This window comes from Pseudomonas sp. GL-B-19 (assembly GCF_019956415.1).
Taxonomy (GTDB): domain Bacteria; phylum Pseudomonadota; class Gammaproteobacteria; order Pseudomonadales; family Pseudomonadaceae; genus Aquipseudomonas.
The window spans coordinates 1-183,307 of sequence record NZ_JAHBDK010000108.1; the positions used below are offsets into that span (position 1 = coordinate 1).

At 58.2% G+C, this 183,307-nt stretch carries 181 protein-coding genes, 4 tRNA genes, 1 rRNA gene and 4 pseudogenes; 124 read left to right on the forward strand and 66 right to left on the reverse strand.

Going from position 1 to position 183,307, the window contains the following annotated elements; translation table 11 throughout:
* The first annotated feature begins 2 nt into the window (after nt 1–2).
* The 51 genes from rrf (at nt 3) to bfr (ending at nt 36,789) form a co-directional block, all read left to right on the forward strand.
* Nucleotides 3–118 (forward strand): 5S ribosomal RNA (gene rrf, locus KGB06_RS28910).
* A 135-nt stretch (nt 119–253) separates the two neighbouring features.
* Nucleotides 254–1,213 (forward strand): bifunctional biotin--[acetyl-CoA-carboxylase] ligase/biotin operon repressor BirA, encoded by a 960-nt coding sequence (birA, locus tag KGB06_RS28915; RefSeq protein ID WP_223521823.1) that lies wholly within the window; start codon nt 254–256, stop codon nt 1,211–1,213.
* Nucleotides 1,203–1,952 (forward strand): pantothenate kinase, encoded by a 750-nt coding sequence (locus tag KGB06_RS28920; RefSeq protein ID WP_223521825.1) that lies wholly within the window; start codon nt 1,203–1,205, stop codon nt 1,950–1,952. The genes birA and KGB06_RS28920 overlap by 11 nt, the downstream gene beginning before the upstream one ends.
* A gap of 7 nt (nt 1,953–1,959) precedes the next feature.
* A complete protein-coding gene (locus KGB06_RS28925; protein ID WP_223521826.1) occupies nt 1,960–2,400 on the forward strand; it encodes a hypothetical protein in 441 nt (146 codons plus the stop codon).
* Between the two features lie 144 nt (nt 2,401–2,544).
* Nucleotides 2,545–2,629: transfer RNA gene (locus KGB06_RS28930), tRNA-Tyr, on the forward strand.
* A gap of 24 nt (nt 2,630–2,653) precedes the next feature.
* Nucleotides 2,654–2,727: transfer RNA gene (locus tag KGB06_RS28935), tRNA-Gly, on the forward strand.
* Nucleotides 2,728–2,753: 26 nt separating this feature from the next.
* Nucleotides 2,754–2,829, forward strand: a tRNA-Thr gene (locus tag KGB06_RS28940).
* 84 nt (nt 2,830–2,913) lie between these two features.
* Entirely contained in the window at nt 2,914–4,107 is a 1,194-nt protein-coding gene (gene tuf / locus KGB06_RS28945) for an elongation factor Tu (RefSeq protein WP_027924378.1), read from the forward strand.
* Between the two features lie 53 nt (nt 4,108–4,160).
* Nucleotides 4,161–4,236: transfer RNA gene (locus KGB06_RS28950), tRNA-Trp, on the forward strand.
* A 45-nt stretch (nt 4,237–4,281) separates the two neighbouring features.
* A complete protein-coding gene (gene secE / locus KGB06_RS28955; RefSeq protein WP_007896620.1) occupies nt 4,282–4,650 on the forward strand; it encodes a preprotein translocase subunit SecE in 369 nt (122 codons plus the stop codon).
* Between the two features lie 9 nt (nt 4,651–4,659).
* A complete protein-coding gene (nusG, locus tag KGB06_RS28960) occupies nt 4,660–5,193 on the forward strand; it encodes a transcription termination/antitermination protein NusG (RefSeq protein WP_007896622.1) in 534 nt (177 codons plus the stop codon).
* Between the two features lie 117 nt (nt 5,194–5,310).
* Nucleotides 5,311–5,742 (forward strand): 50S ribosomal protein L11, encoded by a 432-nt coding sequence (gene rplK, locus KGB06_RS28965; protein WP_007933726.1) that lies wholly within the window; start codon nt 5,311–5,313, stop codon nt 5,740–5,742.
* On the forward strand, nt 5,742–6,437 hold the full coding sequence (gene rplA, locus KGB06_RS28970; protein WP_008041297.1) for a 50S ribosomal protein L1: 696 nt from the start codon (nt 5,742–5,744) through the stop codon (nt 6,435–6,437). The genes rplK and rplA overlap by 1 nt, the downstream gene beginning before the upstream one ends.
* A gap of 198 nt (nt 6,438–6,635) precedes the next feature.
* Nucleotides 6,636–7,136 carry a 50S ribosomal protein L10 gene (rplJ, locus tag KGB06_RS28975; RefSeq protein ID WP_038981297.1) on the forward strand — a complete coding sequence of 167 codons (501 nt, stop codon included), beginning with the start codon at nt 6,636–6,638 and terminating at the stop codon, nt 7,134–7,136.
* A 74-nt stretch (nt 7,137–7,210) separates the two neighbouring features.
* The gene (rplL, locus tag KGB06_RS28980; RefSeq protein ID WP_223521827.1) at nt 7,211–7,576 is read left to right on the forward strand and encodes a 50S ribosomal protein L7/L12; all 366 of its coding nucleotides are present in this window, start codon (nt 7,211–7,213) and stop codon (nt 7,574–7,576) included.
* Between the two features lie 220 nt (nt 7,577–7,796).
* Nucleotides 7,797–11,870, forward strand: coding sequence for a DNA-directed RNA polymerase subunit beta (gene rpoB, locus KGB06_RS28985; RefSeq protein ID WP_223521828.1), 4,074 nt, complete (start codon nt 7,797–7,799; stop codon nt 11,868–11,870).
* 64 nt (nt 11,871–11,934) lie between these two features.
* Nucleotides 11,935–16,134 (forward strand): DNA-directed RNA polymerase subunit beta', encoded by a 4,200-nt coding sequence (rpoC, locus tag KGB06_RS28990; protein WP_008145492.1) that lies wholly within the window; start codon nt 11,935–11,937, stop codon nt 16,132–16,134.
* Between the two features lie 216 nt (nt 16,135–16,350).
* Nucleotides 16,351–16,722 (forward strand): 30S ribosomal protein S12, encoded by a 372-nt coding sequence (gene rpsL, locus KGB06_RS28995; protein ID WP_002555494.1) that lies wholly within the window; start codon nt 16,351–16,353, stop codon nt 16,720–16,722.
* A gap of 118 nt (nt 16,723–16,840) precedes the next feature.
* Entirely contained in the window at nt 16,841–17,311 is a 471-nt protein-coding gene (gene rpsG / locus KGB06_RS29000) for a 30S ribosomal protein S7 (protein ID WP_002555493.1), read from the forward strand.
* Between the two features lie 30 nt (nt 17,312–17,341).
* Entirely contained in the window at nt 17,342–19,447 is a 2,106-nt protein-coding gene (fusA, locus tag KGB06_RS29005) for an elongation factor G (protein ID WP_223521829.1), read from the forward strand.
* Between the two features lie 30 nt (nt 19,448–19,477).
* Nucleotides 19,478–20,671, forward strand: a complete 1,194-nt coding sequence (gene tuf, locus KGB06_RS29010; protein WP_027924378.1) for an elongation factor Tu — start codon at nt 19,478–19,480, stop codon at nt 20,669–20,671.
* A 156-nt stretch (nt 20,672–20,827) separates the two neighbouring features.
* Nucleotides 20,828–21,139: a 30S ribosomal protein S10 gene (gene rpsJ, locus KGB06_RS29015; protein WP_003186070.1), complete on the forward strand. Its 312-nt coding sequence runs from the start codon at nt 20,828–20,830 to the stop codon at nt 21,137–21,139.
* A gap of 80 nt (nt 21,140–21,219) precedes the next feature.
* Nucleotides 21,220–21,855, forward strand: a complete 636-nt coding sequence (gene rplC / locus KGB06_RS29020; RefSeq protein ID WP_003186059.1) for a 50S ribosomal protein L3 — start codon at nt 21,220–21,222, stop codon at nt 21,853–21,855.
* A 12-nt stretch (nt 21,856–21,867) separates the two neighbouring features.
* Nucleotides 21,868–22,470: a 50S ribosomal protein L4 gene (gene rplD, locus KGB06_RS29025; protein WP_007896707.1), complete on the forward strand. Its 603-nt coding sequence runs from the start codon at nt 21,868–21,870 to the stop codon at nt 22,468–22,470.
* Nucleotides 22,467–22,766 (forward strand): 50S ribosomal protein L23, encoded by a 300-nt coding sequence (rplW, locus tag KGB06_RS29030; RefSeq protein WP_002555488.1) that lies wholly within the window; start codon nt 22,467–22,469, stop codon nt 22,764–22,766. The genes rplD and rplW overlap by 4 nt, the downstream gene beginning before the upstream one ends.
* Nucleotides 22,767–22,780: 14 nt before the next feature.
* Entirely contained in the window at nt 22,781–23,605 is an 825-nt protein-coding gene (gene rplB / locus KGB06_RS29035) for a 50S ribosomal protein L2 (RefSeq protein ID WP_003176423.1), read from the forward strand.
* A 16-nt stretch (nt 23,606–23,621) separates the two neighbouring features.
* Complete coding sequence (gene rpsS / locus KGB06_RS29040) at nt 23,622–23,897, forward strand: 30S ribosomal protein S19 (RefSeq protein WP_002555486.1); 276 nt, start codon at nt 23,622–23,624, stop codon at nt 23,895–23,897.
* 13 nt (nt 23,898–23,910) lie between these two features.
* Nucleotides 23,911–24,243 carry a 50S ribosomal protein L22 gene (gene rplV, locus KGB06_RS29045; protein WP_003103908.1) on the forward strand — a complete coding sequence of 111 codons (333 nt, stop codon included), beginning with the start codon at nt 23,911–23,913 and terminating at the stop codon, nt 24,241–24,243.
* 13 nt (nt 24,244–24,256) lie between these two features.
* Nucleotides 24,257–24,943 carry a 30S ribosomal protein S3 gene (gene rpsC, locus KGB06_RS29050; RefSeq protein WP_003176422.1) on the forward strand — a complete coding sequence of 229 codons (687 nt, stop codon included), beginning with the start codon at nt 24,257–24,259 and terminating at the stop codon, nt 24,941–24,943.
* A gap of 12 nt (nt 24,944–24,955) precedes the next feature.
* Nucleotides 24,956–25,369 carry a 50S ribosomal protein L16 gene (gene rplP / locus KGB06_RS29055; RefSeq protein ID WP_007896757.1) on the forward strand — a complete coding sequence of 138 codons (414 nt, stop codon included), beginning with the start codon at nt 24,956–24,958 and terminating at the stop codon, nt 25,367–25,369.
* Nucleotides 25,369–25,560, forward strand: a complete 192-nt coding sequence (gene rpmC / locus KGB06_RS29060; protein ID WP_008030901.1) for a 50S ribosomal protein L29 — start codon at nt 25,369–25,371, stop codon at nt 25,558–25,560. The genes rplP and rpmC overlap by 1 nt, the downstream gene beginning before the upstream one ends.
* A 2-nt stretch (nt 25,561–25,562) precedes the next feature.
* On the forward strand, nt 25,563–25,829 hold the full coding sequence (rpsQ, locus tag KGB06_RS29065; protein WP_003176419.1) for a 30S ribosomal protein S17: 267 nt from the start codon (nt 25,563–25,565) through the stop codon (nt 25,827–25,829).
* Nucleotides 25,830–25,852: 23 nt separating this feature from the next.
* On the forward strand, nt 25,853–26,221 hold the full coding sequence (gene rplN / locus KGB06_RS29070; RefSeq protein WP_002555479.1) for a 50S ribosomal protein L14: 369 nt from the start codon (nt 25,853–25,855) through the stop codon (nt 26,219–26,221).
* Between the two features lie 11 nt (nt 26,222–26,232).
* Entirely contained in the window at nt 26,233–26,547 is a 315-nt protein-coding gene (rplX, locus tag KGB06_RS29075) for a 50S ribosomal protein L24 (protein WP_003176416.1), read from the forward strand.
* 20 nt (nt 26,548–26,567) lie between these two features.
* A complete protein-coding gene (gene rplE / locus KGB06_RS29080) occupies nt 26,568–27,107 on the forward strand; it encodes a 50S ribosomal protein L5 (RefSeq protein ID WP_003176415.1) in 540 nt (179 codons plus the stop codon).
* Between the two features lie 13 nt (nt 27,108–27,120).
* Nucleotides 27,121–27,426 carry a 30S ribosomal protein S14 gene (rpsN, locus tag KGB06_RS29085; RefSeq protein ID WP_003176414.1) on the forward strand — a complete coding sequence of 102 codons (306 nt, stop codon included), beginning with the start codon at nt 27,121–27,123 and terminating at the stop codon, nt 27,424–27,426.
* A gap of 209 nt (nt 27,427–27,635) precedes the next feature.
* Complete coding sequence (gene rpsH / locus KGB06_RS29090; RefSeq protein ID WP_003186040.1) at nt 27,636–28,028, forward strand: 30S ribosomal protein S8; 393 nt, start codon at nt 27,636–27,638, stop codon at nt 28,026–28,028.
* A gap of 12 nt (nt 28,029–28,040) precedes the next feature.
* A complete protein-coding gene (rplF, locus tag KGB06_RS29095; RefSeq protein ID WP_007896774.1) occupies nt 28,041–28,574 on the forward strand; it encodes a 50S ribosomal protein L6 in 534 nt (177 codons plus the stop codon).
* A 10-nt stretch (nt 28,575–28,584) separates the two neighbouring features.
* Nucleotides 28,585–28,935 (forward strand): 50S ribosomal protein L18, encoded by a 351-nt coding sequence (rplR, locus tag KGB06_RS29100; RefSeq protein ID WP_003186037.1) that lies wholly within the window; start codon nt 28,585–28,587, stop codon nt 28,933–28,935.
* A gap of 3 nt (nt 28,936–28,938) precedes the next feature.
* Complete coding sequence (gene rpsE, locus KGB06_RS29105) at nt 28,939–29,439, forward strand: 30S ribosomal protein S5 (RefSeq protein WP_007943782.1); 501 nt, start codon at nt 28,939–28,941, stop codon at nt 29,437–29,439.
* 2 nt (nt 29,440–29,441) lie between these two features.
* The gene (gene rpmD, locus KGB06_RS29110) at nt 29,442–29,618 is read left to right on the forward strand and encodes a 50S ribosomal protein L30 (protein WP_003186033.1); all 177 of its coding nucleotides are present in this window, start codon (nt 29,442–29,444) and stop codon (nt 29,616–29,618) included.
* Between the two features lie 3 nt (nt 29,619–29,621).
* Nucleotides 29,622–30,059 (forward strand): 50S ribosomal protein L15, encoded by a 438-nt coding sequence (gene rplO, locus KGB06_RS29115; protein ID WP_150782519.1) that lies wholly within the window; start codon nt 29,622–29,624, stop codon nt 30,057–30,059.
* Complete coding sequence (gene secY, locus KGB06_RS29120; RefSeq protein ID WP_223521830.1) at nt 30,060–31,388, forward strand: preprotein translocase subunit SecY; 1,329 nt, start codon at nt 30,060–30,062, stop codon at nt 31,386–31,388.
* Nucleotides 31,389–31,415: 27 nt separating this feature from the next.
* Nucleotides 31,416–31,532, forward strand: a complete 117-nt coding sequence (rpmJ, locus tag KGB06_RS29125; protein ID WP_002555468.1) for a 50S ribosomal protein L36 — start codon at nt 31,416–31,418, stop codon at nt 31,530–31,532.
* Nucleotides 31,533–31,662: 130 nt separating this feature from the next.
* Nucleotides 31,663–32,019, forward strand: coding sequence for a 30S ribosomal protein S13 (gene rpsM, locus KGB06_RS29130; protein ID WP_003186020.1), 357 nt, complete (start codon nt 31,663–31,665; stop codon nt 32,017–32,019).
* A gap of 30 nt (nt 32,020–32,049) precedes the next feature.
* Nucleotides 32,050–32,439 carry a 30S ribosomal protein S11 gene (gene rpsK, locus KGB06_RS29135; protein ID WP_002555466.1) on the forward strand — a complete coding sequence of 130 codons (390 nt, stop codon included), beginning with the start codon at nt 32,050–32,052 and terminating at the stop codon, nt 32,437–32,439.
* Between the two features lie 18 nt (nt 32,440–32,457).
* The gene (gene rpsD / locus KGB06_RS29140; RefSeq protein WP_003210056.1) at nt 32,458–33,078 is read left to right on the forward strand and encodes a 30S ribosomal protein S4; all 621 of its coding nucleotides are present in this window, start codon (nt 32,458–32,460) and stop codon (nt 33,076–33,078) included.
* A 22-nt stretch (nt 33,079–33,100) separates the two neighbouring features.
* Nucleotides 33,101–34,102 carry a DNA-directed RNA polymerase subunit alpha gene (locus KGB06_RS29145; RefSeq protein WP_003186012.1) on the forward strand — a complete coding sequence of 334 codons (1,002 nt, stop codon included), beginning with the start codon at nt 33,101–33,103 and terminating at the stop codon, nt 34,100–34,102.
* A 42-nt stretch (nt 34,103–34,144) separates the two neighbouring features.
* Nucleotides 34,145–34,531, forward strand: coding sequence for a 50S ribosomal protein L17 (gene rplQ, locus KGB06_RS29150; protein ID WP_140671918.1), 387 nt, complete (start codon nt 34,145–34,147; stop codon nt 34,529–34,531).
* A 189-nt stretch (nt 34,532–34,720) separates the two neighbouring features.
* Nucleotides 34,721–36,175: a catalase gene (locus tag KGB06_RS29155; protein WP_223521831.1), complete on the forward strand. Its 1,455-nt coding sequence runs from the start codon at nt 34,721–34,723 to the stop codon at nt 36,173–36,175.
* A 149-nt stretch (nt 36,176–36,324) separates the two neighbouring features.
* The gene (gene bfr, locus KGB06_RS29160) at nt 36,325–36,789 is read left to right on the forward strand and encodes a bacterioferritin (RefSeq protein ID WP_007943775.1); all 465 of its coding nucleotides are present in this window, start codon (nt 36,325–36,327) and stop codon (nt 36,787–36,789) included.
* A 63-nt stretch (nt 36,790–36,852) separates the two neighbouring features.
* On the opposite strand, the gene uvrA is transcribed toward bfr, so the two are convergent.
* Entirely contained in the window at nt 36,853–39,687 is a 2,835-nt protein-coding gene (gene uvrA, locus KGB06_RS29165) for an excinuclease ABC subunit UvrA (protein WP_223521832.1), read from the reverse strand.
* Between the two features lie 191 nt (nt 39,688–39,878).
* Here uvrA and KGB06_RS29170 point away from each other — a divergent pair, with 191 nt between their 5' ends.
* From KGB06_RS29170 to KGB06_RS29200, 7 genes and pseudogenes are all read left to right on the forward strand, one after another.
* Nucleotides 39,879–41,276 (forward strand): MFS transporter, encoded by a 1,398-nt coding sequence (locus KGB06_RS29170; RefSeq protein ID WP_223521833.1) that lies wholly within the window; start codon nt 39,879–39,881, stop codon nt 41,274–41,276.
* A 9-nt stretch (nt 41,277–41,285) separates the two neighbouring features.
* Nucleotides 41,286–41,810, forward strand: coding sequence for a single-stranded DNA-binding protein (locus KGB06_RS29175; protein ID WP_223521834.1), 525 nt, complete (start codon nt 41,286–41,288; stop codon nt 41,808–41,810).
* Nucleotides 41,811–41,911: 101 nt separating this feature from the next.
* Entirely contained in the window at nt 41,912–42,298 is a 387-nt protein-coding gene (locus tag KGB06_RS29180; RefSeq protein WP_223521835.1) for a hypothetical protein, read from the forward strand.
* Nucleotides 42,295–43,083: pseudogene (locus tag KGB06_RS29185) on the forward strand (helix-turn-helix domain-containing protein); the annotation flags it as partial. The gene KGB06_RS29180 and the pseudogene KGB06_RS29185, both read left to right, overlap by 4 nt.
* A 23-nt stretch (nt 43,084–43,106) precedes the next feature.
* Nucleotides 43,107–43,454, forward strand: a complete 348-nt coding sequence (locus KGB06_RS30220) for a GtrA family protein (RefSeq protein ID WP_223522034.1) — start codon at nt 43,107–43,109, stop codon at nt 43,452–43,454.
* A complete protein-coding gene (locus KGB06_RS29195; RefSeq protein ID WP_223521836.1) occupies nt 43,451–44,359 on the forward strand; it encodes a glycosyltransferase family 2 protein in 909 nt (302 codons plus the stop codon). The genes KGB06_RS30220 and KGB06_RS29195 overlap by 4 nt, the downstream gene beginning before the upstream one ends.
* Nucleotides 44,360–44,539: 180 nt before the next feature.
* Nucleotides 44,540–45,778: a glycosyltransferase family 87 protein gene (locus KGB06_RS29200; RefSeq protein WP_223521837.1), complete on the forward strand. Its 1,239-nt coding sequence runs from the start codon at nt 44,540–44,542 to the stop codon at nt 45,776–45,778.
* A gap of 144 nt (nt 45,779–45,922) precedes the next feature.
* Here KGB06_RS29200 and KGB06_RS29205 read toward each other — a convergent pair.
* The 12 genes and pseudogenes from KGB06_RS29205 to KGB06_RS29260 all read right to left on the reverse strand — a co-directional run bounded on the left by KGB06_RS29205 (nt 45,923) and on the right by KGB06_RS29260 (nt 57,406).
* Nucleotides 45,923–46,994, reverse strand: a pseudogene (locus KGB06_RS29205) (IS630 family transposase).
* 264 nt (nt 46,995–47,258) lie between these two features.
* Nucleotides 47,259–49,457, reverse strand: a complete 2,199-nt coding sequence (locus KGB06_RS29210; protein ID WP_223521838.1) for an OsmC domain/YcaO domain-containing protein — start codon at nt 49,455–49,457, stop codon at nt 47,259–47,261.
* A gap of 147 nt (nt 49,458–49,604) precedes the next feature.
* On the reverse strand, nt 49,605–50,762 hold the full coding sequence (locus tag KGB06_RS29215; RefSeq protein ID WP_223521839.1) for a glutathionylspermidine synthase family protein: 1,158 nt from the start codon (nt 50,760–50,762) through the stop codon (nt 49,605–49,607).
* Between the two features lie 12 nt (nt 50,763–50,774).
* On the reverse strand, nt 50,775–51,485 hold the full coding sequence (locus KGB06_RS29220; RefSeq protein WP_223521841.1) for a DUF1190 domain-containing protein: 711 nt from the start codon (nt 51,483–51,485) through the stop codon (nt 50,775–50,777).
* Between the two features lie 19 nt (nt 51,486–51,504).
* The gene (locus tag KGB06_RS29225; protein ID WP_027924370.1) at nt 51,505–51,933 is read right to left on the reverse strand and encodes a DUF350 domain-containing protein; all 429 of its coding nucleotides are present in this window, start codon (nt 51,931–51,933) and stop codon (nt 51,505–51,507) included.
* Between the two features lie 14 nt (nt 51,934–51,947).
* Complete coding sequence (locus KGB06_RS29230; RefSeq protein WP_223521843.1) at nt 51,948–52,628, reverse strand: DUF2491 family protein; 681 nt, start codon at nt 52,626–52,628, stop codon at nt 51,948–51,950.
* Entirely contained in the window at nt 52,615–53,649 is a 1,035-nt protein-coding gene (locus tag KGB06_RS29235) for an ion channel (protein WP_223521845.1), read from the reverse strand. The genes KGB06_RS29230 and KGB06_RS29235 overlap by 14 nt, the downstream gene beginning before the upstream one ends.
* A gap of 71 nt (nt 53,650–53,720) precedes the next feature.
* A complete protein-coding gene (locus KGB06_RS29240) occupies nt 53,721–54,284 on the reverse strand; it encodes a rhomboid family intramembrane serine protease (RefSeq protein WP_223521846.1) in 564 nt (187 codons plus the stop codon).
* 156 nt (nt 54,285–54,440) lie between these two features.
* Nucleotides 54,441–55,139 carry a PspA/IM30 family protein gene (locus KGB06_RS29245; RefSeq protein WP_223521848.1) on the reverse strand — a complete coding sequence of 233 codons (699 nt, stop codon included), beginning with the start codon at nt 55,137–55,139 and terminating at the stop codon, nt 54,441–54,443.
* Between the two features lie 21 nt (nt 55,140–55,160).
* On the reverse strand, nt 55,161–55,850 hold the full coding sequence (locus KGB06_RS29250) for a YjfI family protein (protein WP_411741881.1): 690 nt from the start codon (nt 55,848–55,850) through the stop codon (nt 55,161–55,163).
* A 143-nt stretch (nt 55,851–55,993) separates the two neighbouring features.
* Nucleotides 55,994–56,818, reverse strand: a complete 825-nt coding sequence (locus tag KGB06_RS29255; RefSeq protein ID WP_223521850.1) for an alpha/beta fold hydrolase — start codon at nt 56,816–56,818, stop codon at nt 55,994–55,996.
* A gap of 36 nt (nt 56,819–56,854) precedes the next feature.
* Nucleotides 56,855–57,406 (reverse strand): cysteine hydrolase family protein, encoded by a 552-nt coding sequence (locus tag KGB06_RS29260; RefSeq protein WP_223521852.1) that lies wholly within the window; start codon nt 57,404–57,406, stop codon nt 56,855–56,857.
* Between the two features lie 102 nt (nt 57,407–57,508).
* Here KGB06_RS29260 and KGB06_RS29265 point away from each other — a divergent pair, with 102 nt between their 5' ends.
* The 3 genes from KGB06_RS29265 to KGB06_RS29275 all read left to right on the forward strand — a co-directional run bounded on the left by KGB06_RS29265 (nt 57,509) and on the right by KGB06_RS29275 (nt 60,657).
* Nucleotides 57,509–58,501: a GlxA family transcriptional regulator gene (locus KGB06_RS29265; RefSeq protein WP_223521854.1), complete on the forward strand. Its 993-nt coding sequence runs from the start codon at nt 57,509–57,511 to the stop codon at nt 58,499–58,501.
* A gap of 298 nt (nt 58,502–58,799) precedes the next feature.
* Nucleotides 58,800–59,909 (forward strand): DUF3182 family protein, encoded by a 1,110-nt coding sequence (locus KGB06_RS29270; protein WP_223521856.1) that lies wholly within the window; start codon nt 58,800–58,802, stop codon nt 59,907–59,909.
* Entirely contained in the window at nt 59,899–60,657 is a 759-nt protein-coding gene (locus tag KGB06_RS29275) for an alpha/beta hydrolase family protein (protein ID WP_223521860.1), read from the forward strand. The genes KGB06_RS29270 and KGB06_RS29275 overlap by 11 nt, the downstream gene beginning before the upstream one ends.
* A gap of 81 nt (nt 60,658–60,738) precedes the next feature.
* On the opposite strand, the gene KGB06_RS29280 is transcribed toward KGB06_RS29275, so the two are convergent.
* The 3 genes from KGB06_RS29280 to KGB06_RS29290 are packed head-to-tail and all read right to left on the reverse strand — an operon-like array spanning nt 60,739 to nt 63,798.
* Entirely contained in the window at nt 60,739–61,725 is a 987-nt protein-coding gene (locus KGB06_RS29280; RefSeq protein WP_223521861.1) for a lysylphosphatidylglycerol synthase domain-containing protein, read from the reverse strand.
* On the reverse strand, nt 61,712–63,004 hold the full coding sequence (gene clsB, locus KGB06_RS29285) for a cardiolipin synthase ClsB (protein WP_223521869.1): 1,293 nt from the start codon (nt 63,002–63,004) through the stop codon (nt 61,712–61,714). The genes KGB06_RS29280 and clsB overlap by 14 nt, the downstream gene beginning before the upstream one ends.
* Nucleotides 63,001–63,798: an endonuclease/exonuclease/phosphatase family protein gene (locus KGB06_RS29290; RefSeq protein WP_223521871.1), complete on the reverse strand. Its 798-nt coding sequence runs from the start codon at nt 63,796–63,798 to the stop codon at nt 63,001–63,003. Before KGB06_RS29290 ends, clsB begins: the two co-directional genes overlap by 4 nt.
* Nucleotides 63,799–64,261: 463 nt before the next feature.
* On the opposite strand from KGB06_RS29290, the gene KGB06_RS29295 reads away from it, so the two are divergent.
* Entirely contained in the window at nt 64,262–66,388 is a 2,127-nt protein-coding gene (locus tag KGB06_RS29295) for a mechanosensitive ion channel family protein (RefSeq protein WP_223521873.1), read from the forward strand.
* A gap of 106 nt (nt 66,389–66,494) precedes the next feature.
* Here KGB06_RS29295 and KGB06_RS29300 read toward each other — a convergent pair whose 3' ends face one another.
* Nucleotides 66,495–70,811 carry a DEAD/DEAH box helicase gene (locus tag KGB06_RS29300; protein ID WP_223521875.1) on the reverse strand — a complete coding sequence of 1,439 codons (4,317 nt, stop codon included), beginning with the start codon at nt 70,809–70,811 and terminating at the stop codon, nt 66,495–66,497.
* A 302-nt stretch (nt 70,812–71,113) separates the two neighbouring features.
* Between KGB06_RS29300 and KGB06_RS29305 the strand changes: the two genes are divergently transcribed.
* Together KGB06_RS29305 and KGB06_RS29310 are read left to right on the forward strand one after the other, a co-directional pair.
* Complete coding sequence (locus KGB06_RS29305; RefSeq protein WP_223521876.1) at nt 71,114–71,998, forward strand: sugar nucleotide-binding protein; 885 nt, start codon at nt 71,114–71,116, stop codon at nt 71,996–71,998.
* Nucleotides 71,991–72,920: an NAD-dependent epimerase/dehydratase family protein gene (locus tag KGB06_RS29310; RefSeq protein WP_223521878.1), complete on the forward strand. Its 930-nt coding sequence runs from the start codon at nt 71,991–71,993 to the stop codon at nt 72,918–72,920. Before KGB06_RS29305 ends, KGB06_RS29310 begins: the two co-directional genes overlap by 8 nt.
* A gap of 177 nt (nt 72,921–73,097) precedes the next feature.
* On the opposite strand, the gene KGB06_RS29315 is transcribed toward KGB06_RS29310, so the two are convergent.
* From KGB06_RS29315 to KGB06_RS29335, 5 genes are all read right to left on the reverse strand, one after another.
* Complete coding sequence (locus KGB06_RS29315) at nt 73,098–73,799, reverse strand: OmpW/AlkL family protein (protein WP_223521880.1); 702 nt, start codon at nt 73,797–73,799, stop codon at nt 73,098–73,100.
* Nucleotides 73,800–74,022: 223 nt separating this feature from the next.
* Complete coding sequence (locus tag KGB06_RS29320; protein WP_223521882.1) at nt 74,023–74,541, reverse strand: DUF3299 domain-containing protein; 519 nt, start codon at nt 74,539–74,541, stop codon at nt 74,023–74,025.
* Nucleotides 74,542–74,552: 11 nt separating this feature from the next.
* Nucleotides 74,553–75,818, reverse strand: a complete 1,266-nt coding sequence (locus tag KGB06_RS29325; protein WP_223521884.1) for an ABC transporter permease — start codon at nt 75,816–75,818, stop codon at nt 74,553–74,555.
* 1 nt (nt 75,819) lies between these two features.
* Nucleotides 75,820–76,530 carry an ABC transporter ATP-binding protein gene (locus tag KGB06_RS29330; RefSeq protein ID WP_223521886.1) on the reverse strand — a complete coding sequence of 237 codons (711 nt, stop codon included), beginning with the start codon at nt 76,528–76,530 and terminating at the stop codon, nt 75,820–75,822.
* A gap of 136 nt (nt 76,531–76,666) precedes the next feature.
* Nucleotides 76,667–77,242 carry a DUF2796 domain-containing protein gene (locus KGB06_RS29335; RefSeq protein WP_223521887.1) on the reverse strand — a complete coding sequence of 192 codons (576 nt, stop codon included), beginning with the start codon at nt 77,240–77,242 and terminating at the stop codon, nt 76,667–76,669.
* Nucleotides 77,243–77,377: 135 nt separating this feature from the next.
* Between KGB06_RS29335 and KGB06_RS29340 the strand changes: the two genes are divergently transcribed.
* Nucleotides 77,378–77,725, forward strand: coding sequence for a hypothetical protein (locus KGB06_RS29340; RefSeq protein ID WP_223521890.1), 348 nt, complete (start codon nt 77,378–77,380; stop codon nt 77,723–77,725).
* 70 nt (nt 77,726–77,795) lie between these two features.
* Here KGB06_RS29340 and trxA read toward each other — a convergent pair whose 3' ends face one another.
* From trxA to KGB06_RS29355, 3 genes are all read right to left on the reverse strand, one after another.
* Nucleotides 77,796–78,668: a thioredoxin gene (gene trxA / locus KGB06_RS29345; protein WP_223521892.1), complete on the reverse strand. Its 873-nt coding sequence runs from the start codon at nt 78,666–78,668 to the stop codon at nt 77,796–77,798.
* A gap of 165 nt (nt 78,669–78,833) precedes the next feature.
* On the reverse strand, nt 78,834–79,490 hold the full coding sequence (locus tag KGB06_RS29350; RefSeq protein WP_223521894.1) for a class I SAM-dependent methyltransferase: 657 nt from the start codon (nt 79,488–79,490) through the stop codon (nt 78,834–78,836).
* Entirely contained in the window at nt 79,487–79,951 is a 465-nt protein-coding gene (locus KGB06_RS29355; RefSeq protein WP_223521896.1) for a YbaY family lipoprotein, read from the reverse strand. The genes KGB06_RS29350 and KGB06_RS29355 overlap by 4 nt, the downstream gene beginning before the upstream one ends.
* Nucleotides 79,952–80,078: 127 nt before the next feature.
* Between KGB06_RS29355 and nrdR the strand changes: the two genes are divergently transcribed.
* The 12 genes from nrdR (at nt 80,079) to KGB06_RS29415 (ending at nt 88,884) form a co-directional block, all read left to right on the forward strand.
* Complete coding sequence (gene nrdR / locus KGB06_RS29360; RefSeq protein WP_003228656.1) at nt 80,079–80,543, forward strand: transcriptional regulator NrdR; 465 nt, start codon at nt 80,079–80,081, stop codon at nt 80,541–80,543.
* Entirely contained in the window at nt 80,540–81,673 is a 1,134-nt protein-coding gene (ribD, locus tag KGB06_RS29365; RefSeq protein ID WP_223521898.1) for a bifunctional diaminohydroxyphosphoribosylaminopyrimidine deaminase/5-amino-6-(5-phosphoribosylamino)uracil reductase RibD, read from the forward strand. The genes nrdR and ribD overlap by 4 nt, the downstream gene beginning before the upstream one ends.
* A gap of 44 nt (nt 81,674–81,717) precedes the next feature.
* The gene (locus KGB06_RS29370; RefSeq protein WP_008059524.1) at nt 81,718–82,383 is read left to right on the forward strand and encodes a riboflavin synthase; all 666 of its coding nucleotides are present in this window, start codon (nt 81,718–81,720) and stop codon (nt 82,381–82,383) included.
* A gap of 16 nt (nt 82,384–82,399) precedes the next feature.
* Entirely contained in the window at nt 82,400–83,491 is a 1,092-nt protein-coding gene (gene ribBA, locus KGB06_RS29375; RefSeq protein ID WP_223521900.1) for a bifunctional 3,4-dihydroxy-2-butanone-4-phosphate synthase/GTP cyclohydrolase II, read from the forward strand.
* Between the two features lie 91 nt (nt 83,492–83,582).
* Nucleotides 83,583–84,059: a 6,7-dimethyl-8-ribityllumazine synthase gene (gene ribE, locus KGB06_RS29380; RefSeq protein ID WP_003185938.1), complete on the forward strand. Its 477-nt coding sequence runs from the start codon at nt 83,583–83,585 to the stop codon at nt 84,057–84,059.
* Nucleotides 84,056–84,556 carry a transcription antitermination factor NusB gene (nusB, locus tag KGB06_RS29385; protein WP_007944234.1) on the forward strand — a complete coding sequence of 167 codons (501 nt, stop codon included), beginning with the start codon at nt 84,056–84,058 and terminating at the stop codon, nt 84,554–84,556. The genes ribE and nusB overlap by 4 nt, the downstream gene beginning before the upstream one ends.
* Before the next feature lie 16 nt (nt 84,557–84,572).
* Nucleotides 84,573–85,538 (forward strand): thiamine-phosphate kinase, encoded by a 966-nt coding sequence (thiL, locus tag KGB06_RS29390; RefSeq protein ID WP_223521902.1) that lies wholly within the window; start codon nt 84,573–84,575, stop codon nt 85,536–85,538.
* The gene (locus KGB06_RS29395) at nt 85,535–86,038 is read left to right on the forward strand and encodes a phosphatidylglycerophosphatase A (protein WP_150782649.1); all 504 of its coding nucleotides are present in this window, start codon (nt 85,535–85,537) and stop codon (nt 86,036–86,038) included. Before thiL ends, KGB06_RS29395 begins: the two co-directional genes overlap by 4 nt.
* Nucleotides 86,039–86,060: 22 nt before the next feature.
* Nucleotides 86,061–86,795, forward strand: a complete 735-nt coding sequence (locus KGB06_RS29400; RefSeq protein ID WP_223521904.1) for a substrate-binding periplasmic protein — start codon at nt 86,061–86,063, stop codon at nt 86,793–86,795.
* A gap of 255 nt (nt 86,796–87,050) precedes the next feature.
* The gene (gene ribA, locus KGB06_RS29405; protein WP_223521905.1) at nt 87,051–87,668 is read left to right on the forward strand and encodes a GTP cyclohydrolase II; all 618 of its coding nucleotides are present in this window, start codon (nt 87,051–87,053) and stop codon (nt 87,666–87,668) included.
* A complete protein-coding gene (locus KGB06_RS29410) occupies nt 87,665–88,084 on the forward strand; it encodes an MFS transporter (RefSeq protein WP_223521906.1) in 420 nt (139 codons plus the stop codon). Before ribA ends, KGB06_RS29410 begins: the two co-directional genes overlap by 4 nt.
* Nucleotides 88,084–88,884, forward strand: coding sequence for a cobalamin-binding protein (locus KGB06_RS29415; protein ID WP_223521907.1), 801 nt, complete (start codon nt 88,084–88,086; stop codon nt 88,882–88,884). Before KGB06_RS29410 ends, KGB06_RS29415 begins: the two co-directional genes overlap by 1 nt.
* A 112-nt stretch (nt 88,885–88,996) precedes the next feature.
* On the opposite strand, the gene KGB06_RS29420 is transcribed toward KGB06_RS29415, so the two are convergent.
* From KGB06_RS29420 to KGB06_RS29440, 5 genes are all read right to left on the reverse strand, one after another.
* Nucleotides 88,997–90,880 (reverse strand): TonB-dependent receptor domain-containing protein, encoded by a 1,884-nt coding sequence (locus KGB06_RS29420; RefSeq protein ID WP_223521908.1) that lies wholly within the window; start codon nt 90,878–90,880, stop codon nt 88,997–88,999.
* A gap of 118 nt (nt 90,881–90,998) precedes the next feature.
* Complete coding sequence (gene dxs, locus KGB06_RS29425; RefSeq protein WP_223521909.1) at nt 90,999–92,897, reverse strand: 1-deoxy-D-xylulose-5-phosphate synthase; 1,899 nt, start codon at nt 92,895–92,897, stop codon at nt 90,999–91,001.
* A 92-nt stretch (nt 92,898–92,989) separates the two neighbouring features.
* Nucleotides 92,990–93,877 carry a (2E,6E)-farnesyl diphosphate synthase gene (gene ispA / locus KGB06_RS29430; protein WP_223521910.1) on the reverse strand — a complete coding sequence of 296 codons (888 nt, stop codon included), beginning with the start codon at nt 93,875–93,877 and terminating at the stop codon, nt 92,990–92,992.
* Nucleotides 93,874–94,116, reverse strand: coding sequence for an exodeoxyribonuclease VII small subunit (locus KGB06_RS29435; RefSeq protein ID WP_007894317.1), 243 nt, complete (start codon nt 94,114–94,116; stop codon nt 93,874–93,876). The genes ispA and KGB06_RS29435 overlap by 4 nt, the downstream gene beginning before the upstream one ends.
* A gap of 258 nt (nt 94,117–94,374) precedes the next feature.
* The gene (locus KGB06_RS29440) at nt 94,375–95,520 is read right to left on the reverse strand and encodes a Fic family protein (RefSeq protein ID WP_223521911.1); all 1,146 of its coding nucleotides are present in this window, start codon (nt 95,518–95,520) and stop codon (nt 94,375–94,377) included.
* A gap of 277 nt (nt 95,521–95,797) precedes the next feature.
* On the opposite strand from KGB06_RS29440, the gene KGB06_RS29445 reads away from it, so the two are divergent.
* Genes KGB06_RS29445 through KGB06_RS29470 form a run of 6 tightly spaced genes read left to right on the forward strand, consistent with a single transcriptional unit; the run spans nt 95,798 to nt 105,975 of the window.
* The gene (locus KGB06_RS29445; protein WP_223521912.1) at nt 95,798–96,589 is read left to right on the forward strand and encodes a YfaP family protein; all 792 of its coding nucleotides are present in this window, start codon (nt 95,798–95,800) and stop codon (nt 96,587–96,589) included.
* A gap of 36 nt (nt 96,590–96,625) precedes the next feature.
* Nucleotides 96,626–98,338, forward strand: coding sequence for a DUF2138 domain-containing protein (locus KGB06_RS29450; protein WP_223521913.1), 1,713 nt, complete (start codon nt 96,626–96,628; stop codon nt 98,336–98,338).
* The gene (locus KGB06_RS29455) at nt 98,323–98,973 is read left to right on the forward strand and encodes a DUF1175 domain-containing protein (protein WP_411741882.1); all 651 of its coding nucleotides are present in this window, start codon (nt 98,323–98,325) and stop codon (nt 98,971–98,973) included. The genes KGB06_RS29450 and KGB06_RS29455 overlap by 16 nt, the downstream gene beginning before the upstream one ends.
* Entirely contained in the window at nt 98,970–103,535 is a 4,566-nt protein-coding gene (locus tag KGB06_RS29460) for an alpha-2-macroglobulin family protein (RefSeq protein WP_223522040.1), read from the forward strand. Before KGB06_RS29455 ends, KGB06_RS29460 begins: the two co-directional genes overlap by 4 nt.
* Nucleotide 103,536: 1 nt before the next feature.
* Nucleotides 103,537–105,156, forward strand: coding sequence for a DUF2300 domain-containing protein (locus KGB06_RS29465; protein WP_223521914.1), 1,620 nt, complete (start codon nt 103,537–103,539; stop codon nt 105,154–105,156).
* 3 nt (nt 105,157–105,159) lie between these two features.
* Nucleotides 105,160–105,975, forward strand: coding sequence for a YfaP family protein (locus tag KGB06_RS29470; RefSeq protein WP_223521916.1), 816 nt, complete (start codon nt 105,160–105,162; stop codon nt 105,973–105,975).
* Nucleotides 105,976–106,031: 56 nt separating this feature from the next.
* Here KGB06_RS29470 and KGB06_RS29475 read toward each other — a convergent pair whose 3' ends face one another.
* Nucleotides 106,032–107,111 carry an HAD family hydrolase gene (locus tag KGB06_RS29475; protein WP_223521918.1) on the reverse strand — a complete coding sequence of 360 codons (1,080 nt, stop codon included), beginning with the start codon at nt 107,109–107,111 and terminating at the stop codon, nt 106,032–106,034.
* Between the two features lie 307 nt (nt 107,112–107,418).
* On the opposite strand from KGB06_RS29475, the gene KGB06_RS29480 reads away from it, so the two are divergent.
* Complete coding sequence (locus KGB06_RS29480) at nt 107,419–108,078, forward strand: MarC family protein (protein WP_223521920.1); 660 nt, start codon at nt 107,419–107,421, stop codon at nt 108,076–108,078.
* Nucleotides 108,079–108,383: 305 nt separating this feature from the next.
* Here KGB06_RS29480 and KGB06_RS29485 read toward each other — a convergent pair.
* The 9 genes and pseudogenes from KGB06_RS29485 to KGB06_RS29525 form a co-directional block, all read right to left on the reverse strand.
* Nucleotides 108,384–109,129, reverse strand: a pseudogene (locus KGB06_RS29485) (helix-turn-helix transcriptional regulator).
* 228 nt (nt 109,130–109,357) lie between these two features.
* Nucleotides 109,358–109,885 (reverse strand): inorganic diphosphatase, encoded by a 528-nt coding sequence (gene ppa / locus KGB06_RS29490; protein ID WP_008052339.1) that lies wholly within the window; start codon nt 109,883–109,885, stop codon nt 109,358–109,360.
* A gap of 113 nt (nt 109,886–109,998) precedes the next feature.
* Nucleotides 109,999–110,811: a zinc-dependent peptidase gene (locus KGB06_RS29495; protein WP_223521922.1), complete on the reverse strand. Its 813-nt coding sequence runs from the start codon at nt 110,809–110,811 to the stop codon at nt 109,999–110,001.
* A 6-nt stretch (nt 110,812–110,817) separates the two neighbouring features.
* A complete protein-coding gene (locus tag KGB06_RS29500) occupies nt 110,818–111,474 on the reverse strand; it encodes a DedA family protein (protein ID WP_223521924.1) in 657 nt (218 codons plus the stop codon).
* Between the two features lie 286 nt (nt 111,475–111,760).
* Nucleotides 111,761–112,222: a GNAT family N-acetyltransferase gene (locus KGB06_RS29505; protein ID WP_223521926.1), complete on the reverse strand. Its 462-nt coding sequence runs from the start codon at nt 112,220–112,222 to the stop codon at nt 111,761–111,763.
* A gap of 110 nt (nt 112,223–112,332) precedes the next feature.
* Nucleotides 112,333–113,157, reverse strand: coding sequence for an ethanolamine ammonia-lyase subunit EutC (gene eutC / locus KGB06_RS29510; RefSeq protein ID WP_223521928.1), 825 nt, complete (start codon nt 113,155–113,157; stop codon nt 112,333–112,335).
* 8 nt (nt 113,158–113,165) lie between these two features.
* Nucleotides 113,166–114,560: an ethanolamine ammonia-lyase subunit EutB gene (locus KGB06_RS29515; RefSeq protein ID WP_223521930.1), complete on the reverse strand. Its 1,395-nt coding sequence runs from the start codon at nt 114,558–114,560 to the stop codon at nt 113,166–113,168.
* A gap of 140 nt (nt 114,561–114,700) precedes the next feature.
* Nucleotides 114,701–116,071 carry an ethanolamine permease gene (gene eat / locus KGB06_RS29520; protein WP_223521932.1) on the reverse strand — a complete coding sequence of 457 codons (1,371 nt, stop codon included), beginning with the start codon at nt 116,069–116,071 and terminating at the stop codon, nt 114,701–114,703.
* A gap of 239 nt (nt 116,072–116,310) precedes the next feature.
* Nucleotides 116,311–117,831 carry an aldehyde dehydrogenase family protein gene (locus KGB06_RS29525; protein ID WP_223521934.1) on the reverse strand — a complete coding sequence of 507 codons (1,521 nt, stop codon included), beginning with the start codon at nt 117,829–117,831 and terminating at the stop codon, nt 116,311–116,313.
* 423 nt (nt 117,832–118,254) lie between these two features.
* Between KGB06_RS29525 and KGB06_RS29530 the strand changes: the two genes are divergently transcribed.
* The 4 genes from KGB06_RS29530 to KGB06_RS29545 all read left to right on the forward strand — a co-directional run bounded on the left by KGB06_RS29530 (nt 118,255) and on the right by KGB06_RS29545 (nt 122,581).
* Nucleotides 118,255–120,168, forward strand: a complete 1,914-nt coding sequence (locus KGB06_RS29530) for a sigma-54-dependent Fis family transcriptional regulator (RefSeq protein ID WP_223521936.1) — start codon at nt 118,255–118,257, stop codon at nt 120,166–120,168.
* A gap of 157 nt (nt 120,169–120,325) precedes the next feature.
* The gene (gene mpl, locus KGB06_RS29535) at nt 120,326–121,675 is read left to right on the forward strand and encodes a UDP-N-acetylmuramate:L-alanyl-gamma-D-glutamyl-meso-diaminopimelate ligase (protein ID WP_223521938.1); all 1,350 of its coding nucleotides are present in this window, start codon (nt 120,326–120,328) and stop codon (nt 121,673–121,675) included.
* Nucleotides 121,672–122,304 carry a flavin prenyltransferase UbiX gene (gene ubiX, locus KGB06_RS29540; RefSeq protein ID WP_223521940.1) on the forward strand — a complete coding sequence of 211 codons (633 nt, stop codon included), beginning with the start codon at nt 121,672–121,674 and terminating at the stop codon, nt 122,302–122,304. Before mpl ends, ubiX begins: the two co-directional genes overlap by 4 nt.
* Complete coding sequence (locus KGB06_RS29545) at nt 122,297–122,581, forward strand: YceK/YidQ family lipoprotein (RefSeq protein ID WP_223521942.1); 285 nt, start codon at nt 122,297–122,299, stop codon at nt 122,579–122,581. Before ubiX ends, KGB06_RS29545 begins: the two co-directional genes overlap by 8 nt.
* 131 nt (nt 122,582–122,712) lie before the next feature.
* On the opposite strand, the gene KGB06_RS29550 is transcribed toward KGB06_RS29545, so the two are convergent.
* The 3 genes from KGB06_RS29550 to KGB06_RS29560 form a co-directional block, all read right to left on the reverse strand.
* Nucleotides 122,713–123,354: an oxidoreductase gene (locus KGB06_RS29550; RefSeq protein WP_223521944.1), complete on the reverse strand. Its 642-nt coding sequence runs from the start codon at nt 123,352–123,354 to the stop codon at nt 122,713–122,715.
* Between the two features lie 27 nt (nt 123,355–123,381).
* Complete coding sequence (locus KGB06_RS29555) at nt 123,382–125,100, reverse strand: C13 family peptidase (RefSeq protein WP_223521946.1); 1,719 nt, start codon at nt 125,098–125,100, stop codon at nt 123,382–123,384.
* Between the two features lie 101 nt (nt 125,101–125,201).
* Nucleotides 125,202–125,657 carry a MaoC family dehydratase gene (locus KGB06_RS29560; RefSeq protein WP_223521948.1) on the reverse strand — a complete coding sequence of 152 codons (456 nt, stop codon included), beginning with the start codon at nt 125,655–125,657 and terminating at the stop codon, nt 125,202–125,204.
* Nucleotides 125,658–125,852: 195 nt separating this feature from the next.
* Here KGB06_RS29560 and KGB06_RS29565 point away from each other — a divergent pair, with 195 nt between their 5' ends.
* From KGB06_RS29565 to KGB06_RS29575, 3 genes are read left to right on the forward strand one after another with little or no spacing between them, the layout of a single operon-like run.
* Nucleotides 125,853–126,215 carry a CidA/LrgA family protein gene (locus KGB06_RS29565; RefSeq protein ID WP_223521950.1) on the forward strand — a complete coding sequence of 121 codons (363 nt, stop codon included), beginning with the start codon at nt 125,853–125,855 and terminating at the stop codon, nt 126,213–126,215.
* The gene (locus KGB06_RS29570; protein ID WP_140669527.1) at nt 126,212–126,928 is read left to right on the forward strand and encodes an LrgB family protein; all 717 of its coding nucleotides are present in this window, start codon (nt 126,212–126,214) and stop codon (nt 126,926–126,928) included. Before KGB06_RS29565 ends, KGB06_RS29570 begins: the two co-directional genes overlap by 4 nt.
* Nucleotides 126,929–126,938: 10 nt before the next feature.
* Nucleotides 126,939–127,529 (forward strand): LON peptidase substrate-binding domain-containing protein, encoded by a 591-nt coding sequence (locus tag KGB06_RS29575; RefSeq protein WP_223521952.1) that lies wholly within the window; start codon nt 126,939–126,941, stop codon nt 127,527–127,529.
* Nucleotides 127,530–127,550: 21 nt separating this feature from the next.
* Here KGB06_RS29575 and KGB06_RS29580 read toward each other — a convergent pair whose 3' ends face one another.
* Nucleotides 127,551–128,867 carry a bifunctional DedA family/phosphatase PAP2 family protein gene (locus tag KGB06_RS29580; RefSeq protein WP_223521953.1) on the reverse strand — a complete coding sequence of 439 codons (1,317 nt, stop codon included), beginning with the start codon at nt 128,865–128,867 and terminating at the stop codon, nt 127,551–127,553.
* Between the two features lie 175 nt (nt 128,868–129,042).
* Nucleotides 129,043–129,741 carry a DNA-3-methyladenine glycosylase gene (locus KGB06_RS29585; protein WP_223521954.1) on the reverse strand — a complete coding sequence of 233 codons (699 nt, stop codon included), beginning with the start codon at nt 129,739–129,741 and terminating at the stop codon, nt 129,043–129,045.
* 177 nt (nt 129,742–129,918) lie between these two features.
* Between KGB06_RS29585 and KGB06_RS29590 the strand changes: the two genes are divergently transcribed.
* The 13 genes from KGB06_RS29590 to KGB06_RS29650 all read left to right on the forward strand — a co-directional run bounded on the left by KGB06_RS29590 (nt 129,919) and on the right by KGB06_RS29650 (nt 142,506).
* Nucleotides 129,919–131,190, forward strand: a complete 1,272-nt coding sequence (locus tag KGB06_RS29590; RefSeq protein ID WP_223521955.1) for a glutamate-5-semialdehyde dehydrogenase — start codon at nt 129,919–129,921, stop codon at nt 131,188–131,190.
* Between the two features lies 1 nt (nt 131,191).
* Nucleotides 131,192–131,881 carry a nicotinate-nucleotide adenylyltransferase gene (nadD, locus tag KGB06_RS29595; protein ID WP_223521956.1) on the forward strand — a complete coding sequence of 230 codons (690 nt, stop codon included), beginning with the start codon at nt 131,192–131,194 and terminating at the stop codon, nt 131,879–131,881.
* A gap of 72 nt (nt 131,882–131,953) precedes the next feature.
* Nucleotides 131,954–132,448 (forward strand): ribosome silencing factor, encoded by a 495-nt coding sequence (rsfS, locus tag KGB06_RS29600; protein ID WP_223521957.1) that lies wholly within the window; start codon nt 131,954–131,956, stop codon nt 132,446–132,448.
* A 9-nt stretch (nt 132,449–132,457) separates the two neighbouring features.
* Nucleotides 132,458–132,925 (forward strand): 23S rRNA (pseudouridine(1915)-N(3))-methyltransferase RlmH, encoded by a 468-nt coding sequence (rlmH, locus tag KGB06_RS29605; RefSeq protein WP_007937439.1) that lies wholly within the window; start codon nt 132,458–132,460, stop codon nt 132,923–132,925.
* A 10-nt stretch (nt 132,926–132,935) separates the two neighbouring features.
* Nucleotides 132,936–134,831, forward strand: a complete 1,896-nt coding sequence (mrdA, locus tag KGB06_RS29610; RefSeq protein WP_223521961.1) for a penicillin-binding protein 2 — start codon at nt 132,936–132,938, stop codon at nt 134,829–134,831.
* Between the two features lie 31 nt (nt 134,832–134,862).
* On the forward strand, nt 134,863–135,966 hold the full coding sequence (rodA, locus tag KGB06_RS29615; protein WP_223522044.1) for a rod shape-determining protein RodA: 1,104 nt from the start codon (nt 134,863–134,865) through the stop codon (nt 135,964–135,966).
* A gap of 17 nt (nt 135,967–135,983) precedes the next feature.
* On the forward strand, nt 135,984–136,994 hold the full coding sequence (gene mltB / locus KGB06_RS29620) for a lytic murein transglycosylase B (protein ID WP_223521963.1): 1,011 nt from the start codon (nt 135,984–135,986) through the stop codon (nt 136,992–136,994).
* Complete coding sequence (locus KGB06_RS29625; RefSeq protein ID WP_223521964.1) at nt 136,994–138,007, forward strand: septal ring lytic transglycosylase RlpA family protein; 1,014 nt, start codon at nt 136,994–136,996, stop codon at nt 138,005–138,007. The genes mltB and KGB06_RS29625 overlap by 1 nt, the downstream gene beginning before the upstream one ends.
* A 182-nt stretch (nt 138,008–138,189) precedes the next feature.
* On the forward strand, nt 138,190–139,347 hold the full coding sequence (locus tag KGB06_RS29630) for a D-alanyl-D-alanine carboxypeptidase family protein (RefSeq protein WP_223521965.1): 1,158 nt from the start codon (nt 138,190–138,192) through the stop codon (nt 139,345–139,347).
* A gap of 83 nt (nt 139,348–139,430) precedes the next feature.
* The gene (locus KGB06_RS29635; RefSeq protein WP_223521967.1) at nt 139,431–139,706 is read left to right on the forward strand and encodes a DUF493 domain-containing protein; all 276 of its coding nucleotides are present in this window, start codon (nt 139,431–139,433) and stop codon (nt 139,704–139,706) included.
* Complete coding sequence (lipB, locus tag KGB06_RS29640; RefSeq protein WP_223521969.1) at nt 139,706–140,353, forward strand: lipoyl(octanoyl) transferase LipB; 648 nt, start codon at nt 139,706–139,708, stop codon at nt 140,351–140,353. Before KGB06_RS29635 ends, lipB begins: the two co-directional genes overlap by 1 nt.
* 1 nt (nt 140,354) lies before the next feature.
* On the forward strand, nt 140,355–141,380 hold the full coding sequence (gene lipA, locus KGB06_RS29645) for a lipoyl synthase (protein WP_008035102.1): 1,026 nt from the start codon (nt 140,355–140,357) through the stop codon (nt 141,378–141,380).
* A 175-nt stretch (nt 141,381–141,555) separates the two neighbouring features.
* Entirely contained in the window at nt 141,556–142,506 is a 951-nt protein-coding gene (locus tag KGB06_RS29650) for an LD-carboxypeptidase (RefSeq protein ID WP_223521971.1), read from the forward strand.
* A 270-nt stretch (nt 142,507–142,776) separates the two neighbouring features.
* On the opposite strand, the gene KGB06_RS29655 is transcribed toward KGB06_RS29650, so the two are convergent.
* The 5 genes from KGB06_RS29655 to leuS all read right to left on the reverse strand — a co-directional run bounded on the left by KGB06_RS29655 (nt 142,777) and on the right by leuS (nt 148,813).
* Nucleotides 142,777–144,099 (reverse strand): lytic murein transglycosylase, encoded by a 1,323-nt coding sequence (locus KGB06_RS29655; protein ID WP_223521973.1) that lies wholly within the window; start codon nt 144,097–144,099, stop codon nt 142,777–142,779.
* Between the two features lie 61 nt (nt 144,100–144,160).
* Nucleotides 144,161–144,325 (reverse strand): alternative ribosome rescue factor ArfA, encoded by a 165-nt coding sequence (gene arfA, locus KGB06_RS29660; protein ID WP_007946659.1) that lies wholly within the window; start codon nt 144,323–144,325, stop codon nt 144,161–144,163.
* A 110-nt stretch (nt 144,326–144,435) separates the two neighbouring features.
* On the reverse strand, nt 144,436–145,473 hold the full coding sequence (holA, locus tag KGB06_RS29665) for a DNA polymerase III subunit delta (RefSeq protein ID WP_223521975.1): 1,038 nt from the start codon (nt 145,471–145,473) through the stop codon (nt 144,436–144,438).
* 39 nt (nt 145,474–145,512) lie between these two features.
* On the reverse strand, nt 145,513–146,118 hold the full coding sequence (gene lptE / locus KGB06_RS29670; protein ID WP_223521977.1) for an LPS assembly lipoprotein LptE: 606 nt from the start codon (nt 146,116–146,118) through the stop codon (nt 145,513–145,515).
* An 88-nt stretch (nt 146,119–146,206) separates the two neighbouring features.
* Complete coding sequence (gene leuS, locus KGB06_RS29675) at nt 146,207–148,813, reverse strand: leucine--tRNA ligase (protein ID WP_223521979.1); 2,607 nt, start codon at nt 148,811–148,813, stop codon at nt 146,207–146,209.
* Between the two features lie 279 nt (nt 148,814–149,092).
* On the opposite strand from leuS, the gene KGB06_RS29680 reads away from it, so the two are divergent.
* The gene (locus KGB06_RS29680; RefSeq protein WP_223521981.1) at nt 149,093–149,413 is read left to right on the forward strand and encodes a hypothetical protein; all 321 of its coding nucleotides are present in this window, start codon (nt 149,093–149,095) and stop codon (nt 149,411–149,413) included.
* A 114-nt stretch (nt 149,414–149,527) separates the two neighbouring features.
* Complete coding sequence (locus KGB06_RS29685; protein WP_223521983.1) at nt 149,528–150,289, forward strand: YdcF family protein; 762 nt, start codon at nt 149,528–149,530, stop codon at nt 150,287–150,289.
* A 112-nt stretch (nt 150,290–150,401) separates the two neighbouring features.
* Here the strand turns inward: KGB06_RS29685 and lnt are convergent, their stop codons facing one another.
* The 5 genes from lnt to miaB form a co-directional block, all read right to left on the reverse strand.
* A complete protein-coding gene (gene lnt / locus KGB06_RS29690) occupies nt 150,402–151,925 on the reverse strand; it encodes an apolipoprotein N-acyltransferase (protein WP_223521985.1) in 1,524 nt (507 codons plus the stop codon).
* A gap of 15 nt (nt 151,926–151,940) precedes the next feature.
* Nucleotides 151,941–152,780, reverse strand: a complete 840-nt coding sequence (locus KGB06_RS29695) for an HlyC/CorC family transporter (RefSeq protein WP_223521987.1) — start codon at nt 152,778–152,780, stop codon at nt 151,941–151,943.
* Nucleotides 152,781–152,785: 5 nt separating this feature from the next.
* Nucleotides 152,786–153,280, reverse strand: coding sequence for an rRNA maturation RNase YbeY (ybeY, locus tag KGB06_RS29700; RefSeq protein WP_223521988.1), 495 nt, complete (start codon nt 153,278–153,280; stop codon nt 152,786–152,788).
* Nucleotides 153,273–154,277, reverse strand: a complete 1,005-nt coding sequence (locus tag KGB06_RS29705; RefSeq protein ID WP_223521989.1) for a PhoH family protein — start codon at nt 154,275–154,277, stop codon at nt 153,273–153,275. Before KGB06_RS29705 ends, ybeY begins: the two co-directional genes overlap by 8 nt.
* A gap of 207 nt (nt 154,278–154,484) precedes the next feature.
* On the reverse strand, nt 154,485–155,813 hold the full coding sequence (gene miaB, locus KGB06_RS29710; RefSeq protein ID WP_033049358.1) for a tRNA (N6-isopentenyl adenosine(37)-C2)-methylthiotransferase MiaB: 1,329 nt from the start codon (nt 155,811–155,813) through the stop codon (nt 154,485–154,487).
* Nucleotides 155,814–155,947: 134 nt separating this feature from the next.
* Between miaB and KGB06_RS29715 the strand changes: the two genes are divergently transcribed.
* The gene (locus tag KGB06_RS29715; protein ID WP_007894425.1) at nt 155,948–156,277 is read left to right on the forward strand and encodes a DUF1820 family protein; all 330 of its coding nucleotides are present in this window, start codon (nt 155,948–155,950) and stop codon (nt 156,275–156,277) included.
* Between the two features lie 140 nt (nt 156,278–156,417).
* Here KGB06_RS29715 and KGB06_RS29720 read toward each other — a convergent pair whose 3' ends face one another.
* The 4 genes from KGB06_RS29720 to KGB06_RS29735 form a co-directional block, all read right to left on the reverse strand.
* Nucleotides 156,418–156,972, reverse strand: coding sequence for a tetratricopeptide repeat protein (locus KGB06_RS29720; RefSeq protein ID WP_223521990.1), 555 nt, complete (start codon nt 156,970–156,972; stop codon nt 156,418–156,420).
* Nucleotides 156,973–157,196: 224 nt separating this feature from the next.
* Entirely contained in the window at nt 157,197–158,480 is a 1,284-nt protein-coding gene (hemL, locus tag KGB06_RS29725) for a glutamate-1-semialdehyde 2,1-aminomutase (RefSeq protein ID WP_223521991.1), read from the reverse strand.
* 15 nt (nt 158,481–158,495) lie between these two features.
* The gene (gene thiE / locus KGB06_RS29730; protein WP_223521992.1) at nt 158,496–159,119 is read right to left on the reverse strand and encodes a thiamine phosphate synthase; all 624 of its coding nucleotides are present in this window, start codon (nt 159,117–159,119) and stop codon (nt 158,496–158,498) included.
* Nucleotides 159,120–159,151: 32 nt separating this feature from the next.
* Nucleotides 159,152–159,949 carry a hydroxymethylpyrimidine/phosphomethylpyrimidine kinase gene (locus KGB06_RS29735; RefSeq protein WP_223521993.1) on the reverse strand — a complete coding sequence of 266 codons (798 nt, stop codon included), beginning with the start codon at nt 159,947–159,949 and terminating at the stop codon, nt 159,152–159,154.
* Nucleotides 159,950–160,266: 317 nt separating this feature from the next.
* Between KGB06_RS29735 and KGB06_RS29740 the strand changes: the two genes are divergently transcribed.
* The 4 genes from KGB06_RS29740 to KGB06_RS29755 all read left to right on the forward strand — a co-directional run bounded on the left by KGB06_RS29740 (nt 160,267) and on the right by KGB06_RS29755 (nt 166,762).
* On the forward strand, nt 160,267–162,630 hold the full coding sequence (locus tag KGB06_RS29740; protein WP_223521994.1) for a hybrid sensor histidine kinase/response regulator: 2,364 nt from the start codon (nt 160,267–160,269) through the stop codon (nt 162,628–162,630).
* A gap of 96 nt (nt 162,631–162,726) precedes the next feature.
* Nucleotides 162,727–164,373 carry an acyl-CoA dehydrogenase family protein gene (locus KGB06_RS29745; RefSeq protein ID WP_223521996.1) on the forward strand — a complete coding sequence of 549 codons (1,647 nt, stop codon included), beginning with the start codon at nt 162,727–162,729 and terminating at the stop codon, nt 164,371–164,373.
* Between the two features lie 176 nt (nt 164,374–164,549).
* On the forward strand, nt 164,550–166,049 hold the full coding sequence (gene amn / locus KGB06_RS29750; protein WP_223521998.1) for an AMP nucleosidase: 1,500 nt from the start codon (nt 164,550–164,552) through the stop codon (nt 166,047–166,049).
* 71 nt (nt 166,050–166,120) lie between these two features.
* A complete protein-coding gene (locus KGB06_RS29755) occupies nt 166,121–166,762 on the forward strand; it encodes a pseudouridine synthase (RefSeq protein WP_223522000.1) in 642 nt (213 codons plus the stop codon).
* Here KGB06_RS29755 and KGB06_RS29760 read toward each other — a convergent pair.
* A complete protein-coding gene (locus KGB06_RS29760; protein WP_223522002.1) occupies nt 166,757–166,966 on the reverse strand; it encodes a DUF2788 domain-containing protein in 210 nt (69 codons plus the stop codon). The two genes, KGB06_RS29755 and KGB06_RS29760, sit on opposite strands and share 6 nt — an antisense overlap.
* A 225-nt stretch (nt 166,967–167,191) precedes the next feature.
* The gene (locus KGB06_RS29765; protein ID WP_007937367.1) at nt 167,192–167,671 is read right to left on the reverse strand and encodes an Lrp/AsnC family transcriptional regulator; all 480 of its coding nucleotides are present in this window, start codon (nt 167,669–167,671) and stop codon (nt 167,192–167,194) included.
* Between the two features lie 436 nt (nt 167,672–168,107).
* Here KGB06_RS29765 and KGB06_RS29770 point away from each other — a divergent pair, with 436 nt between their 5' ends.
* Nucleotides 168,108–169,178, forward strand: a complete 1,071-nt coding sequence (locus tag KGB06_RS29770; RefSeq protein WP_223522004.1) for a DUF6515 family protein — start codon at nt 168,108–168,110, stop codon at nt 169,176–169,178.
* On the opposite strand, the gene KGB06_RS29775 is transcribed toward KGB06_RS29770, so the two are convergent.
* Nucleotides 169,163–170,068: a cation diffusion facilitator family transporter gene (locus KGB06_RS29775; RefSeq protein WP_223522006.1), complete on the reverse strand. Its 906-nt coding sequence runs from the start codon at nt 170,066–170,068 to the stop codon at nt 169,163–169,165. The genes KGB06_RS29770 and KGB06_RS29775 overlap by 16 nt on opposite strands.
* Nucleotides 170,069–170,090: 22 nt before the next feature.
* Nucleotides 170,091–170,510, reverse strand: coding sequence for a polyribonucleotide nucleotidyltransferase (locus tag KGB06_RS29780; RefSeq protein ID WP_223522008.1), 420 nt, complete (start codon nt 170,508–170,510; stop codon nt 170,091–170,093).
* Between the two features lie 110 nt (nt 170,511–170,620).
* On the opposite strand from KGB06_RS29780, the gene hrpB reads away from it, so the two are divergent.
* Nucleotides 170,621–173,137: an ATP-dependent helicase HrpB gene (hrpB, locus tag KGB06_RS29785; RefSeq protein ID WP_223522010.1), complete on the forward strand. Its 2,517-nt coding sequence runs from the start codon at nt 170,621–170,623 to the stop codon at nt 173,135–173,137.
* 105 nt (nt 173,138–173,242) lie between these two features.
* Here hrpB and KGB06_RS29790 read toward each other — a convergent pair.
* Nucleotides 173,243–173,540 (reverse strand): annotated as a pseudogene (locus tag KGB06_RS29790) (aromatic amino acid transporter AroP); the annotation flags it as partial.
* A gap of 147 nt (nt 173,541–173,687) precedes the next feature.
* Here KGB06_RS29790 and KGB06_RS29795 point away from each other — a divergent pair.
* The 6 genes from KGB06_RS29795 (at nt 173,688) to KGB06_RS29820 (ending at nt 177,831) form a co-directional block, all read left to right on the forward strand.
* Complete coding sequence (locus KGB06_RS29795; protein WP_223522012.1) at nt 173,688–174,191, forward strand: TauD/TfdA family dioxygenase; 504 nt, start codon at nt 173,688–173,690, stop codon at nt 174,189–174,191.
* A gap of 131 nt (nt 174,192–174,322) precedes the next feature.
* A complete protein-coding gene (locus tag KGB06_RS29800; protein ID WP_223522021.1) occupies nt 174,323–175,063 on the forward strand; it encodes an alanyl-tRNA editing protein in 741 nt (246 codons plus the stop codon).
* A gap of 25 nt (nt 175,064–175,088) precedes the next feature.
* Nucleotides 175,089–175,988 (forward strand): hypothetical protein, encoded by a 900-nt coding sequence (locus tag KGB06_RS29805; protein ID WP_223522022.1) that lies wholly within the window; start codon nt 175,089–175,091, stop codon nt 175,986–175,988.
* 474 nt (nt 175,989–176,462) lie between these two features.
* Nucleotides 176,463–176,720 carry a hypothetical protein gene (locus KGB06_RS29810; RefSeq protein WP_223522023.1) on the forward strand — a complete coding sequence of 86 codons (258 nt, stop codon included), beginning with the start codon at nt 176,463–176,465 and terminating at the stop codon, nt 176,718–176,720.
* A gap of 3 nt (nt 176,721–176,723) precedes the next feature.
* Nucleotides 176,724–176,885, forward strand: a complete 162-nt coding sequence (locus tag KGB06_RS29815; protein ID WP_223522024.1) for a hypothetical protein — start codon at nt 176,724–176,726, stop codon at nt 176,883–176,885.
* Nucleotides 176,886–176,937: 52 nt separating this feature from the next.
* Nucleotides 176,938–177,831 carry an MFS transporter gene (locus KGB06_RS29820; protein ID WP_223522025.1) on the forward strand — a complete coding sequence of 298 codons (894 nt, stop codon included), beginning with the start codon at nt 176,938–176,940 and terminating at the stop codon, nt 177,829–177,831.
* Nucleotides 177,832–177,917: 86 nt separating this feature from the next.
* Here the strand turns inward: KGB06_RS29820 and KGB06_RS29825 are convergent, their stop codons facing one another.
* Both KGB06_RS29825 and KGB06_RS29830 read right to left on the reverse strand, forming a co-directional pair.
* Complete coding sequence (locus tag KGB06_RS29825) at nt 177,918–178,994, reverse strand: endonuclease/exonuclease/phosphatase family protein (RefSeq protein ID WP_223522026.1); 1,077 nt, start codon at nt 178,992–178,994, stop codon at nt 177,918–177,920.
* Between the two features lie 150 nt (nt 178,995–179,144).
* The gene (locus tag KGB06_RS29830; RefSeq protein ID WP_223522027.1) at nt 179,145–179,819 is read right to left on the reverse strand and encodes a YciC family protein; all 675 of its coding nucleotides are present in this window, start codon (nt 179,817–179,819) and stop codon (nt 179,145–179,147) included.
* Nucleotides 179,820–179,997: 178 nt separating this feature from the next.
* Between KGB06_RS29830 and KGB06_RS29835 the strand changes: the two genes are divergently transcribed.
* The 5 genes from KGB06_RS29835 to KGB06_RS29855 form a co-directional block, all read left to right on the forward strand.
* On the forward strand, nt 179,998–180,765 hold the full coding sequence (locus tag KGB06_RS29835) for a DUF2076 domain-containing protein (protein WP_223522028.1): 768 nt from the start codon (nt 179,998–180,000) through the stop codon (nt 180,763–180,765).
* A 138-nt stretch (nt 180,766–180,903) separates the two neighbouring features.
* Nucleotides 180,904–181,383 (forward strand): NYN domain-containing protein, encoded by a 480-nt coding sequence (locus tag KGB06_RS29840; protein ID WP_007946629.1) that lies wholly within the window; start codon nt 180,904–180,906, stop codon nt 181,381–181,383.
* Nucleotides 181,384–181,405: 22 nt separating this feature from the next.
* The gene (locus KGB06_RS29845) at nt 181,406–182,017 is read left to right on the forward strand and encodes a PolC-type DNA polymerase III (protein ID WP_223522030.1); all 612 of its coding nucleotides are present in this window, start codon (nt 181,406–181,408) and stop codon (nt 182,015–182,017) included.
* 300 nt (nt 182,018–182,317) lie between these two features.
* Entirely contained in the window at nt 182,318–182,857 is a 540-nt protein-coding gene (locus KGB06_RS29850; protein ID WP_223522032.1) for a Bro-N domain-containing protein, read from the forward strand.
* Nucleotides 182,858–183,140: 283 nt separating this feature from the next.
* Nucleotides 183,141–183,307 (forward strand): transposase (locus tag KGB06_RS29855; RefSeq protein ID WP_223522046.1); only part of this gene is annotated, 167 nt, incomplete at its 3' end.

Consider the following 183,307-nt stretch of genomic DNA (forward strand, 5'->3'; position numbering starts at 1 on the left):
TTCTTGACGACCATAGAGCATTGGAACCACCTGATCCCATCCCGAACTCAGCAGTGAAACGATGCATCGCCGATGGTAGTGTGGGGTTTCCCCATGTGAGAGTAGGTCATCGTCAAGATTAAATTCCGAAACCCCTGTCTGCTAACGCAGACAGGGGTTTTGTTTTGTCCGCAGGAAATCCGTCTTGTCGGGTTTCTATGCAACGGCTCGGGGCATGGCTATCATGCGGGCCTCATTGTGAGGCGAGACTTGCATGCTGACGTTGTTAAAGCTTCTTAAGGATGGCCGGTTCCATTCGGGCCAGGCCCTGGGTGTTGCCCTAGGTGTCAGTCGTAGTGCGGTGTGGAAGCAGCTTCAGCATTTAGAGGCTGAGCTCGGCTTGTCAATTCATAAGGTGCGCGGTCGCGGATATCAACTGGCGGCACCGCTGACGTTGCTTGATCCTGTCGCCATAAAAAACAATGCACCCACGTGTGACTGGCCAATTTTGGTCTTCGATTCAATAGACTCCACCAACGCTGAGGCCTTGCGGGCTATTGAGCGTGGCCAAGCTGCGCCATTTTTGGTGCTTGCCGAGCGTCAGACGGCTGGCCGCGGGCGGCGTGGCCGAAAATGGGTCAGTCCTTTTGCAGAAAACATCTATTACAGTCTGGTATTGCGTATTGAAGGCGGAATGCGGCAACTGGAAGGGTTGAGCCTTGTTGTCGGACTTGCGGTCATGCAGACCTTGCGAGCGCTCGGTGTTCCGGAAGTGGGATTAAAATGGCCCAACGATGTTTTGGTGGGGCAGAAAAAGATCGCCGGGATATTGCTCGAGTTGGTTGGCGATCCTGCGGATGTATGTCACGTGGTGTTGGGTGTTGGGATTAACGTCAACATGCAGATGGCGGATGAGGTTGATCAGTTGTGGACGTCAATGCGTCTGGAGTCAGGCAAGGTGTTTGATCGCAATTACCTGGTTTCGGAGTTGGGCTCGATGCTCCAGGCATACCTGGCTCGGCACCAGCTCGACGGATTTTCCTCGATCCAGTCAGAGTGGGAGCAAAACCACCTATGGCAGGGGCGGGCAGTGTCTCTGATTGCAGGCGTAAGCCAGATAGATGGTGAGGTATTGGGTATCGACAGTCAGGGGGCTTTGCGCTTGAAAGTGAATGGCGTTGAAAAAGTCTTTAGTGGCGGTGAGCTCAGTCTGAGGTTGCGCGATGATTCTTGAGCTCGACTGTGGAAATAGTTTTATCAAGTGGCGTGTGCTCTGTGCTGATGTCAGGCGGGTGTTTAGCGAGGGTGTAGTTGATTCGGATGACGCTTTGCTGGAGGTTTTGAGCAGGCTTGGTGGGCTCGCTCTTAGGCATTGTCGGTTGGTTAGCGTCAGAACAGCCGAAGAAACCGCTGCTTTAACTTCTATATTGACGCAAACTTTCGGTGTGGCCGTGGTGTGTGCGACACCTGCTCGCGAAATGGCTGGAGTGCGCAACGGATACGCCGAGTTTGAGCGGCTGGGGCTCGATCGCTGGCTTGCGATGCTTGGAGGGTACCATCTGGCTTCTGGTGCATGCCTGGTGCTTGATTTTGGTACGGCCGTGACTGCCGACTTCATTGCTCAGGATGGGGAGCACCTTGGCGGCTTTATTTGCCCTGGAATGCCCTTGATGCGCAACCAGCTGCGAACCCATACCCGCAGAATCCGATACGGTGACCTGGCTGCCGAGCTCGCGCTAGAGAGTCTCGCTCCTGGTCGTACAACCGTCGAAGCAGTTGAGCGAGGATGCTCTCTTATGTTGAGGGGGTTTGTCCTGACTCAGTTGGAGATGGCGCGTAGTTATTGGGGGGATGACTTTGTTGTGTTCCTCACCGGGGGGGATGCGACTCTGGTCTCCGGAATCGTGCCCGAGGCCAAGCTGGTTCCAGACCTGATTTTTGTAGGTTTAGCGATGGCGTGTCCATTGTCCTGAGGTTTTTATGCGTTGGTTGTTTCTGTTGCTGCTCGTTCTGAACGTCTTTTATTACATTTGGCATCAGCAAGAAGCCCCGCTACGGGCGAAAGATGTAACGCCTTTGAGCTTGTACCGGGGGGCGCAACAGGATATTCGCTTACTAAGCGAGGCAACTGATGCGACCCGTGACAAGGGAAAACCCGCAGTGGCGGGAAATGGCTGTCTCTATTTGGGGGGCTTTGTCCGTCAGGAGTCCGCTTTGGCGGCTGGGCGACGTCTGGGCGAGATCGGTGTCAGGTTCCAGACTCTGCCGAAAGATTCTGCCGAGTCGTCTGGTTACTGGGTGCGTATAGCGCCCGAAAGCCAGCGTTTACTGGATGATTTGCAGCTGATAAACCTTTCTAAAGAATTCAATGAGTTAAAACATAAAATAATGCCGTGCGAGGGGGTTGCACCGGCTGAATAGTTTGAATAGAATGGCGCCCGCTTCGCAGTGAAGACCTTTAACGGTCAACGGTGCGAAAGTGATGTCAACGCAGCTAAGCTCAGGTTTTTAATGAGAAAAATGCTTGACAGAAGGCTGGCATGATGTAGAATGCCGGCTCGCTTAGGAGGGGTTCCCGAGCGGCCAAAGGGATCAGACTGTAAATCTGACGTCTACGACTTCGAAGGTTCGAATCCTTCCCCCTCCACCATTTTTAGCGAGAGCTGCAAGCTCCGCGGGTATAGTTTAGTGGTAGAACCTCAGCCTTCCAAGCTGATGATGCGGGTTCGATTCCCGCTACCCGCTCCAAGTTTGCAGGTCCTGCACAGTGTTTCGCTCTTGTAGCTCAGTTGGTAGAGCACACCCTTGGTAAGGGTGAGGTCAGCGGTTCAAATCCGCTCAAGAGCTCCATATAACAAGGCAGATATGAAAATATCTGCCTTTGTTTTAATGGTTGATATTGGTTGTTCAATTCTTCTGTTGGGGGTTGTTTCGATGGCTAAGGAAAAGTTCGATCGTTCGCTGCCGCACGTCAACGTTGGTACTATTGGTCACGTTGACCATGGTAAAACCACTCTGACTGCTGCTCTGACTCGTGTTTGCTCCGAGGTTTTCGGTTCGGCTATCGTTGATTTCGATAAAATCGACAGCGCACCAGAAGAAAAGGCTCGTGGTATCACCATCAACACCGCACACGTCGAGTACAACTCGAAGATTCGTCACTACGCTCACGTTGACTGTCCGGGTCACGCTGACTACGTGAAGAACATGATTACTGGTGCTGCCCAGATGGATGGCGCGATCCTGGTTTGCTCGGCCGCTGATGGTCCGATGCCGCAAACCCGTGAGCACATCCTGCTGTCCCGTCAGGTAGGCGTTCCGTACATCGTGGTTTTCCTGAACAAGGCTGACCTGGTAGACGACGCTGAGCTGCTGGAACTGGTTGAGATGGAAGTGCGCGATCTGCTGAGCACTTACGACTTTCCGGGCGACGACACTCCGATCATCATCGGTTCCGCTCGTATGGCTCTGGAAGGCAAAGACGACAACGAAATGGGCACCACTGCCGTTCGTAAACTGGTTGAAACTCTGGACAGCTACATCCCGGAGCCAGTTCGTCTGACTGACAAGCCGTTCCTGATGCCAATCGAAGACGTATTCTCGATCTCTGGTCGCGGTACTGTTGTGACTGGTCGTATCGAGCGCGGTATCGTTCGTGTTCAAGATCCACTGGAAATCGTTGGTCTGCGTGACACTACCGTCACCACCTGCACCGGTGTTGAAATGTTCCGTAAGCTGCTCGACGAAGGTCGTGCTGGCGAGAACTGCGGTGTGCTGCTGCGTGGTACCAAGCGTGACGACGTTGAGCGTGGCCAGGTTCTGGTTAAGCCGGGTTCGGTTAAGCCGCACACCAAGTTCACTGCAGAAGTTTACGTTCTGAGCAAGGAAGAAGGCGGTCGTCATACTCCGTTCTTCAAGGGCTACCGTCCGCAGTTCTACTTCCGTACGACTGACGTGACTGGTAACTGCGAGCTGCCAGAAGGCGTTGAAATGGTAATGCCAGGTGACAACATTCAGATGACTGTTACCCTGATCAAAACCATCGCGATGGAAGATGGTCTGCGTTTCGCTATCCGTGAAGGCGGTCGTACCGTCGGCGCTGGTGTCGTAGCCAAAATCATCGAGTAATTTGTTGTAATGTCTTTTTCGGGCCGGCATAATGGTCGGCCTGATTTTGTTTTAGGTCAGTAGCTCAATTGGCAGAGCGACGGTCTCCAAAACCGTAGGTTGGGGGTTCGATTCCCTCCTGACCTGCCAGATTCACTTGGTGTGTCTGGCTTTCTTTTCACAGGATCTTCATAGATGACTCCTAAAGCTGAAGCTCAAGGCTCTCGCTTCGATCTGCTCAAGTGGCTAGTAGTAGTCGCTTTGGTGGTTGTTGGCGTTGTTGGCAATCAGTATTACTCTGCTTCGCCGATCCTGTACCGCGTACTTGCATTGCTCGTCATTGCTGCTGTAGCTGCCTTTGTAGGCCTGCAGACAGTCAAGGGCAAGTCTTTCTTTGTACTGGTTAAGGAAGCTCGCACCGAGATTCGTAAAGTCGTATGGCCAACTCGCCAAGAAACCACGCAGACCACGTTGATTGTTGTGGCTGTCGTTCTGGTTATGGCGTTGCTGTTGTGGGGGCTCGATTCCCTGCTCGGCTGGCTTGTTTCCTTGATTGTCGGCTAAGGGTGTCCCGTGGCTAAGCGTTGGTACGTTGTGCATGCTTACTCCGGTTACGAGAAGCATGTCATGCGCTCGTTGGTAGAGCGCGTAAAGCTAGCTGGCATGGAAGATGGCTTTGGCGAAATTCTGGTTCCCACTGAAGAAGTGGTTGAAATGCGTAATGGCCAGAAACGCAAAAGCGAGCGTAAGTTCTTCCCTGGTTATGTGCTGGTACAGATGGACATGAATGAGGGTACTTGGCACTTGGTCAAGGATACTCCTCGGGTGATGGGCTTCATTGGCGGTACTGCCGATAAGCCAGCACCAATCACTGATAAAGAGGCAGAAGCAATTCTGCGTCGCGTTGCTGATGGTAGCGACAAGCCGAAGCCGAAGACGTTATTCGAGCCAGGTGAGTCGGTGCGTGTCAATGACGGACCGTTTGCTGATTTTACTGGCACGGTTGAAGAAGTTAACTACGAGAAGAGCCGGATCCAAGTGGCGGTGCTCATTTTCGGTCGCTCTACTCCGGTAGAGCTAGAGTTCAGCCAGGTCGAAAAAGTCTAGCTGAGCAAGCATCCCAACCCCGCAGCCATAGGCTGTGGGGTTTTGTCGTCACTGGGATAAACGCGCAAGTAACCGGGGAGCCTTTCGAGGCGTTTGAACCCGTAATTGGAGTGCCTCATGGCCAAGAAAATTACCGCTTACATCAAGCTGCAAGTGAAGGCCGCTCAGGCTAACCCAAGCCCACCTGTTGGTCCTGCTCTGGGTCAGCACGGCGTGAACATCATGGAATTCTGCAAGGCTTTCAACGCCCGTACTCAGGGTCTTGAGCCAGGTCTGCCGACTCCAGTGATCATCACTGTCTACAGCGACCGTAGCTTCACTTTTGAAACCAAGTCCACCCCTGCTTCGGTTCTGCTGAAGAAGGCTGCTGGTCTGACTAGCGGTTCCGCTCGTCCGAACACCGTTAAGGTTGGCACCGTGACTCGTGCTCAGCTGGAAGAAATCGCGAAAACCAAAAACGCGGATCTGACTGCAGCTGATATGGAAGCAGCCGTGCGTACTATCGCCGGTTCTGCTCGTAGCATGGGCCTTAACGTGGAGGGTGTGTAATGGCTAAGTTGACCAAGCGTCAAAAGGCTATCGCCGGCAAAATCGAAGCAGGCAAGTCCTACAACTTTGTAGACGCTGCTGCTCTGCTGGCTGAGCTGTCGACTGTCAAGTTCAGCGAGTCGTTCGACGTTGCTGTTAACCTGGGTGTTGACCCGCGTAAATCTGACCAGGTTGTTCGTAGCGCTACTGTGCTGCCACACGGCACTGGCAAGACCGTTCGCGTTGCTGTGTTCACCCAGGGTCCAGCCGCTGAGGCCGCTCTGGCTGCCGGCGCTGATCGTGTAGGTATGGACGACCTGGCTGCCGAAATGAAAGGCGGCGACCTGAACTATGACGTAGTTATCGCATCCCCGGATGCAATGCGCGTTGTTGGTCAGTTGGGTCAGATCCTCGGTCCACGCGGCCTGATGCCTAACCCTAAAGTCGGCACCGTAACTCCAGACGTAGCTACCGCGGTTAAAAACGCCAAGGCTGGTCAGGTTCGTTATCGCACCGACAAAAACGGCATCATCCACACTTCCGTTGGCAAGATCGGCTTCGACGCCGTCAAGCTGAAGGAAAACGTTGAAGCCCTGATCGCTGATCTGAAGCGTATCAAGCCAGCTTCCTCGAAAGGCATTTACGTCAAGCGCGTTACCCTGAGCACCACTATGGGCCCAGGTCTGGTCATCGACCAAAGCTCGCTCGACGCTTAAGACACAGGTTGGCGCAAGCGATTGCGCCAATTGAAAGATTGGGGTCCCTGCCTGGCGGGGGCTATCCAAGACCGTAGGCGACGCAAGTCTTAAACCTCAAGCCTACGCAGATGGTGCTCCCGGTTCCTTACCGAATCAGACACCAAAACGACATCCGGCTCCGGCCAGATGAAACGGTAACAAGCAGGAGTTAAACCCGTGGCAATTAAACTCGAAGACAAGAAGGCCATCGTCGCTGAAGTCAACGAGGCTGCCAAAGTCGCTCTGTCCGCTGTCGTGGTTGATGCCCGTGGCGTAACAGTAGGCGCAATGACCGGACTCCGTAAAGAGGCTCGTGAAGCTGGCGTTTACGTACGTGTTGTACGTAACACCCTGCTCAAGCGCGCTGTTGCTGACACTGAATACAGTGTTCTCAACGACGTGTTCACCGGCCCGACCCTGATTGCATTCTCGAACGAACATCCAGGCGCTGCTGCCCGTATCTTCAAAGAGTTTGCCAAGGGTCAGGACAAGTTCGAGATCAAGGCAGCTGCGTTCGAGGGCAAGTTCCTCGCAGCTAATCAGATCGACGTACTGGCAACTCTGCCGACCCGTGACGAAGCAATTTCCCAGCTGATGAGCGTGATTCAAGGCGCTACCAGCAAATTGGCTCGTACTCTGGCGGCAATTCGCGACCAGAAAGAAGCTGCTGCAGCCTAAGGCTCGTCAACTTCTCGCGTTTTTTGTTTATTTCGATGGTCGCGTAGGCCGTCCCCCAATTCAGGAATTGAGTCATGTCTCTGACTAACGAACAAATCATCGAAGCAATCGGCCAGAAATCCGTAGTGGAAATCGTTGAGCTGATTAAAGCGATGGAAGAAACCTTCGGTGTTACCGCTGCTGCTGCATCGGCTGGTCCAGCTGCTGCTGCCGCTGTTGTTGAAGAGCAAACCGAATTCAACGTCATGCTGCTGGAAGCTGGCGAGAAGAAAGTTAACGTGATCAAGGCAGTACGTGAACTGACCGGCCTGGGCTTGAAAGAAGCCAAGGCTGTAGTTGACGGCGCTCCTGCCATGGTTCTGGAAGCCGTTTCGAAAGATGCCGGTGACAAAGCCAAAGCTACTCTGGAAGAAGCAGGCGCTAAAGTCGAGCTGAAGTAAGCATCGACTTTGCTCCTCCAGCCCGAGCGTTAAGCGAAAGGCTGATGGCTGGTGGCTCTTGCCACCGGCCTTTTTCCGTTATTTGCAGCCGACTGGGTCGGTGCTGATAACGAGCTGTAACCACCCGATGTGGTGGCGCAAACCATGGGGTTTGCACGATTTTCTGGCTGCTCCCGTCGGGAGGGGCCAAACAAGCAGGTGACCAAGCTGGGGAACGCTGATGGCTTACTCATATACTGAGAAAAAACGTATCCGCAAGGACTTTAGCAAGTTGCCGGACGTCATGGATGTGCCGTACCTCCTGGCCATCCAGCTGGATTCGTATCGTGAATTCTTGCAAGCGGGAGCGACTAAAGATCAGTTCCGCGACGTGGGCCTGCATGCGGCCTTCAAATCCGTTTTCCCGATCATCAGCTACTCCGGCAATGCTGCGCTGGAGTACGTCGGTTATCGCCTGGGCGAACCGGCATTTGATGTCAAAGAATGCGTATTGCGCGGTGTAACTTACGCCGTACCTTTGCGGGTAAAAGTGCGCCTGATCATTTTCGACAAAGAATCGTCGAACAAAGCGATCAAGGACATTAAAGAGCAAGAAGTCTACATGGGTGAAATCCCCCTGATGACTGAGAACGGTACCTTCGTAATCAACGGTACCGAGCGTGTAATCGTTTCCCAGCTGCACCGTTCCCCGGGCGTGTTCTTCGACCACGACCGTGGCAAGACGCACAGCTCCGGTAAACTGCTGTACTCCGCACGCATCATTCCTTACCGCGGTTCGTGGTTGGACTTCGAGTTCGACCCGAAAGACTGCGTGTTCGTGCGTATTGACCGTCGTCGCAAGCTGCCTGCATCGGTATTGCTGCGCGCGCTGGGCTATACCACTGAAGAAGTGCTGGACGCGTTCTACACCACCAACGTCTTCCACGTGCAAGGTGAAAACCTCAGCCTGGAACTGGTGCCTCAGCGCCTGCGTGGTGAAATTGCTGTCCTGGATATCCTGGATGACAAAGGCAAGGTTATTGTCGAGCAAGGTCGTCGTATCACCGCTCGCCACATCAACCAGCTGGAAAAAGCAGGGATCAAAGAGCTGCAAGTGCCTCTGGACTACGTCCTGGGTCGCACTACCGCCAAGGTCATCGTGCATCCGGCAACCGGCGAAATCCTGGCAGAGTGCAACACCGAGCTGAACACCGAGATCCTGGCCAAAATCGCCAAGTCTCAGGTTGTTCGCATCGAAACTCTGTACACCAACGATATCGACTGCGGTCCGTTCGTCTCCGACACACTGAAGATCGACTCCACCAGCAACCAATTGGAAGCGCTGGTCGAGATCTATCGCATGATGCGTCCAGGCGAGCCGCCAACCAAAGACGCTGCCGAGACTCTGTTCAACAACCTGTTCTTCAGCCCTGAGCGCTATGACCTGTCTGCGGTCGGCCGGATGAAGTTCAACCGTCGTATCGGTCGTACCGAGATCGAAGGTTCGGGCGTGTTGTGCAAAGAAGACATCGTTGCGGTATTGAAGACTCTGGTCGACATCCGTAACGGTAAAGGCATCGTCGACGACATCGACCACCTGGGTAACCGTCGTGTTCGCTGCGTAGGCGAAATGGCCGAGAACCAGTTCCGCGTTGGCCTGGTACGTGTTGAGCGTGCGGTCAAAGAGCGTCTGTCGATGGCTGAAAGCGAAGGCCTGATGCCGCAAGACCTGATCAACGCCAAGCCAGTGGCAGCGGCAGTGAAAGAGTTCTTCGGTTCCAGCCAGCTGTCGCAGTTCATGGACCAGAACAACCCGCTGTCCGAGATCACCCATAAACGTCGTGTTTCTGCACTCGGCCCTGGCGGTTTGACTCGTGAGCGTGCTGGCTTTGAAGTTCGTGACGTACACCCGACTCACTACGGTCGTGTATGCCCGATTGAAACGCCGGAAGGTCCGAACATCGGTCTGATCAACTCCCTGGCCGCTTATGCGCGCACCAACCAGTATGGTTTCCTCGAGAGCCCGTACCGTGTGGTGAAAGACGCTCTGGTCACCGACGAGATCGTGTTCCTGTCCGCCATCGAAGAAGCTGATCACGTGATCGCTCAGGCTTCGGCCACGATGAACGACAAGAAAGTCTTGATCGACGAGCTGGTAGCTGTTCGTCACTTGAACGAGTTCACCGTCAAGGCGCCGGAAGACGTCACCTTGATGGACGTATCGCCGAAACAGGTAGTTTCGGTTGCAGCGTCGCTGATCCCGTTCCTCGAGCACGACGACGCCAACCGTGCGTTGATGGGTTCGAACATGCAGCGTCAAGCTGTACCAACCCTGCGCGCTGACAAGCCGCTGGTCGGTACCGGCATGGAGCGTAACGTAGCCCGTGACTCCGGCGTTTGCGTCGTGGCTCGTCGTGGTGGCGTTATCGATTCCGTCGACGCCAGCCGTATCGTGGTTCGTGTCGCTGATGACGAAGTTGAAACCGGCGAAGCTGGTGTCGACATCTACAACCTGACCAAATACACCCGCTCCAACCAGAACACCTGCATCAACCAGCGTCCGCTGGTGCGTAAAGGTGATCGGGTTCAGCGCAGCGACATCATGGCTGACGGTCCGTCCACCGATATGGGTGAACTGGCACTGGGTCAGAACATGCGCATCGCGTTCATGGCATGGAACGGCTTCAACTTCGAAGACTCCATCTGCCTGTCCGAGCGTGTGGTTCAGGAAGATCGCTTCACCACGATCCACATTCAGGAACTGACCTGTGTGGCACGTGACACCAAGCTTGGGCCAGAGGAAATCACTGCAGACATCCCGAACGTGGGTGAAGCTGCACTGAACAAGCTGGACGAAGCCGGTATCGTTTACGTAGGTGCTGAAGTTGGCGCAGGCGACATTCTGGTCGGTAAGGTCACTCCGAAAGGCGAGACCCAACTGACTCCGGAAGAGAAGCTGTTGCGTGCCATCTTCGGTGAAAAAGCCAGCGACGTTAAAGACACCTCCCTGCGCGTGCCTACCGGCACCAAGGGTACCGTCATCGACGTACAGGTCTTCACCCGTGACGGCGTTGAGCGTGATGCTCGTGCACTGTCGATCGAGAAGACTCAACTCGACGAGATCCGCAAGGACCTGAACGAAGAGTTCCGTATCGTTGAAGGCGCAACTTTCGAACGTCTGCGTTCCGCTCTGGTCGGCCACAAAGCCGAAGGCGGCGCCGGTCTGAAGAAAGGTCAGGACATCACCGACGAAGTTCTCGACGGTCTTGAGCATGGTCAGTGGTTCAAACTGCGCATGGCTGAAGATGCTCTGAACGAGCAGCTCGAGAAGGCTCAGGCCTACATCGTTGATCGTCGCCGTCTGCTGGACGACAAGTTCGAAGACAAGAAGCGCAAACTGCAGCAGGGCGATGACCTGGCTCCAGGCGTGCTGAAAATCGTCAAGGTTTACCTGGCAATCCGTCGCCGCATCCAGCCGGGCGACAAGATGGCCGGTCGTCACGGTAACAAAGGTGTGGTCTCCGTGATCATGCCGGTTGAAGACATGCCGCACGATGCCAATGGCACCCCGGTCGACGTCGTCCTCAACCCGTTGGGCGTACCTTCGCGTATGAACGTTGGTCAGATCCTTGAAACCCACCTCGGCCTCGCGGCCAAAGGTCTGGGCGAGAAGATCAACCGGATGATCGAAGAACAGCGCAAAGTTGCTGAACTTCGTACCTTCCTGGACGAGATCTACAACCAGATCGGCGGTCGTAACGAAGATCTGGATAGCTTCTCCGACCAGGAAATCCTGGATCTGGCGAAGAACCTGCGTGGCGGCGTTCCAATGGCCACTCCAGTGTTCGACGGCGCCAAGGAAAGCGAAATCAAGGCCATGCTGAAACTGGCAGACCTGCCAGAAAGCGGCCAGATGCAGCTGACCGACGGCCGTACCGGCAACAAGTTCGAGCGCCCGGTTACTGTTGGCTACATGTACATGCTGAAGCTGAACCACTTGGTAGACGACAAGATGCACGCTCGTTCTACCGGTTCGTACAGCCTGGTTACCCAGCAGCCGCTGGGTGGTAAGGCACAGTTCGGTGGTCAGCGTTTCGGGGAGATGGAGGTCTGGGCACTGGAAGCATACGGTGCCGCTTACACTCTGCAAGAAATGCTCACAGTGAAGTCGGACGATGTGAACGGCCGTACCAAGATGTACAAAAACATCGTGGATGGCGATCACCGTATGGAGCCGGGCATGCCCGAGTCCTTCAACGTGTTGATCAAGGAAATTCGTTCCCTCGGCATCGATATCGATCTGGAAACCGAATAACACGTGACGCGAATCGAGAGCGGGGCAGGATTGCCCGCTCTCTGCTCCGCCAGGAGGAAAGGCCTTGAAAGACCTACTGAATTTGCTGAAAAACCAGGGTCAAGTCGAAGAGTTCGACGCCATCCGTATTGGATTGGCATCGCCTGAGATGATCCGTTCGTGGTCGTTCGGTGAAGTTAAAAAGCCGGAAACCATCAACTACCGTACGTTCAAACCTGAGCGTGATGGCCTGTTCTGCGCCAAGATCTTTGGCCCGGTAAAGGATTACGAGTGCCTGTGCGGTAAGTACAAGCGCTTGAAGCACCGCGGCGTGATCTGCGAGAAGTGCGGCGTTGAAGTCGCGCTGGCTAAAGTTCGTCGTGAGCGTATGGCGCACATCGAACTGGCCTCGCCAGTTGCCCACATCTGGTTCCTGAAATCGCTGCCGTCGCGTATCGGCTTGCTGATGGACATGACCCTGCGTGATATCGAACGCGTTCTCTACTTCGAGAGCTATGTCGTTATCGATCCAGGCATGACCACCCTTGAAAAAGGTCAGCTGCTCAACGACGAGCAGTACTTCGAAGCGCTGGAAGAGTTCGGCGACGATTTCGATGCCCGCATGGGTGCCGAAGCTGTCCGTGAACTGCTGCACGCTATCGACCTGGAACACGAGATTGGCCGTCTGCGTGAAGAAATTCCGCAAACCAACTCCGAAACCAAAATCAAGAAGCTGTCCAAGCGTCTGAAGTTGATGGAAGCCTTCCAGGGTTCCGGCAACCTTCCAGAATGGATGGTGCTGACCGTTCTGCCGGTTCTGCCGCCAGATCTGCGTCCACTGGTCCCGCTGGATGGCGGTCGCTTTGCGACTTCCGACCTCAACGATCTGTATCGTCGAGTGATCAACCGTAACAACCGCTTGAAGCGTCTGCTCGATCTGTCCGCTCCGGACATCATCGTGCGCAACGAAAAGCGTATGTTGCAGGAAGCCGTCGACGCACTGCTCGACAACGGTCGTCGTGGCCGCGCTATCACGGGTTCCAACAAGCGTCCTCTGAAATCCTTGGCTGACATGATCAAGGGTAAGCAAGGTCGTTTCCGTCAGAACTTGCTCGGTAAGCGTGTTGACTACTCCGGTCGTTCGGTAATTACCGTAGGTCCGACCCTGCGTCTGCACCAGTGCGGTCTGCCGAAGAAAATGGCTCTCGAGCTGTTCAAGCCGTTCATTTTCGGCAAGCTGGAAATGCGTGGTCTCGCTACCACCATCAAAGCTGCCAAGAAGATGGTCGAGCGCGAGCTGCCGGAAGTTTGGGACGTTCTCGCTGAAGTCATCCGCGAACACCCGGTTCTCCTCAACCGTGCACCGACCCTTCACCGTCTGGGTATCCAGGCGTTTGAACCGGTACTGATCGAAGGTAAGGCTATCCAGCTGCACCCTCTGGTCTGTGCTGCGTACAACGCCGACTTCGACGGCGACCAAATGGCCGTGCACGTACCGCTGACACTGGAAGCCCAGTTGGAAGCGCGTGCGTTGATGATGTCGACCAACAACATTCTGTCGCCAGCCAACGGTGAGCCAATCATCGTTCCGTCGCAGGACGTTGTATTGGGTCTGTACTACATGACTCGTGAAGCGATCAACGCCAAGGGCGAAGGTCGTGTGTTCGCGGATCTGCAAGAAGTTGACCGTGTGTTCCGTGCCGGCGAAGCCGCACTGCACGCTAAAGTCAAAGTGCGGATTAACGAAACCGTTAACGATCGTGATGGTGGCAGCGTCAAGAACACCCGTATCGTCGACACCACTGTCGGCCGTGCGCTGTTGTTCCAGGTTGTTCCACCTGGCCTGTCGTATGACGTCGTCAACCAGCCGATGAAGAAAAAAGCGATCTCCAAGCTGATCAACCAGTGCTACCGCGTGGTTGGTTTGAAAGAGACCGTGATCTTCGCTGACCAGTTGATGTACACCGGTTTTGCTTATTCGACCATCTCCGGCGTTTCCATCGGTGTTAACGACTTCGTTATCCCGGATGAAAAAGCCCGCATCATCAATGCTGCTACTGATGAAGTGAAAGAGATCGAAAGTCAGTACGCCTCCGGCCTGGTAACCCAGGGCGAGAAGTACAACAAAGTGATCGACCTTTGGTCCAAGGCGAACGACGAAGTTTCCAAGGCAATGATGGCCAACCTCTCGAAAGAGAAAGTCATCGACCGCCATGGCGTCGAAGTCGACCAAGAGTCTTTCAACTCGATGTACATGATGGCCGACTCGGGTGCACGGGGTTCTGCTGCGCAGATCCGTCAGCTCGCCGGTATGCGTGGCCTGATGGCCAAGCCGGACGGTTCCATCATCGAAACGCCGATTACTGCGAACTTCCGTGAAGGTTTGAGCGTACTTCAGTACTTCATCTCGACTCACGGTGCTCGTAAAGGTTTGGCGGATACCGCGTTGAAAACTGCGAACTCCGGTTACCTGACTCGTCGTCTGGTAGACGTGGCGCAGGATCTGGTTGTGACCGAGATCGATTGCGGCACCGAGCATGGCCTGGTAATGACTCCGCACATTGAAGGCGGTGACGTTGTTGAGCCGCTGGGTGAGCGCGTATTGGGTCGTGTTATTGCCCGTGACGTGTTCAAGCCAGGTACCGAAGAAATCATCGTTCCTGCCGGCACACTGGTAGACGAGAAGTGGGTCGAGTTCATCGAGCTGAACAGCATCGATGAAGTGATCGTGCGTTCGCCGATCAGCTGCGAAACCCGCTACGGCATCTGCGCCAAGTGCTACGGCCGTGACCTGGCTCGTGGTCACCAGGTGAACATCGGTGAAGCGGTCGGCGTTATCGCTGCCCAGTCCATCGGTGAGCCGGGTACCCAGCTGACCATGCGTACGTTCCACATCGGTGGTGCGGCAAGCCGGACCTCCGCAGCTGACAGCGTTCAGGTGAAGAATGGCGGTACCGTCCGTCTGCACAACCTGAAGCACGTTGAGCGAGTGGATGGTTGCCTGGTTGCTGTGTCCCGTTCGGGTGAGCTGGCAATCGCTGATGACTTCGGTCGTGAGCGCGAGCGTTACAAGCTGCCGTACGGTGCTGTGATTTCGGTTAAAGAAGGTGACAAGGTCGACGCTGGCGCAATCGTGGCCAAGTGGGATCCGCACACTCACCCAATCGTTACCGAAATGAAAGGTACCGTGACCTACGTGGGCATGGAAGAAGGCATCACGATCAAGCGTCAGACTGACGAATTGACCGGTATGACCAACATTGAAGTACTCGACGCCAAAGACCGTCCAGCTGCCGGTAAAGATATCCGTCCTGCTGTGAAGATGGTTGATGACAACGGCAAGGATCTCTTGCTGCCGGGTACTGACGTAATTGCTCAGTACTTCCTGCCTGCTAACGCCCTGGTTGGTGTAGCGGATGGCGCGAAGATTGCGATCGGTGATGTTATCGCTCGTATCCCGCAAGAGACTTCGAAGACCCGTGACATCACCGGTGGTCTGCCACGTGTTGCCGACTTGTTCGAAGCACGTCGTCCGAAAGAAGCCTCGATTCTGGCTGAAGTCAGCGGCACCATCGCGTTCGGTAAAGAGACCAAAGGCAAGCGCCGTCTGGTTATCACTCCGAACGACGGCACCGATCCGTACGAAGAGCTGATTCCGAAGTGGCGTCACCTGAACGTCTTCGAAGGCGAACAGGTAAACCGCGGCGAAGTTATCTCCGACGGCCCGAGCGATCCACACGACATCCTGCGTCTGCTGGGTGTGAGTGCGCTGGCCAAGTACATCGTGAACGAGATCCAGGACGTTTATCGTCTGCAAGGCGTGAAGATCAACGACAAGCACATCGAGACCATCCTGCGTCAGATGTTGCGTAAGGTTGAAATCGCTGAATCCGGCGACTCGACTTTCATCAAGGGCGACCAGATGGAGTTGACTCACGTTCTGGTAGAGAACGAGCGTCTGGCGGGCGACGAGAAATTCGTTTCCAAGTTCACTCGCGTGTTGCTGGGTATCACCAAGGCGTCGTTGTCCACCGAATCGTTCATCTCGGCGGCTTCCTTCCAGGAAACCACCCGAGTACTGACCGAGGCGGCGGTAACCGGCAAGCGCGATTACCTGCGCGGCCTGAAAGAAAACGTGGTCGTGGGTCGTCTGATCCCGGCCGGTACCGGTCTGGCTTATCACAGCGAGCGTAAGCGTCGCCGTGATGCTGACAAACCGTTGCGCGTAAGCGCCAGTGAAGTGGAAGCTGCACTGACCGAAGCGCTGAACTCTAGCGGTAACTGAGTTCTGCGATAAATGAGCGTAAGGCCCTGACCGCTCCGTTCATCGAATCGAGACAATTTGTCGAGGTTGGATGGGTGGAGAGGTCGGGGCCTTGCCTTGACTGGGGGCAAGATCCTCTTTAGACTCTTGTACCCCTAAATTTGGCGGGAATTCGTTCCTGCCATTTTGCTTTTCTTGCAAGACAATAGCGTCGCAAGACAACAGTGGAGCTAGTAGATGGCAACTATCAACCAGCTGGTACGTCAGCCGCGTAAGCGTATCGTCGAGAAATCCGACGTACCTGCGCTGCAGAACTGCCCGCAACGTCGTGGCGTATGCACCCGTGTGTATACCACCACGCCGAAAAAACCTAACTCGGCACTGCGTAAAGTATGCCGTGTGCGTCTGACCAACGGTTTCGAGGTTTCCTCGTACATCGGCGGTGAAGGCCACAACCTGCAAGAGCACAGCGTGGTACTGATCCGCGGCGGTCGTGTAAAAGACTTGCCAGGTGTTCGTTACCACACCGTACGCGGTTCTTTGGATACTTCCGGCGTTAAAGGTCGTAACCAGGGTCGTTCGAAGTACGGTACCAAGAAGCCTAAGTAGTAGCGGCTTTTTGTAAAAACTGATTTTCTATTTTTCTGAGTCGATAAGAGTAAGGTCGGAGGCGTCCCGCAAGGGCACCGATTCCGAGCGAACCTGAAGACCGTTTGAGGGCTTATCCATGCCAAGAAGACGCGTAGCAGCCAAGCGCGAAGTGCTTGACGATCCAAAGTACGGCAGCCAGATCCTGGCCAAGTTCATGAACCACGTAATGGAAAGCGGCAAGAAAGCCGTTGCCGAACGTATCGTTTATGGCGCGCTGGAAAAAGTTAAAGAACGCAAGAACAGCGATCCCCTGGAAATCTTCGAGAAAGCTCTCGACGCCATCGCTCCGCTGGTCGAAGTAAAGTCGCGCCGTGTAGGCGGTGCTACTTACCAGGTTCCGGTCGAAGTTCGTCCGTCCCGTCGTAACGCTCTGGCAATGCGCTGGTTGGTAGACTTCGCCCGCAAGCGCGGCGAGAAGTCTATGGCTCTGCGTTTGGCTGGCGAACTGTTGGACGCCGCTGAAGGTAAAGGTGCTGCAGTTAAGAAGCGTGAAGACGTGCACCGTATGGCTGAAGCCAACAAGGCTTTCTCGCACTACCGCTTCTAATTTTAGCGTCACTAATTTTGCGAGGGCTTTATGGCTCGTACAACACCGATTAATCGCTACCGTAACATTGGTATCGTTGCACACGTGGATGCTGGTAAAACCACCACCACCGAGCGCGTCCTTTTTTACACTGGCAAAAGTCACAAGATGGGCGAGGTGCATGACGGCGCCGCGACCACAGACTGGATGGTGCAGGAGCAGGAGCGTGGTATTACCATTACTTCTGCTGCTATTACCGCCTTCTGGCAGGGTTCCGAGAAGCAGCACAAAGACCAATACCGTTTTAACGTCATCGACACCCCGGGCCACGTAGACTTCACTATTGAAGTTGAGCGTTCCCTGCGTGTTCTCGACGGCGCGGTCGTTGTGTTCTGCGGTACCTCGGGTGTTGAGCCTCAGTCGGAAACCGTATGGCGTCAAGCCAACAAGTACGGTGTTCCACGTCTTGTTTACGTAAACAAGATGGACCGTGCTGGTGCGAACTTCCTGCGCGTGATCGGTCAGATCAAGCAGCGTCTGGGTCATACCCCGGTGCCGATCCAGTTGGCTATCGGTTCCGAAGACAATTTCCAGGGTCAGATCGATCTGTTGGCCATGGAAGCTGTTTACTGGAACGATGCTGACAAAGGCATGGTTCCACGTCGCGAGCCTATCCCTGCTGAACTGCAGGAACTGGCTAACGAGTGGCGCGGCAACATGGTTGAGGCTGCGGCCGAAGCCAGCGAAGAGCTGATGAACAAGTACCTCGAAGGTGAAGAGCTCACCAACGCGGAAATCAAGGCCGCTCTGCGTCAGCGTACTATCGCTGGTGAGATCGTTCTGGCTGTTTGCGGTTCTTCCTTCAAGAACAAGGGTGTTCCCCTGGTTCTCGACGCCGTTATCGACTACCTGCCTGCTCCTACCGACATTCCTGCCATCAAGGGTACTGACCCGGATGACGAGACCAAGGAAATGGAGCGTCACGCAGACGACAGCGAGCCGTTCTCGGCTCTGGCGTTCAAGATCGCTACCGACCCATTCGTGGGTACCTTGACCTTTGTTCGAGTTTACTCGGGCGTGTTGGCCTCCGGCGACGGCGTGATCAACTCGGTTAAAGGCAAGAAAGAGCGCGTGGGTCGTATGGTGCAAATGCACGCAAACGCCCGTGAAGAAATCAAGGAAGTACGCGCTGGTGACATCGCGGCCTTGATCGGCATGAAGGACGTCACCACTGGTGAGACTTTGTGCAACGCTGACAAGCCAATCATCCTGGTTCGCATGGACTTCCCGGAGCCGGTTATTTCGGTTGCCGTAGAGCCTAAGACCAAGGATGACCAGGAAAAAATGGGTATCGCTCTGGGCAAGCTTGCTCAGGAAGATCCATCTTTCCGCGTCAAAACCGATGAAGAGACTGGTCAAACGATCATCTCCGGCATGGGCGAGCTGCACCTGGACATCCTGGTTGACCGGATGCGCCGTGAGTTCAACGTCGAAGCCAACATTGGTAAGCCTCAGGTTTCCTATCGTGAGCGCATCACGAAGAACTGTGAAATCGAAGGCAAATTCGTTCGTCAATCCGGCGGTCGTGGCCAGTTCGGCCATTGCTGGATTCGTTTTGCTCCTGCTGACGAAGGTCAGGAAGGTCTGCAATTCGTGAACGAAGTCGTGGGTGGTGTGGTTCCTAAGGAATACATCCCGGCGATCCAGAAGGGTATCGAAGAGCAGATGAAGAACGGCGTTGTTGCCGGCTATCCGCTGATCGGCCTGAAGGCTACCGTGTTTGATGGTTCTTACCACGACGTCGACTCCAACGAGATGGCGTTTAAGGTGGCTGCTTCCATGGCGACCAAGCAACTGGCCCAGAAGGGCGGTGGTGAGTTGCTTGAGCCGATCATGGCGGTAGAGGTTGTTACGCCTGAAGACTATATGGGTGACGTGATGGGCGACCTTAACCGTCGTCGCGGCATGATTTTGGGTATGGAAGACACGGTCTCCGGCAAAGTAATTCGCGCCGAAGTTCCGCTGGGCGAGATGTTCGGTTATGCGACCGACGTTCGTTCCATGTCCCAGGGTCGCGCAAGCTACTCTATGGAATTCAAAAAATACAATACGGCTCCGTCGCACATCGTCGAAACCGTTACCAAAAAACAAGGCTGATTCAGTCCTTTAGGCAAGGAGTTAATTGTCGTGGCTAAAGAAAAATTTGATCGTTCCCTACCGCACGTCAACGTTGGCACCATCGGTCACGTTGACCACGGTAAAACCACTCTGACTGCTGCTCTGACTCGTGTTTGCTCCGAGGTTTTCGGTTCGGCAATCGTTGATTTCGATAAAATCGACAGCGCGCCAGAAGAAAAAGCTCGTGGTATCACCATCAACACCGCGCACGTCGAGTACAACTCGAAGATCCGTCACTACGCTCACGTTGACTGCCCAGGTCACGCTGACTATGTGAAGAACATGATCACCGGTGCTGCCCAGATGGACGGCGCTATCCTGGTTTGCTCGGCCGCTGATGGTCCGATGCCGCAAACCCGTGAGCACATCCTGTTGTCCCGTCAGGTAGGCGTTCCGTACATCGTGGTTTTCCTGAACAAGGCTGACCTGGTAGACGACGCTGAGCTGCTGGAACTGGTTGAGATGGAAGTGCGCGATCTGCTGAGCACTTACGACTTCCCAGGCGACGACACTCCGATCATCATCGGTTCCGCTCGTATGGCTCTGGAAGGCAAAGACGACAACGAAATGGGCACCACTGCCGTTCGTAAACTGGTTGAAACTCTGGACAGCTACATCCCAGAACCAGTTCGTCTGACCGACAAGCCGTTCCTGATGCCAATCGAAGACGTATTCTCGATCTCAGGTCGCGGTACTGTTGTGACTGGTCGTATCGAGCGCGGTATCGTTCGCGTACAAGATCCGCTGGAAATCGTTGGTCTGCGTGACACTACCGTCACCACCTGCACCGGTGTTGAAATGTTCCGTAAGCTGCTCGACGAAGGTCGTGCTGGCGAGAACTGCGGCGTGCTGCTGCGCGGCACCAAGCGTGACGACGTTGAGCGTGGCCAGGTTCTGGTTAAGCCGGGTTCGGTTAAGCCGCACACCAAGTTCACCGCAGAAGTTTACGTTCTGAGCAAGGAAGAAGGCGGTCGTCATACTCCGTTCTTCAAAGGCTACCGTCCACAGTTCTACTTCCGTACGACTGACGTGACTGGTAACTGCGAGCTGCCAGAAGGCGTTGAAATGGTAATGCCAGGTGACAACATTCAGATGACTGTTACCCTGATCAAAACCATCGCGATGGAAGATGGTCTGCGTTTCGCTATCCGTGAAGGCGGTCGTACCGTCGGCGCTGGCGTCGTAGCCAAAATCATCGAGTAAGCTCTTTTTGAGTAAGCTTTGATGACTTGAAAAAGCCCCCGCTCAGCGGGGGCTTTTTTATTGGGTTGACACCTATCTGGGGCGTCTATAGAATTGCGCCTCCTTTTAACGGGCGTATTGCGCTCGGTGGGAATAGCAGCCGGAGTCTGAAATCCAATGCAAAATCAGCAAATCCGTATCAGGTTGAAGGCTTTTGACCATCGCCTGATCGACCAATCCACCCAGGAAATCGTGGAAACCGCGAAACGTACTGGTGCTCAAGTGCGTGGTCCAATTCCACTGCCTACCCGTAAAGAGCGGTTCACCGTTCTGGTCTCCCCGCACGTCAACAAAGACGCGCGTGACCAGTACGAGATCCGTACTCATAAGCGCGTTCTGGACATCGTCCAGCCAACGGATAAAACCGTTGATGCTCTTATGAAGCTTGATCTTGCGGCCGGTGTGGAAGTGCAGATCAGCCTCGGCTAAGACTCGGTCTTAGTCGTGTAACGCTCTGAAATGGGCGGCCATAGCGGGTGAAAGCCCCGTACACTCATGAGGTTTACAACATGACTATTGGTGTAGTCGGTCGTAAATGCGGTATGACCCGTATTTTCACCGAAGAAGGTGTCTCCATTCCGGTCACGGTCATTGAGATCGAACCGAATCGCGTCACCCAGTTCAAAACTGAAGAGACCGATGGCTACCGTGCAGTGCAAGTCACTGTAGGCGAGCGTCGTGCTTCGCGTGTTACAGCTGCTCAAGCTGGCCACTTCGCTAAGGCGAACGTTGCCGCTGGTCGTACCGTAATGGAATTCCGTCTTGAAGAAGGCGAGTACCAGGCCGGCGATCTGATCAACGCTGAAATCTTCGCTGCTGGTCAACTGGTTGATGTAACCGGTCAGTCCAAGGGTAAAGGCTTCCAGGGTACGATCAAGCGTTGGAACTTCCGCGGGCAAGATAATACCCACGGTAACTCCGTGTCCCACCGCGTTCCAGGCTCTATCGGCCAGTGCCAGACTCCTGGTCGTGTATTCAAGGGCAAAAAAATGTCCGGTCATATGGGCGCTGAGCGCGTGACCGTGCAGTCCCTCGAAGTAGTGCGCGTGGACGCTGAACGCAATCTGTTGTTGGTCAAGGGCGCTGTTCCTGGCGCTACTGGCGGCAACTTGGTTGTACGTCCAGCAGCCAAGGCTCGCGGTTAAGGGGAAGCTGACATGCAATTAAATGTAAATGACGCTCAAGCGATCGAAGTTTCCGAACTGACATTTGGCGGCGAATTCAACGAGACGCTGGTTCACCAAGCAGTCGTGGCCTACATGGCCGGCGGCCGTCAGGGTTCCAAGCAGCAAAAGACCCGTTCCGACGTTCGTGGTGGCGGTAAGCGCCCATGGCGTCAGAAAGGTACTGGCCGTGCTCGTGCCGGTACTATCCGTAGCCCAATCTGGCGTGGCGGCGGTACCACTTTCGCAGCTCGTCCTCAGGATCACACCCAGAAGCTGAACAAGAAGATGTATCGCGCAGCAATGCGTTCCATCCTTGCTGAGCTGGTGCGTACTGATCGTCTGGTTGTGGTTCAGGACTTCGCTGTTGATGCACCGAAGACCAAAGATCTGCTGAACAAACTGACTGGCATGGGCTTGACTGACGTCTTGATCGTGTCTGAAGTCGTTGATCAGAACCTGTACCTGGCTGCTCGTAACCTGCCACACGTTGATGTGCGTGACGTGCAGGGTTCCGATCCAGTTAGTCTGATCGCATACGACAAGGTGTTGATCACCGTGTCGGCCGTGAAGAAATTCGAGGAGCTGCTGGGATGAACCAGGAACGCGTATTTAAAGTTCTGCTTGGCCCGCACGTTTCCGAGAAGGCTACGGTTCTGGCTGACAAGAAAGGCCAGTTCGTTTTCAAGGTTGCAACTGACGCAACCAAGCTGGAAATCAAGAAGGCCGTCGAAAGCCTGTTCAGCGTGAAAGTAGAGCGTGTTACTACCCTGAATGTTCTGGGTAAGAGCAAGCGCACTGCTCGCGGTCTGGGCAAGCGTAATGACTGGAAGAAGGCAGTTATCTCCCTTCAGCCAGGCCAAGATCTCGATTTCAGCAGCAGTGCTGAGTAAGGAAGGGGTGCATCATGGCAATCGTTAAATGCAAACCGACTTCCCCTGGCCGCCGTTTTGTGGTCAAGGTGGTCAACCAGGAGCTGCATAAAGGCGCTCCTCACGCACCGCTGCTCGAGAAAAAATCGAAGACTGGTGGTCGTAACAACAATGGTCGCATTACCACTCGTCACATCGGTGGTGGCCATAAGCAGCATTATCGTCTGGTCGATTTCCGTCGCAACGACAAAGATGGCATCTCTGCCACTGTCGAGCGTATTGAATACGATCCAAACCGTACTGCTCACATCGCTCTGCTGCTGTACGCAGATGGCGAGCGTCGCTACATCATCGCCCCTAAAGGCGTGAGTGCTGGTGACCAGCTGATCGCAGGTGCTCTGGCACCGATCAAGCCGGGCAACGCTCTGCAACTGCGTAACATTCCAGTTGGTAGCACCGTACACGGCATCGAATTGAAGCCAGGTAAAGGCGCGCAAATCGCTCGTTCCGCTGGTGCTTCGGCTCAGCTGATCGCTCGTGAAGGTGTCTACGTGACCCTGCGTCTGCGTTCTGGTGAGATGCGTAAAGTGCTGGCTGAATGCCGCGCGACCCTGGGCGAAGTCTCGAACTCCGAGCACAGCCTGCGTTCGCTGGGTAAAGCTGGTGCCAAACGCTGGCGTGGCGTTCGCCCAACCGTTCGTGGTGTTGCCATGAACCCGGTTGACCACCCACATGGTGGTGGTGAAGGTCGTACCTCTGGTGGTCGTCATCCGGTATCGCCATGGGGCTTCCCGACTAAGGGCGCGAAGACTCGTGGTAATAAGCGTACCGACAAAATGATCGTCCGTCGTCGCAAGTAAATAGAGGGATACGACAGTGCCACGTTCTCTGAAAAAAGGTCCTTTTATTGATCTTCACCTACTGAAGAAGATCGAAGTGGCGGCGGAAAAGAACGATCGCAAACCAGTTAAGACCTGGTCGCGCCGTTCCATGATCCTGCCACAAATGGTCGGTTTGACCATTGCTGTGCATAACGGTCGTCAACATGTTCCAGTTCTCGTGAACGAAGACATGGTCGGCCACAAACTGGGCGAGTTTGCCGGTACCCGCACATATCGTGGGCACGTGGCAGACAAGAAAGCCAAGCGTTAAGGGGTAAGGAACGATGGAAGTAGCCGCTAAGTTGTCGGGCGCTCGAATCTCCGCCCAGAAAGCCCGCTTGGTCGCCGACCAGATCCGCGGGAAGAAGGTGGGCGAAGCGCTCAACCTGTTGGCTTTCAGCAGTAAGAAAGCCGCCGAGATCATGAAGAAAGTGCTGGAGTCGGCCGTAGCCAACGCCGAGCATAACGAAGGCGCAGACGTTGATGACCTTAAGGTCAGCACCGTTTTCGTCAACGAAGGGCGTTCGCTGAAGCGCATCATGCCACGTGCCAAAGGCCGTGCTGATCGCATCGTCAAGCGGTCTTGCCATATCACTGTCAAGGTTGCTGACAAGTAACGGAGTCGAAGAGATGGGTCAGAAAGTACATCCCATTGGCATTCGCCTGGGAATCGTCAAGGAGCACACCTCCGTCTGGTACGCAGACGGTCGGACTTATGCGGACTATTTGTTCGCTGATCTGAAGGTGCGTGAGTATCTCCAAGACAAACTAAAAAGCGCGTCCGTAAGCCGTATCGATATCCATCGTCCGGCTCAGACTGCACGTATCACCATCCACACCGCTCGTCCAGGTATCGTTATCGGGAAGAAAGGTGAAGATGTTGAGAAACTGCGTCAGGACCTGACCAAGCAAATGGGTGTGCCTGTGCACATCAATATCGAAGAGATCCGCAAGCCGGAGCTCGACGGTATGCTGGTTGCGCAGAGCGTAGCTCAGCAGCTGGAGCGTCGCGTAATGTTCCGTCGCGCTATGAAGCGCGCTGTTCAGAACGCCATGCGCATTGGTGCCAAAGGCATCAAAATCCAAGTGAGCGGTCGTCTCGGCGGTGCTGAAATCGCACGTACTGAATGGTATCGCGAAGGTCGTGTGCCACTGCACACCCTGCGTGCCGACATCGACTATGCCAACTACGAAGCTCACACCACTTACGGTGTGATCGGTGTAAAGGTTTGGATCTTCAAAGGCGAAGTAATTGGTGGTCGCCAAGAAGAACTGAAACCACAAGCACCAGCGCCTCGTAAAAAAGCTGCTAAGTAAGGGGTACGCCAAATGTTGCAACCAAAGCGTACGAAGTTCCGCAAGCAGATGACAGGCCACAACCGTGGTCTGGCTCAGCGCGGTAGCAAAGTCAGCTTCGGCGAGTTCGCGCTGAAGTCTGTAGCTCGTGGTCGTCTCACCGCTCGTCAGATCGAGTCAGCGCGTCGTGCACTGACCCGTCACGTTAAACGTGGCGGCAAGATCTGGATCCGTGTATTCCCGGACAAGCCTATTTCCAAAAAGCCACTCGAAGTTCGGATGGGTAAAGGTAAGGGTAGTGTGGAGTACTGGGTTGCCCAGATTCAGCCAGGCAAAGTCCTGTATGAAATCGAGGGCGTTTCTGAAGAGCTGGCGCGTGAGGCTTTTGCCCTGGCTGCTGCAAAGCTGCCGCTCGCCACCGCTTTTGTTAAACGGACGGTGATGTGATGAAAGCGAATGAACTTCGTGAAAAAGACGCGCCGCAGCTTAACGAGCAACTGCTCGGCCTGCTGCGCGACCAGTTCAATCTGCGGATGCAGAAAGCAACTGGCCAGTTGGGGCAGTCTCACCTGCTCCGGCAAGTTAAGCGTGACATCGCTCGCGTGAAGACTGTGCTCAAACAGCAGGCAGGTAAGTAATCATGGCTGAAGCCGAAAAAACCGTCCGTACGCTGACTGGCCGTGTTGTCAGCGACAAAATGGACAAGACCATCACCGTTCTGATCGAGCGTCGCGTTAAGCACCCGATCTACGGTAAATACGTTAAGCGTTCGACTAAGCTGCACGCGCACGACGAAACCAATCAGTGCCACATCGGCGACAAAGTCACTATTCGTGAAACTCGTCCTTTGGCCAAGACTAAGTCTTGGGCGCTGGTTGATGTTCTCGAACGCGCTGTGGAAGTCTAAGGACTAGGGGTCGGAGAAATTATATGATTCAGACTCAATCCATGCTCGATGTGGCCGATAACTCTGGCGCTCGCCGTGTTATGTGCATCAAGGTGCTGGGTGGCTCCCATCGTCGTTACGCTGGTATCGGTGACATCATCAAAGTTACCGTCAAGGAAGCAATTCCTCGCGGTAAAGTGAAAAAAGGCCAAGTGATGACTGCTGTTGTAGTCCGCACTCGTCACGGCGTACGTCGTGCTGATGGCTCCATTATCCGCTTTGATGGCAACGCTGCTGTTCTTCTGAACAACAAGCAAGAGCCGATCGGCACCCGTATCTTTGGGCCAGTGACCCGTGAACTTCGTACTGAGAAGTTCATGAAGATCGTCTCGCTCGCCCCAGAAGTGCTGTAAGGAGATCCGACATGCAAAAGATTCGTCGTGACGACGAGATCATCGTGATCGCCGGCAAAGACAAAGGTAAGCGCGGTAAGGTGCTTAAGGTTCTCGCTAATAACCGTCTGGTTATTGGTGGTCTGAACCTGGTTAAGCGTCATACCAAGCCTAACCCGATGTCGGGCGTACAAGGCGGTATCGTCGAAAAAGAAGCTCCACTGGACGCTTCTAACGTCGCCATTTTCAACGGCGAAACCAACAAGGCTGATCGCGTTGGTTTCAAAGTAGAAGACGGCAAGAAAATTCGTGTCTTCAAGTCGACCCAAAAAGCGGTTGATGCTTGAACACTGCTAGGTAGAAGACCATGGCACGACTAAAAGAGATTTACTGGAAGGAAATCGCACCGAAGCTTAAGGAAGAACTTAAGCTTTCGAACGTGATGGAAGTTCCACGCGTTACCAAAATCACCCTGAACATGGGTCTGGGCGAAGCAGTCGGTGACAAGAAAGTCATCGAGCACGCTGTTGCCGACCTGGAAAAGATCACCGGTCAGAAAGTCGTTGTGACTTACGCTCGGAAATCCATCGCTGGCTTTAAAGTCCGTGAAGGTTGGCCGATCGGCGTCAAAGTGACCCTGCGCCGTGAGCGTATGTACGAATTCCTGGATCGTCTGCTGTCGATCTCCCTGCCTCGGGTTCGCGACTTCCGCGGCCTGAATGCCAAGTCCTTCGATGGTCGTGGTAACTACAGCATGGGCGTTAAAGAGCAGATCATCTTCCCGGAAATCGACTACGACAAGATCGATGCTCTCCGCGGTCTGGACATTACCCTGACCACCACTGCCAAGAACGATGATGAAGGTCGCGCGCTGTTGCGTGCTTTCAAATTCCCGTTCCGCAACTGATTGGAGTAGGAAAATGGCCAAGATGAGCATGAAAAACCGCGAGCTGAAGCGTCAGCTCACGGTTGCCAAGTACGCCAAAAAGCGTGCAGCACTGAAAGCAATCATCGTTGATCTGAACGCAAGTCCAGAAGCGCGTTGGGAAGCTACAGTAGCTCTGCAGAAGCAGCCACGTGACGCAAGCGCTTCGCGCATGCGTAACCGCTGCCGCCTGACCGGTCGTCCACACGGCGTTTACCGCAAGTTCGGCCTCGGCCGTAACAAGCTGCGTGAAGCTGCAATGCGTGGTGACGTGCCTGGTCTGGTTAAAGCCAGCTGGTAAGCACTATCAAAGTCTCGGCGTCCAGGTTCGCAAGATCCTGACCGCCGGTGACCTTGAACTTGAATCAAGCCCCTATTGGGGCTTGATTCATTTGTGGGGTGTGTCTAGAATACCCGGCTCGCCTGAGCCCGTGCTTTTTTCGCATGGATGAGCTCGGCGACAAGTAGTAGCCGCAAGGCTAATTTTTTTGTATTAGGAGCGTCTAGCCCATGAGTATGCAGGACCCGTTAGCGGACATGCTAACTCGAATCCGTAATGCCCAGATGGCTGAAAAGTCCGTCGTAAGCATGCCATCTTCTACTTTGAAGGTAGCTGTTGCCAAAGTCCTGAAGGACGAAGGTTACATTGCGGGTTATCAGATCAGCAGCGAAATCAAACCACTGCTGTCCATCGAGCTGAAGTACTTCGAAGGCCGTCCGGTCATCGAGGAAGTGAAGCGCGTTAGCCGTCCAGGCCTGCGTCAGTACAAGTCCGTCGATGATCTGCCAAAAGTTCGTGGCGGTCTCGGTGTGTCTATCGTCTCCACCAACAAAGGTGTGATGACGGATCGTGCTGCGCGCGCTGCCGGTGTCGGCGGCGAAGTTCTTTGCACTGTGTTCTAAGGGGGGATAAGCATGTCACGCGTCGCTAAGAACCCCGTTAAGCTGCCAGCCGGTGTCGAAGTAAAATTCGCAGGCCAACAGCTTTCGGTGAAGGGTGCCAAGGGTACTCTCGAACTGAACATCCATTCGTCCGTTGAGATCGTTGAAGAAGCTGGTGAGCTGCGTTTCGCTGCTCGCAATGGCGATCAACAAACTCGCGCAATGGCTGGTACCACTCGTGCGTTGGTAAACAACATGGTCCAAGGCGTAAGCCAAGGCTTCGAGCGCAAGCTCCAGCTGGTCGGTGTTGGTTACAAAGCGCAAGCAAAAGGCACAGTGCTGAACCTGGCTCTTGGCTTCTCGCACCCAGTGGATTATGAACTGCCGGAAGGCATCACCGCTGAGACTCCTAGCCAAACCGACATCCTGATTCGGGGTATCGATAAGCAGCTGGTAGGTCAAGTGGCCGCCGAGATCCGCGACTTCCGTCCACCAGAGCCGTACAAAGGCAAAGGTGTGCGCTACGCGGACGAAGTCGTCCGTCGTAAAGAAGCCAAGAAGAAGTAGGGCATAGCAAATGACCGACAAAAAAGTTACTCGACTGCGTCGCGCTCGCAAAGCACGCCTGAAAATGCACGAACTCGAAGTCGTGCGTCTCTGCGTGTTCCGCTCGTCGCAGCACATCTACGCCCAGGTCATTTCGGCCGACGGCAACAAAGTCCTGGCATCTGCCTCGACTTTGGATAAAGAACTGCGTGATGGCGCCACTGGCAACATCGACGCGGCCACTAAGGTTGGCCAGCTGGTCGCTACGCGTGCTAAAGCCGCTGGCGTCTCGCAGGTGGCTTTCGACCGCTCTGGCTTCAAGTACCACGGCCGCGTCAAGGCGCTGGCTGATGCTGCTCGTGAAGCTGGGCTGGAGTTCTAAGTTATGTCAAATAACGACCAAAAGCGCGACGAAGGCTACATTGAGAAGCTGGTTCAAGTTAACCGCGTAGCCAAAACCGTTAAAGGCGGCCGTATCTTCACTTTCACCGCGTTGACCGTGGTTGGTGATGGTAAAGGGCGTGTTGGCTTCGGCCGTGGCAAGTCACGTGAAGTGCCTGCTGCGATCCAGAAGGCAATGGAAGCTGCTCGTCGCAACATGATCCAAGTTGATCTGAACGGCACCACTCTGCAGTACGCAATGAAGTCCGGTCACGGCGCTTCGAAGGTGTACATGCAGCCTGCTTCTGAAGGTACCGGTATCATCGCTGGCGGCGCTATGCGTGCTGTCCTCGAAGTTGCTGGCGTTCAGAACGTTCTGGCCAAGTGCTACGGCTCGACTAACCCGGTAAACGTGGTTCACGCCACTTTCAAAGGTTTGAAAGCTATGCAGTCTCCTGAATCCATTGCCGCCAAGCGTGGCAAAAGCGTCAAGGAGATCTTCTGATCATGGCTACCGTTAAAGTTACGCTGATCAAAAGCATGACCGGCCGCATCCCTAACCACAAACTGTGCGTTAAGGGTCTGGGTCTGCGTCGCATCGGTCACACTGTAGAAGTACTTGATACTCCCGAGAATCGCGGGATGATCAACAAGGCTTACTACATGCTGCGTGTCGAGGGTTAATCGATGAAACTCAATGATCTGAGTCCAGCGCCGGGTTCCCGTCGCGAAAAGCATCGTCCGGGCCGTGGTATCGGTAGTGGTTTGGGTAAGACCGGTGGCCGTGGCCACAAAGGTCAGTCCTCCCGCTCCGGTGGCACCATTGCTCCAGGCTTTGAAGGCGGTCAACAGCCGCTGCATCGTCGCCTGCCGAAGTTCGGTTTCGTTTCCCTGAAAGCCATGGATCGCGCAGAAGTGCGTCTGTCCGAGCTGGCTAAAGTGGAAGGCGACATCGTCACCGTGCAGTCCCTGAAAGATGCCAACGTGATCAACGTCAACGTACAGCGTGTGAAAATCATGCTGTCCGGTGAAGTTACTCGCGCTGTCACCATCGGAAAGGGAGTCGGCGCCACCAAAGGTGCGCGTGCGGCTATCGAAGCAGCTGGCGGCAAGTTCGAGGAATAAATGGCTAAGCAAGGTGCTCTCTCTGCGCTCGGCAAAGGCGGTATGTCTGAACTCTGGGCTCGTCTGCGTTTTCTGTTCCTGGCGATTATCGTCTACCGAATAGGCGCACACATCCCGGTTCCAGGTATCAACCCGGACCGACTCGCGGACCTGTTTCGACAGAATGAGGGGACCATTCTTAGCTTGTTCAACATGTTTTCCGGCGGCGCGCTGGAGCGGATGAGCATCTTTGCACTGGGGATCATGCCGTACATTTCGGCATCGATCATCATGCAACTGATGACCGCCGTCAGCCCGCAGCTGGAACAGTTGAAGAAGGAAGGTGAAGCTGGCCGTCGCAAGATCAGCCAGTACACCCGCTACGGCACTGTCGTCCTCGCTCTCGTTCAGGCTATTGGCATGTCCATTGGTCTGGCGGGGCAGGGCGTTGCGTTCACTGGTGACTTTAGCTTCCATTTCGTCGCAGTAACCACTTTTGTGGCTGGTGCGATGTTCATGATGTGGCTGGGTGAGCAGATTACTGAGCGTGGTGTTGGCAACGGTATCTCGATGTTGATTTTTTCGGGTATCGTCGCCGGTCTTCCGAGAGCGATCGGGCAGTCTTTCGAGTCTGCACGTCAGGGTGATATCAACATCTTCGCCCTGGTTGCCATCGGTTTGCTGGCAGTAGCGATTATCGGTTTCGTGGTGTTCATTGAGCGTGGTCAGCGTCGTATTGCTGTTCACTACGCCAAGCGTCAGCAGGGCCGCAAGGTTTTTGCTGCGCAGACTAGCCACTTGCCGCTGAAGGTGAACATGGCCGGTGTTATTCCGGCCATTTTCGCGAGCAGCATTTTGCTGTTCCCGGCTTCGTTGGGTGCCTGGTTCGGTCAGTCTGAAGGTATGGGCTGGTTGCAGGACATCTCGCAGTCGATCGCTCCTGGTCAGCCGTTGAATATTCTGCTGTTTAGTGCAGGGATTATTTTCTTCTGCTTCTTCTATACGGCGTTGATGTTCAATCCGAAAGACGTAGCGGAAAACCTGAAGAAGTCCGGTGCCTTTATTCCGGGCATCCGTCCAGGTGAGCAGTCTGCGCGCTACATTGACGGCGTTCTGACTCGCTTGACCATGTTCGGTGCTCTTTACATGACGGCCGTGTGCTTGTTGCCCCAGTTCCTGGTGGTTGCAGCAAACGTACCGTTCTACCTTGGCGGGACCTCGTTGCTGATCGTCGTCGTGGTTGTGATGGACTTCATGTCCCAAGTACAATCGCACCTCGTTTCGCACCAGTACGAATCCCTGATGAAGAAAGCCAACCTGAAGGGTTACGGCAGCGGCATGTTGCGCTGAGTACCCATAAGGTTCGAGGAGTTGGTGATGAAAGTTCGTGCATCGGTGAAAAAGCTGTGCCGTAACTGCAAAATTATTCGCCGCGAAGGTGTTGTTCGAGTAATTTGCAGCGCGGAACCGCGTCACAAACAGCGCCAAGGCTGAGTGTGATTGTGCTTCAAGCCCGGTAGCTAGTGCGCTACCGGGTTGATTATTTGTTATTACAGCGATATTATCTCGCGCCCTATTTCTTGGCTTCCGGGGCGTAGGTAGCTGTCAATTGGAGTCCCACTGAATGGCCCGTATTGCAGGCGTTAACATTCCAGATAACAAGCATACTGTTATCTCGCTGACCTACATCTATGGTGTTGGTCGCACTACTGCACAGAAGATCTGTGCAGTGACTGGGGTAAACCCAGCCGCAAAGATCAAAGATCTGAGCGACGAGCAGATTGAACAGCTGCGTGGCGAAGTGGCGAAGTTCACCACTGAAGGTGACCTGCGTCGCGAAATCAACATGAAAATCAAGCGTTTGATGGACCTCGGTTGCTATCGCGGTCTGCGTCATCGTCGTGGTCTTCCAGTGCGCGGTCAGCGTACCAAGACTAACGCGCGTACCCGTAAAGGTCCGCGTAAGCCGATCCGCAAGTAATCGCCCCAGCGAATCGACAGGAAATTAATCATGGCTAAACCTGCTGCTCGTCCTCGTAAAAAAGTTAAAAAGACAGTGGTTGATGGCATCGCCCACATCCATGCATCTTTTAACAACACAATCGTGACCATCACCGACCGTCAAGGCAACGCTCTTTCCTGGGCTACCTCCGGTGGTTCGGGTTTCCGCGGTTCCCGCAAGTCCACCCCGTTTGCTGCTCAAGTAGCTGCTGAACGTGCTGGCCAAGCTGCGCTGGAATACGGTCTGAAAAACCTCGACGTTAACGTCAAAGGTCCAGGCCCAGGTCGTGAATCTGCAGTCCGCGCTTTGAACGGCTGTGGCTACAAGATCGCCAGCATCACCGACGTGACGCCAATCCCGCACAACGGGTGCCGTCCGCCGAAGAAGCGCCGCGTGTAATCCAGGAGATTGTAAAGAATGGCTCGTTACATTGGTCCAAAATGCAAACTCGCTCGTCGCGAAGGCACCGATCTCTTTCTGAAGAGCGGCGTGCGCGCGATCGAATCGAAGTGCAACATTGAAGCAGCACCTGGTATCCACGGCCAACGCCGCGGTCGCCAGTCCGATTACGGCACCCAACTGCGTGAAAAGCAGAAGGTCCGTCGTATCTACGGCGTTCTCGAGCGTCAATTCAGCGGCTACTACAAAGAAGCTGCTGGCAAGAAAGGTGCAACCGGTGAAAACCTGCTGCAACTGCTCGAATGCCGTCTGGACAACGTTGTATACCGTATGGGTTTTGGCTCTACTCGTGCCGAATCCCGTCAGCTGGTATCGCACAAATCCGTCAGCGTTAACGGTCAGACCGTAAACGTACCGTCTTACCAGGTTCGTGCTGGTGACGTGGTCGCGATTCGCGAGAAAGCAAAGAACCAACTTCGCATTGTCCAAGCTCTCGATCTGTGTGCCCAACGTGGCCGCGTAGAATGGGTAGAAGTAGACACTGAGAAGAAGTCGGGCGTTTTCAAGAACGTTCCAGCTCGCAGTGATCTGTCCGCCGACATCAACGAAAGCCTGATTGTCGAGCTCTACTCCAAGTAAGGGCTAGAAAATAGGTGCATCCATGCAGATTTCGGTAAATGAGTTCCTGACACCCCGCCACATTGATGTGCAGGTTGTCAGTCCAACCCGCGCCAAGATCACTCTCGAGCCTCTCGAGCGTGGTTTCGGCCACACCCTGGGCAACGCGCTGCGCCGCATCCTGTTGTCCTCAATGCCCGGCTGTGCAGTAGTCGAGGCCGAGATTGACGGTGTACTCCATGAGTACAGCGCCATCGAAGGCGTACAGGAAGACGTAATTGAAATCCTGTTGAACCTTAAAGGTCTGGCTATCAAGCTGCACGGTCGTGACGAAGTTACGCTGACCTTGTCGAAGAAGGGTTCGGGGGTGGTTACCGCTGCCGATATTCAGCTGGATCATGATGTCGAGATCGTTAACCCCGATCACGTAATCGCTAACCTGGCGTCTAACGGCGCCCTGAACATGAAGCTCACCGTAGCTCGTGGTCGTGGTTATGAACCGGCAGACTCGCGTCAGAGCGATGAAGACGAAAGCCGCAGCATCGGTCGCTTGCAGCTTGACTCTTCGTTCAGCCCGGTTCGCCGTATCGCATACGTGGTGGAAAACGCCCGTGTCGAGCAGCGTACTAACCTGGACAAGCTGGTTATTGATCTGGAAACCAACGGTACTCTGGATCCTGAAGAGGCTATCCGCCGCGCTGCAACCATTCTGCAACAGCAGTTGGCTGCGTTCGTCGATCTCAAAGGTGACAGTGAGCCAGTGGTTGTCGAGCAGGAAGACGAGATCGATCCGATCCTGCTTCGCCCGGTTGACGATCTGGAACTGACTGTACGTTCGGCTAACTGCCTTAAGGCGGAAAACATCTACTACATCGGTGACCTGATTCAGCGTACCGAAGTAGAGCTGTTGAAGACTCCGAACCTTGGCAAGAAATCCTTGACTGAAATCAAGGACGTTCTGGCCTCCCGCGGTCTGTCCCTCGGCATGCGCCTCGACAACTGGCCGCCTGCAAGTCTTAAGAAGGACGACAAGGCGACTGCCTGATCGTCGTAATCACCGAACGTCGTGTTTGGTAAGGAATGAACCATGCGTCATCGTAAAAGTGGTCGTCACCTGAGCCGCACTAGCTCGCACCGCAAGGCCATGTTTCAAAACATGGCAGTGTCGCTGTTCGAGCACGAGCTGATCAAAACTACACTGCCGAAAGCTAAAGAACTGCGTCGCGTTGCTGAGCCGCTGATCACTTTGGCCAAGACAGACAGCCTGGCTAACCGCCGTCTGGCTTTCGACCGTACTCGTTCGAAAGCTATCGTTGGTAAGCTCTTCAACGACCTGGGCAAGCGTTACGCTACCCGTGAGGGTGGCTACCTGCGCATCCTCAAGTGCGGCTTCCGCACTGGCGACAACGCGCCTATGGCGTACGTCGAGTTGGTTGATCGTGCTACTGCCGGCGAAGCTGTAACTGCCGAGTAAGACGTCAGTCTGAAACGAAGAACCGGGCCTAGTGCCCGGTTTTTTGTGGGCGTTCGAAAAGTGCTGTGAACGTTAGTTATTTTCTATCGACACTGAAAGGTTAATGAATTTGTAGGTGTAACGTTGGTGATCAATACTCCTTGTCAGCCGATTATCCGGCAGTGAAAGACTGACAAAGGAAGAGATCGCATGAGCCAAAGTAAAACGCTTACCACAGCCAGTGGCGCTCCTGTCGCCGATAACCAGAATTCCCGCTCCGCCGGCCCACGTGGCCCACTGCTGCTCGACGACTTTCATCTGATCGAGAAGCTTGCCCACTTCAACCGTGAAAACATCCCGGAGCGCCGTGTGCACGCCAAAGGTTCGGGTGCCTACGGCACGTTCACCGTCACGCGTGACATCACCCGGTACACCAGCGCCAAACTGTTCGAGGTCGTTGGTAAGCAAGCCCCTACCTTCCTGCGGTTTTCCACCGTCGGCGGTGAGCGTGGTTCGGCCGATACCGAACGCGATCCACGAGGCTTCGCCCTGAAGTTCTATACCGAAGAAGGCAACTGGGACATCGTCGGCAACAACACGCCGGTGTTTTTCATTCGCGATCCTTTGAAATTTCCGGACTTCATTCACACTCAAAAACGCCTGCCGCAAAGCAATCTGAAAAGCGCACAGATGATGTGGGACTTCTGGTCGCATTCGCCTGAGACGCTGCACCAGGTCACCATCCTGTTCTCGGATCGAGGCATTCCTGACGGCTACCGTCACATGCATGGCTTCGGTAGCCATACCTACAGCCTGATCAACGCCAATGGCGAGCGGCACTGGGTGAAGTGGCACTACAAGACCCAACAAGGGATCAAGAACCTCGCGCCAGCAGAAGCAGTGCGCCTGGCAGGCATCGATCCGGATTACGCACAGCGCGACTTGTTCGGCGCTATCGAACGCGGTGACTTCCCGAAATGGCGCGTTTGCATCCAGGTCATGACCGAGGCTCAAGCCGCGGTGCACTACGAGAACCCGTTCGATGTGACAAAAACCTGGTCACAGAAAGAGTTTCCGCTGATCGAAGTCGGTGAACTGGAGCTCAATCGCAATCCGCTGAACTACTTTGCTGAAGTCGAGCAGGCGGCGTTCGGTCCGAGCAATATGGTGCCAGGCGTTGGTTTGTCACCTGACCGCATGCTCCAAGGTCGCGTGTTTGCTTACGCGGATGCGCACCGCTACCGCATTGGCACCAATCACCAGCAACTGCCGGTGAACGCGCCTCGCAGCCCGGTGAACAGCTACCAACGTGATGGGTCGATGGCATTTGGCAGTAACGGCGGTGCGGCACCTAACTATGAGCCGAATAGCTACGTCGAATCGCCGAAGCAAGCGCCTCGTTATGCTGAGCCGCCATTGGCGTTGAGCGGTGCGGCTGATCGCTACAATCACCGCGAAGATACCGATTACTACAGCCACGCCGGTGCGTTGTTCCGTTTGATGAGCGACGAGCAGAAAGCGCTGCTGGTCAGCAACATTGCCGCCGCAATGGCCGGGGTTTCCAGTGATGTGGTTGACCGGCAATTACAGCATTTCTACAAAGCCGATCCGGCGTATGGAGAAGCAATCGCAAAGCTGCTCAACGTACAGCTTAACGAAGTCTAAATGAGAAGCAGAACCGCCCTTGTTTGGGCGGTTTTTGCGTTATTTAAACTACTTTTCTCAGAATATCTTCGCTTTTATCGCGCAAACGAAGTGACCAAACGGTCGCCTTGGTCCAAACTACAGACTTTCAAGCAGGGAGATGTAGGGCGATGCAAGGCCACCCAGACGTAATCGATTACCTCAACACGTTGCTGACCGGCGAACTGGCGGCGCGTGATCAATATTTCGTCCATTCGCGGATGTATGAGGACTGGGGTTTCACCAAGCTCTACGAACGTATCAACCACGAGATGGAAGAAGAGGCCGGGCATGCTGATGCCCTGATGCGCCGGATTCTGATGCTCGAAGGGACGCCTCGCATGCGTCCGGACGACCTTGATGTCGGCACCACCGTGCCGGACATGCTCGCCGCCGACCTGCGACTGGAATACAAAGTCCGCGCCGCGCTCTGCAAGGGCATCAAACTCTGCGAGCAGCACAAGGACTATGTCAGCCGCGAGATGCTGCGGGTTCAATTGCATGACACCGAAGAAGACCACACCTACTGGCTTGAAAAGCAGATGGGTCTGATCAAATTGATCGGTCTCGAGAACTACCTGCAGTCCCACGCCTGATTGCACCGATACAAAAAGCCCCTGTCACTGAGCAAGTGACAGGGGCTTTTTTTGTAGCCGGATTCAGGCCCGATCGCGCTCCAGCAGCGGCTTGAGGTAGAAGCCGGTGTGAGACTGCTTCATCTCGGACACTTCTTCCGGAGTACCGACGGCAATGATCTGCCCGCCCTTGGAACCGCCTTCCGGACCCAGGTCCACCAACCAGTCAGCGGTCTTGATCACGTCGAGGTTATGCTCGATTACCACCACGGTGTTTCCGTGGTCACGCAGTCGATGCAGTACATCGAGCAGTTGCTGGATGTCCGCGAAGTGCAGGCCAGTGGTTGGCTCGTCGAGGATGTACAGCGTCTTGCCGGTATCGCGCTTGGACAATTCGCGGGACAGCTTGACCCGCTGCGCCTCACCACCGGACAGCGTGGTCGCCGATTGCCCCAGCTTGATGTAAGACAGGCCCACATCCATCAGCGTCTGAAGCTTGCGCGCCAGTGCCGGAACTGCGTCGAAGAACACCCGGGCTTCCTCGATGGTCATCTCGAGGGTTTCGTGGATGCTCTTGCCCTTGTACTTGATCTCAAGGGTTTCGCGGTTGTAGCGCTTGCTCTTGCAGACGTCGCACGGGACATAGATGTCGGGCAGGAAGTGCATTTCCACCTTGATCAAACCGTCGCCCTGGCAGGCCTCGCAACGTCCACCCTTTACGTTGAAGGAGAAGCGTCCCGGGCCGTAACCGCGTGAGCGAGATTCCGGTACGCCGGCGAACAGCTCGCGAATCGGTGTGAACAGCCCGGTATAGGTGGCGGGGTTGGAGCGTGGCGTACGGCCGATAGGGCTTTGGTCGATGTCGACGACCTTGTCCAGATGTTCCAGTCCCTTGATGCTGTCGTGCGCGGCAGCTTCCAGCGTCGTAGCGCCGTTGAGGGCTGTGGCGCTCAGGGGAAACAACGTGTTGTTGATCAGCGTCGACTTGCCGGAGCCGGACACGCCGGTCACGCAGGTCAGCAGGCCGATCGGGATGTCCAGGTCGACATTGCGCAAGTTGTTACCGCGAGCACCCTTCAGCGACAGTGACAACTTCTTGTTGCGCGGTGTGCGATTGGCCGGAACGGCAATCTTCACCCGACCCGACAAGTACTTGCCGGTCAACGAGTCAGGGTGAGCCATGACCTCGGCCGGTGTACCTTCGGCAACAATATGCCCGCCGTGTATGCCAGCGCCCGGACCGATATCCACAACGTAGTCCGCCAGGCGAATCGCGTCTTCGTCGTGCTCGACCACTATCACTGTGTTGCCGATATCGCGCAGGTGCTTGAGCGTACCGAGCAATCGATCGTTGTCCCGTTGGTGCAGACCAATCGACGGCTCGTCGAGGATGTACAGAACGCCCACAAGGCCTGCGCCGATCTGGCTGGCCAGACGGATCCGCTGAGCTTCACCACCGGACAAGGTGTCGGCACTGCGATCCAGCGACAAGTAGTCGAGGCCCACGTTGACCAGGAACTGCAGACGCTCGCGGATTTCCTTGAGAATCTTGTCGGCGATTTCGCCGCGACGGCCAGTCAGCTTCAGCACGCCGAAGTATTCACAGGCGTCGCCAATCGGCAGATTTGTCACTGCCGGCAGCGTCTTCTCACCCACCCAAACGTGCCGCGCCTCGCGACGCAGACGCGTGCCACGGCAATCCGGGCATGGCTGAGTGCTGAGGAACTTGGCCAGCTCTTCACGCACCGAAGCGGACTCGGTTTCGCGATAGCGGCGTTCAAGGTTCGGCACGATGCCTTCGAACGGGTGTGAGCGTTTAACGATGTCGCCACGGTCATTCAGGTATTTGAAATCGACGTTCTGCGAGCCGCTCCCATGCAGGATGAATTTCTGCTGATCGGCCGGCAGTTCGTTGAACGGTACTTCGAGGCTGAATTTGTAGTGGGACGCTAACGACCCGAGCATCTGGAAGTAATAGACGTTGCGCCTGTCCCAGCCACGAATCGCACCCTCGGCCAGTGTCAGCTCGCCGTTCACCAGGCGCTTGATGTCGAAAAACTGCTTCACGCCCAGGCCATCGCAAGTCGGGCACGCGCCGGCCGGGTTGTTGAAAGAGAAGAGCTTGGGTTCCAGTTCACTGATGGCATGGCCGCAAATCGGGCAAGCGAAGCGGGCGGAGAAGATCATCTCTTCACCCGGCTCGTCGTCCATCGGCGCAACCAGCGCAATGCCGTCAGCCAGCTTCAGTGCGGTCTCGAACGACTCGGCCAGACGCTGTTGCAGGTCGGCGCGAACCTTGAAGCGATCGACCACGACATCGATCGTGTGCTTCTTCTGTTTATCCAGCTTCGGCAACTCGTCCAGCTCGCAGAGCCGACCGTTGACTCGCGCCCGCACAAAACCTTGCGCGCGCAATTCTTCGAATACCGACAGATGTTCGCCTTTGCGCTCGCGGATCACCGGCGCCAGCAGCATCAGTTTGCTGCCTTCCGGCTGGGTGAGGACCAGGTCGACCATCTGGCTGACGGTCTGCGCTTCCAGTGGAATGTCGTGATCGGGGCAGCGCGGAATACCCACGCGTGCATACAGCAATCGCAGGTAATCGTAGATTTCGGTGATGGTGCCGACTGTCGAGCGCGGATTGTGCGAGGTCGACTTCTGCTCGATGGAAATGGCCGGCGACAAACCTTCGATGGTGTCGACGTCAGGTTTTTCCATCATCGACAAAAACTGCCGGGCGTAGGCCGACAACGATTCGACGTAGCGGCGCTGGCCTTCGGCGTACAGCGTGTCGAATGCCAGGGACGATTTGCCCGACCCGGACAGGCCGGTGATGACGATCAGCTTGTCCCGTGGCAGGGTCAGGTCGATGTTCTTCAGGTTGTGGGTCCGGGCCCCACGAATCAGGATCTTGTCCAAAGTAGCCTCGCTTGGCGGGCGTCGAAAACGTAGGAGTATACGGCCAAATACTGGATGGATGCACACTGTCAAACGAGTGGGTGATTGTCTTACATGAAGAGTCTGTCAGCGGAACGCGTCAAAGCGTCGCGATATACCCTGTCATTCGATGGGACTGGTAGAATCGCGGCCGGTTCACATGAGGTTTTTCCATGCACGATCCCCACAGCGAACGCATGAGTGGCAGTGAGACCCGCGCAGCAAGCGGTCTGGCCCTTGTGTTCGCCTTCCGTATGCTTGGCATGTTCATGGTGTTGCCGGTACTGGCGACCTATGGGATGGATCTGGCAGGCGCAACACCGGCCCTCATCGGGCTGGCGATCGGCGCTTACGGCCTGACCCAGGCAATCTTCCAGATTCCTTTCGGCATCATTTCCGACCGTATTGGTCGTCGTCCGGTTATTTACCTGGGGCTGATCGTCTTCGCCCTGGGTAGCGTACTGGCGGCCAATGCCGATTCGATCTGGGGCGTTATCGCCGGACGAATCCTGCAAGGCGCGGGGGCGATTTCTGCCGCCGTCATGGCGTTGTTGTCAGACCTGACTCGCGAACAGCATCGGACCAAAGCGATGGCCATGATCGGCATGACGATAGGCCTGTCGTTCGCTGTCGCCATGGTGGTAGGGCCGTTGCTGACCCGTGCCTTCGGCCTGTCCGGGCTGTTCCTCGCTACGGGCGGCATGGCGCTGTTCGGCATCGTGATTGTGATGTTCATGGTGCCGAAATCCACCGGACCATTGCAGCACCGCGAGTCTGGTGTCGCGCGCCAGGCGCTGATGCCGACGCTCAAGCATCCGGACCTGTTGCGTCTGGACCTGGGCATTTTTGTGTTGCACGCGATGTTGATGTCGAGCTTCGTTGCCTTGCCTTTGGCACTGGTCGAAAAAGCCGGTCTGCCTAAAGAGCAGCACTGGTGGGTGTACCTGACCGCGCTGCTGATTTCTTTCTTCGCCATGATCCCGTTCATTATCTACGGCGAGAAGAAACGCAAAATGAAACGAGTTTTATTGGGCGCAGTGCTGACGCTGATGCTCACTGAGCTATTCTTCTGGCAGTTCGGCGATAGCTTGCGGGCTCTGGTGATCGGGACTGTGGTGTTTTTCACCGCGTTCAATCTGCTGGAAGCTTCGTTGCCTTCGCTGATCAGCAAGGTTTCACCAGCAGGTGGCAAGGGCACGGCGATGGGGGTTTATTCCACCAGCCAGTTCCTCGGTTCGGCACTGGGCGGTATTCTCGGCGGCTGGATGTATCAGCATGGCGGTCTGTCGGTTGTGTTCCTTGGATGCGCCGGTCTGGCTGCCCTCTGGTTGGCCTTTGCTGTTACCATGCGTGAACCTCCCTACGTGACGAGTCTGCGCTTGCCGTTGTCGCCCGAGGCGATCCGCGAAGCGGGTCTGGTCGAGCGCCTGAAGGCTGTCGTAGGGGTAACAGATGCAGTGATCGTCGCAGACGAAGCGGCGATTTACATCAAATTGGACACCGAACTATTGGATCGCACCACCCTCGAGCGCCTGGTGAACAACCCGGCCGAGGCAGCGTGCGTAGCCTAGGAGAACGTTATGGCCCGTGGGGTTAACAAAGTCATATTGGTCGGCACTTGCGGCCAGGATCCCGAAGTTCGCTACTTGCCTAACGGTAACGCCGTGACCAACCTGAGTCTGGCGACCAGCGAACAATGGACCGACAAGCAAACCGGTCAGAAAGTCGAGAAGACCGAATGGCACCGTGTGTCGATGTTCGGCAAGGTTGCCGAAATCGCCGGCGAATACCTGCGTAAAGGCTCGCAGGTGTACATCGAAGGCAAGCTTCAGACCCGCGAGTGGGAAAAAGACGGTATCAAGCGTTACACCACTGAAATCGTGGTCGACATGCAAGGCACCATGCAACTGCTGGGCGGCCGTCCACAACAGGGCGACCAACAAGGCGGGGGCAATAACTACCAGCAATCCGCTCCGGCACCACGCCAACAGGCTCCGCGTCCGCAGCAGTCGACACCGCAGCAGTCGCGTCCGGCTCCACAGCAGCAGGCCGCTCCTCAGCCGGCTCCGGATTTCGACAGCTTTGATGACGATATCCCGTTCTGACCCTCATAAGAGAAGAGTGTAAGGTTTAGCCTCGAAACCCCCGATCGGTCCTCTTGACCGGTCGGGGGTTTTCTTTTGCGCACCATTTTGTAGGAGCCGGCTTGCTGGCGATCAAGGCCCTGTACGCCTGGCAGAGTTACTACTGCATTGATATCGAATCGCGCTTTTCGTGCTGCGAGCTGCTTCAAGCTCATGAAGTGCATTCTTTGCGCGATTTCATGCAGAAACTGTTGGTTGACGAGAATAACGGCAAGGTCGTTTCGATTTCCCTCCGAGGCAAAACGGTCAGCACAAGCAACCAATATGCGCACATGTCAGTGATTGCCGATTACCTCGACTTCCTCGCGGGTCAGCTTCAAACGCCATCTACGCAGGGCAGTGAAAATATCAAGCGAATGGCTTATGCGCCAATAGTGGAATGGACGAGTGCCTCCCTGAAAACAAGCTATGCTTCCACCGTCAGCGCAGGGATGGAGGCGAACAGGTGAACTTCCAAAATATCACCCTTACTTCGGAAACATGTACGGAACTCATTCGTAGTATCAGGACTGCCACCACCAGTAAGCCTAGAGGCTGGCGCGTTCGGGTGATCCTATTGGCCTCCCAAGGCTGCTCGCGGGTTGAAATAGCCCAAGTGGCCGGGTTTTCACTACGTTCAGTAACACGATGGTGCAACAGTTTCCAAGAACAAAAATTGGCGGGCTTGATCGATAAACAGGAACGCTGGCATACGATGTTGTTACCATCGAATGCACTAAGTGGAGTGCTTGAGAAGGTAGTTCAAGCACGTGTCGGACAGCATTGCTGGAGTTGGCGAAGCACGGCGCGAGTCGCTGACATGTCACCGGCCAGCGTCCAGCATATATGGGCTGCCACCTACGTAAAACCCCATCTGACACGTACCTTCAAACTGTCCAACGATACAATCCGTGAAGAAAAATTCTGGGATGTCATTGGGCTGTATTCCGATTCGCCGGATAAGACCTCGGTGATCTGTTGCGATGCAAGAATCCAGGTTCATGCCCTTGAGTGTACTCCGTTAGGACTAACTCTGAGCATCGATAATATCCGCACACAATCGCACGATTATCTTCAGAGATGCTTGATCAGTTGCATCGAGCGCCAACACCGGTATCAAAAGTGGCTGGAGCGATGCAAATTTTTCCACATGCATTTCGCTCAAACGTCCAGTTCGCGGATGAGAGTGGAGCGTTTTTTTCGTGACATAATCCTGTATCTATGTACTGGCGGCGTCGACTCGATTCATAAACTTACGGGTAAGAATCCATGCAATTTATGAGATATTTATTTGTAGGGATATTAAATACTTTTACACACTGGTTAGTCTTTTTTGTTTTTTATTTCTTACTCACGAGCAATCAAATTATTTGCAACGGCTCTGCTTTTTTTTGCAGTCGCAGTGAGTTTTTTATTAATTCCAAATGGACATTTAAAAAGGAAGCTACTGGGTGGAGATATTTTCTATATGCCGGATTCATGGGAGGAATAGCTACTAGCATTGGAGCCATATCCAACATAGTAAATCTGAATCCAGTATTCACACTAATGTTGTTTTCTGTCACAGGCTTGGCTGTTGGCTTTGTTTACTCAAGGTTTTTTGTATTCGGAGAGCAGACTCCATGAAAATATCTTTAGTAGTTCCAATCTACAATGAACAAGAGGCGCTGCCTATTTTTTATGAATGTATAAGAGGGCGGAGTGACCTGAGCAATTATGATATTGAAATAGTTTTTGTTAACGATGGAAGCAGTGATGAAAGTGCAAATATTATTTATGGCTTTATGAAAAATGACGCTCTGGTTAAGCTGGTAGAATTCACGAGGAATTTCGGCAAAGAACCTGCACTTTTTGCTGGGCTTGAGTGCTCATCGGGAGAGGCCGTCATCCCAATTGATGTTGACTTACAAGACCCTATCGAAGTAGTGAGTCGACTGATTGAAAAATGGCTGGATGGTGCTAGTATTGTCTTGGCTAAACGTATTGATAGACATAGTGACTCCATGCTTAAAAGAAAAAGCGCTGAGTGGTTTTATAAGCTTCACAACAAAATAAGCCAGCTTAAGATAGAAGAAAACGTCGGGGATTTTCGATTGTTATCACGTCAGGTCGTTGATAACATTTTACTGCTACCCGAAAGAAACCTATTCATGAAAGATATATTATCATGGGTAGGCGGAAAAACTGAGGTCGTAGAATATTGTAGGCCTGAGCGTATCGCGGGAAAAAGCAAGTTTAACGGATGGAAATTGTGGAATCTAGCAGTAGAGGGGATCACTAGCTGCTCAACTGTCCCTTTGAGGGTTTGGACATACATAGGATTTGGCGTTGCCTTGGTTGCGTTTTTATATGCAGCATGGATGATCTTAGATAAGATTTTTTTTGGAAATCAAGTTCCTGGATATCCTTCATTGATGACGGTAATATTATTTATAGGTGGAATCCAGTTGATTGGTATCGGTGTGTTAGGAGAGTATATCGGAAGAATATATATAGAGGTAAAAGGAAGGCCGAAATACATAAAAAAATAAATTTACAGTGCATAAAATCGAAGCCAGCAGGAGCGCACGCTGACACGCATGCAAGCAGTAAAGAGTCTAAGAGCTGGAGGTTCAGATGGATCAGGATGTGAGGTGATTCACGCAGTGATGACTAGACTGCTTTATGCGTCGATCAGAAAATGCATGACATCTATAACATAGGGAACCCCGATGAAAAATCAGCTAACCGCTGTTGCATACAAGGTAAGCCCCGAGCTAAGCAGAATAATAATTCTTGCGTGCGTAGGGATCTTAGTGTTCATGGCTATTGATTTCCAATACCCATCCCTTTTCAGAACAGAAAAGGCTCTAACTGACTTCGATGCATTTTATGTCTCAGGAAAAATGTTTTGGGATGGCACCCTCAACCAAGCCTACCATTATAAAGATTTTTTTGAAGCACAACAAAAACTCTATGGGACAAGCACCTTTATGGTGTGGTCATACCCGCCACAATTTAATTTTATCACTGCGGCGCTAGCAGTGCTCCCGGCCGGATTGGCATACTTTACGTTTACCGGACTGACGTTTGCATCATACCTACTCACAATCAAGTCAATATCCTCAGAATATTTTGGTAGCGTTATTTTGGCAATTTTCCCCGCCATACTCTTAAATATAAGATCAGGTCAAAATGGTTTCCTTACAGGCACAATTGTCGGGTTGTTTTTTTTGGCCTTTATGAAGCGTAAAGCTGTAGCAGGACTGCCTCTAGGGCTGATGATTATAAAGCCACATCTCGCTGTTGGTATAACGGTCCTTGCTTTGATCAGTAAAAGATGGTCAGCCTTGGGAGTCGCACTCCTGACGGTCACACTGACCTTAATAGCGTCTATGATTATATTTGGGCCAAGTATATGGCTTGCGTTTGCTGAAGGAATGAAGGATACAAGCCGCCTCTTAGCACTTGGGGCTTTCCCATCATTCCGGATGACATCGATTTACGCCACGATTCACGAATTCGGAGTTCCTTCTGCAATCGCATTGACCATACAGCTTTTAGCAGCAGTTATAGCGTGTTCGACAATAGCAATATCTTATATCAAGCTAAAAAACCCAAGACATATAATTGGGATAACCGCTACAGCCTCGCTATACATAAGCCCTTACAGTTTCGACTACGACTTAACACTACTAGGGATCTCTGCCGCAGCACTACTGCCATATATCGCAAGCCGAGCAAAACCAATCGAAATATTTGTATTGTTTTTTTTATCGTGGGCTGCCTGTGGGTCGGGGTTGGTGCAGTCTACACTGATAGGAAATAAATATACCAATATAGAAACCACCCATACTGATCCAGTCTATGCACTTTCCAGCATAGCACTCATCCTATTGACCATGCTCACCCTGCACATACTTTTAAGAGGGCGGTTGCAGGAGCTGAGTGCAACACGGCTATTGAATTGAAGCAGGAGTCTCATGTTGCAAACCCATGAGTCTGAGTGAATACCTCGACTGGACACACAGCCAGTTAAATCGCTTGCGTGGTCGGATGTTCAGCAAACTCTCAAACGTGTCTAACTCCTGCTAGTGTGCTGTTCTCGAAATAATCTACCCATTAGTGTGTGAGGCCATTGCTTCACGGGCGCGCTGAATTTTATTCAAGATATCTTCGCCTTTTGCGTTCCAGACATACCGGGTCGGTTGCGCATTTCGCAAGGCCAGGAACGTGGTAATAGAGGTCTCCAGCTCACGTACCGAACGGAAGCTGCCCTCACGTAAATACACCGTGATGTCCCGAAAAAACGTTCAACCATGTTCATCCACGAACTGGAAGTCGGGGTGAAATGCATGTGGAAGCGTTTGTGTGTTTCCAGCCACGCCTTCACTTTCGGATGCTTGTGAGTGGCGTAGTTGTCGACGATCAAGTGCAATTGAAGGTACTTGGGCGTTTCTCGATTGATCTTCTTGAGAAACTCCAGCCATTCCTGGTGTCGATGTTGAGATTCAATCGAGCTGATCAAGCGCCCCTGAAGGTAGTCCAGCGCCGTGAACAGCGTAACGGTGCCATGGCGCACGTAATCGTGCGACTGCGTGCGGATATGGCCGATCCCCAGCGGCAATCCGGGCTGGGTACGTTCAAGCGCTTGCACTTGGCTTTTTTCATCGCAGCAGAGCACCAAAGCCTTGTCCGGCGGGGCTAGGTAGAGACCGATAACCTCCCAAAACATCTCTTCGAAGTTTGGGTCATTGGACAGTTTGAAGGTACGGGTCAGGTGCGGTTTCAAGTCATTGGCAGCCCACAGCTTATACACGCTGGTGGCCGAAATCCCAGCCGCTCGGGCCATGCTTTGGCAGCTCTATCGAGGCTCACCGATGCGAGGTTGAGTCACTTGCTCAAGAACACGGCGCACCGCTTCAAGGGGCAGAAAAGGTTTACGACCCCGACCTGGCTTATCAAGCAAACCTTCCAGCCGTTGAGCCTGGAAGCGCTGACACCAGCACGTGATAACGGGGAGTGAGAAGCCGGTCAGCCGGGCAATCTCTACTCGCGTACAGCCTTGGGCCGCCAACAGAATCACTCGTGCGCGACGGCCGTCGCGCTGGCTGATGGTGGCCGAACGTACACGCCGGCTCAGCTGGCATGCTCTTCTGGACTGAGGACAATGTTGAGTGCGTTCACCTGCGCCTCTCCGAACGTTGGATGACACGGGAAGCGTAGCCAATATCGGAGAAATATTAATTCGAGAACAGCACACTAGGATATGGCTTAGACTTTTGTAAGGTTTAGCCTCGAAACCCCCAATCGGTCCTCTTGACCTGTCGGGGGTTTTCTTTTGCGCACCATTTTGTAGGAGCCGGCTTGCTGGCGATCCAGGCGCTGCGGTTAACAAGGCAAATCGCGTTATCGTTGATCGTCGGAACGCCGCCCGCAGCAAGCCGGCTCCTACAGGTCAGTCACATTGGCCCGTGCCGAGTGCAGTTTCTTGTAGCTCTCGATCAAGCGCAGGTGCCTGTCGAGTCCCTCCAGTTTCATGCTGGTCGGCGTCAAGCCATGGAAGCGCACGCTGCCGTCCACCGACCCGATTGCTGCTTCGGTGCGCTCGTTGCCAAACATCCTGCGGAAATTGGCCTCGTAGTCTTCCAGTTCCAGGTCTTCGTCCAGCTTCATTTCCAGCACCACATTGACGGCCTGGTAGAACAAGCCACGCTCAACCGTGTTGTCGTTGTACTGCAGGAACATTTCTACTGCCTCTTTTGCCTCTTCATATTGCTGCAAGGCGAGATAGATCAGCAGCTTTAACTCCAGGATCGTCAGCTGACCCCAAGCCGTATTGTCGTCAAATTCGATGCCGATCAAGCTGGTGATGTCGGTGTAGTCGTCCAGCTCACTTTCCACCAAGCGCTCAACCAGCGCTTGCAGTTCGTCTTCGTCCAGGCGATGCAGGTTCAGGATATCGGCGCGGAAGAACAGCGCTTTGTTGGTGTTATCCCAGATCAGATCGTCCGCGGGATAGATTTCCGAATAGTCCGGCACCAGGATGCGGCATGCCGTTGCGCCGATATGCTCGTAGACCGCCATGTACACTTCTTTGCCCATGCCTTTGAGGATGCCGAACAAGGTCGCGGCTTCCTCGGCATTCGAGTTTTCACCCTGGCCGGAGAAGTCCCACTCCACGAATTCGTAGTCCGATTTGGCACTGAAGAAGCGCCACGACACCACGCCGCTGGAGTCGATAAAGTGCTCCACGAAGTTGTTCGGCTCGGTCACCGCATGCCCTTCAAAAGTCGGCTGGGGCAGGTCGTTGAGGCCTTCGAAACTACGACCCTGCAACAATTCGGTCAGGCTGCGTTCCAGCGCCACTTCCAGGCTTGGGTGTGCACCGAACGAGGCGAACACACCGCCGGTACGCGGGTTCATCAGCGTGACGCACATCACCGGGAATTCACCGCCCAGGGACGCATCCTTCACCAACACGGGGAACCCTTGCTCTTCCAGCGCCTGAATACCGGCGAGTATGCCGGGGTACTTCGCCAGCACATCGGCCGGCACATCCGGCAGTGCAAATTCTCCTTCGATGATTTCGCGTTTTACCGCGCGCTCGAAGATCTCCGACAGGCACTGCACCTGGGCTTCGGCCAGCGTGTTACCGGCACTCATGCCGTTGCTCAGGAATAGGTTTTCAATCAGGTTGGACGGGAAATACACCACCTCGCCGTCCGACTGGCGCACGTACGGCAGCGAGCAGATGCCGCGCTCTTCATTGCCAGAGTTGGTATCGATCAGATGGGAGCCACGCAGCTCACCGTCGCGGTTGTAAATCTTCAGGCAGTACTCGTCGAGAATTTCAGTTGGCAGTGCATCTTTACGGCCAGGCTTGAACCAGCGTTCGTCCGGGTAATGCACAAACGGCGCGTTGGCGATGTCTTCGCCCCAGAACTGGTCGTTGTAGAAGAAATTACAGTTCAGACGCTCGATAAACTCGCCCAGCGCCGACGCCAGCGCGCCTTCCTTGGTCGTACCCTTACCGTTGGTAAAGCACATCGGCGAATGCGCATCGCGGATGTGCAGCGACCACACATTGGGCACGATATTGCGCCACGAAGCGATTTCAATCTTCATACCCAGGTCCGCCAGAATGGCCGACATGTTGGCGATGGTTTGCTCCAGCGGCAGATCCTTGCCCGCGATATAGGTGTGCGCCTCTGAGTTAGAAGCAGGCATCAACAACGCTTGGGCATCGGCGTCGAGGTTTTCGACCTCTTCGATCACAAACTCAGGCCCGGCTTGCACCACTTTTTTCACGGTGCAACGGTCGATGGAACGCAGGATGCCTTGGCGGTCCTTGTCGGAGATGTCCGCCGGCAACTCGACCTGAATCTTGAAAATCTGGTTGTAGCGGTTTTCCGGATCAACAATGTTGTTCTGCGACAGGCGGATGTTTTCGGTGGGAATACTGCGAGTGTCGCAGTACAACTTCACGAAATAAGCCGCACACAACGCCGATGAAGCCAGAAAGTAGTCGAACGGACCCGGTGCCGAACCATCACCCTTGTAGCGGATAGGTTGATCGGCCACCACCGTGAAGTCATCGAACTTTGCTTCAAGCCGAAGGTTGTCGAGAAAGTTGACCTTGATTTCCATGGGTGATTACCAGAATAACGGGCTAGACGAATTGGCCGCCATTATCCGGCTTTTCAGGCGTATGTCTTGTCGTTGTCTGGTTATGAACCTGTTTCACCCTAACGCCCGATGCACGGTACCGGGCGTTTTTCGTGAGGGATGTATTGCTCAGTCGAGTATCAGGTGCGGTAAAAACCGGCTCGAATCCTTGGTGATCAAACTGTTGTCTTCCCGCACGCCAATACCGGCTGCTTGATCGCCAATCACCCAAGAGCCAATCAGCGTATAGCTGTCGCCAAATTTAGGCAGCGGCGCGAATTCCTGAAGGATAAACGGCGCATCGGTGTAGGGCCCGTCCTCTTTCACGATCAGGCCATCGGCGGTTTGCAGCTCGATGTTGGCGCCTTCCCGGGAGAAGAACGGTTTGCGCACCCAACCCTTGGGCACCGCTTTATTCGGATCAGTATCCAGGTGCGCCGCGAGCAGGTTCGGGTGACCTTTGTTGAACTCCCACAGCAACGGCAGGATGCCTTTGTTGGAAATGATGGACTTCCAGGCCGGTTCGAAAAACTGCGTATCACTTTGGGCAATTGCAGCGCCGAAGGGCTCGTGGAAGATGAATTCCCAAGCGTGCAGTTTGAACAGATGAGGAATCCAGCGATCCTCAAGATCGACGAAGCGTCCATCACTGGTCAGGCCGATGTCTTCAATATCGATATGCCGTGATTCGATGCCGACCTTCTCCGCGACCAGCCGCAGGTAATCGGTGGTGCCTTTGTCTTCGACCGAGTGTTTCATCGAGGCGAAATAGAACGGTTGCTTGAGCTGCAACTGAGCAAAGGCTTGATGCAGCTTGGTGTCGATGCTGTTGAACTGGTCAGCCTGTTTGGGCAGCAAACCACGTTCGATGCATTGCTCCAGCCAGCCCCATTGAAACGCAGCGGCCTCATACAGGCTGGTCGGCGTGTCGTAGTTGAGTTCCAGCAATTTGGCCGGCCCGGTGCCGTTGTAGGAGAAATCCATGCGTCCATACAGGTGCGGGTGGCCTTCGAGCCATGAGGTGCGAATCATGTCGTAGAACGCCGCGGGAATACTCAGGCGCTCCAGCAACTCCTCGTTCTGCACCACACGGGCCACCAGGTCCATGCACATTTCATGGATCTCGGTGGTCGGGTCTTCCAGATCGTTCTCGATTTGCTTGAGCGTGAACTGGTAATACGCGCTCTCGTCCCAATAGGGTTCGCCGTCGATGGTGTGGAACAGAAAACCGAGACCTTCGGCGGTTTGTTTCCAGTCATGACGCTCTGCGCAATGGATCTTCTTCATGGCCCGGTTTCCTTAACTGCTCGACCCGCCGCCCCAGCCGCTGCGTGCACTGGCTTTGCTGCCGAAGCCGCCACGCGACGTCGACGAAGCAACGGAAACCGGCTTGCTGGGCGATTTGCTGATGGAATTGGTGTAGCTGCCGTCGTACTTTGCCTGGTTGGACCGGTTAAACGTTGAACCGTTGGCAATGCGCTGGTTGAGCGTTGAAGTGCCGTAGTTACCGCGATTATCGCGGTAGCGGTAGACCGGCTGGGAGTAATAGCTGTTGCGGTTGTTGCTCAGCATGTTGCCGATCAATAGTCCGGTCAGCAGGCTGCTGGTGGAGAAGCCCGAACCGCCGGTGTTGGTTTCCGAGGCCGGCAGTTGCGCCTTGGCGGCGTCCACCTGGGCTTGCGTCACCTGGCCATCGGCTGTCAGCTCGAAGCCGCCGAGCTTGGGGATGAACTTGCCGGCCGAATCCTGCTGGCACCAGTCGGCGACAAAGTCGGCATCGCAATCAGCCTGGTTGTCATACACCGGCGCAATACGGCGATGTTCGGCCATGGCGGTCATGTAGGCGTCCGAGCAGACGTCCACCGGGAGTTTTTCATCGGCGCATTGCTGAACGGACTGAAAGTTGTACTGCTTCTGCACCGGGTAGGTTTTTTCCGTTGGCCCGCAACCGGATATCGCCATGGCGACCGATGCTGCCAGCGAGAGCTGAACGTACTTGCTTCGTTTCATCGGGGGCTCCGCTGCACAATCAATTCTGGGAAGGGGTCATGCACGCGGCATTCAACATGCCGACGCTGATGGCCACTGCCGCGACATAGATACCCGCTGCAATCTCACCTTTTTTAATGCGTTCCGAGGTGCCTTTCAGTACAAGGCTGGTCATCAGGAACGCCAGCAGTTGTACAAACGCAGCGATCACCGCCCAGACGACGAAGTCGAGGAGGCTGATCGAATAGGCAATCACATTGCTGGCCGGAATGGCGAAGCCGATGATGGCGCCACCCAGTGCAATCGCGGCCGCCACGTTGCCTGAACGGATCAGTTCGAATTCCTTGTGCGGTGTGATGCGGGTGTAGATGAACTGGAACAGCGCAAACAGCACGGCGGCGCCGAGAATGTACGAAACAAACCCGAGCACGGCCGCCGGGTTCAGGGAGATGGAGAGTGCTTCTAGCATGGACGTCTTCCTTGTTAAAAAATGTTCAGGTCAGTGGTGTACAGCGAGATGCCCAGCGACGTGCTCAAACTGATGGTGCCTTCGGCGTCTTCTTCAACGGAAAACAGCAGGAATTCCCGGCGATCGGTCAGGCCGGTTTCGCGGGCGTACAGCATCGAACGGTGCTCGACGCTGTAGGACTCATCTGGATTTTTCAGCTGTTCGCTTAGCGCCACCAGTTCTGTCTGGCCATTCTCGGTGCCCCATTCGCGGGTGTATTCGACACCGTTGTGGATGTAAGTCGGCAGCCCGATCGGACTTTGCGGGCCGGCCAGCCGATGCAACTCCGCTTCACTGCTGATAGTGATGTAGCTGAGGTAATTGAACAGGATCACCGACTCTACCTGTCCGGCGATAGCGCCGGTGGTGTGGACTTGCAGCCAGTAGTCTTCATCGTTCATGTAATAGCGCGAGAGCCAGGTCGACTGCCCGAGATCGACGGTGCCGGCGCTCCAGATCTGTTGGGAGCCCGGGATCGTCACCGTGGTGTTGCCGTCGAGCAACAACCTCAGGCTGGTGTCGAACATCACGCCCTTGCCCAATGCCAGGCCCAGCGGGCCGGTGACAGGCGGCGTGTCGTTGGCGGTCCATTTCGACTGGGTGTTTGTGCCCGTGTTCGGAGCCTCAAGCCCCATCAACTGTTTAAACCATCCCATTGGAAATTTCCTTGAGGCGAGTGGAGGCGATGTAAAAGAGTTCACCGCCCTCAACGCGTGTGGCGCTGGGCGGGTTGATCGAAGGTTGTTGCGCACCTTTGGCGCGATAACCGATGAGGGTGGCGTTATGGCGTTCTTTCATCTGCGTGTACAGATCGCCAAAGGTGGCCTGATACGTCTCGGGCAGTTTCATCAGGTATTGGGTGGCGCCTTCACCCACGCACAGCAGCTCATTGATAACCATTGACGACCCCGGGTCCTGAGAGGCACGCACCAACATCTCGATGGCCATGCTTGAGGTGCATTCCAGGCTGGGGGCGTAGGCGCTGGCGAGTGCGGCGATTTCACTTTCATTGAAGTGTGCGACCACATGCCCGACGGGTTTCAGTTGATTGACCGCCAGCACTGTGGCCAGGGTCAAATCGTCTGACGGGGTTCGCACCAGCACACGCTCGGCACCCGGAACACCGGCGCGCAGTAACAACGCCGCAGAGGACAGGCTTTCACCTTTGATGAGCTCTGCCTTGCCCGGCATGGGGTTTTCTTCAAGGGTACAATCGCAAATCACGATCAGGTTGTCGTTGGAGGTTTCGTCCTGCAACAACAATTCAATGACTCGCTCACTGGATGCGCCTTCCCAGCCGATGAGAACGGTATGGCCGACCTTGCCGGTGAAATCGCCTTTGCCCTTCATGCCTTTTCTCCATGCATCGATGACACTGCTGGTGGTTTTGCCGATGGCCGCTGTTAGCAGCGCAATGCCGCCGAGCATGATCCAGGTCGCCACGAAAATTCGTCCGGCTGATGTCTGTGGTGTGAGATCGCCATAGCCGACGGTCAGCGTGGTGGTGAGATAGAAGTAGGTAAACGTGGCGGGGGCGGTGAGGTGGTGTTCGCCCAGAAACATCAGGCCCAGCCAGGCCGTGGACAGATGCACGCCTAACGCAATCACCAGGCCTGCCCACCCAAATCGGTGGAAGAGGGACGAGGCGTACATGCGCATTAACAGAAAAATCGACATGGGGTCCCTGACTCAGTGGGCTACTCGTTCCTGGCGATCGCATCGCTTCGGTTCCGAGAGCTCAATTGCGCCTACCGGGCGGCATTAAATCTGCCGCGTGGCGTTGATAAAAGTACTTTGGCTGCAATGAATCCGGCGAATGCCCCGAACAGATGGCCTTCGAATGAAATGCCCCGCCGAGGTAAAAAGCCAAAGACCAGGCCGCCATACAACAGGGCGACGAGGCCCGCCGTGATCACATTGCCCCAGCTCTTCTGGAACCAGGCGCGCGACAGAATGTACGTCCACAGCCCGAAAACCCAGCCGCTGGCGCCAATGTGTACGCCTTTAAAGCCGAACAGCCAGACCAGCGAGCCGCCCAACAAAATAATGATGGCACTGACGGCCATGAACCGATTGAGCCCTTCGATCATCACCAACGTACCCAGGACCAAAAAGGCCACCAGGTTGGCGCTCAGGTGCGAGAAGGACGCGTGTAAAAAAGGTGAAGTGGCGATGCCAAACAGTCCATTCACGGTTCTCGGAATCAGGCCGAATGCCATAAGGCTGTAGCCGGTCGCGGCATTGATCACTTGCAGCGCGACCATGAAGATGGCCAGGCCGGCGATTATCTTGAAACCTTTCAGGGCATCCATCCGTGACCTCGACTCGAGAAAAAACTGAAACGCAATCCATTGTGGGAGCGAGCCGGCTCGCGAAGAGGGCGTGTCAGTCAACATCAATGTCGCGTGACAAACCGCCTTCGCAAGCAGGCTCGCTCCTACAGGTTATGCATCCGGCACCTGAGTCGATTACTCGGCCGATTTTTGCTTCAGGCGTTCCAGAATCGCGTTGGCGCTGCCTTCGTTCGGCGTGATGCCGGCTTCGCGCAGTTTGCGCTCCAGGTCGTTGCCGGTCGATGCGTCGGCCAGTTCGTCCTGCGCTTGCAGTTCTGCGGCGCGTTGCTGCTGCTTGGCCTGCAAACGGTTCAGTGTACCGACGGCGGTTTCCAGCTTGCCGTTGGCGCCGCCGCTGGCGATGGATGCGCTGACCTGGGCTTTCTGTACGCTATCGCGCGCCTTGGCCATGTCTACTTGCTGGCGCAGGCTTTTGATGCGGGCTTCGGCCTTGGTGATGTCTTTGCGCATGCTGTCCGCGTAACCACCGAATTCGCTGGCCTGCTTTTGCTCGACGTCGAGTTCGTTGGTCAGGGTCGAAATCGCTTCGGCCACTTCCATCGCCAGGTCTTCGCGGTTGGCCTGGATCGCGGCCATGGCCTTGGATTCCAGGTCCTTGATTTTGGCGTTGTACTCGCTGACGCGGTCAGCCGACAGTTTGTGCTTGGCCATGATGGTGACCAGTTCACGCTTGGCGTTGGCCAGTGCGCTGTCAGCATCGCGAATTTCCTGGTCGAGGATGCGCAAGGCCTGTTGGTCGACGATCGATTCGCCCACTTCGGTGGCGCCGCCGCGCAACGCGGTGAACAACTTGCTCCAGATGGACTGAGTCATTGAATCTTCCTTTCCTGATAATTACTTGAAGAAGCGTTCGAAGGCTTCGATGGCACGCTGGACGTTGTCGACGAGGGTTTTTACCTCGGTCACCACGTTGGTCAGGCTGGAGTCGGAACTCAGCGCGCCGAACATGTTGTAAACGACTTGGCCGTTGGGCATGGACTCGATACCGATCGAGGACAGCGGGAACATTTCCCGGCTGCGCAGCACGGCATCGTTGAAGGCCGGCACGTCATTGATGGACTCGACGTCGACCAGCACGGTGTCCACGATGACCTGATCACCAACCACGGCGATATAAATCGGCAAGCCACCGAAATCGTTCATTTCCAGCTTTATGCTGGACTCGGAACCTTGAACAAGGGAAAGGGTGATGTCGTTCGAAACCACTTCGTCGAGGGCCTTCAGGGCGTTGAAGAGGCTATCGATGTTCCAGTTGTTGCTTGCGCTCATGTAATTCTCCGACATGAATGATCCAGCCAGAATCGGTTGGCGTAGCTGTTGTTCCATCTGCTTGAGCAAGCTTCGGTTTTCCGGAAGCACCCAAGTTTCGTGTTTCACATAGCCGGCGGCTGCCAGGCCTGCACGCATCTGCTTCATGTAGAAGCTTGATGGTTTTTTCACGGACGGTTTCGAACGCTCTCCCTTGGGGCTCTTTGATGTAACAGCAGGCTCGCGAGGCGGGTCTGACGGGGAGCGGCTTTTCATGGGGTGACTCCGTTGTGAACATCTCACGCGTGAGCAACCCTACAACCAAAGAAGTACACCTTCAACGGCTCACGCGTGAGATTTTGTTACCGCATGCGAAAAGGCCCGCAGCAAGACGGGCCTGTAGTATTTCAAGGTGTTTCTCAGCCTTTGGCGAAGGCCAGCATGTCCGCATTCACCTGTTCTTTATGGGTGTCCGTCAGTCCATGCGGTGCCCCTGGATACACAATCAGTTGGGCATGTTCGATCAGCCGCTTACTCTCCAGCCCCGCGGCCTGAATCGGCACAATCTGATCGTCATCGCCATGGATGATCAAAGTCGGGACATCAAACTTCTTCAGGTCTTCACGGAAATCGGTTTCCGAGAAGGCCTTGATGCTGTCCAGAGTGTTCTTGTGACCGCCCATCATCCCTTGCATCCAGAACGAGTCGATCAACCCTTGCGATGACGTGGCGCCAGGACGGTTGAAGCCGAAAAACGGGCCGCTGGCGACGTCCTTGTAGAGTTGTGAGCGGTCAGCGATGGAAGCGGCGCGAATACCGTCAAACACCTCAATCGGCAGGCCTTTGGGGTTGGTGTCGGTTTTCAGCATCAGTGGCGGCACCGCGGAAATCAGCCCGGCCTTGGCCAGACGTTGAGTACCGTGGCGACCGATGTAGCGAGCGACTTCGCCGCCACCTGTCGAGAAGCCAAAAAGTATCACGTCCTTCAGGTCCAGGTGTTCGATCAGCTCCGCCAGGTCATCGGCGTAATGATCCATGTCGTTGCCGTCCCACGGCTGGCTCGACCGGCCATGGCCCCGACGATCATGCGCGATGGCACGGAAACCGTTGTTGGCGAAGTGCAGCATCTGCGATTCCCAACTGTCGGCGCTCAAGGGCCAACCGTGGCTGAACACCACCGGTTGTCCACTGCCCCAGTCCTTGTAATAAAGCGTGTTGCCTTCGCGAGTCGTCAGAGTAGCCATGTCGATGATCTCCGGTGAGGTGCGTGGGTCGTACGTTTAATTGCGGGACAGGAATTCGTCGGTGGACACCACGCTGGCATAGGCAAAACCCAAGGCTGACATGAACGCAGCATGGACGTGGGCTGCCGGCACCGTAAGGCCGTTAAACTCCAGGTCACGTGAGGCACAGGCATCATGGATGACCGTGACGGTGTAACCGAGGTCGTTGGCGGCACGGGTGATGCCGTCGACGCACATGTGGCTCATGCTGCCGACTACCACCAATTCCTTGATTTCTTGCTCGTCGAGGATCGACTTTAGTTCAGTTTCGCGGAACGAGTTGACGAAGTGCTTGAGGACGACGGGCTCGTTGGCGTGGTTGAGCACTTTGGGGTGCAACTTCGCGCCTTCGGAGCCGGGGGTGAAGAACGGTGCTGCTTCGGAGGTGAATTCGTGGCGGATGTGCACCACCGAATCACCGGCCTCACGAAAGGCCTTGAGCAGACGAACGGCGTTATCCGCCGCAGCGTCGGCGCCGACCAGCGGCCACTTGCCTTGTGGGAAGTAGTCGTTTTGGATATCAACTACGATGAGTGCTTGCTTGGCCATGACTGTTTCCTCGAAGTGCTTGTTGGGTGTGGAATGAAGTATTGGGTTTAGCAGGCCGTCCGAGGATTGGCCGCACCGACAATAGAAGGGGGAAAACTGACAATGGACGCAGAAAGGCCAATTGCCGAACTGGGTGTGCTGATTTATCCCGGTGCGCAGATGGCGGCGGTGCATGGGTTGACCGACCTGTTTGGGGTGGCCAACCGGATCGCCGCCGAGCATCAGGCTGCGCGATTGCCACTGCTGCGGGTCAGTCATTGGCAGGTGGAGGGCGATCAGGCCCCGGTTCGGGTCTACGACAGTCATCCCGCGCCGGACTCGGCCTTGGTGGCCGTGTTGATCCCGCCATCGATTGCCAGTTTTTGTGCCGGTCAGGTGCCGCAGGCGTTGCTCCAATGGGTTCGTCAGCAACACGCTCGCGGCGCGACCCTTGGTGGCGTCTGCGTGGGCTCGATTCTATTGGCCGAAAGCGGTTTGCTCGACGGCCGCAGTGCTACCACTCACTGGACCTCGGCCAAAGCCTTCGCCGAGCGTTACCCGGCGATCAAGCTCAAGGCCGATACGCCGATTGTCGACGACGGGGACCTGATCACCACGGCCGGGCTGATGGCCTGGTCCGAGTTGGGGTTGCGCCTGGTGGACCGTTTGTTGGGGCCGAGCATTGCGACCGGCACGGCGCGGTTTCTGGTGGTGGAACACAGCGACAGTGCAAGCGAGTGCGGCAGCAACTTTTCGCCCATTCTCAGTCATGGCGATGCGTCTATCCTCAAGGTCCAACACTGGCTGCAAAGCACCGGGGCGACCGATGTGTCACTGACGGCCATGGCCGAGCGGGCAGGGCTGGAGGAGCGCACATTCCTGCGTCGGTTCCGCGCGGTGACCGGGCTCAAACCGACCGAATACTGCCAGCACCTGCGGGTCGGCAAGGCCCGGGAAATGCTCGAATTCACCAACGGCACCATCGATCACATTGCCTGGACCGTGGGGTATCAGGACCCGAGTGCGTTTCGGGCGACGTTCAAGAAGATTACCGGGCTGGCGCCGAGTGATTACCGGACGCGGTTTGGGGTGTCGCCGGTGGCTGCTACCCGTTAGCCGCAGCACCCAAATCCCCTGTGGGAGCCAGCCTGCTGGCGATGGCGGCAGTACATTCAACGCTGATGTAGCTGACAGATTGCTATCACCAGCAGGCTGGCTCCCACAGGGGAGAGGGCGAAGCTGAATCGTGCAAAATGCAGGAGATGAATCGACTGTCGTGCAGAATAAAACAGGCCTGTTGCCATTACCCTTTTCGCAACTATCTGATTTAAAAGTTGTTTGCGGCGCCAGCCGCTTGGCCTGATCTCTGCACCCCTTCCTCTACACTCATCAAACGCCAATTGAAGGGGGACGCATGACCCCAACAAACCGCAAAAAACTGGTGGTCGCCCATTCCGTGCACCCCGATGCGCCACTGCACGAAATCGAAACCAATCGTGCCCTGGCCCGTTGGCTGGCGCAGATTCTGGGCCTTAAATACGGCGGCAGTTTCGATCAGGAGCGGCATAACGGGCGCGACCTTTATGTGCTGCCGACCCAGACGCTGGTGGGCGCCGCTGCCGCCCGGCAAGTGGGCGTAAGAGGGCCGGAAGATTTGTGGGGCGGTTACGTTGACCACGACTTCATCTGCACCAAAGCCATCAGCCATGGCTTGCTCAATAAAAATGCTTACGCCCCGCCAGGCTGGTCGCCGCTGTTTTCCGAGCGAGTGCATAACGTGGTGCTGGATGGCCTCAGCGTGTTCTCTCTCGACGATGCGCGACCCGCGGCCGAACACTTGCTCTACAACGGCCCGATCCGCCTCAAGCCCGTGCATGCCTGCGCCGGGCGTGGACAGGAAGTGATCGACAGTCTCGACCAGTTCGACGCCATCCTCGCCAGGCCCGACGCCAGCCAGCTGTTCACCGAAGGTGTGGTGCTGGAGCAGGACCTGGGCAACGTGATGACCCACAGTGTCGGCCAGAGTTTTATCGGCGACACCGTGCTGAGTTACTGCGGTGAGCAATACTTGATCGAAGACGGGCAGGGCGAGCAGGTGTACGGTGGTTCCAACCTGCTGGTGGTGCCGGGTTATTACGAAGATCTGCTCAAGCTGCCCTTGCCTGATGATGTGCGGTTGGCGATCCAGCAAGCCCAGGTGTTTGACAGCGCAGCCGATGAGGCCTATCCCGGTTTTTATGCCTCGCGGCGCAATTACGACATCGCCCAGGGCGTGGACAGCAACGGCAAACAGCGCAGCGGCGTGCTGGAACAATCCTGGCGCATGGGCGGTGCCAGCAGCGCGGAAGTGGCCGCGTTGCAGAGCTTCGTCAACGATCCGGGGATGCGCGCGATTCGTGTGTCCTCAGTCGAAACCTACATCGACCAGCCGTTGCCGGCGGACGCCATCGAGGTGTATCGCGGGCCGGCGCAAACCAGTGACTTTCTACTCAAGTACGTAACGGTTAAATCCTATGACGGCTAGAAGTGAAACCATTCAGATCGACATCGACGATGAACAGATGAGCGGGACTTTTCTCAGCCCCAAATCGAAGGTTCCCGGCGTGCTGTTTGTGCACGGTTGGGGCGGCAGTCAGGAACGGGATCTGGAGCGGGCCAAAGGTATCGCCGGTCTGGGATGCGTGTGCCTGACGTTCGACTTGCGCGGCCACACCGGCGGCACTGGAATCCCGCTGACGCGCGTTTCCCGTGAAGACAACTTGCGCGACCTGTTGGCGGCGTATGACCGATTGCTCGCGCACCCGGCGCTCGACACGTCGGCCATCGCCGTGGTGGGCACCAGTTATGGCGGCTATCTGGCCTCGATCCTGACGTCATTGCGTCCGGTGCGCTGGCTGGCGTTGCGGGTGCCGGCGCTGTACCGCGACGATCAATGGCACACACCCAAACGTGACCTGGACAAGATTGATCTGCGCGATTACCGCAGCACGCTGATCCGCGCCGACAGCAACCGGGCGCTGCATGCCTGTTCGAATTTCACCGGTGACGTGCTGCTGGTTGAATCCGAGATCGACGACTATGTGCCCCACGCGACCATCATGAGTTACCGCGCGGCCTGTCAGCAGACCCACTCACTGACCCACCGGATTATCGACGGTGCCGATCACGCCTTGAACGACCCGGTTTCACAGCAGGCATACACCTCGATCCTGGTGGGCTGGATTACCGAAATGGTGGTGGGTGAGCGGTTGAGCATTATTCAATCCGGGTGAAAAATTTTCGGTGTTCTTGAGACCGCGATCAACCTGTAGGAGCCGGCTTGCCGGCGAATGCGCCCTCACCGTCACCATAGATCACTTGGGTTTCCTGGAAATCCGCAACGACTTGGCCTTGGCCTCCACCACCAAATACATCACCAACGTAATCAACAACGGCAATATGAAATAAATCGCCCGATACGCCAGCAACCCCGCCACCAGACTGCCCCGCGAAACCTCGTGTTGCAGCAACGCCACAAACACCGCCTCCAGCACGCCAAGCCCAGCCGGAATATGCGTGATGACCCCGGCTATGGCGCTGATCAACAACACTCCCAGCACCAGCGGATAGTCCAGCTTGCTCGGCAACAAGGTAAAAATCACTGCCGCCATCAGCGACCAGTTCAACGCCCCCAGTGCCAATTGCAGCATCGCCATGCGCAGTGACGGCAGGTCGATTTCCACCCCGCGAATGGCCCATTCCCGACGCTTGGAAAATCGACAGGCCGCCAGATAGCCCGCGCTCACCAGCAGCAACAGTACGCCCACCCCTTGCAGTGCGTCGCTGCTCAGTTTCCAGCCGGGCGGCATCCGCACCAGTCCCGTGCTGAACACCGCGCCGGCAATCACCATGTAGCCAAACCAGTTGGTCGCCAGGCTCAAGCCGAGGATTTTTGCGATGTTGCCCTTGCTCACGCCCAACCGTGAATACAGCCGATAACGCATGGCGATGCCGCCCACCCACGCGCTCAGATTGAGGTTGAAGGCATAGCTGATGATCCCCACCGGCAGGATCTGTTTCCACGTCAGGTCCTGGCGAATGTAGTTGCGGCCGATCAGGTCGAAACAGGCGTACACCAGAAAACTCAACAGCGTCAGCCCCGAGGCGATGACCAGCGTACGTACCTTGAAGTCGGCCAGAGTGTCGAACACTTCGTTCCATTCGAGGCGCTGGGCGAGCATCGTCAACAGGACGATCAGCGCCAGGAAAAACAGCATCGTCAACGGTCGTTTCCAGCGGCTCCAGCGGGACTTGCCCGAGTGCGCGGCGTGGCTGGTCGAGTGAGCTTCAGCGCGGGACATGTTGATCACTCCCGGTCGGCTGAGTGAAGGCTTTCAGACGCGGCTTGTGTGCCGGCAGCCAACCCGCCCAAGCCGGGAAATGCCGCAGGAAGTGGAACACCAGGAAGCCGACCGTCATGTGCCAGATACGGCCGCGCGGCGCCGTGTCGACGGACATGGCTTTGCAGTGGTTGTCGCTCAGGTGTTCAAGCCGTTCGAACAGCGTGCGGTTGAACGCCCGGTCGCGGATCAACACATTGGCTTCCAGGTTCATGGACAGGCTCAACGGGTCGAGGTTGCTTGAGCCGACGGTGCTCCAGTCTTCATCGACCAGCGCGACTTTGCCGTGCAGTGGCCGCTCGCAATACTCGTGAATCTGCACGCCCGACTTGAGCAAATAGTCATAGGTCATGCGCGCTGCGAGTCTGGCCACCAGCATGTCCGGTTGGCCTTGCAGAATCAGCCGCACATCGACGCCACGGCGCGCTGCGTTGCGGATCTCGCGCAGCAAGCGATAACCGGGAAAGAAGTAGGCGTTGGCGATGACCACGCGGCGCTTGGCAGTGCGCAACACCAACCGATACACCTCTTCGATATCGGTGTTGTGGTCGCCATTGTCGCGGTACACCAGCCGAACCTGGCCGTCATGATCGTTCAAGGCCAGTTCCGAACGCCGTTGCCGGCGTCGCTGCCACCAGTATTTGGCGCGGGCCGGGCGACCGCATTGCAGCAGGGCGAAGTGATGGATGTCGGCCACCGCCGGGCCTTGCACTTCAACGGAATAATCCTGCTTGGCCTCGGGACCGAAGTCGCCCAAATGGTCGGCGGAAAAATTGATCCCGCCGATGAAGGCAATCGCTCCGTCGACCACGACAATCTTGCGGTGCAGGCGGCGGAACCAGTTGGTGCGAATGCCCAGACGCTTAGGCGCCGGGTCGAATATCTGAATGTGCACACCAGCCTCGCTCAACGCGGCCAGAAACCCGGTGCTCAATTCACCGCAGCCAAAGCCGTCGAGACTGGCGGTGACCCGCACGCCACGCCGGGCGGCATCGATCAGCACTTGCTGCATCTCGTTACCAACCTTGTCCTCGAACACAATGAAGGTTTCCAGGAGGATTTCAGTCTTGGCCTGACGCATGGCCTCGAACACCCGTGGGAAGTACGCCTCGCCGTTTTCCAGCAACTCGACCCGGTTGTTGCCTTGCCAGCCATAGTTGACATCGACTACGCCGGGTTTGCCGGTCGTCGGGGCGGCCAGGTGTTCCACGCTGGTTTTTTCCATCGACGGGATGCTCATAACTCGATCTCCACCGACAGCGGTGCATGGTCGGAAAGGTGTGACCAGGGGCGTGCTGCCAACACCTGCGGACGGCTGGCCTTGAGATTGCGCACGTAGATGCGGTCGAGTCGTAATGCCGGCATTCGAGCGGGAAAACTGCGCGCCGGTTTGCCGTGATGTTCGGCAAACACTTCGCGCAGACCACAGGGTTTGAGCAGCGAATCGGCCCGCTGGCGCCAGTCATTGAAGTCTCCGGCAACGATTACCGGCGCATCGTCCGGCAACTCTGCAAGGCGTCGGCTCAACAATTTGAGCTGTTCGGTGCGATGGGTTTCGCGCAGCCCCAGGTGTACGCAGATGGCGTGAACTTCCTGACCGTCGCCGGGCAGACGCAGAACGCAATGCAGGAGACCGCGGTTCTCGTGGCCGCTGATCGAAACGTCAAGGTTGTCGTGGGCAATGATCTGGAATTTCGACAGCAACGCATTCCCATGATCGCCCGCTGGATAGACGGCGTTGCGGCCGTAGGCAAATTGCGGCCATAGGGTGTCAGCAAGGAATTCGTATTGCGGTATCGCCGGCCAATTGCTGTAGCGCATTGGATGCTGTTCATGGGCACCGTGGACTTCCTGCAAAAACACCACGTCCGCAGACACACTGCGCACCGCTTCGCGCAACTCAGGCAGGATGAAACGCCGGTTGAGTGCGGTAAAACCTTTATGTGTGTTGACCGTCAGCACGGTGAAGCGGCGCACGGCGGTGAGGTTTGGCGACGGATCATCGGTTGCGTCGAGCGGCTCGGAAACGTTCATGGCCGCACACCTTTGGCAAACGATTCGCCGGATGCGAAGAAGCTCGCCAGTGGGTGATAGACATTCCGCAGGCGTTTGAGCCAGCCTGAAATACCAATATGAATCGCCGCCATGTCGCCTCCCGCCTGATGGTCTTCGCACAGCCCTGTCTTTTGATGACTGCCCTGTGTGGGAGAAAGTTTCGGCGGGGCTACGGACGGTCAAGACCCACACAAATCAAATAAATGTGGGAGCGAGCCTGCTCGCGAAAGCAGTGGATCAGTCACCGTGATATTGACTGACCCACCGCTTTCGCGAGCAGGCTCGCTCCCACAAGGGGGTTGGTGTGGCCGCAACTGATCAGCTGGCCGCAAAGATCGAGGATTCGAGACCTTCAACGCTCTTAGCCGATCTACGCTTGTAGGCGCGGCCGAAGGCTGCGATCTTTTGCTTTCATTACGGCTATTCAAAAGGAGCACTGCGTTTGCATCAGTTCAAGACTGCGATACTGCTGGCGCTACTTCTCACGACGGGCAGCGCCGGGCTACACGCGGCGGCGATACCGGGCCTGCCGGCGACCAGCACCGCCGCGAGGCCACCGGCCCACCCGGAGCCGCTGGTCCAGGGTGGTTTGCTGGGGGCGATCAGTTCGAGCATCGATGAGGTCGAGGGAAAACTCGATCTCAACGAAGACCTGGTCGATGCCTGGCGTCTGCGCGCAGACCGTGCAGCTGATGAAGTCGATCAACTGGTCAATCATCCGTCGGCGCGTTCCAGCTGGAGCGTGGCAGGGGATTTCCTGATTTTGTCCGGTGTGTGGGCGGGCGTCTTTGCATTGCTCTGGCTGCTCGGCGGGCTGCTGGCCACGCGTCTGAGCCGGCACCGTTTGCTGCTCACCCGCGAACGCGGCCAGGCGGTACTCGGTTATGCATTGCCTTACAGCATTCCGGCGCTGATCAGCCTGCCATTGACGATTTTTGTCAGCCACTACTTGCCGGTTTCGGCCGGCCGGGCGCTGGCATTGTGTTTCGCCTATGCCACCAGCAGCGGCATCTTCGCCGCCTCGCTAGTGCTGACATTGGTGCTCCTGTTCAATGCCGGCCACAAGCGTCGGGCGGTGCAGATCCTTCGTCACTACAGCCCACGGCCGTTGTTTGGAATCGGCTTTCTGGTCGCCATCAGCGATGCTTTGACCAGCTCGCAGATCGCCCACCAGTTGGGTAGCAACCTCACCAGCAGTGTTGCGGTATTGACCGGGTTGGGAGCCTCGATTGCCTTTGGTCTGCTGGTGATCAAAATGCGTCGTCCGGTCGCTCATCTGATCCGCATTCTGCCATTGGCCCAGCGCCTCAAACAGCCGGCACTGCGCGAGACGCTGCGGATATTTTCCGGTCTGTGGTACTGGCCAATTCTGTTGATGGTGATGGTCTCGGTCATCAACCTGGTCAGCATCAGCGACGACAATCAGCAGGTGCTGCGCAGTGCATTGTTCACCACCGTGTTGTTGATTGCGACGGTGTTTCTCAGCACGACGCTGCATCACCTTTTCAAGTCCCGCAGCGAGCATGCGGCGCGTCGCAGCAATGCCTACAAAGAGCGTTTCCTGAGCCTTTCACACGCCTTGCTGCGGATCGGCATGGCGATTGTTTTTATCGATATCCTGGGGCGTATCTGGGGGGAGTCACTCCTGGAGTTCGCGATGAGCAACACGGTCGGGCGAGCGATCAGTGATTCGCTGAGCCGTATCGGTCTGATTTTCCTCGTGACCTGGATGGTTTGGGTGGTGCTCGACACGGCGATTCAGGAAGCCCTGAAACCCCCGGTCAACAAACGCTCTGCACACCAGCCGAGTACGCGGGTGAAAACCATCCTGCCGCTGCTGCGCAACGCGGTCAAAATCCTGCTGGTGGTGATTTGTGCGATCACCACCATGGCTAACCTTGGGATTAACGTGGCGCCGTTTCTGGCGGGTGCCGGGGTCGTGGGGCTGGCCATCGGTTTCGGCTCTCAGCAACTGGTGCAGGACGTCATCACCGGGCTGTTCATCATCATCGAAGACACCTTGTCGATCGGTGATTGGGTGGTGCTCGATTCCGGGCATGCCGGCACGGTCGAAGGTCTGACCATTCGCACCCTGCGTCTGCGCGACGGCAAGGGTTTTGTGCACTCGGTGCCGTTCGGCCAGATCAAGGCCGTGACCAACCAATCCCGGCAATTCGCTTATGCGTTTTTCTCGGTGCAGTTCACCTACGACACTGATGTCGACAAGGCGATTGAATTGATCCGCGAGGCTGGGCATTCGATCAGCGACGACCCGTTTCTCAAGTACAACCTGCAAGGGCCACTTGATGTATTCGGTGTCGACAAAATGGACCTCAATGGCGTGGTGCTGACGGCGCAGTTCCGCACCGTGTCGGGTGGGCAATATGCGGTGAGCCGGGCATTCAACCAGCGTTTGAAAAAGCTTGTGGATAACAGCCCGTGGGTGCATTTCGCGCAGACTTATCCACAACAGGTTTTTATGCCCAAGCGGCCGATGGATGAGCAGGATGACGGGCCGGTATCGGAGCATTCGGCGGTGTTGATGCCGGATCAACCGCGCACCCAGTGATTTGTATTGAGGCTGATGGCCCCTTCGCGAGCAGGCTCGCTCCCACAGGGGAATGCGATCAACTGTGGGAGCGAGCCTGCTCGCGAAGGGGCCCGCCCGGCCGACCTCAATGCCGGATCAGCTTGCTGTGCAGCTCGGCAGTCGATGGCTGATCTAGCTCCAACCAAAAATGCGGCTTGCCGGCAATCTCCGCCGCCGCCGCAAGACCATCGCGGTACACCAGCCGATTACTCGCCAACGCCGGTACTTTCGCGCCGGGTAACAGCGTCCCGGCCAGGTTCAACGGGTCAACCCCGCACACCGCAATCAAACTGCCGTCATGCGGCCGTCGACGTACTTCGCGCAGCAGTGGAATCGCCTCGGACAACGCAAACTGTTCACCGGCCAAGCCACTGACGAACCGACCGCCACGTATTTCGCCCCGAGCCTCCAGCCGATGAAACGTGCGCAGCAATTCGCGCCAGCTCGGTAGCCAATCCGCCTCACGTTCCAGCAAGCGCCAGAACACCACGCCGTAGCGTCGCAACAAGGTCATGGCGATGTGTTCCAGTGTCTCGGTCGGTGTCGGCGCCGGACGTTGGTTATCCACAACCGGCGCGGCAGGCCCGCGGCGTAACAAGGCCCAGCGCCCGGCATCGTCCATCCCGCCGACAAACGCTCCGCGCCCGCGTCGACTGCTGCGATTTTGGCGTTTGCTGGCCGGGGTGATCAGCGCCCGCACCCCGGCGAAGCTGTCGGCATTCACTAGCCCGGCGCCGACCAGTTCCTGCAAGGCGATTTCCAGTTCCGAGCGCAGCAGATGAGCTTCGTGCATCAGCTCATCGAAAAACAGCGCGCCGTGTTGGCTGAGCGCTTCGTGCACCTTTTGCGTTTTGGGTGACAATTCGCTGACCGGTGTCTGCTCGGTCAAGCCGCTCCACAAGCCGACCTGACTGCGCGGCAACAAAAGAATCGGCGTGCTGCGCAATGCCGTGCTGGCGCCCTTGTTGCGGGCGGTCAGGCGCGTCCAGACCAGTTTGCCGCTGCGGCACAGATCATCCAGCCAACCCGGTGAATAGTCTTTGATTCGCGCCGACAGAATGTCGCTGTCCCAAGCTGACGCGGCGGCGGGATAGCCTTCGAACTGACCGACAATGGCGGGCAATACCGCGCTGCCCTGGCCCTGAGTCGCCGCCGACAGGTGCTGCCAGTCGAACAGAAAGCGCATGAAATCCTGCAACGCCACCGGCTCGATTTCGCGCCGCAAATGCTTGACCGTGTAGCGATGAATTCGCGCCAGCAAATGTCGTTCGCACCATTCCTCAAGCCCTGCGCCGGGCGTGAAGCGGCCGCGCAACACATAGCCTTCGCGTTCCAGTTGCGCCAAGGCCTGGGTGACATGATTCGCCGCCAATCCAAGCGGCTCGGCAATCTCTGTGAGTGGCAACGGCCCAAACGCGCTGAGCCGTGCGCGGATCACTTCAACGACGGCCTCGTCTGGCGCCCAGGCCTCATCGAAACCGGGCAATGCTTGCAGCGCCGGCACTGATATCGCCTGGGAATAAATCGCCTGCAAGCAGGTCAGTCGCTCCAATGCCAGCCACAAGCCTTGCTTGGCGTTGATTTGCAAACGGCTGGCGCGACCGCTGTCGGTTAGGGCGTTCAGCCAGTCGAGCCAGTGCGCATTGGCCTGCGCCTCGGCATCGCTGATGCACGCAAGGCTCATCAACGCCTCATGCATTTCATCGATTCCGGTGGGCGTCGGCCAAGCCTCATCGCGTACCGCTTGAATCGCGTCGGCATCCAGCGCACCGAGGTCGTCAGTGGACTGTGGATCGGTCCAGCGCCGGTTGAGCACCGCTTGCGTACGCCGCTCTTCAAGCGGCGCATCGTCGAGAAAGGTGTAGGGCCGGGCGCTGAGGATTTCCGCCGCCAGCGGGGACGGCGCCGGCAGGTCACGACTGATCAGCCGCACGTCGCCACGTTCCATGCGCCGCAAGAGCGCCAGCCAACCTTCGCTGTCCATCGCCTCGTGCAGGCAATCGTCGAGGGTCTGTTCCACCAGCGGATGGTCGGGAATTTCACGCTCACCGGCGAGGTTTTCCACGCAGGCAATCTGATCGGGGAACACGCTGGCGATCAGGTCTTCGCTTTTCATCCGCTGGATCTGCGGCGGGACTTTACGTCCGCCGCTGTAGCGCGGCAGGGCCAGGGCGACGCCGGCATTCCAGCGCCAGCGCACGCCGAACAGCGGCGCGTCGAGCACCGCTTGAATCAGCAGGTGCTCGGCGCTGTTGCTGTGCAGGTAGCGCCAGACGTCGTCGAGTTCAAAGCTGTGGCTGGTGGACAGCGACAGTACGATTGCGTCTTCGCTGGCGGCGGCCTGCAATTCGAAGTTGAAGGTGCGGCAGAAGCGCTTGCGCAGGGCCAGGCCCCAGGCGCGGTTGATGCGGCTGCCGAACGGGGTGTGGATGATCAGTTGCGTGCCGTCGGACTCGTCGAAAAACCGCTCCATCAGCAACGTGTCTTGTGACGGCAGGGCACCCAGCGTCAGGCGCGCCCGGGCGAGGTAATCGACCAGTTGCTCGGCGCTGGCGACGTTCAGGCCGAGGGTGTCGGTCAGCCAGTCGAGGGCTGGTTGCAGGTTGCCCGGCGTGGCGCCGAGCAAGTCGTCGAGGTGTGCTTGCAAGCGAGCGACGGCAAAGGACAGTTCTGCGCTGCGCCCTGGCGCTTCACCGAGCCAGAAGGGAATGGTCGGCGGTTGGCCCTGAGCGTCTTCGACCCGGACCTTGCCGGTTTCGACCCGCAGGATTCGGTAGGAGGTATTGCCCAACTGGAACACGTCCCCGGCAATGCTTTCCACCGCAAAGTCTTCGTTGACGCTGCCGATATTCAGCCCTTGGGGTTCCAGCAAAACGCTGTAGTCGGCGTTGTCCGGAATGGTCCCGCCACTGGTAACGGCGGTCAGCTTGGCACCCCGGCGACCGCGCAGAGTGCGGGTGACGGTGTCGCGGTGCAGGTAAGCGCTGCGCATGCCCTGTCGACCGTTGTAGCCCTCGGCGAGCATGTGCAGCAGTGCCTGATAGTGTTTTTCGTCGAGTTCGGCATACGGCGAAGCGTTACGCAGCATCGCCAGCAACGCTTGCTCTGACCATTCCTGGCAACTGACCTCGGCGATGATTTGTTGCGCGAGTACGTCCAGCGGCGCAGTGGGAATCTGCAACGTGTCGAGTTCGCCGCGCCTTACACAATCGAGCAGCGCGGCGCATTCGATCAGGTCGTCGCGGGTGGTGGCGAACAAGCGGCCCTTGGGCGTACCGCCGATCTGGTGCCCGGAACGGCCGACCCGTTGCAGAAACCCTGAAATCGAGCGCGGCGAGGCGATTTGGCACACCAGGTCGACATCGCCAATGTCGATGCCCAATTCCAGTGAAGCGGTGGCGATCAGCACTTGCAGGTCGCCACGCTTGAGCCGTTGCTCGGCGTCCAGACGAAACTCTTTGGCCAGGCTGCCGTGGTGGGCGGCCACGGCGTCCTTTCCAAGGCGTTCGCTCAGATGCCGGCTCAGGCGTTCGGCGAGACGTCGGGTGTTGACGAAAATCAGCGTGGTCCGGTGTTCGCGGGCGAGGGCGGCGAGGCGGTCGTAGACCAGTTCCCACACATCATTGGCCATGACCGCTGACAACGGCACGGGCGGAACTTCGATGTCCAGATCCCGTGGGCGGGCGTGGCCGATGTCGATGATGTCGCAAGGACGGTCGTGGCCCACGAGATAGCGCGACACCGCTTCGATGGGTTTTTGCGTGGCGGACAGACCAATGCGCACCAGCGGTTCTGCGCACAGCGCCTGCAACCGTTCAAGGCTCAGGGCCAAATGGCTGCCGCGTTTGCTGGCGGCGATGGCGTGGATTTCATCGACAATCACTGTGCGTGTGGTGCCGAGCATCTGTCGACCGGAGTCCGAGCCGAGCAGCACGTAAAGGGATTCCGGGGTGGTCACCAGAATGTGCGGCGCGATCTTGCGCATGGCCGAGCGATCTTTTTGCGGGGTGTCACCGGTGCGCACGGCGGTGTTGATCTGCAATGGGGGCAGGCCCATCACCCGCAATTGCTCGGTGATCCCGGCGAGCGGATCTTGCAGGTTGATCTGGATGTCGTTGGACAAGGCCTTGAGCGGCGAGACATAGACCACCAGTGTTTCATCTGGCAGCCCGTCGTCGGTTTCCAGCCCCCGGTGAACCAGGTCGTCGATGACGGCGAGGAAGGCAGTGAGGGTTTTGCCGGACCCGGTGGGTGCGGCAATCAGGGTCGAGCGGCGCTGGCGAATCAATGGCCACGCCCGGGCCTGGGCGGCGGTGACCGTCGGGAAGGTGTTGCTGAACCAGGCGCTGACGGCGGGGTGGAAGCCTGCCAGGGCGCTGTCCGTCGGGATTGGCAGATTCATGCAGCAATTTATGCGGGCGAGCCAGGGAAGTTGCAAGTACCGCTGGAGATCTGCGGCGACCGAAAAGTCGCTATCGCGGGCAAGCCTTGCTCCTACAGGTATGACCGGCACCATTGTAGGAGCAAGGCTTGCCCGCGATGAGGCCCTGTCTGCTTGCACAAAACGGCAAGATCTACACTTTACGGATGACGGTTGCGCACTAAACCCGCAAAATGCAACGATTCCAGAAACTATCAACGACATGGCCCGCGGGCCTTGTCGATAAAAGCCATCGTTCCAATCAGACTGGGCCTGCTGACTCTATGCGAATGCGCCTTATGTTACTGGGCGGCGGAAATGCCCTTGGGCAGGCGCTGATTCGCCTCGGTGCGGAGGAAGACATCGGTTTCCTCGCCCCCCGCCCCCCGCAAGACGGCTGGGATGCCGCGAGCCTGACGCAACTGCTCGACGACACCCGCCCGGACGCGTTGATCAACCTCGCCTACTACTTCGACTGGTTTCAGGCGGAAACAGTCAGCGAGCAACGTCTGGCCGGGCAGGAGCGAGCAATCGAGCGTCTGGCCGAACTGTGCCAGCATCACAACATTGTTCTGCTGCAACCCTCGAGTTATCGCGTGTTCGATGGCTCCCGTGCCACCGCCTACAGCGAGAAGGACGAACCGGTTCCGCTGGGACTGCGCGGTCAGTCGTTGTGGCGCATCGAACAAAGCGTTCGCGCGACTTGCCCGCAGCACGTGTTGCTGCGTTTCGGCTGGTTACTCGATGACAGTCCTGACGGCACGCTCGGGCGTTTCCTCGCGCGGGCCGAGACACCTGAAGAATTGTTGTTGGCCGACGACCGCCGGGGCAACCCGACACCGGTCGACGATGCGGCCCGTGTGATCATTTCGGTGCTCAAACAACTCGATTGTGCGGCGCCGCTGTGGGGCACCTATCATTACGCCGGCCATGAGGCGACCACGCCGCTGGCACTGGGTCAGGCTATCCTGACCGAAGCACGCAGCCTGCATCCGCTGGCCATTGAAGCGCCGACCGCCCAGGCTCACGCCGCGCGACCGGATGCCGCCGAAGAGCCGCAACACGCGGTGTTGGCCTGCAAGAAAATTTTGCACACGTTCGGGATCAAACCTCGCGCCTGGCGCGCCGCACTCCCGGGCCTACTGGATAGGTTTTATCGCCATGGCTGACGGACCTGTTTTAATCACCGGCGGTGCCGGTTTCATCGGCTCGCACCTGACCGATGCCTTGCTCGCCAAGGGGCATTCGGTGCGCATTCTCGATGATCTGTCCACCGGCAAACGCAGCAACCTGCCGCTGGATAACCCCAACCTCGAATTGATCGTAGGTGATGTCGCCGACGCTGCTTTGGTGGCTCAGGCGATGGTCGGTTGCAGCGCCGTGGCGCACCTGGCCGCGGTGGCCTCGGTACAGGCCTCGGTGGCCGATCCGGTGAAGACTCACCAGAGCAATTTCATCAGTTCACTGAATGTCTGCGAAGCCATGCGCCAGGCCGGCGTCAAACGCGTGCTGTTTGCCTCCAGTGCGGCGGTTTACGGCAACAATGGCGAAGGTGAGTCGATCGACGAAGACACGCCCAAGGCGCCATTGACGCCTTACGCAGTGGACAAGTTGGCGAGCGAACACTACTTCGAATTCTACCGTCGCCAGCATGCGCTGGAGCCGGTGATTTTCCGCTTCTTCAACATCTTCGGCCCGCGTCAGGACCCTTCCTCGCCGTATTCCGGGGTCATCAGCATTTTCAGCGAACGGGCGCGCCAAGGCCTGCCGATTACCGTGTTCGGTGATGGCGAGCAGACGCGCGATTTCGTCTACGTCGAGGATCTGATTGAACTGCTGGTGCAGGCCATCGAAAAGCCGCAAGTTGAAGCCGGTGCGGTGAATGTCGGCTGGAACCAGGCGACCAGTCTCAAGCAATTGCTACAAGCGCTGGAAGCGCTGTTCGGTGAGTTGCCGCCCATCAGCTACCTCCCGGCGCGCTCTGGCGATATCCGCCATTCGCGGGCGAACAACCGGCGTTTGCTGGAGCGCTTTACCTACCCTGCGCAGACACCCATGAGTGTTGGCCTGGCACGGTTGTTGGGGCGCTGAGATTTTCGCGATCACAAAAAAGGCGCCTGTTGAGGCGCCTTTTTTATTGGGGCTGGCTGTGTGCTGTCTGGGCTGACGTCTTCGCGAGCAGGCTCGCTCCCACAGTGGTTGTGTGTTGATGCACAGATCAAATGTGGGAGCGACGGTGCGACGATTCGACCTGCTCGCGAAGGGGGCTTAGAACTTGTAACCCAAACCAACCATGTAAACGAACGGGTCTACGTCCACATCGACTTTAGCCCGGGTACCCGGCGCAATTGCGTTGTTTTCAACGGTCGCGGTGGTGTCGATGTCGATGTAGCGTACCTGGGCGTTGATCAAGATGTTGTCGGTGATCATGTAGTCAGCACCAACCTGAAACGCCAGGCCCCATGAGTTGTCCGCTTCGAAGTTGCTGAAGCCCTTGGCCTGGGCTTCGCTGCCGACGTTTTCGTCGTAGATCACGGTGTAGTTGATGCCGGCGCCGAGATACGGTTGGAAATCGGACTTCGAGTCCAGCGGGTAGTACACGACACTCAAGGTCGGTGGCAGCTGTTTAATGGTGCCGAGTTTACCGTTGGCGGCTGAGCCCAGGGCAGTGCCTTTGAGCTTCACGTCATGCTCGAACGGGGTGGCTGCCAGCAGTTCGATCCCCCAGTGGCTGGTAAACATGTACGCGAAGTTCAGACCCAGCTGCGTGTCGCTGCTCAGGGTGGCTTCGCCACCCAGGTCTGCACCGGCCAGCGGGCCTTGATCGACCTTGACGCTGGAACTGTCGGCTTTTGGGTCGACGGTGATTGCGCCGGCACGAATAAGGATGTCGCCGGCCTCGAAGGCATGGGCGAGGGGGGCTGCGAGCGCGAGGGCAACCAGCGAGGCGCTGAGCAAAGACTTGTGCATGGGAGGGCTCCAAAGGGCGTTAAAAATTTTTGATGCCCAATGGTACAAATCCGTCTGATGCGGTCTTTTGATTCAGCTCAATGAAAACAGTGATGGGGCTTGTTTCTGTGGTGTAACTGAGGCCCTATCGCGAGCAGGCTCGCTCCCACAGGGATCACCTAAACCCTGTGGGAGCGAGCCTGCTCGCGATAGCTATCTTGTGGGCAACACAGAATTGCCGGATTCACTCCGGCAATTCATACACATAAATCTTGTTCGCCTCCATCTGATATCCGGCATCCGCCAACTCACTGGTTGATGCCTTGACCTGCATCGCCCCCTCGATCCAGTACGGTTGGTACAGCTCATCCAGCTTCACGCCGACTTCGCTTTTCACATGCACGATCTGGTTCGACGGCGGTGGCGGCACGTGGATGCACGCGCCGAAATACGGCACCAGCAGAAACTCCGTGGTACGACCGTCTTCACTCACTTCCAGTGGAACGATGTAGCCCGGCAGGCGAATATTCTGACCATCAAGGCTCTTCACCACCGGCGCATTCGGCATGTCCTGTCTGGCGGCGGGTGCCGACTCGGCAGACAGCGTGCTGCTCATCTGCGACAGGTCGTGCAGGGGCGTCATGTTCGGCACTTCCGGCGCGGCATCCGGCGGGATCATTTGCGACCAGGTCAGGTCTTTCGGCTCGGCTGCCCAAAGGGGCAGGGCGACCAGCATCAGCAGCGCAAGTAAGGCGCGGGGCATGTTCAACGTCCTCATAGTCGGATCGACAGGCCATCGGCCAACGATTGGCGATACGCGCGCCAGGCCGGCACGCTGCCCATCAGCAAGGCGGCGATCAGGATGCCACCGAGCAGCATCCATTCATACTCGCTGGGCCACGCGAGTGGCAGGTACAAGCCGTAATTGGCTTGCACGTAACCTTGGGCGGTGGCGATGCATACATAGAGCAATGCCACGCCGGCAATCACCCCGGACAGCGCCAATGCAAACGCCTCCAACACCAGCAAGGTCGCGATGTGCCACGGCCGGGCTCCCACCGAACGCAGTATCGCCATCTCGCGCCGACGTTCGTTCAGGCTGGTGAGAATCGCCGTGAGCATGCCGATCAACCCGGTCAGCACAACAAACAGCGAGACCACAAACAAGGCTTTTTCCGCCGTGCTCATCAAACTCCAAAGTTCTTGCAGCGTCACGCCGGGCAGGATCGCCAGCATCGGCTCGCCACGGAATTCATTGATTTCGCGTTGCATCGCAAAGGTCGAAATCTTGCTGTTGAGGCCGAGCATGAACGCAGTGATCGCTTGCGGCGTGAGGTCCATGTTGCGCGCCTGATCGGCACTGATCCGGCCGTTGCCTTGCGCTGGCACACCGTTGTGCCAGTCGACGTGAATCGCCTCCATGCCGCCAAGGCTGATGTGCAGCGTGCGGTCCACCGGGGTCCCGGTGCGTTTGAGAATGCCGACCACGGTGAATGGTTTGTCGTCGTGCTTGACCAGGCTGATCACCGCCACACCGTGGGCCAGTACCAGTTTGTCACCGAGCTTGTAGTGCAATGCATCCGCCACTTCGGCACCGAGCACCACTTCAAACGGATCGGTGGCGAAGGCGCGACCGTCGGCCAGTTCCAGGTGCTGCTGATGGCCGTACTGGTAATGCTCGAAGTAGGCCTCAGTGGTGCCCATTACTCGATAGCCGCGATGGGAGTCGCCAAGGGACATCGGAATCGCCCATTTCACTTTCGGATTGTTGGCGAAGTGTTCGAAGCTGTCCCAGCGGATGTTGTTGGTGGCGTTGCCGATTCGGAACACCGAGTACAGCAACAGGTTCACCGAACCGGAACGCGCGCCGACGATCAGGTCGGTACCGCTGATGGTGCTGGCGAAACTGGCTTTGGCTTCGGTGCGCACTCGTTCAACCGCCAACAGCAGGCACACCGACAGGGCGATGGCGAACGCGGTGAGGAGGGCGGTGAAGCGCCGGTTAGCCAGACTGGCCATGGCTAGACGAAACAAATACATCTCAGACCTCGAACGGGGTGGCGGCGCGATTGAGTTCGGCCAGCGACAGGTGGCGATCGAACAGCGGTGCGAGGCTCTGGTCATGGCTGACAAATAACAGGCTCGACCCGGCTTCACGGCATTCGGCGAACAACAACCGAATGAAGTTTTCTCGCGCGTCGTAGTCCAGGGCCGACGTCGGTTCGTCGGCGATGACCAATTCCGGTTGACCGATCAACGCGCGCGCAGCGGCCACGCGTTGCTGCTGGCCGATAGACAGCGAGTCGGCGCGACGGCTGAGGATGCTTTCATCCTTCAAACCCAAATGAGCGAGCAGGGTGGCCGCTGCCTGATCGACGCTGCCGTGGCGCTGTTTCGCCCGTTCGGCGCGCAGCCTGGAGAAGTGGCAGGGCAGTTCGACGTTCTCGCGCACGGACAGAAACGGCAGCAAATTGAATTGTTGGAAGATGTAACCGGTGTGATCGACGCGGAAACGGTCGCGCGCACCGGCGCCGAGTTCGGTCAGTTCCTGGCCAAGCAGACGAATGCTGCCGCGATCCGGCTTCTGCACGCCACCGAGCAGGCCGAGCAGGGTGGTCTTGCCACTGCCGCTGGGGCCTTTGAGGAACAGGGTTTCGCCAGGTTCCAGGCGAAACGCCGGGATATCCAGCAACGGCGGGTGACCGGGCCAACTGAAGCCCAGGTCGGACAGTTCGATGAGTGCTTGGGTCATGGCGCCGATTTCATGGGTGTTGATAAACCTGTGGGAGCGAGCCTGCTCGCGAAACCGGTCTGACAGTCAACAGATGTGTTGAATGTGATGGCCCCTTCGCGGGCAAGCCCGCTCCTACATTGGATTTTCGGTGGATTCAGAATTTCAGGGCGGCCGCCTTGGCTGTCACTTCAATGCCTTGCTGGCCGCTCGGGCTGATCAGTTGTACCTGAATTTTCTGGGTCGCCGGGAACGTGTTGAAGATGTTCGCCAAGTCCAGGTTTTTCAGGGCGCCGGGAGCTGCGCAGGTGAATTGGTAGTGAGCGTGGATTTCGCTGTGATCGTGATGATGTTCGTTTTTGGCGTCTTCATCGTGGTCATCGGCGTCCGGTTTGTCACCGAACAACGGGCTTTCCAGTTCCTGCATGGCGATCACGCAACCGGCCGCTTTTGGCAGGTTGAACAGCACCAATGGTTTTTCGAGTTGCGCACGAACGGTGGCGACTTTGGCTTTGTCGGCATCCGTGGTGGCGGCGTGTTCGAAGCCCACCAGGTTCATCGCCGGGCTTTCAAGTTCCAGTTCCAGGGTCTGGCCGTCCAGCGCGGCATTCAAGCGACCGACGCCATGTTCGTGGGCGCCGAGGCTGCCGTGCTCATGATCATGTTCGTCAGCGGCGTGGGCGACGGCCAGCGGTAACAAGGCAAACGGCAAAGCGAGCAGCAGACGGCGCATGGCGGGTCCTCGAAAAGTAAAATGAAGTATTTGTTATGTAATCTTATAACGTAAGTGCGAGGAGTTTGACCGGCTACTTGGCGTTGCACAAGTCCCATGGGAGCATGCAGGTCAGAAATGTGCAGGAGCAGACGTATGTTGCGTATACGCGGAAGCATCGGCGACTGGCCGGTGGATTTGACGCTGGAGATGGATGACGGCGACTGGGCACGGCTCGGCGCGCAGTTGCAGGTGAGCCAGCCCGAGGCCAGTGTCGCCCCGGCCAAACCGGTGACTCAGGATGAGGCGTTGTGGCAGATCGCCAGGGACCTGTTGCGCAAGGCCGGGCAATTGAGCGGGCCGGATTTGCTCGATCAGCTGGAAGCTCTGACGGGCAGCGCGGCGTCGGGCAAGCGCTTGTTGGTGCGCTTGCGCCATAGCGCCGATGTGAAGGTGTCGAGCGGCGGCGATACGCCGCTCTACAGCTGGCAAGAGCCCTTGTAGGAGCACAGGCGGCTGGCGATGGCGATCTCAGGGACGCCATCGCCGGCAAGCCGTGCTCCTACAAGGTTGCTTAATACAGCGCAGCAAACAGCTTGCGGCGGTACGTGGTCACCAGCGGGTGGTCATTGCCCAACAATTCGAACACCTGCAGCAAGGTCTTGTGCGGCAAGCCTTCGCTGTAGCTGCGATTGCGGATGAACAGTTTCAGCAACGAGTCCAGCGCCGGCTCGTATTGCTGGCGAGCCAGTTGCTGAATGGCCAGTTGATACACCGCTTCATCATCCTGCGGATTTTTCGCCAGACGCGCTTTCAGGTCTGCCGCATCCGGCAAATCCTTGGCCTGGCCGAGAAACAGGATCTGCGCCTTGGCACCGGCCAGCGCCGCTTTGTGTTCATCGCTCTTGACCGCGTCGAGCACGGTTTGCGCTTCAACCAACTCACCGCGCTCGGTGAGGCAGCGGGCGTAGAGGATCAGCGCTTTGGCGTTGGTGTTGTCTTCGCCCAGCAACACTTTCAGTACGGCTTCGGCGTCGGCGAAACGACTGTCATCGAACAAGGCCTGAGCCTGCTCGAACGGGTCGGCGGCGGCCGGTGGCGGCATTTGTACGTGAGGCTCAAGCATCGCCCGTACGGCGGATTCCGGCTGTGCACCGGCAAAACCGTCGACCGGTTGACCATCTTTAAACAGCACCACGGTCGGCAGGCTGCGAATCCCGAAACGGGCGACGATGTCTTGTTCCAGATCGCAGTTGACCTTGGCCAGCAGCAACTCGCCCCGATAACTCTCGGTAATGGTCTGCAGCAATGGCATCAGCACTTTGCAGGGCGCACACCATTCGGCCCAGAAGTCCACCAGCACCGGTTTGTGGAAGGAGTTCTCGATCACCGACTGGTCGAAATCAGCAGTCGTGGCGTCGAAGATGTACGGCGTTTCCTGACTCATGGGGGATCTCTTGGAAGCGTGAATGGGGCAACTATAAGGCCAGGCGGGGTATGGCTGAAAGCGGGGTGGCAGTTAGTCTTGTGTTGCCGAACACATCGCCATCGCGAGCAGGCTCGCTCCCACAAGTGATCTACGTCACACCGAACATCCCTGCTCGCGAAGCTTTTAGCCGCGCCGCGCGTGGTAAAGGCTCACATGCCGAAACTCTTCAGGTTCGGCCAGATCCGGCAGAGTCATGGCCTCCAGCATTTCGATGCGCTGATACAGCGAATGACGAAAATCCCTGACACGCGAATCGGCCACCAGCGCCTCTTTGCCACGGGTTAAAAATTCATCGAGCAATGGCAGGTTCGCCCGGTCGTAGAGCACATCGGCGACCAGGATCAGATCAAACCGGTCCGCCTCGGCGAAAAAGTCGGTCGAGTAGTTGAGATGGACATCATTGAGTTGCGCGTTTGCCCGGCACGCGGCAATCGCCAGCGGGTCGAGGTCACAGGCCACCACTTCAAGCGCGCCGGCCTTCACTGCAGCGATGCCCGCCACCCCGGAACCGGCACCGAAATCCAGCACCCGTTTGCCTTTGACCCACTCGGGGAATTCGGCGAGGTAGCGCGCCACTGCCAGGCCACTGGCCCAGCAGAAACTCCAGTACGGCGGCTCATGCAGAATCCGCCGGGTTTCTTCCGGGCTGAATGCGCGGTCCATGTTGTCGCCGTCGATCAGCCAGAGTTTCAGGTCGGTCTCGGGTAATGCGACAGGTACAAGCTGCGCATCACCGAGCAGTTCACCCAAGGCCTGTTGCAGGTCGAGCGGTGCAATCATGGCGCTTTGACAAATTGCAGCTGACCCAAAGCCTGCGTGGTTGGCTGCGAGATGACCCGCGACGGCAGATGCAGAATCAACTGGCCGGACTGGCTGGCACGACCGCGCAGTTCAACGCGGGCACCGGAAGGGAACGATTCCGGATTAAAACGCAGGTGAAATGGCAGCACTTGATTGGTGCCGATCAAACTGGAGCTGGCGAGCAATTGTTGCGGGCGATCCTTTTCGTCGATCACCAGCAGCGCCAGTTCGACTTCGGCGCCGGCAGGCACGCCTTGCAAGGTGCCGCTCAATTCACGTTGATACGCCGGCAGCGGTCCGAGGTTGGCCGATTCTTGCGCTTTCTTCTGCGCAGCCTGTGGGGCAGGCCCTGGTGTCGGCGGCTGGGACTTGGGTGCATCGCTGCCGCAGGCCACCAGCAGGCTGAATAGACTGAGCAAAACGAGCGGTCTTAGGGACATTTACGGCTCCAGCAAGGTGAAATCCATGGATCAAACACTATAGCCGTCTGTATACCGCAAACCCTATGGCTTGTCTTGCCACGGGGATGCGCTACCATGGCCCTCCCTTTTTTTGTTGCCTGCCACCATGCACTGTCCCTTCTGCGGTGCCAACGACACCAAGGTCATCGACTCGCGTCTGGTCGCCGAGGGCGAACAGGTGCGCCGCCGGCGTGAATGCCTGGCCTGCGGCGAGCGTTTCACGACGTTCGAGACTGCCGAACTGGTGTTGCCGCGCCTGATCAAAACCGACGGCAGCCGTCAGCCGTTCGACGAAGAAAAACTGCGCGCCGGTATGCAGCGTGCCTTGGAGAAGCGCCCGGTGAGTGTCGAGCGCCTCGAATCGTCGCTGGTGCACATCAAACACAAACTGCGCGCCACCGGTGAGCGTGAGGTCAAATCCCTCGTGGTCGGTGAGCTGGTGATGGCCGAGCTGCAAAAGCTCGACGAAGTCGCCTACATTCGCTTCGCTTCGGTGTATCGCCGCTTCCAGGACCTCAACGAGTTCCGCGAAGAGATCGATCGCCTGGCCCGTGAGCCGGTGAAAGAATGAATACGCCCGCAGAACTTGCCATCCTCGATGCCCATTACATGGCCCGCGCGCTGGAACTGGCGCGAAAAGGCCATTACACGACGCACCCCAACCCTCGGGTGGGCTGTGTGATCGTGCATGACGGGCAGATTGTCGGCGAAGGCTGGCACGTGCGCGCCGGCGAACCACATGCCGAAGTCCACGCCCTGCAAGCCGCCGGCGACAAGGCCCGTGGCGCCACCGCCTACGTGACGCTGGAGCCGTGCAGCCACCACGGCCGCACGCCGCCCTGCGCCGATGCCCTGGTGAATGCCGGGGTCGCCCGTGTGGTCGCGGCCATGCAGGATCCGAATCCGGAAGTCGCCGGTCGCGGTCTGCAACGCCTGGCCCAAGCCGGGATTACCACCGAAAGTGGCGTGCTGGAAGGTGAAGCGCGCAAGCTCAATCAAGGCTTCCTCAAGCGCATGGAACACGGCTTGCCGTTCGTGCGGGTCAAGTTGGCCATGAGCCTGGACGGTCGCACCGCGATGGAAAGCGGCGAAAGCCAATGGATCACAGGCACAGCGGCGCGTTCGGCGGTGCAACGCCTGCGTGCCCAGGCCAGCGTGGTGCTGACCGGCGCCGACACGGTGCTGGCGGACAACGCCCGGCTGACCGTGCGCGCTGACGAATTGGGCCTGGATCCGGAGCAAACCGCTCTGGCCATGAGCCGTCCACCGCTGCGCGTGCTGATCGACGGTCGCCTGCGGGTGCCGCTGAATGCGCCGTTCTTCAAGGCCGGCCCGGCGTTGGTCGCCACCTGTGTGGCGGTAGAGGAACAATATGCCAATGGCCCGGAATGCCTGATCGTGCCCGGTGTTGACGGTCAGGTCGATCTGCGCCAGTTGCTAGTCGCGCTCGCCGCCCGTGACGTCAACGAGGTGCTGGTCGAAGCCGGCCCGCGTCTGGCCGGCGCTTTCGCGCAGCAAGGCCTGGTGGATGAATTCCAGATTTTCATCGCCGGCAAGTTCCTCGGCTCCTCGGCGCGGCCACTGCTCGACTGGCCGCTCGCGCAAATGAAGGATGCGCCCGAGCTTAAAATCACCGAAATTCGCGCGGTTGGCGATGACTGGCGGGTCACTGCCATTCCTTCGCCAGCCGCCAGCGTATAATTCCTGGCCGCTGCCTAGACGGCTTTGTTCTCGAGGAGGACTCCATGTTTACCGGCATCATCGAATCCATCGGCAGTATTCGTGCATTGACCCCAAAAGGCGGAGATGTGCGGGTCCACGTAGAAACCGGCAAGCTCGACCTGAGCGACGTCAAACTGGGCGACAGCATCGCGGTCAACGGCGTGTGCCTGACCGCAGTTGAACTGCCGGGCAACGGCTTTGCTGCCGACGTCAGCCGCGAAACCCTCGACTGCACCGCCATGAACGACCTCAAAAGCGGCAGTCCGGTGAACCTGGAAAAAGCCCTGACCCCGACCACTCGCCTCGGCGGGCATCTGGTCAGCGGTCACGTCGATGGCGTGGGCGAAGTGGTTGCCCGTACAGAAAACGCGCGTGCCGTGGAATTCCGCATCCGCGCCCCGAAAGAACTGGCCAAGTACATCGCCCATAAAGGCTCGATCACCGTCGACGGCACCAGCCTGACCGTGAACGCGGTCGATGGCGCCGAGTTCCTGCTGACGATCATTCCGCATACCCTGAGCGAAACCATCATGGCGTCGTACCAGCCAGGTCGCCGGGTGAACCTGGAAGTCGACTTGCTGGCGCGTTATCTGGAGCGTCTGTTGCTGGGCGACAAGGCCGCAGAGCCGACTGCCGGCAGCACCATTACCGAAAGCTTTCTGGCCGCCAACGGCTACCTCAAATCCTGACTCAAGGGGGTGCCTTGTGGCGCTCAATAGCATCGAAGAACTGGTTGAAGACATCCGCCAAGGCAAGATGGTCATCCTCATGGATGACGAAGACCGCGAGAACGAAGGCGACCTGATCATGGCCGCCGAGTGCTGCAAGCCCGAGCACATCAACTTCATGGCCAAGCACGCCCGTGGCCTGATATGCATGCCGATGAGCCGCGAGCGCTGCGAACTGCTGAAGCTCCCATTGATGGCGCCGCGTAACGGTTCCGGCTTCGGCACCAAGTTCACCGTGTCCATCGAGGCGGCCGAAGGCGTGACCACCGGCATCTCCGCTGCCGACCGTGCGCGCACCGTGCAAGCGGCCGCCGCGAAAGACGCCAAGGCTGAAGACATCGTCAGCCCGGGCCACATCTTCCCGCTGATGGCCCAGGCCGGCGGCACTCTGGCCCGCGCTGGCCACACTGAAGCCGCCTGCGACCTGGCGCGCATGGCCGGTTTCGAGCCAAGCGGCGTGATCTGCGAAGTGATGAACGACGACGGCACCATGTCCCGTCGCGCCGAATTGGAAACCTTCGCCGCTGAGCACAACATCAAAATCGGCACCATCGCCGACCTGATCCACTACCGGATGATCCACGAACGTACCGTTCAGCGGATTGCCGAGCAGCCACTGGACAGCGAACTGGGCCAATTCAACCTGGTGACCTATCGTGATTCCGTGGAAGGCGACGTGCACATGGCCCTGACCCTGGGCACTGTCTGCGCCGAAGAACCGACCCTGGTTCGTGTACATAACATGGACCCGTTGCGCGACCTGTTGATGGTCAAGCAGCCGGGCCGCTGGAGCCTGCGCGCCGCCATGGCCGCGGTCGCCGAGGCCGGCAGCGGTGTGGTGCTGTTGCTCGGTCACCCGCTCGATGGCGACGTGTTGCTGGCGCACATTCGCGAAACCGCCGACCAGGCGGCCGTGAAAAAACCGACCACCTACAGCATCGTCGGTGCCGGTTCGCAGATCCTTCGGGACCTGGGTGTACGCAAAATGCGCCTGATGAGTGCGCCAATGAAATTTAATGCGATATCCGGTTTCGATCTGGAAGTTGTAGAATACGTGCCCTCCGAATAATGACCGGTTGTTTCCAGTCCTTGATTCGCGGCTAAAAAATCACTGAGGGGCGCGTAGAAAACGCGTCCCGGCTCTTTAAGAGATCTAACGAATGACCCTGAAGACCATCGAAGGTACCTTCATCGCCCCTAAAGGCCGCTACGCTTTGGTAGTGGGCCGTTTCAACAGCTTCGTCGTTGAAAGTCTGGTCAGCGGTGCAGTGGATGCCCTGGTTCGCCACGGCGTAAGCGAAAGCGACATCACCATCATCCGCGCTCCTGGCGCCTTCGAAATTCCGCTGGTTGCGCAGAAAGTCGCTCAGAAGGGCGAATACGCGGCAATCATCGCTCTGGGCGCGGTCATTCGTGGCGGTACTCCGCACTTCGAATACGTGGCGGGCGAATGCACCAAGGGCCTGGCCCAGGTCTCCATGGAGTTCGGCGTTCCAGTCGCTTTCGGCGTGCTGACCGTTGATTCCATCGAGCAAGCCATCGAACGTTCCGGCACCAAGGCCGGTAACAAAGGTGCTGAAGCTGCCCTGTCCGCTCTGGAAATGGTCAGCCTGCTGGCGCAGTTGGAGGCCAAGTGATTAGCGACGAAAGCGATCGTTTCAACCCGCGCGATCCAAAGCCTGCGGATGCCGGCAAGCCATCGAAAAGCGTCAAGCGTCGCGAAGCTCGTCAGCTCGCGACTCAGGCGCTGTACCAGTGGCACATGGCCAAGCAGTCTTTGAACGAGATCGAAGCGCAGTTCCGGGTCGATAACGATTTCAGTGATGTTGATGCCGCGTACTTCCACGACATCCTGCACGGCGTTCCGGCGCACCGCACCGAGATCGATACGGCCCTGGCCCCATGCCTGGACATTACGATCGAAGAGCTGGATCCGGTCGAACTGGCCGTTCTGCGCCTGTCGACCTGGGAATTGATCAAGCGCGTCGACGTCCCTTACCGCGTTGTGATCAACGAAGGTATCGAGCTGGCGAAAGTCTTCGGTTCCACCGACGGCCACAAGTTCGTCAACGGTGTACTCGACAAGCTGGCCCCGCGTCTGCGTGAAGCTGAAGTGAAGGCGTTCAAGCGCTAATCGGCGCTTTACCGCTATGGGTGAGTTTGAGCTGATCCGCAACTTCTTCGCCGCCGCGCCCTGTGCGCAAGGCGGCGAAGGCGTTGCCCTCGGGATTGGTGATGACTGCGCCTTGCTGGCTGTTCCTCCCGGGGAGCATTTGGCCATTTCCACCGATACGCTGGTTGCCGGTGTGCATTTCGCAGACCCCTGTGACCCGTTTCTGCTCGGTCAGCGCTCGCTGGCTGTGGCGGTCAGCGATCTGGCTGCCATGGGCGCCACCCCCATTGCCTTTACCCTTGCCCTGACCTTGCCGACGGTGACCGCCGATTGGTTAGAGGCCTATGCCCGTGGTTTGAGCCTCATGGCGCAACGCTGCGGTGTAGCGTTGGTAGGCGGCGATACCACCCGGGGGCCGCTGAGCCTGACCATGACCGTGTTCGGTCGTGTGCCGGCCGGCAAGGCGCTGACCCGTAGTGGCGCGCAAACCGGCGACTTGCTTTGCGTTGGCGGTGAACTGGGCAACGCGGCGGGGGCTTTGCCACTGGTGTTGGGTCAGCGTACCGCTGACGCGGCCATCGCCGATCCGTTGCTGGCGCATTACTGGTCACCGCAGCCGCAATTGGCGTTGGGCCAGGCATTGCGCGGCAAGGCGACCTCGGCGCTGGACATCTCCGACGGCCTGCTCGCCGACTGCGGGCACATAGCGCTGGCGTCGAAGGTCGGTATTCAGGTTGAGCGGAGTAAGCTGCCCGTGTCGGCGGCGTTAGTGGCGTTCCTCGGTCAATCCGGTGCCGAAACGGCTGCCCTGAGTGGCGGCGATGATTATGTGCTGGCCTTCACATTACCGTTCGTCGAGTTGTCTTCATTGCTGGCGGACGGCTGGCCGATACATGTGGTCGGGCGTGTCGTGACGGGGCAGGGCGTGGCGCTGCTGGATGCCGATGGGCAAGACATCACCCCGCAAACCCGGGGCTATCAACATTTTCGGGAGACACCGTGACAGATCATCCCAAACAGGTCCCGGCGGAATTCGTACCGCCATCGGTCTGGCGCAACCCCTGGCATTTCCTGGCGTTCGGCTTCGGCTCGGGCACCCTGCCCAAAGCACCGGGCACCTGGGGTTCGTTAGTGGCGCTACCCTTTATCCCGTTGTGGCAAATGCTGCCCGACTGGGGTTACTGGCTGATGCTCGGTATCACCATGTTGTTCGGCTTCTGGCTGTGCGGCAAAGTGGCCGATGATTTGCGCGTGCACGACCACGAGGGCATTGTCTGGGACGAAATGGTCGGAATGTGGATCACCCTGTGGCTGGTGCCGGAAGGTTGGTACTGGTTGCTGGCGGGATTCCTGATGTTCCGCTTCTTCGACATTCTCAAGCCCTGGCCGATTCACTGGATCGACCGGCATGTGCATGGCGGCGTCGGGATTATGCTCGACGACGTGTTGGCTGGTGTATTTGCGTGGTTGGCAATGCAAGGGCTGGTATGGATTTTCGCCTGACGGGCGAAGCAAGGGGACTAGGATGGCTCGGTGCGGGTTGGCGGTTTTTTTCGCAATGTTTTGCTCACTCGCCCAGGCGGCGGATGCCGCGCCGACGCCGTCAGTGATTCATCTGGCCAGCGAAGAATGGGAAGACTACACCGCCGCTGACGGGCATGGCCTGGGCTGGGACGTGCTGCGGGCTATCTTCGAGCCGGCCGGGGTCAAGCTGGACTTGCGCACCGAACCCTACACCCGCGCCGTGGGCCTGGCCCAACGCGGTGAAGTGGATGCCTGTGTCGGTTCTTACCGTGACGAGGCCAGCGATGTGCTTTATCCACGCTGGAATTACGATACCGATCACATCTACGCGTTGGGCCTGGCCAGTAATCCGGCGCCGAGCCCGGAGACCCTCGGCAACTATCGACTGGCCTGGGTCCGCGGTTACGAGTACCAGAAGTACCTGCCCAACGTGCAGCGCCATAACGAAGTCGTGCGGCGTACCGGCATTTTGTCGATGCTGACCCACAACCGTGCCGACTTTTACATTGATGCGCTGCCCGAGATCGATTACATCGTCAAGCGGGCCAAGGATCCTTCCCAGTACCGCCGCACGCATATCGCTGAATTGCCGCTGTATCTGTGCTTTGCCAATACACCCGAGGCTCGGACGTTGATGGCATTGTTCGACCAGCGCATGGATCTGCTGGTGAAAAGCGGCGCACTGAAACCGATCTTCGTGCGCTGGAAACAGCCCTATCCGTTCGATTCGAACTGAACATGAACCCTGTGGCACATGATTAACCCTGTGGGAGCGAGCCTGCTCGCGAAGACGGTATGTCAGTCGACATGACATCAATGGCGCAAGACAGTCCGTCATCGCGAGCAGATTCGCTCCCAAAGGGTGCAGTAGTGGCCTGATATCTAACTTTTTGATCGTTATGCCCCATAATTCAGCCTAAGCGTCTGCAGGAATCGGCTGTTACAATGCCGCGTCTGCGAATCTCCAGCACTATTGATCAGGAGCACACCGGTGCCTGTCGTTTTTGTCGCCGCTTCCAAGCTGCCAACGCCTTTTGCGCAATTCACCATGCATGGCTTTCTCGATGAAGCCACCGGCCGCGAGCACGTGGTGCTGAGCCTGGGTGAGTTTGCCGACGGTGCCCCGGTACTCGGCCGGTTGCACTCCGAATGTCTGACGGGTGATGCCTTGTTCAGCCAGCGCTGTGACTGCGGCTCTCAACTTGAAGCCGCCTTGCAAGCCATCGCCCGTGAAGGCCGTGGCGTGTTGTTGTACTTGCGTCAGGAAGGCCGTGGTATTGGCCTGCTGAACAAGATCCGCGCCTATGAGTTGCAGGATGGCGGTGCTGACACCGTTGAGGCCAACGAGCGCCTGGGCTTCGCTGCCGACCAGCGTGATTACGCCATATGTCTGCCGATGCTTGAGCACTTGGGCGTGAAATCCCTGCGTCTGATGACCAACAACCCGCGCAAGGTCAAAGCCTTGACCGACATGGGCATCTTGGTCGCCGAGCGCGTGCCGCTGCACACCGGCCACAACCCGCACAACAAACTCTACCTGGCGACCAAGGCCAGCAAGCTCGACCACATGATGGGCAACGAGCATCAGGGCGAGGCGGATCGAGCGTGACCCGCGGTCAGGTTCGGCGGCGGCTGTCGTTCAATTGGTGGCAATACCTGGCGCTGGCCTTGTTGCCGCTGTTGGTGATCAATGGCGTATTTGGCCAGGGCGAGGCGATTCTGCCGGTGCTGGCGATGCCGTTGTTCATCGCTGGGGTGGCCTCGATGTTTGTCAGCCTGAAGTTTTTCGGTGGCTACAAGCACGCCCTGATCGCTACGCGAAAAGCCCTCGACACGCCTGAGGAACCCGCCGCCTGGATCGCCCTGGCCGCTAAGCGGCGTACCGCGTTTCTGGCGGCTGCATTGCCTGCCTGGATTGGTGCGCTGGCGGTGTTCGTCGGCCTCGAAGCCGTGCCGTTGATGCTGCTGGCGCTGTCGACCATGGTGCTGTTTTACCTCTACCGTATTCCGCGTCAACTCGGCTGATGCTTCGAGCCTGGCTGGCGGTTCTGCTGCTGGCCGTCAGCGGCTCGGCGGTTGCCGTCGGGCGGGTCGTCAGTCTGGCGCCGTCCCTCTCTGAAATCGTCGTCGAACTGGGTTCAGCCGACCTGCTGGTCGGTGTGCTGGATGCCGGTGAGCGCCCATCCGGGCTTGAACACCTTCCTTCGGTTGGCCGCTACGGTCAATTGGATATGGAGCGTTTGCTCAGTCTTCAGCCCGACTTACTGCTGCTCTGGCCGGGCAGCGTTGGCCCAGCCCAGCGTGAGCAGCTCAAGCGGTTGAACATCCCCACGTACGTCGCCGAACCTCACACGCTCAACCAACTCGCTGCGCAAATGGAGGCGATCGCTACGCAACTCGGTCGGCCCGAACGGGGCGTAACGTTGGCGGTCGATCTACGCCAAAAACTGGATACCCTGCGTCAGCGTTATCGACGGGATGAGCCGTTGCGGGTGTTTTATCAAGTCTGGGATCGGCCGTTGTACACCGTGGGTGGCGGGCAGATCATCAGTGATGCGCTAGAGGTGTGCGGCGCGCGCAACGTGTTTGCCGACCTGACGTTGCCCGCGCCGCAGGTCAGTGTCGAGGCGGTGTTGCAGCGTAATCCCGAGGTGATTCTGGCCAGTGATCAGGCCCAACTCGACGCATGGAAGACGTGGCCGCAGGTGGCGGCGGTGGCGCATGGGCAATTGCTGTTGGTGGCGGATAAGGGGCTGGAGCGGCCGAGTGGGCAGATGGTCGAGGCGACGGCCAAGTTGTGCCGGGTCATTGCGCCGGACCGGTGAGACCGAGGTGCGGCCATCGCGGGCAAGCCACGCTCCCACATTTGGAATGCATTCCACTGTGGGAGCGTGGCTTGCCCGCGATGACGTCCGCCTAGACACAGCTGACTTCAGGTCAGATCTCGGGTGTCCAGGTCACCCCAAACAACCACGCCCGACCTTCCTCTCGATACCCAAACTGACTGCCTTCATGGCTGTACATCGCCCGGCTATAGCTTTTATCCAGCAGGTTATCGAGCTTCAGCTCAAGCGTGATTTCACGATTGAGTTCCCAGCTGCTGCGCAACCCCAACAAGCCGTAGCCACTCAGTGGCTGTTGATTGTTCAAGTCGTCATAGCTGCTGCTGACTGCTTGCCAACTGGCGCCGAGGCCCAGGCGATCAAATTGTCGATCCAGATCCAGGCTCAACGTCCGCCGTGCACGACGGGCGAGGGTGTGGCCGGTATCGCGGTCGCGCGGGTCGATGATCGATATACCAAGGTTGCTCTGCCAGCCGAACAATTCCTGTTTCAATGCCGCTTCGAAGCCATTGATCCGCGCCGAGGCCACGTTCTCTGGCTGAGAGTTACTGCCGAAAATAATCGCGTCTTCAAGATCGATGCGATAAAGCGAAGTTTCCAGGCGACTGGTTTCTGTTAACTGGCTACGCCATTGCAGCTCATAGTTTTTCGACGTTTCAGGTTTCAGGTCCGGGTTGCTGAAATCCGGGTAGTACAAGTCATTGAACGTCGGCGCGCGAAAGCCTTCGCTGTACGTCAGCAGCACAACGTTATCCGGGTTAAGCGGCAGGGTGAAGGTGCCGCTCCAGCTGTTCTGGCCGCCAAACTGTTGGTTCTGGTCACGGCGCAGGCCCAGTTCGGTGGAAAAACTGTCTACCTGGTAGTGATGCTGAACAAAGGCGGCGCGGTTCCAGCGGCTGTCTTCGTCGAAGGGCGTGCTGCTGTTGATCCGGTCTTCGTACCAGTCGCCGCCCAGGATCAGGCTGTTGCGCTCGGTGAGCGTCAGGTCGTTTTGCCAGTTCACCGAGTCGCGGTAGGTATTGAAGACGCTGCGTTCATCGCTGAGCTTGTCGAGGGTCTTCTCGCGGTTTTCGCTGTGGCCGAATTCGACGCGGGTCTTCCAGGCATCGTTAACCCGTGCGTCGACATAACTGCTGACGCTGCTCACTTCGAACTCGCTGAAAGGCTGCTGCTGGACTGACTCGAAAGTGTCCGGGTCAAAGCGGCCAAACGGGTTGTCGAACTCGCTTTTGCCTCGGTTATCCAGAATATTGGTACCGATTTCCAGGTCATCGGTAAGCGTATGACTCACGCTGAAACTAACCGATTGATTGCGGTACTCATCGTGATCGCTGTCGCTGGGAAAAGACTCGTGTGTGCGATTGATCCCGGCAGTTTCATTGAGGCTGGCGCCGAGATTGAAGCGGGTGTTCTCATCGCCACCTGACAGCCCAAGGCTGCGTTCCCAGGTCTGGTTGTTGCCAAATCCTACGTGCATCCGCGGTTGCAGGCCTTGTTCACCTCCGCGCCGGGTGAAGATTTGAATCACCCCGCCGATGGCGTCACTGCCATATATCACCGAACGGGAGCCGCGCAGCACTTCCACGCGCTCGACCTGCTCGATGTTGATGTGTTGCAGGTTGCTGTCGCCCGAGGTCGAATTGCCGATGCGCTGACCATCCACCAGCACCAGGCTTTGCGCCGACTGGGTGCCGCGAATATAAACCCCCGGCAGACTGCCGAGCCCGCCGGTTTGTGCCACTTGCACGCCCGGCACCCGTTTGAGCAAATCGGTGATGCTGTCCGGTTGCAGACGGTCGATGTCTTCGCGGGTGAACACTGTATTGGCGGCACTGCTGTCGTTGCGCGCTTCGACCTGACGATTGGCGGTGATCAACACGTCGGGCAGTTTCAAGGCTTGATCGCGTTCGAAGGTGTCGGCCAGCAGTTGACCGGCTGGCAGCAGGGTCAGCGTCAGGGCGAGGCGAGAGAAATTCATGGTCAATTCTTGTGTATCAAGGACGGCGCGGTCCTTGTAGGAGCTGGCTTGCCAGCGAAGCTTTTGGCGCCCATGAGGGCGCCTTCGCCGGCAAGCCGGCTCCTACAGGGGATGGGATTTAGATGTTGAGCAGTTGCAGGCGCTCACGCACCGCCGCTTCGATCCCGGCCTCATCCAGCCCACACTCGGCCAGCATCTGCGCAGGCTTGGCGTGTTCGACGTAGAGGTCCGGCAAGCCCAGGTGCAGGACCGACTTGAGGATATTTTCGCGGGCGAGGAATTCGCTGATCGCGCCGCCGGCACCGCCCATGATTGCGTTTTCTTCGACGGTCACCAACAGCTCGTGGCTGCCGGCGATTTCGCGAACCAACGCTTCATCCAGCGGTTTGACGAAACGCATGTCGACCACCGTCGCATCCAGCGTTTCGGCGACTTTCAGCGCCTCGGCCAGTTGCACGCCGAACACCAGCAAGGCGACTTTGCTGCCCTGACGACGAACAATGCCTTTGCCGATTTCAATCGGTTGCAGGTCTTTCTCAATGGTCGCATTAGGCCCCGAGCCGCGTGGGTAACGCACCGCCGCGGGGCCGTTGTAGAGGTGACCGGTAGTGAGCATTTTGCGCAGTTCGTTTTCGTCGCTCGGGGTCATCACCAGCATGCCGGGGATGCAGCGCAAGAACGACAGGTCGAAGCTACCCGCGTGGGTCGGGCCATCTTCACCCACCAGACCCGCGCGGTCGATGGCGAACAGCACGTCGAGGTTTTGCACCGCCACATCATGCACAAGCTGGTCATAGCCACGTTGCAGGAACGTCGAATAGATCGCCACCACCGGTTTAGCGCCTTCACACGCCATGCCGGCGGCGAGGGTCACCGCGTGTTGCTCGGCAATCGCCACGTCGAAGTAGCGCAACGGGAAACGCTCGCTGAACGCCACCAGATCGGAGCCTTCTTTCATCGCCGGGGTGATGCCCACCAAGCGCGGATCAGCAGCGGCCATGTCGCACAGCCATTCACCGAACACGCCGGAATACTTCGGCCCGCCGGCTTTCTTCGGCGCAGCGGCCGGTGCGTCCAGCGGTTCGAGTTTGGTGATGGCGTGGTAACCGATCGGGTCGACTTCGGCCGGGGCGAAGCCTTTGCCTTTCTTGGTGACGACGTGCAGGAACTGCGGGCCTTTGAGATCGCGCATGTTGCGCAAGGTGGCGATCAGGGTCGGCAGATCGTGGCCGTCGATAGGGCCGATGTAGTTCCAGCCCAGCTCTTCGAACAGCGTGCCGGGAACCAGCATGCCTTTTGCGTATTCTTCGGTACGACGAGCGATTTCCCAGGCACCGGGCAGGCGCGACAGAACCTTTTTGCTGCCCTCACGCATGCTCGCGTAAGTTCGGCTGGAAAGGATTTTCGCCAGGTAGTTCGACAACCCGCCGACATTGCGTGAGATCGACATGTCGTTGTCGTTGAGGATCACCAGCATGTTGGCGTCCACTTCCGGCGCGTGGTTCAGCGCCTCGAACGCCATGCCGGCGGTCAGCGCGCCGTCACCGATCACGGCAATGGCCTTGCGATCACTGTTCTGCAGGCGGGCGGCAATGGCCATGCCCAGCGCTGCGCTGATCGAAGTGCTGGAGTGGCCGACGCCAAAGGTGTCGTACTCACTCTCGGAACGGCGCGGGAAGGCTGCGACGCCGTCCTTCTGGCGCAGAGTGCCCATGCGCTCGCGACGGCCAGTGAGGATTTTGTGCGGATAAGCCTGATGACCCACGTCCCACACCAGCCGGTCGTCCGGGGTGTCGAAGACGTAATGCAACGCGATGGTCAGTTCGATGACGCCCAGGCCTGCACCGAAATGCCCGCCGGTCTGACCGACCGTGTAGAGCAATTCCAGGCGCAACTCATCGGCCAGGGTTTCCAGCTCGGCTTCGCCTAACCGGCGCAGGCCGTCCGGCGTGTTGGCACGGTCGAGCAGGGGCGTGGTCGGGCGCTTGCGGGGAATCTCATGAAACGTCGTGGGCATCAGGCGAATCGTTATAGGTATAAAAGATGCGGCAGTTTACCTGATGCATCGCCCCCTGCCCACGCGTTGGTCTTAACTTGGCCGATACGCTGTCAGCTACGCCGGTCGACGATGTAGCGGGCCAGGTCGCGCAAGGGTTCGGCGGCCGCGTCAAACGGTCGCAGCGCGTGCAGGGCCTGATCGCGCAGTTCCAGGGCGTAAGCCTTGGCCGCGTCGAGGCCGAGCAGCGCCGGGTAGGTCGGTTTGTCACGAGCGATGTCGGCGCCCTGGCGTTTGCCGAGGGTTTCGGTATCGCTTTCAACGTCGAGAATGTCGTCCTGCACCTGAAACGCCAGGCCGATGGCCTGTGCATAGGTCTGCAACGCTTTCAGTTCGTCCTTCTCGGCGCGGCCGCTGGCCAGGGCGCCGAGTTTGACGCTGACTTCAATCAGCGCGCCGGTCTTGTGCCGGTGCATGTACTCAAGGGCTTTTTGATCGAGCTTCAGACCGACCGAACCGAGGTCGATGGCTTGACCGCCGACCATGCCCGCCGGGCCTGCCGCGACGGCCAGGGCGCTGACCATCTGCAGGCGAATCTCGGCGTCCGCCCCGTTCAGGCGCGGGTCGAGCAGGGCACTGAACGCCAGGCTCTGCAAGCCGTCACCGGCAAGGATTGCGCAGGCTTCATCGAATTTCTTGTGAGTCGTCGGCTGGCCGCGACGCAGGTCGTCATCGTCCATGGCCGGCAAATCGTCGTGCACCAGGGAATACGCGTGAATCAGCTCCACCGCGCAGGCCGCGCCGTTGGCTTGCTCAGCCTTGCCGCCCAACGCTTCGCAGGCCGCATAAGCCAGCAATGGACGTACGCGCTTGCCGCCATTCATCACGCTGTAGCGCATGGCTTCATAGAGGCGGGCAAGTTCAGAGCTGGGGGCGTTGAACAGGGTTTCCAGTGCCGCGTTGACGCGGGCCTGGCTGGTCGCCGAATACGCTGCAATCATTCTGGCTGATCCGCGTCGAAGGGTTCCTCGGCCAACTCGCCATCACGTTCGAGCAGCACTTGAACCTTCTGCTCGGCCTGGGCCAGCGCCGCCTGGCAATCGCGAGTCAGACCGATGCCTTGCTCGAAAGCCGTCAGCGAGTCTTCCAGCGACAGTTCGCCGTTCTCCAGACGCTCCACCAGCGTTTGCAGGTCAGCGAGCGATTGTTCGAAATCCAGTGCAGCTTTTTTGCGGGCCATGGCGGCTATTTCCGGTTGACGTTAAACCGGCGCGACACTAGCAGACATGGGGGGTATGGGCAAATGAGCGGGCTGTGTCGAGTAGTAGTTGCGGGGTGAAAGTACATATTGTGGCGAGGGAGCTTGCTCCCGCTAGGGGCGCGAAGCGGCCCCAAAACCATACGCCGCGGTTCTTCAGGTAACCGCATTCAGCGATTTGCGACTGCTTCGCAGCCGAGCGGGAGCCAGCTCCCTCGCTACAGGGTGCAACTCGTTAGATCATTGTGTGGATTCATTCGGAAAACTGATCTGGTAACGGGTACTGCGTCCACCACCGGGCAGGCGTTTCAGACAACCCTTCTCCAGCAACTCAGCCAAATGACGGGTCGCAGTGGCTTTCGATACTTTCGCCACAGCTTGATATTGAGCCGCGCTGATCCCGTCCTCGAATCCTCGCTCCCCACCGTCCAGTAAGCGATTCAGTACCTTGATCTGCTCGGCTGACAGTTTTGCGTCCCGATGCGCCTGCCAGAAGTGCGCCTTGCCCAGTACCGCTTCGATCCGCGTCATGGCCTGCTGCAAGCTGCGCAGCAAAATTTGCAGAAACCATTCCAGCCACTCGGTGATATCCGTGGAGTTTTTCTGGCTGGTTTCCAGCACTCGGTAATAGCCGGAGCGATCCTCAAGGATGCTCGCTGACATGGCGTAAAAACGGATCGCTTGGGCTTCACCCTGAGCCAGCGCCAAGTCGGTGATGGTTCGCGTCAGGCGACCGTTGCCGTCGTCAAAAGGGTGCAGCGTGACGAACCAGAAGTGCGCGATGCCGGCCCGCAACAATGGATCGAGCCCGCCCTGTCTCTGGCTGTTTTCAAACCACGCAAGAAAAGTATCGAGCTGTTGTTCAAGGCCAAGGCGGGGTGGTGCCTCGAAGTGGATGGTCGGTTTGTCGAGTCGTCCGGAAACCACCTGCATCGGCTCATCGCCGCGCAATTCGCCGATACGAATCGACCGGGCGGCAACATTCATGCCCTGATCCGGAAACAGCCATTCATGCCATGCCAGTAACCGCTCCAATGTCAGCGGTTGCGCAAAGTGCTGAGTCGCGTCGAGCATTAACTGCGCTAGCCCTTCACTGCGTTGGCTGACTTTATCGCCATCGACCACCTCCAGACCCAGGCGTCGCGCCAGTGATGAGCGGACCGAGCCAACATTCAGCTGCTCACCCTCGATAGCTGAAGACGTCACGATGTTCTGCAATAACGCATCCAGTTCGTTCTGCACGTTGAGTGAGCCACCCACAGAACTGGCCATGCCCATCAACCGACCTTGCGCCTGCACGCACTCACGCAATAGCGGCGTCAGGCGTTCGGATTGCCAAGTGAAATTCGGCCAATCAGGCTGTTGCCAAATCCAGTGAGGTGCCATGGCCACGGTAACTCCAGAGTGAATGAGCTGAATAATAGTCTTATTCGGCTCATTTTGTGAGCCGAATAACCTCGCTATTCGGCTCACGCACTCAAATGTTCGTGACTTCCCCCGCAAATCAAGATGGATCCGATTGTTAAAAACCAGCCAAATCGCTACCCTCGCGCCTTCCAGGACCCATCAGTCACCGGGTCTTTCTGACGAAACGCAGTATTTGGATCTGTAACGCGCCGAGGATCGGGCGCAAGGTTTCGTTATGCATGGCAGGAGGCATCACATGCGTTCATTTCTTTTGCTGGTGATGGGGCTGGTCTGCGCGACCGCTGCCTGGGCAGAACCGACGGCTGAGCTCTCGGAACCGGTCGGTGGCTGGCGCTTTAGCGGTCTGCTCGACCGTAGCGAAAACCCGCAAGTTGCCTATCCCACGCCGCCCATCGACCGGGGCGTGCAGCGCAATCGCACGATGATCGAGGGCCAACTCAAGGCCATCGGCACTCAACGCGGGCCGCACACGCTGGCGGTGAACGGCAATCCACTGAATCTGTACACCGACGACGAGGGGCGTTTCGCCCGGCCGTATGTCTTTGGCGCGGGCTCCAACAGCGTCGAAGTGCGCAGTGCCGAAGGCCAGTCGCTCAAGCGCGTTCAATTCTATGAAGCCAACAACCTGCGCACGCCGGCACGGATTCGCGTGGTGCTGGGTTGGGACGATCCGAAAGCCGAGCTCGACCTGCACATCATTACCCCTGACGGCCAGCATGCGTTTTGGGCTCACTCGGCGCTGACCAATGGCGGCGGCCTCGACCCCGACGGCGTCGATGGCCCCGGTCCGGAAATGTTCACCATGACCGCGCCGTTGCATGGCACCTATCTGGTTTATGTGAACTATTGGGGCAACTTCGGCAGCGGCGGCTATAACTTCGAGGAGGCCAGCAACCAGAACGAGGTCATCACCTCGCAGATCAACCTGGTGCTCAACGAAAACACCGTCGACGAAAAACGCGAGACCTTCATCGTGCCCCTGCGCGCGATCGGTGACCTGCTGCTGGTCAAGACTTTCAACTATTAAGCATCCCGCACCACGGATGAATTGGGTGTTGTGAACATGAGTGAAGAGACTGTTTCCCCGGCCGCTGACGCACCTGCTGCCAAAGCTCCCCGCCGTTGGCCGGCGCTGCTGGTCGGGCTGTGCCTGGTTGTTGGCGTGGCGGGTGGGTTGTGGTGGTTCATGCACAAACCCAAAGCGCCACCGGCGGAGTTGGCTAGCGACAAACTGGGCATGAGCCGGCCGGACGGTCTGCTCGAAACCCACTCCTTGAGCCAATTGCCCAAGGACCTGCTGGCGGTGCCGTTCCTCAAGGAAACCCTGACCGAAGATTTCGTCTTCTATTACGAAGCGCATGTCGATCGTCTCGGCTTGATCGGCAGTCTGCGACGGATCATTTACGAGCATGACCTGAAATTGCAGGACAGCCTGATCGAGCAACTCTTCGATCAACCAGCCGACGTGGCGCTGTGGCGCGGGGCGGATGGCCGGCTCAAGGATTTCCTGTTGGTGATGGATCGCGGTGGCCTGGCCAAGGTCTTGGAGCCGCTGGCCAAAGTGGCGCTGGACGATTCACAGCTGACTAAACTCAGTGATGTGAAGGTCGGTGCCGACGACGTGGCGCTTTATCAGCTCACCTACAACAACAGCAAAGCGCTGGTCTTCGCTTCCCATGGCGACAAACTGGTGGTGCTGTCCAATCCCTCCAAACTCTACGACCCAAGTAACGGAGCGGCGGAAGAGCCGGGCAGTGTTTCGACCCTGGCGCTGGCGGCTCTGCTGAACGGCGACAAACTGTTCCCCGAAGCCTTCGGCCTGCCACCGCGTACACCGGAAGTGAAACAACGTCTCTCGGTGAACTCCAGCGTTCTGGCCATGGGTTACCAGCGCTTCATCCCGAACTTCGCCGGACTGCGCTTCGACATGGACGACAAGGGCTGGCACAGCTTCCTTGCTCTGGATGAACTAGAGGATCAGCCGGACTTCGACTTCAAACCGATCTGGCAAGCCATGCCGATGGGCGCCAGCGCCTGCGTTGCTTTGCCCCTCGCGGCGGAACAACAGAAACCGCTGCTGGTGAAACTCGGCGCCGAAGAAACCGTGGCCCAGGCCCTGACCGAACACATGGCTGGTGCCGCCGGACTGTGCTGGTATGCCGATTCGCGTCTCTACACACCGCTGCTGGTGGCCAGCCTGAACGACGATGACAGCGCCAAGCTCGACGGTGATCTGGGCAGTTTGTTCGGTTCGATGGTCGGCGCCTTTGAGCCGAATGTCGAAGAGCATGCGTTCCCGGTGGTCGAGAAACAGGAAGGTCCAACCCACCAGTGGCAGCGTCAGGTCAGCTCCAACTTCGGCCCCTACAAAGCCAAGGAAGCTGAAGATCCGGACGCGATTTCCGGCAAGGCCTTCATGGAAGTCAGCCTGGCCCGTCACGGCTCGACGCTGTTGTTCTCCCTTGACGACAAACTCGTGGACAAGGCCCTCGGCACCCTCGACAAACGCTTCCCGCCGATGGCTGACGTGGTGCCGAAAGACCTGCTGATGCCGCTCTACTTCGGCCCGGAGCCCATGGCGCAACTGATGCAACAGGAAACCCTCGACAGCCTGCCGCAGGACATGGAACCGGTGTTTTACAACGCCGCGCAAACCTACCTGATCCCGAAATTGCGCAAGCTCGGTGGCTATGGAAAATACGCCCTGACCTTGCCCGAAGGCAGTGAACCCGACGGCCACTGGCAATGGCTGCCGCTGCAATGGAAAGCCCTGTGACTGCACTCATCCGAGGCCTCGGCTTGCTGGCCATGTTGCTGGGCAGTCGCGCGCTCGCCACTGAGGCGCCACCCCTCGACGTGCAGCAATCCCAGGTGTTTCGCGCCTGGTTCGTGCGCATCGCCCAGGAACAACTGACCCAAGGCCCGAGCCCGCGCTGGTATCAGCAGGACTGCGCAGGCCTGGTGCGGTTCGCCGCCAACGAAGCGTTGAAAGTCCATGACGATAAATGGCTGCGCAGCAATGGCCTGTCCAATCGCTACCTGCCACCGGAACTGCAATTGAGCGAGGCGCAACGTGGTCTCGCCCAGCAATGGCAACAGGGCGGCGGCAAGGTCGGGCCGTACGTCAACGCGATCAAATTGATTCAGTTCAACAGCCATCTGATTAGCCGTGATGTGGCGCAAGCCCGGCCCGGCGACCTGATGTTTTTCGATCAGGGCGACGACCAGCACCTGATGATCTGGATGGGCCGCTACATCGCCTATCACACCGGCACCACCACCCCCACTGACAACGGCATGCGTTCGGCAAGCCTGCAGCAACTCATGACATGGAAGGACACCCGATGGATACCCGACGCAGCCAACCCCAACTTCATCGGCGTCTATCGACTGAACTTTCTCTCCCAATGATCGGTGCCCGCATGTTGCGTTTTCTGCCTCTGCTGTTGGTCTTGATGCTGCCTTTCTCGGCGGTCAACGCCGAAGACACCGTCGAGCCGAGCGGCTACACGCCAGTGGCCGGTGAAAGTTTTTTTCTGCTGGCCGACAGCAGTTTCGCCAGCGATGAACAAGCCATGGTGCGCCTCGAAGCGCCGGGTCGTGACTATCGCCGGTTTCGCATGGAGCCTTACGGCGGCGCCGACATTCGTGTGTACCGCATCGACAAGCCGCTGGATTTTCTCAAACGCCAGAAGAACCTGCACCGCGTCGTCAGCGATGGCCAGTTCAAAGGTGAAGGTCTGTCGAACACGCTCGCGTACCTGTGGGACAACTGGTACCGAAAATCCCGTCGCGTGATGCAGCGGGCGTTTTCCTACGAGTCCCGTCAACAAGTCACCGAGGAAGTGCCGGAACTGAAGATGGGCACCGCCATCGCCGCGCCAACGCCTTATGACGCACAGCCGCAATTCGCCCTGATCCCGGGCCTGCCGGTGGTCAGTCAATTCCGCTATCCGCTGTGGCAAGCCAAACCGATCCAGCCGCCTGAGGGTGTGAACCTGGCCGGTTCTTCCAGCGAGTTCGTCAGTGTTGCGCCGGGTAACGTCTACATTCCGTTGGGCAACTTGAAACCGGGTCTGTACCTGGTGGAAGCGTTGATCGGCAAGTACCGCGCGACCACCATGGTGTTTGTCTCGAACACCGTGGCGGTGAGCAAGATCGCCGGTGATGAACTGGTGGTCTGGGCTGCGCGCAAACACGAAGGCAGTTCAGTACCGAAAGTGAATGTGTTGTGGACCGATGGCCTCGGCGTGATGAACAGCGGCGCCACCGATACCGATGGTTTGCTGCGTCTGAAACACGTCAGCCCCGAGCGTTCTTTCGTGATTGGCGAGGACGAAGAGGGCGGGGTGTTTGTCTCCGAGAACTTCTATTACGACAGCGAAATCTACGACACCAAACTCTACGCCTTCACCGACCGACCGCTGTACCGGCCGGGGGATTGGGTGTCGCTGAAAATCGTCGGGCGCGAATTCAAGAATGCGCGTGATTCGGTGGCGCCGACCGCAGCCGACGTCAACGTGACCGTGCTCGATGCCACGGGCACGGCGCTGCAATCGCTGGCGTTGAAACTCGATTCCAAGGCGGGCACCCAAGGTCGTTTCCAGTTGCCGGACAATGCGGTGGCGGGCGGCTATGAGCTGCGTTTCAGCTACAAGGATCAGACCTACAGCAGTGCGTTCCGCGTGGCTGAATACATCAAACCGCACTTCGAAATTTCGCTGAACCTGGCCAAGCAGGATTACCGCACGGGCGAACCGGTGAAGGGCAGCCTGGTATTGCTATACCCGGACGGTAAACCGGTGGCCAACGCCAAATTGAGCCTGAGCCTGCGTGCCCAGCAACTGTCGATGGTCGACAACGAACTGCAATACCTCGGGCAATTCCCGGTGGAGCTGACCAGTACCGAACTGACCACTGATTCCAAAGGCAACGCGACCCTCGACCTGCCGGCCGCCGAGAAGCCGAGCCGCTACATGCTCACCGTGTTTGCCAGCGATGGCGCGGCGTATCGGGTCAAGACCACCAAGGAGATTCTCATTGACCGTGGTGCCGCGAGTTTCAGCTTGAGTGCGCCGCAACGCTTCAGTGCGGTGGGCGACAAAGTCATTTTCAGCTATCAAAACGAAGGCGCCAACGAGCAGAGCAAAACCGTCACGCCGAGCAGCTACGGCTGGGTGCGTCTGGAAGACCAGAGCAGCGGCGACGGCAAACTTGCCGCGAAGGACAAAGGTTTCACCGTGGCTTTCGACCGTCCGGGCACTTACAACCTGACGTTGAAGGATGACCATGGCCGCGTGATTGGCGCGACCGGTCATTCGGTCACCGGCGATGGCGTCAAAGCCGTGCCGGGCACCGTGGAAATTGTCCTCGATAAACCGGAGTACAAAGCGGGTGATGAAGCCTTGGCGTTGATCACTTTCCCGGAACCAATCAGCGATGCGCTGCTGTCGCTGGAGCGCGACAAGGTCGAGGCCACGGCGCTGCTGTCCAAGGGCGGCGACTGGCTGAAGATGGAAAAACTCAGCGACACCCAATACCGTGCGCGCATTCCGGTGAAGGACAATTTCGCGCCGAACCTGACCTTCTCCGTGCTGTACACCAAGGGCGGTCAGTACAGTTTTCAGAACGCCGGCATCAAGGTGATTGCGCCGCAAATCGACGTGGCCATCGTCACCGATAAAGAGGCCTATCAGCCGGGCGATACCGTGTCGGTCGACCTCACCACGCAGTTCGCCGGCAAGCCGATTCCGGCACACCTGACGGTCAGCGTGGTCGACGAAATGGTCTACGCGTTGCAACCGGAAGTTGCGCCAACCATCGACCAGTTCTTCTACCACCCACGCCGCAACAACGTGCGCACCAGCGCCAGTCTGTCGTTCATCAGCTACGACGTGGCGTTGCCGGGCAGCCCGGGCGCGCCGGGCAAAGCCAACCGCAGCGAGCGGGGGGTGAAAGTGCTGGAGCGGCCACGTCGTGAAGACGTCGACACCGCCGCGTGGCAGCCGGAATTGATCACCGATGCCAACGGCAAAACCCGCTTCACCTTCAAGATGCCGGACTCGCTGACCCGCTGGCGCATCACCGCCCGAGCCATCGCCGATGACGGTCAGGTCGGGCAGAAGAAGCAATTCGTGCGCTCGGAAAAACCGCTGTACCTGAAGTGGAGCGGGCCAACCAAATTCCGCAGTGGCGACAAGCCGGCTCTTGGGGTGTTTGCCTTCAGTCAGGCTGAAAAACCAGTCAAGGCTGAGCTGGTGATTCATTACGGCGGCGCCGATCAGCGTGTGCCGGTGACCCTGAACAATGGCATCAACTACATCCCGCTGCCTGCGTTCGCGTTGGCCTCTGGCGAGTGGACTGCCGAACTGGTGCAGGATGGCAAAACCGCTGACGCGCTGGCCGTGCGCCTGACCGCGACCGGTGAAGGTTGGCAGGTTACGCAAAGCCAAAGTCTGGACGTGGCCAGCGGCGATACACCGCTGAGTTTGCCGGCGGACGCGACGGATATTCGCCTGCGTCTGGATGACAGCCCGCAAGCGCTGTTCCGTTCGGCGCTGGATGATTTGCTCAGTTATCCATACGGCGGCGTTGAACAAACCGCCAGTCGTTTGCTGCCGCTGAGCATCGCGTATCCAACCTTGGCGTCGAACCCGCAAATCCGCGATCGCTTACGCCTGATCATGCAAAACAGCCGTCTGCGTCTGGTGCAAATGGCCGGGCCTTACGCGAGCTTCACCTGGTGGGGCATGGACGGCGAGCCGGATGCGTTCCTGACCGCTTACGCTTACTACGCCGACTGGTACGCCAGTAAAGCGTTGGAGCTGAGCCTGCCGCCGGAGCATTGGCAGCGGGTGCTGGAGGTGTATTCGAAGCAGGCCAAAAACACCCCGCTGTTGCAGCGCGCGCTGATCCTGTCGTTCGCCAAACAGATGCAATTGCCGGTGAACACCTTACTCAGTGGGTTGATGGATGACCTGGCGAAAGCGGGCGAGGGTAACGCCGCGAACCTGATGGAGGACGGTGAAGACAGCCTCGTGATGAGTGATCCGGATTCGGCGCTCGGCTTAGCCGCTGCGCGCGTGTTGACGGCATCACTTGCGCGTCAGTCCAAGGTGACGCTACCGGACGCTTTCAATCGTCAACTGGCGGATGCGCAACAGCGATTGGCCGTCAGCTCGCAGCCGTTCGCCGAAGCGCTGAACCTGTCGCTTCAAGCCTTCGATCCGGCTCACGCGCAAGCCTTGTTGCAACGCTTGCTGCCGCAGCAATCGACGCTGGAACGCGCCTTGGCGCTGACCTGGTTGCAACGCAGCATCGAGCAGGCTTCGCCCACCATCGCATTGGCACCGGGGGAAGGCTGGAAGAAAGAACACAGTGATACCGGTGAGATGTATTGGACGTGGCAGGGTGTTTCGCCAGTGCCGGCCGTGTTGTCGTTGGCTGGGACGCAGGAACGGCCATTGCGTGCCGCGTTGAGCTACCAGACCCAACAACCTTCGATTGATCCGATGGCAGTGACCATCACTCGTCGCCTGTCGCGTCTGGTGCCGGGTGATGAGGCCTTCACCTTCAAACTCGAAGCGGTCGGCACCCAGCCATTGTCCAGCGACAGTCTGTATCTGGACGAAGTGATCATCACCAGCAAAGCCGCGAAACCGCTGCGCTACGGCATGCTCGAAGTGCCGCTGCCGCCGGGTGCCGATGTCGAGCGCACCACGTGGGGCATCAAGTTGATGGGCAAGGCCGGCACCGAACCGACGGCGCTGGAGAAGGCGCGTTTCGAGCCGGGGCAAATGGCTTACGCGATTCCGGTGAATGCCTTGAGCGGTGAGATGCGCTTGCGTCACTTGGTGCGCTTTTCGCAGAAGGGTCAGTTCAATTTGCCGCCAGTGCGGTTCACTCAGGTTTATGCGCCGCAACATCAGGCGCAGGAACAGAAGCCGGCCCTTGGTCAGGTTACGGTCAACTGACATGACCCGGCCTCTGGTCTGGTTGCTGCTGTGTTTGACTCCTGCTCTAGCGACAGCGCAGGACGAACCGCTGCGGCTGGGTTTCAAGGGCGAACTACTGTCGTTGAGCCGGACTCAGGTGGTTTCACGCGAGCCCATGCCTGCTGATTTGCAGGCGCCATTGGGCAGTTTGTGGAAGTTGTTTGTGTACGGTTGGCTGGTGGATACCGGCGCTCAAGAATCGCCTTATGAATGTCGCGGGCAGTCAAAAGAAGAAGTTTATTGCTGCACGGCCGGCGGCAAAATTGAGCGCGATCAGGCGTTGGTGAAATCGTGTGGCTTGTACTTTGAACCGGCGCGATTGGGCATCACCGACGCTGACTGGCGCACGTATTGGCAAGCGCGACAGGCACCGGAATGGTTACTGGATTTGCCCTCATTAAAGCCCTCTGCGCGAGTTTCCGTCGCTGAATTGCTCAAGGTACTTGCCGGGATGCCGGCGCAGGATCAGGCGCGACGGGTGTTGCTGGACGTGGTGCTGAATGCCGCCGATGGCAATGTCGTGGGCGAACTCGGTGGCCGGTTGCGGGTGAAAACCTGGAGCTGGTTGGGGGATCAGGCCCCGTCGTCACGTCAGGGCGGGTTTGCCGGTTGGACGGCGGATGGCACGCCGATCTGGGCCGGTGGGCGCGGGACCAGTCAAATGGTGCTTCGTCATTACGGTGAGGCGTTAGCCTCAGCGTTGCCGACTGACTGGCCTGCGGATACGGGGCGTTGTGTCGAAGTCGGGTTGTTTTCGCGCTATCCGATCGAGCGCGTTCTGACGGGGGGGCGTGTGGTTTCTTCCGGGCCTTTGCAGGGCAACTATCGCATTGAATTCAGCAACCGCAACCAACTCGATATCCACAGCGACGGCGAACTCTTTTTATTGAAGGACAAGCTCGTCGCCCGCCTGGACCGCGAAGAATACGTCGCCCGCGTCCTCCAGCGCGAAGCCAAACCCGAACCCGCCGAAGCCGCCAAAGCCCTGGCCGTCGCCATCCGCACCTACCTGCTGCAAAACGCCACCCGCAATGGCGACTGCCTCAGCATCGACGACAGCAGCAGCCGTCAACGCGTCGCCCCACGCCCAGCCACTAACGAAGCGCGCAATATCGCCGCCTGGACCAGCGACCTCGTACTGGCCGGCAGTACCGTCACCTACCACGCCGATCAACCCGGCCCGGACAAACTCTCTTGGCAGCAAGCCGTCGAACAAGCCAACGCCGGCCAACGCTTCGACGCCATCCTGATGCACGCCTACCCGCGCGGCAGTCTCAGTCGCTGGGACAACCCTGTCGCCTCCTGCGAAGCACTGCCCGCCGCGCAAGACTGGCTGCAAACCCAGCGTCGCGGCTGGCGTGCGCGGTTGGAAAGCGAGGTCGGCTACAACGAAGTCAGCACCTTCGCCGTCTGCCGCCTGGCCTTCGGCCGGCCCTACGTCGACCGCGAACGTCAGCGCATCTACGTACGCGGCGTGCTGTCGCTGCAAGACCGCCTCGACCTGACCCACGAATACCTGCATCTGGCCTTCGAAGCACACCCCAACGGCCAGGATGAAACCTACATCGAAGGGCTCGCCCGCCACCTCTTGCTGGAATAGGCCATGAAACTCCGTTATCCACAGGTCATCCTGTTCCTTTGTTCTTTTTGCGCACTGCCGCCGATTTTCGCCGCCGACGCCGCCGTCAAACTCGACACCCCCGTCGGTGGCTGGCGTACCGGCGCGGTTGAGGGCGAAGGCGAAAACTTCCGTCAGACCGTCAATTATCCCGCTTCGTCGGTTAACACCCCGGTGGGGCAGGCCAACACTGCGCGCATCAGCGGTCAGATAAAATCCACGCCCAAATCGGCGGAGCCTGGTCGACTGATCGTCAACGGCGTGAGCATGCCGCTGAAAATCGACTCGGCGGGTCGCTTTGATCGCCCGTTCTCGTTTCCCAATGGCAGCAACAGCGTTGAAGTGCGCAGCCCTGATGGCCAGCAGCGGCATCGCACGCAATTTCTCAATGCCAGTGGCGGTGCCACACCAGCCAAGTTACGGGTGTTGCTTTCCTGGGACAGCGATAACACGGATCTGGACTTGCACCTGATTACGCCGGAGGGGGCGCACATCTGGTACGGGGATCGTGTTGCGCCCAATGGTGCTGCGCTGGATGTTGATGTGACGACTGGGTATGGTCCGGAAATTTTCGCCATGCCTGCGCCGATCAAGGGGCAGTATCTGGTGTATGTGAACTACTTTGGCGGTGGCTATCGCAGTGACGATGAGGGGCAGGAGGATGCGGTTCAACCGCTGACAACGGCGCAGGTGACGGTGATTACCGAGGAAGGGACTCCAAGCGAGAAAATGGAGACGTTTCTGGTGCCGATGCGGGCCGTGGGGGAGTTGACGTTGGTGAAATCGTTTAGTTATCCATGATGAAGTGATTGTCCAGCGGGCTGCTGGACAATCAAAAATTCAACTACAACTGCGTTTCACTCGAATGAAAAAATCTTCTTCCAGTCCTTTTTCATGCTGATCACAGTCCAGCCCTCATTTTTCGCCTGGTTAAACAACGATTCGGTAAAGGTGCCCACTTTACTATCAGGTAATCCTTGCGCCGGGCCATAGGCGTACTCGCGATCGGCGTCGTCATGGAGCACCAACATTGCCAGTCGCGCGCCCTTGCCGGCTTTGGTGTACTCCAGCATTTGCTTGTCACCGGTGGAATTGCCGAAAGCTGCTTGAGGCTGACGGCCGACCATCAGGTAAATGTTCTCTGGCTTACCCGCATCGTTGTCGTTGAGCAGTATCTTGGGCAGCTTGATCAGCTCGGGTTTGCCGCTTTTGTCGTAGCCATATTCGGTGGCCCCGGCACTGCCGACTACCTGTTCGGGAGGCACACCATAGACTTCTTCGGCATAAGCGCGAACGAAGTCCTGACCGCCGCCGGTGACGATGTAAGTTTTGTAGCCGTTGTCACGCAGGTATTGCATGACTTCCTTCATCGGCTTGTAGGTCAGCTCGGTAAAAGGGCGCTTCCAGCGAGGGTCACGGGCTTTGGCCAGCCAGGCTTGGACTTGCTGCTTGAACTCATCCGTGGGCATGCCGCTCAGGGTCACCATGGCAATTTTAAGATAATCATCAAGGGTCAGTTTCGCCATGGCGGCATGGTCCCCCGAAAGCACTGTTTTGAAGGGTTCTACTTGAGCCAATTCGGGCCTTGCCTCGACTGCGGCAGGCACGCGACTCAGGCAATAGAACAATTGGCTATAGGCAGGGTGTTCAACCCACAAGGTGCCGTCCTGGTCGAAGGTTGCGATGCGCTCGGCTGGTGATACGAACTGAGCACCGCCTTCCTGGGTGGTCGTCTTGACGAACTCTACGATGGCTTGCTTGGCCGGCCCTTCATTCCAGGAAGGCAGCGGGTCGGCAGCGAACACCGCCGTCGACGCAATCAAACTCAGCCCAATTACGGCAAGGGGTGAACCAAAACGTCGCCTGACATGAGCGTCAGGACGGTTCGCAGAGATGACGGAGCTCCAGGTACGCTGCACCAAAATCATGAATTTCATGATGTTTACCTATGGTTGGATTGGTAAATCGTTGGTCGTACGTGGCTGCTCACTTTGCTTATGACTACAGCAGTCAGTTGGGAGTCAAGTGTAGATGGTAGTACTTGCTATTCAAGCCGACCCTGCCCCCCCTGTTGCCGTTTGTAAGCTGGTTTTTACCCGGTGTCTGGACGCTACGCACCACAGCGAAACGCTAGTGACGGTGGAGTTCACGCTGCCAGTCCCGGCGGCAGAATAAATCCGTAACGAGCCCTTTGCTCATCATCCGCTATGGTGATGTAAATCAGTCTCTTATCGAGGGTGCTCCATGAACACCTATTTCACGTTGTTTGTCGGTATGTTCACCACGTTACTGGCCATCATCAATCCCTTGGAGGCGATTCCCGTGTTCCTTGGTATGTTGCAAGGCAAGGACGTTGCCGAGCTCCGCCGGGTGGCACGTAAAGCTTGCATCTATGCATTACTGCTGATGTTCTTTTTCCTGATTTTCGGCAACCTGCTACTGCGCCTGTTCGAAGTGCCACTGAGTATGATTCGGGTGGTTGGCGGGATAATTCTGATGCGTATCGGTTTTGAGCTTTTCGCACCCTCGCCCAATAGCAGCCTGATTCCCACTAACCACGACACTGATCAGGATGTGTCCTTCATTCCCATGGCCATGCCAATCATGTTTGGCCCCGGTGCGATTGCCACCGTGATCGGACTGACCAGCACCATCAAGGACTCCGATCGGGCCCTGTTATCTTTCGCCGTGGTGGCGCTGGCCATCTGCGCCACCATGTTCACCACCTATTTGTCACTGGCCTACGCTCAAGTCATCCTCAAGACAATCGGCCCGCAAGGTATCGATGCCGCCACACGAATTGTCGGATTCTTCGTCTCTGCCATGGGGGTCGGCCTGATATTCCACGGCACGGTGGAGTTTCTGCAATCGTACGGGGTGCTGCTCCATGGCGGAGCGGGGTAGGGCGGCGGCGTGATCGTGATCTGCGGGGAAGGGGGTGCTTCGTGCGAGGCCAGTAATTACGTGGGTTTCGGGCATTAAAAAGCCGGCTTGTGGCCGGCTTCTCGGGGACTGGCTTGGATCATTTTTGGTAAACCGCGTCAGCCTTCAAAACGTACACCCGGATCTTGCGTCCGGCTGTGGGACTTGGCGAGAAAATCATCTGCCTTGTCAGTGCGATCTGAGCCGCGAGGCGGGTCGATGCGCAAATTTGGGGCGCAGCATACTGATTTTTTTGGGGAATTCCCAGTGTGGTGTGCTGCGCGGTGTTACAGAAACGGCACCGCCGGTCGGCGTTTGTTAAGCGTCGACCACCAGAACACCCATCCCAACACACTGATGTTCTGCTTCTCAATCTGCTCGGCACTAAGGATCTCATCCGGGTGCTCGGTTTTGTTGTAACTGCGCAATCTCAATGCATTGCCTGGCATCCGGTGCAGGTATTTGATTCGCAGCATCCCGTCATGATCTATGGCGTAAATCTCTCCATCAATCACCGTGGTCAGCCCACGGTCGATGGCTAGTGTGGAGCCATCTTCAATCCTCGCGCCCATGCCGTTACCGAGCATGTGAACGCAGAACACATCCGCATGATTGATTTCCAGGGAGTCGAGGTGGCTTTTGGGTAGTCGGATGAATTGGCCGGTGTCTTCCACGATATGGGTTTTATGGGACCCCGGGGCGATGGGCATTTCTTTGTAGAAGGGCAGTTCGACATCCGTCGGCTCGATTACCGTGTAGATGCCACGAATCGCCTGTGCGTCGAAGGTGTTGCCAGATTCGCCGAGCAGATGCAGGTGTTTGGCGTCTTCCGGGCCTTCGCCGGTTTTGAGCCAGTGGCTGTTTACCGAGAGTAATCTTGCGACCTCTTCCATGCGGTAGGCGGGCACACCGCGGGTGTACCAGTTGTGGATGTTTTGTGCTTCCGTGTCGAAAAACGCGGCAAATCCTGTCGTCGTGATGTTCGCTTTTTCGAGGAGTGCTTTGAACCGGGGCCGCTAGTGTTCTTTTTCATAAACACGAGTCTACGGGCGCAGGGCGGGGCTTTGAATAAACGAACCGTTCAAATTTCGAGGGAAATTTACGACCGGATGTAAGACGTATTTCGAACAAATTAAACAGAAAAAAACCGCAGCGACCGAAAGATAAACACGCTGTTTAAAACGCTTTATGAGCGCCCACAAAAAACCCCGGATAAACCGGGGTCTTTTCAAGGCGTCAGTGGCGCGAGACCACTGGCGTCTTAGCCTTTATAGGCAGCAACCGACTTGGTGATCGCGTCGCGGGCGGCATCTGCGCCGGCCCAGCCTTCGATCTTCACCCATTTGCCTTTTTCGAGATCTTTGTAGTTCGCGAAGAAGTGCTCGATCTGCTGAATCAGCAGCGGTGGCAGGTCGGTGTATTCCTTCACGTCGACGTACAGCTGGGACAGCTTGTCGTGTGGAACAGCGATGACTTTGGCATCGCCGCCGCCGTCGTCGGTCATGTTCAGGATGCCGACCGGACGTGCGCGGATGACCGAGCCTGGAGCCACCGGGTAAGGGGTCACTACCAGCACGTCGAGGGGATCACCGTCGTCAGCCAGGGTGTTCGGGATGTAACCGTAGTTGGCCGGGTAGAACATCGGGGTGGCCATGAAACGGTCAACGAACAGGCAATCGCTGTCTTTGTCGATTTCGTATTTGATCGGCGCGTGGTTGGCCGGAATCTCGATCGCGACGTAGATGTCGTTCGGCAGGTCTTTGCCAGCCGGAATCTTGCTGTAGCTCATTGGGCGGTGCCCCCGTTAGTTGACCAAAGATACTTGGCCGGATTGACCAAAAAGTGGCGGCGATTATAGGCATATTCCGCCGTTGATGCTACGTACCAAGGGTCGTAGAGACCTTAGTCGCGTGCCTGATAGACCGGGTCTGCAGCCAGAAGTTGCCGTAACCGGCTCAGTGGATCCTGCCGGTAGAAAAGCTTGAGCTGCTCATAGACCCGCGGATAAGCCTCGAACAGTAAATCCGGGGCGCTGAAGAAATACTCGCTGGTGACGGCGAAAAACTCGGCGGGGTTTTCTGCGGCGTAGGGATCGATCGCGGTTTCGGCGTCCGGGTTGCGCTCCAGTTGCTGGTCGAGGTCATCGTAGGCCTCTTGCATCACCTTGGCCCAGTCGCTGACCCGCATGTCGGGGTGCAGCGGCGGCAAGCCGTTGGCGACGCCATTGAGCATGTCGAGTTTGTGTGCGAGTTCATGGATGACCAGGTTGTAGCCTTCCCAGCCACCACTGGCCATCACGCCCGGCCAGGCGAGGATGATCGGACCTTGCTGCCACGCCTCGCCACTGTGTTCGCCGTCCCACTCATGTTCGACGCCGCTGGCGTCGCGATGGCGCTGGGGGCTGAGGAAGTCGTCGGGGTAGAGAATTATTTCGTGGAAACCCTGATACCAGTTCAAGTCGCCCAATTTCAGCAGTGGCAATTGCGCCTGCGCTGCCAGCAGCAGGCGCTGCTCCTGGTGCAGTTCGACGCCGGGCAGGGCGGTCAGGTGTTTGTCTTCGAGGAACAGCACGCAGGCTTCACGCAGCCACTGGTCTTCAGTGGCGCTGATGCCATCGAGAAAGCTCAGGTGATGGCGCACCCGCTGCCACATGTCGTCGGCAATCGGGTGCCTGGCCAGGATGCGCTGGCGGCGCCAGGCGCTAAGCGACCACATCGCGGATCAGCGCGATTGGGTTTTGGACGCAGCGTTGGCGAGGCGGCTGCGGACCATGCTTATGACCATCGGAAGCAGCGACACCAGGATGATGCCCACCACCAGCAGCGACAGGTTTTTCTTGATGAACGGTACGTTGCCGAAGAAGTAACCGAGGGTCACCAAGCCGCCGACCCACAGGATCGTGCCGAAGACGCTAAAGAAAAAGAAACGCGGGTAAGGCATTTTTCCGACACCGGCGACGAACGGTGCAAAGGTGCGGATGATCGGCAGGAAACGCGCCATCGTTACGGTTTTACCACCGTGCTTGTCATAGAAATCGTGGGTTTGTTGCAGGTAGTCGCGACGAAAGATCTTCGAGTCCGGGTTACTGAACAACTTTTCGCCTGCTGTTCGACCAATGATGTAGTTGGTGCTGTCGCCGAGAATCGCCGCGAGCATCAACAGGCCACCCAATAATACGGGGTCCATGCCGCCACCGGCCGCAACGGCACCGGCGATGAACAGCAGGGAGTCACCCGGCAAGAACGGCGTCACCACCAGGCCCGTTTCACAGAAAATCACCAGAAACAGAATGGCGTAGATCCAGGCACCATAGTTGGTTACCAGCATGTCGAGGTAGACGTCGAGATGCAGCACGATGTCGATCGGGTTGAAATCCATAGGGGCACCTGTGGTAACGGCCGGACTCTGCAGGCCTGTGCGGATGACTTCGCGGAAGACTACATAGGAGTGTAGTTTTTCTTGCAAGTCGAAAAGCTCGGGATTATACGGGCTGAAAAGTGAAAAGAGCGTTCAGTGTATATAGCGGGGGATGTCGCGGTAGACCGATGGTCGATGCGGTTTTTTGTAGGAGTGAGCCTGCTCGCGATGGCTTCACCTCGATATGACTGATTCACCGAGGTGTGGCTATCGCGAGCAGGCTCACTCCTACAACGGGCGATGTGAGTCAGAGACTGTCGCTGATCGGCAGCACGTAGTTCTTGAACTCGGTGTCTTCCTTGAACCCGATGGATTCGTAGGTTTTGCGCGCGACTTCGTTGTCGCTGCTGGTGGAAACACGCATGCGCACGGCATTGGTTTCCTTGGCCATTTTCTTGGCGGTGCGGATCAGATTGTCGGCCACCAATTGGCGGCGGGCGTCTTCGGCGACATAGATGTCGTTGAGGATCCACACGCGTTTAAGCGAAAGAGAGGAAAAGCTCGGGTACAACTGGCAGAAGCCCATCAGTTTGTTGTTGTCGTCGTCGGACACGGCGAGATAAATCACCGATTCCTTGCGGCGCAGGCGTTTTTCGAGGAACGCACGCGACGAGTCCGGGTAGGGCAGGGATCCATAAAACTCACGATATTTCACGAACAGTGGCGTCAGAAGGTCCAGGTGTTCGAGGGTCGCTTGAATAATCCGCATGGTAGGTCTCGACTTCAAGTGGCTGTCTTACGTGACGGCGATGGGAAACCCGTGGCGGCCGTTCGTCGATCCTGCCTGAAACCGGCGCAGAAACGCAATGCGGGAACGGTTCACGTATCTGTCTGATCCAACAGGAAGTTGCGTTTTATGTCCGCTCCTGCGTCTGAATCCAGTGTCTGAAGCTGGGCTTCGTCCTTGAGATTGACCCCTGACAACTGTCTGCGACAGGCCTCGCGCATTAAATAAAGCAAACGATGTGCCGCCATGCCGTAACTCAGGCCTTCGAGCCGGACATTGGAGATGCAATTGCGAAAAGCGTCTGTCAGGCCGATCTTTGGATTGTAAGTGAAATATAAGCCCAGACTGTCCGGGGAGCTGAGTCCAGGACGTTCGCCGATCAGGATCACCGTCATTTTTGCCCCTATCAGCTCGCCAATCTCGTCGGCCACCGCGACGCGACCCTGCTCGACCAGTATCACCGGCGACACGGACCAGCCTTCGGCCAGCACCTGTTCTTCCAGGCGCGTGAGAAATGGCAGGGTGTGGCGATGAACGGCCAGTGCCGACAGCCCATCGGCCACCACAATCACCAGATCGACGCCGTCGGGATTGGCTGAGGCATAAGTGCGCAGCCTCTGCGCCGACTCATCGCTCAATTTTCGCCCCAAATCAGGGCGCTGCAAGTAGCTGTTTCTGTCCGTGGCGGCGCTGTGCAGCAACACACTGTCGCGCCCGATCTCGGCCAGTTGCGAGCTGAGCCCTGCCGAGTCGAACGGCAGATGCACCGCATCCCGCGCCTGAGCGTGGGCGTACTGGAAATCCAGTTGGGCGCTGGTCGGCATGCTGGTGCCCGTGCGCCCCAGGGCAATTCGTGCTGGTGTCAGACGCCGCAATTCCAGCAATGGATTCTGTGGATCTACGGGTGGTTTTTCCATGAAAGCACTCATCCCAATTGCGCCATCGCCTGGCGGAAGGCCGGGGGCAGGCTGTCGCCGAAGTGAATTTTGCCGTCTGCCTGGGTAAATATGCCCATTTTTGTCAGCCACTGTTCGAATTCAGGTGCGGGTTTCAGGCCCAGGGTCTGACGGGCGTAGAGGGCATCGTGGAACGAGGTGGTCTGGTAGTTGAGCATGATGTCGTCGGAGCCAGGGATGCCCATGATGAAGTTGATTCCGGCCACGCCCAGCAGGGTCAACAGGGTGTCCATATCGTCCTGGTCGGCTTCGGCGTGGTTGGTGTAACAGATGTCGCAGCCCATCGGCACGCCCAGCAATTTGCCGCAGAAGTGGTCTTCGAGGCCGGCGCGAATGATCTGTTTGCCGTTGTAGAGGTACTCCGGGCCGATGAAGCCGACAACCGTGTTCACCAGGAACGGCTTGAAATGTCGCGCCACGGCGTAGGCGCGGGTTTCACAGGTCTGTTGATCGATACCGTGGTGGGCGTTGGCCGACAGTGCGCTGCCCTGACCGGTTTCGAAATACATCAGGTTCTGACCCAACGTGCCGCGATTGAGGCTCAAACCGGCGTCATAACCTTCCTTTAAGACATTCAGGTTGATGCCGAAACTGGCATTGGCCGCTTCGGTGCCGGCAATCGACTGGAACACCAGATCCAGCGGAACCCCGCGATTGATCGCCTCGATCGACGTGGTGACGTGGGTCAGCACGCAGGCCTGGGTCGGGATTTCATAGCGCTGGATGATCGCGTCAAGCATTTCCAGCATGGCGCAGATCGACGCGATGCTGTCGGTAGCCGGGTTGATGCCGATCATCGCGTCGCCGTTTCCGTACAGCAGGCCGTCGAGGATGCTCGCCGCGATGCCGGCCGGCTCGTCGGTGGGGTGATTGGGTTGCAGGCGGGTGGATAGCCGGCCGCGCAATCCCATGGTGCCGCGAAACCGGGTGACCACGCGGATTTTTTGCGCCACCAGCACCAGGTCCTGGACGCGCATGATCTTCGACACGGCGGCCGCCATTTCCGGTGTCAGGCCGGGGGCGAGCGCGCGCAGGGTCTGTTCATCGGCGGCATCGCTGAGCAGCCAGTCGCGAAACCCGCCAACGGTGAGATGGCTGACCACGGCGAAGGCGTGTTTGTCGTGAGTATCGATGATCAGTCGGGTGACCTCATCGGCCTCATAAGGAATCAGTACTTCCTGCAGGAAGTGAGTCAGCGGGATGTCAGCCAGGGCCATCTGCGCGGCAACACGCTCGCCATCATTGAGCGCAGCGACACCTGCCAGGAAATCACCGGAACGCGCTGGACTGGCCTTGGCCATGACGTCCTTGAGGCTCTCGAAGCGATAGGTCTGAGCGCCGACAGAGTGGGCAAATGTGGCCATGGGATGGTGTCCTCCTGAACTGTACAAGTCTTGATAACACTGAGATTCCCTTGTGGGAGCCAGCAGGCTGGCTCCCACAGGTGAACTGCGTGCACTTCAATATGGCAGGCGCCGGGCGATTGGCCCGGCGCCGGTACAACTCAAATGCCTTCGAGCATCGCGTCGGCCGGCGCATCGGCGCGTTGTTTGGCGGTCAACTGGAAATACAGGTAACCGGCCGCCATGAAGCCGAGGAACACACAGCCGATCAGCGTGTTGAACCAGGCCATTGCTACCAGGCACACCACCGCCAGAAACAGCGCAATCCCCGGGACAATCGGATAGCCCGGTGCGCGGAAGGTGCGTTCCAGGTTCGGTTCGGTTTTACGCAGTTTGAACAGGCTCAGCATACTGATGATGTACATCACGATGGCACCGAATACCGACATGGTGATCATCGCTGCCGTCAGCGTCATGCCTTGCAGGTTGACCAGGCCATCGCTGTATATCGCCGCGATGCCGATCACACCACCGGCCAGAATGGCGCGGTGCGGGGTCTGGAAGCGCGAGAGTTTGGCCAGGCCGCTGGGCAGGTATCCGGCACGCGCCAGGGCGAAGAACTGTCGCGAGTAGCCGAGGATGATCCCGTGAAAGCTCGCCACCAGGCCGAACAGACCAATCCAGACCAGCATGTGCATCCAGGTCGAGTTGTTGCCGACCACGGCTTTCATCGCCTGGGGCAGCGGGTCGTTGATGTTCGACAGTTGACGCCAGTCACCGACGCCGCCGGCCATCACCATCACGCCGATGGCCAAAAACACCAGGGTCAGAATGCCGCTGACGTAAGCCTTGGGAATCGTGCGTTTCGGATCCTTGGCTTCTTCAGCTGCCATCGCCGCCCCCTCAATCGCGAGGAAAAACCAGATCGCGAAGGGAATGGCGGCAAAAATGCCGGGAATGGAAGCGATGGTGAACTCATTGGAACCCGACCAGCCATTCAGCACGAAGTTACTGAAGCTGAAGCCCGGCGCAACCACGCCCATGAACACCAGCAACTCGGCGACCGCCAGCACGGTGACCACCAGTTCAAAGGTGGCGGCGATGCTGACGCCAAGGATGTTCAGGCCCATGAACACGAAATACGCACCAACGGCGGCGATCTTGGGGTCAAGTTCCGGGTATTGCACGTTGAGGTAAGCGCCAATAGCCATCGCAATGGCCGGGGGCGCAAACACGAATTCGATCAGGGTGGCGATACCGGCGATCAATCCGCCTTTCTCACCAAACGCCCGCCGGCTGTAGGCGAATGGCCCTCCCGCGTGGGGAATCGCGGTCGTCAGTTCGGTGAAGCTGAAGATGAAGCAGGTGTACATCGTCGCCACCATCAGGGCGGTGACGAGAAAGCCCAATGTGCCTGCGGTGCCCCAGCCGTAACTCCAGCCGAAGTACTCGCCAGAAATCACCAGGCCGACGGCAATACCCCATAGATGCAGGGTGCCGAGTGTGGGTTTGAGCTGTGTAGAAGAAGTCATAAGTCCTCGCTGTCTTTTTATTGTTTGATCTTTTGGACTTGCGGTACGACGTTTTAGCTGTGAAGCGGGCACGCAAAGCCCGTGCCAGAGCGGCCAGGGCGATGTTTTGGGTGCCTTCGATGACGCCATCGCGAGCAGGCTCGCTCCCACAGGGGGAACGCGGTGCAAATGTGGGAGCGAGCCTGCTCGCGATAGCTATAGAAAGGGCGATGCAGAACTCCCTGCACCGCCCCCGGTTTTTAGAAGAAGCCCAGCGGATTGATGTCGTAGCTCACCAGCAGGTTTTTGGTTTGCTGATAGTGATCTAGCATCATTTTGTGGGTTTCACGGCCGACGCCGGACTTTTTGTAGCCACCGAACGCGGCGTGCGCCGGGTACAGGTGGTAGCAGTTGGTCCACACACGACCGGCCTTGATGGCGCGGCCCATGCGATAGGCGCGGTTGATGTCGCGGGTCCAGAGGCCGGCGCCCAGGCCGAACTCGGTGTCGTTGGCGATGGCCAGGGCTTCGGCTTCGTCCTTGAAGGTGGTGATGCTCACCACCGGGCCAAAGATTTCTTCCTGGAACACGCGCATTTTGTTGGTGCCCTTGAGCAGGGTCGGCTGGATGTAATACCCGGTCGCCAGGCTGCCCTCGAGTTTTTCTACCTTGCCGCCGGTCAGCAGCTCGGCGCCTTCGCCCTTGGCGATTTCCAGGTACGAAAGGATTTTGTCGAATTGCTGTTCGGACGCCTGGGCGCCGACCATGGTGTCGGTGTCCAGCGGGTCGCCACGTTTGATCGACAGGACTTTTTTCATCACCTCTTTCATGAAGTCGTCGTAGATCGACTCTTGCACCAGCGCGCGAGACGGGCAGGTGCAGACTTCGCCTTGGTTGAAGAATGCGAGCACCAGACCTTCAGCGGCTTTTTCGATGAAGGACGGTTCGGCCTTCATGATGTCTTCGAAGAAGATGTTCGGCGATTTGCCACCCAGCTCCACGGTGGACGGAATGATGTTTTCGGCGGCGCATTTCATGATGTGCGAGCCGACCGGGGTCGAGCCGGTGAAGGCGATTTTGGCGATGCGTTTGCTAGTGGCCAGCGCTTCGCCGGCTTCTTTGCCGAAGCCTTGCACGATGTTCAGCACGCCGGGTGGCAGCAGGTCGCCGATCAGCTCCATCAGTACCGTAATGCCCAGCGGGGTTTGCTCGGCAGGCTTGAGGACCACGCAGTTACCGGCGGCCAGGGCCGGGGCGAGTTTCCAGGCGGCCATCAGGATCGGGAAGTTCCACGGGATGATCTGCCCGACCACGCCCAGTGGCTCGTGGATGTGATAGGCGACGGTGTTGCCGTCGATCTCGGCAGCGCTGCCTTCCTGTGCGCGGATGCAACCGGCAAAGTAGCGGAAATGGTCAGCAGCCAGCGGGATGTCGGCGTTGAGGGTTTCGCGAACGGCTTTGCCGTTGTCCCAGGATTCGGTGATTGCCAGCAGTTCCAGGTTTTGCTCGATGCGGTCGGCGATTTTCAGCAGCACCAGCGAACGCGCCTGGGCGGACGTAGCGCCCCAGGCATCGGCAGCGGCGTGGGCAGCGTCCAGGGCCTTGTCGATGTCTTCGGCGGTGGAGCGCGGGAATTCGGCAATCGGTTGGCCATTCACTGGCGAGGTATTGGTGAAGTACTGACCTTTGACAGGCGCGACGAACTCGCCGCCGATGTAGTTACCGTATTTGCTCTTGAACGAAACGATAGCGCCTTCAGTACCGGGGTGAGCGTAACGCATGATGTTGTCTCCTTGGCTTTTGTATTTATAAGAAGAGGCGCATGTGCGCTTGTTATAAGCGTAGAGCAAAGGTCGGGCCACTGCCTTGCAAGTCAGGCAAATCAAGGCCTTGCGTGGTTTTTGTCGGACCGGCGGGCAGCGCCTGTGACGGTTTCGGTACAGCGTGCGTGACACTTTGTACCGCTAGTGGCACAGCCTGTGACTGACGAGTCTCGACAGCATTGCAATGCGGGCCCGGCTGGAGGATGCTCGGACTCGCGCTCTATGTAGCAGCTGCCGAAGGCTGCGTCAGAGTGCGAAGCGCTCTCTTCGGTTTAGCCCTGAAACAGGGGATACAGGTTTACGACCGCTTCGCGGCCGGACGCAGCCTTCGGCAGCTGCTACACGGGGGCGAGCCAGACCCTGCGGGGAGAATAATAAGAAATGCACGACAACCATTTGAGTCGCCATGCCCAGCAAGTCCTGACCGTGACTCAGGGCAAATCGCACCTGCACGGCCCTGGCAGCGATCCGTCCATCGCCCGATCCTGGCTGCGTTGTCTTGAGGACTATCACCTCGACCCGGCCCTGACGATGGCGCCCACCGTGTTGGAACATGGCCGCGTGCTGGAAAGCCGCGAGCGTTTGCAGCAGGTGCTGCACATCGCCGGCAATGAAATGTCCAGCCTCCACCAACAGCTCTCCGGCGCTGGTCACGCGGTGCTGCTGACGGATGCCCGTGGTGTGATCCTCAATTGCGTCACCGCTCCCGCCGAACGGAAGATTTTCGAACGCGCCGGCCTTTGGCTTGGTGCCGACTGGAGCGAAGCCTGCGAAGGCACCAACGGCATCGGCACCTGCCTGGTGGAGCGTCAGTCGCTGACCATTCATCAGGACGAACACTTTCGCGGACGCCACACCGGCCTGACCTGCTCGGCGAGCCCGGTGTTCGACCCACACGGCGAACTGCTGGCGGTGCTCGACGTGTCCTCGGCGCGCCACGATGTATCGCGCCAGAGCCAGTTCCACACCATGGCCCTGGTCAATCTGTCGGCGAAGATGATTGAGAGCTGTTATTTCCTGCGCTACTTCGACAATCAATGGTTGCTGCGTTTTCACTTGCAGGCCGAGTCCGTCGGGTTGTTCAGCGAGGGGCTGCTGGCATTCGACGGGGAAGGGCGGATTTGCGCGGTCAATCAAAGCGCACTGAACCTGCTCGGGCACATTCGCGGTGGCTTGTTGGGTAAACCGGTGGAAGCGTTTTTCGATTGTTCGCTGGATGAGTTGCTTGGCCGTGCCAGTGTGAATGCCAATGCCAGTTGGCCCCTGCGCACCCGCGACGGCCGTAGTCTGTTTGCCGTGTTGCGTGGGCAGCCGCGCAGCATTCCAGTACCCGTTGTGCAAAGCCCGACGATTGCCGAACGTCCACGGCTGTCGGGCATCTGCATCGGTGATACCGCGTTGCAGGAGGATTTTCGCAAGTCGCTGCGGGTATTCGAGCGCGATGTCCCGCTGCTGATCAACGGCGAAACCGGTTCCGGCAAAGAGGCGTTCGCCAAAGCCGTGCACCAGGCCAGTCAACGGGCGGAAAAAGCCTTCGTCGCCCTTAACTGTGCGGCCATTCCTGAAAGCCTGATCGAGAGCGAATTGTTCGGCTATCGCGGCGGCAGCTTCACCGGCGCGCGCAAGGAAGGCATGCGAGGCAAGTTGCAGCAGGCCGATGGCGGGACCCTGTTTCTCGACGAAATCGGCGACATGCCGCTGGCCTTGCAGACCCGGCTTTTAAGGGTGTTGGAAGACCGGCAGGTGGTGCCGATTGGCGGGGAGCCGGAAGCGGTCAACGTGCGAATCATCAGCGCTACTCACCGTAATCTGCTGGATCGGGTGCAGGACGGCAGCTTCCGTGAGGATTTGTATTACCGGCTCAATGGGCTGGAAGTGGCGTTGCCGGCGTTGCGCGAGCGTAGTGATAAATCCCAGCTACTCGATTTCTTGTTGGCGGAAGAGGCGGGCGGGGAAACCGTCGTGATCGACGGGCCGGCGCGGGAAGCTTTGTTGGGTTTTGCCTGGCCGGGCAACGTGCGGCAATTGCGCAATGTGCTGCGCACCTTGGCGGCATTGTGTGACGGCGGGCGGATCGGGCTGGAGGATTTGCCAGCGATGATTCGTCAGGCGCGGCCGGCGGTTGCATGGGCGGTGGAAGAGCCGTCCGAACATCCGTTGGACGATGCCGAGCGGCTGGCGTTGTTGAATGCGCTGGAGCACACGCGTTGGCATATGACCCATACCGCTGAGCGCTTGGGTGTCAGCCGTAACACGCTATACAGAAAGCTGCGTAAACACGGTATTGCCCGCTAAATTGCGTCGCGCCCCATCGCGGGCAAGCCCGCTCCCACAGGATTTTCGGTGACCTGTGGGAGCGGGCTTGCCCGCGATGGCGTCCGTGAGACCGAAACACAAGGTGCGATTTTCCCCTCCCTACGCTAACCTGCGGCCATGTTTTACGAGGTCGACTATGCACATTCATATTCTGGGTATCTGCGGCACTTTCATGGGTTCGATGGCGGTGTTGGCCAAAGAGCTGGGCCATCACGTGACCGGCTCCGATGCCAACGTCTATCCGCCGATGAGCACTCAACTTGAGGCTCAGGGCATTGAGTTGACCCAAGGCTACGACCCTTCCCAGCTCGATCCGGCACCGGACCTGGTGGTGATCGGCAACGCCATGTCGCGCGGCAACCCGGCCGTCGAATACGTGCTGAACAAAGGTCTGCCGTACGTTTCCGGCCCGCAATGGCTGGCCGATCATGTGTTGCAAGGTCGCTGGGTGCTGGCCGTCGCCGGTACTCATGGCAAAACCACCACCAGCAGCATGCTCGCCTGGGTGCTGGAGCACGCGGGCATGAGCCCGGGCTTCCTGATCGGCGGCGTGCCGCAGAATTTCTCGGTGTCGGCGCGCTTGGGCGGCACACCGTTCTTCGTGATCGAAGCCGACGAATATGACAGCGCCTTCTTCGATAAACGCTCCAAGTTCGTTCACTACCGCCCGCGCACGGCGATCCTGAATAACCTTGAGTTCGATCATGCGGACATCTTCCCTGATCTGCCGGCCATCGAGCGGCAATTCCACCATTTGGTGCGGACCATTCCAAGCGAAGGCCTGGTGATCCATCCGACCACCGAACCGGCGTTGCAACGTGTCATCGAAATGGGCTGCTGGACCCCTGTGCAGACCACCGGTGCTGGCGGTCAGTGGCAGGTCAAACTGCTCAGCGAAGACGGTTCGAAGTTTGAAGTGATGTTCGAAGGCGTCGCCCAAGGCGTGGTCGAGTGGGACATGACCGGTCAGCACAACGTCGCCAATGCCTTGGCTACATTGGCGGCCGCGCGTCATGTCGGCGTAGTGCCTTCCATGGGCATCGCCGCGTTGAGCGCGTTCAAAAGCGTGAAGCGCCGGATGGAAAAAGTCGCCGACGTACGCGGCATCACCATTTATGACGACTTCGCGCATCACCCGACCGCCATCGCCACCACCCTTGATGGCCTGCGCAAACGCATCGGCGATGCGCCATTGATCGCGATCATCGAGCCGCGCTCCAATTCCATGAAGCTCGGCGCGCACCGCGACGGCTTGCCGGAAAGCGTGGTCGATGCCGATCAGGTGATCTGGTATGGCCCGGCCAACCTCGGTTGGGACCTGGCCGGCACGGCAGCGCTGTGCACTGTGCCGTCGGTTGTCAGCGATTCGCTGGAAGGCATCATCGAACGCGTGAAGAGCCAGGCCCAGCCCGGCACCCACGTGGTGATCATGAGCAATGGCGGCTTCGGTGGCCTGCACGGCAAACTCGCCGAGGCGCTGCAATGAGCAGCGGCCCGGATCGCATCACGCTGGCCATGACCGGTGCTTCCGGCGCCCAGTACGGTTTGCGCCTGCTCGATTGCCTGGTGCGTGAAGATCGCGAAGTGCACTTCCTGATTTCCAAGGCGGCACAACTGGTGATGGCGACCGAGACGGATGTTTCGTTGCCGTCCAAACCGCAGATGATGCAGGCCTTCCTCACCGAATACACCGGCGCTGCAGCCGGGCAAATCAAGGTGTATGGCAAGGAAGACTGGATGTCGCCGGTGGCTTCGGGCTCCGGTGCGCCCGCAGCGATGGTCGTGGTGCCATGTTCCACGGGGACGCTGTCGGCTATTGCGACCGGTGCCTGCAACAACCTGATCGAACGTGCCGCCGACGTCACCTTGAAGGAGCGTCGCCAGTTGATTCTGGTCCCGCGTGAAGCGCCGTATTCGAGCATCCATCTGGAGAATATGCTCAAGCTGTCGAACATGGGCGTGACGATCATGCCGGCTTCGCCGGGCTTCTATCATCAGCCGCAGACGATTGATGACCTGATCGACTTTGTCGTGGCGCGGATTCTCAATCTGTTGAACATTCCGCAGGACATGCTGCCACGCTGGGGTGAGCACCATTTGAGCAGCGATGAATAAGCTACTGATCCTTCTGCTGGTGTTGCAACTGACAGGCTGCGCCACGGCGCGCACCCTTGATGCCGCCAAGCCTGGGGCGCCGCTGGTGTATTCCGGGACGCGTCTGGATTTGTACGCCATGAACGGTGGGTGCTGTGCCAAGGACCACTTTGGTGCAGAGGCGCCGAGTTACCCTGGCTTGGACCTGCCAGCCAGCGCGTTGCTCGACACGCTACTATTGCCGTTGTCGTTACTGACGGTGATAGGGGTGAGTTTTCAGGCGACGGGTGGGTTGTAGGAGAGCGCTTCGCGCTCTATCGCGAGCAGGTCGAATCGTCGCACCGTCGCTCCCACATTGGATTTGTGGCCCACGCGGATCAGTGTGGGAGCGAGCCTGCTCGCGAAGACGGACTTATAGGCGCCGCAGAGTTATTTGCCGAGCTTGCGCAACTCATCCGATTCAACAATCCGAACCCCATCCTGCTCTTCCAGCGCCAAGCGCCACATCGCCCGGGCCAGTTGGCAGGCTTCGATGCCGTGATATTTGCCCGGGATCAGGCGTGACAGAGGGCCGGCAATTTTCTCGCCCAGACGTGGCGTGACGCGATCACCGAGCAGCAGAGAAGGGCGGCAAATGGTCAGTTGCGGCCAGTCCTGCGCGCGCAATGCGTGTTCCATCTCGCCTTTAACCCGGTTATAGAAAATCGAGGATCTGCGATCGGCGCCCAATGCACTGATCACGATCAGGTGCCGTGCGCCCATTTCTCGCGCACGTTTGGCAAACGCCACGACCATGTCCAGGTCCACTGCACGAAATGCTTCTTCGGAGCCGGCCTGTTTGATCGTGGTGCCGAGGCAGCAGTAGGCGATGTCGACGCGGCCGTTCAGTTGCGGCAGAAACACCGTCGGGTCGCCGACCGGGTTTTCCAGGTGCGGATGTGTGGCCAATGGTCGCCGTGAAGGGGCCAATACCCTTGAAATTGTGGGCTCATTGAGCAAACGATCAAGCAAGTGTTCACCGGTCAACCCGGTAGCTCCGGCAAGCAATACATGCTGAGGCGTCAAGTACATAGTGTTTCTCCCTTGATACTGTTCAGCTTAGTTGCTCTTTGAATCCTTGCTATTGGTAGAGCTACTTTGTAGCGCTTTTCGTGCCTGCTGCTTGCGTAACAACTGCCAGTGCGAGATCACCCCTTTAGGCGCCCACATCTGCGGCTCGGAGGCTTCGAAGCTGTCCGCCAGTTCGCGTTCGGCGACAGTAGCCTTGGCCAGTTTGAAGGCTTGCTCCAGGTCGTCGGTCTGGTTCAGTGCCTGGGTGAACAGTGCATCGCCGAAGTAGGTAGAGTTGGCTTCTTCGGAGCAACCAAAGGACACGCGGTCTGCCCGCGAGGCGGTGATGATCAAGGTGCGTTCGTCCTTGAGGGCGGGAATGAAACCACCGGAATAGCAGGCCGAAATCACAATGATCTTGTCGCGATTCTTCAAGGGTGCAAGCACCGCGGCGAGTTCATCGGCCGGTAGATCGGGCAGTTCCATTCGCGGTTGATCGAGCACCAGTTCGTGTTCGCTGGTGCCGTGGCTGGTCAGGTAAATGAAGATCAAATCTTCCGGGCCGCTGCGCTCGGCCAGCGTCAGCGCGGCGCGGCGCAGGTTTTCCCGGGTGGCCATCGGCCGGTCGACGAGGTGGTCGCGATGATTGACCAGGCGGATCTGGCCAAACGCACCGAAGCGGCTGCTGAGCATGTTGCTGACGTAATCGGATTCGCGCAGGAACACGCTTTGTTTGCCGTCACCACCGAGGGTCAGGGTGTACAACTCGACGGCCGGAGTCGAGCTCGGAACGTTAAGCAGTGCGTCGTCGAGCAAGCGGCCTTGAGCCAGCAAACCGAGCTCCAGGCTATCGGGCAGCAGCTTGCCATCGGCGTCACGCACACGTTGGCCATTGAGCCACGTGCCGCTTTGCACGGTGCCGTCAGTCAGCACCAGCGTGCCGCGTCCCGAGTAACTGTCATTGTCGAACTGGCCGGTGTAGAAGCTGCCGTCCGCCAGGTTCAGTCGCCCTTGGCCGGTGAAGCGCCAGTCGCTGAACCGGCCGACGTAGTGGCTGCCGTCGGCACCGATCAACTCGCCCTTGCCATTCAGCGAGCCTTCCTTGAACTGGCCCAGCCAGACATCGCCATCGGCATTCTCGTAGCGGCCCTTGCCGTGCAGTTGATTGTTCTTGAAGCCGCCGACGTAAATGTCGCCCTCGGCGCTGTTGAAGGTGCCGTTGCCTTCCAGTTGTCCGTTGACAAAATGTCCGGTGAATTGATTGCCGCTGGCGTCGCCGCGCTGGCCTTCACCGTTGGGTTTGCCCTGGGTGAACTGGCCCTGGTAGGAGCTGCCGTCGTCGAGTTCGAGACGACCGAGCCCTGAATATTGATCGGCCTTGAATTCGCCGCGATAGGTCATGCCGTTTTCTTTGAGCGTGCCTTCGCCATCGCGCCGACCGAGTTTGAACCCACCGGTGTAATTGCTGCCTGGTGTGGTCAGCGTGCCTTGGCCGTCGAACAGGCCCTGATTGAATTGCCCGCGAAAGACCTCGCCGTTGCTGCCATGCCATTCGCCTTGGCCATGCCATTGACCCTTGTCGAACTCGCCGGCGTACCAGCTTTTGTTCGGGTAGTCGATGCGGCCCTGGCCTTGCAGCAAGCCGTCGACCAGATCCCCGCGATAGCGTCCACCGTCCGGCAAGCGGGCATCGGGGGGCAGCAGCGATTCGCCATCGCCGCAAGCGGTGAGCAACAGGGTCAAGGCAAGGAGTGCAAGTGAGCGCATAGCGGGATCCGGGCAATTAGGCGACGGAGTATGCCGTAGCTATGTGTCGTATATATAGAGACGGTCGCGAAACAGCGTGAGCTGCTTCGCATCCGAGAGGATTACACGAAACAGAGGGACAGGGATTCAGCGACATAGGCCGGCTTGTCCGAGCCTTCTATCTCAAGGGTGGTGGTGGCCTTGAGCAGCCATTGGCCGGGCTTTTTCTCGATGGCGTCGGAGAGGTCAACCTTGAGGCGCACTCTCGAATCGACCTTGACCGGTTGAATGAAACGCACGCCGTCGAGACCGTAGTTGACTACCATCTTCACGCCTTCGGGGAGGATGAGGATGTCTTCCATCAACTTGGGGATCAGTGACAGCGACAGGAATCCATGTGCGATGGTGCTGCCAAATGGCGTTTGCGCGGCTTTGACCGGGTCGACATGAATAAACTGGTAATCACCAGTGGCTTCTGCGAACAGGTTGATGCGCTCCTGATCGATGGTGAGCCATTCGGAACGTCCGAGTTCCTTGCCGACATAATCTTTGAGCTCTGCAACGGGAACATAGGGCATTGAGACTCTCCTTGGGTTTCATCGGATTTATAGTTTTTCGAGTGGGGGGATTTGACCTCCCTGCGAACCACTGTAGATCAACATGGGTAATTGCTCCGGTCAACTGTCCATGCTTTTGGCGAATGCCGATCCATAGCGTTGACGTGCTTATAATGCGCGGCCCCTTCTTGGTGGGGAGAGCGCGGGAGATGCCGGATGTTGTTACGTGGCCTGACCTGGCTGGTGCTGTTCCAATTGCTGGGCACAGCCATCAACCACTTGTTTTTACCGGTGCTGCCGGGGCCGATTATTGGCTTGCTGCTGTTACTGGTGTACCTGATTTCACGCGGACAAGTCGGCGAGCCGCTGAGCCTGGCGGCCAGCAGCCTGCTGCGTTACTTGCCGTTGCTGCTGGTGCCACCGGCCGTGGGCGTGATGGTGTATGCCAAGGATATTGCCGCGGACTTCTGGGCCATCGTCGGTGCGCTGGTGTTGTCGCTGCTGCTGTCCATGGCCTTCGCCGGCGTACTGATGCAGCGCATGGTCAAGCGCCACGCCCATCGCGGAGATGACCAATGATCCTTGATTGGCACGGCGCACTCGACTCGGTGATTCATCATCCGTTGTTCGGCATCGGCATCACGTTGGGCGCTTATCAGTTGGTGCTGGCGGCCTTCGAGAAAACCCGCTGGATCTTTTTGCAACCGGTGCTGGTCTCGATGCTGGTGGTGATCGGTGTTCTGGTGACCTGTGGCCTGACGTACGCCGAGTACCGCAAGAGCACCGAGATCCTCAGTATCTTGCTCGGGCCTGCGACAGTCGCGCTGGCGGTGCCGCTGTACCTTAATCTGCGACGTATTCGGCAGTTGTTCTGGCCGATATTTACTACGCTGGTGATAGGTGGCGTGGTGGCCACGGGCATGGGCGTGTTGCTGGGCTGGTGGTTCGGTGCCGAGCACATGATCCTGATGACCATGGCGCCCAAGTCGGTGACGTCACCGATTGCCATGCTGGTGGCCGAGCAGATCGGCGGTGTCGCGGCGTTGGCTGCGGTGTTCGTGTTGATCACCGGCGTAATCGGTGCGATCTTCGGCCCGAGCCTGTTGACCCGGCTCGGTGTCCACAGTCCTGAGGCGCGCGGTATGGCACTGGGCATGACCGCCCATGCGGTCGGCACCTCGGTGGCCTTGCAGGAAAGTGAAGAGTGCGGCGCCTTTGCGGCGCTGGCGATGAGTCTGATGGGTGTGGCCACGGCGGTGTTCCTGCCGTTGGCGGTGTCGATGGTGGTGTAAGGAAATGTCTATGAGCTTGCCGCTTTTCCCACTGAACACGGTGCTGTTTCCTGGCTGCATCCTCGACTTGCAGATCTTCGAGGCGCGCTACCTGGACATGATCGGCCGCTGCATGAAACAGGGCGGCGGCTTCGGCGTGGTGTGCATCCTCGACGGCGAAGAAGTCGGCATCGCTCCGGCAGGGTATGCCTTGGTGGGGTGTGAAGCGCTGATCACCGATTTCAAGCAGCAGGACAACGGCCTGCTGGGGATTCGGGTGCAGGGCGGGCGGCGTTTTCATGTCTTGCGCACCGAGGTGCAGCGCGACCAGTTGACCGTCGCCGACGTTGAATGGCTTGAAGACGAACCTGAACAGCCGCTGCAGGAAGAAGACGCCGATTTGGTGGCGCTGCTCAAGGCGTTGGCCGAACACCCGATGGTCGAAGCGTTGAACATGGGCACTGAGGCGACCGGGCAACAATCATTGGCTAATCAGTTGGCCTATCTTCTGCCGTTTGCCGAAGTGGACAAGATCGATCTGCTGCAACTCGATGATCCGCAGCAGCGACTGGATGCGATTCAGGCGCTGCTGGATGAGTTGCAGGGGGAATTGTTTGCCTGATTGCGGCCGATAAGTCGCACGTCAATACGCATACCGCAACATCGCGTGCGGCAAATGCCGCAACGCAAAGAACCCAAACAACGCCATCAGCGCCGGCAACACCAGCCACCAGACCTTGGGTGGCATGGCGTTGAGCGGTGTCTGGCGCTGACTCAGCCACAGGCACACCGCACAAACACAGGCGGCCAACATAGCGCCGGCCAATACATCTGTCGGCCAATGTGCGCCCAGGTACACCCGCGATAGTGCAATCGCCAGCGCGGGCAAGCAGCCCAGCAGCAACCAGGTCAGGCGCATCCGCGGTGGTTGTCCTCGGCCCGCCAGCACGGCGAGGGTCAGGAACAGCGCGAATGCCCCCGAGGCATGGCCGCTGGGCATGCTGTAACTGGTCAGTGGATCGCTCAGTACTTCCGGGCGCACGCGGGCGAAAAATTGCTTGGTGAAGGTGTTGCCGAGGGCGGTGACGAGCAGGGTACTACCGGCAAAAATTGCCTGCCGCCATTGTCGCGTGATCAGCAGCAGGCCGGTCAGCAGTGCGCTGAACAGCAGCATGTTGCGAAACTCGCCAATCAGCGTAAAGACCACGGCCACTTCATCGAGCATCGGGCTGCGGTGTTCTTGCACCAACGTCATTAAGCCCTGATCAAGCGCGGTCAGGTGCGGATAGCCGATAAACAGTCCCGCCAGAATCAGAAGGCTCATCCCGGCAATCAGCATCGTCGCCTTGCGATGGCGGCGCAGGCTGCTGGTGACGCTCAAACCAACCATGACGGCAATAGCACCAGCGACGACTCCCGCCTCAGGCCAGAAACCTTCCGGCAACGGCAAACGAATCGCCGCACCCGTCGCCCAGCCGGGCAGCAGATACGCGACACTCCAGCCAGCGGCAGCCAGCAGGCTGACGGCGAAAAATCGCGGGAATGGCATATCGAACATCCCGGCAACCATCGGCAACATCGGGCGCAGCGGTCCGATAAAGCGTCCGACCAGCAGGCTGGCGATGCCATAACGCTGGAAATACGCCTCGGCGCCGGCAATCCATTCCGGGTGATGGCGTAAGCCGGGCAGGCGTCGGATGTTCTGGTGGAAATGCCGTCCGACGAAGTACGAAATGACGTCACCCAGCACCCCGGCAACGAACCCCAGCAGCAGCGTTTCACTCAACGACAGCGCGCCACTGCCGGCCAGGACCGCCACGGCAAACAGCAACACCGTGCCGGGCACGATCAGCCCGGCAATCGCCAGGCACTCCACAAAGGCCACTATAAACACCGCCGCAGCCAGCCATTGCGGGTTGACCGTCAACCAACCGGTGACGCTATCGAGCCATGGGCCCATAAAAACAACTCCATAAATGTTCATTGGTCCCATGAGGGACGACCGCAATCTTCAAAAAACTACAGATCCCTTGTGGGAGCGAGCCTGCTCGCGAAAGCAGGCTGTCAGTCGACATGGATGTCGCCTGATACTCCGCTATCGCGAGCAGGCTCGCTCCCACAGGAGATATCAATCTTCAAGGCAACAAAAAATAATCGCGACCTTCGATCTGCCCCCGTCGCAGCGGGTTACGCGTGCAATACGGCGCGTAAGCCGCATCGACAAAGCGGTACATCAAGTGTTCATCACGGCCATGGGGGATGCCCAAGCGGGTGGTCTGGATGATGTGGGCGGGCGCCGGGCCGATGTCTTCCACGAGAAGCACTTCATGATCGAAACGCTTGGCGTCCCAGACCGGCACCTTCAAACCCAGGGCCTTGCACAACAGGGTCTGCCCGGCACACAGCTTTTGCGAGGGGCGAGGGCGGCCTTGGGCGTCAGGATTGTTCAACAGCATTTGCGCCAGGCTCGCTGGGCCGCTCAGTTCATCCACCCATGGATAGGCTGATTTGATCAGCACCGCGTTGCCGGGGCCTTTGGCACTGAAGTTCAGCGAATCACCGCCACGGGCGTAATACATATAGATGTGCCCGCCATCCAGAAACAAAGCCTTACGTTTTTCTGTGTAGCCGAGGGAGGCGTGGCTGCCTTTTTCCTCGAAATAATAGGCTTCGGTTTCGATAATCCGGGCGCTGAGCCACAGGTCGCCGACCCGGTGGCGAATGACTTTGCCGAGTAGATCCCGGGCCAGCGTTTGCGCGTCACGGTCGAAAAACGCGTCCGCAAGCCCGGTGGGCAGGCTAGTAGCGGACGCTCGAACAGTCAGGTTGGACATGATGAGCGGCGTTTATCAGGGCTTATAGAGCGGTGATGATAACAATTTGCAGCTTAATCACGGCTGAACGTCGGCAAATTGCCCTCGATTTCGACCATCCGCCCGTCACCGCTGTTAGTCGGGAGTCGCGACAGCTATAATCTGCCGCTTTCCTCTTTGCCAAGACCACCGCAGACAATGACTGAGTCCGTTCTTGACTACATGACCCGCCTGGGTCGCGCTGCCCGCGAAGCTTCTCGCGTCATCGGCTGCGCCAGCACCGCGCAGAAAAACCGCGCCTTGCAGGCTGCTGCCAATGCGCTGGACGCTGCACGCGCCGAGTTGACGGCGGCCAACGAACTGGATTTGGCCGCTGGTCGCGCCAATGGTCTTGAGCCGGCCCTGCTGGAGCGTCTGGCGCTGACCCCGGAACGCATCGACGGCATGATCGTCGGCCTGCGCCAGGTGGCCGCATTGCCGGACCCGGTCGGCGCTATTCGCGACATGAGCTTCCGCCCGTCGGGCATTCAGGTCGGTAAAATGCGCGTGCCGCTGGGCGTGATCGGGATCATCTACGAATCCCGTCCCAACGTGACCATCGATGCCGCCAGCCTGTGCCTCAAGTCTGGCAATGCAACCATTCTGCGTGGCGGCTCCGAAGCGATCCATTCCAATCGCGCCATCGCCGCCTGCATCCAGCGCGGTCTGGCCGAAGCCGAACTGCCAGCCGCCGTGGTTCAAGTGGTCGAAACCACCGATCGTGCCGCCGTTGGCGCACTGATCACCATGCCGGAATACGTCGACGTCATCGTGCCCCGTGGTGGCCGTGGCCTGATTGAACGCGTCAGCCGTGACGCCCGCGTGCCGGTGATCAAACACCTGGACGGCATCTGCCACGTTTACGTGAGTGAACATGCCGATCTGGCGAAAGCCCAGCGCATCGCGTTCAACGCCAAGACGTACCGTTATGGCATCTGCGGCGCCATGGAAACGCTGCTGGTGGATCAAGCCGTTGCCAAAGATTTCCTGCCATCGATGGCTGCCCAGTTCCGCGAAAAAGGCGTCGAGCTGCGAGGTTGCGAGCGCACGCGCGCGATTATCGATGCTGTAGCGGCCACCGAAGAAGACTGGACCACCGAATACCTGGCGCCGATTCTGTCGATCCGCGTAGTCGACGGGCTGGACCAGGCGATCGAGCATATTAATAAGCACGGCTCCCATCACACCGACTCGATTGTCAGCGAAAACCTCGCTGACACACGGCGTTTTGTCGCGCAGGTCGATTCGTCGTCGGTGATGATCAACACCCCGACGTGCTTCGCCGATGGCTTCGAATACGGATTGGGTGCCGAGATTGGCATTTCTACTGATAAGCTGCACGCCCGCGGCCCGGTGGGTCTCGAAGGTTTGACCTGCGAGAAGTACATCGTGGTCGGTGATGGCCAGTTGCGCGGCCAGGCGTCGGTCTGACTTGGGCGACCTCGACCCGACAGTCCCAGCCACCGCAAGCGAGCCTCAACCTCGCCGGATTGGCATGCTGGGCGGTACGTTCGACCCGGTGCACATCGGCCATCTGCGCGGTGCGCTGGAAGTCGCCGAATCGCTGGCGCTCGATGAGTTGCGTCTGACACCCAGTGCCAGACCGCCGCATCGTGGTACGCCGCAGGTGTCGGCCAAAGACCGCCTGGCGATGGTCGAATGCGCGGTGGCCGGTGTGGCGCCGTTGGTGGTGGACGCCCGCGAATTGCAGCGGGACAAACCGTCCTACACTATCGATACCCTGGAGCTGATGCGCGCCGAACTGGCCGCCCAGACCCAGGTTTTTCTACTTTTGGGCTGGGACGCATTTTGCGGCCTGCCCACTTGGCACCGCTGGGAAGAGTTGCTCCAGCATTGCCACATCCTGGTGCTGCAACGCCCGGATGCCGACAGCGAACCGCCGGATGCCTTGCGCAACCTGCTGGCAGCGCGCTCGGTGAGCGACCCGCTGGCCCTCAAAGGGCCGAGCGGACAGATTGCATTCGTCTGGCAGACACCGCTCGCGGTATCCGCCACCCAGATCCGTCAACTGCTGGCCAGCGGTAAGTCGGTACGTTTCCTGGTGCCCGACGCGGTCCTGGCCTACATCGATGCGCACGGACTTTACCGTGCGTCGAACTGAAAAGAGGCGCGCTTCAAGGCACGTGAACACGTGTATCGAAGCCCCCGAACATACGAGCAAAACGAGTTTTATATGACGAACAAAGACGTAACTAAAGTAAAGCGCAAAGGCACATTCAAAAGCGCCCCACTGCCAGTAGTAGCACCGACCGGCCCGGAGCTGGCCGGTGAAGAACTGGTCAAGGTTGCCGTTGCGGCCCTGGAAGACGTCAAGGCCCAGGACATTCAGGTGATCGACGTTCGTGAAAAGCAGAGCATCACTGACTTCATGATCATCGCTACCGGTACGTCCAACCGCCAGATCGGCGCGATGCTGGACAAGGTTCGCGAAGCCGTCAAAGCCCAGGGCGTCAAGCCATTGGGTGAAGAAGGCAAGGGCGACAGCGACTGGGTTCTGCTGGACATGGATGATGTCATCGTGCACATGATGACCGCCTCGGCTCGCCAGTTCTACGACCTGGAGCGTCTGTGGTCCGGCGCTGAACAGAGCCGTGCCCTGAACGCGGCTCACCACAGCCCGGAAAATACCCACGAGCATTTCATCAAGCTCAACAAAGACCAGCAATAAGGGCCCGCTGTGCGACTGCGACTGATCGCCGTCGGTTCACGGATGCCCAAGTGGGTGGAAGAAGGCTGGCATGAATATGCCAAGCGTCTTCCGTCCGAGCTGGCGCTGGAACTGGTGGAAATACCGCTCAATACCCGTGGCAAGAACGCCGACGTGGCGCGCTTCATCCGTCAGGAAGGCGAAGCCATGCTGGCCAAGGTCGGGCCGAATGAGCGTGTTGTCACCCTCGAAGTCCACGGCAAGCCCTGGAGCACTGAGCAGTTGGCGGTCGAACTCGATCGCTGGCGCCTGGACTCGCGCACGGTGAATTTCATGGTCGGCGGCCCCGAAGGGCTGGCGCCGGAAGTCTGTGCCCGAGCCGATCAGCGCTGGTCATTGTCGCCGTTGACGTTGCCGCACCCGCTGGTGCGAATCCTGATCGGCGAACAGCTGTATCGTGCCTGGACAGTCTTGTCCGGCCACCCTTACCACAAGTAGTTCTGCCCTCATGTCTCAGCCGATCCGTATCAAGGACCACGAAAAAGACGCCCGTCTGGTGCGTGGTCGCGTCGTGTTCGGTGCAATTGCGGTAGTAGCGCTGATTTGTGTGCTGATTGCGCGGCTGTATTTCCTGCAGGTGATCCAGTACGAGTACCACTCGACCCTGTCGGAAAACAACCGCGTCCATGTGCAGCCGATTCCACCCACCCGTGGGCTGATCTTCGACCGTAATGGCGTGGTGGTGGCAGATAACCGGCCCAGCTTCAGCCTGAGCATGACCCGCGAGCGCTCCGGCGACTGGCAGCAAGTGCTCGATGTGATTGTCGAAGTGCTGGAGCTGACACCCGAGGACCGGGTGATCTTCGAGAAACGCATGCGTCAGGGGCGTCGGCCATTCGAGCCGGTGCCAATTCTGTTCGAGCTGACCGAAGAACAGATCGCCCGGATCGCCGTGAACCAGTTCCGCCTGCCGGGCGTGGAAGTGGTCGCGCAGCTGGTTCGTCACTATCCGCAGGGCGCGCACTTTGCGCACTCGGTGGGTTACATGGGGCGAATCAACGAGAAAGAGCTCAAGTCACTGGATCCTGTGAGTTACAGCGGCACCCATCAAATTGGCAAAACCGGCATCGAACGTTTCTACGAGCCGGAATTGCACGGTCAGGTCGGTTACGAAGAAGTCGAAACCAACGCTCGGGGCCGCGTATTGCGTGTGCTCAAGCGTACCGAGCCGATTTCCGGCAAGGACATCGTCCTGAGCCTGGACATCAAATTGCAGGAAGCGGCCGAAGCGGCACTGGGCGGTCGTCGTGGTGCCGTCGTGGCGCTGGACCCGAAAACCGGCGAAGTGCTGGCGATGGTCAGCCAGCCGAGTTTCGACCCGAACCTGTTCGTCACGGGCATCAGTTCCAAGGCCTATTCCGAACTGCGCGACTCCATCGACCGGCCGCTGTTCAACCGCGTGCTGCGTGGTCTGTACCCACCGGGTTCGACCATCAAGCCGGCGGTGGCGATTGCCGGCCTGGATTCGGGAGTGGTCACCGCGTCGACCCGCGTGTTCGACCCCGGTTATTACCAACTGCCCAATTACGATCACAAATACCGTAACTGGAACCGTACCGGCGATGGTTACGTGGATCTGGACACGGCGATCATGCGGTCCAACGACACCTACTTCTATGACTTGGCTCACAAGCTGGGGATCGATCGTTTGTCGGCGTATCTGGGTAAATTCGGCATCGGCCAAAAGGTCTCGCTGGACATGTTCGAAGAATCGCCGGGCCTGATGCCGTCCCGCGAGTGGAAACGTGCGACCCGTCGCCAGGCCTGGTTCCCGGGCGAAACCCTGATCCTGGGGATCGGTCAGGGCTATATGCAGTCCACGCCGCTGCAACTGGCCCAGGCCACGGCACTGGTGGCCAACAAAGGTGTGTGGAACCGTCCGCACCTGGCCAAGACGGTCGAAGGTGAGAAGCCCAAGGATGAAAATCCGATGCCGAATATCGTTCTGCGCGATCCGTCGGACTGGACCAAGGTCAACCACGGTATGCAACAGGTGATGCACGGCGCTCGCGGTACGGCGCGCAAGGCCTCGATTGGCGCGCAATACCGGATCGCCGGGAAAAGTGGTACGGCCCAGGTGGTCGCGATCAAGCAGGGCGAGAAGTACGACCGCTCCAAGGTTCAGGAACGTCACCGCGACCACGCCTTGTTTGTCGGCTTTGCGCCGGCCGACAACCCGCAAATCGTGGTGTCGGTGATGGTCGAGAACGGCGAGTCCGGTTCCGGGGTCGCCGCGCCAGTGGTGCGTCAAATCATGGATGCCTGGCTCCTGGACCAGGACGGCCATCTCAAAGCCGAGTACGCCAGCCCTATCAGTGCGGAGGTTACGGCCCATGATGAATAATTTTGATCGCATGCTCTCAAGCGAAGATGTGATGCGTCGCCGCGCGACGCTGTTGCAACGCCTGCACATCGATGGGCCGTTGCTCATTTTGTTGCTGACCCTCGCCGCCGGCAGCCTGTTCGTGCTGTATTCGGCCAGCGGCAAGAGCTGGGACCTGCTGGCCAAGCAAGCCACTTCGTTTGGTATTGGCCTGGTGTCGATGGTCGTCATCGCGCAGTTCGAGCCGCGTTTCATGGCGCGGTGGGTGCCGGTCGGTTATGTGCTCGGTGTGCTGTTGCTGGTGGTGGTGGACGTCATGGGCCACAACGCCATGGGCGCCACGCGCTGGATCAACATCCCCGGCGTGATCCGCTTCCAGCCCTCGGAATTCATGAAGATCCTGATGCCGGCGACCATCGCCTGGTATTTGTCCAAGCGCACCTTGCCGCCGCAGCTTAAGCACGTTGCGGTCAGTCTATTTCTGATTGGCTTGCCATTTATCTTGATCGTGCGTCAGCCGGACCTGGGGACATCGCTACTGATCCTCGCGGGTGGCGCGTTCGTCTTGTTCATGGGGGGCTTGCGCTGGCGCTGGATCATCAGCGTGCTGGCGGCTGCCGTGCCGGTGGCCGTGGCGATGTGGTTTTTCATCATGCATGACTATCAGAAGCAGCGAATCCTGACGTTCCTCGACCCGGAGAGCGATCCGTTGGGGACTGGCTGGAACATCATTCAGTCGAAAGCCGCCATCGGTTCCGGTGGTGTGTTTGGCAAGGGCTGGCTGCTGGGCACCCAGTCGCACCTGGACTTCCTGCCGGAAAGCCATACCGACTTCATTATTGCGGTATTGGGCGAAGAGTTCGGCCTGGTCGGCATTTGCGCGTTGCTGTTGATTTACCTGCTGTTGATCGGTCGCGGGCTGGTGATTACTGCTCAGGCCCAGACATTGTTCGGCAAATTGCTCGCGGGCAGTTTGACCATGACGTTTTTTGTTTATGTTTTCGTCAACATCGGTATGGTCAGTGGCCTGTTGCCGGTGGTGGGGGTGCCGTTGCCGTTCATTAGCTACGGAGGAACTTCGCTGGTAACGCTGCTGTCAGCGTTTGGGGTTTTGATGTCGATCCATACCCATCGTAAGTGGATCGCACAGGTTTGAATAAGGTGAAGATTTCAATGCAAGTAATGCGTGGCTGGGTGACTCGATACGCGCCATGGGTCGGCCTGGTAAGCATCCTTGGCACAACGCAGCACGCGTTGGCCGGCGAGTACGAAGGCTCACCCCAGGTGGCTGAATTCGTCGGTGAAATGACCCGCGATTACGGTTTCGCCGGTGAACAGCTGATGGGCGTGTTCCGCGAAGCCGAGCGCAAGCAGTCGATCCTGGACGCGATCTCGAAACCCGCCGAACGGGTCAAACAATGGAACGAATACCGCCCGATGTTCATCACCGATGCGCGTATCGCCCGTGGTGTGGACTTCTGGCGTCAGCACGAAGCGGTGCTGGCGCGTGCCGAGCAGGAATACGGTGTGCCGGCGCAGGTGATCGTCTCGATCATTGGCGTAGAAACCTTTTTCGGCCGCAATACCGGCAATTACCGGGTGATCGACGCATTGTCGACCCTGGGCTTCGACTATCCTCCCCGCGCTGAATTCTTCCGTAAGGAATTGCGTGAGTTCTTGCTGCTGGCCCGGGAAGAGCAGGTCGATCCGTTGACCCTCAAGGGCTCCTACGCAGGTGCCATGGGATTGCCGCAGTTCATGCCGAGCAGTTTTCGCGCGTATGCGGTGGACTTCGACGGTGACGGTCACATTAATATCTGGACCAATCCCGACGATGCCATTGGTAGTGTCGCCAGTTACTTCAAGCGTCACGGTTGGGTCGCCGGCGAACCGGTGGTCAGCCGCGCCGATGTCCGTGGCGAGCAGGTGGACGACGGTTTGACCACAGGCATCGAGCCGACTAAAACCGCAGGGGAGTTGCGGGCTCTGGGGTGGTCAAGTCATGATGCGCTGCGCGATGATATGCCGGTTACGGCTTTCCGCCTGGAAGGTGACAATGGCCCCGAATACTGGATGGGCCTGCAGAATTTTTATGCGATCACGCGTTATAACCGCAGCGTGATGTACGCCATGGCCGTACATCAACTGTCTGAACAGCTGGTCCAAGCACGGGGCGTCAAGTAATGCGGGCATTGCCTATGAATAAACCCCTGAAGTTCATGGCTTTCGCCGCGTTGGCGGTGCTGCTCGCCAGTTGCTCGACCAGTCGCGCACCCGCTCAGAAATCCTCGTCCACTGCCGTGCGCCCGGCGCCGGGGCTGGACATCAACCGCGCCCACAAAGATGGCGCGCCGTGGTGGGATGTTGACGTATCACGCATCCCGGATGCCACGCCGACCCTGCACTCCGGCCCTTATAAGGCCAACCCGTACACGGTTCTGGGCAAGACCTACTTCCCGCTGCAAGAATCCAAGACTTACGTCGCCTCGGGCACGGCGTCCTGGTATGGCACCAAGTTCCACGGCCAGAACACCGCCAATGGCGAGGTCTACGACCTGTATGGCATGAGTGCCGCGCACAAGACGTTGCCACTGCCGAGTTACGTCCGGGTGACCAACCTGGACAACAACAAGAGCGTGATCCTGCGGGTCAACGACCGTGGGCCTTTTTATTCGGACCGTATCATCGACTTGTCCTATGCCGCCGCCAAAAAGCTCGGTTATGCCGAAACCGGCACGGCGCGGGTCAAGGTCGAGGGTATCGACCCGCAACAGTGGTGGGCCCAAAAAGGCCGCCCAGCGCCTTTGATGCTCAACGAGCCGAAAGTCGCGCAAAATAGCGCCCCGGTGATTACGGCTTCGGCCGGTACCGTCGAGCAATGGACGCCTCCGGCGCAGCAACACGCTGCGGCCGTCGTGCCTGTTCAGCTGGATGCAAAAAAAAACGCTTCTGTACCAGCCTCTGGCCAGTATCTGCAGGTGGGCGCGTTCGCCAACCCGGACGCTGCAGAACTCCTGAGATCGAAGCTCAGCGGGATGGTGAGCGCCCCGGTGTTCATCAGCTCGATCGTGCGCAACCAACAGACACTGCATCGGGTGCGCCTGGGGCCGATAGGCTCTCCGGGTGAAATCCAGCAAGTGCAGAACAGCGTGCGCATGGCTAATCTCGGTTCGCCGAGCGTGGTCACCGCCGAGTAATACGTAGTACTTGATTGACGGTTCACTTGCGGTTTAAGGGGGTGAACCTGGTTGTTGGCTCGTTAAAGAACAAAAGCCCGGCAAGGGTTCTGAGTGAACAACTGAACACGCGACAGCTCGTTAGAAAGCTGTCTGATTAGTTTTGCCCCTGGGCAGTTTCCATTAGCGATTTCGAGAGACGGATGAACATCACCACCTTTGCCAAACGCCTGTTCCTGTTAGTCCCGCTGCTCCTCTCACCGGCTGCGTTCGCGCTCGAGGTGATGCCAGCTCCACCACAACTGGCCGCCAAAGCCTACGTGCTCATGGATGCCAGCAGCGGCAACGTGCTGGTCGAGAACAATGGTGACCAGCGTCTGCCGCCAGCCAGCCTGACCAAGCTGATGACCGCGTACATCGCGACCCTGGAAATCCGTCGTGGCCAGATCGGCGAAAACGACCCGGTGACCGTCAGCGAAAATGCCTGGCGTACCGGCGGTTCGCGGATGTTCATCAAGGTGGGCTCGCAGGTGACTGTCAGCGACCTGCTGCACGGCATCATCATTCAGTCGGGTAACGACGCCAGTGTTGCGCTCTCCGAGCACATCGCCGGCAGCGAAGACGCCTTCGCCGACGTGATGAACAAAACCGTGGCCGATCTGGGCATGACCAACACCCACTTCATGAACCCGACCGGTCTGCCGAACCCGGAGCACTATTCGTCGGCTCATGACATGGCCGTACTGGCTCGCGCAATCATCCACGAAGACCCGGCTCACTACGCGATCTACTCGCAGAAAGAGTTCTTCTGGAACGGCATCAAGCAACCTAACCGCAACCTGTTGCTGTGGCGCGACAAGACCGTCGATGGTCTGAAAACCGGTCACACCGACGAAGCCGGCTACTGCATGGTGTCTTCGGCTGTACGTGATGGCATGCGTCTGATCGCCGTGGTGTTCGGCACGAGCAGCGAAGTGGCTCGCGCCGCCGAAACCCAGAAGCTGCTGACTTACGGTTTCCGCTTCTTCGAAACCCAGACCTTCTATCAGAAAGGCGCCGAGCTGGCTCAGGCCCCTGTCTGGAAAGGCGCGACCAATCAAGTCAAGGCCGGCCTGGCTGAAGACCTGACCATGACCCTGCCAAAAGGCCAGCTGAAAAAGCTCGCTGCCAGCATGACCATGAACCCGCAGCTGATTGCGCCAATCGCCAAGGGCGACGTGATCGGTAAAGTCGAAGTGAAGCTGGAAGACAAGGTGGTGCACAGCGCCGACCTGATCGCCCTGGACGCTGTCGAGGAGGGTGGTATCTTCCGCCGTATGTGGGATAGCATCCGTCTATTCTTCTACAGCATGTTCAACTGATAGTGTGCTCCTGCAAGGCCCCGTGCTGATCCGGCGCGGGGCTTTGTTGTCGCCACGGCTTACGCTTACGAGGCCGTTACGCCATGACCGATACCGAAGTAAAGGCACCAAAGATCGAATTCCCTGCCACTGATTACCCGGTTAAGGTGATCAGCGACACGGGCGTGGGTAACAAGGACAAGATCATCAATATCGTCAGAAAACACGCCACCATCAACGATGAGCGTGTTGACGAGCGCCAAAGCAGCAACGGCAAATACACCACCATCCAATTACACATCGTCGCCACCGACCAGGACCAGCTGTACAACATCAACAGCGAACTGCGGGCTACCGGCTTCGTGCACATGGTGTTGTGATGTCTGGCACGCTGGGCTTTCGTGAGCTCGGCCAGATGGCTTACGAGCCGGTCTGGCACGCCATGCAACGCTTCACCAACGAACGCGGCAGCGACGCCGCCGACGAGATCTGGCTGGTCGAGCACCCGCCAGTGTTCACCCAAGGTCAGGCCGGCAAGGCCGAGCACCTGTTGCTGCCGGGGGATATTCCGGTGGTACAGGTCGACCGTGGTGGTCAGGTAACCTATCACGGGCCTGGCCAACTGGTGGCCTATCTGCTGCTGGATGTGCGCAAGCTGGGGTTTGGCGTGCGTGACCTGGTCACCCGCATGGAACTCTGCCTGATCGAACTGTTGGCAAGTTACGGCGTCACTGCCGCCGCCAAGCCAGACGCGCCGGGTGTCTACGTCAACGGGGCGAAAATCGCTTCCCTGGGTCTGCGGATCCGCCATGGTTGTTCCTTTCATGGCTTGGCCCTGAACGTGGACATGGACCTGGAACCGTTTCGACGGATTAATCCCTGCGGATACGCCGGGCTGGCGATGACCCAGCTGAGCGATCACGCAGGATCGATTGAATTTGCCGAGGTAAGTGCCCGGCTGCGCGCGCAGCTCGTCAAACACCTCGACTATGCTGAGCAGACGACCCTAACGGGCGGAATCGACTGATATGACTACTGATGCAGTGCAAACCATGATCCCGACGCTTGATGTTACCGAGCGTCCGGCCCCGCGTGCCAAGGTTGAAGCCGGCGTCAAGCTGCGCGGCGCCGAGAAGGTTGCACGTATCCCGGTGAAGATCATTCCGACCACCGAACTGCCGAAGAAACCCGACTGGATTCGCGTCCGCATCCCGGTATCCCCGGAAGTCGACCGCATCAAGGCCCTGCTGCGCAAACACAAGTTGCACAGCGTGTGCGAGGAAGCGTCCTGCCCGAACCTGGGCGAGTGTTTCTCCGGCGGCACCGCGACGTTCATGATCATGGGCGACATCTGCACCCGTCGCTGCCCGTTCTGCGACGTCGGCCACGGCCGTCCGAAACCACTGGACGTCAACGAGCCAGAAAGCCTGGCCATCGCCATCGCCGACCTGAAGCTCAAATACGTAGTGATCACCTCGGTAGACCGCGACGACCTGCGTGACGGCGGTGCCCAGCACTTTGCCGACTGCATCCGCGAGATCCGCAAGCTGTCGCCGAACGTACAGCTCGAAACCCTGGTCCCGGATTACCGTGGCCGTATGGACGTGGCGCTGGAAATCACCGCTGCCGAGCCACCAGATGTGTTCAACCACAACCTGGAAACCGTGCCGCGCCTGTACAAGGCTGCGCGTCCGGGTTCGGATTACCAGTGGTCGCTGACCCTTCTGCAGCGCTTCAAGCAGATGATGCCGCACATTCCGACCAAGTCCGGCCTGATGCTGGGCCTGGGCGAAACCGACGAAGAAGTCATCGAAGTCATGAAGCGCATGCGCGAACATGACATCGACATGCTGACCCTGGGCCAGTACCTGCAACCGTCCCGCAGCCACTTGCCGGTGCAGCGTTTTGTGCACCCGGACACCTTCGCCTGGTTTGCCGAGGAAGGTTACAAGATGGGCTTCAAGAACGTCGCGTCCGGCCCGTTGGTACGCTCCTCGTACCATGCCGATGAGCAGGCGAAGTTGGTCAAAGCTGAGCTGATATCGTCCTTGTAATTTGGCGGTGACATAAAAGGCGCCCGCATGGCTTTTCAGGCCTTGCGGGCGTTTTTTTGCCTGGCCTACGCCAGCCAGTGTTTTTTCCTGCAACCTGCGGGCGACTGACCCTCTTCTGTTTGTCCCCGTTCCTGACTACTGTGTGCTGAAGATTTTCGCGCAGGGAGATTCATGGATGACCGTTCGACCGACCCACACGCTGTATCCGCATAAACCTGTTCCGGCCTTGCCGTCGGAAGGGCTGATCGGCGTGATTGCCCCCGCCGGTCCCGCCGGGCTGGACACTGACAAAGCTATCGCCTGGATGCGCGCTCGCGGCTATGCGTTGCGGGTGTTTCCCGGGGTGTATGAACAGGATGGGTATCTGGCCGGCAGTGACGAGGTGCGGCTCAATGATCTGCACGCGGCGTTCGCTGACACAGAAGTCGATGCGATTATCTGCCTGCGTGGCGGTTACGGCACACCGCGTTTGCTCGACCGAATTGATTTCGAACTGCTGCAAAACAACGCCAAACCGTTCATCGGCTACAGCGACATCACGGCGCTGCACTTGGCGATCAGCCGTTATGCCGGTTTTGTGACCTTTCATGGCCCGCTGCTCAATGCCGATTTGCTGGGCGACAAGCAGAAGCCTACCGAGTCGTCGTTTTTCAACATGCTCAGAGGGCAGGTGAAGGCCGGCAGCGTACTTTCGCACCCGGTAGCCTGGCCGTTGACCACGATCGAGCCCGGTATCGCTCACGGGCGTTTGCTGGGTGGCAACCTGTCGATGATTGCCGCGACCATGGGCACGCCGTACGAGCTGGACGCCGAGGGCGTCATCTTGCTGATCGAGGACGTCAACGAGCCGCTGTATCGCATTGACCGGCTACTGACCCATCTGCGGCTGGCTGGCGCGCTGGGCAAGCTTCGTGGGGTTTTGGTGGGGGATGTGGCAGGGGTCGATGCAGCAGCGCTGGAGCAATTGCTAAAACAGACCTTCGAGCCGTTACGGATACCGGTACTGGCCGGGTGGCGTAGTGGTCATTGTGATCCGAACCTGACGTTGCCGATGGGGGCGTTGGTTCGATTGGATGCGGGGAAGAAGGAGTTGGTGTTGGAGCAGGATGTGGTGGTCAGGCGGTAAGCCCTTTAGCGTCTGATAGTCAGCTATCGCGGGCAAGCCCTAATGCCGATCAGTTAAGGCGCAAAACCTGTGGGAGCGAGCCTGCTCGCGATGGCGGATTGTCAGGCAACGCAAATGTTGACTGTGCCACCGTCATCGCGAGCAGGCTCGCTCCCACAAAGATTGCGGCGTTCAATGCCTTAACTGATCGGCATTAGGGCAAGCCCGCTCCCACACTAGATCTGTAAACGACACAAAATCTGTGGGAGCGAGGCTTGCCCGCGATGCTTTTTAGCGGCTACGCAGTCCTTCCAGCAACTTGTGCGTCGGATACCCATCCGCCGGCCAGCCAAACGACTGTTGTGCACTGCGAATCGCCTTGCGCGTGTTGGCGCCAATGATTCCGTCAGGGATGCCCGCGTCGTAGTTCTGGGCACTCAGCAGGCTTTGCAGTTCCATGCGCTCGGTGCGGCTCAACGGCAAATCATCTTTGGGCCAGCTGCCGCTGATCAGTCCTGCACCGTCGAAGCGTTCGGACAACAAACTCACGGCCAACGCATAAGACGAAGAGTTGTTGTACTTGAGAATCGCGCGGAAGTTGTCGAGGACCAGGAACGCAGGGCCACGATAACCGGCTGGCAGCAACAGGGCAGCGGAGAGGTGTTCCGAGCCTGGCGGAACCTGAGCCCCTGGGGGCAGTGAAACGCCCAGCTGCTGCCACTCGGCGACGCTTTTGCGAATCGTGCCATCGGCCAAAACGTAGTTGAAACTGCTTGGCAGTCGTACTTCAAAGCCCCACGGCTGGCCTTTCTGCCAGCCGGAGCTTTGCAAGTAGTGCGCAGTCGAGGCCAATGCGTCGGCGGGGCTGTCCCAGATGTCGCGGCGGCCATCGCCGTCGAAATCCACGGCGTGGGTGTTGTAAGTGGTCGGGATGAACTGGGTCTGGCCCATGGCGCCGGCCCAGGAACCGAGCATTTTCTCGGGTGTGATGTCGCCTTGTTGCAGAATTTGCAGGGCGGCGATCAGTTGATCGTGCGCAAAGCCCGGGCGCCGGCCTTCGTACGCCAGGGTCGCCAGCGAGTTGATGACCGACTTGCTGCCCTGGAATTGGCCGAAGTTACTCTCCATGCCCCACACCGACACCAGTGCCTGGCGGTCGACGCCATAACGCTGTTCGATGCTTTGCAGGATGGTGGCGTTTTCGCTGATCAGCGCTTGGCCTTTACGTACTCGCAGTGGAGAAACGGCGCCATCGAGGTATTCCCACACCGGGCGGGAAAATTCCGGCTGGCTGCGATCGGCACGGATCACGCTGGGGTCGAAGCTGACATCGGCAAAGGCGCGGTCGAACAGATCGGCGCGGATACCGGCGGCCAGTGCGTCTTTGCGGAAACCCGCTTGCCATTCGGCGAACGACTGGGTGGGCTGGATGTCGGGGGTTTCACCCGTCGGCACCGCGGGCGGATAGACCGCAGGAGCTGTCGCGACAGGAAGGGTTTTGAGCGGCTGGGCGTCGGCGGCAGTCGGTTTTTCCGCGCAGGCGACAAGCAAAATGAGGCTGGAGGCAGCTATCAGTTGGCGAACGGGCCAACGACGGGAAAGACAAAGGGGCATGCACAAGTCCAGGGCAATCGATTCAAGTGCAGACCTTAACATGTAGAAGGGGTGTTCTGCTTTACGCAGCCAGAAAGTAAGAAGCCTCCCAGCTATTAGACTGGAAGGCTTCGCGGCGGTAGCTGCCTTTGCCCTTGCCGGCTCGTTCCTGACGGCTGCGGAACAGTGGCTGGGCGATGATGGATTTGGCCTTGTTGGGGCCATGCGTTGATGGCTTTTTACTCATGATGATTTCTCGCAAGTGAGGGGATTTTGCGGGGCAAATCATCGGCCGAAGTTGTGGTTCTGTCTAGTCCCCACATTGTGTAGGACCTTTCGCTGATCACAGGGGAGTGTTTACTCGGAAGGCAAAGTCAGGCGCTGACCGGCCATCAACAGCGACAATCGACTGAGGCTCATCCACGGCGAACCGGCTGCCTGCCCTTTGATCTGTGCGTCGATCCGTTGCGCCTCCAGCAGCAATTGTGCCCAGCGTTGCGCCGAGTAGCGTTGCAGCGCCTTGCTCATCAGCGGCTTGCGCTTGTCCCAGATCGGCGGTCGGGCCGAGCTGAACGCCTTATCCAGCGGCACGCCCTGACTGTATTGCAGCGACAGGTTAGCCAGCAGGCGCAGTTCCCGGGCCAGCGCCCAGAGAATCACCGGTGGTTCGACACCTTCACCGCGCAGCCCTTCCAGCATGCGTAGCGCGTGGGCCGCTTCACCGTTGAGGATGGCATCGGTCAGGCCAAATACGTCGAAACGTGCACTGTCGGCTACGGCAGCCTGTACGGTTTCGACTGTGATCTGCCCACTTTCGGCCATCAATTTGAGCTTTTCGATTTCTTGCGCGGCGGCGAGCAGGTTGCCCTCGACGCGGGCTGCAATCAGTTCGACCGCGTCCTGGCTGGCCGACAACCCTGCCTGAGACAGGCGCTGGCGGATCCAGCTTGGCAACTGGTTGGCATCCACCGGCCAGATCTGCACGAACTGAGTCTGCTGACCTTCGATCAGCGCCTTGCCCCACTTGGTTTTCTGCGCACTGGCGTCGAGCTTGGGCAGGCTGATCAGCAATATCGTGTCTTCGGCCGGGCGTGAGCAGTACTCGATGAACGCGGCGGCGCCTTTGTCGCCGGGTTTGCCGGACGGCAGGCGCAGTTCCAGCAGGCGTTTTTCGGCAAACAGGGACATGCTTGCCCCCGCCTGCAACAACGTTCCCCAGTCGAAACTGGCGTCGGCGGCGAAGACCTGACGTTCGTCGAAGCCCTGTTGGCGCGCGGCCGCGCGAATGGCATCGGCCGCTTCCTGGCACAGCAGCGGGTCATCGCCACTGATGATATAGACCGGCGCGAGGGCACCTTGCAGGTGTTTACCGAGTTGGGCGGGGGCAAGTTTCATAAGAGAGGCCAAACGGGGCGCCGGAACGCCCCGAAAGTTTTACTGCTGAGGGATCTGGACAGGCGACTGGCGCGGAGTATTCGCTTCAGCCTTCTGTGCGGCTTCCAGCGCCTGGGCTTCGGCCTTGGCCTTGGCTTCTGCGGTCTGTTGCAGTTGGTCCAGTTGCGCCGGGGTGATCTGTTGCAGGCGCAGCATCATGCGTTGAACCAGCTCGCGACGGCTTTCGTTGCGAGCGCCGCTCGCTTCCTGATCCGAACCCAACAGGTTGTTGCCGTCGTGAACGTAGGTCTTCTGCACTTCGAGCTTGTCGCTCATCAGCGGCAGGTTATGTGCCCCACGAATGTCGTAGTTCAACACGGTGATCAGTTCATATTCGCCGGTACCGCCACCGCCTGTGTAACTGAGGACGCGCTGGTTGTTCTGCTCATTGGTCAGCACCAATTTGTAAGGTGCGCCGGCGTAGACCTTGACGCCACTGCTTTCCAGCGCCTGACGCAGCATCACCACGGTTTCGCCGTAGGCGTTGCGGGCGCTCAGGTCGATTTCCGTAATCGCCAGTTCGGTGGTGCCGGTGCCGCGCAGCTGGAAACCGCAGGCGCTCAACAGGACCGCAAGGCCCATCACCAGCAGATTGCGTTTGATCATTTTGTTGCTCCCCTTGAAACCATGTGGGCCGATCTGGCGGCCCGAAAGGTTTTACTCGGCGCCGGGCATGGCCCGGCGCCTGGTCCAATTAGCTGGCGACGATATTGACCAGTTTCCCGGGCACGACGATCACTTTGCGAATAGTCAGGCCGTCGACAAAGCGCAGCACGTTTTCGTTGGCCCGCGCGGCGGCTTCGACTTCTTCACGTGTCGCGCTGGCCGGCATTTCGATCTGGCCGCGCAGTTTGCCGTTGACCTGGATCACCAGTGTCAGGCTGTCCTGCACCAGCGCGCTGTCGTCCAGCACTGGCCAACCGGCGTCGATCACAGGCTCAGAGTGACCCAGTTGATTCCACAGCTCGTGGCAGATGTGCGGGGTGATCGGAGCCAGCAGCAGAGTCACGGTTTCCAGACCTTCGTGAACCAGTGCGCGATCCTGTTCGGTGCCTTGGGCCGCTTTTTCCAGCACGTTCATCAGCGTCATCACCTGGGCGATGGCGGTGTTGAATTTGTGGTTCTGGCCGACGTCATGGCTGGCCTGCTTGATGGCCTGGTGGATCGAACGGCGAATGGCTTTCTGCTCGTCGTTCAGGCTGGCGACGTCCAGTTTGCCCGGCAGGCCCTGAGTGACGTGCGCTTGAGCCAGGCGCCAGACGCGCTTGAGGAAGCGGTGCGAACCTTCTACTCCGGAGTCGGACCATTCGGCGCTCATGTCCGGTGGCGAGGCGAACATCATGAACAGGCGGCAGGTGTCTGCGCCGAACTGGTCAATCATCGACTGTGGGTCAACGCCGTTGTTCTTGGACTTGGCCATCTTCTCGGTGCCACCGATTTCCACCGGCAGGCCGTCTGCGATCAGCTTGGCGCTGATTACCTTGGCCTTGCTGTCGCGTTCGAGTTCGACGTCCGCCGGGTTGAACCACGTGTAGGCACCGTTGGCTTCGCGACGATAGTAAGTCTCGGCGATTACCATGCCTTGGGTCAGCAGGTTCTTGAATGGCTCATTGGAGCTCACAAGGCCTTCGTCGCGCATCAGCTTGTGGAAGAAGCGTGCATAGAGCAGGTGAAGAATTGCGTGTTCGATGCCGCCAATGTACTGATCCACCGGCAACCAATGGTCGGCCGCGGATTTTTCCACCAGGCCACCTTGGTAGTTTGGCGAGGCGTAACGGGCGTAGTACCACGAGGACTCGACGAAGGTGTCCATGGTGTCGGTTTCACGCTTGGCAGGCTGACCGCATTTCGGGCAGCTGCACTCGTAGAACTCCGGCATGCGTGCCAGTGGCGAACCGGCACCATCGGGCACGACGTCTTCTGGCAGCACAACAGGCAGTTGGTCTTCCGGGACCGGCACATCGCCGCAGGTGTTGCAGTGGATGATCGGGATCGGGCAGCCCCAGTAGCGCTGACGGCTGATGCCCCAGTCGCGCAGGCGGAACTGGGTACGCGAAGCACCGAGGTTTTTCTTGATCAGCGCGACTTCGATCGCATCGAACGCGCCGGCGAAATCGAGGCCGTCGAATTCACCGGAATTGATCAGCGTGCCGTGCTCGCCATAAGCGTCCTGCCACGGCGCCGGGTTGGTGTCGCCTGCGCTTGTACGCACCACGGACTTGATCGGCAGGTTGTACTTGGTGGCGAACTCGAAATCACGTTCGTCGTGAGCCGGTACGGCCATGACCGCGCCATCGCCGTAGTGCATCAGCACGTAATTGGCGACCCACACCGGGAGTTTCTCGCCGGTCAGCGGGTGCTCGACGAACAACGTGGTCGGCAGACCTTTTTTCTCTTGAGTGGCGACGTCGGCTTCAGCGACGCTGCCGCCCTTGCATTCAGCGATGAACGCTTGCAGCTCTGGATTGTTCTGCGCGGCCAGGGTGGCCAAATGGTGTTCGGCGGCCACGGCAACGTAGGTGGCGCCCATCAGGGTGTCCGGACGGGTGGTGAACACTTTAAGCGCGCCGGCTTCGCCGATGGAATCGACGTTGTACGGGAACTGCACTTCCATGCCACGAGACTTGCCGATCCAGTTGCGCTGCATGGTCTTGACCTGTTCAGGCCAGCCAGTCAGTTCGTCGAGGCTCTCCAGCAGCTCATCCGCATAAGCGGTGATCTTGAAGTAGTACATCGGGATTTCGCGCTTTTCGATCAGCGCGCCGGAACGCCAGCCGCGACCGTCGATCACCTGTTCGTTGGCCAGGACGGTCTGGTCGACCGGGTCCCAGTTCACGGTGCCGCTTTTTTTGTAGATCACACCTTTTTCGAACAGGCGAGTGAACAGCCATTGTTCCCAGCGGTAGTAATCCGGCTTGCAGGTGGTCACTTCGCGGGACCAGTCCACCGCCAGGCCCAGGCTGCGCAGCTGGGTTTTCATGTAGGCAATGTTTTCGTAGGTCCACTTGGCGGGCGCTACGTTGTTCTTCATCGCGGCGTTTTCCGCCGGCATGCCGAAGGCGTCCCAACCCATGGGTTGCAGAACGTTCTTGCCTTGCATGCGCTGGTAGCGGGAGATCACGTCGCCGATGGTGTAGTTACGCACGTGCCCCATGTGTAGCTTGCCGCTGGGGTAAGGGAACATCGACAGGCAGTAGAACGTCTCCTTGCCTGGCTGTTCACTGACTTCAAAGGACTTTTGCTCATCCCAGAATGACTGGGCGGCGGCTTCGATTTCACGGGGCTGATATTGTTCGTGCATGGCTACTTTTGAACTGAATAGGGGTGGCCTAATCCTCTTCAATGCAACGCTGGGCGGTGATCACGCCAAATCGGCGTTTTGGTGCCCAGACGAGCTGGAAGTGGAGTTACAGGAAGCGCCGTAGCATACATGACCGCACTCTACCGAGGGAAACCCTGATTACTGTCGCGCGTCTTGTAAAAACCGCTGCGAGGGCCGTTGGTCGCAGCGCTCAGCCGGTTTGTTCATGGAAGCTAAGCTCTAAATGGGGAGCAAGTCATATCTTCAATGAGGTGAGGGATGGTTGAGTCACGGCAAAAAGCTACAAAACCGGAGCTGTACGAAAGACTGATTGATCGTCTGGGCATGGCTCTGGACGTTGCAAAAACTGCTGGTCGGCTGCGCGATGAGCGTCCCCTTGAGCTGGAACTGCGTGGTCTTAGTCCCGCAGAGTTTGAATTGGTCAAAGCCTATCTGGATCGCAGTGAACGGGAAACACGTGGATGCTTGTCAGCAGCAGTGCAGCAACTCGACGCACCACGTTCGGCCAAAATCATCTGGCTCAAGGATAAAGTACCTGGCAGGGATGCGGTAAAGGTCCGGTCTCTGCAATTCAAGTAAGGGTGCTTGAGCCATTGGCCCCTTCTTTTGACACATTCCAAAGCGTAGTCCTTCCATATTTGTTGTCGCTTTGCGTCAACCCACTTAGGCTTCGGGCATCTCTGGAGATGCTCGATGCCTTTTCGATATTTCGTGAAACAACTTCTGTTGCCGCCCGGCCTTCTTTTGCTGTTGCTGGTTCTTGCGTGGTGGTTGCGCCGCTCAAGGCCAAGGCTTGCGGGTGTGTGCTTTGTCTTGGGTTGCGGGGGCTTCTGGCTGATGAGTTTGCCCGTGGTGGTGCAGTGGAGCGCTAAAGCGCTTGAACGCGAACCGCCGCTGGCACGCGACGAGTGGGCGACGCTGGGTCAGCGCGCGGACGCCATCGTGGTGTTGGGTTCCGGGCGTGAACGCGGCGACCTGGCCTGGGGCGCCGACCAGCCGACTGGCGTAGGGTTGGAGCGCGAGCGATATGCGGCGCGTCTGGCCAAGGCTTCTGGTTTGCCGGTTCTGACCAGCGGTGGTTTGCACTACGGCACGCCACCCACCGAAGCGAAGTTGATGGCGGACTCGCTGCTCGATGATTTCGGCGTGACAGTACGCTGGCAGGAAGGGCGCAGCCGTACGACGTGGGAGAACGCGCAGTTCAGTGCCGAAGTGTTATTGCCTCAGGGCATCAAGCGGGTCGTGGTCGTGACTCAGGCCTGGCACATGCCGCGGTCTGTCTGGAGTTTCCAGAAGGCAGGATTTGAAGTGGTGCCCGCGCCGGTAGGATTTTTAGGTGTGGATAATGCCCGACCGCTGGGCGGCTGGATGCCGGAATTCAAATCGATCTGGCAGTCCGGGCTATTGATGAATGAGGCGGTGGGGCAGATCGGGTATTCGCTTTTCTATCGCTGAAGATTAAAAGATCGCAGCCTCGTTTCACTCGACAGCTCCTACAGAGTACGCAATCCCCTGTAGGAGCTGTCGAGTGAAACGAGGCTGCGATTTTTTTCAGGCGCAGCGATACTTAAACAATCTTGGCCATCCGGCTGGCAATCAACGCCCAGCCAAACAACAGCACGCAAACTATGATCAGCGGCCACGAGCGCCATTGCAGGTAAGGCGTCAGGTTGTGCATCGGCACGACTTCGCCGTACAGGATGCCGCGTTCGAACTGCGGGATCTGCGCGGTAATCTGGCCAAACGGGTTAATCAGGCCGGACACGCCGTTGTTGGTGGCGCGGATCATCCAGCGGCCCGCCTCAAGCGCGCGCATCTGCGCCATCTGCAAATGTTGCAGTGGACCGATGGAGGTGCCGAACCAGGTGTCATTGCTGATGGTCAGCAGCAAGTCACTGCGGGCCGCGAGGCTGGCGGCGAATTCCGGGTAGACCACTTCGTAGCAGATGAATGGCGCAATCTGATAACCCTTGGCCTGCAACATCGGCTGATCGGCCGGTCCTCGCGCGAAGTCGGACATTGGCAGGTCGAAGAATGCGATCAGCCCGCGCAGTACATCCTGCAACGGTACGTATTCGCCAAACGGCACCAGTTTCTGCTTGAGGTAAGTGCCTTCGCCTTCACCGACGACAGTAATGCCGTTGAAGAAGCGTTTCTCGTGGTGCACTTCCTGACGGATCGGTATGCCAGTAATCAGCGCCGAATTACGCTCGGCGGCGAAGTTACCCATCATGTTCAGGTAGCTCTCGGCGGACTCCTTGAGTACCGGCACGGCGGTTTCCGGCCAGATCAACAGGTCGACGCGTTTGGAGCGAAAGCTCATGTCACGGTACAGCCCCAATTGCGCATTGAGCTGCGCCGGGTCCCACTTCATGCTTTGTTCGATGTTGCCTTGAATCGCTGCGACGCTTAACGGCGGGCCCGCCGGGCTGGTCCAGGCGTGTTCTTTCAGTGCCATGCCGGCCACCCATGGGCCAATCAGCAGCAACGCGCCGACCGTGATAAACCCTTTGCGCCCGGTGCGTACCAGGCGCAATGCGTTGTAGATCAGCGCGGCCGTCAGGGCGAGGGTGAAGGAAATCAGCCACATCCCGCCCACGGGGGCGAGCCCGGCCAATGGGCCATCAAGCTGGCTGTAACCGGAATAGAGCCATGGGAAACCAGTGAGGAACCAGCCACGAAACGCTTCCTGGCCAACCCACAGCGCCGCAAATGCCAAGGCATCCGCCAGTGGCGCTTCATTGCGACGCAACCAGCGCGCCCAAATCCAGGCGGGCAGGGCGAAGAACCAGGCAATCGCCGCCGTGAAGATCAGCATCAGGAAACCGGCCAGCAGCACCGAAGCACCACCGAAATGGTGAATGCTGTAGTAGATCCAGCTGGTGCCGGCGCCAAACAGACCGAAACCGAAACACCAGCCACGGCCCAGGGCCTGACGTGGGCTCAGTTCGCGTAAACCGGCGTAAAAGAAACCGACTGCCAGCAATGCCAACGGCCAGATATCGAACGGCGCCAAGGCCAGAGTGGTGAGTGCACCGGCCGCCACGGCCAGCAGGTTACCGGGCCAGCCGGGGCGGGTTATCCAGCGCATTTCTATCCTTAGTTTTTACCGAGCTATAGGCGTCAGGCGAAGCAAGTGAATCCGACGGCTGTCGGCGTTCAGAATGCGGAAACGATAAGGGCCGATTTCAGTGATTTCGTTGCGTTTTGGCAAGTGCCCGAACGCGCTCATCACCAGGCCGCCGACCGTATCAAATTCATCGTCGGAAAATTCGCTGTCGAAGAACTCGTTGAAGTTTTCGATCGGCGTCAGGGCCTTGATCAGGAAATCACCGCTGGGCAGCGGCTTGATGTAGCTGTCTTCCTCGACGTCGTGCTCGTCTTCGATGTCGCCGACGATTTGTTCCAGCACGTCTTCGATGGTCACCAGCCCAGCCACGCCGCCGTACTCGTCAATGACGATGGCCATGTGGTTGTGGTTGGCGCGAAATTCACGCAGCAGCACATTCAGGCGCTTGGACTCGGGCACGAAGGTGGCCGGGCGCAGCAGGTCCTTGATGTTGAAGCGGTCGCCATTCTCCTTGAGGATCAACGGCAGCAAGTCCTTGGCCAGCAACACACCCATCACGTCATCGTGGCTTTCGCCGATGACCGGGTAGCGGGAGTGGGCCGAGTCAACCACGGCGGGCAGGAACTCGCGAGGGGTCTGGGTCGCCTTGATGCTGACCATTTGCGAGCGCGGGACCATGATGTCCCGTACTTGCAGGTCCGCAACCTGGATGGCGCCTTCGACGATGGCCAGCGCTTCGCTGTCCAACAGTTTGTTCTGGTGTGCATCGCGCAGGAGCTCCAGCAGCTCCTGACGGTTTTTCGGCTCGTGGGCAAAAGCCTGGGTGAGCTTACCCAGCCAAGACTTCTGCCCGTTGCTCGATCGATCTTCGCTCATAGCGATTACTCTGAATCCTTTGTTGTAACGATAGGGGATGTTTCGGTTTCGTCGTCCGCGTACGGGTCCGGATAACCCAATTCTGCAAGCAACGTTCGTTCCAGTGCTTCCATTTCTTCGGCTTCGTCGTCATCTATATGGTCGTAACCCAGCAGATGCAAGCAGCCGTGAATGACCAGATGTGCCCAATGGGCCTTCAGTTCCTTGCCTTGTTCGGCCGCTTCGCGCTCAACCACGGCCACGCAGATCACCAGATCGCCCAGCAGCGGGATATCCAGAAACTCGTCGGGTACATCGGCGGGGAACGATAGAACGTTAGTGGCGTAATCCTTTTGCCGCCAGGTGTGATTCAGTTCGCGGCCTTCTGCTTCGTCGACCAGGCGAATGGTCATCTCCGAATCGGCAGTGCGTTGGCGCAAGGCCAGTTCGCACCATTGGCGGAACTCGGCTTCAGTGGGGGCGGACGCTTGTGTCGCCAGTTGCAGATCAAGCTCAAGCATCGCGGCGGTGGTCCTTGGGGGCTTCTTCGGCCACGCGGTTCTCGAAGCGCTCGTAGGCTTCGACGATGCGCTGCACCAGTGGATGGCGCACAACGTCCTTGGGCATGAAATGGGTGAAGCTGATGCCCGGCACGTCTTTGAGCACCTCGATCACATGGTGCAGCCCTGACTTGGTGCCTTTCGGCAAGTCGACCTGGGTAATATCACCGGTGATGACCGCTGTGGAGCCAAAGCCGATACGGGTCAGGAACATCTTCATCTGCTCGACGGTGGTGTTCTGGCTTTCGTCGAGGATGATGAAACTGTTGTTCAGCGTGCGACCGCGCATGTAAGCCAGCGGCGCGACTTCGATGACCTGGCGTTCGATCAGCTTGGCGACGTGTTCGAAGCCGAGCATTTCGTAGAGGGCGTCGTAGAGCGGGCGCAGGTACGGGTCGATCTTCTGCGACAAGTCGCCGGGCAGGAAGCCGAGCTTCTCGCCAGCTTCAACCGCCGGGCGAACCAGCAGGATGCGGCGAATCTGCTCACGCTCCAGCGCGTCTACCGCGCAGGCAACGGCCAGATAGGTTTTGCCAGTACCGGCAGGGCCGATGCCGAAGTTGATGTCGTTGCCGAGAATTTCCTTCACGTAACGCAGCTGATTCAAGCCGCGAGGGCGAATCATGCCTTTTTTGGTGCGCAGCGCTACGGAGGGTTCTGACGGGGACACATTGTCCAGCTCTTCGACGGCCGATTCCTGCAGGAACAGGTGAACCATGTCCGGCGACAGGTCGGTACCTTTGGTTTCCCGGTACAGGCGGCGCAGGAGGTTTTCCGCGGAGGTGGTGTGTTTGGGCTCGCCGATCAATTCGAACTGGTTTCCGCGGTTACGGATCTCGATGGTCAGGCGCTGTTCGATCAAGCGCAAATGCTCGTCGAATTGCCCGCACAGATTGGCGAAGCGGCGAGCCTCAAAGGGCTCGAGGATGAAACGATGCGGTTCTATGGGTGCGTTCAAGGTCGTATTTAGCCGCCCTGGGGCAATTAAGATGAAATCAAGGATAACGCCAGTGGGCTGGGTGCGAAAGCTCTTAAATATCCCAACCTCAAACACCATCTCTGTAGGAGCCGAGCTTGCTCGCGATGGCTGCCTGGCATTCAACATGATTGTCGTCTGACCTGGCGTCATCGCGAGCAAGCTCGGCTCCTACAGTGATGTGTGGTGTTATTGAATGAGCGAGCCCCGCAGCGAGTGCGGTTGTGCGGCATCAATGTGGACGTCGGCAAACTGGCCGATCAAGGTCGGATTGTCGCAGCGGAAATTGACGATGCGGTTATTCTCGGTCCGGCCTTGTAGCTCGCCAGGGTCTTTTTTCGAATAATCGGTGACCAGAATCCGCTGGATCGAGCCGACCATTTGTCGGCTGATCTCGAAGCCTTGCTGGTTCAGGCGATGTTGCAGGGCGTTCAGCCGTTCTTTTTTCAGCTCTTCGGGCGTTTCATCGGCCAGGTCGGCAGCCGGAGTGCCTGGGCGCTGGCTGTAGACGAATGAATAGGAAAAGTCGAAGCCGACGTCTTCAATCAACTTCATGGTCTGTTCGAAGTCTTTCTCGGTTTCACCCGGGAAGCCGACGATGAAGTCCGAACTGATGCAGATCCCCGGCACGGCGGCCCGCAATTTGCGCAGTTTGGATTTGTATTCCAGCGCGGTGTGGTTGCGTTTCATCGCCGAGAGAATTCGGTCTGAACCCGACTGCACCGGCAGGTGCAAGTGTTTCACCAGTTCCGGCACATCGGCGTGGGCCTGGATCAGGCTGTCGGAGAATTCCAGCGGGTGCGACGTGGTGTAGCGAATCCGGTCGATGCCGTCGACAGCGGCCACAACGCGGATCAGTTCGGCCAGATCAGCCAAGCGCCCGTCGTGCGTAGTGCCGCGATACCCGTTGACGTTCTGACCCAGCAGCGTCACTTCGCGCACGCCGTTTTCGGCCAGGTGAATGATCTCGGCAATCACGTCGTCGAACGGGCGGCTGACTTCTTCGCCACGGGTGTAGGGCACCACACAGAAGGTGCAGTACTTGCTGCAACCTTCCATGACCGACACGTAGGCACTCGGGCCATCGATGCGCGGCTCGGGCAAATGGTCGAATTTTTCGATTTCCGGGAACGAGACGTCGACTTGCGGCAATTTGGTGGCGCGTGCGGCGTCGATCATTTCCGGCAGGCGGTGCAGGGTTTGCGGGCCGAAGACCACATCCACGTACGGCGCGCGATCACGAATGGCGGCGCCTTCCTGACTGGCCACGCAACCGCCGACGGCGATCACCATGTCCGGGTTGGCGAGTTTCAGTTCGCGCCAGCGGCCGAGCTGGGAGTACACCCGGTCCTGGGCGCGCTCGCGAATCGAGCATGTGTTGAGCAGGATCACGTCGGCGTCTTCAGCGCGAGCGGTGACTTCCAGGGCCTGGTGTTCACCCAGCAAGTCGACCATGCGCGAGCTGTCGTACTCGTTCATCTGGCAACCGTGGGTTTCGATGTAAAGCTTCTTGGCCATGGATACAGTCATCACGTGATTCAAAGAACCGCGCATTATAGGGAACATGTCCCAAGGTTCCTACCGTTGTGCGTCCGGTGGCTATGCTATAGTTCGCGCCCTCATTTTTATCCCAAATGTGTTGCTCGCCCACCATGACCAAACGTGAAGCTCCAATCTACAAGGTGATTTTCCTCAACCAGGGCCAGGTGTACGAAATGTATGCCAAGCAGATCTATCAAAGTGATCTGTGGGGCTTTCTGGAAGTGGAAGAGTTCGTCTTTGGCGAGCGCACGCAAGTGGTCGTCGATCCGAGCGAAGAAAAGCTCAAGGCTCAGTTTGAAGGCGTGGTGCGCAGTTTTGTGCCGATGCATTCGATTGTGCGCATCGACGAGGTAGAGCGTCTGGGCACACCGAAAATCAGCGAAGCCCGTGGCGCGGTCGGCAATGTCATGCCGTTTCCGATGCCGATGCCTGAGAAGTAAGCTTCAAGACCGAGTTGCTCCAATCGCGAGCAGGCTCGCTCCCACAATTGATCTCCTGTGAACACAACATTTGTTAACACTGGAGTTTCATTGTGGGAGCGAGCCTGCTCGCGATGGGGCCAGTCAGATCAATACAGAAATCAGGGAAGCGGCGAGAAAGGCGTACGCCCATCCGCGCTCTGCAATTCCATCAGATATTTACGAAAGATTTGCCCCAGCACTTGGGTAGCCACTTCAAGTTCTTCGCGCGGCATTTTCTCGGTGACTTCGTCGGCGGTGTCCAGTGCATCTTCAGCGCCGTTGACCGCAGCCATTTTCAGCAGAATGTAAGCCTGAACGTTATTGGCCTGAACGCCTTCGCCTCGGAAAAACATGGTGCCCAGTTTGAATTGCGCCTGGGCGTGGCCTTGCAGTGAGGCCTTTTCGAAATAGCTGAGGGCTTTATTGAGGTCGCGCGGCGTGTTTTTGCCGTTGTAGTAGAACTCACCCAACTCGTATTGCGCTTGCGCATCCCCTTCATCCGACGCTTTCTGGCAGGCGGCGAGCGCTTGCGTCAGGTCTTGCGGCTGAGTATTGAGGGTGCAGCGACCCATCGCTGGGATTAACAACGAGTTGCCGCCTGCTTGTGCGAGCGCGAGCAGGGGCTGAAGGAGCAACAGGCAGCCCAATGAAAGGGCGCGGCCGGTGCGGTTCATGAGAATCGACTTACCTCTGAAGGGCGCGCGGACCCATCGAGGGATCCAATAAGCGCGCATTATGAAATAAGCAGGGCCAACCTTACAAAGTCTTTACTCGTTTTTCTGCTGCGCGGGGAATATATCGCCCAATTTGCGGGAGATTATTAGCAGTAGCGTAGGAAGAACGGTGCGGATGTAGGTAAAAGCTGACGCTGGCAGTCGCCAACGTCAGCGGTAAGGCGTTATTTCAATGCGGCGAATGCACGCTCAGCGGCATCCAGCGTCAGTTTCAACTCGACTTCGCCATGGGCGATCGAGGTGAAGCCGGCTTCGAAAGCGCTCGGCGCCAGGTACACCCCGCCATCGAGCATCAAGTGGAAGAAGCGACCGAACAGGGCCGCGTCGCTGGCCATCACGTCATCGAAGGTCACGATGTCGTCAGCGCCACTGAAGTACAGACCGAACATGCCGCCGGCCTGCGTGGTCACGAATGGAATACCCGCGGCATCGGCGCGCTGTTGCAGGCCGTCGAGCAGGCGGCTGGTGTAGTCGCTCAGTTCGGCATGGAAGCCCGGACGGCTGATCAGGCGCAGGGTGGTCAGGCCGGCGGCCATGGCCAGCGGGTTACCCGACAACGTGCCCGCCTGGTACACCGGGCCCAGTGGCGCGATGTGCGACATGATTTCGCGTTTGCCGCCGAAGCAGCCGACTGGCATGCCGCCGCCGATGATCTTGCCAAACGTGCTCAGGTCCGGCGTCACGCCGAAGTGTGCCTGGGCACCGCCAAGGGCAACGCGGAAACCGGTCATCACTTCGTCGAAAATCAGTACCACGCCATGTTTGTCGCACAGGGTCCGCAGGCCTTCGAGGAAGCCCGGTGCCGGCGGTACGCAGTTCATGTTGCCGGCAACCGGCTCGACGATGATGCACGCCACGTCCTGGCCGACTTCGGCGAGCATGGCTTCTACCGCGTCAATGTCATTGAACGGCAGGGTCAGGGTGTGTTTGGCGAAGTCCGCCGGCACGCCGGCCGAGCTCGGTACGCCTTGGGTCAATGCGCCGGAACCGGCCTTGACCAGCAGGCTGTCGGAGTGACCGTGGTAGCAGCCTTCAAACTTGATGATGTTGTCGCGGCCAGTGAAACCACGGGCCAGGCGGATCGCGCTCATGGTCGCTTCAGTGCCGGAACTGACCATGCGCACCATTTCCATCGACGGCACGATCGAGCAGACCAGGTCGGCCATCTCGGTTTCCATCGCGGTCGGGGCGCCGTAGGACAACCCGTGTTCCAGCTGTTTACGCACCGCGTCCAGCACGTCCGGATGGCTGTGGCCGAGGATCATCGGGCCCCATGAACCCACGTAATCGACATAACGCTTGTCGTCTTCGTCGGTGACGTAGGCGCCTTCAGCGTGTTTGAAAAACAGCGGGGTGCCACCCACGCTTTTGAACGCGCGAACAGGCGAGTTCACGCCCCCGGGAATGTGTTTCTGGGCATTGGCAAACAGGGTTTCGGAACGAGACATGGTCGGGCTCTCAAATCAGATTTTAAGTAATTCATTAAAGGCGCGGGCGCGGCGTGTCACTTCAGCCGGGCTCTCGGCGCCAAACAGACCGTGGACGACCGCCAGCAGATCAACCCCATGGGCCACCAGTGGCGCGGCGTTTTCCAGGGTGATGCCGCCAATCGCGCAAATCGGCAGGTGCAGTGTGCGGCGGGCCTGGTCGAGCAGTTCGAGGCTGCAAGTGGGGGCGCCGGGTTTGGTGTTGGAGTTGAAGAAACGACCGAAGGCGACATAACTGGCGCCTTCCTTCGCGGCTTGTTCGGCGAGTTCGAGTTGCGCGTGGCAGGTCGAACCGATGATGGCTTTGGAGCCGAGCAGAGCGCGGGTCGGCGACAACGGACCATCGGTCTGGCCCAGGTGCACGCCGACGTTCAGGCGTGCGGCCAGTTCGGCATCGTCATTGATGATCAGCTGGGTTTTATAGCGGTCGCACAGATCGCGCAAGGCTTCGGCCTCGCGCAGGCGTCGGGCCTCGTCGCTGCTCTTGTCGCGGTACTGCAGCAGGGTGACGCCGCCTTCCAGCGCCGCCTCCACGTACTCAAGCAGTTTACCGGCCAGCAACTGTCTGTCGGTAATAGCGTACAGGCCACGTAGTTTCATCGAACAAGCCTCACCGCATGACTAATAGAAAGTTACGAACAGAAATCCAGCGGCAGGCGGCGCGGCACGAACTGGCCTTTGCCCAATTGCTCCGCATCACGCAGGGTTCGCCATGTGTAGTTAAGCGCGGTCTGCACGGCGCTAACGAGGTTTTCACCTTGGGCCAGACGACCGGCCAGGGCGCTGGCCAATGTGCAACCGGAACCGTGATAACTGCCGGGCAAGCGCTGGCAGGTGAAGGTTTCGCGGTGGCCGTCGCGGCTGTACAGGCGATTGTGTATTTCGTGTTCGTCGCCATGGCCGCCGGTGATCAGCAGGTGTTTGACGAATGGCAGCAGTTTTTCGGCGCACTCGTCGGCGGTGCCTTCGGGCAGTTCGGCGAGGATGCGCGCTTCGGGAAGGTTAGGGGTGGCAATGATCGAAAGTGGCAGCAGGCGTTCGCGCATGGCATAGCCGACTTCGTCCTTGCCCAGTCGTCCGCCACCGCCGGCGCGCAGCACCGGGTCGCAGACCACTGGCAGGTGTGGGTGCGCCAAGAGCAGTTCGACTACCGTGTCGACCATCTCCAGGGAACCGAGCATGCCCAGTTTGACCGCGGCGACTTCGGAATCGTTGAGTACGGCATTGGCCTGGGCCAACACCCACTCACGGTCGAGGACGCGAAAGTCAGTGACGTTGACCGTGTCTTGCACGGTCAGGGCGGTGACGGCCGGGGCCGCATGACAACCCTGAGCGAGCAGGGCTTCGATATCTGCCTGCAAGCCGGCGCCACCACTTGGGTCGTGGCCGGAGAGACAGAGGACAACGGGGCGAGAGCTGTAGATATTCATGGTGCGCGAGCTTACCACCAGTCGACCAACGAGTCATGAGACGGACCGGCCGACGCAGGCTTCGCCAGTTGCTACAGGAATGCGGTAGGCAGCAGCGTCATTCTCTCACTCTGACCGGGCAAACAGCTCTATATCAATGGTTGCCGCTGGAACGCCCGTTCTAGAGCCTTGCTGTAAATATTTCAATGGTGTTCAAAGGCCATCAACGGCTATGCTAGAGTGGATCCAAACCAATAACAGGTAATGCCGGTTTTACGTCTACTCAAAAGGAATGAGGGGCTTCCTGAGATAACCGGACAGGCCACGCTGGGGCTTAAATGCGCTATTTGCTGATGTTGCTGCTTTGCTTGCCCCTCATGGCGAGCGCCGTCGAGTTCGACGAGTTCACTCAAAGCCTGCCCTTGGGCAAAAGCCTGCAAGTGTTCGAAGACGCGGGCGGTCAGGCGACCATCGCCGATGTCCGCGCGCAAGCTGCGGCTGGAAACTTCAAGACCCACGACAAAGCGACACTCAACGCCGGCTATTCGCGTTCGGCGTTCTGGCTGAAAATCGACCTGCACTATCGTCCGACCAACCCGGAGGCACAACGCACCTGGCTGCTCGAACTGGCCTATCCGCCCCTTGATCACCTCGATCTGTACTTGCCCGATGCTACCGGCAGCTATCAATTGGTGCGCCAGACCGGTGATGCCTTGCCGTTTGCCACGCGCGCGATCCGTCAGAACAACTACCTGTTCGATTTGAATTTCACGCCTGACCAGGCACAAACGGTGTACCTGCGCCTGCAAAGTGAAGGCTCGATCCAGGCGCCGGTCACCTTGTGGTCGAGCACCGCTTTCCTCGAAGAACAGCCGGTCCGGCTTTATGTGTTGGGGCTGATCTATGGCGTGTTGTTGGGGATGCTGGTTTACAACCTGTTCATCTACCTCAGCGTGCGCGACACCAGCTACCTCTATTACATCTTCTATATCGCCTCGTTCGGGTTGTATCAGCTGTCAGTCAACGGCGCGGCCGTGCAATATTTCTGGCCGAATAACCCGTGGTGGGCCAACGCAGCAACACCGTTCTTCATCGGTTGCGCCGGGCTGTTCGGCAGCCAGTTCGCCCGTAGCTTCCTGCAGACAGGGTCTTACGGGCGCTGGCTCGATCGCTTGCTGCTGGCATTGATTGCATTCGGCGCGGTGGTGATCGGGCTGTCATTGATGGCCAGTTACGCCCTGGCCTTGCGTCTGGCCACCGCATTGGCCTTGACCTTCACGGTGGTGATTTTCGCCGCCGGGTTGTTTGCCTGGTTGCGTGGCTTGCGTGTGGCGCGGTATTTCATCATTGCCTGGTCGGCGTTTTTGCTCGGCGGCATCGTCAACACGCTGATGGTGCTGGGTTACCTGCCCAACGTGTTCCTGACCATGTATTCGAGCCAGATAGGCTCAGCAATCGAAGTTGCCTTGCTGTCGCTGGCCCTGGCTGACCGAATCAACGCCATGCGCGAGCAACAAGCGCAAACGCTGTTTGATGCAGGTCAAAAACTCGAAATGCTGAACCAGCAACTGGCTCACAGTAACAAGCTCAAGGATGAATTCCTCGCCACCCTGACCCACGAATTGCGCACCCCCATGAACGGTGTGATCGGTTCGCTGGAGTTGATGCAGACCGTCGAGATGGACCCTGAACTGGAGCAATACCAGCAAACTGCCGCCGGTTCCGCGCGGGACATGATGCGCATGGTCAATGGCATCCTGACCCTGACCGAATTGCAGGCCGGCAAGCTCAAGGCCTCCCCTGCAGTGTTCAGCTTGCGGGGCGTGGTCGATGCCTTGCGCGCGCAGTTCGAGGGCAACGCATCGAGCAAATCGCTGGACTTCAAAGTTGACGTCACGCCGGGGCTGCCGGACCGCTTGCACGGTGACAGCGCCAAACTCACGCAATGCCTGGAGTGCCTGCTGGATAACGCGATCAAGTTCACTCGGGTCGGTGGGCTGGCGTTGCGGGTGACGGGCAAGCCAGTGGAAAACGGTCGGCTGTCGTTGTCGTTTGCGGTAATCGACACGGGTATCGGCTTCACCGATCTGGGGGAGGCGACGATGTATCAGCGTTTCTTCCAGCTCGACGGTTCAATGACTCGCGAATACGGCGGTTTGGGCGTGGGGCTGGCGATTTGTCGGCAACTGGTCGAACTGCTCGGTGGGCGCCTGACGCACCGCTCCGAGCCGGGCAGTGGTAGCCGCTTCCAGCTTGATGTCGACTTTGAAGTGCCGGTGGTAGAGCGACCGCCCATACCGTTGATGAGCGGCGATCTTGCGCGTTTGCGCTTGCCTCAGGATTGCAGCGTATTGCTGGTGGATGACAACAGCGTCAATCAGTTAGTGATGCGCGGTATGTTGCTTAAACTCGGGTTCCGGGTGCGTTCCGCCGACAACGGTCTGAACGCGCTCGATCAATTGCAGCGTGAAACCTTTGATGCGGTGCTGGTCGATTGTCAGTTGCCGCCTCAAGACGGCATCTCCCTGTGCTGCCAGATCCGCGCCTTGCCGGGTTGCGCCGAATTGCCGGTGTTCGTGGTGGCTCTGAGTGTTGATCGTGAACGTTGCCCGACCGCAGACTCGATCGATTACTTGAACAAACCGGTAAAATTCGAAGATTTACAGGCCGCGCTCTATCGTCGTGTGTTGTGCCCAGGCTAGGGCGAAAGCGCCGACAGTTAGGCGGATATGCCACTTTGTTCAGTCTCTGGGCAGTGCTTAACTGACTCCCTTGGCTGACCCAAAGGAGCCCCCGTCATGAACCTGCATCAGTTTGCCGAAACCCACGAAGTCACCAACCAGCCTCCGTCGCTGGACGGCACCAACCTTTATCGCATCGACTTGCCGTTGCAAGAATGGTCGCGGCGGTTCGGGGCCTGTTGGGCCGAGTCGCGGATCGACGCGTATGGCGCACTGGCAGGCGGGCCGCTGATGGAGGCCGGATTTGCGGCCAACCAAAACAAACCGGTATTCGTCAGCCATGACCGTTATGGCCACCGTATCGATTTAGTGGAGTTCCACCCGGCCTATCACCAATTGATGCGCACCGCGGTCGAGCACGGGCTGACCTCGTTGCCTTGGGCACATCCGCAGTCCGGTGCGCATGTGGCCCGAGCGTCCATGAGTTATCTGCACAGCCAGGCCGAAGCCGGAAGCGGTTGCCCATTGACCATGACCTTCGCCAGCGTTCCGGCAATGCGCCTGCAACCGGACCTGGCTGAGCAGTGGCTGCCGAAAATCCTTTCTACTGAATACGACCCGCGCAACGTCGGCATGGCGCACAAGGCCGGTGTGACCATCGGCATGGCCATGACCGAGAAGCAGGGCGGCACCGACGTGCGCGCCAACACCACCAAGGCGTATCCGATCGGCGCCAGCGGTCCGGGCCAGGCTTACGAACTGGTCGGTCACAAGTGGTTCTGCTCGGCACCGATGTGCGATGCCTTCCTGACCCTGGCGCAGACTGACAAGGGGTTGACCTGTTTCTTGCTGCCGCGCCATCGTCCCGACGACACGCGCAATCAGTTCTACATCCAGCGCCTGAAAAACAAACTCGGCAATTGCTCCAACGCCTCCAGCGAAGTGGAATTTCGTGGCGCGTTGGCGTGGATGGTCGGCGAAGAAGGGCGGGGCGTGCCAACCATCATCGAAATGGTCGCCATGACCCGCTTCGATTGCATGGTCGGTTCCAGCGCATTGATGCGCCAGGCCCTGACCCAGGCCAGCCATCACTGCGCTCACCGCTCGGTCGGCGGCAAGCTGCTCAGCGAACAGCCGTTGATGCAAAACGTGCTCGCCGATCTGGCGCTGGAAAGTGAGGCCGCCCTGGCCTTGAGCCTGCGCATGGGCAAGGCGCTGGATCATCTGGACGACAGCCATGAAGCGAAATTCGCCCGACTGGTGACGGCAGTGGGCAAATACTGGATCTGCAAACGCGCGCCCGCCATGATCAACGAAGCCGCTGAATGCATGGGCGGCGCCGGGTACGTCGAAGAAAGCATCCTGCCGCGCCTGTACCGTGAGGCACCGGTCAATTCGACATGGGAAGGTTCCGGCAACGTACAGTGCCTGGATGTGCTGCGGGCGCTGTCGAAAGAGCCAGGTGTGCTCGACGTGCTATTCAGCGAATTGGGCGATGGTCATGGTGACAAACGCCTGGCCGCGCACATCAATCAGTTGCAGGCGGCGTTCAAGGACACCAGCGACATTCAATACCGCGCGCGGCAACTCACCGAAGACATCGCCTTGGGGCTTCAGGCCAAGCTGTTGCTGGAGGCGGGGAACGCGGCGGTCAGCGATGCGTTTATCGCCAGCCGTCTTGGTTCCGCCGGTCGGGTGTATGGCGCGTTGCCGCGTGGGCTGGATGTAGAGGCGATTGTCGCCCGGTCGACTCCGCTTATGTGAACGACACAGAACCCCTGTGGGAGCGAGCCTGCTCGCGAAGGCGATTCAACTTCAACATTGATGTTGGCTGACACTCCGCCATCGCGAGCAGGCTCGCTCCCACAGGGGTAATTGTTCATCGCGATTGGCGTATGGCCAACACGCCACTGTTCCCGTGAAGCGACGATGCAGGCAAGATGAAGGTCTGCAAGTCAGAACACAGGATGCTGATCGTGACCGAAGCTTTTATTGTCGTTCAAACCGCCGAGCAAGCCGTGGACCGGCTTGCGCTCTTGCACAATCGTGCAACCACCGCGCTGAATCAGGCGCTCAAGCGTTACCTCAAGGATCGTGTCGAACCGGACGCCGAACAGCGTGCGATGTTTCGTTATCCCGAACTGCGTCTGACCTATCACTGCCAGGGCGAAGTCCCGCAGACCACGCGCGCCTATGCCAAGGTTCAACTGCCGGGGACCTACAGCGTCACCGTCACCCATCCGGCCGCTTTCCGTAAATACCTGCTGGAACAACTAGTGCCGTTGATGCACGACTTCACCGTGACCGTCGAAGTCGGCATCAGCCAGCAAAACATTCCTTATCCGTACGTGGTCGAACAGGGCGATGAACTGGCCGGCTCCGGCGTGACCGCTGCTGTGCTGGCGCGCGTGTTCCCGAGTACCGATTTGTCGGCCGCGACCGATGGCATTGCCGATGGTTTGTACGATTGGGAAAACACCGACCCGTTGCCACTGGCGCTGTTCGACGCCGCCCGGGTGGATTTCTCCCTGCGCCGACTGGTGCATTACACCGGCAGTGACTGGCGTCATGTGCAGCCATGGATTCTGCTGACCAACTACCACCGCTACGTTGACCAGTTCATCGTCCATGGCCTGGAGCAATTGCGCAGCGATCAGCGCTTCGTGCGCATGGTTCTGCCGGGCAACGTGATCATCGAAAAAAGCATGGACCACGGCGAAGCCTCGGCGATTGCCGCCGGTGTGGTCTGGCACCGCTATCAGATGCCGGCCTATCACCTGATCGCCAGCGACGGCCACGGCGTGACCCTGGTGAACATCGGCGTCGGCCCGTCCAACGCCAAAAACATCACCGACCACTTGGCCGTGCTGCGTCCGCATTGCTGGCTGATGATCGGACACTGCGGCGGCTTGCGTCAGTCGCAGACCATTGGCGACTACGTACTGGCGCACGCTTACATGCGCCGCGACGGGATTCTCGACCGGGTCGTACCGCCGAACATTCCGATTCCGGCCTTGGCTGAAGTGCAGATGGCGTTGCAGCAAGCGGCGGCCAATATCACCGGCGAAAAAGGCGATGAGCTGAAAAAACGCCTGCGCACCGGCACCGTACTGACTTACGACGACCGCAACTGGGAGCTGCGTTGGGCTCAGGAGCGTCCACTGATCAACCTGTCCCGCGCCGTGGCGGTGGACATGGAAAGCGGCACCATCGCCGCCCAAGGCTATCGTTTACGCGTTCCCTACGGCACGTTGCTGTGTGTCTCGGACAAACCGTTGCACAGTGAAATCAAGTTGCCGGGCTCGGCCAACGCTTTCTATGAGCGTGCGGTCAGCCAGCACTTGAAGATCGGCATCGAGGCAGTGGACCTGTTACGTACCGAACTCAACTCGCTGCACTCGCGCAAACTGCGCAGCTTCGACGAGCCACCGTTTCGCTAACGGTTGTCATGGTCATTTAGCGGTCAGGGCACTAGCATTAGCAGCCCTGACCGTTAGATGTTTCTTTCCCCATGTCTCGTCCCCAACGTCCCGTATCTAGTCGCCCTGGCGCAAAGCCTGCACCATCCTCCTCAGCCCCGCGCCGTGTCGCCAAAGTACCGCCGGCCGAGCCGAAGCTGATTCTGTTCAACAAACCTTTTGATGTGCTGACCCAATTCAGCGACGGCGAAGGGCGGGCGACGCTCAAGGATTACATCGACATCCCGGGGATTTACCCGGCAGGACGGCTGGACCGCGACAGTGAAGGTTTGCTTTTGCTGACCAACGACGGCCAGCTCCAGGCGCGGATTGCTGACCCGAAACACAAACTGGCCAAGACCTATTGGGTGCAGGTGGACGGCGAGCCGAGTGCCGAGCAATTGCAGCGTTTGCGTGACGGTGTCGAACTGAACGACGGCATGACCTTGCCGGCCGAAGCGCGGCAGTTGGACGAGCCTGAACTGTGGCCACGCAACCCGCCCGTGCGCTTTCGCAAAAGCGTGCCGACGAGCTGGCTGGAGCTGGTGATTCGCGAGGGGCGTAACCGTCAGGTACGGCGCATGACGGCGGCGGTCGGCTTGCCGACATTGCGTCTGGTGCGGGTCAGAATCGGCGACTGGACGATCGAAGGGCTCGATCAGGGCCAGTGGAAGGAAGTACCGGCGCGTTTATAACGTGCCGGATTCGATCAGGCCGATCACCACGCTTTTGATCACGAACGCGGCCACGCCCAGACCCAGTACAAAGAACAATATGAGCGAGCCAAAGCGCCCGGCCTTGGACTTCTTCGCCAGATCCCAGACGATGAAACCCATGAAAATGATCAGGATGCTGACAAGGCCAGTCATCATCCATTCTTCAAATACTGCAGGATCCATCGAACATCTCCAGCGTGGGCGAGACTAAAAGGCGCTGGAGTATACGCCACGGGGAATTGGCGAAGTATTGACCTGCGTCGGTGTGTCGCAGGCATTCGTCGCCTGGGCCGGCCCCTTCGCTGCGATGCGGCGACCCGACAAGCCAGCTCCTACAGAATTGGTGTCGGCCGCGAAATTGCGGTCCACACCAATTCTGTAGGAGCTGGCTTGCCAGCGAAGGCTGTTTCAGCTGCGCAAATGAGTCAACGGCAGCTCGGTACTATTGAGCACCTGGTTCAGCACAAAACTTGAACGAACGCTGGTTACCCCTTCAATCCGGGTAAGGTGCCCCAGCAGCAGTTTCTGGTAGTGATCCATATCCGGCACCACCACCTTCAGCTGATAGTCGGCATCCATCCCCGTCACCAGGCTGCACTCCAGCACCTGCGGCAACGTACGAATCGCTGCTTCGAAGTTCTCGAATCGTTCCGGTGTGTGGCGGTCCATACCGATCAGCACGTAAGCCGTCAGGCTCAAACCGAGCATCTTGCGGTCCAGCAGGGCGACCTGGCGGGAGATATAGCCGTCATCTTCCAGTTGCTTGACCCGGCGCGAGCATGGCGAGGGCGACAGGCCGATGCGTTCGGCCAATTCCTGGTTGGAGATGCGCGCGTCACGCTGCAATTCCGCCAAAATGCTCAAGTCGTATCGGTCGAGTTTGCTCATCAATCAGTCCTTTGTCTTAACTATTGCGGAAGATTATCTATCCAGGGTTAAAAATTGCGCAAGTGATGTTTAATTGAGCAATCTTCGCAATCCTCTGCCGGCGCCTCAGGCCTATTCTTATCACCAGAATCACTGCTCGGACAAACAGTCCACAGCGGCTCGCCCAACCAGGCCAGCCGCGGCCGCCACCCCCACCGGGGATGTGCCGGCCCCCGAGCTGCACACTGTCCAGAAGACGGCGTGAGGTGAGCCGACGTCATAAGCGTCGAGCACGGACGAAGTTCTCAAAGGGAGGCCGACGGGTCTCCCTTTTCTTTTGCGTGCTGTTTCTGTTCTGTCCTCAATAAATAAGTTTCGTGACTGATAACCTGTTGCAGAACCGGCCTGTGCTTTTCCAGTCTTACGTACAGGGCCCTAACCCGCAGTGAGGATAAGCATGAAGTCGCGCATCTGGCGGTTGGCCGGTGTTGGTTTGTTGTGCGTCAGTGTCACTGCGCAATCGCTGGCCGATGATCAGCAAAACCGTGGGTCCGATGGCGGCCAGCATGGGTCGGACAACCATCAGGGAAACGGTCAGGGCCATGGCGGTAATAATCAACCGCACCCGCAGAATAATGGTCAGCAGCAGAACCCGCAGCACCCGCAAAACAACGACGTCAATCGTGGCGACAACAACCGCCAGTTCGAGCACAACCGCCAGAATCAGAACAATGGCCAGTGGCAGAGCCGCCCGCAGCCTGACTTCAATAATCCGATCCGATCGCCTCCGCCCCCGCCGCAACTGCCGGCCAATGACCTGCCGATCCAGCCCCGGCCCGACACCGTGCACCAGACCCAGCCGCCGCAGCGTGGTTACTATCAGGACATGCCGCGACGCAACGACAACAACCAGCGCTGGAACGGCTATATCGGCGCTCCATCCTATGGCAATCATTATCAGGGTCGTTCCAGTGGCTACGGAAATGGCTGGGGCCCAGGCCCGCAATATCGCCCGGGACACGTGATCGACCGCTTCCCGGACCGCGAGTACCGCGTGCCTTACCGTGGCATGGATTATTTCTACTCCGGCGGTTACTGGTATCGCCCGCTGGGCCCACGCTATGTGGTGGTCGAACCACCGCACGGGATTCGCGTCAGCTATTTGCCGGATTACGCGGAGCAGGTGTTGATCGGCGGGGCGGTGCTGTTCCTGGCGGCAGGCTCGTATTACGCCTATCAGGAGAGCACCCGGGATTACGTCGTGGTCGAGCCACCGGCTGGCACCTTGCAACCGCAACAGCAGCCGCAAGTCGCCAGCAACGGATATGACGTGGAGGCGTATCCAGCCAACGGGCAGTCGGCGGAGCAGGTCAATCAGGATGGTTACGAGTGCTATCAATACGCGGTGCAGCAGAGTGGGTTCGACCCGCGAACCGCGACCTATCAACCGGACCCATCGGTGGTTCAAAACTATCGCCAGGCCCAAGGCAACTGCCTGAGCAGCCGCGGTTATCAGGTGAGTTTCTGACCCCTGGCGGCCTGCACCACTTCCTGCGGGTCGGCGTGCACCAGCACTTCGGCTCGCGGGTAGGCGGCGTGAATCGCATCGGCGGCCTGATCGCTGATGCCATGGGCGACTGACAAGGTCAAATCCCCCGGCAATTCCAGGTGCAATTGCACGAACCACTGGCTACCGGAAACCCGCGTGCGCAGATCATGCGCACCCAAAACCCCCGGCACGCTGCACGCCAGTTCAAGCATGTGCTGACTGACATCCGGTGGCAGTTCTTCATCCATCAACACCGTAAAACTTTCCCGGGCAATCTGAATCGCGCTCCAGAGAATATACGCGGCAATCCCCAGACCGAACCAAGGGTCGACCTGATGCCAGCCAAACCCGGCCAGCACCAGCGCCACGAGAATGCTGCCGTTGAGCAGCAGGTCCGAGCGGTAATGCAACGAGTCCGCGCGTACTGCGTTGGAGCCGGTGGCCTTGACGACGCGATGTTGCAACATCAGCAACGCCAGCGTCAGCGCCAGGGACAGCACAATCACGCCGATGCTGATCCACGGCGCACCCACAGGCTCCGGATGTTGCAGTCGTTCAAACGCCTGCAACGCAATCAACACCGCACTGCCACCAATGAACAACGCCTGGGCCATGCCCGCCAGCGACTCGGCCTTGCCATGCCCGTAACGGTGATCCTCATCGGCCGGGCGCAAGGCGTAATGCACCGCCAGCAGATTGAGCAGCGACGTGACGCCGTCGAGCGCCGAGTCGGTCAACCCGGCGAGCATGCTCACGGAACCGCTCAACCACCAGGCGATGGCTTTGGCGACGATCAGCGTACACGCCACCGCCACCGAGGCGCGGGTGGCCAGCCGCAGCAGGCGGGCGTGTTCGGAGCTGGAAATCATAAGTGCGGCTTTTCCTTCTGGTTTACGCGGCGGGTTGCAGGCCGAACATCGCCAGTTGCTGGGCGCTGCCCTTGTGTTGAATCAGGCGTGGGTCGTCCAGCGGGAAGCTGCGGCCCAGTTCCGTTTCGAGAATAGTCTGCAACTTGTGGTTATCGACCTTGCCGTCGGCGCCGATCGCTTCCTTGAGTTTTTCCGGGGCTACATGAGCAGTCTTGCCCGGCTCCAGATAAATCGCGCCGGTGGCGAAGTCGACCGCAAAAGCGATCAGGCCGGGGAGGATGTAGAACAGCAGGCCCACGGCATCCAGCGCCGCTACGACCGGGTCAATCTTGCCGTCAATCTGCCCGCGGCGGTCGGGGAAGAAAATCGAGCCGCAAGCGGTAACCTGGGTCAGCAGGGTTGCGACCAATACACCGCCAATCAAGCGAAAGGGAACACGCATATGAAATCTCCTGGGTCATCTGGAAAACGAAGCGACGTCGTTATGAATTAGGACCGTGATAAACGACAAGCAGTTCGCCGTTATACTCGCCGCTCTGTTTGGGAGCCAGCATGATTTCTTTGCCGATTGATGAAGTTTTACCCGCCCTGCGTGAAGCCTTGGCGACACGCCACGAAGCCGTACTCGAAGCACCGCCCGGCGCCGGTAAAACCACCCGCGTGCCCTTGGCTTTGCTCAACGAGACCTGGCTGGCCGGGCAGACCATTCTGATGCTCGAACCGCGCCGGTTGGCGGCGCGGGCGGCGGCGGAACGGCTGGCCAGTGAATTGGGGGAGAAGGTCGGTGAAACCGTCGGCTATCGGATTCGGCTGGACAGCAAGGTCGGCCCCAACACCCGCATTGAAGTGGTCACCGAAGGCATCCTCACGCGCCGTTTGCAGGATGACCCGGCGCTGGAAGGCGTTGGCCTGCTGATCTTCGATGAATTCCACGAACGCAGCCTTGACGCCGATCTGGCGTTGGCCCTGAGCCTGAATGGCCGGGAGCTGTTCCGCGACGATCAACCGCTGAAAATCCTCTTGATGTCGGCAACACTGGAAGGCGAACGCCTGGCCGGTTTGCTCGACGATGCGCCGATCCTGCGCAGTGAAGGGCGCATGTTCCCGGTGGCGATGCGCTGGGGCCGGCCGTTTCAGTCTGGTGAATTCATCGAGCCGCGCCTGGTGCAGACCATTCTCGAAGCCTTGAATGACGAAACCGGCAGTATTCTGGTGTTCTTGCCGGGGCAGGCGGAAATCCGTCGTGTGCATCAACAATTGGCCGATGCGTTGGGCGATAGTTCGCAGGTGCTGCTCTGCCCATTGCACGGTGAACTGGACCTGAATGCCCAGCGTGCGGCGATTGATCCGGCACCGGCCGGCAAGCGCAAAGTGGTGCTGGCAACTAACATCGCCGAGACCAGCCTGACCATCGATGGCGTGCGCGTGGTGATCGATGCCGGGTTGGCGCGGGTACCGCGTTTCGACCCCGGCAGCGGCATGACCCGCCTCGACACCCAGCGCATCTCCAAGGCCAGCGCCACTCAGCGCGCGGGCCGGGCAGGGCGCTTGGAGCCGGGCGTGTGTTATCGCCTGTGGTCACAGGATCAACACGAGCAACTGGCGGCGTATGCCAGTGCGGAAATTCTCTCGGCCGATCTCGCGGGTCTGGCGTTGCAACTGGGGCGCTGGGGCGTGACGCCGGGTCAGTTGGTCTGGCTGGATGTACCTCCGGCCGCCGCTTATGCACAGGCGCAGGATTTACTGGATCGCCTGGGCGCATTGGAGGGCGAAGCGCTGACTCGCCACGGTCAGGCCATGGCCGAACTGCCGGCGCATCCACGAATCGCCCATTTGTTGTTGCGTGGTCAGGCGCTCGGCTTGGCTGACATGGCCTGCGATGTCGCGGCATTGCTCGGCGAACGCGATATTTTGCGCGGTGCTGGCGCCGATTTGCACAGCCGCTTGGTACTTTTGTCCGGCGAAGAACGCGCCGCGCGAGGGGCACAGGGCGGTGTGCAACGGGCCCGGCAACTGGCGCGTCAATATCGCGGTTATTTGCGTGGCAAAGCGTCGGAGTCTGTTAGCGATCCCGATCATCCACGCTGGCTCGGCGCGCTGCTGGCGTTGGCCTATCCCGACCGCGTCGCCCAGCAACGGCGTGCCGGTGGTGCGGAATATCGCTTGGCCAACGGCCGCGCGGCGTTGTTCGCCGAGGCTGACAGCCTGATGAAACAGGCGTGGCTGGTGATTGCCGATCTCGGCAGTCGTCAGGGCCAGCGTGAGGAGCGGATTTATCTGGCAACAGATTTCGATCCGGCGCTGTTTGATTCGGTACTCGCCGAGCAAGTGCGCGTTGTCGATCAACTGGATTGGGACGAACGCGAAGGCGTGCTGCGCGCAGAGCGTCAGCGCAAGGTTGGCGAGTTGATACTCAGTCGCGAACCACTGACCGGCCTCGACGAAACCGCGCGCAGTCAGGCGCTGGTCAATCTGGTGCGGCGCAAAGGCCTGGAGTTGTTGCCGTGGACACCGGAGCTGCGTCAGTGGCAAGCGCGGGTGGCGTTGATGCGTCAGTTGGATCTTGCCGGCAAGGGCGACAGTGAATGGCCAGATGTCAGCGACGCCGCGCTGCTCAAAAGCCTCGAACATTGGCTTATGCCGTATCTGGGTAAAGTGTCGCGGCTCAGTCACTTCGCCAATCTCGACCTGTCGAGCATCGTCCACAACCTGCTGCCGTGGCCGCTGCCGCAACGGCTGGATGAGCAGGCGCCACATCATCTGAGCGTGCCGTCGGGCTCGTCGATTCGACTGGATTACAGTGAGCAGCCGCCGATTCTGGCGGTGCGCTTGCAGGAGTTGTTTGGCCTGGCCGAGACCCCACGCATTGCGGGTGGCCGGCAAGTGGTGAAGCTGCACCTGCTGTCTCCGGCGCGCCGGCCGGTGCAGGTGACTCAGGATTTGGCGAACTTCTGGCGCAGCACCTATGCCGAGGTTAAGAAAGATTTGAAGGGGCGGTATCCGAAGCATTATTGGCCGGATGATCCGCTGGTGGCTGAAGCCACAGCACGGATCAAACCCCGCAAGTAAGGACGTATATACCCGGCCTCAGCCGGGCGATGGCTCGTCCGAGATTTGCAATCGTTCAGACCTCGCCGTAGAGGGCCTGCGAAACACTGCGTTTGTGCTTGATGCTATGGCTGTCAGTTCCGACATGCCAGCCAGGATGTACAAGATCCAGCAGTTCCATCCCAGACAGGAAACCGGCAAACCCGCCCCAGTAATTGTGGGCGAACTGGCTGAAAGAGCCGGCGACGGGTTCTTCAACAATCATTTCGAGCAGTTGTCGCATGATTATGAAGGCGATGAAACCACATATCGCGTAGCCGAGGATGATTGAGGGGTCGGCAGACTTGAGTGCTCCCACCGAGCCTAGGATCAGCTCGGTAACCACTGCCCCACCCAGGGCGATCTCAACAAGTTGGGTTGCTATTGCGGCGCGACCGGCGGCGGGGTCGCGCGCGAAGTCTGAAATAATCTGTAGGAAGAAACATATTTCTGTCTGTTGAATTTGTAATGGGGAGTGGTATTTAATGCATCGCAGACGGAGATGCCGACGATTCCAGGGAAGTGAGGAGTGATGAAAGTGAAGGGCAGTGATGCAGAAAGGACATTCGATTTCGTGGCCAGCGGATACGCTGATCCGCAACGTAATTTTTTAGACGCCGCGGACGACATCCATGCACGCCTGCTGAATGACGGGGCCCTTGTCATTCGCGGCGCCAGTCAGTGCCGGGCCCCTGGCGTGTTTGAAAAGGCCATTGGCGCATTGGGCTTACAGACCCGGGATTACGTCGGCGGGAACTCTCCACGCTCGACTATTCAGGGCAAGGTCACGGAAGCGACCCGCACACCTTCCTCGAGGTCAGTCATCCTCCATCAGGAAATCGCCTATGTGAAAAGTCCGCCCGAGATCATCGCTTTCGTATGCGTGGAGCCTGCCGGGAAGGGTGGCGAATCTGTCATCGGGGACATGCGCAAACTGGAGCATCTAGTTGATCAGGTGACATTGAAACAAGTGACCGATCGCGGTCTTAAATTGCGCAGGACCTCACCCTGCGAGAGGGGAGTGAGGATCAGATGACAAGACTGTGCAACGTCCTGAGGAAAAAACTGGAAACCCATAAGCGCCAGTGAGGCCCGCAGGCCATGGAAGCCCTCGATGATTCGCGAGGGCTTCCAACGCAATCCGGTGAGACTTTACTCGAGGTAAGAATGAGCGAAACGCAGCCTTTATTTCACGAAAACCCGTATCTGAAGCAACTGGAATGTCGAGTCGACTTGCTTGAACACGACGACGCGGGTCTTCCTTTTGCGCTCCTTGGTGAGACAGTTTTCTACCCGCAAGGAGGCGGACAGCTCGGAGATCGAGGCGTGTTGAATATCCCGGGCCCAGGGAAGAATGAGGCACTGCGAGCGTTGGAGATTGTGTCGACCAAGAAAAGGGATGATCAGATCAGGCATTACTTGAGCGTTGACGATGAGGCGTTCACGCTGCTGAGAGAGTGCGCGATTGGCCAGCAGGCTACGGCAACGCTTGATTGGCCATTGCGATATCATCAGATGCGTCTTCATTCAGCCATGCATTTGATGCACTGCATGCTAGAGCAGACGCTTGGGCGTTCCATTCCACACCCGGTACGCTCTCCGTTGAGTGACGAGGGTGGGGAGAATCAATACGAGTTTATCGGAGAGTTCGACGAAGACAGTTTGAGGCGGGCGACGGATACCTTGAACGAGTTTTGCTCTGCAAGTCATGAGATTCGTACGGAAGCGGATACGAGCAAAGGACATGGATTTCGTTGGTGGCAATGCGAAGACTGGTCAATTCCCTGTGGGGGAGTTCATGTGCGTAATACGCAGGAAATAGGCGTGGTAACTTCCAGTATGAAAATCAAGAAAAATACCACCAGAGTGGTTGTCACTCTGTCGGCAGAGGCTGAAGAGCTTGGATAGTAAACGAGCGTTTGGTGCGTTTCTCATGCAGTTGCGGATCGAAACGGGGCATCTGAAGATTTCAACGTTTCTCGATGAGGTCAATATTCCATTTTCGGCCAATTACTATCGTGACGTTGAGGCCGGAAGGAAATACCTGAGTATTGATGCCGCAGTGGAGTTGCATGACCATCTTGGTATCGACGCCTCAAGCAAAGTCAGTTTTGATTATTTCTGGCATTACTTCAGAGACTTGCTGCCTGCTAACGTCCACGAGATGCTGTTTGGCAAAGGTGTCGAAGTCACGGATCTTTCTTCCAGGTTTGAGCTGAGAGAGCATGATTCGAAAATTTTACGTCGGGCGCTGAGTTTAAGTCGGTATGAGCGTGAGTTCATCATTACCGAAGAGGTGATTGCAGCATTCGAAGAGAACTTTGAACTGCTGCCATTGATGACTTATCTCTATATGGTGGACAGTGCATCCGTTGCTGAAATCCAGTTGGTGTGCCAGCAAATTGGCCTTGCCTACGATCAACATACTGAAGCTTTCTTGCACCTTGTTTCCAAAGAACGAACAGCACCTGAAGATCCCTTTGTTCGTCATGCGCCAACGCTGAGGATGCCCAGAACGGTTGATGCATTGAGGTTAAAGGATCAGTTCCTGCGCTACGAAGTGGAACGGTCGCAGCTCAAACCTGAAAAAAGTGAATACTTTGATGTTTCAGGTTCTTTCAAATACAGCTCGATGGTGACACTGAAAGATGCGGAAATAGAACAGATTCAGGACCGTCTTGTGGATCTTTTCTCTCTCATTGAAGTGCATAACAAGTCAGGGCGTCAGCTCGAGGACTCAGGCGCCCAACCTTATTTCTTCGGGTTAATTGTTTCTGGCCGTCCGGAGTACGACGGGCGTGCGGCCCGAAAGACCAAAAGTACCAAGGAATGAACATGCAGGAGGCGGGTGTCATCGCCTTCTTTGTTCGTTGATTCGCGACCGTCGACCGCTCACAGGAGTGCGCGGGATGGCGCGGTGATCTGGCAGAAAAACAGAAACCTGGCAGTGATCAGTCAAAACAGGGATGAGACTAATGAATACTCTGGTTTTTGAAAAGCTCCGTCAGCTGTCTGGCGAACGTTTAACACTGATCTGGATCTGGATCTGGATCTGGATCTGGATCTGGATCTGGATCTGGATCTCGACTTGATGGCTTGGTCCGCGATGACAAATCCTCGCCCACCGAAGAGTCCTGTATGTGTAAGCCAGGCTTCAGCTAACACTCAGGCCGCATAAATATCGAATGAACCTTTGGCCATTGCGCTTACGCGCTGGTTCAGCAGTCAAGCAAGACTAGCAACATCCCTTTCAATTAAAAGCAAGTGTCGCATCGTCATAACATAAATGCTCTCAAGGAGTTCATCTGTGAATCGCTATCAGCCTCTTAAAGCCAACGCATCCAACACCCCGACTTTCTATATAGACTCGCATGCCGCACCAAATCTGCTGTTTGAAGATGCCTGTTTCAGAATACGCGCCGCTACCAGGCTTTTAGAGGCGCTGACATCCGTAACCGTCAAACATACGGTTGATGCAGACTTCTTTCGACTGATATTTCCAGCCTATTTATTGCTGCAGGATGGTGTCGACGCGCTGGATCAAATAACGTTTAAAGGGCAGTAAGTCATGTCTGAACTAGCAACCTTTGAAATGATCAAAGCAGCGATGATAAAAGCAATTGAAACGGGGCTTGTTCCTCGTCACCCTCGCCTTGATGGCTATATCAGAAGTTGGGAAAGCCTGGCGCTCGTCATCCAGGCTGCGCTTGAGGCAACCCCCGATAACTGATGAGTCTCGCGCGTTATCTTTAGGGAAGGTCTGAAGTACCCACCGTTTTTTGATGTCCTCGCTACTTGAGGCTCAAAAAATCGCTACGATTTCCCAGATCTCCTATATCGTTCAGTACTTCGGTGAGGGCGAACACGAGCGCGTACTCTCCTACGAGAATGTTGCAGCGAACGCCGGCGCCGGTGTTGCCCCCTTCATCGCATCATTGATACTGGCCGGGGCGGGTTACTGGTTTGTTGCCTTGCCATTGCTTTTAGGTGTGCTTGCAACTGCTTCCACCACATTGATTCCTCACCTGGCACGCTCAGCAGGTCTGGAGGTTGGTGATCGTTCTTCCACGGTGGACGGATCCGAGGCTTCCCCTAAAGTTGTTGCATTTCTGGCAATCAATTTTCTGACCATGATTGGCTATGCGCAGTTTTATTACGTGTTTCCAACCTATGCGAGCGAGCGCTTTTCCAGTGAGTTGGTGGGAGTACTGTTCCTGGTGGCGAGCGGGATCATCATTTTCAGCCAGGTGTATATAACGTCGCTCTCGCAGCGAGTGTCTCGCTTGTGGCGCGTCATCGTTTCAAACCTGTTGATCGGGACGGGATGCCTGCTGTTGATCATTTCATCGCAAGCTCAGGCGATTCTGTTTGTCGTGGTGGTTTTTATCGTTATTGGCGAGATGATCTGTGGCCCGTTGTATCAAGCCCAGGCCGTCAAGATATGGAGAGGGCGAAGCTCTGTCGCGATGGCCGTCCAGACCTGTGTCTGGGGGGCGGCCGAGGCAACCGCAGCGGTGCTCGGACTGCTGGCTGTCGCGCAAGAGCTCAGCTTCATGTCCTTCCTGTTGGGATTTGCCGCATGCGTGATCGCAGCCGTGGGGGCATGGGTATCGATTGCCTTGAAGCGTCCACTCATTGGCATCGAGATCGAGCGCAGGTCACCTCAGGTTTCCTGAATGGGGCAGGTGCACTCAAGCACCTTTGGACCTTAATCGCGGGCAAGCCCGCTCCCACAGGTTTTGCATTTGTCATGAGTCCCGTGTTAGGGCGCAGCGGGCAACAGGAACCGCGCAATCACCGGCAAGTGATCGGAGATGCGCAACGTATCGTCCTGCCTCACCGTCGCCTCGACCCGTTTGATGCGTGGGCTGTAGAACAAATAGTCGACCGTCCGGTCCGGGCCGTTCAGGCCCGGATCGTTCGGGTAGTGGGTTAGCCAGCGCGCGCGGTTGATTCCGCTGGCTTCGTTGTTGGTCGGGATCATCGGGTACTTGTCCCACAGCACATGCAGCGCGCTTTCGGCAGAGTAGGGCGTGCGTTGGTCGTCGGGCAGTCGGCGAAGTTGCCCCAGCGGCAACAGATTGAAGTCGCCACCGATCAGCCACGGCGTGCCAAGGCTTTCGAACTTGTCGAGGACTTTGGCAATAGCCGTTACTTGGGCTTGCAACGTTTCGTCAGTCTGGAGGACTCGGTCCAGATGGGTATTGAGAGCCGCCATCTGACCGCCGTCGTTCAGCGGCAGATAAGTCACCAGCAGGGCGTTTTTCGGTTTGAACTGGCGGCTGATCACGTTGGCTGGTTCGACCGGCAATTGCAGGCGTTCGGCGTGTTCGATCTGGTAGCGGCTGAGCGTTACCAGTTGCCGGCCAACGCTGCCGAAAATGTGCGGCTGCGGCACGAAATCGGCCTTCCAGTCGAAGGCGCGAGCGCTGCACGGATACAGGTCGGCGACCCGCTCTTGCAGCAGCTTGAACTGGTTCTGGTAATCGCTGGTCTTGGCATTGTCATCGAGCTCCTGCAACAACACGATGTCGGGGTTTTCGTCGCGAATCACCCGCGCCACTTCGTCGAGGCTGAAGGCCATGTCTTCCAGTGTCGGCTTCTCGTCGTCACCCTGTGCCAGATCGTTCCAGAACACGTAGCGTTTGCCCGCCAGGTACTGAACGTTCCAGGTCATCACCTTCAACGCCTGGCCGGACACCAGGCTTGGCGCTTGAACCGTGCAGCTGGCCGGCACCACTTCCCTGGCGTCGGGGCGCCAGGTCAGGTTGTAGATCAGGGTCATCACGCCGATCACGATCAACAGGCTCGGCAGGGTGTAGCGCAGTAGACGGGTCATGGCTCGGCTTATAGCGTTACAAAAGATGGCCCTGAGCATAACCGAGCGCCGCGCTTATTCCCAAGGGCATGCCCACTGATCAACCGTAATACGCACCCTGTAGCAGCCGGACGCAGGCTTCGCCAGTTGCTACATAGAGTGTGTTGTCAGTTAGAGCGGCCCATCAATTTTCGCGGGTTCTTCGCTGATCAGCATGAACAAACGGAACAACACCACGCTGGTGAACAGTTGCAGGAAGCTGTGGGCGCTGTCGATCAGGAGTGAGATCACCGGATTCTGCGGCTCGGGGTATACCGCCAGCGTTGCGCCCTTGAGCAACCACAACGGGCCCATCACGCACAAAATGCACACCAGGATGCGCATGAAGTGTCCACGGGTCAGGCGCAGGCTTTCCTTCATCGCCGCCAGCGGAGCCAGGCCTCGCAGCACCAGCAGGTATTCGCCGAACGCCAGGGTCACCATCAGATAGATACCGGGAAGGAAGTACAGCGACAGGCCGAGCAGGATCAGCAGGGTATTGAGCGCCGTCAGCAAGGCGAAGCGTGGCCACAGGTAGGCCGACCTCGCCAGCAGATCGCGATTGCGTGGCGCCTCACCGCGGCTGCGGGCGTCGAGAAACAGGATCAGGGCGGCGGTGTACAGCGGATAAACCAGCAAGCCGACGATCACACTGACACCGGGAAAACTGTCCGGCTCGGTAGAGTGGTCGACCACTAGTTGCAGGAGCGACTCGAAGATCACCAGCGGCAGGCACAGCTGCACGATCTGGCCCAGATTGCGCTTGAAGAAATACAGGGAGTCACGCAGTACATCTAACGGATTCATCAGTCGGTATCGCTGGTTGGACGCGGTGGCCCACTTTAACCGATGAACCCCTTTGAGGCGCAAACGTAAACGTAAGGTAAAGGTCGTTGAAACAACTTCTTTCAGCCTCCATTAAGGTGGAGCACCTTATCCTCATCGGAAAAGGACAACGATTTTCCCGGCAATCTACGAGGTCGCCATGAACAGCGAAGAACAAACCCTGATCGATGGACTGTTTTCCCGGCTGCAACAGGCCGAAACGGATTCAGCCCCGCGCGACGCCCTGGCCGAGGTGCGGATCAAGGAACACCTGACTCGCCAGCCTGCGGCCGGCTATTTCATGACCCAGGCGATTCTGGTTCAAGAAGCCGCCATCAAGAGCCTCGACGAACAGAACAAACAATTGACCCGGCAAGTGCAGCAATTGCAGGCCGAACTGCAATCGGCCAAGGCTCAGACAGCGGCACCGGCACCGAGCGGTGGTGGCTTTTTGTCGAGCATCTTCGGTGGCAGTGCCCGCGATCCGCAGCCAGCACCGAGCCAGAGTGCAGCGCCGTCCACGGGCGGCTGGCGCGAACCGGCACGACCATCGTTCAATTCGCAATCGCCACAGCAAAACTTCGGCGCAGCACCGCCTCAACAAAATTACGCCCCGCAACAGCAAGCTCCGGCGGCTGGCAGCAGTTTTCTCGGTGGTGCGCTGAAGACCGCAGCCGGTGTGGCGGGTGGCGTGATGCTGGCACAAGGCATCAGCAGCCTGTTCCATCACAATCAGCAGCCGGAAGTGGTTGAAGTGATCAAGGAAGAGCCAGCTCAGGTCAGCGATCAGAACGATAGCGGCAATGGCTGGGGCGACGACCAGCGCATGGCTGACAACTCCAACAATCAGGGCGGTTTTGCCGACGCTGATTACAACGATGACAGCTCATCGTTCTTCGGTGGCGATGACGACGATTCCTTCGTCTGACACACCATTCGTCCGGGGCGCGACCGTGCCCCGGGCCGATTATTCGCGGAACAATCCTTCGGGCTGGCATACTGGGCAACTTTTCGGGCCTGGTGCCTGATCTCGCCTGCGCGCCTGTGCGCCAAGAGGAAGTCCGCGGTGAAAAAAATCGCAGTGTTCGCCGATGTTCAAAACCTCTATTACACCGTGCGTCAGGCCTATGGTTGCCACTTCAACTACGCCGCGTTATGGGCTGACATCAGCAAACAGGGCGAGATCGTCGAGGCTTATGCCTACGCGATCGATCGCGGTGACAGCAAACAGCAGCAGTTTCAGCAGATCCTGCGCAACCTCGGCTTCACCGTGAAGCTCAAACCCTACATCCAGCGCAGCGACGGTTCGGCCAAGGGTGACTGGGACGTGGGCATTACCCTGGACATCATGGATGCCGCCGATCATGTTGACGAAGTGGTGCTGGCCTCCGGCGACGGTGATTTCGACATGCTGCTGGAGCGCATCATCAGCAAACACGGAGTGCAAGCGGTGGCCTACGGCGTGCCGGGCCTGACCGCCAATTCGCTGATCCGCGCCGCCAGCCGTTACGTGCCCATTGAAGGCGCGTTGCTGCTCAAGAATTGATTTTTACGGAGTTGAAACAGGTTTGGAACGCATAGCAGTCATCGACTTTGAAACCACCGGGATCTCCCCGAGCAGCAGCTGCCGGGCCACGGAAATTGCCGTGGTGATTCTTGAACAGGGGCGCATCGTCGAGCGTTACCAAAGCCTGATGAATGCCGGCGTGCGCGTACCCGCCTTCATCGAGCAACTGACCGGTATCAGCAACGCCATGCTGCGCACCGCGCCGTTGGCGGAGCAGGTGATGAACGAAGTCAATGAGTTCGTCGGCATCACGCCGCTGCTGGCGCACAACGCCGCGTTCGACCAGAAGTTCTGGGACTTCGAACTGGGGCGGATCAAGCGCACGCGATTACAGAATTTTGCCTGCTCGCTGCTATTGGCCCGGCGGTTGATGCCAGCTGCGCCGAACCACAAGCTCGGCACCCTTACCACCTTCGCCAACCTGCCCGATACCGGCAAGGCGCACAGGGCCATGGCTGATGCCGAGATGGCTGCCAACCTGACGGCGCATCTGGCTGAAGAACTGCGGCGCAAGCATGGGTTGCGCGAGTTGTCGCATGATTTGCTGTGCAGCTTGCAGAAAGTGCCGGCGGCGAAGATCAATGAACATCTCAAGCGCCATCGCGGGTTCTAATCACACCGCATATCCCCTGTAGGAGCTGAGCTTGCTCGCGATGGCGGTGTATCGGTCGACATCAATGTTGAATGGTAAATCGCTTCGCGAGCAGGCTCGCTCCCACATTGGATCTCCTGCGACGTTAGATTCGTGTTTAACGGCGCCTCCGGTTTGATGATTGCTCCTACCGAATATTAGGGAATGTCTGTCTTGCCCCTCATCTGCGGCATCGCTAACCTCTGGGACGTCGCTGCCAATGCAGTAACCGGGACTGCAAGCCCGAATCGTTAGGGGCACACTTGGTTCGGAGATTCGCCCATGGTCAAAGTTACCCCCAATATCCCTGATATCAATGCTGACTCAGATCAGTCCGAAATAACGCAACCAGCTTCAAGAGAAGCTCACTTCGTACCCAAAACATTCATCCGTCATCACATCCAACTGAGAGCACTGCTACTGCATGTCGAGGCGTGGTTTTGTGCCCGCGATATCGGCCGGTTAATGGGCGTGGATATAAACGGCAGATACGCACTCAAGCTTGATGCCGATCAGCGCCGGATGATGTGTTTGTCTGGAAGCGATGAGCCCCAAGAGACACTAATGCTGAGTGAGTCGGGCGTGTACGCGATGTTGGTCTATCACTACTGTCCGGAAAACCGGCATTTACGGCGTTGGTTGACCCACCACGTGGTGCCGATGCTGCGGGAGGATGCTGGATCCATTTCGACTCAAGTACCGCGTTTGCGGTTGATGGAATGGGCGGGGGGAACGCTAAGGCTATTGCACTGGCGGAAAGAGCCCTGGGTTCGCCTCCGAGATATGCCACGATTGATGTCTACCGAATACAGCGGCGTTTGACAGATCGCTTCGCGGGCAAGCCCGCTCCTACTGGAACGATCTAGCGCCTGCGGGAGCGGGTTGTTGGCAAGGCTCACCGGGCCATGGCCGAAGATCAACGAGCACCTCAAGCGCCATCGCGGATTCTAATACCACCGCAACCCCCTGCTCGCGATGAGGCCGTCTCAATCAGCATGTTTGTTGACTGACACACCGCTATCGCGAGCAGGCTGATCTGGCCTAATGAAATTGGACACATCAATAGGGCGCTATGATGGCGCCCAAATCTAAGGTGTGCATGATGATGCGAAAGTCCTATTCCAGCGAGTTCAAGCTCAATGCTTCAAGCATGGTGCTTGATGAAGACCAGCCCATTCTTGAGGTCTGCGCCAACTTCGATATCGGCCCTACTGCGTTGCGCCGCTGGGTCGAGCAGGTCAGGAAAGAACGTGCAGGCTCGACGCTAGCGGG

Excerpts from the sequence above, each read along its gene's own strand:
- birA (WP_223521823.1), top strand. The coding sequence starts at position 254 with ATGCTGACGTTGTTAAAGCTTCTTAAGGATGGCCGGTTCCATTCGGGC.
- KGB06_RS28920 (WP_223521825.1), top strand. The coding sequence starts at position 1,203 with ATGATTCTTGAGCTCGACTGTGGAAATAGTTTTATCAAGTGGCGTGTG.
- KGB06_RS28925 (WP_223521826.1), top strand. The coding sequence starts at position 1,960 with ATGCGTTGGTTGTTTCTGTTGCTGCTCGTTCTGAACGTCTTTTATTAC.
- tuf (WP_027924378.1), top strand. The coding sequence starts at position 2,914 with ATGGCTAAGGAAAAGTTCGATCGTTCGCTGCCGCACGTCAACGTTGGT.
- secE (WP_007896620.1), top strand. The coding sequence starts at position 4,282 with ATGACTCCTAAAGCTGAAGCTCAAGGCTCTCGCTTCGATCTGCTCAAG.
- rplK (WP_007933726.1), top strand. The coding sequence starts at position 5,311 with ATGGCCAAGAAAATTACCGCTTACATCAAGCTGCAAGTGAAGGCCGCT.
- rplA (WP_008041297.1), top strand. The coding sequence starts at position 5,742 with ATGGCTAAGTTGACCAAGCGTCAAAAGGCTATCGCCGGCAAAATCGAA.
- rplL (WP_223521827.1), top strand. The coding sequence starts at position 7,211 with ATGTCTCTGACTAACGAACAAATCATCGAAGCAATCGGCCAGAAATCC.
- rpoB (WP_223521828.1), top strand. The coding sequence starts at position 7,797 with ATGGCTTACTCATATACTGAGAAAAAACGTATCCGCAAGGACTTTAGC.
- rpsL (WP_002555494.1), top strand. The coding sequence starts at position 16,351 with ATGGCAACTATCAACCAGCTGGTACGTCAGCCGCGTAAGCGTATCGTC.
- rpsG (WP_002555493.1), top strand. The coding sequence starts at position 16,841 with ATGCCAAGAAGACGCGTAGCAGCCAAGCGCGAAGTGCTTGACGATCCA.
- fusA (WP_223521829.1), top strand. The coding sequence starts at position 17,342 with ATGGCTCGTACAACACCGATTAATCGCTACCGTAACATTGGTATCGTT.
- rpsJ (WP_003186070.1), top strand. The coding sequence starts at position 20,828 with ATGCAAAATCAGCAAATCCGTATCAGGTTGAAGGCTTTTGACCATCGC.
- rplC (WP_003186059.1), top strand. The coding sequence starts at position 21,220 with ATGACTATTGGTGTAGTCGGTCGTAAATGCGGTATGACCCGTATTTTC.
- rplD (WP_007896707.1), top strand. The coding sequence starts at position 21,868 with ATGCAATTAAATGTAAATGACGCTCAAGCGATCGAAGTTTCCGAACTG.
- rplW (WP_002555488.1), top strand. The coding sequence starts at position 22,467 with ATGAACCAGGAACGCGTATTTAAAGTTCTGCTTGGCCCGCACGTTTCC.
- rplB (WP_003176423.1), top strand. The coding sequence starts at position 22,781 with ATGGCAATCGTTAAATGCAAACCGACTTCCCCTGGCCGCCGTTTTGTG.
- rplV (WP_003103908.1), top strand. The coding sequence starts at position 23,911 with ATGGAAGTAGCCGCTAAGTTGTCGGGCGCTCGAATCTCCGCCCAGAAA.
- rpsC (WP_003176422.1), top strand. The coding sequence starts at position 24,257 with ATGGGTCAGAAAGTACATCCCATTGGCATTCGCCTGGGAATCGTCAAG.
- rplP (WP_007896757.1), top strand. The coding sequence starts at position 24,956 with ATGTTGCAACCAAAGCGTACGAAGTTCCGCAAGCAGATGACAGGCCAC.
- rpmC (WP_008030901.1), top strand. The coding sequence starts at position 25,369 with ATGAAAGCGAATGAACTTCGTGAAAAAGACGCGCCGCAGCTTAACGAG.
- rpsQ (WP_003176419.1), top strand. The coding sequence starts at position 25,563 with ATGGCTGAAGCCGAAAAAACCGTCCGTACGCTGACTGGCCGTGTTGTC.
- rplN (WP_002555479.1), top strand. The coding sequence starts at position 25,853 with ATGATTCAGACTCAATCCATGCTCGATGTGGCCGATAACTCTGGCGCT.
- rplX (WP_003176416.1), top strand. The coding sequence starts at position 26,233 with ATGCAAAAGATTCGTCGTGACGACGAGATCATCGTGATCGCCGGCAAA.
- rplE (WP_003176415.1), top strand. The coding sequence starts at position 26,568 with ATGGCACGACTAAAAGAGATTTACTGGAAGGAAATCGCACCGAAGCTT.
- rpsN (WP_003176414.1), top strand. The coding sequence starts at position 27,121 with ATGGCCAAGATGAGCATGAAAAACCGCGAGCTGAAGCGTCAGCTCACG.
- rpsH (WP_003186040.1), top strand. The coding sequence starts at position 27,636 with ATGAGTATGCAGGACCCGTTAGCGGACATGCTAACTCGAATCCGTAAT.
- rplF (WP_007896774.1), top strand. The coding sequence starts at position 28,041 with ATGTCACGCGTCGCTAAGAACCCCGTTAAGCTGCCAGCCGGTGTCGAA.
- rplR (WP_003186037.1), top strand. The coding sequence starts at position 28,585 with ATGACCGACAAAAAAGTTACTCGACTGCGTCGCGCTCGCAAAGCACGC.
- rpsE (WP_007943782.1), top strand. The coding sequence starts at position 28,939 with ATGTCAAATAACGACCAAAAGCGCGACGAAGGCTACATTGAGAAGCTG.
- rpmD (WP_003186033.1), top strand. The coding sequence starts at position 29,442 with ATGGCTACCGTTAAAGTTACGCTGATCAAAAGCATGACCGGCCGCATC.
- rplO (WP_150782519.1), top strand. The coding sequence starts at position 29,622 with ATGAAACTCAATGATCTGAGTCCAGCGCCGGGTTCCCGTCGCGAAAAG.
- secY (WP_223521830.1), top strand. The coding sequence starts at position 30,060 with ATGGCTAAGCAAGGTGCTCTCTCTGCGCTCGGCAAAGGCGGTATGTCT.
- rpmJ (WP_002555468.1), top strand. The coding sequence starts at position 31,416 with ATGAAAGTTCGTGCATCGGTGAAAAAGCTGTGCCGTAACTGCAAAATT.
- rpsM (WP_003186020.1), top strand. The coding sequence starts at position 31,663 with ATGGCCCGTATTGCAGGCGTTAACATTCCAGATAACAAGCATACTGTT.
- rpsK (WP_002555466.1), top strand. The coding sequence starts at position 32,050 with ATGGCTAAACCTGCTGCTCGTCCTCGTAAAAAAGTTAAAAAGACAGTG.
- rpsD (WP_003210056.1), top strand. The coding sequence starts at position 32,458 with ATGGCTCGTTACATTGGTCCAAAATGCAAACTCGCTCGTCGCGAAGGC.
- KGB06_RS29145 (WP_003186012.1), top strand. The coding sequence starts at position 33,101 with ATGCAGATTTCGGTAAATGAGTTCCTGACACCCCGCCACATTGATGTG.
- rplQ (WP_140671918.1), top strand. The coding sequence starts at position 34,145 with ATGCGTCATCGTAAAAGTGGTCGTCACCTGAGCCGCACTAGCTCGCAC.
- KGB06_RS29155 (WP_223521831.1), top strand. The coding sequence starts at position 34,721 with ATGAGCCAAAGTAAAACGCTTACCACAGCCAGTGGCGCTCCTGTCGCC.
- bfr (WP_007943775.1), top strand. The coding sequence starts at position 36,325 with ATGCAAGGCCACCCAGACGTAATCGATTACCTCAACACGTTGCTGACC.
- KGB06_RS29170 (WP_223521833.1), top strand. The coding sequence starts at position 39,879 with ATGCACGATCCCCACAGCGAACGCATGAGTGGCAGTGAGACCCGCGCA.
- KGB06_RS29175 (WP_223521834.1), top strand. The coding sequence starts at position 41,286 with ATGGCCCGTGGGGTTAACAAAGTCATATTGGTCGGCACTTGCGGCCAG.
- KGB06_RS30220 (WP_223522034.1), top strand. The coding sequence starts at position 43,107 with ATGAGATATTTATTTGTAGGGATATTAAATACTTTTACACACTGGTTA.
- KGB06_RS29195 (WP_223521836.1), top strand. The coding sequence starts at position 43,451 with ATGAAAATATCTTTAGTAGTTCCAATCTACAATGAACAAGAGGCGCTG.
- KGB06_RS29200 (WP_223521837.1), top strand. The coding sequence starts at position 44,540 with ATGAAAAATCAGCTAACCGCTGTTGCATACAAGGTAAGCCCCGAGCTA.
- KGB06_RS29210 (WP_223521838.1), bottom strand. The coding sequence starts at position 49,457 with ATGGAAATCAAGGTCAACTTTCTCGACAACCTTCGGCTTGAAGCAAAG.
- KGB06_RS29215 (WP_223521839.1), bottom strand. The coding sequence starts at position 50,762 with ATGAAGAAGATCCATTGCGCAGAGCGTCATGACTGGAAACAAACCGCC.
- KGB06_RS29220 (WP_223521841.1), bottom strand. The coding sequence starts at position 51,485 with ATGAAACGAAGCAAGTACGTTCAGCTCTCGCTGGCAGCATCGGTCGCC.
- KGB06_RS29225 (WP_027924370.1), bottom strand. The coding sequence starts at position 51,933 with ATGCTAGAAGCACTCTCCATCTCCCTGAACCCGGCGGCCGTGCTCGGG.
- KGB06_RS29230 (WP_223521843.1), bottom strand. The coding sequence starts at position 52,628 with ATGGGATGGTTTAAACAGTTGATGGGGCTTGAGGCTCCGAACACGGGC.
- KGB06_RS29235 (WP_223521845.1), bottom strand. The coding sequence starts at position 53,649 with ATGTCGATTTTTCTGTTAATGCGCATGTACGCCTCGTCCCTCTTCCAC.
- KGB06_RS29240 (WP_223521846.1), bottom strand. The coding sequence starts at position 54,284 with ATGGATGCCCTGAAAGGTTTCAAGATAATCGCCGGCCTGGCCATCTTC.
- KGB06_RS29245 (WP_223521848.1), bottom strand. The coding sequence starts at position 55,139 with ATGACTCAGTCCATCTGGAGCAAGTTGTTCACCGCGTTGCGCGGCGGC.
- KGB06_RS29250 (WP_411741881.1), bottom strand. The coding sequence starts at position 55,850 with ATGAAAAGCCGCTCCCCGTCAGACCCGCCTCGCGAGCCTGCTGTTACA.
- KGB06_RS29255 (WP_223521850.1), bottom strand. The coding sequence starts at position 56,818 with ATGGCTACTCTGACGACTCGCGAAGGCAACACGCTTTATTACAAGGAC.
- KGB06_RS29260 (WP_223521852.1), bottom strand. The coding sequence starts at position 57,406 with ATGGCCAAGCAAGCACTCATCGTAGTTGATATCCAAAACGACTACTTC.
- KGB06_RS29265 (WP_223521854.1), top strand. The coding sequence starts at position 57,509 with ATGGACGCAGAAAGGCCAATTGCCGAACTGGGTGTGCTGATTTATCCC.
- KGB06_RS29270 (WP_223521856.1), top strand. The coding sequence starts at position 58,800 with ATGACCCCAACAAACCGCAAAAAACTGGTGGTCGCCCATTCCGTGCAC.
- KGB06_RS29275 (WP_223521860.1), top strand. The coding sequence starts at position 59,899 with ATGACGGCTAGAAGTGAAACCATTCAGATCGACATCGACGATGAACAG.
- KGB06_RS29280 (WP_223521861.1), bottom strand. The coding sequence starts at position 61,725 with ATGTCCCGCGCTGAAGCTCACTCGACCAGCCACGCCGCGCACTCGGGC.
- clsB (WP_223521869.1), bottom strand. The coding sequence starts at position 63,004 with ATGAGCATCCCGTCGATGGAAAAAACCAGCGTGGAACACCTGGCCGCC.
- KGB06_RS29290 (WP_223521871.1), bottom strand. The coding sequence starts at position 63,798 with ATGAACGTTTCCGAGCCGCTCGACGCAACCGATGATCCGTCGCCAAAC.
- KGB06_RS29300 (WP_223521875.1), bottom strand. The coding sequence starts at position 70,811 with ATGAATCTGCCAATCCCGACGGACAGCGCCCTGGCAGGCTTCCACCCC.
- KGB06_RS29305 (WP_223521876.1), top strand. The coding sequence starts at position 71,114 with ATGCGAATGCGCCTTATGTTACTGGGCGGCGGAAATGCCCTTGGGCAG.
- KGB06_RS29310 (WP_223521878.1), top strand. The coding sequence starts at position 71,991 with ATGGCTGACGGACCTGTTTTAATCACCGGCGGTGCCGGTTTCATCGGC.
- KGB06_RS29315 (WP_223521880.1), bottom strand. The coding sequence starts at position 73,799 with ATGCACAAGTCTTTGCTCAGCGCCTCGCTGGTTGCCCTCGCGCTCGCA.
- KGB06_RS29320 (WP_223521882.1), bottom strand. The coding sequence starts at position 74,541 with ATGCCCCGCGCCTTACTTGCGCTGCTGATGCTGGTCGCCCTGCCCCTT.
- KGB06_RS29325 (WP_223521884.1), bottom strand. The coding sequence starts at position 75,818 with ATGTATTTGTTTCGTCTAGCCATGGCCAGTCTGGCTAACCGGCGCTTC.
- KGB06_RS29330 (WP_223521886.1), bottom strand. The coding sequence starts at position 76,530 with ATGACCCAAGCACTCATCGAACTGTCCGACCTGGGCTTCAGTTGGCCC.
- KGB06_RS29335 (WP_223521887.1), bottom strand. The coding sequence starts at position 77,242 with ATGCGCCGTCTGCTGCTCGCTTTGCCGTTTGCCTTGTTACCGCTGGCC.
- KGB06_RS29340 (WP_223521890.1), top strand. The coding sequence starts at position 77,378 with ATGTTGCGTATACGCGGAAGCATCGGCGACTGGCCGGTGGATTTGACG.
- trxA (WP_223521892.1), bottom strand. The coding sequence starts at position 78,668 with ATGAGTCAGGAAACGCCGTACATCTTCGACGCCACGACTGCTGATTTC.
- KGB06_RS29350 (WP_223521894.1), bottom strand. The coding sequence starts at position 79,490 with ATGATTGCACCGCTCGACCTGCAACAGGCCTTGGGTGAACTGCTCGGT.
- KGB06_RS29355 (WP_223521896.1), bottom strand. The coding sequence starts at position 79,951 with ATGTCCCTAAGACCGCTCGTTTTGCTCAGTCTATTCAGCCTGCTGGTG.
- nrdR (WP_003228656.1), top strand. The coding sequence starts at position 80,079 with ATGCACTGTCCCTTCTGCGGTGCCAACGACACCAAGGTCATCGACTCG.
- ribD (WP_223521898.1), top strand. The coding sequence starts at position 80,540 with ATGAATACGCCCGCAGAACTTGCCATCCTCGATGCCCATTACATGGCC.
- KGB06_RS29370 (WP_008059524.1), top strand. The coding sequence starts at position 81,718 with ATGTTTACCGGCATCATCGAATCCATCGGCAGTATTCGTGCATTGACC.
- ribE (WP_003185938.1), top strand. The coding sequence starts at position 83,583 with ATGACCCTGAAGACCATCGAAGGTACCTTCATCGCCCCTAAAGGCCGC.
- thiL (WP_223521902.1), top strand. The coding sequence starts at position 84,573 with ATGGGTGAGTTTGAGCTGATCCGCAACTTCTTCGCCGCCGCGCCCTGT.
- KGB06_RS29400 (WP_223521904.1), top strand. The coding sequence starts at position 86,061 with ATGGCTCGGTGCGGGTTGGCGGTTTTTTTCGCAATGTTTTGCTCACTC.
- KGB06_RS29415 (WP_223521907.1), top strand. The coding sequence starts at position 88,084 with ATGCTTCGAGCCTGGCTGGCGGTTCTGCTGCTGGCCGTCAGCGGCTCG.
- KGB06_RS29420 (WP_223521908.1), bottom strand. The coding sequence starts at position 90,880 with ATGAATTTCTCTCGCCTCGCCCTGACGCTGACCCTGCTGCCAGCCGGT.
- dxs (WP_223521909.1), bottom strand. The coding sequence starts at position 92,897 with ATGCCCACGACGTTTCATGAGATTCCCCGCAAGCGCCCGACCACGCCC.
- ispA (WP_223521910.1), bottom strand. The coding sequence starts at position 93,877 with ATGATTGCAGCGTATTCGGCGACCAGCCAGGCCCGCGTCAACGCGGCA.
- KGB06_RS29435 (WP_007894317.1), bottom strand. The coding sequence starts at position 94,116 with ATGGCCCGCAAAAAAGCTGCACTGGATTTCGAACAATCGCTCGCTGAC.
- KGB06_RS29440 (WP_223521911.1), bottom strand. The coding sequence starts at position 95,520 with ATGGCACCTCACTGGATTTGGCAACAGCCTGATTGGCCGAATTTCACT.
- KGB06_RS29445 (WP_223521912.1), top strand. The coding sequence starts at position 95,798 with ATGCGTTCATTTCTTTTGCTGGTGATGGGGCTGGTCTGCGCGACCGCT.
- KGB06_RS29450 (WP_223521913.1), top strand. The coding sequence starts at position 96,626 with ATGAGTGAAGAGACTGTTTCCCCGGCCGCTGACGCACCTGCTGCCAAA.
- KGB06_RS29455 (WP_411741882.1), top strand. The coding sequence starts at position 98,323 with ATGGAAAGCCCTGTGACTGCACTCATCCGAGGCCTCGGCTTGCTGGCC.
- KGB06_RS29460 (WP_223522040.1), top strand. The coding sequence starts at position 98,970 with ATGATCGGTGCCCGCATGTTGCGTTTTCTGCCTCTGCTGTTGGTCTTG.
- KGB06_RS29465 (WP_223521914.1), top strand. The coding sequence starts at position 103,537 with ATGACCCGGCCTCTGGTCTGGTTGCTGCTGTGTTTGACTCCTGCTCTA.
- KGB06_RS29470 (WP_223521916.1), top strand. The coding sequence starts at position 105,160 with ATGAAACTCCGTTATCCACAGGTCATCCTGTTCCTTTGTTCTTTTTGC.
- KGB06_RS29475 (WP_223521918.1), bottom strand. The coding sequence starts at position 107,111 with ATGAAATTCATGATTTTGGTGCAGCGTACCTGGAGCTCCGTCATCTCT.
- KGB06_RS29480 (WP_223521920.1), top strand. The coding sequence starts at position 107,419 with ATGAACACCTATTTCACGTTGTTTGTCGGTATGTTCACCACGTTACTG.
- ppa (WP_008052339.1), bottom strand. The coding sequence starts at position 109,885 with ATGAGCTACAGCAAGATTCCGGCTGGCAAAGACCTGCCGAACGACATC.
- KGB06_RS29495 (WP_223521922.1), bottom strand. The coding sequence starts at position 110,811 with ATGTGGTCGCTTAGCGCCTGGCGCCGCCAGCGCATCCTGGCCAGGCAC.
- KGB06_RS29500 (WP_223521924.1), bottom strand. The coding sequence starts at position 111,474 with ATGGATTTCAACCCGATCGACATCGTGCTGCATCTCGACGTCTACCTC.
- KGB06_RS29505 (WP_223521926.1), bottom strand. The coding sequence starts at position 112,222 with ATGCGGATTATTCAAGCGACCCTCGAACACCTGGACCTTCTGACGCCA.
- eutC (WP_223521928.1), bottom strand. The coding sequence starts at position 113,157 with ATGGAAAAACCACCCGTAGATCCACAGAATCCATTGCTGGAATTGCGG.
- KGB06_RS29515 (WP_223521930.1), bottom strand. The coding sequence starts at position 114,560 with ATGGCCACATTTGCCCACTCTGTCGGCGCTCAGACCTATCGCTTCGAG.
- eat (WP_223521932.1), bottom strand. The coding sequence starts at position 116,071 with ATGACTTCTTCTACACAGCTCAAACCCACACTCGGCACCCTGCATCTA.
- KGB06_RS29525 (WP_223521934.1), bottom strand. The coding sequence starts at position 117,831 with ATGCGTTACGCTCACCCCGGTACTGAAGGCGCTATCGTTTCGTTCAAG.
- KGB06_RS29530 (WP_223521936.1), top strand. The coding sequence starts at position 118,255 with ATGCACGACAACCATTTGAGTCGCCATGCCCAGCAAGTCCTGACCGTG.
- mpl (WP_223521938.1), top strand. The coding sequence starts at position 120,326 with ATGCACATTCATATTCTGGGTATCTGCGGCACTTTCATGGGTTCGATG.
- ubiX (WP_223521940.1), top strand. The coding sequence starts at position 121,672 with ATGAGCAGCGGCCCGGATCGCATCACGCTGGCCATGACCGGTGCTTCC.
- KGB06_RS29545 (WP_223521942.1), top strand. The coding sequence starts at position 122,297 with ATGAATAAGCTACTGATCCTTCTGCTGGTGTTGCAACTGACAGGCTGC.
- KGB06_RS29550 (WP_223521944.1), bottom strand. The coding sequence starts at position 123,354 with ATGTACTTGACGCCTCAGCATGTATTGCTTGCCGGAGCTACCGGGTTG.
- KGB06_RS29555 (WP_223521946.1), bottom strand. The coding sequence starts at position 125,100 with ATGCGCTCACTTGCACTCCTTGCCTTGACCCTGTTGCTCACCGCTTGC.
- KGB06_RS29560 (WP_223521948.1), bottom strand. The coding sequence starts at position 125,657 with ATGCCCTATGTTCCCGTTGCAGAGCTCAAAGATTATGTCGGCAAGGAA.
- KGB06_RS29565 (WP_223521950.1), top strand. The coding sequence starts at position 125,853 with ATGTTGTTACGTGGCCTGACCTGGCTGGTGCTGTTCCAATTGCTGGGC.
- KGB06_RS29570 (WP_140669527.1), top strand. The coding sequence starts at position 126,212 with ATGATCCTTGATTGGCACGGCGCACTCGACTCGGTGATTCATCATCCG.
- KGB06_RS29575 (WP_223521952.1), top strand. The coding sequence starts at position 126,939 with ATGAGCTTGCCGCTTTTCCCACTGAACACGGTGCTGTTTCCTGGCTGC.
- KGB06_RS29580 (WP_223521953.1), bottom strand. The coding sequence starts at position 128,867 with ATGGGCCCATGGCTCGATAGCGTCACCGGTTGGTTGACGGTCAACCCG.
- KGB06_RS29585 (WP_223521954.1), bottom strand. The coding sequence starts at position 129,741 with ATGTCCAACCTGACTGTTCGAGCGTCCGCTACTAGCCTGCCCACCGGG.
- KGB06_RS29590 (WP_223521955.1), top strand. The coding sequence starts at position 129,919 with ATGACTGAGTCCGTTCTTGACTACATGACCCGCCTGGGTCGCGCTGCC.
- rsfS (WP_223521957.1), top strand. The coding sequence starts at position 131,954 with ATGACGAACAAAGACGTAACTAAAGTAAAGCGCAAAGGCACATTCAAA.
- mrdA (WP_223521961.1), top strand. The coding sequence starts at position 132,936 with ATGTCTCAGCCGATCCGTATCAAGGACCACGAAAAAGACGCCCGTCTG.
- rodA (WP_223522044.1), top strand. The coding sequence starts at position 134,863 with ATGCGTCGCCGCGCGACGCTGTTGCAACGCCTGCACATCGATGGGCCG.
- mltB (WP_223521963.1), top strand. The coding sequence starts at position 135,984 with ATGCAAGTAATGCGTGGCTGGGTGACTCGATACGCGCCATGGGTCGGC.
- KGB06_RS29625 (WP_223521964.1), top strand. The coding sequence starts at position 136,994 with ATGCGGGCATTGCCTATGAATAAACCCCTGAAGTTCATGGCTTTCGCC.
- KGB06_RS29630 (WP_223521965.1), top strand. The coding sequence starts at position 138,190 with ATGAACATCACCACCTTTGCCAAACGCCTGTTCCTGTTAGTCCCGCTG.
- KGB06_RS29635 (WP_223521967.1), top strand. The coding sequence starts at position 139,431 with ATGACCGATACCGAAGTAAAGGCACCAAAGATCGAATTCCCTGCCACT.
- lipB (WP_223521969.1), top strand. The coding sequence starts at position 139,706 with ATGTCTGGCACGCTGGGCTTTCGTGAGCTCGGCCAGATGGCTTACGAG.
- lipA (WP_008035102.1), top strand. The coding sequence starts at position 140,355 with ATGACTACTGATGCAGTGCAAACCATGATCCCGACGCTTGATGTTACC.
- KGB06_RS29650 (WP_223521971.1), top strand. The coding sequence starts at position 141,556 with ATGACCGTTCGACCGACCCACACGCTGTATCCGCATAAACCTGTTCCG.
- KGB06_RS29655 (WP_223521973.1), bottom strand. The coding sequence starts at position 144,099 with ATGCCCCTTTGTCTTTCCCGTCGTTGGCCCGTTCGCCAACTGATAGCT.
- arfA (WP_007946659.1), bottom strand. The coding sequence starts at position 144,325 with ATGAGTAAAAAGCCATCAACGCATGGCCCCAACAAGGCCAAATCCATC.
- holA (WP_223521975.1), bottom strand. The coding sequence starts at position 145,473 with ATGAAACTTGCCCCCGCCCAACTCGGTAAACACCTGCAAGGTGCCCTC.
- lptE (WP_223521977.1), bottom strand. The coding sequence starts at position 146,118 with ATGATCAAACGCAATCTGCTGGTGATGGGCCTTGCGGTCCTGTTGAGC.
- leuS (WP_223521979.1), bottom strand. The coding sequence starts at position 148,813 with ATGCACGAACAATATCAGCCCCGTGAAATCGAAGCCGCCGCCCAGTCA.
- KGB06_RS29680 (WP_223521981.1), top strand. The coding sequence starts at position 149,093 with ATGGTTGAGTCACGGCAAAAAGCTACAAAACCGGAGCTGTACGAAAGA.
- KGB06_RS29685 (WP_223521983.1), top strand. The coding sequence starts at position 149,528 with ATGCCTTTTCGATATTTCGTGAAACAACTTCTGTTGCCGCCCGGCCTT.
- lnt (WP_223521985.1), bottom strand. The coding sequence starts at position 151,925 with ATGCGCTGGATAACCCGCCCCGGCTGGCCCGGTAACCTGCTGGCCGTG.
- KGB06_RS29695 (WP_223521987.1), bottom strand. The coding sequence starts at position 152,780 with ATGAGCGAAGATCGATCGAGCAACGGGCAGAAGTCTTGGCTGGGTAAG.
- ybeY (WP_223521988.1), bottom strand. The coding sequence starts at position 153,280 with ATGCTTGAGCTTGATCTGCAACTGGCGACACAAGCGTCCGCCCCCACT.
- miaB (WP_033049358.1), bottom strand. The coding sequence starts at position 155,813 with ATGGCCAAGAAGCTTTACATCGAAACCCACGGTTGCCAGATGAACGAG.
- KGB06_RS29715 (WP_007894425.1), top strand. The coding sequence starts at position 155,948 with ATGACCAAACGTGAAGCTCCAATCTACAAGGTGATTTTCCTCAACCAG.
- KGB06_RS29720 (WP_223521990.1), bottom strand. The coding sequence starts at position 156,972 with ATGAACCGCACCGGCCGCGCCCTTTCATTGGGCTGCCTGTTGCTCCTT.
- hemL (WP_223521991.1), bottom strand. The coding sequence starts at position 158,480 with ATGTCTCGTTCCGAAACCCTGTTTGCCAATGCCCAGAAACACATTCCC.
- thiE (WP_223521992.1), bottom strand. The coding sequence starts at position 159,119 with ATGAAACTACGTGGCCTGTACGCTATTACCGACAGACAGTTGCTGGCC.
- KGB06_RS29735 (WP_223521993.1), bottom strand. The coding sequence starts at position 159,949 with ATGAATATCTACAGCTCTCGCCCCGTTGTCCTCTGTCTCTCCGGCCAC.
- KGB06_RS29740 (WP_223521994.1), top strand. The coding sequence starts at position 160,267 with ATGCGCTATTTGCTGATGTTGCTGCTTTGCTTGCCCCTCATGGCGAGC.
- KGB06_RS29745 (WP_223521996.1), top strand. The coding sequence starts at position 162,727 with ATGAACCTGCATCAGTTTGCCGAAACCCACGAAGTCACCAACCAGCCT.
- amn (WP_223521998.1), top strand. The coding sequence starts at position 164,550 with ATGAAGGTCTGCAAGTCAGAACACAGGATGCTGATCGTGACCGAAGCT.
- KGB06_RS29755 (WP_223522000.1), top strand. The coding sequence starts at position 166,121 with ATGTCTCGTCCCCAACGTCCCGTATCTAGTCGCCCTGGCGCAAAGCCT.
- KGB06_RS29760 (WP_223522002.1), bottom strand. The coding sequence starts at position 166,966 with ATGGATCCTGCAGTATTTGAAGAATGGATGATGACTGGCCTTGTCAGC.
- KGB06_RS29765 (WP_007937367.1), bottom strand. The coding sequence starts at position 167,671 with ATGAGCAAACTCGACCGATACGACTTGAGCATTTTGGCGGAATTGCAG.
- KGB06_RS29770 (WP_223522004.1), top strand. The coding sequence starts at position 168,108 with ATGAAGTCGCGCATCTGGCGGTTGGCCGGTGTTGGTTTGTTGTGCGTC.
- KGB06_RS29775 (WP_223522006.1), bottom strand. The coding sequence starts at position 170,068 with ATGATTTCCAGCTCCGAACACGCCCGCCTGCTGCGGCTGGCCACCCGC.
- KGB06_RS29780 (WP_223522008.1), bottom strand. The coding sequence starts at position 170,510 with ATGCGTGTTCCCTTTCGCTTGATTGGCGGTGTATTGGTCGCAACCCTG.
- hrpB (WP_223522010.1), top strand. The coding sequence starts at position 170,621 with ATGATTTCTTTGCCGATTGATGAAGTTTTACCCGCCCTGCGTGAAGCC.
- KGB06_RS29795 (WP_223522012.1), top strand. The coding sequence starts at position 173,688 with ATGAAAGTGAAGGGCAGTGATGCAGAAAGGACATTCGATTTCGTGGCC.
- KGB06_RS29800 (WP_223522021.1), top strand. The coding sequence starts at position 174,323 with ATGAGCGAAACGCAGCCTTTATTTCACGAAAACCCGTATCTGAAGCAA.
- KGB06_RS29805 (WP_223522022.1), top strand. The coding sequence starts at position 175,089 with ATGCAGTTGCGGATCGAAACGGGGCATCTGAAGATTTCAACGTTTCTC.
- KGB06_RS29815 (WP_223522024.1), top strand. The coding sequence starts at position 176,724 with ATGTCTGAACTAGCAACCTTTGAAATGATCAAAGCAGCGATGATAAAA.
- KGB06_RS29820 (WP_223522025.1), top strand. The coding sequence starts at position 176,938 with ATGTCCTCGCTACTTGAGGCTCAAAAAATCGCTACGATTTCCCAGATC.
- KGB06_RS29825 (WP_223522026.1), bottom strand. The coding sequence starts at position 178,994 with ATGACCCGTCTACTGCGCTACACCCTGCCGAGCCTGTTGATCGTGATC.
- KGB06_RS29830 (WP_223522027.1), bottom strand. The coding sequence starts at position 179,819 with ATGAATCCGTTAGATGTACTGCGTGACTCCCTGTATTTCTTCAAGCGC.
- KGB06_RS29835 (WP_223522028.1), top strand. The coding sequence starts at position 179,998 with ATGAACAGCGAAGAACAAACCCTGATCGATGGACTGTTTTCCCGGCTG.
- KGB06_RS29850 (WP_223522032.1), top strand. The coding sequence starts at position 182,318 with ATGGTCAAAGTTACCCCCAATATCCCTGATATCAATGCTGACTCAGAT.